Source organism: Agromyces sp. ISL-38 (assembly GCF_018613935.1).
Taxonomy (GTDB): Bacteria; Actinomycetota; Actinomycetes; order Actinomycetales; family Microbacteriaceae; genus Agromyces.
The window spans coordinates 1-183,923 of the sequence record NZ_JAGGPF010000008.1; the positions used below are offsets into that span (position 1 = coordinate 1).

Below are 183,923 nucleotides of genomic sequence, written 5' to 3' on the forward strand. Positions count from 1 at the left end.
CCTGCCCACACCCAGAACCCACGGTTCAGGTTGATGGGCGGGTCACCGAGACCACACACCCCACCACACTTGCTGTGGGTTGCGGGTGTGGCTAGAGTTTCGGCGGCCATAGCGCGAGGGAAACGCCCGGACACATTCCGAACCCGGAAGCTAAGACTCGCAGCGCCGATGGTACTGCAGGGGCGACCCTGTGGGAGAGTAGGACACCGCCGGACATTATTTCGAAGAGAGCCGCCCAAGGTTGGGCGGCTCTCTTTGGTTTAAGCGGTTGCGGCTTGTACCCCACGTACGCTGAAGAAATGGGGAACCGTCTCGCCGATGCCATGAGCCCGTACCTGCGGGCCCATGCCTCGAATCCCGTGGACTGGTATCCATGGGGTGAAGCCGCATTCACCGCGGCCCGCGAACGCGACGTTCCCGTGCTCGTGTCCATCGGCTACGCGACGTGCCACTGGTGCCATGTCATGGCGCGTGAGAGCTTCAGCGACGACGACGTCGCCCGCATGCTGAACGACCGCTTCGTCGCGATCAAGGTCGACCGCGAGGAGCATCCCGAGGTGGACTCGAGCTACCTCGCCGCTGCCTCCGCGTTCACTCGTGAGCTCGGCTGGCCACTCACCATCTTCGCCACCCCCGAAGGGCGCACGTTCTACGCGGGCACGTACTTTCCGCCGCAAGCGGTACGCGGCATCCCGTCGTTCTCCCAGGTGCTCGCCGCCGTCGACGAGGCCTGGCGCGAACGCCGTGAACAGCTCGACGAGACGGCCGCCGCCGTCGCCGAAGCGTTGGCCGCGGCATCCGGAGCCGAAACCGAAGGCGAGCTGCCCTCGACCGCACGACTCCAGGAGGCGGTCGCGACCCTGGCCGCCGATGAGGACCGGGTTCACGGTGGATTCGGCAGGGCGCCGAAGTTCCCGGTCGCGCCCGTGCTCGGATTCCTCGTCGAAGCCGGGCCTCGAGCACGCGAGCTCGGCGCACGCACGCTGAAGCTCATGGGAGCGTCGCCGCTGCGCGACGTCGTCGAAGGCGGGTTCTTCCGCTACGCGACACGAGCGGACTGGAGCGAACCGCACTACGAGCGGATGCTCATCGACAACGCCCAGCTGCTCGGCGTCGCCGCGCGGATCGCCCGGTCGGATCCCGGGGCGCAGTGGGCTGCGTCGCTCGCGCGAGGGCTCGTCGCCTTCCTGACGCAGAGCATGCAGCTCGCCGACGGCGCCTTCTCGAGCGCACAGGACTCCGAGAGCACGATCGACGGGGTGCGAAGCGAGGGCGGGTACTACCAGCGGGATGCCGCGGGGCGAGCCGGTCTCGATCCGCCGGCGCTCGACGAGAAGGTGCTGACGGGCTGGAACGGGCTCGCGATCGACTCGCTCGCGCGAACCGCGTTCGTGTTCGACGACGCCGTGGCCCTCGAAGCGGCGCGGCGCGCTGCGGACTTCCTCCTCGAGCATCACGTGCCGACCGGGGGCCGTCTGGTGCGAGCGTCGCTCGGCGGGGTGGCCTCACCTGCAACGGCGACCCTCGAAGACACCGGGATGCTCGCCAACGGCCTGTTGGAGCTCTCGGTGGCGACCGGCGCGGCCGTCTTCGCCGTCAGGGCGCGGGAACTGCTCGACGCCGCCATGGCGGCGGCCGATCGATCGCCGAATCCCGGGGGCATTCCGTTCGCTGCGCCGGGCGGTGCCGATCCCGTGCTCGCCGCCCGCGGCCTCACGATGCCGGCCGACCCCGCGGAAGGCGTGGCGCCATCGGGAGTCACCGCGTGCGCGGATGCCGCCTGGAAGCTCTACCTGCTCGGTGCGGGCGATCACTATCGCGAGGCTGCCGAATCGGCGATGCGGGCCGTCGCCGGAATCGCGCTCGCGCGGCCCATCGCCTTCGGCGGTGCGCTCGGGCTCATGGCGCGACTGGCGGCTCCGATCGTGCAACTCGTCACCGTCGTGCCCGATTCGTGGGGCGCGGATGGCGAGCCGGGGGCGGCGCTCGTCGCGGCGACGCGGCGGCACGCGGCATCCGTCTCGACCATCGTCACCGATGCGCAGGCCCGCGCCTTCGCCGATGCCGGCTTCGAGCTGTTCGAGGGCCGCAGTGCGCACGGCGGGGCGCCGGCCGCCTATCGTTGTCGCGCCTTCGTGTGCGCGATGCCGGTCGGTGACGCCGACGCGCTCGACGCCCTCGTGGTGAGGTTCTGACAAGTCCATGGCTGCAGCGTGTCGCCCGCCTCGTGGTCCCTACGATGGGAGCATGAGCGAACGAGAGCGCACCCGTGCAGGCACGATCGTGATGGCGGCGTTTCTCGACCTCGTGCTCGTGCACGTCTTCGTGACGATCGGCCGCAGCAGCCATCACGAGACGGTCGGCATGGCCGGCATCGGTAGCACCGCGTGGCCGTTCATAGTGGCGCTCGCGGCCGGTTGGCTGGTGAGCCTCCAGTGGCGGCATCCGCTCGCCGTCTGGCCGACGGGCGTCGCGATCTGGGCCGTCACCGTCGGCGGCGGGCTCCTCCTCCGGGTCGTGTCAGGGCAGGGCGTGCAGTTCGCGTTCGTGCTCGTCGCCACGATCACCTTGGCCGTGTTCCTCCTCGGCTGGCGCCTCGCGACACTGCTCGTGATGCGACGCTCGCGCCGTCGAGTGGAAACCATGACCCGATGAACCCGATCGAGTGGCTCTTCGACGCGCAGCTCGTGATCGGCGACCAGGTGATCCTGTGGCGCGAGATCGTCGGAAACCTGTTCGGCCTCGCGAGTGCGCTCGGCGGATTGCGCCGCAAGGTCTGGGCCTGGCCCGTGGGGATCGTGGGCAACGCGCTGCTCTTCACGGTCTTCCTGGGCGCCGTCTTCGACACGCCGAATCCCGTGAACCTGCTGGGGCAGGCCGGTCGGCAGGTCATGTTCATCGCCGTGTCGGTCTTCGGCTGGGTGCGCTGGTCGCAGCACCGGCACGTGAGCGCGAACGCAGTCGATCCGCGCTGGGCGAGCGGCCGCACCCGGATTCAGCTCGCGGCGGCACTCGTCGGCGGCACCCTCGTGCTCACGCCCGTGTTCCAGGCCCTCGGCTCGTTCGAGCCCGTCTGGGCCGACGCGTGGATCTTCATGGGCTCGTTGCTCGCGACGTGGGGGATGGCGAAGGGGTGGACGGAGTTCTGGCTCATCTGGGTCGCCGTCGACATCGTTGGGGTGCCGCTGCTCGTGAGCGCCGGCTACTACGCCTCGGCCCTGCTCTACCTCTTCTACGGGGCGTTCACGATCTTCGGTTTCATCACGTGGATGCGCGTGCAACGGCGGCAGCTCGTGCCGGTGGTCGGGGCCTGAGCCCGCCTACCAGGCGGGTACGCGGTCGAGCACCGACCAGACGGCCGAGCTCAACTCGGGGTGCTCGAGCGCGATCTCGCGCAAGAGCTCGTACTCGAAGCGGGCGGCCTCGCCCTCGCGCGCAGCGGGGTGATAGGCGCGTGCCCGTGCCGGGCTCCATCGCTCGGAGTGCAGTCGCTCTTCACGGAGCGTCGCGACGACCTGCTCGTCGACTGACGGCAGCTCGGGCAGGAACACCCAGGGATCTTCGCCGAGACGGCAGCGCAGTTCGATGAGCGCTGAGAGTTCATCTCGCGCATGCTGCCGCAGCAGCTCCAGCGTCGATGCCTCAGCCATCCGCGACCTCCCCTCGCTGTCTCGATCGTAACCAACGCTACGTGCACCGTGTGACGAAGGGGTTACACACGGCTTCCCGACGTGTACGGCAGGTGACGGCTACGTGACGATGCCTCGTGCGGCGGGCTGCGATGTCGACACCCGCGTGGGTCCACCGCATGGGCGCGCTCGAGCGTGCGCTTGAATGGACGGATGGGCACCGAACACGGCATCCGGCCGAGCGCAGAACGCACGACCGACCTGTTGCGGCGGCTCCGCTCCGACCTCGCCGGCGCCCGGTTCACGGTGGCCGCACTCGAGGAGCTGTGGGGAACGGATGCCGCGGCGGCGCTGCATCGCGGCGAGCGGGTGCCGGCGCAACGCGTGCTCGATGCGCGCCGCGCCGAGCACGGCGCCTCCGCCGACCTCGCGACGCTCGCGGAACTGTTCGTGCTCGGATTCGACTTGCCGCGCTCCGAGGCCGAGCACGCGCTGCCGGCGCTCGGCGTGGACGGTGCCACGGAGCTCGGCCTGCTCGCGCCCGCCGGTGGTGCCGGCCCGGGCGGAGATGACGAGCCTGCGCTGGACGCGGCATCCGTTCGTGCGGCACTCGACCTCAGGCCGTACACGTTCACCGACGCGGTCGGCACGGTCGAGTGGTGGATCCTCTCGGACCTCGGTGAGCTCGCGCTCGGCCATGCACTCGGCGAGCAGCACGTGCTCGGCGTCGGCGGGGCGTCGATGACGCTCAGCGGCCTGATGCTGCCGACTCCCGCGGCGCGCGTGCTCGACCTGGGCACCGGGTGCGGCATCCAGGCGATGCACGCCTCGCGGTTCTCCCCTCACGTCGTGGCGACCGACATCTCGGAGCGAGCCCTCCGGCTCGCCGGCCTCAACGTCGAGCTCAATGGCATCGACGGCGTCGAGTTCCGCCACGGCAGCCTCTTCGAGCCCGTCGCGGGCGAGCGATTCGACCGGATCGTGTCGAACCCGCCGTTCGTGATCACGCCGCGGGCCGCCGGCGTTCCCGAGTACGAGTACCGCGATGGCGGGATGGTGGGCGACGCGCTCGTCGAAGCCGTCGTGCGTGACGCGGCTGCGCACCTCGAGCCGGGAGGCGTGGCGCAGTTGCTCGGCAACTGGGAGTATCGGGCGACGGATGACGGACTCGAACGCGTGCGCGACTGGGCCGGCGACCTCGATCACTGGATCGTGGAACGCGAGCGGCAACGCATCACCGAATACGCCGAGACCTGGATCCGCGACGGCGGCACGCGGCCGGGCACGCCCGACTTCGACCGGCTCTACGAGGCATGGCTCGACGACTTCGACGCGCGCGGGGTGCGGGAGGTGGGATTCGGCTACGTGCTGCTGCGACGCCCCACCGGCACCCTGCCCGCCGCCCGGCTCACGCGTCTCGAGCGTCGGCACGGCGCGCTCGGGAACGATGACTCTCCGCTCGGAGTGCTCTTCGCCGTGTGCCTCGACGCGCACGACCGCCAAGCGGCCCTCGGCGACGAGGAGGTCGCGGCACTGCGACTCACCATGGCCGGCGACGTCACCGAGGAGCGCCACTACTGGCCCGGCGACGAGCATCCGACGGCGATGCTGCTGCGCCAGGGCGGCGGCTTCGGACGCACGATCGGGCTCGACACCGGCCTCGCAGCGCTCGTGGGCGCGTGCGACGGCGAACTCCCCGTCGGCGCCATCATCGGCGCGGTGGCGCAATTGCTCGACGTCGACGAGACGGCGCTCGCCCGCGAGCTGCTGCCCGCCGTGCGCGGCCTCATCGATGACGGGATCCTGGTGCTGCCGCCCGAATGACGTGGCGCGGCGGCATCCGCATGCTCAGACGGTGCCGGCCGGCGGCCACACCCCGATGATGATCGCCATGATGAGCACGGTGACGAACTCATGCGCGATGTTCAAGATCGTGAGCCCGGAGGGGCGGCCCTCGAACGCGTCATGAGTGATGATGCGCGCAGCGGTGAACCCCGCCCAGAGCATGATGCCGGTCATGATCGCGACGAGCAGGTAGTTGCCGCCGAGCGCGGTCCACGTGACCTGCGTCGCGATGGCGAGCACCCACGCGGAGATGAAGCTCACGATGAGCGTCGTGACGATGGGGCCCACCGGGTTGCGGTCGCCCGGGTCGACCTTCGCGACCCGCATCCAGTAGTTGCCGAAGACCTTCGACGTGTACCAGATGGAGCCGACCAGCATGGTCGAGAGGGTGGCGAGCACGACCGCCCAGTAGTTGACGTCGACGAGCATGTCGGTCCTCCTCGCTGCGGCCGGTCGGCCCGTTCGGAGTCTAACCCTGAGGATCTGTCGGCTCAGCGGGCGCCACGGCACGGCGATCACCGAGCGGAGCGGGGTATTCTCGTGGACGCACATTCGAAAGCGAGCCCATGCCCGACAGTCCGCTCTCCGACTCCCCGTACGAGGTGCTCGGCGTGCCATCCGACGCGGATGCCGCCGCACTCCGCCTCGCCTATCGGCGAGCTCTCCGCAGCGCACACCCCGACACGGGCGGCGACACCGCACGCTTCCACGCGGTGCAGCGCGCGTGGGAGCTCGTCGGCACGCCCGAGGCGCGGGCGGTGTTCGACCGGGGATCCCGCGGCGGTGCTCCGGCGCCGACGCGTGAGGCCTGGGCGCCTGCCGCACCGAACGCCCGCCGCGACTCGCGGCCGCTCGCGCGCTCCTACGGTCACCCCGGCGGGCTCTCTCGCGAGCGATACCTCGGGCTCATTCGCGAGTGGGCGGGCCGGGGAGTGCAGCTCGAGGATCCGTATGACCCCGCGCTCGTGCGCGGCGCACCTCGCGACATCCGTCACGTGCTCGCCGACGCGCTCGCCGAGGAGGCGACCGCTCGCTCGCTCGCGACGCTCGGCATCGCCTACACGGTGTGGCATGACGTGGCGACGGATGCCGCGGGCCCCGGGCACCCCCCGAAGCTCGATCACCTCGTGCTCGGACCGACGGGCCTCTTCGCGATCCAGTCCGAGGACTGGGGCGCGCCCGTGATCCTGCGCCGCAATGAACTCGTGGGCGAGGCGCTCGACGGCGAGCGGCCCATCCGTGCGCTCGCGGCCCGCGCGAAGGCCACCGGCCGGGCGGCACGCGTGAAGCCGACCGCGCTCATCGTGGTCGTGCCCGACGATCACGCCGAAGAGCCGCTCGAGGTCGGTGGCAGCATCCGCGGCGCCGTCGTCGCCCTCGTGCAGCGGTCACGGCTCGCGAGCGCCGTACGCGAGGGACTGCCCGGGTCGGCGCACCTCGGCGGCACCGAGGTCATGGAGGTGCGCTCGCGCCTGCAGGCCGTCGTGCGCTTCGCCTGATCGGCTGGCAGGCGCAGACTCGCCCTCGAGCGCCGCGGGGTGTTGGATGGGAGGATGCCCGCACTCGACAGCGAGACCGACACCAGCACCGACGCCAGCACCGACGCCTACGTCGCCGACTTCGCCCGGTTCATCAGCGCCGCCCCATCGTCGTATCACGCGGCCGAAGAGGTGGCCCGTCGACTCGAGGAGGCGGGGTTCGAGCGGCTCGACGATCGCGACGAGTGGCCAACCGGCGCCGGGCGGCGCGTCGTCGTGCGCGACGGTTCCGTGATCGCGTGGGTGCAGCCCGAGGGGGCCATCGCCACGACACCGTTCCGGATTCTCGGCGCCCACACCGACTCGCCCTCGTTCAAGCTCAAGCCGAACCCCTCGTCGAGCGCCGAGGGCCTGCTGCAGGCCGGGGTCGAGATCTACGGCGGCCCGCTGCTCAACTCCTGGCTCGACCGCGAACTCGAACTCGCCGGCCGAATCGTCACCGATGACGGTGCACAGCACCTCGTGCGAACCGGCCCGATGCTGCGAATCCCGCAGCTCGCGATCCACCTCGACCGCGAGGTCAACTCCGGCCTCACCCTCGACAAGCAGCGCCACATGCAGCCGATCTGGGGCGTCGGTGCGAGCGGCGACCTCCTCGCCGAGCTCGCCGGAATAGCGGGAGTTCCCGCTGAGCGGATCGCCGGCCACGACCTGCTCGTCGCCGACACGGCGCCGCCCGCTCGGTTCGGGCTCGGCGAGGCGTTCTTCGCCGCCGGACGCATGGACAACCTGAGTTCGGTGTATGGCGGCCTCGTCGCCCTGCTCGAGGCACCCGCCGATGCCGGGCACGTGAGCGTGCTCGCCGCGTTCGATCACGAGGAGGTCGGCTCCGGGTCGCGCTCGGGCGCGAGCGGGCCGGCACTCGAGGACGTGCTCATCCGGATCGGCATCGGGCTCGGCGCGGGCGAGAACGAGCGCCGGCGTGCGTTCGCTGCGTCATGGCTCCTGTCATCGGATGCCGGGCACGCGGTGCATCCGAACTACCCCGAGCGCCACGACCCCAGGAACCATCCCGTGCTCGGCGGCGGACCGCTCCTGAAGCTCCACGCGAACCAGCGTTACGCGAGCGACGCCGTCGGCTCGGCCCTGTGGACGGGAATCTGCCGACAGGCAGGCGTCACGACGCAGTCGTTCGTCTCCAACAACGCGATTCCGTGCGGCACCACGATCGGGCCGCTCAGCGCGACCCGGCTCGGCATCCGCACGGTCGACGTGGGCGCGCCGCTGCTCTCGATGCACTCCGCGCGCGAGCTCGCCCACGTCGACGACCTCGCTGCGCTCGGCGCGGCGGTCACCGCGTTCTTCGCACCGGCCTGAGGCGCCCCGCCCAACGCGCGCCGGCCCGGGCTCACGGCGTCTCGCCGCGAGCGTCGTCCCGCACGGCCGCTCGTGAATCGAGCGCGAGCTCCTCGGCGTCGAGGGCGAAGAGCAGCTCGCGCATCACCTCCTCGTTGAGGTGGCCGGCGTCGCGCTCGGCGAGCACGACCCGGCGACGAGCGGCGATCCAGTCCCGTGAGATGCTCGAGAGCTCGGCTTGGGCCGATACCGTCGCGGCCGCGGCATCCGTCGCGAGGTCTTCGCTGCGTGTCGCATCCGCTCGGATTCGCTTCACGAAGCGATCGATGACGGAGTCGGTGAGCTCGGTGCCGTAGCGCTCGTGCCATTCGCCCCTGCGGTTCTCGATGTAGGCGAGGCCCTCCGCCGCGCTCCGTTGCAGTACCGCGCGGATCTCCCGCCGATCCTGCTCGCGCTCGTCGTCGTCGGCGACGTGCAGCCGCTTGATGATGAGCGGGAGCGTCGTCGACTGCAGGAGCAACGTGCCCACGGTCACGACGAAGGCGACGAGGAAGACGGTGTCGGCGGCCGCCGGGTCATCGGGGATCGCTGGGATCGCCGTCGCTGTCGCGAGGGTGACGACGCCGCGCATGCCCGCCCACGAGATGACGATGAGCTCCTTCGGCGCGAGTTTCGGCTCCGCCAGATGTCGTCGACCGCGACGCGTCCTCACCGGTGCGAGCCACGCATCGATGCGACGCGAGACCGCATAGCCTCCGGACACCCAGACGATGCGCACGACGATGACGGTGCCGAGCACCGCGAGCGCGAGCGCTGCGTTCGTGCCGAGCCCGAGGTCGCTCGCGAGCACATCGGCGACGGCGGTGCTGAGCTGCAGGCCGATGAGGCCGAAGACGAGCCCCTCGAGCAACACGTCGATCGACTGCCAGATCGGGCGCTCGTGCTGCCTCGTCGCGTAGCTCGTGCGCGGCGCGTGGTGGCCGATCAGGATGCCGGATGCAACGACCGCGAGCACGCCCGAGCCGCCGAGACGCTCGGCGATGCCGTAGGCGGCGAACGGCAGCAGGAGGCTCACCGTGCCGAGCACGGCGGCATCGTCGAGGCGAGTACGGAGGATCGTGACGAGCCAGCCGATCACGAGTCCCAAGCCGACACCGACCACGACGGCCACGAGGAACGAGAGGATGCCGTCGAACCAGGTCACGGTCGCGCCCGCCGCGATCGCGGCGAAGGTGCGGAACAGCGTGATCGCGGTCGCGTCGTTCACGAGCGATTCGCCTGAGAGCACCGTCATCACGCGGCGGGGAAGGCCGAGCCGTCGCCCGACGGCTGCCGCCGAGACCGCGTCGGACGGCGCGGCGATCGCCCCGATGAGCAGCGCGACGGGCAATCCCAGCGAAGGGGCGATGAGCCAGACGACGAAGCCGACGGCGAACGCAGTGACGATCGGCAGCATGATGCCGAGGCGGCGGATCTGCCCGAAGCTCCGCCGGAAATCGAGGTAGGTCACCTCGAGCGCCGACGAGTACAGGAGCGGGGGCAGCACGAGCGTGAGCACGAGTTCCCCGTCGACCACGATGGCCGGCACGAACGGCAGTACCGAGACGATGAACGCGACGACCATCACGAGCAGCGGCGCCGACCAGCCGCGCCACCTCGCGAACGCGGTGACCGCGAGCGAGCCGGCCAGGAGCATGAAGATCTCGCCGAGATGCATGCGATCAGGCTAGGGCGTGCGGCACCCGCGCGGAACGCTGGCGGGATTTCGCGGCATGGCGGCGCGATTTCACGGGTGGCCGCGGCGGTCGCACTGCAAGGGTGGAGACATGACCCAGACGACGACCCTCGCCGCATCCACCCTCTTCGAGCACGTCGCCTCGCAGCGCGACGCGGTCGCGCACTTTCGCGGCCGGCTCGGCTTCGAGTCCGACGTCTCCGACGTCGCGGCCGCGCTCGCCGAAGCCGAGCCGGGGTTCGTGCTCGTCGACACCCGCAGCGACGCGTCCTGGGCCCAGGGCCATGTGCCGGGGGCGATCCACCTGCCGTGGCGCCGCATCGCCGCCGAGGCATCCGAGCTGATCCCCTCGGGTACGCCGGTCGTCGTGTACTGCTGGGGTCCCGCATGCAACGGCGGCACCCACGCCGCCCTCGAGTTCGCCCTCCTCGGCCACCCCGTGAAGGAGATGCTCGGCGGCTTCGAGTACTGGGTGCGCGAGGGCTTCGCCTACGACACCGCCGACGGCCCCGCGCAACTCGCGCCCGACGCGCTGACGAACGTGACCCCTGCGGGACTCGAGGGCGGAGCGGTCGCCGACGGCGCGATCACCTGCGCCTGCTGAGCCAGACCGACTGGACTCGGGCGGGCGGTCATCGGCCGGGACACCGATGACGGTCCGTCCGTTTGTCGGGGTGTACCGAGGGGCGCCGGTCGTCAGCCCGCGAGCATTGGTTCTCAGCCCGCGAGCGTGACGAGGGGAGCGTCGTCGTCGGCCGCCCACTCCTCGAGGGAGCCGTCGTAGATCGCGACATCCTCGTGGCCGGCCAGGTGCAGTGCGAGTGCTGCACCCGCTGCCGCGATGCCGGCACCGCAGTAGACGATCGTTCGAGCGCCATCGGATGCCGCGGTGTCGACGCCCCGGAGCCGCTCGCCGAGCGCTTCGCCACGCAGGAACTCACGCGACTCGCGGTCGACGAGCGTCGACACGGGCACGCTGACGCTCCGCGGGATGTGTCCGCGGCGCGCCCGGCGGCCCGTCTCGCCGCGGAACTCGCTCGCGGGCAGCGCGCAGATGAGCGCGGCATCCGATTCGCCGGCGACGACCTGCTCGACCTCGGCCTTGTCGGCCCAGCGTTCGGGGCGCTCGTCGAGGGTGAGGCGGCCGGCGGCCCGGGGCTGCTGGTACCCGCCTTCGACGGGGTGGCCCTCTGCGCGCCACCCGGCGAGCCCGCCGTCGAGCACCGCGACCCGTTCGACACCGGTTGAGCGGAGCAGCCACCAGAGTCGAGCGGCCCATTGCCCGATCGCGGAATCGTAGATGACGACGGTGACGTCGTCGTCGATGCCCGCGCCTCGGGCTGCGGCCTCGAGCTGAGCGACATCGGGCTTCGCGAACGTGAGGCCGGCCGCCGGGTCGGAGAACTCCTCGAGCAGGTCGGCGAACACCGCGCCCGGCACATGGCCTTGGATGAGGTACTCGTCGAGGCCGCTCAGCCAGCGGAACCCGGCGTCGGTCTCGACTCCGAGCACGGTCGCATCGACGACGACGAGTGCGGGATGTCCGAGGTGGTCGGCGAGCCAGTGCGGCGAGACGAGCGCGGAGCCGAGTTCGAGAGCGGTCATGGCGCCACGCTAGTCGGGAGCCGTGCATCGCGCGCCTGACGGCGCAACAGGCCGTAACCCGCCGAGACGGTGTGAATGTCGTCGACGCGTCAGCGCAACGGCCCGCGACGGCTCTCGAGCCACATGGTGTGCTCGCGGAGTCCGTTTCGAACCGCGGCTTTCACGATCAGGTAGCCGATCCAGAGCGAGAGTGCGAGTACGCCGAGGTAGACGACGATGCCGATGATGATTCCGACGAGGCCGGCACCGAGGAGGGTGTCGAGATTGGGGGAGGGGTCGCTGTTCATCTGCACACGATGGCAGATGACACGGGGTCAGCGCGAGGGCCCCGAGGGTCCCCGACCGGGGGTCACTGCACCGAGCGGAGGTCGGCGAAGCAGCTCAGCACTCGATGACGTTCACCGCGAGACCGCCCTCGCTCGTCTCCTTGTACTTCGTCATCATGTCGAGCCCGGTCTGGCGCATCGTCTCGATGACGGTGTCGAGCGAGACGAGGTGCGTGCCGTCGCCGTGCAGCGCGAGCCGTGCCGCCGAGACGGCCGTGGACGCGGCGATCGCGTTGCGCTCGATGCACGGCACCTGCACGAGCCCGCCGACGGGGTCGCACGTGAGGCCGAGGTGGTGCTCCATCGCGATCTCGGCGGCGTTCTCGATCTGCCGGGGAGTTCCGCCGAGCACGGCGCACAACGCGCCGGCGGCCATGGCGCACGCGGAGCCGACCTCGGCCTGGCATCCGCCCTCTGCGCCCGAGATCGAGGCGTTCTTCTTCACGAGCGAGGCGATCGCCGCCGCCGTGAGGAGGAAGCGGCGGATACCCGCGGCATCCGCTCGGGGGACGAATCGCAAGTAGTAATGCCCGACAGCCGGGATGATGCCGGCAGCGCCGTTCGTCGGCGCCGTGACGACTCGGCCGCCCGACGCGTTCTCCTCGTTGACAGCGAGGGCGAAGGCGTGCAGCCACTCGGTCGACGTGTCGCGAACGTGCTCGTCGCGGTCGTATTCCTCGAGCCGCCGGCGCACCTCAGGCGCTCGCCGCTTCACGCGGAGGCCGCCGGGCAGCGTGCCGTCGGTCGCGAGCCCGCGCGAGACGCAGAGGGCCATCGCGGCCCAGATCGCGTCGAGACCGGCGTCGATGTCGGCTTCACCGTGCACCGCCACCTCGTTCGAACGCGCGATGTCGCAGAACGAGACGCCGTGCTCATCGCACAGCTCGAGCAGTTCGGCCGCGTTCGAGTAGGGCAGCGGATGCCGCAGCGCCTCCGACTCGTGCGGGGCATCGCCCTCGCGGCGGATGAAGCCGCCACCGACGGAGTAGTAGGTCTCCTCGGCGAGAGGGAGCGCATCGCCGGCGCTCCACGCCTGCAGGGTCATCGCGTTCGGATGCCCGGGCAGGCGAGTGCGCGGTTCGAGGCTCAGGTCGGGCTGCGCCATGACGATCGGATGCCGCCCGGCGAGGCGCACTTCGGCACCGTCGTCGCCGAGACGCGACCACGCGCCACGCACCGCGTCGGGGTCGCAGTCGTCGGGCCGAAGCCCAGCGAGGCCCGCAACGACGGCGTCGGGCGTGCCGTGGCCGAGGCCGGTGGCGCCGAGCGAGCCGTAGAGCGAGCACGTGACGCGGCTCACGCGGTCGAGGAGACCGGCGGAGTCGAGGTGCTCGGCGAAGGCCCGCGCCGCCCGCATCGGGCCCACGGTGTGCGAGCTCGAGGGGCCGATCCCGATCGAGAAGAGATCGAGTGCTGAGACGAACGCTGTCACGCTGCCAAGGCTACGGCGGAGCGGGCGCACGCATCGGGCGTCGCGTCGCAGAATCGTGCGCCGCGACCGTCGAGACGGTGGGACCCGAGCGCATCTAGGCTGGAACGGATCCTATGAATGCCTCATCACGTCGCCGCTTGCCCGAAATCCGTCACATCCTGCCGCAGGAGTCGACCGCCGAAGCCGATCTCATCGAGCGCGCCTTCGCGGCCGGGCCCTACGGTCACCTGCCGAAGAGCGCCGAGCGGCGCGACTTCGAACGAGATACCGCCGGCAGGGCGGCATCCGGAGCGGTGCTCGTCAGTGTCGACGACGCCGGCCGCGTGACGGGCTCGGCGAGCGTGCTGCGCGCGGCGACGCCCTATTCGAGAGTCGCGGTGCCCGGCGAGGCCGAGATCCGCTTGCTTGCCGTCGACCCTGGCGCCCAGGGCGCGGGCCTCGGTGAGGCGCTCATGCGGGCGAGCCTCGAGGCGGCGCTGGAGTGGGGTGCCGACGCGCTCGTGCTCGACACCGGCGCGGCGAACACGCGCGCCCAGTCGCTGTACGAGCGGCTGAGGTTCGACCGCGTGCCCGAGCGTGAGGCTGCCGCATCGTCGGCCGATGTCGAGGCGCACGTGTACCGGTATGCGCTCCAGCAGCGCGATGATGTTCGCGTGCGGCTCATGCGCGCCGACGAGGCCGGGTTCGTCTCCGAGCTCGTCGAATCCGCGTATGCCGTCGACTTCACGTTGACCGATGACTATCGCGCGTCGATCGCCGCGGTCGGCGAGCGAGCCCGCGACCACCAGGTCTGGGTGGCGACGGATGCCGCGAGCGGCGCGCTCCTCGGCACCGTCTCGACTCCGCGCCGCGGCGGAGCGATCTCTCCGCTCGCGCGCGAGGGCGAGCTCGACTTCCGGTTCCTCGGCGTGGCACCCGAGGCGCGGCGCCGCGGCATCGGCGCGCTGCTCGTCGAGCACGTGCTGCTGCTCGGCCGCCTCCGCGGCGTGTGCCGCGTCGTGCTGAACACCGGCCCCGAGATGGTCTCCGCGCAGCGACTCTACGACCGGCTGGGGTTCGAGCGTCTCCATGAGCGTGAGTACCACTTCACGCGCTCCGACGGCTCGAGCTTCCTCATGCTCGCGTATGGACGCGAGTCGGATGACGCGGAAGCCGCGACGGACGCCGCTTCGGACGCCGCTTCGGAGACCAGCGCCGCCTGATCCGTTGCCGCGTGCGGTCAGCGGGTCGCGGCGCCCATGCGGGCCATCCACTGTTCGGGCTGGTCGAGTGGCCGGAAGCCGAATCTCTCGTAGAGGCCGTGGGCGTCGGCGGTAGTGAGCGCGATGCGTTTCAGGTCGAGCGGGGCGAGCTCGTCGACGACGCCTTCGATGAGGGCGATGCCGATGCCGCGTCCGCGTGCCTCGTTCGCGACGAACACGTCGCACAACCATGCGAACGTCACACCGTCGGTGATGACGCGTGCGTAGGCGAGCTGTTCGCCGGTGACCGTGTCGTAGACGCCGTAATTGCGGGAGCCGTCGATTGCAGCATCGTGCGTTTCGCGCGTGCGGCCGGTCGCCCAGTACGACTCGTTGGCGAGCCACGCATGCACGCGGTCGCGGTCGAGGCGGGACGGATCGGCGGAGAACTCGGTGGTGGGCGGCATGCCTCGATCACATCTCGGACGATTGCGGCCGTCAAGATGCCGATTCCCCATCCGTGGCCTGCTTCGGGCTGGCCGAGTCAAACAACTCGGGTTGTTCCTCGCGAGCATGCTCGTGATCGTCTCGGCATGGTCGCTGAGCTGGATCTTCGCGGTCGTCGTGTTCGCGCCGCTCACGGTGCGGGCGTACATGCGGAAGGCCTGACGGCCCGCGGCATCCGTCAGCGCAGCGTCTTGCGCGCGGTGATCTGCCCGGTGTCGAAGCCGAGCAGGTGCAGGCCGCCGTGGAAGCGGGCGTGCTCGACCTTGATGCAGCGGTCCATGACGACGGTGAGACCCTTGGCCTCGCCGTCGTAGGCCGCTTGCTCGTTCCAGATGCCGAGCTGCACCCAGATGGTCTTCGCGCCGATCGAGACCACGTCGTCGACGACGCTCGGGATGTCGCTGCCGCGGCGGAACACCACGACGATGTCGGGAACTTCGGGCAGGCTTGCGAGGTCGGGATAGGCGGGCTGGCCGAGGATCTCGCTGGCGTTCGGGTTCACGAAGTAGAGCCGGTAGTCGCTCGACTGCTGGAGGTAGGTGCCGACGAAGAAGCTCGAGCGCGCCGGGTTCGGCGAGGCGCCGACGATCGCGACCGACTTGGCCGCGCGGAGGATCGCGAGGCGGGCCTTCGCGTCGGGGCCGGTCCACGTGCGCTGCGAGTGCAGGAGCTTGGCGAGCGGCGAGTTCGCGGGCAGCTCGCACGAGAGGCCGTTGACCAGACGCACGGTCTCGAGATCTTCGGATGCCGCGGCATCCGTCAGCTCGGTCGTTGCGATTGCGGTGTCCGTCATCGTGTTGCTCCCTTCGTCGCGGTGGTGAGTGCCTGGTCGAGGTCGTCGATGATGTCCTCAACATCCTCGATGCCGACCGACAGGCGCACAACCCCTGGCAGCACGCCGGCGTCGATGAGCTGCTGCTCGGTGAGCTGTGCGTGGGTCGTCGAGGCGGGGTGGATGATGAGCGTCTTCGCGTCGCCGATGTTCGCGACGTGGCTCGCGAGGTTCACCGACTCGATGAGTGCCTGGCCGACGGCACGGCCGCCCTTGACCTCGAAGCTGAACACCGAGCCCGGGCCCTTCGGCAGGTACTTCTGGGCACGGTCGAAATGCGGATGCCCCGGCAGGCCGGCCCACCACACGCGTTCGATGCGCGGGTCGGCCTCGAGCCACTCGGCGACGGCCCGCGCGTTGTCGAGGTGCGCCTGGATGCGATAGGGCAGCGTCTCGACGCCCTGTGCGAGGAGGAACGCCGAGTGCGGCGCGAGCGCCGGGCCGATGTCGCGCAACTGCTCGGCGCGGAGGCGGGTGAGGAACGCGTACTCGCCGAAGTTGCCCGACCACTGCAGGCCGCCGTAGCTCGGCACGGGCTGGCCGAAGAGCGGGAACTTCTCGGAGTGCCAGTGGAAACGACCCGACTCGACGACGACGCCGCCGAGGGTCGTGCCGTGCCCGCCGAGGAACTTCGTGGCGGAGTGCGTGACGATGTCGGCGCCCCACTCGATGGGCCGGCTGAGGTAGGGCGTCGGGATCGTCGAGTCGACGATGAACGGGATGCCGTGGGCGTCCGCGACGTCGGCGAGCGCCTCGAGGTCGGCGATCTCGCCCGAGGGGTTCGCGATCGTCTCGACGAAGAGCGCCTTGGTGTTCGGGGTGATCGCAGCGGCGTAGTCCTCGGCGTTCGCGCTCTGCACGAACGTCGTCTCGATGCCGAACCGGCGGAGCGTGACGTCGAGCTGGGTGATCGAGCCGCCGTAGAGGTTCGCGCTCGCCACGATGTGGTCGCCGCTGCCGGCGAGGCTCGCGAACGTGATGTACTGCGCCGACAGTCCGCTGGCGGTGGCAACGGCGCCGAGCCCGCCCTCGAGGCTCGCGACGCGCTCCTCGAAGCTCGCGACGGTCGGGTTGGCCAGGCGTGAGTAGATGTTGCCGTACTTCTGCAGCGCGAACCGCGCCGCGGCATCCGCGGTGTCGTCGAAGACGAATGCACTCGACTGGTAGATGGGGAGGGCACGCGCGCCCGTCACCTGGTCGGGGATGTTGCCCGCGTGGATGGCGCGGGTCTTGAAGCCGTATTCGCGGTCTGCCATGGCCTCACGCTACTGCGGCCCGGCTGGGCATCTGCTTCGGGGCGTAACGCAGGGCAACGGATGCCGCGCGCTGATGCCGCGACGGGAACCCTGGAGCCGGCTCAGCCGTGTGCCGCGCCAACGACGTCGTCGGTCGTGACAACGCGCGCGAAGTCGCCGCCCGAGAGGTTCACGGCGGTCGCCCGCGCGAGTTCGGCGGCGGAGAGCCGGATGCCGCCCGGGCCCTCGAGGTCGAACGTGTGGGTCGCGTCGAGCGGCACCGTGACGTCGTAGCCGAGGTTGCCCGCCATGCGGGCGGTGGTCTCCACGCACATGTTCGTCTGGATGCCGGCGATCACGAGCTGACGGATGCCGCGGGCTCCGAGCCATCCGTGCAGGTCGGGCTCGCCGTAGAACGCGGAGTTGGTCTGCTTCGTGACGAGGAGCTCGTGCGGGGCGTCGGCGACGATGTCTTTGAAGGCGTTGCCGGGGGAGCCCGCATCGAGCGGCGAGCCCTCGGCGATCGAGTCGTGGCGCACGAGCACGATCGGCCGCGAGGCATCCGACCACGCGGCGATCAGACGAGCGATGTTCGCTTCGGCCTCTGGGTTGTCGCGCTCGCCCCACGAGGGGTCGTCGAAGCCCTGCTGCACGTCGATCACGAGAAGGGCGGCGCTGTCGTCGAAGTCCATGCCCTCATGATGCCGCAGCGAACGTCTGGACCTGGCTCCCCGCCCTGCCAATCCCCGGCGATGGGCTGCCAAGCGGCCTGGCCAGGAGCGCCGGTATCGTGGGCCCGTGATCCTCGAACATGCGATCCTGCCCGTGATGCCCGGTCGCGAAGCCGACTTCGAAGCCGCGCTCGCCGAAGCCATCCCGATCATCTCGTCGATGCCCGGCTTCGTCGACCTGCGCGTCTCGCGGTCGGTGGAGACGCCGAACGAGTATCTGCTGCTCGTGCACTGGGAGCGCATCGAGGCGCATACGGTGGGGTTCCGCGGCTCCGTCGAGTACGAGCGGTGGCGCGAATTGCTGCATCACTTCTACGAGCCGTTCCCCGTGGTCGAGCACTTCACGGAGGTGCTCGCCGTCGACGCCTAGGCTGGACGCCATGGTGACCCGGGTCGAGACGATCGTGGTGGGCGGCGGCGCCATGGGTGCCGCCACGGCATGGCAGCTCGCACGGCGCGGGCGCGAGGTCGTCGTGCTCGAGCGGTACGAGCCCGGCCACCGCCTAGGCGCCTCGCACGGTGCGTCGCGCAACTTCAACGTCGCCTACTCCGACCCGACGTACGTGCAGATGCTCGTCGAAGCGCTGCCGCTCTGGCGCGAGCTCGAGGCCGAGAGCGGTGCTTCGCTGCTCGAGCTCGTCGGCGTGGCGAACCACGGCCCGAGCGGCAGCTTCGACGCCGTGCACGACGCGCTCACCGCGGCCGGCATCGCGGCAGAGTTCCTGGGTGTCGAGGAGGCGGGCGAGCGCTGGGCGGGCATCCGCTTCGACACGCGAGTGCTCTTCAACGAGCAAGCGGGCCGAGTGAACGCGGATGCCACGGTGCGCGCGCTCCACGCCACGGCGGCGGCCGCTGGAGCCGACGTGCGGCATCGGACGCAGGCCACGCGCATCGAGGTGGTCGACGACGGGCGCGTGCGCGTGGCATCCGTCACCGATGCCGGCATCGCGGAGGTCTTCGAGGCCCGCACCGCCGTCGTCACCGTGGGCGCGTGGACCTCGAAGCTCCTCGGCGGAATGAGCCTGCCTCCGCTCGTGGTCACGCAGGAGCAGCCGGCGCACTTCGCCGTGCGCGACGAGACGGTCGCGTGGCCGAGCTTCAACCACTTCCCGGGCGCGGCCGACGCGGGTTACGACTACTGGCGATCGCCCGTCTACGGCATGCTCACGCCCGGCGAGGGAGTGAAGGCCGGCTGGCACGGCGTCGGGCCGGTCGTCGACCCCGACGAGCGTGACTTCGCGGCCGAACCCGAGCAGCTCGCGGCGCTGCAGCGCTACGCCCGCGACTGGCTGCCGGGCGTCGACGCCGACGCGATCGTGCCGATCAGCTGCACGTACACGACGACGCCAGACGAGCACTTCGTGCTCGACCGCGTCGGGCCGATCGTCGTCGGCGCCGGGTTCTCGGGCCACGGGTTCAAGTTCACGCCCGTCGTCGGGCGCATCCTCGCCGACCTCGCCGACGGCAGCGGGCCGGCGCCCGAGCTCTTCGCCGCCGACCGGGCCATCGCAGAACACCCAGCGTCGCCGACCGGCCTCGGCGGCTGAAACCAGCGGCCTTCCGAGGTTCGTGACGCTTGCTGAGGGCGGCGATGTAAAGAATCCTTGACTCGATGTGCAAATTCCTTTACATTGATCGATGTCAAGAGTTTTTTACATCGAAGTGGCCTGCTGAGGAGCCGACATGTCAATGGAAGAGCGCACGAATCCGGGCAACGGAATGTGGTTCGCGGCTGCGGGGGCACTCACGGCGATGGCGGTGCTGGCGTTCCCGAGCATCGGCACGATCGACGGCATGCTCACCGCCGCGGCGACCGGCTCCGAGACGGCTGCCGGTGGAGGCATCGGCGAAGCCATCAGGGCCTCGGGCGGAGCCTTCGGCGCTGCCGTCTTGACGCTCATGGGCATCGTGGTGCTCGACGTGATCGTGGCATGGGGGCTCTGGGGCGTCTTCCGGCCGATGCAGCCCGCAGCTGCCGCGCTCGCCGCTGCGCTGCGGATCACCTACTCCGCCGTCTTCGCGGCGGCGATCGGCCTGCTGATCGATGCGCAACGACTCGCCACCGGCGTGGGTGCCGCCGAGACGCTGCCCGAAGACGTTCGCGACGGGCTGGCGTTGCAGCGCCTCGCCGAGTTCGACGGCATCTGGAGCGGCGCCCTCATCATCTTCGGCGCGCACCTGGCCGTGGTCGGCTGGCTCCTGCTCCGCCGCGGCGGCGCGTTCGCCGGAGTCGTCGGGGCCCTCGTCGCCATCGCCGCTGCCGGCTACGTCTTCGACGGCGCGCTTCCGATCATCGTCCCTGCATCGGAAGGCGGCATCGCGCAGTTCACCTTCGTCGGCGAGGTGTTGCTCATCGCGTGGCTGATCACCGGCGGCGTCCGCTCGTTTCGCCGCGCGCGCCGCGCTCGCCGCCTTGAGGCCACGGCGCCGACCGGCCCGGCGGATGCCGCGGCACGCGTCTCTGCATGAACCGACACGCGGTCGCGGCATCCGGAACCTCACGAACCAACGCATCACTGGAGGATGAAATGTCATACGAAGAGAAGGGCACGTGGGTCTTCCTCGTGGTCTCGGTCGCCGGATACGGCGTGTACCTCGGCCTCGTGCTGCCCCGACTGCTGGGCGGAACGCCGGTTGGCGAGATCGACTACGTGCCGGCCGTGCTCTGGACGATCGGCGGCTCGATCGTCGGGGCGATCGTGCTGCGCATCCTCGTCGAGATCGTGGTGCCGAGCGGCAGCACGCGCGGTGACGTGCGCGACAAGGAGATCGACCGGCTCGGCGAGCGCGTGGGCAACGCCTTCCTCGTGATCGGTGCGATCGGCGCCCTCGTGCTCGCGCTGTTCGAAGCGGGATACTTCTGGATCGCGAACGCCATCTACCTCGCCTTCGTGCTCTCGGCGATCCTCTCCAGCGTGACGAAGGTGGTCGTCTACCGGAAGGGCGTGCCGACGTGGTGAAGCCCACGCAGGTGACGAACGACATCCGGTCCCTGCGATTCCGTCACGGCGAGATGACCCAGGCCGAGCTCGCGGAGCGGATCGGCGTCACCCGCCAGACCGTCATCGCGATCGAACAGGGGCGGTACTCGCCTTCGCTCGAGATGGCCTTCCAGATCGCCCGGGTCTTCGGGGTTCCGCTCGATGCGGTGTTCCAGTACCCCGAGTCAGAGGAGACGGCGTCATGAGAACAGCAGTGTACGAGCAGTACGGCGGGCCCGACGTGGTGCGCATTGCAGAGGCAGGCGTACCCGAGATCGGCGACACCGACGTGCTCGTGCGCGTCGATGCCACGGTGGTCGGCGCATCCGACGGCGCGGGCCGGTCGGGCACGCCCCGATTCGCACGACTGTTCTTCGGGATCGCGCGGCCGAAGCATCCGGTGCTCGGCTCCGACTTCGCCGGGGTGGTCGAGCGGGTCGGCGGCAGCGTGACTCGATTCGTGGCCGGCGACCGCGTGTTCGGCACGCTCGCACCGATCAGCGGAGCCCACGCCGAGTACGTGAACGTCTCGGAGCACGGCGCGATCGTGCACGTGCCCGAGCACGTCGACCAGGTCGAGGCCGTCGCGCTGGTCGACGGCTTCCTCACCGCGCTGCCCTTCCTCCGCGACGGCGCGCAGGTGCGGCCGGGGCAGACCGTGCTCGTGAACGGGGCATCCGGAACCGTGGGCTCGGCGGCGGTGCAGCTCGCGAAGCACTTCGGAGCCACCGTCGTCGGGGTCTGCAGCGGTTCGAACGAGTCGCTCGTGCGCTCGCTCGGCGCCGATCGGGTGATCGACTACACATGTGACGACTTCACCGACGCTCGTGACGAGTTCGACGTCGTGTTCGACGCCGTCGGCAAGCACTCGTTCGGGCAGGCCCGCAGGGCGCTCACGCCGACCGGCGTGTACCTCACGACCGTGCCGTCGCTCGCGATCCTGCTGCAGGCGCCGTTCACGCGGTGGTTCAGCCGCGGTCGCCGGGCGGGCATCCTCTTCACCGGCCTGCGCAGCGCTAAGGCGAAGGCCGCCGACCTCGCGCTCCTCGTCGAGCTCGTCGAGGCGGGCGCCCTCAAGCCGGTCATCGACCGGATCGTGCCCTTCGACGACATCGTCGAGGCCCACCGGCGCGTCGACACGGGCCACAAGGCCGGCAGCGTCGTCGTCGCGGTGACCGCCGCGCGTCGGCCGGTGCCGCCGCAGCTCCGACGGGAGGCGGCGTCATGAGGGCGATCGTCCGGAGTCGCTACGGCGGCCCCGAGCTGCTCTCGCTCGCCGAGGTCGCCGCGCCGGTGCCGGCCGCCGACGAGGTGCTCATCCGCGTGCAGGCGGTCGCCGTGAGCGTCGGCGACGTGTTCCTCCTCCGCGGTGAGCCGCGCATCGTTCGCACGGTGTCCGGCCTCCGCCGTCCGAAACAGGAGATCCTCGGCAGGGATGTCGCCGGCGTCGTCGAGGCCGTCGGCGAGCAGGTCACGCGCTTCCGTGTCGGCGACGCCGTCTACGGCGAATCCGACCAGGGCGGATGGGCGGAACTCGTCGCGGTGCCCGAGCGCTTCGTCGCGCTCCGCCCCGGGAACGTCGACGCCGTGCACGCGGCGGCCGTGCCGGTCTCGGGCACCACCGCGTTGCAGGGCCTGCGCCTTGCGGGTGTGAAGGCCGGGCAGCATGTGCTCGTCAACGGCGCCTCGGGCGGCGTCGGCGGATTCGTCGTGCAGCTCGCGAAGGCCATGGGCGCCGAGGTGACCGGCGTCGCCAGCGCGGCGAAGGCCGACCACGTCCGCGCGATCGGCGCCGACCACGTGATCGACTACGCCGCCGAGGACTTCACGGCCGCTGCCGGCAGGGCCGGTGAACGCGACGCAGGCCGGTACGACGTGATCTTCGACCTCGTCGCGAACCATTCCCTCTCGAGCCTCCGCCGCGCGCTCACCCGGCGTGGCACGCTCATCCTCTCGGCGGGGAGCGGCGGCAGGGTGCTCGGGCCGCTCGGGCGCATCGCCGCGGCATCCGTCGTCTCGCCGTTCGTCTCGCAGCGGCTGCGCCCGCTCGCCGCCACCAGGAATGGCGACGACCTCGCAGAGCTGACGGGCCGCATCGAATCGGGCGCGGTGCGGCCCGTCGTCGACGAGGTCTTCCCGCTCGAGCGCACGGCCGCTGCTGTCGAGCGCTTGGAATCGGGCACGGTGCGCGGCAAGGTCGTTATCGAGGTCTGAAGGGCGAGGCGGCGTTCAGCCGAGCAGGCGGCACTCAGCCGAGCAGCACCGCCCCGTAGGCGAGTCCGGCGACGAGGGCCCACGACGTGAGGCCCACGACGAGGGCGCGCCACCCGGTGCGGGCGAGCTCGGCGAACCGGATCGAGGCGCCGAGGGCGAAGAGCGCCATCGCGAGCAGGGCGGTCTGCGCCCAGTCGGCTCCGGTGAGCAGCCACTCGGGCAGCGTCACGAACGTGTTGAGCAGCACGGCGACGAGGAAGCCGGCCACGAAGAGCGGCATGAGCGCGGGGCGGACGGCGGCGGCATCCGTGGTTCGCCGCCGCTCGACCGCCACCGTGATCGCGACCATCGGGGCGAGCATGAGCACCCGGGTGAGCTTCACGACGACGGCGACGGCGAGTGCCGTGGTGCCCGCGACCTGCGCGGTCGCGACGACCTGCCCGACATCGTGCACTCCTGCACCGACCCAGTGCCCGAAGCCGACCTGCGAGAGGCCGAGCGGCTGCCACAGCGCCGGCAGCACCGCGATGGCGAGCGTGCCGCACAGCGTGACGAGGGCCACGGGCACCGCCTGCTCCTCGTCGCGAGCACGCACGGCCGCAGCCATGGCCCCGATCGCCGAGGCGCCGCAGATCGAGAATCCGCTCGCGACGAGCACGGGCTGGTGACCGGGCAGGCCGAGCGCACGGCCGAGGCCGATCGTGCCCACGAAGGTGAGCACCACGACGGCGATCGTCGTGAGGATCGACACCCAGCCGAGGGCGGCGATGTCGACGAGGCTGAGCTTCAGTCCGAGCAGCACGATGCCGAGGCGAAGCAGGTGCCGGCTCGCGACCTCGAGGCCCGGTGCGAGCACCCCGACGAGCGCCGGCCGCACGGCGGGAACCTGCGCGACGAGGATGCCGAGCACCACTGCGGCCGTGAGGAGCGGCACGAACGGCAGGGCCAGGTGAACGAGCCAGGCGATGAGCGCCGCGGATGCTGCGACGAGCAGCCCCGGCATCCGTTCGCGCATGCCCCAACGGTAGTGGACGGCCTTCGCCGCTCGGCCGCGCGGCCGCGATCCCGAACGCGCGCACTACCCCCAGGTCGGCAGCCAGAAGTGCAGCTGTCGGAACTCGGGGGTGACCGGCATGCCGGTCCAGAGCGGCAGGAAGAACGCCGACACGAGCACGACGAAGCCGAGGAAGATGCCGACGACCGCGAGGCCGCGTTGCCGTCGCCAGCGGGGATCCTCGGGCCGGCCGAGCACGAGGCCGACCACGAAGACGAGCGCGAGCACCGTGTAGGGCTCGAACACGATCGAGTAGAACTGGAAGACCGTGCGGTTCAGGTACATGAGCCACGGCAGGTACCCGGCCGCGAGCCCCAGCAGGATGGCGCCGGCCTGCCACTCGCGGTAGCGCGCGAGCCGGTAGACGAGGTACACGGATGCCGCGGCCGCCGCCCACCAGATGAGCGGGTTGCCGATGCCCATCACCGATTCCCAGCACGTATCGGCGCCGCATCCGCCCGACCCGTCGTCGGTGGAGGCGAAGTACATGTTCGTCGGGCGGATCATCAGCAGCCACGTGAGCGGATTGGCCTGCCACGGATGCGCCTGGTGTACGCCGACGTGGTAGCCGTATGCCGCCTCGTGGTAATGCCAAAGGCTCTGCAACGTGAGCGGCACCCAGGAGAACAGGCCCGTCGCGGCGTGACCTGCCTCCTCGGCCCAGTGCCGGTAGTAGCCTCCGTCGGTGACGAGCCAGCCGGTCCACGACGCGAGATACACCGCCGCGGCCACAGGCACGAGGATCACGAAGGTGATCGGCGCTTGCTTCAGCACCGCGGCCGTGAGCCAGAACGGCACGCCGGCGCGCCGTCGGGCGAGCGCGTCGACGACCACGAGGTAGACGCCGAAGGCGGCCACGAAGTAGACGCCCGACCACTTGACGGCGCACGCCGCGCCGAGCGCGAGGGCGGCGGCCAGCAGCCATGGGCGCGCCCAGAGCGCCGGTCCATAGGCCGGGTCGGCGCCGCTTTCGCGCGCCCTGTCGAGCCGTGACTCGAGGAGCCGTCGTGCCTGCGCACGGTCGAGCAGCACGAACCAGAACCCGAGCAGCGTGAAGAGCATGAGCCAGTTGTCGAGGAGCGCCACTCGTGACATCACGATCGCGTTGCCGTCGACGGCGAAGAGGAGTCCGGCGATCACGGCGAGCACCGTCGAGGAGAACAGGCGGCGTGCCACGACCGCGAGAAGGAACACCGCGATCGTTCCGGCGAGTGCGGTTGTCGCGCGCCACCAGAACGCGTCGCCCGCGCCGAACGCGGCCATGCCGAGCGAGATCATCCACTTGCCGAGCGGCGGATGCACCACGTAGGTGGGGTCGTCCGAGAAGATGCTCGTGTCGCCGTTCGCGAAGTCGGCGTCGGAGCCCTCGGGCCAGCTCGACTCGTAGCCGTTCTGCAGGAGCGTCCAGGCGTCTTTCACGTAGTAGGTCTCGTCGAAGACGATCGCCTGCGGATGCCCGAGGTTCCAGAACCGCAGCACCGCGGCGATGAGGGTGACGAGCACGGGCCCGCCCCAGTACCAGAGCGCGCGCCTGCCGGGCGTCGAGAGCATTCGCGCCCACCAGGCGTCGAGCCTCGTGCCGCGCGGCTCCCGGTAGGGGTCGTCGTCGGCCGGCTCCACACCCATGCGTCCAACCCTATCCGCGTCCGTGCGACACACTGGGAGCATGATCATTCTCGCCGCGACGCCCATCGGCAACCTCGGCGACGCCTCGGCCCGATTGCGTGAGGCGCTCGAGACGGCCACCCTCGTCGCCTCCGAGGACACGAGGGTCACGCAGCGCCTCCTCATGGGGCTCGGCATCACGAACCGCCCGCGTCTCATCGCATTGCACGAGCACAACGAGCGGCAGAAGGCCGGCGAGCTCGTCGAGCTCGCCCGCGAACGCGATCTGCTCGTGCTCAGCGACGCGGGCATGCCGACCGTCTCCGATCCGGGCTTCCCGCTCGTCGCCGCGGCCGCTGCGGCCGGCGTCGAGGTCACCGTCATCCCCGGCCCGTCGGCGGTCGTCACCGCGCTCGCCGTGTCGGGCCTGCCGACCGATCGATTCGCGTTCGAGGGGTTCCTGCCGCGCAAGGCCGGTGAGCGATCCCGTCGCCTCGCCGAGCTCGCCGGCGACCGGCGCACGCTCGTCTTCTTCGAGGGACCATCGCGGCTCGCCGCGAGCCTCGGCGCGCTCGCCGAGGCGTTCGGCGCCGACCGCCAGGCCGCCGTGTGCCGGGAGCTCACCAAGCTGCACGAAGAGGTGAAGCGCGGGCCGCTCGGCGAGCTCGCCGAATGGGCGGCAGCAGGGGTGCGGGGCGAGATCTGCATCGTCGTCGGCGGCGCGGGAGAACAGCGCATCGATGCCGCGGGTGCACTCGAGCGAGTGCTCGAGCTCGCGGCATCCGGAACCCGCTTGAAGGACGCCGCAACCCTCGTCGCCGCCGAGAGCGGCATGGGCAAGCGCGAGCTCTACGATGCGGCGATCGACGCGCGCAAGGCTCGCTAGCAGCAGAGAGTTCCCTGCTCGGCGGGCGCGAACCCCACGAGGCGGCGATCGACACGCGCAAAGGCCGCCGGCATCCTGTCGTTCTCCGCCCGGCAGGCGGAGAATGGCAGTACCGCACGAATGGCAGTACCGCACATGGCGGTACGCACATGGCAGTACCGCACAACGGTGGAGGTGCGATGTGGCGCACGCAGTGAAGTTCTCCCGCTTCGGCGGACCAGAGGTGCTCGAGGTCGTGGAAGTGCCGATGCCCGAGCCGGGCGAGGGCGAAGTGGTCGTCGAGGTGTTCGCGACCGGGTTGAATCCCGTCGAGAGCGCGATCAGGCGGGGTGACCACCCCGACCGATGGCCGGTCGAGTTCCCTGCGTCGCAAGGGCACGACCTCGCGGGCGTGGTCGTCGCCGTAGGTCCGGGCGACGGGCGGTTCTCGCGCGGTGACGAGGTGATGGGCTACGTCGAACGCGGGGCGCACGCGACCCACATCGCCGTGCCCGAGTCGCAACTCATGCTGAAGCCGCCGGGGCTCTCGTGGGAGGTCGCGGGCTCGCTTCACACGGCGGGCACGATGGCGTGGGCGGCAGTGGAGGGGCTCCGCCTCGATTCGACCGACACCGTTGTCGTGACCGCTGCAGCCGGAGGAGCTGGATGCCTCGCGGCACAGTTCGCCCGCTTGCGCGGCGCCACGGTGATCGGCACCTCCGCCGACATGCGCTTCGACTTCCTGCGCCAGTTCGGCATCATCCCGGCCGCCTACGGCCCTCGGCTCGCCGAACGGGTGCGGGACCTTGCGCCAGGACCCGTGACCGCGTTCCTCGACTTCCTCGGCGGCGAGTCGCACGAGGCGATCGCGCTCGGCGTGCCGAGCTCGCGCATCCTCACGGTGCTCGACTGGGACGCGGTCGAGGGGCAGAAGGCCGTGAAGCTCTCGCCGGGTGACGTCGTCGCGCTCGGCCGCGTCGCAACGCTCGTGGCAGCGCGCCGGGTGCGCCTGCCGATCGCCGACATCTTCCCGCTCGACGACGTCGCCGACGCATATCGGGCGCTCGACCGGCGCGAGGCGCCGGGCAAGATCGTGCTCGGGCTTCGCATCGTCGACTACCCCGCGCAGCGGGTGCGGGAACCGGCGATCAAGGAGCAGGACGTCACGCTCGGCGTGGCCACGCCGCACGAGCACATGTACGTCGAGGAGGCCGTGCCGCCCGCGATCGGCGACGGCAGCGTGCGCCGGCGGCATCGCGAGGAGCACGAGCGCGAGGAGCACGAGCGCGAGGAGCACGAGCGCGAGGCCACCGCCCACACGGAGTCCGAGGCGCCCGTGGGCGACTGACCCCGGGCAGGCGTGCGCGGCGCGTAACGCGGCGGCGGCGGCATCCGCTCGCCCATAGGATTGAGCGCATGGCCGACGGCTCCTCGCTCTATATCACCACGCCCATTTTCTACGTGAATGACGTGCCGCACATCGGGCACGCCTACACCGAGGTGGCCGCCGACGTGCTCGCGCGCTGGCACCGCCAGGCGGGCGACGACACGTGGATGCTCACGGGCACCGACGAGCACGGCCAGAAGATCCTGCGCACCGCCACGGCGAACGGCGTCACCCCGAAGGAGTGGGCCGACAAGCTCGTCGCCGAGGCGTGGAAGCCGCTTCTCCAGACCGTCGACATCGCCAACGACGACTTCATCCGCACCACCGACGACCGGCACGAGCTGAACGTGCAGAAGTTCCTGCAGAAGCTCTACGACGACGGCCACATCTACACCGGCGAGTACGAGGGGTACTACTGCGTCGGCTGTGAGGAGTACAAGCAGCAGTCCGAGCTCGTTCCGGGCGCGGGGGAGTACGAGGGGCAGCTCGTCTGCGCCATCCACTCGAAGCCCGTCGAGCTGCTGCACGAGAAGAACTACTTCTTCCGCATGTCCGCGTTCGCCGACAAGCTCCTCGCCCTCTACGAAGAGCGCCCCGACTTCGTGCAGCCCGAGAGCGCACGCAACGAGGCCGTCGCGTTCGTGAAGCAGGGCCTCGCCGACCTCTCGATCTCGCGCTCCACGTTCGACTGGGGCGTGAAGGTGCCGTGGGACGAGTCGCACGTCGTCTACGTGTGGTTCGACGCACTGCTCAACTACATCACCGCCGTCGGCTACGGGCAGGACGACGAGGAGTTCGCGCGCCGCTGGCCTGCCCAGCACGTGATCGGCAAAGACATTCTGCGCTTCCACGCCGTGATCTGGCCGGCGATGCTGCTCGCCGCGGGGCTCGACGTGCCCAAGGGCATTTTCGGTCACGGTTGGCTGCTCGTCGGCGGCGAGAAGATGTCGAAGTCGAAGCTCACGGGCATCGCGCCAGAGCAGATCACCGAGACCTTCGGCTCCGACGCGTTCCGTTACTACTTCCTCCGCGCCATCGCGTTCGGCCAAGACGGCTCCTTCTCCTGGGAGGATCTCGCGGCGCGCTACCAGGCAGAGCTCGCGAACGGCTTCGGCAACCTCGCCTCGCGCGTGGTCGCGATGATCACGCGCTACCGTGACGGCGTGGTGCCCGCGGCGGGCTCGCTCACCGAGGCCGATCTCGAGATCGCAGCGGTCGAGCGCCGAGCGACGGATGCCTCGTGGGCGGCCGTCGATCGCCTCGCGATCCACGAGGCGATCGGCAGCGCCTGGGAGCTCGTCGACGCGCTGAACGGCTACCTGACGATCGAGGAGCCGTGGACCCTCGCGAAGGACCCGGCGAAGGCCGATCGTCTCGAGACCGTGCTCGCCACCGCCTACCACGGGCTCGGAACGCTCGCGGTGCTGCTCTCGCCCGTGCTGCCGAAGGCCACCGAGAAGCTCTGGACGGCACTCGGCGGCCCCGGCACCGTGCAGGAGCAGCGCATCGACCGCGCCCACGAGTGGACGATCGGCGAGCGCGTCACCCCGCTCGAGGCGCTGTTCCCGCGCGTGGAAGTCGTGGAGTGAACGGCGAGGTCGCCCAGTGACGCCCGACCGCCTTCGCACCCGGTCCGACGGCTCGCGCGCCGCGGCGTACCCGCCTGCGCCCGATCCGCTCCCGGTCGCCGTCTACGACAACCACACGCACCTCGAGATCGCCGACGGCGCGCTGCCGCTCGACGTGCACGAGCACCTCGAACGTGCAGCATCCGTCGGCATCGCCGGCGCCGTGCAGGTCGGAACGGATGTCGCGACCTCGCGCTGGTCGGCCGACGCCGCGGCGCGCGAGCAGCGTCTGCTCGCCGCGGTCGCACTCCACCCGAACGAGGTGCCCGAGCTCGAGGCATCCCGAACCCTCGACGACGCCCTCGCGGTCATCGACGAGCTCGCGGCGCAGCCGCGCGTGCGCGCGATCGGCGAGACCGGCCTCGACTTCTATCGCACGGGCGACGACGGGCAAGGTGCGCAGTTCCGTTCGTTCGAGGCGCACATCGACATCGCGAAGCGGCACGGGCTCGCGCTGCAGATCCACGACCGCGACGCGCACGACGAGGTCGTCGCGACGCTCCGCAGGGTCGGCGCGCCCGAGCGCACCGTCTTCCACTGCTTCTCGGGGGGTGAGGAGCTCGCGCGGATCGCGGCCGATGCCGGCTGGTACCTCTCCTTCGCCGGCAACGTCACGTTCAAGAACGCCGAGAACCTGCGCGAGGCGCTGCGGGTCGCGCCGCGCGACCGGATCCTCGTCGAGACGGATGCCCCGTACCTCACCCCCGTGCCGCTCCGCGGCCGGCCCAATGCGCCCTACCTCGTGCCGCACACGGTGCGTTTCATGGCCGAAGTGCTCGGCGCCGAGCTCGACGGATTCTGCGAACAGCTCGCGGCGAACACCGTGAGCGTGTACGGCTCGTGGCAAGATGAGCCCCGTGCAAGATGAGCTCGTGCAAGCCGAGCCCGCGGCTGGGACGACGGCGTGAACGCGCATCGGCATGAGGCCGAGGGCGTCGAGGCGTCGCCGCGCCTCCTGGGTCCCGCCGAGATCCGCGATCTCGCCGAGCTCCTCGAGGTCACGCCCACCAAGAAGCTCGGACAGAACTTCGTGCACGACGCCAACACGGTGCGCCGCATCGTCCAGACCGCGGGCGTGCGCGCCGGCGAGACCGTGCTCGAGATCGGCCCGGGGCTCGGGTCGCTGACGCTCGGGCTGCTCGAAGCCGGTGCATCCGTCATCGCCATCGAGATCGACAAGCGGCTCGCCGCCCAGCTGCCGCACACCGCCGGCATCATGCAGCCGGGCAAGCCGCTCACCGTCGTCACCCAAGACGCGCTCCGGGTCACCGAACTGCCCGGCGAGCCCGTGCGGCTCGTCGCGAACCTGCCCTACAACATCTCGGTGCCCGTGCTGCTGCACCTGCTCGAACACTTCGATTCGCTGCAGTCGGGCATCGTGATGGTGCAGGCCGAAGTCGGGCACCGGCTCGCCGCAGGCCCCGGGTCGAAGGTCTACGGCGGCCCGAGCGTGAAGGCAGCCTGGTACGGGCACTGGCGCACGGCCGGTCAGGTCTCGCGCATGGTGTTCTGGCCGGTGCCGAACGTCGACTCCGTGCTCGTCGGCTTCGAGCGAGCGGATGTCCCGGGCACCGAGTCCGAACGGGTCGCCACCTTCGCGCTCGTCGACGCGGCCTTCCAGCAGCGGCGCAAGATGCTCCGGCAGTCGCTCTCATCGGTGCTCGGCGGAACCTCGGCAGAGGCGACCGCGGTGCTCGAGGCCGCCGGCGTCGATCCGCAGGAACGCGGCGAGCAGCTGACCGTCGCCGACTTCCTCCGCATCGCGCGCGCCGCGGCGAAGGGCTGAGCCGCCTTCCGAGGCGCGGGCACCGGGGCCGGCATGCGAAGGCACGCCCGCGCGGCTCGTCGCACGCGGCCGGATGACCCGGGTTGCGCGGTGGCCGTGGGCTAGCGTGGAACCATGACGATCGCGGCGACGGACGAGGCAGTCCACGTTCGTGCGCCCGGCAAGATCAACCTGTTCATGCGCGTGGGTGCGCTGCAGGCCGACGGCTACCACGATGTCGCCACCGCCTATCAGGCGGTATCGCTCTACGAAGACGTTCGTGCGTGGCCCGACGACGAGTTCAGCGTCTCGTTCGGCGGCAGCATCGACACGTCGGGACTCCCGGTCGACGGCTCCAACCTCGCGATCAAGGCCGCAAAGCTCCTCGCCCGCACGGCGGGCGTGCCGGGCGGCGTGCACCTCGAGATCGACAAGCACGTGCCGATCGCGGGCGGCATGGGCGGAGGTTCGGCGGATGCCGCAGCCACCCTCGTCGCGTGCGACGCGCTCTGGGGCACCGCCCTCTCGAAAGAGGAGCTGCATGCCCTTGCGGCGAAGCTCGGCGCCGACGTGCCGTTCGCCCTCACCGGCGGCACCGCCGTCGGCACCGGACGCGGCGACCGGCTGAGCCCCGCGCTCGCGACCGGCTCGTTCCACTGGGTGCTCGCGCTCGCCGAGTTCGGGCTCTCGACGCCCGGCGTGTACCGCGAGCTCGACCGGCGCCGCGAGGAGCGGCCCGAGTCGGCCCCGCGCGGTATCTCCCCGGTCGTCGATGTCGCCGTGCTGCAAGCGCTCAGGGCGGGCGACGCGCGCCGCCTCGCCGATGCGCTGCACAACGACCTCCAGGTGGCCGCGCTCGACGTCGCGCCCGGCCTCGGCGGAATCCTCGAACTCGGAGAGTCGAACGGCGCGCTCGCTGGCATCGTGTCGGGGTCGGGGCCCACGGTCGCGTTCCTCGCCGACAGCACCGACGCGGCGCTCGAACTCCAGGTCGCGCTCTCGGCGGCCCGGCTGAATGCGGTGCACGTGCACGGTCCGGTTCACGGCGCGCGCATCATGCGCTGAGCGCGCGCTGAGCCCCCTGCGCCGAGCCCGCGCCGAGGGAACACGCAGGTCGCGGCGGCTAGGCTCGGGGGGACATGGCACACCTCCTCGGCGCCGAGCGCCTGCACCTCGAGTTCCCGACGCGGGTCGTCTTCGACGAGGTCACCCTCGGCATCGACGAGGGCGACCGCATCGGCGTCGTCGGCCGCAACGGCGACGGCAAGTCCACCCTGCTGAAGCTCCTCGCAGACCGGCTCGAACCCGACGGCGGCCGGGTCACGCGCCGTCGCGGCATCCGCATCGGCATGCTCGACCAGGCCGACATCGTCGACCCGGGCAAGACGGTCGCCGAGTCGGTCGTCGGAGGCATCGAAGAGCACGTGTGGGCCGGCGACGCGAAGGTGCGCGACGTCATCGCGGGCCTGCTCACGGATGTCCCATGGCACGCGCAGGTCGGCAGCCTCTCGGGCGGGCAGCGACGCCGGGTCGGGCTCGCCGCGCTCCTCGTCGGCGACTGGGACGCCGTGTTCCTCGACGAACCCACGAACCACCTCGACGTCGAGGGCATCGCCTGGCTCGCGGGTCATCTGAAGTCGCGCTGGTCGACGGATGGCGGGGCGCTCGTCGTCGTGACGCACGACCGGTGGTTCCTCGACGAGGTGTGCACCGGCACGTGGGAGGTGCACGACGGCATCGTCGAGCCGTTCGAAGGCGGCTACGCGGCCTACGTGCTGCAGCGCGTCGAACGCGACCGGATGGCCGCGGCATCCGAGTCGAAACGGCAGAACCTCATGCGCAAGGAGCTCGCCTGGCTGCGTCGCGGAGCGCCGGCGCGCACGTCGAAGCCGAAGTTCCGCATCGAGGCGGCGAACCAGCTCATCGAGAACGAGCCGCCGCTGCGCAACCCGGTCGAGCTCAACCGCCTCGCGGTGTCGCGGCTCGGCAAAGACGTCGTCGATCTGCTCGACGTCTCGGTCGAATACCCCGTGTCGGATGCCGCAGCCGGCGTGCCGGCCACCCGCACCGTGCTGCACGAGCTCGAATGGCGCATCGCGCCCGGCGAGCGCACCGGCATCCTCGGCGTGAACGGAGCCGGCAAGTCGACGCTGCTCGGCCTCGTCACCGGCGCGGTGCAGCCGACGAGTGGCCGCGTGAAGCGGGGCAAGACGGTGCGCATCGCGACGCTCAGCCAGGAGCTCGCGGAGCTCACCGAGTACTCCGAGCAGCGCGTGAGCGCGGTGATCGCCGAGCAGCGAACGAGCTACCAGGTCGGCACGGGGTCTGGTTCAGGAACAGTGGAGATGAGCCCCGCGCAGCTCCTCGAGCGCCTCGGGTTCACGAATGCCCAGCTCTCGACGCCCGTGAAGAACCTCTCGGGCGGGCAGAAGCGACGCCTGCAGTTGCTGCTCATCCTGCTCGACGAGCCGAACGTGCTGATCCTCGACGAGCCGACGAACGACCTCGACACCGACATGCTCGCCGCGATCGAGGACCTGCTCGACTCGTGGCCGGGAACGCTCCTCGTCGTGAGCCACGACCGGTATCTCATCGAGCGCGTGACCGATCGGCAGTTCGCGATCCTCGACGGGCACCTCCGCGACCTGCCGCGCGGGGTCGACCAGTACCTCGAGCTGCGGCGATCGACGAATACCGCGCGATCGGCGATCGCATCGGCCGGCCGGATCGAGTCGACGGCGCCGACGACGGCGACGGCTGCGGCCGCGGCGGGGTCGGGCTCGTCCGCGACGGCGGTCGGCACCCGCGTGCTCGCGGGCGCCGAGCGACGCGTCGCCGAGAAGGAGCTCTCGTCGATCGACCGCAAGCTCGACCGCATGCAGGCCGAGATCGCCGCGGTGCACGAACGGCTCGCGCGTCACGACCAGGGCGACTATGTGGGCCTCGGCACGCTCGGCGACGAGCTGCGCGCGCTCGAGGCATCCGTGGCCGACCTCGAGACACGGTGGCTCGAGGTCTCGGAGTCGCTCGAGGGCTGATCTGCTCGAAGCATCCGTCACATTCGTCTCGAGCTGACGCAGGAACTGTGACGAGACATGACCACGTCGTCACGAGCCGAAGATCCTTCGACTAACGTGGAAGTGCGCCCGCGCTCGCGGCATCGAAGCCCCCACCGTTACCAACCGTGGCGGAGCCATGCCTGAATCACGCCATCAGCACTCGATCGCGGCGCGCCGAACGCGAAAGGGAACCACATGTCACACCGTACCAAGCTCATCGCCGCACTCGCCGCAGTGCCGCTCCTCGTCGGCCTCGCCGCCTGCGCGAGCCCGGCCTCGGGCGACGGCGACGCCGCGAACGAGGTCGTGAAGATCGGCGTCGTGGGAGCCGGCGACCCGCAGTGGGCCGCGTTCGAGCAGGCGGCAGCCGACGAGGGCATCACGGTCGAGGTCGTCGACTTCTCGGATTACGCCCAGCCGAACCCCGCGACGAGCGAGGGCGAGCTCGACCTCAACCAGTTCCAGCACATCGTGTACCTCGCCGACTACAACGTGTCGAGCGGCGAAGACCTCACCCCGATCGGGGCGACCGCGATCTACCCGCTCGGCCTCTACTCGACGAAGTACGACTCGGTGAAGGACATCCCCAAGGGTGAGACCGTCGCCGTGCCGAACGACGCGTCGAACCAGGCCCGTGCGCTGCTCGTGCTGCAGTCGGCCGGGCTCATCGAGCTGAAGAGCGGCGGAACGATCTTCTCCGATCTCGCCGACATCGACGAGTCCGCGTCGAAGGTCAAGGTCACCGCGCTCGAGGCGTCGCTCACGCCCACGTCGCTGCCCGACGTCGCGGCGGCAGTCATCAACAACGACTTCGTCGAGGACGCCGGCCTCAAGTTCGAGGACGCGATCGCGCAGGACGACCCGAGCGACCCGAACGCGCTGCCCTACGTCAACATCTTCGCCGCCCGCGCAGAGGACAAGGACAACGAGACCTACCTGAAGCTCGTCGAGATCTTCCAGAACGACGCCGACGTGCAGGCCGCCCTCGTCGAGTCCTCAGGGAACACCGCGGTCCCGGTGCAGACGCCCGTGGCCGACCTCGTCGACTCGCTCACCAAGGTCGAGGCCGACACGAAAGCCGCGAAGGGCTAGGGACGAACCCATGGCGCTCGTCGCCCTGCGTAACGTCACGAAGACGTATCCGGCACCTGAGAAAGACGCCGAGCCGATCGTCGCCGTCGATGACGTGACCCTCGATATCGAAGCCGGTGACGTCTACGGCATCATCGGATACTCGGGTGCCGGGAAGTCGACGCTCGTGCGGCTCGTGAACGCGCTCGAGCCTGCGACCTCCGGCAGCATCGTCGTCGACGGCACCGAGATCACGGCCACTCCCGAGCGTCAGCTCCGCGGCATCCGGCTCCGCATCGGCATGATCTTCCAGCAGTTCAACCTCTTCAACTCGAAGTCGGTGTGGAAGAACGTCGCATACCCGCTGACGGTCGCGGGCCGGCCGAAGGCGGAGATCGCAGTGCGGGTCGACGAGCTGCTGGACTTCGTCGGCCTCACCGACAAGGCGAGGAGTTACCCCGATCAGCTCTCGGGCGGCCAGAAGCAGCGCGTCGGCATCGCGCGTGCGCTCGCGACCTCGCCGCAGCTCCTGCTCGCCGACGAGGCGACGAGCGCCCTCGACCCCGAGACGACGCAAGAGGTGCTCGCCCTCCTCAAGCGCGTGAATCGTGAGTTCGGCATCACGATGATCGTGATCACGCACGAGATGGACGTGATCCAGTCGATCGCGACGAAGGTCGCGGTCATGGACGGCGGACGTGTCGTCGAGAACGGCGACGTCTTCGAGGTCTTCTCCAACCCGCAGAACACCGCGTCGCAGCGATTCGTGTCGACGGTCGTCAAGGGCATCCCGTCGCCCGCCGAGCTCGCGGTGCTGCGCGAGCGGCACGAGGGCCGCCTCGTCACGATCTCGTTCCGCGACGGCGATGCCTCACAGGCCGCGGTCTTCGTCGAGCTCGCTGCAGCTGGCCTCGAGTTCGAGCTCGTGTTCGGCGGAATCAACGACATCCAGGGGCGAGCCTTCGGTCACCTCACCCTCGCGATCAGGGGTGCGGATGCCGCGATCGACGCGGCGCTCGCGCAGATCGCCGCTCGCGTCGACGTGACGGAGGTGGCGTGATGGATCGCCTCTTCGAGCTCGGGAGCGAGTTCTGGGTCGCCGCCCTCGAGACGCTCTACATGGTGTCGCTCACGCTGCTGTTCGGCGGGCTCGCGGGCCTCGCCATCGGCCTGGCGCTGTACACGACGCGCGCCGGGAGCCTGCTCGCGAACCGTGCGGTGTTCAACATCCTGAACGTCATCATCAACTTCTTCCGGCCGATCCCGTTCATCATCTTCATCGCCGCCGTGCAGCCGCTCTCGCGGCTCGTGATCGGCACCGGCATCGGCAACAACGCCCTCATCTTCGCGCTGTCCCTTGCGGCATCGTTCGCGATCGGGCGGATCGTCGAGCAGAACCTGCTCACCGTCTCACCTGGCGTCATCGAGGCGGCGAAGGCGATGGGCGCGGGGCCGTTCCGCATCCTGCGCACCGTCGTCATCCCTGAAGCGCTCGGTCCACTCATTCTCGGGTACACGTTCGTGATGGTCGCGATCGTCGACATGACTGCCGTCGCAGGCTTCATCGGCGGCGGCGGCCTCGGAAACTTCGCGCTCGTCTACGGCTATCGCCAGTTCGAGCCGGTCGTGACCTGGGCCGCGGTGCTGCTGATCGTCGTCTTCGTGCAGGGCGTGCAGTTCTTCGGCAACTGGCTCGCCCGCAAGGTGCTCCGCCGGTAGCTCGAGTGCGGAGGTGGATCGGGTGCCCGTGCCGGTGGTGATGAGCTCGAGCGCTGCACCCCGCGTCGTCGGCCAATGCGCGATGCGGCCGTAGGCGTCGGGTGCGGCGACCTTCCGGGTTGCGCCGGAGCGCCGCCTCAGTCGAACCCGAGGCTCAACTTCCGGAGCAACCCCGCGAGGCGCTTCTGCTCGGCCGCAGGCAGGCTCTCGAGCAGCTCGGCCTCGGCGTCGACGAGCCGCGTGATCGCGGCATCCACTCTGGTGAGGCCCGCGGGGCTCATCTCGACGAGGATGCCGCGGCCGTCGTTCGGGTCGGTCTGGCGGGTGACGAGTCCGCGTTCGACGAGCCGGTCGATGCGGTTCGTCATGGTGCCGCTCGAGACGAGGGTCTGCTGCAGCAATTGCTTGGGGGAGAGCCGGTACGGCGAGCCCGCTCGACGAAGTGCGGAGAGCACGTCGAACTCCGACGACTCGAGTTCGGATCGCGTGAAGGCCTGGCGGCGTGCCCGGTCGAGGTGCTTCGCCAGCCTCGCGACCCGCGAGAGCACCTGCAGCGGCGCGAAGTCGAGATCGGGCCGCTCCCGTTCCCAGTCGCCGACGATACGGTCGACTTCGTCTGCATCCGTCATCCGGCCATTATCTCGCGAGGGCGCATCTCACGCGGTCAGGGGGCCGGATGCCGCTGAGCACATGCTCGCTCATGGCAGACTGGATGTCGCGCGATCGCCACAGGCTCCCGCGCGATCCGCCGTAGTGTAATGGCAGCACGACAGCCTTTGGAGCTGTTCGGTCCAGGTTCGAGTCCTGGCGGCGGAGCATGGATCACAATCTCGCCATCATCGTTCTGGCGGCCGGGCAGGGCACCCGCATGAAGTCCGCGACACCGAAGTTGCTGCACCCGCTCGCCGGTGCGCCGATCGTCGCGCACGTGCTCGCGACGGCGCGGGCGCTCGACGCCGCGCACGTCGTGGCCGTGGTGCGCCACGAGCGCGACCGCGTCGCCGAGGCCGTCGCAGCGGAGTTCCCGGGCGCCGCGATCGTCGATCAAGACGACATCCCCGGCACCGGCCGGGCGGTCGAGCAGGCGATGGCGGCGCTGCCCGCCGACTTCGAGGGCGAGGTGCTCGTGCTGAACGGCGACGTGCCGCTCCTCGACGCAGAGACGCTCTCGCGATTCCTCGAGGGCCACCGGTCGCGAGCCGCCGCGGCATCCGTGCTCTCGGCCGTCTACGACGACCCCTCGGGCTACGGGCGGGTCGTGCGCGACGCGGCGGGCGCCTTCGACCGCATCGTCGAGCAGAAGGACGCCTCCGACGACGAGCGCGCGATCGATGAGATCAACGCCGGCATCTACGCCTTCGGCGCGAGCGCCCTACGCGACCAGCTCGCGAACCTCACGACCTCGAACGCGCAAGGCGAGAAGTACCTCACCGACGTCATCGGCCTCTTGCGCTCGGCCGGGTCCGAGGTGGAAGCCGTGCCCGTCTCCGAGCCGTGGCTCGTCGCGGGCATCAATGACCGCGCCCAGCTCTCCGAGACGGCCGCCCGGCTGAACGCCCTCATCGTGCGGGGCTGGCAGTTGAACGGGGTCACGATCGACGACCCGGCGACCACGTGGATCGATCTCGCGGTGCGCATCGAAGCCGACGTCACGATCCGGCCGGGCACCCAGCTGAAGGGCGCCACGGTCATCGCCTCCGGCGCGGTCGTCGGGCCCGACACGACGCTCGTCGATTGCGAGATCGGCGAGAACGCCACGGTGAAGCGCACCGACGCCACGCTCTCGGTGATCGGCGCCGGGGCATCCGTCGGCCCGTTCTCCTACCTGAGGCCGGGCACGGCGCTCGGCGCCGACGGAAAGATCGGCACGTTCGTCGAGACGAAGAACGCCAGGATCGGCGAGGGCAGCAAGGTGCCGCACCTCTCGTACGTCGGCGACGCGACCATCGGCGAGGGTTCGAACATCGGAGCCGGCTCGATCTTCGCCAACTACGACGGCGTCGCGAAGCACAGCTCCGAGATCGGCTCGCACGTGCGCACCGGGTCGCACGGCGTGTTCGTCGCGCCCGTTAGGATTGGCGACGGAGCCTACACGGGCGCCGGCACGGTCGTCCGAAAAGACGTCCCCGCCGGCGCGCTCGCCGTGAACGTGGCTCCACAGCGCAACATCGAGGGATGGGTCGAGAAGCATCGACCCGGCACCGCGGCCGCCCAGGCGGCCGAGGCGGCCGGAGAGGCATCCGGCCCCGCCGCCGACTGAACGCACCGGCCGAGGCGGGTGGAGAGGACAGACCATATGGCTGCAATCGAGACCACCGGATCGAAACGCCTCGTGCTCGTCTCGGGGCGGGCGCACCCCGAGCTCGCCGAGCAGATCGCGGAGGAGCTCGGTGCAGACCTGGTCCCGACCGATGCGCGCACCTTCGCCAACGGCGAGATCTACGCTCGCTACGACGAGAGCGTGCGCGGCTCCGACGCATTCGTCATCCAGTCCCACACGGCACCGATCAACGAGTGGCTCATGGAGCAGCTCATCATGATCGATGCCCTGAAGCGCGCGTCCGCGAAGCGCATCACCGTCGTCGCCCCGTTCTATCCGTACGCCCGGCAAGACAAGAAGGGCCGCGGCCGCGAGCCGATCTCGGCACGCCTCGTCGCCGACCTCTTCAAGGCCGCCGGCGCCGACCGCATCATGTCGATCGACCTGCACGCCGCGCAGATCCAGGGCTTCTTCGACGGCCCCGTCGATCACCTCTTCGCGATGCCGGTGCTGCTCGAGTACTTCAAGGAGAAGCTCGACACCTCGACCCTCGCGGTCGTCTCGCCCGACATGGGCCGCGTTCGCGTCGCCGACATCTGGAGCGACAAGCTCGGCGCGCCGCTCGCCATCATCCACAAGCGCCGCGACCCGCTCGTGCCGAACCAGGTCTCGGTGCACGAGATCGTCGGCGAGGTCGAGGGGCGGGTCTGCCTGCTCGTCGACGACCTCATCGACACCGGGCGCACGATCGTCAAGGCCGCCGAGGCGCTGAAGGCGAACGGCGCCATCGGCGTCGTCGTCGCCGCAACCCACGCCGTCTTCTCCCACCCGGCGGTGGAGATCCTGCAGAGCCCCGCCATCGACCACGTGGTCGTGACCGACACGCTCCCCGTTCCCCACGAGAAGCGCTGGGATCGACTCACGGTCCTGCCGATCGCACCGCTGCTCGCCCGCGCGATCCACGAGGTGTTCGAAGACGGGTCGGTGACGAGCATGTTCGACGGCGCGGCCTGATGCCCGTCTCGACGCCGCGCCCCTGGCTCTCGAGCTACGCCGAGGGAGTGCCGACCGTCATCGAGCCGCAGGACGGGTCGCTCTACGACCTGCTTCGGGCCTCGGTCGAGCAGTACGCCGACCACGTCGCACTCGAGTTCTTCGGCCGCACCACGACGTACGCCGAGCTCGGCGAGCAGGTTGAGCGGGCCGCCGAGGGCCTGCGTCGCCTCGGCGTGAAGCAGGGCGACCCGGTCGCGCTCGTGCTGCCGAACTGCCCGCAGCACGTGGTGGCGTTCTACGCGGTGCTTCGGCTCGGCGCGATCGTCGTCGAGCACAACCCGCTCTACACGCCCCGTGAGCTCCGCCACCAGTTCGAAGACCACGGTGCGCGCGTCGTGATCGCGTGGAACAAGGTCGTCGAGACGGTCCAGGCCTTCCCGCCGGATGTCGCGGTGAGCTCGATCGTCTCGGTCGACCTGACCCGGGCGATGCCCCTCCTCACCCGCATCGCATTGCGGCTGCCCGTGGCGAAGGCCCGGGAGTCCCGTGCCGCCCTCACTACGAAGGTGCGCGGCACGACGCCGTGGCACGACCTCGTCGCCTCCGCCCGCATCGACGCCCACGTCCCCACGCCGGGCGTCGACGACGTCGCGCTCATCCAGTACACGAGCGGCACCACCGGACGCCCGAAGGGCGCCACCCTCACGCACGCGAACATCTGCGCCAACGCCGCGCAGACCCGGGCGTGGGTGCCGGCCATCGAGCGCGGCACCTCGGTCGTCTACGGCGTGCTGCCGATGTTCCACGCCTACGGGCTCACCCTCTGCCTCGCGTTCGCGACGAGCATGGGCTCGCGGCTCGTGCTCTTCCCGAGGTTCGACCCCGACCTCGTGCTGAAGGCCGTGAAGCGGCGACCGCCGACCTTCCTGCCCGCGGTGCCGCCGATCTACGATCGGCTCACGAAGGCTGCCGCTGCCGCGGGCGTGTCGCTCGCCGACATCCGCATCGCGATCTCGGGTGCGATGCCGCTCTCGGCCGCTGTCATCGAGCCGTGGGAGGCCGAGACCGGGGGAATCCTCGTCGAAGGATACGGCCTCTCCGAGACCTCGCCGGTGCTTATCGCCAACCCCATCTCCGCGAATCGCAAGGCGGGAACCGTGGGGCTGCCGCTGCCGAGCACCGAGATCCGCGTCGTCGATCCCGACGACCCGATGGTCGATCGCGAGCCCGGTGCCGAGGGCGAGCTCATCGTGCGCGGCCCGCAGGTGTTCTCGGGCTACTGGCTGAAGCCCGAAGAGACCGAGGCAGTGTTCGTGCCGTCGACCGACGGCGGCGCCGCGTGGTTCCGAACGGGCGATATCGTCACGGTCGACGAGGCCGGCTTCGTGCGCGTCGTCGACCGCATCAAGGAGCTCATCATCACCGGCGGCTTCAACGTGGCCCCGAGCGAGGTCGAAGAGGCGATCCGCCGCCATCCCGACGTCGAAGACGTCGCGGTGGTCGGGCTGCCCGACGACCACTCCGGCGAGCAGGTCGTGGCCGTCGTCGTGCTGCGCGACGGCGCGACGCTCGACGAAGCGTCCATCCGCGCTCGCGCGCGGGATGAGCTCACGGCCTACAAGGTGCCGAAGCGCGTCGTGCAGGTCGACGACCTGCCGCGCTCACTCATCGGCAAGGTGCTGCGCCGCCAGGTGCGCAACACCCTGCTCAACGCGTGAGCGGGGCCGCGATGCCTTTCCTGTCTGTCGAGTCGGCCCGGGCCCTCGCCGAGTTGGTGGCGCTCGACGCGCTGAGCGACGACAGTGGCGGCGAGGTGACGCAGGTGACGCCGCTCGAGCGGCTCCGGGGCATCCGTTCGCTCATCACCGCCCTCGAGGCAGACCCGGCGTCGCTCGCCGCGGTGCGCGAGGCGCTCGACGCCGGCGAGGCCTGGGAGGAGATCGGGGATGCTGCGCGGCTCAGCCCCTCGGCCGCGAAGTACCGCTGGGCCGGCGACGACGAGGCGATCGCGGCGCGCCAGGAGGCGAGTCGTCGGCGCAAGCGCGATCGTCCGTCGAGTTCGCCCACCGAGCTGCCCGGGCTGGCGGTCGCCGAGGCGGCGGCGAGACTCGGTGTGACGCCGCAGGCGATCTACCAGCGGGTCACCCGGGGCCTCATGCGGGCCGAGACCGTCGAACTGCCCGACGGGCGGAAGTACAAGCGAGTGTTCCCCGACGAGACGCCGTCGGGCGACGATGGCTGAGTGCGCAGGTGAGTGCCCACGTCGACCGTCTCCCGGCGACTGCCGTCACCAAGCGATGGGTCCCGACGCGGCGAAGAAGGATCCCGTCGGTCCATCCGCACCGATGCTCGCCATCTGCACGATGATGGCTGCCCCCTCCGCAACGGTCTGGATGCCGCGGTGACCGTTCAGGTCGGTGGCGGTGTAGCCGGGGTCGACCACGTTGACGCGGAACCGCGGCAGGTCCTTCGCGTATTGCGTGGTGATCATGTTCACCGCGGTCTTCGACGAGGGATAGGCGATGCCGACGAGCCCGGACTCGAGCCGCTCCGGGTCGGTCGTGACTGCGAGCGAGCCCATCCCGCTGCCGACGTTGACGACGACGGGCGCTGCCGATCGCTCGAGCAGTGGGATGAACGCGTGCATCATGCGGACGATGCCGAAGACGTTCGTGTCGTAGACCTGCTGCACCTGCTCGGCGCGGGTGTCGCGCGGCGCGGCGAAGGTCCCCCCGATGCCGGCGTTGTTGACGAGCACGTCGAGCACGCCCTCGCGCTGCTCGATGAGGGCCGCCGCAGCGGCGACGGATGTGTCGTCGGTGACGTCGAGGGTCAGGTGACGGGCGCCGAGCCGAGCGGCTGCCGCTTCCCCGCGACCGGGGTCGCGGGCGCCGAGGTACACGGTGTGGCCGGCCTCCACGAGCGTGCGGGCGGTTTCGAATCCGAGGCCTTTGTTGCCTCCGGTGATGAGGGTGATGGTCATGTCCCCATCGTCGGATGCCGCATGCATTCCGCCCAGTCGTCTCCTGATCCTGGGACCGGCGGTACCACCCTCGCGATCGTGTTCCGGGCGATACTCGAAGGATGAGCGACGATGAGCGCGAGCTCGGCCGGATGCTGCGTTCTTGGCGCGATCGGGCCGATCCCGGTGAGGCCGGCATCCAGGTCGGCCGGAATCGGCGGTCGGCCGGCCTTCGACGCGAGGAGGTCGCGCTCGCGGCGGGACTCTCGGTGGACTACCTCACACGACTCGAACAGGGCCGCTCGCAGCATCCGTCGCCCCAGGTGCTCTCGGCGCTGGCCCGCACGCTTCGGCTGACCACCGCCGAGCGCGACCACCTGTTTCTGCTCGCCGGACTCCTCGCGCCGTCGGCCGGTGTCGTCGACGCGCACCTGACACCCGGGGTGCAGCGCCTCGTCGAAAGGATGCGCGACCTGCCCGTGGCCGTCTTCGACGCGCGTTGGACCCTCGTCACCTCGAACCCCCTCTGGGACGCGCTCATGGGCTCGCCGCTCGAGGGCACGGGGCACGAACGCAACCTCCCGTGGCAGATCTTCCTCGGTGCGCCGGGGCGTGTGCGCCACGATCCCGGCGAACGGAAGGCGCTCGAGGCGGAGGTGGTGGCCGACCTCCGTCAGGCGAATGCCCGATACCCGCACGACCGTGAGCTCGCTGAGCTCGTCGGTGTACTCCTCGCGGAGTCGACCCGATTCGCGGAGCTCTGGGCGCGATCCGACGTGTCGACGCACACGTCGGATCGCAAGACGATCGAGCATCCCGAGGTCGGGATGCTCACGCTCGACTGCGACGTGCTGACCGTGCAGGGCACCGACTTGCGGATCGTCGCCTACTCCGCCGAAACCGGAAGCGCGGATGCCGCGGCACTCGACCTGCTTCGCGTGATCGGGCAGGTGCCCGATGCTGCACCGCACACCGAAGCCGTGCCGCGGTGACGATCAGCCCGATCAGCCCGATCAGCCCGAGCCGCCCTATCAGCTCTGGCGCTCGTCGATGATCTGGAGGCGCGGCGCGCTCGGCAGGAGGCCGAGGTTCGCGATGTGCGTGCCGCCGCCGTGGCCCGCTGTGGCGAAGCACTGCCAGCCGGGGCCGCCGCGGGCGAACAGCTCGAACGAGATGCGGGATCCGAGGGCGTCGGCGTCGTAGACGGACACGTACTGGGCGCAGGCCCGATCGGCCGCCGCACGCGCGACGCCGTAGATGGAGAGCACGAGGGGCAGCACGAGGGCCCCGACGGCGATGAGTACGACCGCGCGGAGCACGCGCCGCCGCCGCGCTCCGAACACCGGCCGGTCGTCGTCGAACGGATCGCCGTCGAACTCGGGGTGCCGGTCGCTCATGACGCGCCTTCGAGGAACACTGCGCCGACGCCGCCGGCGCTCGCGAGGAGCGTGGCGGCGGCGACGCCGATCAGCGCGCCACGTGGCGGGGTGATCACGAGTCGAACGCCCGAGAGCTCCCGGCGGCGCACCGTGCCGACCGCGATCGCAGCGCCGGATGCCGCGAACAACAGCGCCCCGATCGCCACCAGCCACGGCTCGCCCACGACGAGACCGGCCCGCATCGAGAGCAGCGCGTTCACGGCGAGGGCGAGCGCCGTGCGACTCCACGCGAGAGCGGTGCGCTCGGGCTGGAGACCGGGGTCGCCGGTCGCCGCCATCGCGTGCGCGGTCATCGCAGACTCGCCGGCCCTCGTCAGTGCGAGGAGGGCGACGTCTCGATCTCGGTGCGGTCGCCCGACCAGAGCGTGTGGAACACGCCCGGCTTGTCGACGCGCTTGTACGTGTGGGCGCCGAAGAAGTCGCGCTGGCCCTGCACGAGCGCCGCGGGCAGTCGGGCCGCACGCAGGCCGTCGTAGTACGCGAGCGACGACGAGAATGCGGGCGTCGGGATGCCGGCGTAGGCCGCCGCGGCGACGACGCGCCGCCAGCTGTCTTGGGTGCCGGCGACCGCGTCGCGGAAGTAGGGGGCGGACACGAGCACGACGAGCTCGGGGTCGTCGCTGTAGGCGTCGGCGATGCGGTTCAGGAACCGGGCGCGGATGATGCAGCCGGCGCGCCAGATCTTCGCGATGTCGCCCTTCTTGATCTCCCAGCCGAACTGCTCGGCGCCGGCGACGATCTCGTCGAAGCCCTGCGAGTAGGCGATGATCTTCGACGCGTAGAGCGCCCGGCGCACGTCTTCGACGAATGCGTCTTCGTCGTCGGGACGCCAGTCGCCCGAGGGGCCCGGGAGGTCGCGTGCTGCTGCGCGCTGCGCGGGTCGCGACGAGAGGCTCCGGGCGAAGACCGCTTCGGCGATGCCCGAGACCGGCACGCCGAGGTCGAGGGCGTTCTGCACGGTCCACGCGCCGGTGCCCTTGGCGCCGGCCTGGTCGAGGATGACGTCGACGAGGGGCTGGCCGGTCGCGGCATCCGTCTGCCGGAGCACTTCGGCCGTGATCTCGATGAGGTAGCTCTCGAGCTCGCCGGTGTTCCACTCGGCGAAGATGTCGGCGATCTCTGCGGGGGACTTGCCGGTGCCCTGGCGGATGAGGTCGTAGGCCTCGGCGATGAGCTGCATGTCGGCGTACTCGATGCCGTTGTGCACCATCTTCACGAAGTGGCCCGCGCCGTCGGTGCCGACGTGGGTGACGCACGGCTCGCCCTCGGCGATCGCCGCGATCGAGGAGAGGATCGGGCCGAGGGTCTCGTAGGACTCGGCGCTGCCGCCGGGCATGATGCTCGGGCCCTTCAGCGCGCCCTCTTCGCCGCCGGAGATGCCGGCGCCGACGAAGTGGATGCCGCTGGGGCTGATCTGCTGCTCGCGGCGGATCGTGTCGAGGAAGTTCGCGTTGCCGCCGTCGACGATGATGTCGCCCGGCTCGAAGCGGGAGACGAGCTCGGAGATCACGGCGTCGGTGCCCTTGCCGGCCTGCACCATGATGACCGCGGTGCGCGGCTTGGCGAGCGAGGCGACGAACTCGTCGTAGCTCTCGGTCGCGACGAACCCGGCCTCGGGGTGCTCGCTCACGAGGGTGCGCGTGCGCTCGGGCGAGCGGTTGAACACGGCGACCGTGTTGCCCTCGCGACTCGCCAGATTGCGGGCGAGGTTGGACCCCATGACCGCCATTCCGACGACGCCGATGTTCGCTGCTGCCCGGCTGTCCGCCATCTTTCCTCCTCGCATCGCCCCGTGGGCGCGACGCTTCCATAGTTTTTGTCGGGATTCGGAACAAGCGTAACGACACTGCGCACATCCCGGCATCCGGATGACCTCTGGTGACCCGTGCGGAGGCTCGCCTCCGCTTTGTGGTAGCGTAGCGCCCGATAAATCTGATTTAAGACCGCTCGGTCGGTTGCTAATCGGATGTAATGAAGCGTCTGAGGAGCGAAGCGTGTCTGCGTCATCCATCCCACCACTCATCGTCATGGGGGTCTCCGGCTCGGGGAAGTCCACCATCGGCGAGTCCATTGCCCGCGCCTTCGGCATCGAGTTCATCGACGGCGATGACCTCCACCCACGCGCCAACAAGGAGAAGATGGCCGCGGGACATCCGCTCGACGACGAGGACCGCGCCCCATGGCTCGAGATCATCGCGCTGCGGATCGGAGCCGAAATCGCCGAGGGCCGGCCCATCGTCGTCGCCTGCTCCGCCTTGAAGCGCCGCTATCGCGACCAGCTCATCGCCTACGCGCCCGAAACCGTGTTCGTTCACCTCGTGGGCTCGCGTGACCTCATCGCCGAACGGCAGCGCGGGCGCCGGCACGAGTACATGCCCGACACCCTGCTCGCCTCGCAGTTCGAGACCCTCGAGCCGCTCGGCGACGACGAACGCGGCATCGTCGTCGACGTGCGACAGAGCCCCGACGAGATCGTCGACGAGGTTCGCACGCGACTCGCCGAGCTGACCGGCTGAGCACCAGCACTCCGCGCACGACCAGCATCACCACCGCCAACCGCCGTTTCGAACAGAAGGACAACGATGACCGACCTCGAACTCAACTGGACGCTCGGGACACCCGGGCTGCTGGGCGTCGCCGTCGCGGCGATCGCCGTGCTGCTGCTGCTCATCATGAAGTTCCGCATCCACGCGTTCATTGCGCTGGTGATCGTGAGCGTGCTCACCGCGATCGCCACGGGGGTGCCCGCCGGGCAGCTCGTGCCGACGCTGCTCACGGGCTTCGGCGGAACGCTCGGGAGCGTCGCCCTGCTCGTCGGGCTCGGCGCGATGCTCGGGCGCATGCTCGAGGTGAGCGGCGGCGCCGAGGTGCTGACGAACGCGCTCATCGCGAAGTTCGGCGAGAAGCGCGCACCGCTCGCACTGTCGGTCGCGTCGCTCATGTTCGGCTTCCCGATCTTCTTCGACGCGGGCCTCGTCGTCATGCTGCCGATCATCTTCACGGTCGCACGGCGCCTCGGCGGCTCGCTGCTGTTCTACGCGTTCCCCGCCGCGACCGCGTTCTCGGTCATGCACATCTTCGTGCCGCCGCACCCCGGCCCGGTCGCCGCGACCGGCCTCCTCGGTGCCGATGTCGGCCTCGTGCTCGTGTTCGGTCTCGTCATCGCCATCCCGACCTGGTACGTCGTGGGATACCTCTTCGGCCATGTGCTCGCGCGCCGGTTCGACATCCCCGTCCCGACCATCCTCGACGCCCCGGCCGGCTCGAAGGAGAACGAGTTCCACTCGGCGCCGAAGCTCGGCACGATCGTGTTCCTGCTGCTCCTGCCGCTCGGGCTGATCTTCATCAACACGGGCCTCAACATGGCGGCGACTGCCGGCCTCGTCTCGCTCGAGGACACCTGGGTGCAGGTGCTCCGCCTGCTCGGCGAGACGCCGATCGCGCTGCTCATCACCGTGATGTTCGCGATGTGGCTGCTCGGCTGGCGTCAGAAGAAGAGCCACAGCCTCGTCGAGACGGTCGTCGACAGCGCCCTCGGCCCGGTGTGCTCGATCATCCTCATCACGGGCGCCGGCGGCATGTTCGGTGGCGTGCTCCGCGCGAGCGGCATCGGCAACGCCATCGCGGAGTCGCTCGATTCGATCGGCCTGCCGGTGATCGTGGCGGGCTTCGTGATCGCCGCCGTCGTGCGTCTCGCCCAGGGTTCCGCGACCGTGGCGCTCACCACGGCCGCCGCGCTCGTGCAGCCCGTCGTGCTCGACAACCCCGCGTTCAATCCCGTCGAGCTCGTCGCGATCGTGCTGAGCCTCGCCGCGGGTTCGGTCTTCGCCGGGCACGTCAACGACTCGGGCTTCTGGCTCGTGAGCCGCTTCTTCGGCATGGACACGAAGACGACCCTGAAGACGTGGACGGTCGGCCAGGCACTCGTCGGCACTATGGGCTTCGTGCTCGCACTCGCGATCTTCCTGGTCGCGGGTGCGTTCTAGCCGGCCCCCGGGAAGGACGACCATGGCCTCGAACCTCTTCGATCTCACCGGGCGCATCGCGCTCGTCACCGGATCCAGCCGCGGCATCGGCCGCGCCATCGCTGCCGGACTCGCCGAGGCGGGGGCCACGGTCGTCCTGAACGGCCTCGACCCCGACCGACTCGAACGCAGGCACGCGGCGTTCGCGCTGGCATACGGCGACGAGCGCGTGGCGTCGCGTGCCTTCGATGTGACGGATGCCGCTGCCACGGCCGAGGGCATCGCCTCGATCGAGCGCGACGTCGGCCCCCTCGCGATCCTCGTCAACAACGCGGGTGTGCAGCACCGCGAGCCCATGCTCGACCTCGACGTGGCCGACTGGGAGCGCGTGCTCCGCGTGAACCTCACGAGCGCGTTCCTCGTCGGGCGTGAGGCGGCTCGCCACATGATCCCGCGCGGCGCGGGCAAGATCATCAACGTGGCATCCGTGCAGGCCGACCTCGCCCGGCCCACGATCGCGCCGTACACGGCATCGAAGGGTGGCATCCGCAACCTCACCCGTGCGATGACCGCCGAGTGGGCGGCGCACGGGCTGCAGATCAACGCGATCGCGCCCGGGTACATCCATACCGAGATGACGCAGAACCTCGTCGACGACGAGTCGTTCAACTCGTGGATCCTGGGACGAACCCCCGCCCATCGCTGGGGATCGGTCGAGGATCTCGTCGGGCCGGCGGTGTGGCTCGCCTCCGACGGTTCGAACTTCGTGAACGGCCAGGTGGTCTTCATCGACGGCGGCATGACGGCCGTGGTGTGAGAGGGAAGACGATGAACAGCATTCCGACCGAGATCGTGCTCCCCACCGAGAGCCTGGGCGTCGTCGCGCACGCCGCGGGAGACATGAGAGTCGAGCACGTCGCGGTGCCGGCGCCGGCGGCCGATGAGGCCGTCGTCGAGATCGCCTACGGCGGGGTCTGCGGGTCCGACCTGCACTACTGGCAGCACGGCGCGGCGGGGGAGTCGATCCTCCGCGCGCCGATGCTGCTCGGCCACGAGGTTGTGGGCACGGTCGTCGCCTCCGCTCGCGACGGCAGCGGTCCGGCGACCGGCACGCGGGTCGCCGTGCACCCGGCAACGCCTGGGCCAGGTGACGGCGCGCGCTTCCCGGCGGACCGCCCGAACCTCTCCCCGGGGTGCACCTACCTCGGCAGCGCCGCCCGAGTGCCGCACACCGACGGCGCCTTCGTACGGTACGCCGTGCTTCCGACTCGCATGCTCCGGGCGTTGCCCGACTCGCTCTCGCTTCGAGGAGCCGCCCTCGTCGAGCCCGCGAGCGTGGCCTGGCATGCGGTGTCGCGCGCCGGGAACGTGCGCGGTGCGCGGGTGCTCGTGGTCGGCAGCGGCCCCATCGGGGCGCTCGTGATCGCGGTGCTCCGGCGAGCGGGTGCCGCCGAGATCGTCGCCGTCGACATGTTCGAGAAGCCGCTCGCGATCGCTCGCGAACTCGGTGCCGCGAGAACCCTGCATGCGACGGATGCCGCCGCCATCGCCGCAGTCGAGGCCGACGTGGTGTTCGAGACCTCGGGCAACCACCGGGGACTCGCGTCGGCGGTGCGAGGCGCCGCCCGCGGAGGGCGGGTGGTCATGGTCGGACTCCTGCCGTCAGGCGAACAGCCCGCACTCATCTCGCTCGCGATCACCCGCGAACTCGAACTCGTCGGCTCCTTCCGGTTCAACGACGAGATCGACGAGGTGATCGCGGCGCTCGCCGACGGCAGCCTGTTCGTCGATCCGGTCATCACGCACGAGTTCCCCATGGCGGATGCGCTCGAGGCGTTCACGGTCGCGGTCGACGCGGGGGCGAGCGGCAAGGTGCTCCTCCGGTTCGATTAGGCCGGAGGCTGGAGGCTCAGGTCTGGCGGCTCAGGTCTGGAGGCTCGAGGCTGGAGGCTCGAGTTCAGCCGAGGAAGACGCGCTCGTCCTCGAGCCACACCTGTTCGACCTCGGCGATCGTGCGGCGCATGATCTGGTCCATTGCGGAGCGAGCCGCTTCGGCGCGGTGGCCCTGGATGGCATCGGCCACATCGACGTGGAGCTGGAGCGCCTCCTCGTGCGGTTGTGCGGGCATTAGCCCGTAGTCGGTGCGGCCGCGCAGCACTTCGCCGATCACTCCGCGCAGCTTCGAGAACATCTCGTTGCCCGAGGCGCTGAGCACGAGCGAGTGGAAGTGGATGTCGAGCACCAGAAACTCCTGCAGGCGCCCCGCCCGGCCGACGGCGCGCATCTGTGCGGCGACGCCCATGAGCTCGGCGGCGACGTCGGCGGGCGCGTGCACGGCCGCGAGCTCGGCCGCCGCCGGCTCAACCGCGGAGCGCAACTCGGTGAGCGAACGGAGCTGCGTGCCCTTTCCGCCCGAGCCGATCCGCCAGCGGATGATGGACGGATCGAACAGGTTCCAGTCGCTCATCGGCTGCACCCGGATGCCGACCCGCTTCACGGGGTCGACCAAGCCGAGCGACTGCAACACGCGCACCGCCTCGCGGACGACCGAGCGGGAGACGCGCAGCTCCGCCTCGACGTGCTCGGCGAGCATGATCGCTCCCGCAGGCAATTCGCCGGCGACGATGCGTCGCCCGAGCGCCTCGACGACGAGATCGTGCAGGCGGGAGCTCATGTCTCGAGGATAGCGAGCCGCGACCCGCGAAGCCGGGAGGGCGACGGGCTGGTAGACTCGGCCGTTGAACTTCGGCGAGGGATGCCGTGCGAATCGGGTTCGTCCTGATCGCGGCATCCGTGATCGACGCGGTGAAGCGGGCTTCAGGGCTTTCCTCACGCTACAGCGCACCTCGAGTGCGCGCGTTCGAGTCGAAACAACAGACACATGATCTGGGCCGAGAGCCCGCAAGGAGAATCACCATGGATGAAGACAACAAGGTCGTCGCTGACGCGCGCGAGTCCTTCGGCAAGGGCGCGGCCCGCAAGCTGCGCGCCTCCGGCAAGATCCCTGCCGTGCTCTACGGGCACGGCACCGACCCCCGTCACCTCGCCCTTCCGGCGCACCAGATCGGCCTCATCATCCGCAAGGCGAACGCCCTGCTCGACCTGCAGATCGAGGGCAAGAGCCAGCTCGCCCTGGTGAAGGACGTGCAGAAGGACCCGGTGCGCCAGATCATCGAGCACCTCGACCTCATCGTCGTCCGCAAGGGCGAGAAGGTCCAGGTCGAGGTTCCCGTGCACCTCTCGGGCGAGTCGTACCCCGGCACCATCGCCGACCTCGACGCGAAGACCCTGCTGCTCGAGGCCGAGGCCACGCACATCCCCGAGAACGTCGTCGTGAGCATCGAGGGCCTCGAAGACGGCGCGCAGATCCACGCGAAGGACGTCGAGCTCCCCAGCGGCTCGACGCTGCTCAGCGACCCCGAGACCCTCGTCGTGCTCGTGCACGAGCCGCAGAAGGTCGACCTCGGCGAGGAGGCCGCCGAGGCCGCCGCCGAAGCCGCCGCCGAAGAGGCCCCCGCCGAGGCCGAGGCCGAGTCGGCCGAGTAGGCACCGAACGAACGGGGCCCGCGGCGCCGCATCCGGGTACTCTCGGAATGCGGGTCGCGGGCCCCGCACCATTTCCAGCTGCAGGGAGGCGACATGGGCTTTCTCGACCTGCTGCGACCCCGCCGGAAGGACGACGCCGTGGCCGAGAACACGTGGCTCGTGGTCGGCCTCGGCAACCCCGGCGCGCAGTACGCCGGCAATCGGCACAACGTGGGCGAGATGGTCGCCGATGAGCTCGCCGCTCGCCTCGGGGCCGCGTTCAAGAGCCACAAGACGCCCGCTCGCGTCGCCGAGGGATTCCTGCGCCCCGGAGGGCCGAAGCTCGTCATCGCGAAGCCCAACGGCTACATGAACACCTCTGGCGGGCCGGTGTCGGCGCTCCTCAAGTTCTATTCGCTCGCGCCAAGCCGGCTCATCGTCGTGCACGACGAGCTCGACATCCCGTTCGACACCGTGCGCCTGAAGCAGGGCGGCGGCCACGGCGGCCACAACGGGCTGCGCGACATCGTGAAGGCCGTCGACTCGGGCGACTTCACCCGGGTTCGGGTCGGCATCGGCCGGCCTCCCGGCCGGCAGGACGCCGCAGACTTCGTGCTCAAGGACTTCTCCGGCACCGAGCGGGGCGCCTTGCCGAATCTGCTCTCGGATGCCGCGGATGCCGTCGAGGCGGTCGTGAGCGACGGTCTCGTCGCGGCGCAGCAGCGCTTCCACTCACCGGCGTAAGGCTGGCCCCGGCGTTGCCGGGTCGCCACGGAATCAGATGAGCCCGCGTAGGAACTCCTCAGGGGGCACGCCAGCGGCGCGGGCGCGTTCGATGAGGCGGGTGTGCTCCTCGGTGGTGAGCTCGAGGGTCATCGTCAGCCAGTCGGCCGACGGGTCGTCGAATTCGAAGAGCGCCGCGTCGTCGAGGGCGCGGTCGTCGTCGAGCTGGGATGCGACGTCGGAGGGTGCGACGTCGGTGACGGGAAGCGGCGGCTCGACCTGCAGCACGGGCGCAGCGGCATCCGACGGGGATGTACCGCCCCACCCCGGCCCCGTCGGGATCTCGAGACCGCGCTGGTAGGCCTCGGCGACCGCCCGGGCACGGAGGTCGGCCGCCTCGTTCAGCTCGTGGCCGATGTGCCCCTTCACCCACTCGAAGCGGTATCGGCGACCGGCGATCGCCTCGTCGAGCTCGCGCAGGAGCTCGACGTTCATGACCGGCTTGCCATCGGCCTTGCGCCAGCCCTTGCGCTTCCAGCCGGGCATCCACTTCGTCACCGAATTGATCACGTACTGGCTGTCGCACTGCACGAGGAGTTCGTCGTCGAGGTGCGCAGTCGCCCGGAAGAGCTCGAGCACGGCCTTCAGCTCGCCCTGATTGTTCGTGGCGTGCTTCCACCCGCCCGCCGCCCAGCGCGTCTCGTCGACGAACCAGGCCCAACCGGCCGGACCCGGGTTGCCGAGGGCCGATCCATCGGCGGCGGCGATGATCATGTCGAGGGCCTCCTGGTGTTCGCGTGCGGCGCCCATCGTATCGGCACGCGCCGACGGTCATCTGTGCACTCCACCCCCGCCGGAGCGTCGGATGCCGCGCGTAGACTCGTGCGGTGACACTCGATGGCTTGCTCACGGCGCTCTCCCGCGCCTCCACGATCGACGGCGCGCTCGCGCAGGCCACCAGGAACGCCGACTTCTCGGCGCCCGACGGACTCGATGCGCCGCTGCTGGCCGGCCTGCTCCGCCGGCGTGCCGAGGCGGGGCTGCCGCCGTCGCTCCTCGTGGTCACGGCGACCAGCCGAGAGGGTGAATCGGTGCGTGCCTCGATCGCGCCGTACTTCAGCGACGCCGAGATCCTCGAGTTCCCCGCGTGGGAGACGCTGCCGCACGAACGGCTGAGTCCGAGCGCCGAGACCGTGGGCCGCCGGCTCCATGCGCTGCGGCGCATGCACGAGTGGCAGGAGGCCGGGTCCCGGCATCCGCTCGTCATCGTCGCGTCCGTGCGGTCCGCCTTACAGCCCCTCGCCGACAACCTGGCCGAGCTCGCTCCGGTCGAACTCGTCGCGGGCGGGCGAGGGTACGACCTCGCCGAGATCTCGTCGAAGCTCGTCGACCTCGCATATTCCCGTGTCGACATGGTGGCGCGGCGCGGCGAGTTCGCGGTTCGCGGCGGCATCCTCGACGTGTTCCCGCCCACGGCCGACCACCCGGTGCGCGTCGAGTTCTTCGGCGACGAGGTCGAGGAGCTCCGTTCGTTCTCCGTCGCCGACCAGCGTTCGCTGCCCGAGCCGATCGAGCGCGTCGAGCTCTCGCCGAGCCGCGAGCTCCTGCTCACGCCGTCGGTGCGCCAGCGCGCGCGAGAGATGGTGCATGAGTTCCCGAGCCTCTCCGGGTTGCTCGAGAAGGTCGCCGAGGGCATCCCCGTCGAGGGCATGGAGTCCCTCGCGCCGGCGCTCCTCGACCGGCTCGTGCCGCTCACGCGCTATTTGCCCGAAGGTGCTGCGGTCGCGGTGCTCGCCCCCGAGCGGGTGGCCGGCCGTGCCGTGAGCCTCGGCGAGACGAACCGCGAGTTCCTCGCCGCCGCGTGGAGCGCCGCGACGGCGGGCGCCGAGGCGCCGATCGATCTCGCCGCGGGCGACTTCCTGACCATGCGCGCCTTGCGCGAGGCGGCGCTCTTCAGTGCGCCGGGGGAGCCCGATCCGCGACGCGTGTGGTGGACCTTCAGCGGGTTCGACCTCGGCGACGCGGCCGACGTCGTGACCGGCTCGAGCGCGGCGGGTGGGTCGAGCGCGGCAGGCGGCGGCGCCACGGCCGACACCTCCTACATCCGCCTCGCGGCGAACGCGGTGCCGAGCTTCCAGGGCAACGTCGCCGGTGCCGTCGATCATGCCGCCGAGCGCCTTCGCGACGGGTGGAGCCTCGTGGTGGCATCCGCCGGTCACGGGCTGGTGGAGCGAGCACGCGACGTGCTCGCCGAGCAGGGCCTCGCGGCACGCATCGTCGACGAGGTGCCGGCCGTGTTCGAGCCCGGCGTCGCGTTCCTCGTGCAGGCCGACGCGGCTCGCGGGTTCGAGGTGCCCGAGGCCAAGCTCGGCCTGATCGCCGAGGCCGAGTTCTACGGGCGCGCCGCAGGGTACGACTCCCGGCAGGGCAAGAAGCTCGCGAGCCGCCGGCGCAACGTCGTCGACCCGCTGCAGCTGAAGGCGGGCGACTTCGTCGTGCACCAGACGCACGGCATCGGCCGATTCGTCGAGATGGTGCAGCGCGAGGTCGCCACGGGCAGTCGTCCAACCGGCCCCAGCCGCACCGCCGGCATCCAGCAGGCGCCGACCGCGGTGCGCGAGTACCTCGTGATCGAGTACGCACCGTCCAAGCGCGGGCAGGCCGGCGACAAGCTCTACGTGCCCACCGACCAGCTCGACCTGCTCAGCCGCTACGTCGGCGGCGAGGCGCCGTCGCTCTCGAAGATGGGCGGCAGCGACTGGTCCCAGGCGAAGGGCCGCGCCCGCAAGGCGGTGCGCGAGATCGCCGTCGAGCTCGTGAAGCTCTACTCGGCGCGCATGGCCGCGAAGGGCCACGCGTTCGGCCCCGACACTCCCTGGCAGCACGAGCTCGAGGAGGCGTTCCCCTATACCGAGACGCCCGACCAGGTGCAGACGATCGACGAGGTGAAGGCCGACATGGAACGGCCCATCCCAATGGACCGCCTGCTCGCGGGTGACGTGGGATTCGGCAAGACCGAGGTCGCCGTGCGGGCCGCATTCAAGGCCATCCAAGACGGCAAGCAAGTGGCGATGCTCGTGCCGACGACCCTGCTCGTGAAGCAGCACTTCGAGACGTTCACCGAGCGCTTCGCCGGATTCCCCGTGCACGTGCGGGCCCTCTCGCGCTTCCAGACCGACAAAGAGGCGCGCGAGACCATCGCCGGGCTCGCCGACGGCACGATCGACCTCGTGATCGGCACGCATCGGCTGCTCACCGAGCAGATCCGGTTCAAAGACGTGGGCCTGCTCATCGTCGACGAGGAGCAGCGTTTCGGCGTCGAGCACAAAGACGCGCTCAAGAAGCTGAAGACCAACGTCGACATCCTGGCCATGAGCGCGACCCCCATCCCGCGCACGCTCGAGATGGCCGTCACCGGCATCCGCGAGATGTCGACCCTCGCGACACCGCCCGAAGACCGGCATCCGATCCTCACGTTCGTCGGGCCGTACTCCGAGCAGCAGGTCGCCGCGGCGATCCGCCGCGAGATGCTCCGCGAGGGCCAGATCTTCTTCGTGCACAATCGCGTCTCGTCGATCAACCGGGTCGCGGCCCAGCTCGCCGAACTCGTTCCCGAGGCGCGCATCGCGGTGGCGCATGGCCAGCTCAACGAGCACGTGCTCGAGCAGATCGTCGTCGACTTCTGGGAGCGCAAGTTCGACGTGCTCGTCTCGACGACCATCATCGAGACCGGCCTCGACATCACCAACGCGAACACGATCATCATCGACCGCGCCGACAAGTACGGGCTCTCGCAGCTGCATCAGTTGCGCGGCCGCGTCGGCCGTGGCCGCGAGCGCGCCTACGCGTACTTCCTCTGGGACCCGCAGAAGCCCCTCTCCGAGACCGCGCACGACCGCCTCTCGACCATCGCGGCGAACAACGAGCTCGGCAGCGGCATCCAGGTGGCGCTGAAAGACCTCGAGATCCGCGGCGCGGGCAATCTTCTGGGAGCCGAGCAGGCCGGGCACATCGCCGGCGTCGGGTTCGACCTCTACCTGCGCATGATCGGCGAGGCCGTGTCGGCGTTCCGCGGCGACGTCGCCGAAGGGCAGACCGAGTTGCGGCTCGAGCTTCCCGTCGACGCGCACATCCCCGAGGAGTACGTCGACAGCGAGCGGCTCCGACTCGAGGCGTACCAGAAGCTCTCGGCGGCAAGCGGGCCAGCGGCGAAGGAGGACCAGATCGGCGCGGTGCTCGACGAGCTCGTCGACCGCTACGGTTCGCCTCCCGACGCCGTCAAGCACCTCATCGCGATCTCCCGGCTCCGTCGGCGGGCGCAGCTCGCCGGTCTCTCCGAGGTCCTCGCCACCGGTTCGAAACTCCGCATCGCGCCAGCGGCGATCCCCGACTCGCGTCGCGTTCGCCTCGAGCGGCTCTATCCGGGGGCACGACACTTCGCGCAGAACGACGTCATCCTCGTGCCGTTCCCGATGCCAGGCGGCGAGCCGCTCGGCGACGGCGAGCTCATCGAGTGGGTCGCCAAGCTGATCACGGCGATCTTCCCGGTGCCAGAGGTGGCGGTCGATGCATCCGCCACCGCCTGACGGCCCGAGCGCGCGAGCACGCGCGTGCGCGTGCGGGTCCGCGAGCGCGAGCGCGCCAGAAGCTAGACCAGGAAGTTCATCGCGAGCAACGCCGTCGTCGTCATCGTGATCGTGTAGGGCAGGGCCATCCAGAGCATCTGCAGGTAGCCGAGCCGGATGAGCGGCGCGAGTGCCGACGTCAGGAGGAACAGGAAGGCCGCCTGGCCGTTCGGCGTCGCGATGCTCGGCACGTTCGTGCCCGCGTTGACGGCGATGGCGAGCGCCTCGAACTGCTCGCGATTGATCGTGCCGGCGCTGAAGGCGTTCGCGACTTCCGTGATGTACACGGTCGCGACGAAGACGTTGTCGCTGATGGCGGAGAGCACGCCTGCCGCGATGAAGAGCCACGTCAGTTGCTGTGGCCCGTCTCGCGCGAGCACGAGATCGATGACCGGCGTGAACAGGCCCTGGTCGTTGATCACGGCCACGATCGCGAAGAACGTCACGAGCAGTGCTGTGAACGGCAGCGCCTCTTGGAAGGCGTGGCCGAGCGAGTGCTCGTGGATCACGCCGTTGAACGCCGTCGCGACCACGATCACCATGAGGCCGATGAGTCCGACCTCAGCGACGTGAAGCGCGAGCGCCGCGACGAGCGCGAGAGCGGTGAAGGTCTGGACCGTCAGCCGGGCGCGGCGGCGCGGGCCGCTCTTGGCCGCCTCTGCCCGCTCCCACCGCTCCATGACCTCGCGCACCGACGCGGGCAGCTCGGCGCCGTAGCCGAACCAGCGAGTCTTCTCGAGCAGCACGGTCGTGAGGAGTCCGACGATCAGGACGGGAATCGAAACTGGCAGCATCTGCACCAGGAACTCGCCGAAGCCCCATCCGACGAGCTCGCCGATGAGGAGGTTCTGCGGCTCGCCCACGAGCGTCGCGAGTCCGCCGAGCGCAGTGCCGACCGCGGCGTGCATCATGATGTTGCGCAGGAAGTGGCGAAAGCGATCGAGGTCGCCCCTCATCGGGTCGTTCACGAGTTCGTCGTCGTCGTGGTCGTGCTCGTCGTCGATGGCCCGATTCGAGGCGAAGCGGTGATAGACGGAGTAGAGCCCGGTTGCGACCGCGATGATGACCGCGATCACCGTGAGCGCGTCGAGGAACGCCGAGAGCAGCGCCGCTACCCCGGTGAAGGTGAGCGAGAGCAGGAGCTTGGAGCGCACCGCGACGAGCAGCTTGGTGAACACCACCAGCAACAGCTCTCGCATGAAGTAGATGCCCGCGACCATGAACATCAGCAGCAGGATGACGGCGAAGTTCGCCTGCGTCTCGTGGTACACGCTCTCGGGGCTCGTCATGCCGATGACGACGGCCTCGATCGCAATGAGGCCGCCGGGCTGGAGTGGGTAGCACTTCAGCGCCATCGCGAGGGTGAAGATGAACTCGGCCACGAAGATCCAGCCGGTGGCGAAGGGCCCGAGCGCGAGGAGGAAGAGCGGATTCAGCGCCAGGAACGCGACGATCGTCATCTTGTACCAGCGGGGCGCGTCACCGAGGAAGTTGCGCGCCAGGGCGATCGAGTACTCACGAACCATGCAGACCCCTGTTCGGCGACGCCCGTCGATGGCGGTGCGGCGCGGGAAGACGTTGATGACGGCGGTCTCCCGCCGGCCGACCAGACTTCCCGGCACTCCGCGTCCGATCCTATCGGGCGGGCGGGGCGGAGCGCCTACCATGGCTGCGAGGGCGGGGCTCCGCCCGGACGGGAGCGATCGTGGGCGACATCCGACCTGGGAGCACGGCGGAGTCCACCGCGCGTGCCGCCACGCACCTCGAGGAGCTCATCGACACCGTCGCGCTGCTTCGCGCTCCGGGCGGCTGCCCGTGGGACGCCGACCAGACGCACGCCTCGCTCGTGCAGTACCTCGTCGAGGAGAGCTGGGAGCTCATCGACGCCATCGAGTCGGGCGACCGCGACGAGATGATCGAGGAGCTCGGCGACGTGCTCTACCAGGTGCTCTTCCACGCCGACATCGCCGCGCACACCGACGGTGAGCGCTTCGACATCCAAGACGTCGCGTCGCACATGACCGCGAAGATGGTGTCGCGGCATCCGCACGTCTTCGGCGGCGACCGCACGGCCGAGACCGCCGCAGACGTCGTCTCGTTCTGGGATGAGCTGAAGGCCGACGAGAAGCCGCATCGCACGAGCGTGCTCGACGGCATTCCGCGCGGCATGCCGGCGCTCGCGCTCGCGCAGAAGGTGCTCGGCAAGGCCGAGAAGGTCGGCGTGACGGATGCTGCGACCGGGGCGGCACTCGAGGCCCCGGCGTTCGCCGACGAGGCTGAACTCGGTGCCGCGCTGCTCGCGACCGTCGCCGCGGCACGCGCCGGGGGACTCGACGCCGAACGGGCGCTCCGTCACGCCGTGCGCACGCTCGAAGACGAGGTCCGCGCCGCGGAGCGGCAGGGCGCCGCAGGGTAGTGGCGCTCGCCGCACCATCCCGGCGGCGGGTCGGATCGCGGATGCCGCGCCGTCGGCGTAGCGTCTGGGGCATGGGCATCGAGGAGCAGCGCCTCTCCGAGTTCTTCGACCGCTACGCCGAGGCGTTGCGCGCCTTCGACGCGGAGGCGACGGCCAGGCTCTGGGGCCTGCCGGGCATGCTCATCACCGACGAGTTCGCGGGCGCACTCGAGAGTCGAGCCGACCTGGCCGACGCGCTCGCCTCGTCGTACCCGCTCTACCGCCGGCTCGGGCTCGACTCGGCCGTGCCGGAGATCCGCGCGATCAGCGCCCTCACCGATCGCATCTCGACCGTGCGACTGCGGTGGAGCTACCTCGACGATGCCGACGAGCTCATCGTGACGAGCGACTACGAGTACCTCGTGCGCGACGACGCCGACGGCCTGCACATCTACCTCGCGGTCGGCATCGACGAGATGGACGCGCTGCGCCGGGCGGCCGTCGCGCGTGACGTCGACCTCGACCTGGGATGAGCAGTCACAGCTCGCGCCGCTGACAGAATGGACGGCATGGCCGCCTCCGTCACCCCGCCGCGTGGAATGCGCGACTTCCTCCCGGCCGAGAAGGCCGTGCGCGAGCACGCCCTCGGCGTCATCCGCGACGTCTACGCCGCGCACGGCTTCGACGAGATCGAGACGCCCGTCATGGAGGACTCGTCGCGACTGCACGCAGGGCTCGGCGGCGACAACGAGAAGCTCGCGTTCGCGGTCATGAGACGCGGGCTCACGGCCGAAGACCTCGAGCGCGCCGCCGCGGGGGCCGACGCGCTCTCGCTCGCCGACCTCGGCTTGCGCTACGACCTCACCGTTCCGCTCGCGCGCTTCTACGCCACGCACCGCGCGGCGCTCCCGCCCGTCTTCCGCTCGATCCAGATCGCACCGGTGTGGCGTGCCGAACGCCCGCAGAAGGGCCGCTATCGGCAGTTCGTGCAGTGCGACATCGACATCATCGGCGAGGCCGGCCACCTTGCCGAGCTCGAGCTCCTCACGGCGACGGTCGCGACGCTCGATGCCCTGGGCCTCGGCGGATGCGTCATCCGCTTGAACGACCGGCGAATCCTCGCCGGCATCCTCGATTCGTGGGCCGTGCCGGCCGAGGTGCGCGAACGCGCCCTCATCACGATCGACAAGCTCGACAAGATCGGCCCCGCGGGCGTCGCCGCCGAACTGCGCGAGCTCGGGATCGAGCCGGCGGATGCCTCGACCGGGCTCAGCACCGATGTCGCCGCCGAGCTCGAAGCACTTGCGAACGCCGACTGGCACCTCGCCGACGGCATCGTGCGGCCTCCGGCCTGGCTCGACCTCGACGCCTACGCTGCGCTGCGGGAGCTCCGCGACGCCCTGCCCGGCGCGGCCATTGAGTTCGACCCCACGCTCGTGCGTGGCATGGGCTACTACACGGGCACGATCTTCGAGGTCGCCCACCCCAACCTCGACTATTCGCTCGGCGGCGGCGGCCGCTACGACGGCATGATCGGACGCTTCCTCGGGCAGGAGGTGCCTGCGTGCGGCTTCTCGATCGGATTCGAGCGCATCGTCGACCTGCTCGAGATGAGCCACGAGGCCAAGCCGCGTTCCGTGGTGCTCGTGTACGACGCCGAGACCCCGCCCGCGACGCTCCTCGCCGTGAAGGCCGAGCTCGTGGCATCCGGCACCCGCGTTCGCCTCGAGCGCCGCACGAAGAACCTGCGCGCCCTGCTCGATCGTGTGACGGCCGACGGGTTCGATGCCTTCGCGCCGATCACGGCCGAGACGACGGATGCCGCGTCGCTCGCGTTCCGCGACCTCGGCGCCTGACCCGCCGGCTCGCCGCCCGCTGACTCGCCGGCCGCCCTACTGCACGCCCGCATTCATCGAGTGGGCGAAAATGGCGGCCTTCCTACGGCGGAGGCCGCCAACATCGCCCACTCATTGCGCTCCGGGGATTCGTCTGGCTTCGCAGGCTCGCCGGACCCGCGCGATGAGCCGCTCCGGCTCGTGAAAGACGGCACGAGAGGTGACACGGATGACGCGCCAGCCCGCATCCTCGAACAACTCGCGCCGCTCGATGTCCCGGTGCCACCTCCCCGCGTCGCGATGATCGTCTCCTTCGTACTCGATCGCGATGCGCAGGTCGGGGTAGGCAAGGTCGGGGTGAAGCACGATCGATCCATCGCCAACGGGCACGGGCACGCCGATCAGCGGCTCGGGAAGGCCCCCGGCGACGAGCAGAAGGCGCATCAGGGTTACCATCCTCGAGTCGACCCCGGTGCGGAGACGAGGGAGCGCCCCACCTGGCCGAGGCCACTCCCCGCATGCGTGGGTGTGTACGGATCGCACGTTCGAGCGACGCGAGATCGGAGAGGGGTGGCTCACCGTTTCGGCGGCTCTGCACTGCGCCGCTGATCAGGAAGTCACCGACCGCCGTGAGGTCCTGAGCGCTCAATGCCGACGCCAGCTGCATCCACATCGTCTCCGCCGTGACCACCGGCAATCCGTGCAGGAAAGAGACCGGGAACGACGACCTGGTGCGGTGGCCGCATGAGCCTGATGTGCGCGCCCGGGTCGTCGTGGCGCTCAAGACATGCAGCGGCCTGATCGCGCCGGCACTGTGCGGAAGGGGAGCACCATAGAGGAGCGCGGCAGTGGTGTGGCTGAATGCCTCACCGGGTCGCAGGAGTGGTTCGTAGGCGTTGCACGCGTCGACGATGGATGCGATGTCGAGGCCCATCGCGCTGACGCCGAAGAAGGGATGATCCACCTGCTGCGTGCGGAGTCGCGCCCGCGTCGTTCCGAATGCCGCGTGTTCACTCGTGCGGATGGCGGCGCCGTTCGGAATCGGCGGTCGTGCAGGAGCGGGTCGCATCGGGCCATCGTCGCCGCGACGGCTCGTCATGGTGCGAAGTTGTCCACAGCGCAGGCGCGCATCCGCGGCATCCGACGTGAGTGGGCGATGTTGGCTGAAAAACCTGTGCCATTCGCACCAACTTCGCCCACTCGATGGGATAGCGGCGATGGATCGGCTCGAGGCGCCCGCGCCATCGGACGGCGGCGCGCAGCGGCATCCGCGTCGTCCTAGACTGACTGGCGGATCACGACGGAGTCGTCCGACGCACACCCCCCCATCACAGAGGAGTCCACTGTGGCATTCATCGAAGCTGTAGGCGCTCGCGAGATTCTCGACTCTCGCGGCAACCCCACCGTCGAGGTCGAGGTGCTGCTCGACGACGGCTCGCTCGCGCGCGCTGCGGTTCCCTCGGGCGCGTCCACCGGCGCCTTCGAGGCATACGAGCTGCGCGACGGCGACAGCGACCGCTACCTCGGCAAGGGCGTGCAGAAGGCCGTCGACGCCGTGCTCGACGAGCTCGGCCCGGCCGTCGAAGACCTCGACGCGAGCGACCAGCGCCTCGTCGACACCGCCCTCCTGCAGGCCGACGGCACCGAGAACAAGAGCCGCCTCGGCGCGAACGCGATCCTCGGCGTGAGCCTCGCGGTCGCAAAGGCCGCCGCCGACTCGGCCGACCTGCCGCTCTTCCGCTATCTCGGCGGCCCGAACGCCCACGTGCTGCCCGTGCCGATGATGAACATCATCAACGGCGGCGCGCACGCCGACACGGGCGTCGACATCCAGGAGTTCATGGTGCTGCCCATCGGCGCGCCGACGTACTCCGAGGGCCTCCGCTGGGGCGTCGAGACGTACCACGCGCTGAAGAGCCTGCTGAAGTCGAAGGGCCTGTCCACCGGCCTCGGCGACGAGGGCGGCTTCGCGCCCGACCTCGCGAACAACCGCGCGGCGCTCGACCTGATCGCCGAAGCGATCGGCAAGGCGGGCTTCACGCTCGGCACCGACATCGCCCTCGGCCTGGATGTCGCGGCCACCGAGTTCTTCGAGAACGGCGTGTACCGCTTCGAGGGCAAGGACCGCACCGCGGCCGAGATGAACGCGTACTACGGCGAGCTCGCCGCGGCCTACCCGCTCATCTCCATCGAAGACCCGCTCGACGAGAACGACTGGGAGGGCTGGGCCGACCTCACCTCGGAGCTCGGCACCAAGCTGCAGCTCGTGGGCGACGACCTCTTCGTCACGAACCCGAAGCGACTCGCCGACGGCATCGCCAAGCACGCGGGCAACTCGATCCTCGTGAAGGTGAACCAGATCGGCTCGCTCACCGAGACGCTCGACGCGGTGAAGCTCGCGCAGCGCTCCGGTTACACCGCGGTGCTCTCGCACCGTTCCGGCGAGACCGAGGACACCACGATCGCCGACCTCGCCGTCGCGACCGACTGCGGTCAGATCAAGACGGGCGCGCCCGCCCGGAGCGAGCGCGTGGCCAAGTACAATCAGCTTCTGAGGATCGAAGAGGAACTCGGTGAGGCCGCGGAGTACGCCGGCCGCACGGCGTTCCCCCGCTTCACGGCGTGAGCAGGTGCATCGGGGGTGGCCGTGAGGCCACTCCCGATGCGTCTTCCCGGGTCGGGTGAGGAGGGGCGATGAACGGTGACACGCCGCGCCCCGGCCCCGCCAAGACGGCGGCCGTGCGCTCGCGTTGGCTCAGTGGCATCCGCTTCTCGGGATTCTCGCTCATCATGATGGGCGTGCTCGTGCTCGGGGTGGTGGTGCTCGCGCCCACCGTCGCGGCGTTCGCGCAGCAGCGCCAGGAGATCGCCGAGATGCGAGCCGCGGTCTCCGAGCAGGAAGAAGATGTGCAGCGCCTCGGCGACGAGCGCGAGCGCTGGAACGACGAGACCTTCATCGTGACCCAGGCCCGCGAGCGGCTGTACTACGTGATGCCGGGCGAGGTGAGCTATCTCGTGATCGACGACCGTTCCGAGGCCGCGATGCCGGATGCCGCGACCGAGGTCTCGGCCGAGGTCACCGAATCGAAGGGCGACTGGATGCGCACCCTGCTCGACTCCGTGATGACCGCCGGGCTCGCGCCCGATTCGAGCGCTCCGGCGGATCCCGAGGTCCCTGCGGATCCGGCTGCATCGACCGCGCCCACGGCCGGCGGGAGTGGCGGATGAGCCGCCCGCCCTTCGAGCCGGCGAGCGAACGCGACATCCGCATCGTGTCGGCCCAGCTCGGCCGACCGGCGCGCGATGTCGTCGGCATCCCCGCGCGTTGCGTGTGCGGCGCGCCCACGGTCGTGGCGACGGCTCCCCGGCTCTCCGACGGCACGCCGTTCCCGACCCTCTACTACCTCACCCACCCCGTCGCGACGGCGGCGATGTCGTTCCTCGAGGCCGCGCAGCTCATGGTCGAATGCACCGAGCTGCTCGCCGCCGATCCCGAGGTCGCGGCCGCGTACGAGCGCGCGCACCTCGACTACCTCGCCGACCGCGAGTCGATCGACGTGGTCCCCGAGATCGCGGGCATCTCCGCGGGCGGCATGCCGACTCGCGTGAAGTGCCTGCACTCGCTCGCTGCGCACTCCCTCTCGGCGGGCCCGGGGGAGAACCCCATCGGCGACATCGCCCTCGAGCGCTCGACCTGGTCGCCCGACGTGTGCCGCTGCCCCGACTACGGGGTCGACGACCTCGACGACCCCGACGATGCGGATGCCGCGGACGACGCGGACGACGCCGACGACGCGGATGCCGCGGATGCCGCAACGGAGGCGCGCGCGTGAGCCGATCCGCCCGTCGGCCGCTCCAGACACTCGCGAGGGCCGCCGCCACCGTCGCCGCCGCCGCGCTGCTCGCACTCTCGGGCGCGACCCCGGCGCACGCCGACACGGTGCGCGACCTCGAGTACTGGCTGAACGACTACGGGTTCACGACCGCGTGGCAGACCTCGCGCGGCAAGGGCGTCACGGTCGCGGTGATCGACACGGGCGTGAACGGCAATGTCGCCGAGCTGCGCGGTGTGGTCACCGACGGCACGGATGTCTCGGGCCTCGGCAGTCCCGACGGCCAGACGCCGGTGGGCGAAGAGAGCCAGCACGGCACGATGGTCGCCTCGCTCCTCGCCGGTCGCGGGAGCGGCGAAGGGTCAGGCGTCATCGGCGTCGCGCCCGAGGCCGACATCATCACCGCGTCGGTCGCATTCGGTCAGGACACCGGTGCAGAGAAGTCCAACGACGACCAGATCGCCGAGGCGGTGCGCTGGGCGGTCGACAATGGGGCCGAGGTCATCAACATGTCGCTCACCCGGAACACCGCGGATTGGCCCGAGAGCTGGGACGACGCGTTCATGTACGCGTTCGAGCATGACGTCGTCGTGGTCGCGGCAGCGGGCAACCGCGGGAGCGGCACGACGCAGGTCGGCGCCCCGGCCACGATTCCGGGCGTGCTGACCGTCGCGGGCGTCGATCGGTCCAAGAATGCGAGCTTCGACGCGAGCTCGCAAGGCATCACGATCGCGGTCTCGGCTCCCAGCGAGCAGCTCGTGGGAGTCCTGCCCGACGGCGGCTACGTGCAGTGGAGCGGCACGAGTGCGGCGACCCCGCTCGTCGCAGGGCTCGTCGCGCTGATCCGCTCGGAGTACCCAGACCTCGATTCGGCGAACGTCATCGAGCGGCTCATCAAGACCGCCGATCCGAACGGGCAGCAGGTGCCGAGCCCGCTCTACGGGTGGGGGATCATCAATCCCGTCGCTGCGCTCACCGCCGAGGTGCCCGAGGTCGAGGCGAGTCCCCTGGGCAGCCTCGCCGAATGGATCAAGCTGCACCGGCGGGCGGAGGCCCCCACACCCCAAGACGAAGGCGACACCCCGCAGGAGATCGTGCCGATCGCCGATCCGCCGCCACCGCGCTCGGATGCCGCGCAGACGCTGCTGCCGACACCATGGACACTGGCCTATGTGACGGTGCCGCTCTCGCTCGTCGCCGGATTTGGTACGCTAGCAGCGCTGTTGGGCATCGGCGCCACTCGGCATACCAGGCGGATCGTCCGCTCTCGCGGGCAGTGATCGCACGCAACAGATAACGAGGAGTCCATTCACCGTGCCCAAGATTTTGATCGTCGGCGGCGGCTATGCGGGGTTCTACACGGCGTGGAAGCTCGAGAAGTGGCTGCGCCCCGGCGAGGCCGAGGTCACGATCGTCGACCCGCTCCCGTACATGACGTACCAGCCGTTCCTTCCCGAGGTCGCCGCAGGTTCCATCGAGCCGCGGCATTCCGTGGTGTCCCAGCGCCGTCACCTCAAGAAGACCAGCGTCGTCACGGCGAAGGTCACCCGCATCGACCACGCTGCGAAGACCGCCACGATCACGCCCGAGCTGGGTGAGCCGTGGGAGTTCGAATACGACGTCATCGTCGTCACGGGCGGCGCGGTCTCGCGCACCTTCCCGATCCCGGGCATCGCCGAGAACGCGATCGGCCTGAAGTCGGTCGAAGAGGCCGTCGCGATCCGCGACCGCGTGCTGACCAACTTCGACAAGGCGTCGAACCTCCCGCCCGGCCCCGAGCGCGAGCGCCTGCTCACGTTCGTGGTGGTCGGCGGCGGCTTCGCCGGCATCGAGGTGTTCGGCGAGCTCCGCTCGTTCGCGAGTGCGCTGCTCGAGTACTACCCGCAGCTCACGTTCGACGAGACCCACTTCCACCTCATCGAGGCGATGGGCCGCATCATGCCCGAGGTGTCGCTCGAGACGAGCCACTGGGTCATCAAGCACCTCGCGCAGCGGGGCGCCGAGATCCACCTCGACACGCAGCTCTCGAGCGCCGTCGACGGCGTCATCGAGCTCTCCACCGGTGAGTCCTTCGAGTCCGACCTCATCGTCTGGACCGCGGGCGTCATGGCCAACCCCGCCATCGTGCGCTCGAGCGACCTGCCTGTCGAGGAGCGCGGCCGGCTCAAGGCCCGCGCCGACCTCCGCATCGGCGACGAAGACGACTTCGTGCCCGACGCGTGGACGGCCGGCGACATCGCCGCGGTGCCCGACCTCACCGGCGGCGGCGTCGGCGGCTATTGCGTGCCGAACGCCCAGCATGCGGTGCGCCAGGGCAAGCTGCTCGCGAAGAACATCGTGGCCGTGCTCCGCGGCGAGGAGCCGAAGGAGTACTTCCACAAGAACCTCGGCGCGGTCGCCGGTCTCGGCATCGGCTCGGGCGTGTTCCAGTCGGGCAAGATCGCGCTGAAGGGCCTCATCGCCTGGTTCGCGCACCGTGGCTACCACGGCCTTGCGATGCCCAGCTGGGAGCGCAAGTTCCGCGTGTTCTGGGGCTGGTGGAACAACTTCTGGCTCGGCCGTGACATCGTCTCGCTCTCTGCAGTGCAGACGCCGCGCGCGCAGTTCGAGCAGTTCGCCGCGCGTCCCAAGCCGCCCGCCGCCGCTGCACCGGCGCCGAACGGTCAGACTGCGTCATCCGGTTCGAAGGATGCTGCTGCGAAGCCCGCGAACGAGAAGGCCGGGTCGAAGGCCGAGGCCAAGGCCCACGCGGAGCCCGTCGCCGCGAAGTAGTGTGGATCGCGGCGCCGCAACTTGCGGCGCCGCGCTCCCGTAGCCCAATCGGCAGAGGCAGGCGACTTAAACTCGCCGCAGTCTGGGTTCGAGTCCCAGCGGGAGCACCGTCAGCGCTTGCGCGGTTCGGCGATCCAGCCGGTGATCACGAGTGCCGTGCGTGCCGCGCCGAGGGGCGGGCCGAACGGCAGCCTGAACCCGATCCAGAACACGAGCTCGATGGGCAGCAGCACGAGGGCGAGGATCCGGCCGATCTTCCTCGTCTTCCGTCGCCAGAGCAGTGTCCCGACGGCCACCTCGGCGGCGCACACTCCTGCGAATCCGAGGATCAGCGGAACCGTGGTGGGCACGCCCCATTCGGCGAACTCGCCGGGCCCGTAGGTCGGATAGCCCATGAGTTTCCAGATCCTGCCGGTGCGCTCGAGCTGCGCCGCCCCGATCACTCCGGGGATGCCGAAACCGAGGCCGAGAAAGCTGCTTGTGCCTGCTGCGGCGCGCGTCGTCACCACTGCGACCGTCGTTCGCTCGTCAGCTGCAGTCATCTGCCCACCTCCGGATACGCACAAGGTAGCGACCTTCGGATGCTGCGGCTAGTCCCGATTCGAGGGGCTCAACGGCTCGGGAGGACAGAGCGGGATTGGGAGGACGCCTGCGCCTCAATTCGTCCTCCCAATCCGAGGATGTCCTCCCAAGCGAACCGGTGCAGCCCAGCTCGAGTCATCGGTTCTCGCCCGACGGCCTGATCACCTGATCACCTGGTCACCGCCAGCCGGTTCCGATCTGCTCTCCGGCGTGAGTTCCCCAGCCGCCGGCACCGTTTCCGCGGTAGAGACGGAGCACGCCGCTCTCGGTGACACCGAGGATGTCTGCGGCTCCGTCGCCCGTGAAGTCGCCGGGGCTCGTCACGGTGATGAACTGGTCCCATTCCGTCCCGATGACGATCCCGCTCGGGTCAGCCCAGCCGCCCGAGCCATTGCCGGTGTACATGCGGAGTGAGCCTGCCGGGGTGACCGCGAGCACGTCGGGTTTCGCGTCTCCGGTGAAGTCACCCGGGCTGAGGACCTTGGTGAACTGACCCCAGCCCGAGCCGATCACCTGTCCGGTCGGTGAGCCCCATCCGCCCGAGCCGTTGCCGGAGTACAACGACATCGTCCCGTCCGGCCTCACGCCGATGATGTCGACGCGACCGTCTCCGGTGAAGTCGCCGGGTGAGAACACCATCGTGAACATGTTCCACCCGGTGCCGATGACCGTTCCGCCGGCGTCCGCCCAGCCGCCTGCACCGTCGCCCGGATAGAGGCGCATCGTTCCGTCGGTCGTGATGCCGATCACGTCGGACTTCCCATCACCGGTGAAGTCTCCGGGTGCGACGACCTTCTCCATCGCATCCCAGGAGCTGCCGATCGGGATTCCCGCCGGAGAGAGCCATGAGCCCTGACCGTCGCCCTGGTAGTAGGAGAGCGTGCCGGTCGTGACGATTCGGAAGACGTCAGCTGATCCGTCGCCGCTGAAGTCCGCAGTGCCGATCGCGAGCCTCGCGAGATCGCTCGCCGGGATCGTCCCATCCCTGACGGTGCCGCTCGTCGGTATCGCCAGATGGAGGTGGTCGCATGAATCGGCGAATCGGCTGGTGATGTACTCCAGGTAGACCGAGCTGCCGCACGCGGACTGGCCCGCTTGGGTTCCTCGGGGAACGATGGAGTCGAGGAACCTCAGGAACGGGATGGACTCGGCGCCGCCGGTCACGCGGATGCCTCCCACGCGCACGAAGTCGACGGCCCGTCCGGGGTCGGAACAGTGCGGGGAGATGTAGCTCGTGGGGCAGGGCGGGTTCTGCAGCACGCCCGGGCACGAGCGGAGCAGGTCGCTGATGTAGAGCGAACCATACTGGTTCAGCGTCAGCACCAGGATCTGGAACACCCGGGTATCGAGACGGCACCCGGCGATGGGAACCTCGCCGCGGGCGACGGGTGCGATGATCTGGGACACGACTCCATACGAGATGGAGTCGAAGCGGCCCTGTGCACGCGCGTTCATGAGCGCCTGCGCAAGGACTTGGGGATTGTCGGAGATGGCCTTCGCCTGCTCCGATTGACCTGGGAGCATCGTCGTCGCGCAGATGACCGCTGCCCCGAGTAATCCCAGATACAGCTTTCGCAGCCATGGTCGACGAGTCGGAAGCCTCGGTGAATGCGGTGCAGCGGCGTTGCCCATGTGTGACTTCTTGGTGCGATCAGGCCAGTTGGCCCGTGATGAGCAACCTACGGTGAACGCGACGTCCCGTCATGTCACCCGAAGTGCCGACTTGTGCTCGCCGGTCCTGGCGAACAGGATTGTTCGTTCGGCGGTATCGACTACGTGAGCCTGTCCAGCCGTCGCAGGATCAGCCCCTCGCGGAGCGCCCACGGCGAGACTTCGAGCACCTTCGCCTTGAAGGCGCGCATCGTCTCGGAGAGCACGACGGCGCCCGCGACGATCTGGAACGTGCGGTCCTCGGTGATGCCGGGCAGCGCCGGCCGCGCGTCGGCGGGGATGCGTGCGAGTCGTGGGATCCAGTCATCGAGGGCCGAGAGCTTCAGGATGCTGCGCTCCTCCGCTCCGACGCCCCCTTCGGTGCTCCCGGCGAGCTTCGCGAGTGAACGAATCGTCTTGGACGAGCCGACGACATGGTCGGCCTCGGGGATGCCGCCGATGTCGCCGACGGTCTTGGAGAGCACGGCTCGGGCATGCTTGCGGAGGCGTTCGACCTGCTCCTCGGTGGGCGGGTCGTCGGGGAGGAACTCGATCGTCGAGCGGCCGGCGCCGAGCGGCACCGAGCGTGCGACCTCCGGGATCTCGTCGCCACCGTGCGCCACCTCGAGCGAACCGCCGCCGATGTCGAACAGGAGCACGCGGCCCGCCGACCACCCGTACCAGCGCCGCACCGCGAGGAACGTGAGGCGCGCCTCGTCGGGGCCGCTCAGCACGTCGAGGTGGATGCCTGCCGCCTCCTCGATGCGCGCGAGCACCGCGGGGCCGTTGCTCGCCTCACGGATCGCGGATGTCGCGAACGCGAGCATCTCGTCGATGCCCGACTTGCGTGCCACCTCGGCGGCGTCGCGCACCGCCGTGACGATCGTCTCGACGCCCTGCTCGCTGATCGCCCCGTCGTCGTCGAGGTAGCGCATGAGCCGCAGCACCGACTTGTGCGAAGCGGTCGGAATCGGTCGAGCGCCTTGATGCGCGTCGACGACGAGCAGGTGCACGGTGTTGGAACCGACATCGAGAACCCCGAGACGCATGGTGCGAGCGTACCGGGCGCGCGAAGCAGTAGCGCACGCGCGGCGCCCGAAACCGGTGCGGGCTGGGTGACTTTCGTGCATACTGGTGCGACTGGGACGACCGTCCCACTTCGGTCGGCGATGGCGTCGAGAGGAGCCGCGTGGCCCGCATCCCCGCTCCCGAGCGCCGCGACGCGCTCGTCGAGGCCGCCTTGCGCGTGGTCTCCCGGCGCGGCATCGCACAAGCGACGACCCGTGCGATCGTCGCCGAGGCAGGCATGTCGCTCGCGAGCTTCCACTACGCGTTCGACTCCCGTGACGAACTCATCGACGAGCTCATCACCACGGTCGTCGCACGCGAGCAGCACGCCGTGATCCCCGAGCCCGTGCCCGGAGGAGACCTGCGGGAGATCCTCGAGGCGGGGCTGCTGCGCTACTTCGAGCACTTGCGCGGCGATCCCGAGCACGAGCAGGCGATGCTCGAGCTCACGCACTACGCGCTGCGGTCGCCGGAGCGGCATCCGCTCGCCGTCGCCCAGTACGCGCGCTACGCCGAGCTCGCGGCCCACTCGCTCGAGATCGCCGCGAGCCACGCCGGCACCACGTGGGACCGGCCCATGGAACAGGTCGCCCGCGTGCTCGTGGCCTTCACCGACGGGCTCACCATCACGTGGCTCGTCGACCGCGACGACGACGCAGCACGGGCGGTCGCGCACGCGGCCGCCGACGCCCTCTCGAGAATGGCCGAACCGCGATGACGACTGTCGACACCGCTCCCTCCGCGCTCGGCGAACCCACCCGGCGGGTCTCGCGGGGCTGGATCGCCGCGTTCGCGGGCTCCTGGCTGGGCATCTGGATGGCGCAGCTCACGCCCGTGCAATTGCTCCTGCCCGCGCAGATCGATGCGCAGCTGCATCCCGACGACTGGGTCGACAGCGTCATGGCGTTCGGCGTCATCTCGGGGATCGCCTCGCTCTTCGTGATCGTCGCGTATCCGCTCACCGGCGCGCTCTCCGACCGCACCACGTCGCGGTTCGGCCGCAGGCGCCCGTGGATCGCGATCGGCGCACTCGTGTTCGCGTTCTCGCTCGTCGCGCTCGGCTTCCAGACCGAGCTCTGGACGATCGGTGCCGCGTGGGTCGCCGCGACCGTCGGCTTCTGCATCATGACGGCCGCGCTCACGGCGACGATCTCCGACCAGGTGCCGGTCGGCCAGCGCGGCTTCGTCTCGGGCTGGATGTCGGCGCCGCAAGCGGTGGGCATCATCGTTGGTCTCGTGATCGTGACCGAACTCGTGCCGGGCACGGCAGCGGGCTACGCCGTGCTCGCCGTGGTGCTCCTGGTGCTCGTGGTGCCGTTCCTGCGGCGCCACGACCAGCCGCTCGCGGCGGTCGAGCGAGCCCGCATGTCGGCCCGCGGCATCCTCGCGAGCCTCTGGATCAGCCCGAGGCAGTACCCCGACTTCGGCTGGACGCTCCTCAGCCGCGTGCTCGTCTCGATCGGCAACGCCCTGGGCACGAGCCTGCTGCTGTACTTCCTCATGTTCGGTCTCGGCGACGCGAACGCCGAATCCGACCTCATCATCCTCACGCTCATCTACATGGTGTTCGTCATCCTCGCCTCGCTCACCCTCGGCCGTCTCTCCGACCGCCTCGGCCGTCGCCGCGTCTTCGTGTTCGTGGCCGCCGGGCTGCAAGGCGTCGCAGCGCTCCTGCTCGCGATCCTGCCCGACCTCACCATCGCGATGATCGCCGCGGGACTCCTCGGCCTCGGCTACGGCTGCTTCCTCTCGGTCGACCAGGCGCTCGCCACCCAGGTGCTGCCCGACCCGGCGTCGCGCGGAAAAGACCTCGGCATCATGAACATCGCCTCGGCCGTTCCCCAGTCGATCGGCCCGTTGCTCGGCGCGTTCGCCGTGCTCGCGACGGGCACGTTCACGCTCGTGTTCGTGCTCGGCGCCGTCTTCGCCTTCGGCGGCGCCCTCGCCGTCTCTCGCGTGCGGAACGTGCGCTGATGAACCTCGACCTGCGCTTCACGGGCAATCCGGCGACGGATGCCGCGAGCTGGCTCACTCCCGCGCGGCACTGGCCCGCCCTCACCGCCGCGACGGCGCACCTCGACGCTCCCGTCGGCGCCCTCCACCTGGGGGCGCTGCGGCACAACGCGCTCGACATGCTGCGCCGCGCGAGCGGCACCCCCATCCGCATCGCGTCGAAGTCGGTGCGCGTGCGCAGCGTCATCGAGGCGCTGCTCGCGATGCCCGGCTATCACGGGGTGCTCAGCTACACGCTCGCCGAGGCGCTGTGGCTCGCCGACTCGATCGACGACCTCGTCGTCGGCTATCCCACGGCGGAGCGCAGCGGCATCCGTCGACTGGCGACCGACCCGGCCCTCGCGAGCCGCATCACCCTCATGGTCGACTCGCCCGCGCAGCTCGACCTCATCGACTCGGTGCTGCCGCCGGGGCGGCGCGAGACGATCCGCGTGTGCCTCGAACTCGACGCCTCGTGGGATGCGCCAGTGCTCGGCCACCTCGGCGTTCGGCGTTCGCCCGTGCACGACCCCGCCGACGCGGGCGCGCTCGCCGCCTACATCACGAAGCGGCCGGGCTTCACGCTCGTCGGCATGATGTCGTACGAAGCGCAGATCGCGGGAGTCGTGAACCAGCCCGATGGTCGCCCGATCGACGGCGCACTCAATCGCTGGATGCAGTCCCGCTCGATGCCGGAGCTCGTCGAGCGTCGTGCCCGCGCCGTCGCGGCCGTGCGCGCGCACGCCGAGCTCGAGTTCGTGAACGGCGGTGGCACGGGTTCGCTCGAACTCACGTCGGCCGACCCGTCGATCACCGAGATCGCCGCGGGTTCCGGCCTCTTCGGCGGGCACCTCTTCGACGGCTACGCCCACTTCACGCCGGCCCCCGCCGCGGCCTTCGCGCTCGACGTGGTGCGCTCGCCGAGCCCCGCGCACGCGACGATCCTCGGCGGCGGCTGGATCGCCTCGGGGCCGCCCGCGGCCGATCGTGTTCCTCGTATCGTGTGGCCCGAAGGACTCTCGATGGTGGCGCGCGAGTCGGCCGGCGAGGTGCAGACCCCGGTCACCGGCCGCGGCGCCTCGCGCCTCGAGGCGGGCGACCGGGTCTGGTTCCGGCACACGAAGTCGGGCGAACTGTCGGAGCACTTGAACGAGTTCGCCGTGGTCGACGGCGGCGCGGTGGTCGAGACGATCCCGACCTACCGGGGAGAAGGCAAGGCGTTCCTGTGACGGCGAGCGGAGCGGTGTGGCGCAATTGGGGTCGCACCGAGTCGGTGCGCCCGAAGCGGGTGGAGCGGCCGGCCACGGCCGGCGCCGTGCAGCGAGCCGTGGCCGCCGCCGCGGCATCCGGTCTCCGTGTGAAGCCCGTGGGCTCGGGGCACAGCTTCACGGGCATCGCCGTCGCCCCCGATGTGCAGCTCGACCTCACCGACCTCTCAGGGGTGATCGACGCGGATGTCGCGACCGGCCGCGTCACGATCGCGGCCGGCACCCGACTCCACGAGCTGCCTCGACTCCTGGCGCCCTATGGGCTCGCGCTGCCCAACATGGGTGACATCGACAAGCAGACGATCGCCGGAGCCACCTCGACGGGGACTCACGGCACGGGGCTCGGTTTCGGCGGGCTCGCGACGCAGATCGTCGCCGCGAAGCTCGTCGACGGTGCGGGGGAGCTCCTCACCGTGAGCGAGACCGAACGGCCCGAGCTCCTGCCCGCGGTGCGACTCGGCCTCGGCGCTCTCGGCGTGCTCGTCGAAGTGACGCTGCAACTCGTGCCGCGGTTCGTGCTGCACGCGGTCGAGAAGCACGCACCGCTCGAGGCGGTGCTCGACGGGTGGCTCGATCGGGTGCGCGGTGCCGACCACTTCGATCTCTACTGGTTCCCGCACACCGACACCGCGCTGGCGAAGACGAACACGCGCCTGCCGGGCGATGCACCGAGGAAGCCCCTCGGCCGCCTGACCCGGTGGGTCGACGACGAGCTCCTCGCGAACGGCGCCTACCGTGCGATCTGCGGGCTCGGCAGGGTCGCGCCGGCCACCACGCCGTTCTTCGCCCGGCAGGTCGACAAGTTCACGGGCGACCGCGACTTCAGTGACTTCTCGCCCGCGGTGTTCACCACGAATCGCACCGTGCGCTTCCGCGAGATGGAGTACGCCGTTCCGATCGCCGTCGTGCCCGAGGCGCTTCGCGAGGTGCGAGCACTCATCGAGCGACGCGGATGGCGCATCAGCTTCCCGATCGAGGTGCGCGCGGCGGCATCCGACGACAACTGGCTCTCGACTGCCTACGGGCGAGAGACCGGCTATCTCGCCGTGCACCGGTACTTCCGCGAGGACCCTCGCGAATACTTCGCCGCCGTCGAGCAGATCATGGCCGGGTACGGCGGGCGGCCGCACTGGGGCAAGATGCATTCGCGCACGGCAGCGGAGTTGCGCGAGGTGTACCCGCGGTTCGAGGACTTCCTGCTCGTGCGCGACGAGCTCGATCCCGAGCGGCGCTTCGCGAATCCCTACCTCGAGCGCGTGCTCGGGGCATGAGGTCGACCCGAAGGGGCCGAAGGAAGGGCCGAAGGAAGGGCCGGATGCCGCGGCATCCGCCCGTTCGATTCCTGCGTCTGCGTCAGGGCGTGCGCCGGCGCAGCGTGATGGACCCGAGCACGATGGAACCGATGATCCACGCGCCGATCACGAGGAGTTTCGCCGCGATCCACTCGGCGTCTTTCGAGTCATCGGCCACGGCCCTGAGCGCGTCGATCGCGAAGCTGAGCGGGAGCCACTCGCTGATCGCCTCGAGCGCCTCGGGCAACTGGTCGCGCGGGATGAAGATGCCGCCGAGCAGGATCTGCGGGAACACGAGGAGCGGGAGGAACTGCACGACCTGGAATTCCGAACGTGCGAACGCGCTCGCGAGCAGGCCGAGCGCCGTACCGAGCAGGGCATCGGCGACTGCGACCGCGAAGAGGAGCCAGATCGTGCCCTCGATCTCGAGACCGCACACCCACACCGCGAACGACACCGCGATCGCCGTCTGGAAGATCGCGAGCAGGCCGAACGCGAGCGCATAGCCGAGGATGAAGTCGCCCTTGCCCAGCGGCATCGAGAACAGTCGCTCGAGCGTGCCGTTGCGTCGTTCACGAAGCGTGGCGATGCTCGTCACGAGGAACATGACGATGAACGGGAACAGGGCGATCATCGCGGGCCCGATGTCGGCGAAGAGGTCGGTGTCGGTGAAGATCCACGCGACGAGGCCGATGAGCAGGCTCGGCACCACGAGCAGGAGCCCGATCGTGCGCGGGTCGTGCCGGATCTGCGTCAGCACGCGACCGGTGGTGGCGAACGTGCGCGAGAGCGTCATCACGCCACCTCCGACCCCGTCTCGGGGTGCAGGTCGGGCACGCCGCGCTCGATGAGGCGGAGGAACGCCGTCTCGACGTCGTCGGTGCCGGTCGCCTCGAGCACGCCGGGCACGGTGTCGTCGGCGAGGAGTGCGCCGTCGCGCATGAGGAGCAGCCGATCGCAGCGTTTCGCCTCGTCCATCACGTGGCTCGAGACCAGAAGCGTCGCGCCGGCTTCGGCGAGCCGGTGGAAGAGCTCCCACAGCTCGACGCGGAGCACGGGGTCGAGGCCGACGGTCGGCTCGTCGAGCACGAGCACCTCGGGAGCTCCGAGGAGGGCTGCGGCGAGCGAGACGCGGCCGCGCTGCCCGCCCGAGAGAGATCCGGCGAGGCGTCCCTCGACGGAGCCGAGGTCGGTGCGCTCGATGACGCTGTCGACGTCGGACGCCGGTGCCCCGATCACCCGTCGGAAATACGCGAGGTTCTGGCGCACGGTGAGATCGTCGTACACGCTCACCTGCTGCGTCACGTAGGCGACGCGAGCGCGAAGCGCGGCCGACCCGGCCGGGAGCCCGAGCACCTCGATCGTGCCCGAGTCCACCACCTGCACGCCCACGAGCGAGCGCATGAGCGTGGTCTTGCCGCACCCGCTCGGGCCGAGGAGGCCCACGATGCGGCCGCGCGGCACGTCGAGCGACAAGCCGTGGAGCACGGGCGCACCGGCGCGGCGCACGTGCAGGTCGCGAACGACGACGGCGGGACCAGCGGCGACATCGACGCTATTCACCATGTGCCGAATTCTTCGCCTGCCCGAACCGGTTGTCAAGTGCCCGGAGGACGACCGGTCAGGTGCCATTGCACCGCCGGCCCGACGCGCGCGACGAGCTCGTCGATGCTCACCGAGGCCGCGGGCTCGAAGGCGAGCACGTAGCGCACCATGATCACTCCGACGATCTGGGATGCCGCGAGCTCGGCGCGAAGCTCGGCGTCAGCTCGGTCGGCGTCACCCAGTCGGCTCGCGATGCGGTGCATGATCTCGCGCCGTAGGAACTCGCGCAGCATCCGTGCCACCGGACCCTGGCCGATCGCCGAGCGCAAGGCCGCGACCGCGGCAGGACGCACCCCGGCGGCATCCCACGCGCCGAGCACGGCACGCACGAGTCGCGCGCCGAGCTCTTCGAGCGGCCCGTCGAGCGCGTCGCGCACGAGCCGGTCTGGGCGCAGCGGCACCTCGACGACTTCGGCGACGAGCGCCGACTTGCCGTCGAAGTAGTGGTGCACGAGTGCCGGGTCGACGCCGGCGCGGCGAGCGATCGCACGCACCGAGGCGGCCTCATACCCGTGCTCGCCGAATTCGGCGGTCGCCGCCTCGAGGATGCGCGCCCTCGTGTCGTCGCGATTGGCCCCCTTCGGACGACCGCGACGACGCGGTGCAGGTGCCTCGGCCACAGCCTGAGCCTACGCCCGGAGCAGGCCCCGCGCTTCCTCCGAGTCTCATGGGAAGCACGGTAGGCGAACAGGGGTGCTCGGTAGGATGAGCAGACACCCGAACACGTCAATACGTCGCCCAGAGCGCTAGGAGTCCGTGCCATGGAATGGCTCATTCCCGTCATCATCGTCGTTGCGCTCGTGGTGATCGCCGGCATCTACCTGTGGGCCACCTACAACTCCCTCGTCACCCTCAATGTGCGGGTCGACGAGGCGTGGAGCGACATCACGGTGCAGCTGAAGCGCCGTGCCGACCTGATCCCCAACCTCATCGAAGCGGTGAAGGGCTACGCCGCTCACGAGAAGGCGGTCTTCGAGAACGTGACGCGTGCCCGAGCCGAGACGCTGCAGGCGCAGGGTCCGGTCGAGGCGGGTGCCGCCGAGAACCACATGCAGCAGGCGCTGAAGTCGATCTTCGCGGTCGCCGAGGCGTACCCGCAGTTGCAGGCGAGCCAGAACTTCCTGGCGCTGCAGGCCGAGCTCGTCGACACCGAAGACAAGATCCAGGCATCCCGTCGCTTCTACAACGGCGGCGTGCGAGAGCTCAACACGAAGATCAAGGTCTTCCCCAACACGCTGTTCGTGCGGGGCCTCGGCTTCCACGAGCGCGACTTCTTCGAGGTCACGGAGCCTGCGGCGATCGCAGAGCCCCCGCGCGTCCAGTTCTAACGCACGACGATGTACCGAGCCATAGCGAAGAACAAGCGCAACACCTTCTTCATCATCCTGTTCTTCCTCGCCATCATCGGCGGGCTGGGGTGGCTGGCGGCATGGGTCTATCAAGATCCGACGATCGTCATCGTGACGCTCGTCATCGCGACCGCGTACGCCCTGTTCCAGTACTTCACCGCCGACCGGCAGGCGATCGCCATGTCGGGCGCGATCGAGCTGAAGAGCAAGGCCGACCACCCGCGGCTCTGGCGAACGGTGGAGAACCTCTCGATCACGACCGGCACGCCGATGCCGAAGGTGTACGTCATCTCCGACCCCGCGCCCAACGCGTTCGCGACCGGGCGCGACCCCGAGCACGCCGTCGTCGCCGCGACCACTGGCCTGCTCGAGATCATGGACGACGCCGAGCTCGAGGGCGTCATGGCCCATGAGCTCGGCCATGTGCGCAACTACGACATCCGACTCTCGATGGTCGTGTTCGGTCTCGTGGTGGCGGTGGGCTTCATCTCCGACATGCTCGTGCGCATGACGTTCTTCGGGCGGGGCAACAACCAGAACCCCGTTGTGCTCGTCTTCGGGCTCGTGGCGATGCTCATCGCGCCTCTCGTCGCGAGCCTCGTGCAACTGGCCGTGTCACGACAGCGCGAGTACCTGGCCGACGCCACGGGCGCGATGACGACGCGGCATCCCGACGCCCTCGCGAGCGCGCTCGAGAAGCTCGGGGCCTACGGCCGGCCGATGCGGCGGCAGAACTCCTCGATGGCGCACCTCTGGATCGCCGACCCGCTGCGGCCCGGCGTCATCGACCGGCTGTTCGCGACCCACCCCCCGATCGCCGATCGCATCAAGCGGCTCGAGACCATGGGCGGCGCCTTCTAGGCCACGCCGGCCTTGGCAGTCGCGAGTTCAGAGCTCAGCGCGGGGGAGAGATCTCCGCGCCCGGTGACCGCCACCTCGTCGAGCCCCTGCCACGAGGCCGCGCGCAGCAGCACCGGAGCGAGCCGCGCCGCCGTCTCGGCCGGCGCGCCCGGCTCGGCCCACGCCGACTGCACGCGGAGCACCCCCGCCTGGCGGTCGCTCTTCAGGTCGACGCGGCCGACGACCCGGTCGTCGATGAGCACGGGCAGCGAGTAGTAGCCGAACTTGCGGTCAGGCTCGGGCACGTAGATCTCGATGCGGTAGTGGAAGTCGAACATTCGCTCGGTGCGGGGCCGGAACCACACGACCGGATCGAACGGCGAGAGCACCGCGGCCGTCTCGATGCGCCGTGGCCGCTTCGCGTCGCGGTGCAGCCAGGTGGGCGTGGGTCGCGCGCCGGTGGTCCAGCCGGGGACCTCGACGGGCAGGAGCACGCCCGACTCCTCGAGATCGCGGATCGCCGCGCGCACGGTTGCCCGCGTCATCCGCCAGTAGTCGGCGAGGTCGGCCTCGGTGCCGATGCCGAGAGCGGATGCCGCGAGCTCGACGAGGTGCCGCACGGCGTCGGCCCCGGCGGGCGGCTCGCCGAGGAGCTCGGGGGAGAGCGCCTGCTCGGGCAGCGCATACACGCGCTCGAAGCGGCGGCGTTCGATGCACACGACCTCGCCGGTGCGGAACATCATCTCGAGCGTGCGCTTGACGTCGGACCAGCCCCACCATGGACCGCGGCGCTCGTTGGCGTCATGTTCGATCTCGCTCGCGCGCATCGGCCCGTTCGCGGCGAGCTCCGCACGGAGCCACTCGGCGAGCGTGCGATTCTCGGTGACCCAGCCGCCCCAGTCGCTGCCCTTCCGACGGTATTCCGCGCGACGGAACTCGAAGTGCGGCCACAGTTCGCGCGGGATGAACGCCGCCTGGTGCGCCCAGTACTCGATCATGCGACCCCGACTGCCGGTGGTCAGCCGGTCGAGCAGCGAGCGGTCGTAGTCGCCGACGCGGCTGAACGCGGGGAGGTAATGACTGCGTTCGAACACGTTCACGGAATCGATCTGCAGGAGCGCGAGCCGATCGACGACACTGCCGACCTGGCGCAGGCCGGGCGACTCGGGCATCGGGCGGGAGAAGCCCTGCGCCGCGAGCGCGATGCGCCGTGCGAGGGCGGGACTGACGGAGTCGACCATGATGCTCGACCCTATCCGGGGCCTCCGACACGCGAGGAACAGCGGATGCGACATCCGTCCGCCCATGCACTTCGGTGCATGTGCCGTGCCTAGACTGGAGCAATGACGGAGTCGAAGGGGAGGGCTCGTTCGCGAGCAGGCCTCGGGCGTGAGGGAAAGCCCACTGAGGCGCCCGTCACGGCCGATCAGCACACGGCCGATCCGCACACGGCCGAGCCGCAACCGGTGCACCAGGTCGCCGACGGAATTCCCTACGGCATGCGCCTCGCGGCCGCCTGGTCGTGGCGACTGCTGCTCATCGGCGGAATGCTCGCGGTCCTCGTGTTCCTCATCATCCAGCTGCGGCTCATCATCATCCCGATTCTCGTGGCGGTGCTCATCGGCGCACTGCTCGTGCCCTTCGTCGGCTTCCTGCAGCGGCACCGATGGCCGAAGTGGCTCGCCGTGACCACCGCGATGCTCTCGACGCTCGCCGTCGTCGGCGGCCTGCTCACGCTCGGCATCACCCAGATCGTGCGCGGCTCCGACGAGCTCGCCGCGCAGTCCGTCATCGCATGGAACGAGTTCCGGGTCTGGCTTCTCGAGGGGCCCTTCCACATCACCGAGCAGCAGCTCAACGAATTCGTCGCCCAGGTGGTGAACTCCGTGCAGCAGGATGGCAGCGTACTGCTGACCGGTGCGCTCTCGCTTGGGTCGACCCTCGGCCACTTCCTCGCGGGCATGCTGCTCGCCCTCTTCGCGACCCTGTTCATCCTCATCGACGGACGCGGCATCTGGAACTGGGTCGTCGGCGTCTTCCCGCGACGTGCCCGCGCCGCGATCGACGGAGCGGGCCAGTCCGGCTGGGCGACGCTCGGCAACTTCGTTCGCGTGCAGATCCTCGTCGCGACGATCGACGCGATCGGCATCGGCCTCGGCGCCTACTTCCTCGGCCTTCCGCTCGCGGTGCCGATCGGGATCCTCGTCTTCCTCGGCTCGTTCATCCCCATCGTCGGTGCGGTTGTCACGGGCGCGCTCGCCGTCTTCGTCGCGCTCGTCTACAACGGCCCGGTGATCGCGCTCGTGATGCTCGGCATCGTGCTGCTCGTGCAGCAGGTCGAGGGCCACGTGCTGCAGCCGCTCATCATGGGCACCGCCGTGAAGGTGCATCCGCTCGGTGTCGTGCTCGCGGTCGCGGCCGGTTCGCTGCTCGCGGGGATTCCGGGGGCGCTCTTCGCCGTGCCGGTGGCCGCGGTGCTCAACGTGATGATCCTCTACATCGCCGGCGGTTCCTGGAAAGACCAGTCGGGGCCACCGGCGACCGCCGCCCGCTCGCCGCTCTGGCGGACCGTGCCCCAACGACCCGGATACGCGCGAGGAGAATGAACGAGTTGACCACGACCATTCCGGGGCCGAGCCTCGCCGAGTTCGAGCAAGCGCGCGAGGTCGTGGGGCGCGTCGCCCGCCGGACCCCGATGGAGTCCTCGCGATTCCTCGGCGACCGGCTCGGCGTGCCCGTGTACCTCAAGTGCGAGAACCTCCAGCGAACGGGCTCCTACAAGCTCCGCGGCGCCTACCATCGCATCTCGGCGCTCACCCAGGCCGAGCGCGAGCGAGGCGTCGTGGCGGCCTCAGCCGGCAACCACGCCCAGGGCGTGGCGTTCGCGGCGCGCGAGCTCGGCATCCGCGCGACGATCTTCATGCCCGTGGGCGTGGCCCTGCCGAAGCTCGACGCGACCCGCCACTACGGCGCCGACGTCGTGTTGCGCGGCGATTCGGTGGGCGAGACGCTCGAGGCGGCCGCCGCCTATGCGGCCGAGACGGGCGCGGTGCTCATCCCGCCGTTCGACCATCCCGATGTCATCGCCGGACAGGGCACGCTCGGGCTCGAGATCCTCGAGCAGGCGCCCGATGCCACGACGATCGTCGTGCCGGTCGGCGGCGGCGGGCTCGCCGCAGGCATCGCGAGTGCGGTGAAGCAACAAGCCGCGCGCGATGGCCGCACCATCCGCGTCATCGGCGTGCAGGCCGAGAACGCCGCACCCTACGTCGCCTCGCTCGCGGCGGGTTCGCCGCAGCAGGTTCCCGTCGTGCCCACGATCGCCGACGGCATCGCAGTGTACCGCCCCGGCGAACTGAACTTCGAGATCATCCGTGAAGCCGTCGACGAGATCGTCACCGTCTCCGAAGACGACATCGCCCGCGCGCTCCTCGTGCTCCTCGAACGCGCGAAGCTCGTCGTCGAACCGGCCGGCGCGGTCTCGGTCGCGGCGATCATGACGGGCGCGGTGCACTCCGACGGTCCCGTCGTCGCGCTTCTCTCCGGCGGCAACATCGACCCGCTGCTCATGCAGCGCGTCATCGCCCACGGACTGTCGGCCTCCGATCGCTACCTCTCGCTGCGCGTCGGCCTTCCCGACCGACCCGGCCAGCTCGCGCGGGTCGCCGAGCTGCTCGCCGAGGCGAACGCCAACGTGATCGAGGTGTTGCACACCCGTCACGGGTCGGGACTGCAGATCTCCGAGGTCGAACTGAAGCTCTCGGTCGAGACCCGAGGGCCGGTGCACCGCGAGGTCGTCGTCGAGACCCTCCGGCGTGCCGGATACGACCCGAAGGTCGACGTCGACTGAGGCCGCTCGATGACGACCGGGCCGCTCACTGTCGACGGACGCGCCGAACGACGACGGCCCCTCCGCGAAGCGAAGGGGCCGTCGGGTGAGCGCAGTGGTTACTGACCGCCCCAGGTCTCGACGCCCGTGACCTCGACGGGGATCTCACGGCCGTTCGGTGCGATGTAGCTCGTCTGCTCGCCGACCTTCAAGCCGAGGATCGCGGCGCCCAGCGGGCTCTGCTCGCTGTAGACGTCGAGTTCGGAGTCGCCGGCGATCTCACGGCTGCCGATGAGGAAGGTCGACTCGTCGCCGGCGATGACCGCGGTGATCACGGTGCCGGGCTGGACGACGCCGTTCGACGTCGGCGCTTCGCCGACCTGCGCCGAGCGCAGGAGCTCCTTCAACTGGCGAATGCGAGCCTCTTGCTTGCCCTGTTCGTCTTTCGCGGCGTGGTAGCCGCCGTTCTCCTTGAGGTCGCCCTCTTCACGGGCGGATTCGATGCGCTTCGCGATCTCCTCGCGCCCATTGGTGGAGAGCTGCTCGAGCTCGGCCGCAAGCCGGTCGTATGCCTCCTGGGTAAGCCAGGTGACGATGGCTTCGTGCGCCATGGTGCACTCCCGAAATAGACGTGACGCCCCGACGACTGTCAGGGCGAATGACCCATGTTAGGTGAGCCAACACCGGTAAATCAAACCCGTGTTCGCTTCCTGTGCCGTGCGAACCTGCTCGGTGAAGGTGCGCAGGTACCGATCCGACGCGGGCAGTTCGACGACTTTCCAGCCGACGACGGTGAAATCGTCGTTGAGCGCCTGCACGATGCAGGCGGTCTCATTGCCGGGTGGCACCGACAAGGTCCAGCTCACCTCGACCGCGCGCTGCTCGGTGAGGAGGCGATGGCCGGTGTCAGTCGCCTCGACAGTCGGCCGCTGGCCGTCGAGCCCAGCCCACACGATCCACGCGCCGAGCACGATCGCGAAGACGATCGCCGCGCCGATGAGGAGCAGGCGATCACGAGTGCGCTTGCCGGGTGTGCGCCCGTAGCGCGCAGCGAGCACCTCAGTCTGCCCGGCCACGGCTCGGCCCCTTCCCGCCTCGATCGTCTAGGCTTGAATCCAGCCTAACCCGCCCCCGGTGAAGGGAATCCGATGCTCGTCGTGCCCGCTTGTTCCATCGCCGGAGCACGCTCGTGATCACACGCCTCGCCGGGGCGATCCTGATCGCCGCAGACGAGGAGTTCGACCCCGACACCGTGACCCCCGGCATCTGGGGATTCGTCGTGACGTTCGGCCTGATGGTCGTCGTGGTGCTCCTGATCCTCGATATGGTGCGACGCATCCGGCGCACGAATTATCGCGCAGAGGTGCGCGAGCGACTCGAGATCGAGCGCCTCGAGGCCGAGATGCTCGGTGATGAAGGCAGTGCGCCTGATGCCTCGAGCCCGTCGCCGAACGCCGACGACGAAGAGAACGACACCGGCGCGACATCCGCTCGCTGAACGCAGCCCGGCTCAGCCAGTGTGGTACGCGGGGTCGATTGCGATGAGCAGTGTCGCGGTCCAGTGGCACATGAACGCGAGCACCGTGCACGCGTGGAAGATCTCGTGGAAGCCGAAGACTCCCGGCCAGGGGTTCGGCTTCTTCAGCGCGTACACGATCGCGCCCGCGGTGTAGAGCAGTCCGCCGACGATGACGAGCACCATCATGAGCGCGTTCACAGCGAGGAGGTCGCCGAGGTACATCACCGCGGCCCAGCCGAGCAGCAGGTACAGCAGCACGTAGAGCCAGCGCGGTGCCGAGATCCAGAACACCCGGAAGCCGATGCCGACGAGCGCCCCGCCCCACACCACGCCGAGCAGCAGCCAGCCCTGGCTGGGGGGCAGCGCGAGGATCGCGAGCGGTGTGTAGGTGCCGGCGATGAGCAGGAAGATGTTGGCGTGGTCGATGCGCTTGAGGAGCAGCTTCGTCTTCGGGTTCCAGTCGAAGCGGTGGTACAGCGCCGAGTTGCCGAAGAGCAGCATCGAGGTGAGCACGAACACCAGGGACGCCAGTTTCGCCGGCGCGCCCTGTGCGAGCACGAGGAGCACGATGCCTGCGACGATCGTGATCGGGAACGTCACGGCGTGGATCCAGCCACGCCAGGTGGGCTTCACGTCGGCGCGCGAGATGCCGTCGTCGAGCACCGGGATGTTCGGCAGGTCGGAGCCGTGCTGATCGCGGGTGACCGCGGCATCTGCCGGGTCGTCCGCCGCAGCCGGGCGGGAGAGCTGCTCCGCGAGATGGTCTGGCTCGCGGCGGCGCTTCGAGGTCATGCAGCCAGCGTAGAGCTTCGACGATCACGGCTCACTGTGAGTGCCGGATGCCGCGGAGCGGTAGCGTAGGTCCGTGCACACGAGCGATCACTCCATCGGTCGCGGCCTGCTCTACCGCGTCTACCAGAACCGGTTGCGGCGGGGACTCGATCCGGCATCCGTTCCGCGTCACATCGCGATGATCATCGACGGCAACCGGCGCTGGGCCAAGCAGCTCGGCTACGACTCGGCCGCCCACGGCCACCGCGCGGGCGCCGCGAAGATGCGCGAGTTCCTCGAATGGTGCGACGACCTCGGCATCACGACCGTCACGCTCTACCTGCTCTCGAGCGACAATCTCGGCAACCGGCCCTCGAGTGAGCTCGCCGATCTCATCGAGATCATCGCCGAGCTCGCCGAGGAGCTCTCGCACTATCGCGACTGGCGCGTGCAGCATGTCGGGTCGGATGCCGGGCTGCCCGAGCCCCTCGTCGCCGCGCTCGACGCCGCCGAGCATCGCACCGCCGACAAGCGCGGCCTGCACGTGAACCTCGCGGTCGGCTACGGAGGCCGCAAGGAGATCACCGACGCGATGCGCTCGATCGTCGCGGCCCACCACGCCGAGGGACGCAGCCTCGAAGACCTCGCCGAACGGCTGACGCCCGACCTCATCGGCGAGCACCTCTATACGGGCGGTCAGCCCGATCCCGATCTCGTGATCCGCACCTCGGGGGAGCAGCGCCTCAGTGATTTCATGCTCTGGCAGGCGGCGCACAGCGAGTTCTACTTCGTCGAGGCGCTCGGGCCCGACCTGCGAAAGGTCGACTTCCTGAGGGCACTTCGCGACTACGTGAAGCGGCATCGCAGATTCGGCGGGTGATCGGGCTGTTCGTTCTGTCACAATATGCCTCGGAGAAGGGGGCACACACGTGACCATCGATGAGTTCAACGCCGGATTCACCGACGAGCCCGGATACCTCGACTACGCTCGTGTCGGCCCGCTCTCGACGTCGGCCGCCGAGGAGGCGCTCGCCTTCACGCAAGTGCTGCAGCGGGCGCGGCACGGCAGCCTCGACGCCTTCGCCGAGCAGGATGCGCGGCTTCGTGCAGCGGCATCCGTGGTGACGGGGTTCCCGGCCGACGCGATCGTCTTCCAGCCCAACACGACGCAAGGCATCATGCACGCGATGTTCGGCCTCACCGGCAGTGTGCTGTTGTCGGCCGAGGAGTTCCCGAGCCTGCCCATCGCTGCAGTGCGCGCCATGGAAGCGCTGCACACCGTGCAGCCCGTCTGGCTCGAGACCGATCACGGCAAGGTCACGCCGGGACAGATCCGCGCCCAGCTCGAGTCGAACGTCGCCGCCGTCGCGGTGAGCCTCGTCGACGCGCGCACCGGATACCTCTGCGACATCGATGGGATCCGACAGGTGATCGGCGATCGACTGCTGATCGTCGATGCCATCCAGGGCTTCGGTGTGGTCGACGCACCGTGGGAGGCCGCCGATGTCGTGCTGAGCGGCGGGCAGAAGTGGTGCCGGGCGGGCTGGGGCACCGGGATCATGGCGCTGTCGCCGCGCGCGCTCGAGCGGCTCACGCCCGTGTTCTCGGGGTTCTCGGGCACTGAGGAAGCCGAGCCGTGGGGCGAGGTGCCGCCGCCGGCGCCCGACGCCCGCGCGTTCCGCATCTCGAACCCCGATCCGGTCGGCGAGGCGCGCCTTGCCGCGGCGCTCGAGGAGATCGCCCGTGTCGGGGTGCCGGTGATCAATGCCGCCGTCGCCGAACGCGCGAGCCGCGTCATCGACCTGGCCGACGAGTTCGCCATCGCGGTCGTCTCGTCGCGCGACGAACAGGAGCGCGCCGGCCTCGTCGTGCTCGAGCCGCCCACCGAGCAGGTGACGATGCTCACCGCTTCGCTGCACAACCACGGCGTCACCGCCACGACGAGGCAGGGACGGGTGCGGCTGAGCGTGCACTCGGCCACGTCGGGTGAGACGCTCGAGATGCTGCGTGCTGCGTTCGTGTCGTACAGTTCCGCGGCGACGTACTAAGCGCGTGACGCGGCGGCAGCGGCGGCGCTCGGCGTGCGGCTCGCGACATCCGCGTCCGCATGTGAACGCCGCGTGACACCCGCATGACATTCTGCGTGTCGATGGCGCGGATTCGGTGACGCCGAAGTACGGTCAGAGGCATCAGGCAAGGTGTCTGATCGAGTCGGCTCGTGAACCGCTCGTAGGAGGATCGCCGGCCGGCGCGAGAGCCGAGCGGAACGCTCGGGGCAGGAGCGGTCGTGGCTTCAATCGAAACCTCCAAGTCCGTCGGTCGAACCGCGGGTGGCGCCAAGGCGCAATCCGGCGAGGCGACGCCTGCGCACACTGCGCAATCGGAGCGGACGTACGTGCTCGACACTTCGGTGCTCCTCTCGGACCCGAAGGCGTTGTTCCGATTCGCCGAGCATGCCGTGGTGCTGCCCGTCGTGGTGATCACGGAACTCGAGTCGAAGCGCAACCACCCCGAGATCGGGTACTTCGCGCGGCAGGCGCTGCGGATACTCGACGAACTGCGAATCGAACACGAGCGCCTCGACTTCCCGATCCCCGTCGGGGAGGGCGGATCGCTGCGGGTGGAACTCAACCACTCGAACCCGTCGGTGCTGCCGAGCGGGCTCCAGCTGGGCGACAACGACTCGCGGATCCTCGCATGCGCGATGAACCTCGCGAACGACGGCGTCGCCGTGACGGTCGTCTCGAAAGACCTGCCGCTGCGCGTGAAGGCGGCGTCGATCGGACTCGACGCGCAGGAGTACCGCGCCGAGCTCGCGATCGACTCGGGCTGGAGCGGCATGGCCGAGCTCTCGCTCGGATCGAACGACATGGCAAAGCTCTACGAGCACGAAATGATGACGACCGCGGCCGTCGCTGACCTGCCCGTGAACACGGGCGTCGTGATCCACTCGGAGCGGGGGTCTGCACTCGGGCGCGTCGTCGGCGAGCACGAGGTGAAGCTCGTGCGCGGCGATCGCGACGTGTTCGGCGTGCACGGCCGTTCGGCCGAACAGCGGCTCGCGATCGACCTGCTGCTCGACCCCGAGATCGGCATCCTCTCGCTCGGCGGGCGCGCCGGCACCGGCAAGTCGGCGCTCGCCCTGTGCGCGGGCCTCGAGATGGTGCTCGAGCGCCAGCAGCACAAGAAGATCATGGTCTTCCGGCCGCTCTACGCGGTGGGCGGCCAGGAGCTCGGCTACCTGCCCGGCGACCAGGGCGAGAAGATGAACCCCTGGGGGCAAGCGGTGTTCGACACCCTCGGCTCCGTGGTCTCCGACAACGTGCTCGAGGAGGTCATCGATCGCGGCATCCTCGAGGTGCTGCCGCTCACCCACATCCGCGGCCGCTCGCTGCACGACGCGTTCGTGATCGTCGACGAGGCGCAATCGCTCGAACGCAACGTGCTGCTCACCGTGCTCTCCCGCATCGGACAGAACTCGCGGGTCGTGCTCACCCACGACGTCGCCCAGCGCGACAACCTGCGGGTGGGTCGCCACGACGGCGTCGCGAGCGTGATCGAGACGCTGAAGGGGCATCCGCTCTTCGCCCACATCACGCTCACCCGCTCGGAGCGATCGGCGATCGCGGCGCTCGTCTCGGAGATGCTCGACGGCGCCGAGCTCAACTAGCGCGAGCGCCGAGCGCTCGGGCGGCCGCTCAGGCGAACGCCCGAGCGCTCACCTGCGTGCGAGGTGCGGGGCGAGGCGGTCGATCGTCGCATTCATGCCCGGCTCGACCCCCAGCGCGAACCATTCACGCACGCGGGCGTCGGGCACGGTATCGGCGAACCCGAAGTGCAGCCTCATGCGGGTCGTGTCACCGATCGCATCGAGTTCGACGGTCACGATCGGCACACGGTCGAGACCGTCGGGGTCCTCGGGATCGATCGCGGGCCAGCCGCCGACTGCGCCCCACGAGAAGACGAGGCGCGAAGGCTCGGCGATCTCGCGGTAGACGCCGCCGGTGACGTAGGAGCGGGCCTCGTCGTTCTGCTCGACGAGGAACACGCGCCAGGCGCCGCCGATCCGGAGGTCGACGGTCGACGGATGCTCCGCCGACGGCGCCACCCCGGCGAACCAGTGCAGCTGTGCCGGGTCGGTCCAGGCGCGGAAGACGAGCTCACGCGGGGCATCGAGGTACCGCACGATGCTGAATCCGCGTCTCGTATCGGTCGAGCGCTCCGTGTCGGTCATGACTCCTCCTTCTCGGCCGAACGGCCCATGATGACGTTCAGATGCGTGTCGAGGGCGTCGAGGCGGCCTTCGAAGAACTTCCGGTACGTCGACATCCACTCCTCGATCTCTTCGAGCGGCTTCGTCTCGAGCCGGCACGGACGCCATTGGGCGTCGCGCCCCTTGGACACGAGCCCGGCTCGCTCGAGCACCTTCAGGTGCCGCGAGACCGCAGGAAGGCTGATGTCGTGGGGAGCTGCGAGTTCGCCGACCGTCGCCTCGCCCGCCGCGAGTCGAGCGAGCATCGCGCGTCGCGTCGGGTCGGCGAGAGCCGCGAAGATGGTGCTCAGCTCGTCCACCTGCAGTTGCATCCTTTGTTAATTAACGAATGAGTTAACTAGAGCAGAGTCGCCGGCAAACCGCAAGGTGTCGTGCGCGCGGTCGGTGCCATGCCGTCGGGGCACGAGCACCGATCCCGGCGCCCCGCGTGAGCGCGCAGCCGACGCGAACGCGTCACTTCCCGACGCGGATGGCGCGCAGAGGCCAGCTGAACGTCGGGAAGTGACGCGTTCGCAGTGGGCGAGCGTTGTGCGTGAGCGCGGGTCAGGCTTGCGGCGGGCGCGTCATCGAGAGCAGGTCGAGGGCCTTGTCGAGTTGCTCTTCGGTGAGTTCGCCGCGCTCCACGTAGCCGAGGTCGATGACGGCCTCGCGCACGGTGATGCCCTGCGCCACCGAGTGCTTCGCGATCTTCGCTGCGGCCTCGTAGCCGATGAGCTTGTTGAGCGGCGTCACGATCGACGGTGACATGCCGGCGAGGGCGCTCGTGCGCTCGATGTTGGCCTCGAGCCCGTCGATCGTCTTGTCGGCGAGCACGCGCACGGAGTTCGAGAGGAGGCGGATCGACTCGAGCAATGCCGTGCCCATGACGGGGATCTGCACGTTGAGTTCGAAGGATCCGGATGCCCCGGCCCACGCGATCGTCGCATCGTTGCCGATGACCCGGGCCGCGACCATGAGCACGGCCTCTGGGATGACCGGGTTGACCTTGCCCGGCATGATGGAGGATCCGGGCTGCAGGTCGGGGATGTTCAGCTCGCCGAGGCCGGTGTTCGGCCCGGAGCCCATCCACCGGATGTCGTTGGCGATCTTCGTGAGGCTCACGGCGATGGTGCGGAGCGCGCCCGACGCGTCGACGAGCCCATCTCGGTTGGCCTGCGCCTCGAAGTGGTCGACCGCTTCGGTGATCGGCAGCTCGGTCTCCTGCTGGAGGAGCTCGATGACGAGCTGCGGGAAGCCGGCTGGGGTGTTGATGCCCGTGCCGACGGCGGTGCCGCCGAGCGGCACCTCGGCGACGCGGGGGAGCGCTGAGCGCACTCGCTCGATGCCGAGGCGAATCTGGCGTGCATAGCCCCCGAACTCCTGGCCGAGGGTGACCGGAGTGGCGTCCATGAGATGCGTGCGGCCGGCCTTCACGACACCCGACCATGCGTCGGCCTTCGCCTCGAGCGACACGGCGAGGTGGTCGAGGGCGGGGATGAGGTCGTCGATGAGCGCTGCGGTGACGGCGATGTGCACCGAGGTCGGGAACACGTCGTTCGAGGACTGCGAGGCATTCACGTGATCGTTCGGATGCACCGGGGCGCCGAGCTTCTCGGTCGCGATCGTCGCGAGCACCTCGTTCATGTTCATGTTCGAGGACGTGCCGGAGCCGGTCTGGTAGACGTCGACCGGGAAGTGCTCGACGGCATCATGGCGACCCTCGATGACCTCGTCGGCCGCCTCTTCGATGGCCCTCGCGATGTCGGCGTCGAGCACGCCGAGACGGGCGTTCGCCTGCGCCGCGGCCTTCTTGATGCGAGCGAGCGCCTGGAGCTGCTGGATCTCGAGGCCCGAGCCCGAGATCGGGAAGTTCTCGACGGCGCGCTGCGTCTGCGCACGGTAGAGCGCCGATGCGGGCACCCGCACCTCGCCCATCGTGTCGTGTTCGATCCGATAGTCGGCGGGGTTGTCCACCACGGTGTGATCCCTTTCGGTTGCGAGCCGGGCCCTCCCGGCGGGAGCCGCGAATGCGGCGGTCAGATGCGTCCGACGACGATGTCGGTCTCGGCGCGCCCTTCGAGCAAGCGGTAGTTCGCGCCGACGATAGCCAGCGTACCGGCTGCGATCGCGTCGCTGATCATCTCGGAGCTCTCGAGCAGCTCGGCGACCGTGTCGCGCAGATGCTCGCGTCCCACGAAGCCGGCGTCGACGTGGTCGCGCTGGATCGGCAGGGCCGGGTCGCCGCCCGCCACTCGCCGCACGGCCGGCACGATCCGCGAGACGATCGAGTTGATGTGCGCGGGCAGCGGCGCTGCATCGGGCGTCTGGGATTCGATCGCGGCGAGCACGGCGCCGCATTCGTCGTGCCCGAGCACGAGGATGAGCGGCACGCCGAGCACGCCCACGGCATACTCGAGCGAGCCGAGCACCGAGTCGGAGATGACCTGGCCAGCGTTGCGCACGACGAAGGCATCGCCGAGCCCCACGTCGAAGATGATCTCGGCCGACAAGCGGGAATCGCTGCAGCCGAAGATCGCGACGAGCGGCCGCTGGCGCGCAGCGAGCGCGGTGCGGTGGTCGACGTCCTGGCGCGGATGCTGCGGCTCGCCGGCGACGAATCGCTCGTTGCCGCGCCGAAGCTCACGCCAGGTGGCTGCCGGAGTCTCAGGTCGGTCGGTCGGATGGTCGCTCACGGGCGGTCCTCTCAGTGCTGCGCGTCGACGTGCGGTAATTGGTCGGGGCGGAAACTCGATGTTCAGTGCTGGGCTTCGATGGTGGTCGCGAGTGCCGCGGCGATCGTCTCGAACTCGTCGGTCGTCGCCGTGCCGATCAGCACGAAGGTGTTGCCGCCCGCCTCGGTCACGAGGCCGTAGCGGGCGTTGCCCACGTCGTCGTTCGAATCGCGGTTGTCGTACACCGTCCACTCGACGCCGTCGATCGTGGTGGTTCCGGTCGCGAGCGTGCGTTCGAGGAGTGCGGAGACCCACGTGGGATTCGCCTCGAGGCCCTGGTACATGCCGACGTACTCGTTGCTCGGCGTGAGGTAGCCGGCGTACCAGGCGGTGACTCCGTCGGCCTCGCTCTTTCGCAGCTCGGCCGCGTTCGCGCGCCAGCCCTCGGGAAGCTCCGGCACCGCGAGCGGGTCGGAGCTGGCGATCTGCGCCTGCTCGGCGACCGTCGCGACGTCGATGTCGCGCTCGATGGGCGTGTCGCTGCGGGGCACGATGAGCACGATGACGAGCATCACGATGAGGCTCGCACCGAGGGCGAGCACGAGGTTCTTGAGGGTCTGGCGCTGGCGGTGGAGGCGGGAGTTCTCAGCCAGGCGGGCCGCGGTCTCTTCGGGCGTCTCGGGCCGGCCGAGTTCGGCGACGACCCGCGGCGGTCGCGCGGCCATCAGCGTTCGCCGGCGTGGTCGGATGCCGCGCGGCCTGCGCTGCCGGCACGCGCCGCGTCGAGTCGCGCCTTCGCTCCGATGAGCCACTCCTCGCAGCGCGCGGCGAGCGCCTCGCCGCGTTCCCACAGCGCGAGCGACTGCTCGAGCGTCGCGGAGCCCTGCTCGAGCTCGCCGACGACGCGCACGAGCTCGTCTCGGGCCTGCTCGTAACTCAGCTCGGCGACATCGGGCATGGAGGACATGGCATCCATTCTATTCGGGGCGACCGGCACGCTTCGCCGTCGAGCCGGGCGAAGAGTCGGTCGTCGAGTCGGCCGCCGGTGCCCGGTGATCGGGCACTTCGCCGCGGGAGACGGCGGCGAGCGCGCCTTCGGCGAGGGTGACGACGAGCGCGGTGCCGTCGGGCGCTGCGGAAGGTGCTCGCACCACGTGCCCGTCGGCGCCCTGCACGATCGCGTAGCCGCGATCGAGCGTGGCCTGCGGCGAGAGGGATCGCAGTCGCGTGCGCAGTTCGGCGGTGCTCGACGTGGCTCGTTCGAGCGTGCGATCGATGAGCTCGGCACCGCGTGCGACCCACCTCGTGAGGTCTTCGGAGCGGCGGTCGACGATCCACGCGGTGTCGGCGAGCGCCGGACGCGAGCGGAGGTGACCGATGCGGTCGATCTCCCGGCCGAGGATCGCCGAGAGTCGCATGCTGAGACGCGCTCGCGCCTGTTCGATGCGCACGAGCTCCTCACTGATGTCGGGCACCACGCGCTTGGCGGCATCCGTCGGCGTCGACGCCCTGAGGTCGGCCACCTCGTCGAGCAGCGGCCGGTCGGCCTCGTGCCCGATGGCCGAGACGATGGGGGTGGATGCCGCGGCCGCTGCACGAACGAGGCGCTCGTCGCTGAAGCCCAGCAGGTTCTGGAAGTCGCCGCCGCCGCGCGCGATGATGATGACGTGCACGTCGGGATCGGCGTCGAGTCGCTTGATCGCGGCGATGACCTCGGGCACCGTGCGGTCGCCCTGCACCGCTGCATGCACTACGCGGAAGTCGACGGCGGGCCAGCGGAGCCGGGCGTTGCGCAGCACGTCGTGCTCGGCGTCACTGTCTTTGCCCGTGATCAGGCCCACGACGCCCGGCAGGAACGGCAGCCGGCGCTTGCGTGCTGCGTCGAACAGCCCTTCGGCGGCGAGTGCGGTGCGCAGCCGCTCGAGTCGTTCGAGCAGGTCGCCGAGGCCCACGTGCTTGAGCTCGAAGACCTGCATCGAGAGCGAGCCGCCCTTGACCCACCAGTTCGGCTTCACGAGGGCGATGACCCGGTCGCCCGCCTTGAACTGCTCGGTGAAGCGGGCCCGCACCGACGACCAGACCTGGAACGACAGGGTCGCGTCGGCGTCGAGGTCTTTGAGCTTGCCGTAGACGTTGCCGGCTGAGACGCCCCATTGCGTGATCTCACCCTCGACCCAGACGGTGCCGAGCCGGTCGATGTACTGCTTGAGCTTGCCCGAGAGCAGAGCGACCGGCCACGGCGCATCACGTGTCGCCGGTGCATCCGTCATCTGGCCTCCCAGCCTTTCCGTACATCTCAGCCGCGTAGGATGGGCACCGTGACGAGCTTGACGGATGCCCCGCGAATCGGCCTCGGCATGCCCAGAGTCCCGGGCGTGCGCGGCCGGCTCAAGGATATCCCGGTCCCCGGACACAAGCGTGTGCTGCTCGCAGCGCCCCGCGGCTATTGCGCCGGCGTCGACCGCGCGGTGATCGCCGTCGAGAAGGCCCTCGAGCACTACGGCGCGCCGGTCTACGTGCGCAAGCAGATCGTGCACAACATCCACGTCGTGACCGAGCTCGAGCAGCAGGGAGCCATCTTCGTCGACGAGGTCGACGAGGTTCCCGACGGCGCGCACATCGTCTTCAGCGCGCACGGCGTCTCGCCGGCCGTCGTGAACGCGGCCGCCGATCGTGGCCTGCACGCGATCGACGCGACCTGCCCACTCGTCACGAAGGTGCACCGCGAGGCCGTTCGGTTCGCCCGCGACGACTTCGAGATCCTGCTCATCGGCCACGAAGGACACGAAGAGGTCGAAGGCACCGCCGGTGAGGCTCCCGATCACGTCACCCTCGTGAACAGCCCCGACGACGTGCCGAACATCGAGGTCCGCGACCCCGACAAGGTCGTGTGGCTCTCGCAGACCACGCTCTCGGTCGACGAGACGATGGAGACCGTGCGGCGCCTGCGCGAGCGGTTCCCGAACCTGCAAGACCCGCCGTCCGACGACATCTGCTACGCCACCCAGAACCGCCAGGTCGCGATCAAGAAGGTCGCGCAGAACGCCGACCTCGTGATCGTCGTGGGCTCGGCCAACAGCTCCAACAGCGTGCGACTCGTCGAAGTGGCGCTCGAATATGGCGCGAAGGCCGCCTACCGCGTCGACTACGCGAGCGAGGTCAGGCAGGAATGGCTCGACGGCGTCGAGACGGTCGGCGTGACGAGCGGGGCATCCGTGCCCGAAGAACTCGTGCAAGAGCTGCTCGCCGCGCTCGCCGACGCCGGCTACGGCGAGGTCGCCGAGGTCAAGACGGCTGAAGAAGACCTGATCTTCTCGCTCCCCAAGGAGCTGCGCAACGACCTCGCCGGCAACCGCGACGCGCGGGCGCTCGGCGGGCGGGCACGCGCGACCGAGAGCTGACTGACCACACCGGTCAGCCGATCGCACTCACGGTGCGGGCGTCGGCGAGCCCACTGAACGCAGGAACTCGAGCAGCGCCGGATCGCTCGTGAACACGATCAGGGCGACGATCATCACCACGACGAATGCCACGACCCCCGCGACGAGCGGGATCCACCAGGACAGGGCACCTGCGCGCAGACGCGCACGCGACCACAGGAGCGCGCACACCCACAGCACGAGCTGCGCGGCCACGCCGATCGCAATGGCCGCAGGCACGGCCGGCCCGGGCGTGAACGTGGTCGGGACCGCATCGGAGCCGAACATCGCCGCGGACATCCTGGCGGACTCGAGTGCGCTCGACGGCATGGCGATCACCGAGAACGAGTTGTAGGCGGCACCGAACGCGCCGAGTACGAGCAGGAGGATCGTGACGATCCGGTCGGCGGGGCGGTCAGGACGAGCGGATGCCGCGACCGGCGGCGGCGGAGTGGCCATCTGCGGCGCCGGGTCGGACGTGCGCTGATCGGCAGGAGGCTGCCAGCTCCAGCCTTCGGGGGCGTACTCGCCGTACTGCGGGCGAGGGCGCTCGTCGCGTGGAGGCGCCGGGGGAGCGTCGCCGCGCGCGGCACCGCCGCCGTCCGACTCATCGGACGATCGGGCGGCACCGTGCTGCGACATCCGGGGCCCTACGCGCTGATCGACTGGCCGGCGGAGCCGAGCTGGCGCGTGGACTCGCCGACGCGGGCGGCCATCGCCGTCTCGGCGACCTTGCCCCACGCGCGCGGGTCGTACTGCTTCTTGTTGCCGACGCCGCCGTCGACCTTCAGGACGCCGTCGTAGTTCGAGAACATGTAGCCGGCGATCGAGCGAGTGAACGCGTACTGCGTATCGGTGTCGATGTTCATCTTCACGACGCCGTTCGCGACCGCCTCGGCGATCTCGGCGTCGGTGGAGCCAGAGCCGCCGTGGAAGACGAGGTCGAGGGGCTTCGGGCCGGTGCCGTACTTGGCTGCCAGGCCGTCTTGGATCTCCTTGAGGAGCGAGGGGCGCAGCTTCACGTTGCCGGGCGCGTAGACGCCGTGCACGTTGCCGAAGGTGAGGGCGGCCATGTAACGGCCCTGGTCGCCGAAGCCGAGCTCCTCGACCGTCGAGATCGCGTCATCGAGGGTCGTGTAGAGCGCCTCGTTGGAGCCCTCGTGCTTGACGCCGTCTTCCTCGCCGCCGACGACGCCGATCTCGACCTCGAGGATGGCGTTGATCGCCTTCATGCGGGGCAGGATCTCTTTCGCGATCTCGAGGTTCTCAGCGAGCGGCACGGCCGAGCCGTCCCACATGTGCGATTGGAAGATCGGATTGCGGCCCGCCTTCACCTCTTCTTCGGAGGCGGCGATGAGCGGGAACACGAAGTCGTCGAGCGCGGGCTTCGGGCAGTGGTCGGTGTGGAGCGCGACGGTGATCGGGTAGTTCTTCGCGACCTCGTGGGCGAAGCGGGCGAACGCGAGCGCACCTGTAGCGCGGGCCTTCACGGTGTGGCCGGCGAAGTAGTCGGCCCCGCCGGTCGTGACCTGGATGATGCCGTCGGATCCGGACTCGGCGAGGCCCTGCAGCACCGCGCTGAGCGTCTGCGAGGAGGAGACGTTGAACGCCGGGAAGGCGAAACCCTTCGCCTTGGCGGTGTCGAGCATCTCGGCGTACTGCTCGGGGGTTGCGATGGGCATGGTGCTCCTTCAAGGCGACGGTGGGTTCGCCACGAGTCTAACGACTTGCCGCTGGGGAGTTACCGGGCGGTGCCCAGCTGTGCCGCTCTGCGGCGTCGCCCAGTCGACTACGCCAAGATGGCGGGATGCAAAACGGACCCGACGAGAGCCCAGTGGCGACGGATGCCGCGGCGCCGGCCATTCCCGAAGAGGTGCGTGCCGCGCTCCTGCACGCCGTCCAGGCGGCGGCGAGCGCCGCGAGGCCGCTCGTCGGGAACGGGGATCCGCACGCGGTCGACGCCGCCGCGGTCGACGCGCTGCGCGCCGCCCTCGCCACGATCGACGTCGATGGCCGGATCGTCGCAGGCGAGGGTGAGAAGGACGACGCGCCGATGCTCCACCCGGGAGAACGATTCGGCACGGGCTCCGGACCGGCCATCGACGTGGCCGTCGACCCCGTCGACGGCACGCGACTGGCGGCAGCAGGGGAGCCGGGCGCGATGGCGATCCTCGCGGCGGCGCCCCGAGGCGCGTTCCTCGACCTCGGTCCCGCGCATTATCTCGACAAGCTCGTGCACGCGGGACCTGACGCAGGGCTGGACCTCATGCTTCCGGTCGGCGAGAACCTCGCCCTCCTCGCCGAGGCCCGCGGGCTCCGTGTGGCCGACCTCACGGTCGCCGTGCAGCGGCGGCAGCGGAACGCGGCACTCGCCGCGGCGGTCGCCGAGGCGGGGGCACGACTGCACGAGTTCGAGCACGGTGACATCGAGCGGATCGTGCATGCCGTGGCATCCGATGGATCGCTCGACCTGCTGCTCGGCGTCGGCGGCGCGCCCGAGGGCATCATCGAGGCCGCGATCGTGCGCGCGCACGACGGATTCATGCTCGCACGGCTCGCACCGCAGTCCAGGCGGGAGGTCGCACGCATCGGTCGCGTCGGGCTCGACCTGACGCGAAGCTGGACGCGCGACGAGCTCTGCGCCGACCCCGCCTTCGTGGCCATCGCAGCGGTGACCGAGTGCGCGCTCGAGCCGGCGCCGGCTGAACTCGTGCGAGTGGCTCCGGGCCGGATGACCGCCGAGCTGTCGTCGGCACCCGCCCTTGCCTGAGCGTTAAGTTCTGCGAATCTTTCCCCATCGGATGCCCGGAACTTCGAGTGATGCGCGAGCCCTGTGCCTAGGCTGGAGAGGCGGGCGCGAGCGCTCGACGACGGTTCCGAGCGACGGAACCGCGCACAGCGTCCGGGAGGACCCTCGATGGTGAGCTTCGAAACGACCAGCCAGCACCTGCACCCCGATCGCAACATCGCACTCGAACTCGTGCGTGCCACGGAGGCCGCGGCGATCCGTGCGTACCCGTGGATCGGGCGCGGCGACAAGCTCGGCGCCGACGGAGCCGCGGTCGACGCGATGCGCGCGTTCCTCGGCACGGTCAACTTCGACGGCGTCGTCGTGATCGGCGAGGGCGAGAAGGATGCCGCACCGATGCTCTTCAACGGCGAGCGGGTCGGCAACGGCCGCGGCCCGGAGTGCGACATCGCCGTCGACCCCATCGACGGAACGTCGCTCACGGCGGCGGGCCGGCAGAACGCCATCTCGGTCATCGCCGTCTCCGACCGTGGCACGATGCTCGACGCCTCCTCGGTGTTCTACATGGACAAGATCGTGGCCGGCCCCGAAGGCATCGGATTGCTCGACATCCGCAAGCCGATCGGCGAGAACCTCCGCGCGCTCGCGGCCGCGAAGGGCAAAGACGTCGGTGAGCTTCGCGTCGCGGTGCTCGACCGGCCGAGGCACGAGCAGCTCATCGCCGAGATCCGCGAGGCCGGCGCCGGAACGCGGCTCATGCTCGACGGCGACGTGGCCGGCGGCATCAACGCCGCTCGCTACGAGTCGCGCATCGACCTCTGCGTCGGCATCGGCGGCAGCCCCGAAGGCATCACCACGGCGTGTGCGCTCAAGGCGCTCGGCGGGTTCATGCAGGGCCGGCTCGCGCCGAAGGACGACGCGGAGCGCGCGCGTGCCGAAGCCGCCGGACTCGATTGCGACGCCGTGCTCGAGCTCGACGACATGGTGCGCAGCGACAACACGTTCTTCGTCGCGACCGGCGTGACCGATGGCGGCCTCGTCGACGGAGTGAAGCGCAAGGGGCCGATCATCCGCACCGAGAGCATCGTGTTGCGCGGCACCTCGGGCACCGTGCGGCGCATCTCGGCAGACCACCTCGCCGAGAAGTGGCTCGACGAGCGCGATCTGTGAGCTGAGATCCGGCCGACCAGCCGAATGTCCGAGGGGAGCGTGAGGATGGGGGGATGAGCCAGGTCACTCGTCTGCCGCGCGCGCTCCGACCCTTCGCGTCGGGCCAGTACCGGCTCCTCATCGTCGCGCTCGCCTCGTCACTGCTGAGCGCCGGCGCCTGGATCGTCGCCGCCGTGTGGCAGGTCGTGGAGCTGGGCGGCAGTCCCGTCGACCTGTCCTTCGTTGCGGTCGGCTCGAGTCTCGGGCTCGTGCTCGCGGTGCTGTTCGGCGGTGTCGCGGCCGACCGCATCCCCCAGCGGCGCATCCTCTTCTCGGTCGAGGTCGTGCGAGGCGCGGGCTTCGCTGTCGCGGCCGCGCTGGCCTTCGGCGGCATCATCGAGGTCTGGCACATCGCCGTGATCGCGTTCGTGCTCGGCGTCGCCGACGGCTTCTTCTACCCTGCGTACTCGGCATGGCTTCCGGCGATCCTGCCGGGCGAGCAGCTGCTCGCCGCCAACGGCGTCGAGGGCGTGCTGCGCCCATCGGTCATGAACGCCGCCGGGCCGGCACTCGCGAGCGCACTCATCGCGGTGCAGTCGCCGGCGCTCGCGTTCGCGGTCGTCGCCGGGTTGCAGCTCATTGCGGCCGGGGTGCTGCGGATGATGCGCATGACCGCCGTGCGCCGCGATCTCGACGAGATTACGGTGCATCCGTTCCGGCAGACCTTCATCGACCTTCGCGGCGGGTTCGTCTACCTGCTGCAGACGAAGTGGCTGCTCGCGACGCTCGTGTTCGCGATCGTGCTCGTCTTCCTCATCATGGGGCCGATCGAAGTGCTGCTGCCGTTCGCGGTGAAAGACCAGACCGGGGGCGGCGCCGGGGCGTTCGCCTTGGCGCTCGCCGCGTTCGGTGTGGGCGGTGCCGTCGGGTCGCTCGCGGTCGCGTCGATCCGCGTGCCGCGAAGGTATCTCACGCTCATGATCCTCGCGTGGGGGTTCGGCTGCGTGCCGCTCGCGATCATCGGCGCGACGAGCCTGCTGTGGGTCATGACCATCGCGCTCTTCCTCGTGGGGTTCCTCTTCTCGGCTGCGCAAGTGCTGTGGGGCACGCTGCTGCAACGGCGGGTGCCTCCCGCGATGCTCGGCCGGGTTTCGAGCCTCGACTTCTTCGTCTCGCTCGCGCTCATGCCCGTCTCGATGGCGGTCGCCGGCCCGGTGGGTGAGGCGATCGGCCTCATGCCCGCATTCCTCATCGCCGGCTTGGTTCCGCCCCTCCTCGCCTTGGCGACCCTCGCGTTGGCACGGCTCGGCAAAGACGAGCTCGCGCACCCGCTCGACGCCGAGATGCACCCGGCGACCGTCACCGGTGCCGAGGCGGCCGCGGGGCTCGAGTTGCCGGTCGATGAGGCGTCGCCTCGTCCCGAAGCCGCGCCGCGTCGTGACGCTGCGCCTCGTGTCGAGCCCGAGGCCGGTTAGCGCCGTCATCGACGCCAATCGGCGTGAGCGGCGCTGTGAAGGCGTGAACCCCTCTCGACCTCGAGTCGGGGCCGTGGGAGTCTGGATGGCAACGCTGCGAAGGAGCCCACGATGGTCACGTTTCGAGATGCATTCACCGGATTCAGCGTCGATGACATCGGCGCGGCTCGCGAGTTCTACGGTACGAAACTTGGACTCCCCGTCGACGATGAGCGGGAGGCCGGGGCGCTTCGGCTGACGCTTCCATCGGGCCAGGCGGTCTTCGTCTATCCGAAGCCGAACCATGAGCCCGCGAGTTTCACGGTGCTGAACCTCGTGGTCGACGACATCGACACCGCCGTCGACGAACTGAACGCGGCCGGCGTCGTGACGAAGATCTACACGTCGCCCGACGACTTCGGCACTGACGAGCGCGGCATCGCGCGCGGCTCGGAGAGCGGCATGGGTCCGGATATCGCGTGGTTCAAGGACCCGGCCGGGAACGTCGTCAGCGTGCTCGTCGGCTGAGCTTCAACCGGCCCGGGAACGACTACCGGCGCGTCTCGTCGGGGACGTCGAGCTGGCGCCGCAGCTCGGGGTCGAGGTCGGCACCGGTGCCGGCGACGAGTTCGTACGCCGTGAGCTCGCGGGGCGCCTCCTCGATTCCCTCGAGCGGAGCGAGCACCTTCGACTCGTCGAGTGCCGCGAGCTTGCGGGCGGTGGGGAGCACCTGCCGCTCGAGCGAGCCCACGAAGGTGTTGTAGTCCTTCACGCTGCGCTCGATCGTGCGACCGAGCTTCTCGATGTGGCCGGCCGTCGTCGAGAGGCGGGTGTACAGCTGGCGGCTGAGGTCGAAGAGCGTCTTCGCCTCGTTCGTCAGCACGTCTTGCTGCCACGAGAACGCGACCGTCTTCAGCACCGACCACAGCGTCACCGGTGAGGCGAGCGCGACGCGCTTCGAGAAGGCGAACTCCATGATGCTCGGGTCGGCCTCCATCGCGGCGGAGACGAGCGACTCACTCGGGATGAACGCGATGACGAGCTCGGGGGAGGCGTCGAGTCCGTTCCAGTAGCCCTTCGCGCCGAGGGCGGTGATGTGCGCCCGCACCGCGGCGACGTGCTGCTTGAGGAATTCGGTGCGCCGCGCGGCATCGGCCCCGCTCGCCGTCGCGGGGATCTGGCTGGCCTCGAGGTAGGCGTTGAAGGGCACCTTGGCGTCGACTGCGATGGACTTGCCGCCCGGCAGGCGCACGACCATGTCGGGGCGCCCGGCTCCGGAATCGCTCGAGATGCTCGACTGCACGTCGAAGTCGACCCGCTCGAGCAGCCCAGCCGCCTCGACGACGCTGCGCAGCTGGGTCTCGCCCCACACGCCGCGGGTGCTGTTGGAGCGGAGCGCCGAGGCGAGCGACTCGGCCGTTGAGCGAAGCCGCTCTTCTGACTCTGCGGCGGACTTCAACTGCTGGGCGAGCTCGCCGTGCTGGACGCTGCGCTGCTGCTCGAGGTCGGTGACCTTCGTCTTCATCTCGCTGAGGGACTGCTTGACAGGCGCCAATGCCTGCAGCACCCGGCTCTCGGCCGCGTCGCGGGCCTCGCGCGCCTGCTGCTCGGCACGGTGCTGTTCGACCGCTTCGCGGTACTGCTGCTGGGCCTGCACGATCTGCTCGCGAAGCGCCTCGGCCGTCGCCTGCGCCGATGCGAGCTCTTCTCGCAGGATCGACTGCACCGCGGCATCCGACGCCTTCTGCTCGGCGAGCGCCGCCTGCTGCCGCGCCTCGATCACCGCCGGATCGTCGCCCTTGGGAGCGCGGGCTGCTCGCGACTGCAGCACGAGCGCCGCGCCGAGCGCGCCGAGTGCCGCACCGACGACGATGCCGAGGAGGAGCGAGATGATCGGGTCCATGTGGACAGTGTCGCAGGGGCCGCAGACATCGCTGATCAGAATGCACGGAGGGTCTCGATGCGCGACGCGCTCGGGGGCGGCCCGATCGGCGCGGCGCTCCTCGACCGCCGGGGTGCTACTGCAGCGCCATCGGACCGTGCACGGCGGCGTCCTCACGCGTGGCGACGGGGCCGATCGAGCCGAGCTTCACCCTGGTGATGTGCGCGAGCCGCTCGAGGTCGTCGGCCTCGTGACGCTTGGCAGCGTGCACGACGATCGCCGCGCACGCCTCGGCGTCGGCGAGGGCGTCGTGGTGGGAGAAGTCCTCGAACCCGGCGGCCATCGCCGCAACGGGAAGCCGGTAGGAGTCGAGGTGATAGGTCTTGCGCGCGACCTGCAGGCTGCAGAGGTAGCGGAAGTCGGGCACCTCGAGGCCCACCGCGACCGAGGTCTTGGCGATCACGCCCATGTCGAAGCCGGCGTTGTGCGCGACGAGCACGTCGTCGCCCGCGAACTCGCGGAGCGCGGGCAGGTGCACAGCCCAGCCGGGGGCATCCGCCACCATCCCGGGCGTGATGCCGTGGATGCGGATGTTCCACTCGGAGAAGTCGTTGTGCGGGAACGAGGGCCGGATGTACCAGTGCTCGCGATCGACGACGCGACCCTCGCGCACTTTCACGATGCCGACCGAGCAGGCTGACGCGCTCGACGAATTGGCGGTCTCGAAGTCGATCGCGGTGAAGTCCACTGGCACGCAGTCATCGTTGCACGCACCCGCGACACGAGCCCGCGCGGCGACCGGGCGGGTCGCGAACCAAGCCGCGACTCGCCGTGCACCAGCAAGCGACGGCGACTCCGAGCGTGCGATCTGACGGTTGACGGATGCACCCGCGCGGGCGTGGAATGGCCTCGAGACCGCGCGCCCGCAGCCGAGGAGGATCCGATGCTCGATGCCCAGGAGTCCGGGCTCGTCGTCGACCCGGGCGACCCCGCGATGCAGCACACCGCCCGCTCGTTCGGCGCAGCGGCATCCGTCTACCACCACTCGCGGCCGGGCTACCCGGTCGAGGCGATCGCCTGGCTCATCGGCGATGCCGTTCGGGTGCTCGATCTCGGCGCCGGCACGGGCAAGCTCAGCGAGGCGCTCGTGGCACTCGACCGCGAGGTGATCGCCGTCGACCCGGTCGAGGAGATGCTCGAGGAGCTCGAGGTGGCGGTTCCGGGCGTTCCGCGCATCCTCGGCACGGCGGAGGACATCCCGATCGAGAACGACTCCGTCGACGCCGTCGTGGCCGGGCAGGCGTGGCACTGGTTCCAGCCCGATCGGGCGGTGCCCGAGATCGCGCGCGTGCTGCGCCCGGGCGGCGTGCTCGGCCTCGTCTGGAACAGTCGCGACATCCGTGCCGACTGGCTGCGCCAAGCGGGCGAGATCATGCACGAGCGGCACGACGCGAGCTCGACCTTCGAGAGCTACGTGCAGATCGGCCCGCCGTTCGGCATGATCGAGGAGCACGCCGTCGAATGGACCGAGCGGATGTCGCGAGCGCGCTTCCTCGACCTCGTGCGCTCGCGCAGCTACTTCATCACTGCCCCGGCGGCCGCGCAGGCGACCACGATCGCCGCGCTCGAGACACTGCTCACGACGCATCCCGATGTCGCCGGCGCCGACGAACTCGACGTGCCCTACATCACTCGCTGCTTCCGCGCACGCCTCGGCGGCGGCGAAGACGGCGAGAGCGGCGGGGGCGGCAGCGACAAGTCCGGCAGCGACGAGGGAGTCGGCGGCGACGCGTAGCCTTGACCGCGTGAGAAACGGCCGGGTCTACGTCTACCTGGCGCTCGCCAACCTGTTCTGGGCCGGCAACTTCGTGTTCGGCGAGATGGTCACGCATGAGATCACGCCGATCTCGCTCACGTTCTTCCGATGGGTGTTCGCCGCCGTTCCACTTCTGCTCATCGCTTGGGTGATCGAGCGGCCCGATTGGCGTCTCGCGTTGCGCGAGTGGAAGCTGCACCTCGTGCAGTCGCTGCTCGGTCTCACCGGCTACACCCTGCTGATCTACGCCGCCCTCGTGCTCTCGGGTGCCGTGAAGGCCTCGGTCATCAGCGCTATCAATCCGGCGACGATCGCGCTCGCCGCGGCGATCCTGCTGCACGAGCGGCTGAACCGAGTGCAGGTCGTCGGCATCGTCGTCGCATTCGTGGGCGTGACGATCGTGCTCACGGGAGGCGACTTCGGTGCACTCGTCGCCCAGGGCTTCAGTGCCGGCGACCTGTTCGTCATCGGTTCGGTGCTCGCCTGGACCTTCTACTCCCTCATCTCACGGCGCCTGCGCACCCCGGCGATCACGGCGACCGCCGTGCAGGCCGTGTTCGCGGTCGTGACGATGCTCCCGCTCGTGGCGCTCGCCGGGGTGAGCCTGCCGACAGAGCCCGGCGGCATGCTGGGGCTCGCCTACATCGTGGTCTTCCCGTCGATTGCCGGGTACGCGCTCTGGAACATCGGCACGTCGAAGGTCGGACCGGCGAGAGCGGGCGTCTTCCTCAACCTGCTTCCGGTGTTCACGGTCATCATCGCGCTGGCGTTCGGCGCGACGCTCGAACCGGCCGCTGCGATCGGCGGCATCCTCGTGATCGCCGGCGTGTACCTTACCGTGCGCGTGCGCCGGGCGAAGGAGCCGGCGGCGGATGTCTCCAAGTCCGGGCCGGTACGATAGACCCCCGTGGCTCTCACTATCGGCATCGTCGGCCTGCCCAACGTCGGCAAGTCCACCCTGTTCAACGCGCTCACCAAGAACCAGGTGCTCGCGGCGAACTACCCCTTCGCGACGATCGAACCGAACATCGGCGTGGTGAGCCTGCCCGACCCACGACTCGAGACGCTCGCCGGCATCTTCGGCTCTGAGCGCATCCTGCCTGCCGCCGTCTCGTTCGTCGACATCGCGGGCATCGTGCGCGGCGCGTCCGAGGGGGAGGGGCTCGGCAACAAGTTCCTCGCCAACATCCGCGAGGCCGACGCGATCGCCCAGGTCGTGCGCGGCTTCACCGACGACGACGTCGTGCACGTCGAGGGCGCCGTCGACCCCAAGGCCGACCTCGAAACGATCAACGCCGAGCTCATGCTCGCCGACCTCGAGACGCTCGAGCGCGCCATCCCGCGGTTTGAGAAGGAGGTCAAGGGCAAGAAGCTCGATCCCTCGGTGCTCGCGACGGCGAAGGAGGCTCAGGAGCTGCTGCAGAAGGGCACGCCGCTCTCCGCGGCATCCGTCGACCTCGAACCCATCAAAGAACTCGGCCTCCTCACCGCGAAGCCCTTCATCTATGTGTTCAACGTCGACGAGGCGGTGCTGACGGATGCCGCTCGCAAGGCCGAGCTCGCAGTGCTCGTGGCGCCCGCCGAAGCGGTCTTCCTCGACGCGAAGATCGAGTCGGAGCTCATGGATCTCGACCCCGATGACGCTGCCGAGCTGCTCGCCTCGACCGGCCAGGAGGAGTCGGGCCTCAACCAGCTCGCCCGCATCGGCTTCAACACCCTCGGCTTGCAGACCTACCTCACGGCCGGCCCCAAGGAGTCCCGCGCGTGGACGATCCACAAGGGCTGGAAGGCCCCGCAGGCTGCCGGCGTCATCCACACCGACTTCGAGCGCGGCTTCATCAAGGCCGAGGTCATCTCGTTCGCCGACCTCGTCGCGACCGGCTCGGTCGCCGAGGCCCGCGCGAAGGGCAAGGCCCGCATGGAGGGCAAGGACTACGTCATGCAAGACGGCGACGTGGTGGAGTTCCGGTTCAACGTGTGATCCAGCGCGTTTCCGCACGTCACGGGGTTACAGGCGCTCCCCAGTCCGCACCGAGTCCGCAAGAAATCTAGTCGGACGCTCTCGATGTGCGGGTTCCTGGGCGTCGGGAATGAGCTTCCGCGCAGTCGTCAACCTGGTTCGCGGGCGCCCATTTGCGGCGGTCTAGGGCACCGCCGCGATGCCCAGACCGCGGTATTGGGGTATGCGCGTGAAGTTCGATGGCGACCAGTCGATCGGTCCTGAAAGGGCCATTGACGAGCCCTCCGGAGACGTTCCCATGCGGCCGGACTTGCACGACTACGCCGACGTCCCGAGCCGTCGTTGGAGGAAGTTCGAAGCGAGTCGTAACGACTCCGCGGCACTCGGAACATCCGGTCCGCGGGCCTGGTAGACGTGAGTCATTTCTGGTTGCACCTGGAGTTCGATGGCGACATCAGCAGCAGCTGCCCGTGCTGCGAATCTAACCGCGTCATCCAGCAGGATCTCGGACGAGCCGACTTGGACGAGCAGGGGCGGCAAGCCTCTGAGGTCCGCGAACAGGGGGCTGGCGCCGGGGCGTGTCGGAGGAGCGGTGCCCAGGTAGGACCTGACGCTCGCCTTGAGGGCGGCGCGGGTCAGTATCGGGTCGACCGAGGCCTTCGTCGCCATGCTGTCGCCCGACATTGTGAGATCAACGAGGGGTGAGAAGACCACCGCAGCATCTGGGAGAGGGAGGCCCGCGTCACGGGCAGCGACCAGCAGGGCGAGCGCCAGACCGCCGCCCGCCGATTCGCCTCCTACCGCGAACGGGGCGGCGCCGACCTCGGTGGCGAACGCCCGGTATGCGGTCAGTGCGTCGACCGCCGCGGCCGGGAACGGGTGCTCGGGAGCCAGCCGGTAGTCCACGGAAAGAAGACGCACCCGGGCGACACGAGCGAGCTCGGCCGCCGGCGGCAACGCCGATCGAGGTGAGCCGGCGACGTAGCCGCCGCCGTGAAGCCACAACATCGGCACCTGCGGCGCCGCTCGTGTGCTGGTGATCTCGAGCGCGGGAACGCCGCCCAGATCCGTCGGCCTGAGTCGGATGTCGCTTGGGACGGGACGAGCGCCGAGGACGCGGTCGAAGTACTGCCGTTGCCGGCCGATGAGCTCGGCGCGGGCGGAGAGGGAGTCTGTCGTCATGTACGATGCCAACATGTTGCCCAAGATTATTATTCCTAGGAATGTAAATGGTTGAGCCTGTCGACCTGGGCGACCTGTTTCAGGAAATCGTCAACCTCCAAATGGACCTGTTCGCCGCGGTCGACCAACGGCTCAGGTCTGAGCTGGACATGCTCCTGATCTCGCTCCTGCCGATGCGTGTCATCGCCGCGCAGGGCCCGTGCCGCGTGCAGGACATCGCGGCGGCCCTGCAGATCAGTGTGGGTGGCGCCAGCAAGTCGGTCGATCGGATCGAACGGCTGGGATGGTGTCGGCGGTCTGAGAATCCCGGCGACCGCCGGTCCTCGCTGATCGAACTCACCCCGCGGGGGCACGCGATGCTCATGGACGGCAACGTCATCCTCGAGGAGGAGATGCAACATCGCGTCGCCGATGTGCTGGGACCGGACTCGACGCAGTTTGCTCGCGCCCTCGAACGGTTGCGGGCGACTGGTGCGGACGTCAGTGCAAGCCCGCCATGAGGCGATTGTCGCGTACTGACGAAGAGACCTTCGCTCCGCTCGCTGCGCGCGGTAGCGTCGGACCCAGGCCGGCGTACTGGAGCGGCAGCCGAGGGGAGAGCGCGATGAGCAACCACACCTATCGGGTCACCGAGATCGTGGGCACGTCGCCCGACGGTGTCGACACGGCCATCCGCAACGGCATCGCTCGGGCGTCCTCAACGCTGAGACACGTCGACTGGTTCGAGGTCGTCTCGGTGCGGGGCGAGGTCGCGGATGGTGGCGTTGCGCACGTGCAGGTGACGATGAAGGTCGGCTTCCGACTGGAGGAACCCGCCTAGGGTACGTCGCTGGTAGCGTCGAGCCCGGAGCGACGACGTTCGCGACGGGCGACGTCGGCGTCGCGTGCCGTTCTCAGTAGTGGCCTCATGACGGATGCCGCCAGCGCACGATCCACGGCGGCCGAAGCATCGGGCATCTACGACCCCCGCTACGTCCGCGGCCTCTTCGATCGAATGTCGCGGTCGTACGAGCGGATGAACTACGTGATGTCGTTCGGCTTCTCGGCAAGGTGGCGGCGCCAGATGATGCAGCTGGTTGATCGGCCCGACGAGGCATCCGACGTCATCGACCTGACCTCGGTGGTGCTCGGCATCCCGAATGCCGAGGCTGCACAGCTGATCCTGTCGCTGCAGTCTTCTCTCAATTTCGGGGTCTGAGTAATCGTCACGAACCTCTTGCAATGCACGCCAACCGGCGTATGATGATCTTCACCACCGGAGGAAACTCCGGCATAGAAAGGCCCCGACGAGTCGACAGACGCCGAGGCCTTTCGTTCTGTCTACGGCGTGCGGCGGTCTGAGACGCTTCATCGTCATTCCCCCGCGAAAGCCTCGCCAACTGTCGCCGATCGCGATCAGTCGGGCCAGCCCAGTGGGCGCGAGGGTGAGGCCTCCAACCACCAATACAATCCGACGTATGCCGAAGTCGAGCGGGGTGAGCCGCGCCACATGCAAGGGCGTTGGGCAGGCATCGACCGCCGCACCGATCCATTCGCCGGCTGAGTGATGCCCATGATCCGATACAACCGATCGAGCCTCTGCGTGTACAGCGAGTCGCGCACCGCTCAGGAGGTAACCGAAGTCCTCGGCATCGAGCCGACGGAGTCCCACGAAAAGGGTGCGCCCACTCGGGCGGGGCTCGCCGGCCGGCCTCTCAAGCCGCAGTACCTCACCTACCAGCGCTCGGTGTGGATCTACCATCCGGATGGGTCGAGCGGTGATACCGACGACCAGACCGGCTTCAGCTCGCTACGGACGCTCGTGGATGTCTTCGCCGATCACGCCCCGACGCGCTTGCCGAACTCCGAAGGAATTGCGACACCGTCATCTGGTGGTCGGGGGATTCCGACAGCAGCCAGGGGGGCTTCGTGATATCGGCGTCCCTCTTGGCGGACACGGCCCGCCTCGGTTGCGACCTCAGAGGGACTGCATGGATCGACAGTGATGCTGAACACGACAGTGCGTGAGCGGGCTGGCGGGCTCCGCCTCTCGTCGCGGCGGTAGCCTCGGTCCGCCGGGGATGCTTGCCGGTTGAATTGAAGGAGTCGAACTGTGACGTCGCTGTTGAGAACGGCGCGCTTGAACGAGCGCGCGCGCCCGTTCCTGGTCTTGGCGCGTGAGATTACAGTTGTTGCGGGGCAGACGATCTTCTCGATCGCAGCGCTCGGAACCTGCGCCTTCGTCATCATCCTCGCCTCCGATCAGCCCTACGAGGACATGCTCTCCATGGTCGGCTGGGCGTTCTGGAGCGTGCTGGCAGCCGTGATCACGACCGCTTTGATGATCATCATCGGCCTTTCTCTGCGGCTCCTTCCCGTGCTCCGACGCTGGTGGCGCGCCAATGGCGAGGTCATGCTTGCCGGCACCCTGGTCGGGCTGGGGCTCATCGTCGTCGCCTTCATCATGGGCACACCGCGACGAGTCGAGGAGCCGTTTGAGCAGGAGTTCGTCGTCTTCGAGCCGAACGGGTGGCTGCTCCTGACGGGTTGGCTGGTCTTCGCGTTCACCTGCTCCCATCTGCTGTGGCCACGGCGCTGGACCCGCGCCGCGAAGCGCACGTACGCCGCGATCTTTGTGCGACCGGCATAGCTGGTGTCGAGCCCACGTGCTGCTGCTGTTGGGACGAATCGTGCCGCCAAGCGAAACGGTGATTGAGCACGTGACAGCCAGGAGTACGCGCGACGCGGGTCAGCGAGTCCGGCCAAGGGACCCGGTTCCGTACCCGTATTGTGAGCAGTTGCGCCGCGCTCCATAGCACCAACGTGACCCCGAAGCACCAAGACGAATCGAGTTGTATACCGTGATTACCGTGCACCTCCGCTACGAGATCGATGCTGAGAAGCTCGCAGATTTCCATGAGTACGGACGGCGGTGGATCCGTTTGGTCAACAGGCTCGGCGGTGTGCACCACGGGTACTTCCTACCGAGCGAAGGCGACAGCGACGAGGCATTCGCGCTGTTCACGTTCCCGTCGCTCGCCGAGTACGAGAAGTACCGGTTGGCGGCAGCTGAAGACCCCGAATGCATCGAGGTGTACCGATTCGCAGTCGAGACGAAATGCATCCGCCGCTACGAGCGGCGATTCCTCTCGCCGCTGTTCGAATGACCTACTGGCTCGGCGACGAAGAACGCCTCAGCTCACGGCGTCGAGGCACATCACGTCGTTGATCCAGCCGAAGTCGTAGCCGTCGTTGCCGAAGACCACGACCGTGGCCTCGTTGCCGAGTACGTCGGCCACGTCGATCGTCTGCGTGTGCTCCGGTTCGAATGCGTCGGGGTCGTTCGAGAAGACGAGCTCGACCTGCATGGCGGTGCAGTCCGACTCCGTGAACAACGCCATCTCCCAGCATCCGTAGGCGAAGTCGAATGAGCACTCGACGTCGTAGCGCCCGTCGTTGTAGATCTCGAGTGCGGCGGGGAACGAGTAGAGGGTCTCACCCGAGAAATAGCGCTCGACGTCGGCCAACTCGGTCGTTTCCGAGTCTGCCGAGTCGATCGAATCCTCGGATGCCGCGTTCTCCCCGGCCTCGAGAGCGTCAGTGGCAGCGGACATCGTCTCGGTGATGAGACCAGCGGCACCGAACGCTCCGAACGTGATGAGCGCCACGAACACGGCGACGCCGGCTACGATCCCCGTGATCGCCCAGGGCCGGAGTCCGCGGCGCGGCGCTCGCGCGGTCTCGGCGGCGGCGGGCGGGACCGTTGTCGTGGCGTCACTTGCGAGCAGCGAAGCACGAGCCTCATCGAGCTTGGTGCTCCACTCCTCGGCCTGGTGGCGCCCCGCAGCATCGGGATATCGTGACGGATGCCGCGCCCAGGACTCGCTCGCGTGGGCGGTCTCGATGAGCTGGGCGGTAAGGGGCGTGTCGGGGGAGATGCGCAGGATCTGCCGCGCCATGTTCAAGTCCACAGCGTGATCGTACGGCCTCGAGCGGACACGAGTGAATCACGCCCCCACGCATTCCCCGCGCATGTCACCCGAGCTGGGGGGAGACCACAGCGGGCGCACCATCGGTCGATCGTCGTTGCGGAAGATCCTCGACGCGCGGATTTCGAACGCGGTAGCGTCGCCTCATGGAACTGCTCTCGCTGGCCCTGATCGTGCTCGTCGTGCTCGCCGGAATCAGCGCCATCGCGGCACTGCGCCGAATCGCGGCGGCCACCGAACGCTCGGCCGATGCGCTCGAGGCGATGGCCACAGCGAGCATACCCGCCGCGGTGCGGCCTGCAAGCGACACGGTCTGACGCGGAGGCGAACGCAGAAGGCGAACACCTGCCGTGTCCGCAACGCCTCGCAGGCCTCCGCGCTCGTATACTCGCCTGACGTTCCCTACAACAGATTGGCTGAACCATCGTGGATACATCCGCCGGTCGCCGGCTGCTCATCATCGCGACGATCTCCGCCGCCTGCCTCGCCGTGTCGGGTTGTGCAGGGAACCAGCCGATTCAGGAACCGGGCGGCGCGGTAGCCTCTTCCACGCCGTCGCCATCGCCGGTTCCAACTGCAACGCCGACGCCCACGCCTACACCGGAACCCGAGCCGGTCGATGAGCCCAGCTCGTGGATCATCGAGTCTTCCAGGGTCGGCCCGCTGGCCCTCGGAGCCGGGCTCGCTGAGGCCAGATCGTCGATGACGGCCTTCGCTGAGTCGCCCGAAGCCTGCCCATGGGTGCCCGCGTTCGAGAAGGCGGGATATCCCAGCATCTGGCTTCCCGACCCCTTCGACACAGGAACCGTGCAGCAGATCGTGATTCAAGCATGGGGCAGGGTCGCGGAAGTCGCCGCGAATTCCCCTCGTACGAGCGCCGGCATCGGTATCGGTGCCACAGTGAACGAGCTCGTGGCGGCTCATCCTGGAGTCTCCGCGGTGCAAGCTCGGCCAGGCCGCACGCAGTATTCGTTGCAGGGCGAAGACGGCAACTGGGTGAACTTCGGCTTCGGGGAGGGCGGCGTGGTCGACACGATCGTCGTTCGGGCAACGTCGGCAATCGACTCCGAATACTGCAGCTAGGGCCGCTGGCTCGCTGGCCCCCGCCGCGCTCACTTCACCGGTCGAGGCACGTGACTTGGTTGATCCAGCCGTAGTCCATCTCGTCGTTGCCGAAGACGACGATGGTCGGCTCATTGGCGAGCACGTCTTCCTTCGTGATCGTCTCGACGTGACCGGGCAGCCGACTGCTGGTTGCGTAGCTCGAGAAGCCGAGCTGGATGCGCATGGCCTTGCAATCCGCCTCAGTGAGGAGGGCCATCTGCCAGCAGCCCCTCGGGTACTCGGCGGAGCAGTCGACACTGTGGAGTCCGTCGTTGTAGACCTCGAGGGCCGCGGGGAACACGAACATCGTCTCGCCGGCGGAGTACCGCTCCACGTCGGCGACGGGGGTCTTGCGGTACCGTTCGGCCGGCGCATCCGGTGGCTCCGACTCGAGCTGCACCGCGCCCTCGGCGGTGGCCTGCGTCGCAAAGTTCGCCGCGCCGATGACGGCGAACGTGATGAGCGCCAGGAGCGCGACCCCGCCGGCGACGATGCCGGCGATCGCACCGCCCGACATCCTGCGCCTCGCCGAGGTCGGTGCCCCCGTGGCATCCGTGCGGCGCGACAGGGGAGTCGACGCCTCGGCGAGGAGTTGGTTCCGTGCGGCGGCAAGCGATTGGGCCCACTCCTCGGCTAGGCGTCGCCCCATGGCATCCGGATACAGCGAGGGATGTCGCAACAAGGTCTCGCCCGCGTAGGCGCCCTCGATGAGTTCGACCGTGAGCGGGCTGTCAGGATGAATGCGCAGCATGCGCCGCGCCAGGTTCGGGTCCACGTTGCGATCGTATGGCCTGGCCCGCGCGTCGAAGTGACCGGCCGATACCGCGTCGGCGTCTGATCAGTCGGGCGAACCCAGTGGGCCCGTTCCCGCGCCGTCGGGCACCGTGGTGACGCTGATGAGCTCTTCACGTCCGTTGCCGCCGGAGACGTCGAGCGTCAGCACGGGGCCGACACCGGGCGCGTAGAACTTCAGCTCCGCGGCATCCGGTTCGAGCGCGTTCGTATCGCGTGTGAGGAGGGCACTGTCGAATCGGCCGTACGGGACCTCGACGAGTTCGTCGACGCTCAGGACCGCACCGTGGTCCTCGGCCTCGCCGGCGAGGAACTCCTGCCGGTACGACATGCCCGGTCGGGGATCCGCGGGCAGGGCGACGCCCGGCAGCGCGTTGTCGACGCCGGCCTCGAACGAGCCCTCCCGCGAGACGATCTCGCCGGCCTCGAACTCGGCCGTGTCCTCGCCGAGGTACCAGATCGTGCCCGCGGCATCCTGGGCGTACCAGTCGAAGGTGTCCTCGAGGATCTCGCCGTCGCGGGTGACGGTGTCGCGGACGACGCGTGCCTCGACGCCGTTCGCGATCTTCTTCGTCTCGGACGTGACGGTGACCTCCACCGTCACATCTCCGCCCTCGGGATCCTGCTCGACGTAGGTCCAACGGGTGCCGGGCTCCATCGGCCAGTACGGGTTGTCGATCTCGGTCGTGAAGTCCGCGGGATCCAGCGACACGGGTTCGTCGCTCTGCGGCAGCGGCGGCAGCGATGGCAGCGGCGGCAGCGACGTCGGCGACGGCGGGCCTGCGATGCACCCGGTAAGCGCAGCCGCGGCGGCCGCGAAGAGCGCGATGACGCCGGGCATCCGTGACCTGGTCGGCGACATCGTGGCCTCGATTCGCGCAATCGCAAACCTTGGTGACGAACCCCGGCGGGGATCGAGGCACTCGAATCGTGCCCCTGGGGGGTACAGCACGCTGTGTGCGCCGGGGTTCGCAGCCGGGTTCATGGAGTCGACAGGGCACCAACGTCTTCGTCGACACCTCGGGCCCTCACGAGCCGGCAGGGGACAGCATACGGCGATTCGGTGGTCTGTGGCTGGGAATTCTCGTCGCGGCAGTCGCTCGCTCGGGTGACGAAGTCAGGAGTCGGTGAGAACATGGCAGCGTGCCCGAGTTGCCGGAGGTCGACGCGCTCGTGGGATTTCTCCGCGAGCGCGCGGTCGGACATGCCGTCACGTCGGCGACCGTCGCTGCGATATCGGCGCTGAAGACCTTCGACCCGCCGCTGAATGGACTCGTGGGGCAGACGATCGATGGAGCCTTCCGGTACGGCAAGTTCGTCGATCTCCGCGTCGGCGAGTTGCACCTCGTCTTCCACCTGGCCCGCGCCGGCTGGCTGCGCTGGTACGACGAGGTGCCGAAGACCCTCATCAGGCCGGGGAAGTCGCCGATCGCCCTGCGGGTACGACTCGATGACGGGTCGGGATTCGACCTCACCGAGGCAGGCACGAAGAAGTCGCTCGCGGTCCACGTCGTGCGCGACCCGGCAGAGGTGCCCGGCATCGCTCGTCTCGGGCCCGACCCGACCGCGCCCGAGTTCAGTCTCGACGACTTCGCGGCGATCCTCGCAGGCAAGCGCACTCGCATCAAGGGCCTCCTGCGTGACCAATCGGTGTTCGCGGGCGTCGGCAACGCGTACTCCGACGAGATCCTCCACAACGCACGGATGTCGCCGTACGCCCTCGCGGCGACCCTCAAGCCCGAAGAGGTCGAACGGCTCTACCACGCACTTCGCGACACCCTCGACGATGCGATCGCAGCGGCATCCGGCAGGCCACCCGACGAGCTCAAAGACTCGAAGCGCACCAGGATGCAGGTGCACGGTCGCACCGGCGAGGCATGCCCGGTCTGCGGCGACACCGTGCGCGAAGTGATCTTCGCCGACTCGACGTTCCAGTACTGCCCGACGTGCCAGACCGGCGGCAAGCCGCTCGCCGACCGGGTGCTCTCGCGCCTGCTCAAGTAGCCGCCGAGCAGAAGACCGCGGTGTCGGATGCCGCTGCAAGACTTGGTGCGATGATGGACGAACTGCGCACTGAACGGCTCCTGCTCCGCCCGCTCACTCTCGACGATGCCGACGAGTACCACCGCGTCTACAGCGATCCCCGCACGTGGCACCACTTGCCGAGTGGGCGGCACACCTCACGCGAGGAGTCGGAGCGCGCGATTCGGCGTTCGATCGACAGCAAGGGCAGGTTCGGCTTCAGCCACTGCGCCGTCGTGCTGCGCGATGACGTCGAGGGGCTCAGCGCGGGTTCGTTCCTCGGGTCCGCGGGCGCGGCGATGCTCGAGTTCGAGGCATGGAACCTCGGCTATCGGTTCTCGCCCGAGGCATGGGGGCGCGGGTTCGCCACCGAAGCCGCGGCCGCTGCGCTCGACGCAGCCCGCCGGGCTCAGCCCGCGATTCCCGTCACGGCTCGGGTCCTCGCGACCAATTCGGCGTCGGTGCGCGTGCTCGAGCGCCTCGACGTCGAACTCGTCTGGCGCGGGCGCTCTGCCGACGCTCCCGCCTACGAGGGCGACACCGGCCACCTCGAGCGGTTGATCTTCGCCGACCGCCCGATCGATGCGGCGACCCTCGATGCGGTGATCGCACTCGGGTGATCGCACTCGGGTGATCGCACTCGGGTGAGCGCATTCGGGTGATCGTGTTCGGGTGAGCGAGAACGCTGCGGGCGCCGTGGTTTGGTCGGCGCCCGCATCGCTGTCTAGATGCGCCGCCCGGGGGCGGTGTCGGTGTCGGTGTCGTGATCGGGAGCGCCGTCGGCGTCGGCGTCGAGGTCGGGTTCGTCGACGGTCCGACGTTCTCCGACGGTCCGGCTCCGGTCCACATCGACGTCGCGATCGGTGTCGATGCGGCCGCGGTCGGTGTCGAGTCCGCGGTCGGTGTCGAGATCGACATCCGGATCGACCGCGTCGGCCTTGCGCAACTGTTCGTCGGTCTCGGCGCGGAGATTCGCCGCGTCGGACTCACGGGCCGCACTCTCGCTCGCGAGCCGCTCGGCGTCGACCTGGGCCTTCAGCGCGTCGGCCTCTGCCTGCTTGGCCGCCGCCTGGGTGCGTGCCGCATCGGCTTGGCGCTCGCGCGCGGCCACATCGGTCTCGTAGGCGCTCTTACGCAGCTCAGCCGCCTTCCGTCGCTCCGACTCGACCTGCGCCTCGCGGCGCTGCCGGGACGTCGCGAAGTACGCGAACACGATGATCGCGACGACGACGATGATTCCGACGATGATCCACACGATGGTGCTGGTTTCCACGGTGATCCGCCTCCTCGGGTCGGTTCGTCCCCAGCAAACCGCGGCCGTCGCGTCGCGGGCAATGCCTTGCCAAACGTTGCGAAGTGGGTTAGCCGGCGACGGCCGCACTCACGAGGGGTGTCGCTTCACCTGTTTCCGTGGGCAGCACGCCGTCGAGCAGGCGCTCGAGCGTCGCCAGCCCGTCGGGCGAGAGCACCGACTCGAGGTGCGCCTGCACGGATGCCACGGCCGGCCCGCGCAATGCGTGCACCACGCCGCTCGCGGCATCCGATGCCACCTCGAGGCCGAGCCGGGGTGTGAGGGTGCCGTTCGGGGCGATCGCGGTGAACGTGTTGTAGTAGCCGACCGCGGCCGATTCGCCGAACACGTCGACCCGCAGCTGCACGCCCTGGCGCGGCGCGGGCAGCGGCTCGAGGGGCAGCCCGGCGAGATCGGCGAGCACCTGGTGGCTGAGGCACACGGCGAGGGTCGGGGCGCCCGTTCCCAGTCGCGCGGCGACGAGCTCGCGAAGGCGTGCGATCCGCGGGTCGTCGGTGTTCCGCGGATCGCCGGGACCCGGTCCGAAGACGACGAGGTCGTCGGATGCCGCGAGCGGCGCGTCGTGCCACGGCACGATGCGGGTCGTGAGTCCGAGGTGACGCAACTGGTGCGCGAGCATCGTGGTGAAGTCGTCGCCGAAATCGATGACGAGCGCGCTTGCACGGCGCGGCGGTCGCGCCGCCTGGGGTGCGCGCCAGAACGGGGCGAGGTGTTCGTTGCGCGCCTCGAGCACGGGAGCGACGCGCGCGCTGTCGTACACCGACGGCCCGGCACCGACGCTGCCCTCGGCCCGGGGGAGCGCACCGAGGGCGGTGAGCACCCCGGCGGCTTTCGCATGCGTCTCGGCGACCTCGCCGAGCGGCTCCGAGTGGCGAACGAGGGTCGCACCGACTGGCACGCGCACCCGACCGCCCCCGTCGACGTACGCGGTGCGGATGAGAATCGGCGCGTCGACGTCGTAGCCGGCTGCGGTCGGCATGAATCGAGCGAGCACGCCCGCGTAATACCCGCGCGGCGTCGTCTCGTGCCGCGCGATCACGGCGCACGCGTTGCCCATCGGCGAGCCGGTGACCGTGGGAGCGAACATCGTGAGCCGCAGCACCTCGCGCGGGTCGAGGCTCGAACGCCCTTCGAGGAGGTACTCGGTGTGGGTGAGCCGCGACATCCGCTTCAGGTACGGGCCGCGCATGCGCCCGCCGTCGGGGCAGACCGCGCTCATCATCTTGAGCTCCTCGTCGACCACCATGACGAGCTCCTCGCGTTCCTTCACATCGGCGAGGAACCCGAGCAGCTCGTCGTCGCTCGGTCCCCCCTCCGGGTGGCGGAAGGTGCCGCTGATCGGATTCATCGACACGACGCCGCCGATCGAGCTCACGTGCCGCTCGGGCGTCGCGCCGACCGCCGACAGTCCCGGGGTGTGCACGGCGAACGTCCAATACGCGCCGGCCTCGTGCTCGAGGAGCGCACGCAGCCAACCGAGCACCGCCACCGCCGGTGCGGCATCCGACTGCCCTGTGAACTCGCGGCGGATCACGAAGTTCGCGCCCTCGCCGCGGCCGATCTCCTCGTCGATCACTCGTCGCACGAGGGTGGCATAGTCGTCGTCGCTGACGTCGACGCCGAGCTCGCCGATGGGGGCCGGATGCCGCGGCAGCATTGTGATCGCCTCGTCGACCGGCATGGACTCGCGCTCGCGCACCACGAGGCAGCGCAACGGTGCGCCGTCGTCGTGCGCGGCGAATCCGCGCTCCCGCACCTGGCGGAACGGCACGAGGGCGAGCACCTCGCGGCCGTCGAGCGGGATGTCGGCGAGCAGCTCGACGTCGACGATGTCGCCGACCAGCACGTCGAGGGTCGGTTCGTGCTCGCGATGGAGCACGGCGAAGGGGGCGGGATCGCTCGAGGCGAGGAGGGAGCCGAGCAGGCGCGTCATGGGAATCTCCGGTCAGGCCCGGGACGGGCCGCCCGCACAACGCGAAACGACCGCCCTCGGGCGGTCGTCATACGTCGAAACGTGTGGATCCGCCTAGGAGGCGGGCCACCAGCTCTGGTTCGACGCGGTCAGCATGAAGAGCACTCTAAGGCATAGCGGGCTGCGGCGCATCCGCGGCCCCGGCGGTCGTGTCAGCAGTTGCCGCCGGCTCAGTTCGCGATGACGTCGCGGAGCGCCGGCTCGAGATCCGGCCAGCGGAACGCGTACCCGGCCTTCTCCAGTCGTTCGGGCAGCACCCAGCGGCTCTTCAACACGAGCTCGGGCTCGGTGCGAAGCGCCCACATCGCGGGCTCGAGCATCCACCGGAAGGCCGGGAGGCCGATGCGTCACCGTGTACCCCTCGTCGCGGAGGTGTTCGGCGAGGCGACGCCCGAGGAATCCCGACCAACCGGCCACCACTGCTCGCCGCGCGTTCGTCACCTCTCCACCCTAGGAGCGCGGGATGCGCCGGGACGCCAGGCAGACGGCACGCCCGGACGCCAGGCAGACGGCTCGCGCCGATCACGCCCCGATACGATGCAGGCATGCCCCCCGTGACTGATACCCGCATCGAGGCGGCGGTCGTGCGCCGCTTGCGTGCGGCCGGTTGCGTGTTCGCCGAGGACGAGGCACGGCTGCTGCTCGAGGCGAGCGAGGGTGCGGGTGCAGCGGATGCCGCGGCCGAGCTCGAACGGCTCGTCAGGCGGCGAGTCGCGGGCGAACCGCTCGAGCAGCTCGTGGGCTGGGCGGAGTTCGCCGGCCTGCGCATCCACGTGGAGCCCGGCGTGTTCGTGCCCCGCCGGCGCACCGAGTTCCTCGCCGCCGAGGCCGGTCGGCTCGCGTCCGAGGTCGCGGCGCGTTCGGGAGGACTTCCTGTCGTCGTCGACCTGTGCTGCGGCACCGGGGCCATCGGTGCGGCGATCGCGGATGCCGCCAGCCCGATCGAACTCGTCGCCGCCGACCTCGACCCTGCCGCCGTCCGAGCGGCTCGCCGCAACCTCGAGCCGCGAGGCGGGCTCGTCGTGGAAGGTGATCTCTTCGATCCGCTGCCCGAGCGGCTCCGCGGGCGGGTCGACGTGCTCGCCGTCAACGCGCCCTACGTGCCGAGCGACGATCATGAAGCGCGTCTGGCGCTCGACGGGGGAGGCGACGGCCTCGACGTGCATCGCCGCGTCGCGGCATCCGCGGGCCTGTGGCTCGCCCCCGGGGGTCACCTGCTGATCGAGACGAGCGAGGAACAAGCGCCGGTGACCGCAGCGATCGTGCGCGCGGGCGGCCTCGAGGAGCGGATCGTTCGTTCGGAGGAAACCGACTCGACGGTCGTCATCGGGCGGTTGTGATCCGGCCTGCAGGCCACGAGCGCACTCTTCGGAACCACGGGCGCGGGCGCCGTCAGCTCATTCGGTGGATCGCGACGCCTCGAGCAGGTTGGTCACCTCGTCATCGGTCGTCTGGCGGAAGTCGACGTAGTGCATGCCGACGGCCATGAACCCGCGGGGCGCCGAGAGGCACACTACTTCGTCGACCTCGGGCAGTGCGGCCAGTTCGTCGAGGCTGTCCGGCGCGCCGACCGGGGTCGCCACGATGATGTGCGCGGCGCCCTGCGCATGCGCCACGGCGCAGGCGACCTTCGCGGTCGCTCCCGTTGCGATCCCGTCGTCGACGATGATCGCCGTGCGCCCTTCGAGGTCGATCGGGCCCGCACCGCCGCGGAATCGTGCGACCCGCGACTCGAGCTCGGCGCGCTCGCGTTGTTCGATGGAGGCGAGCTGGGCGGAGGTGACCCGTCCATGGTCGACGATGTCGTCGTTCAGCACACGCGCCTCACGCTCGCCGATCGCCCCCATCGCGACCTCGGGCTGGCCCGGCACGCCGAGCTTGCGCACGACGAGCACGTCGAGCGGTGCTCCGAGTTCGCGGGCGACCTCGGCTGCCACGGGAACGCCGCCGCGCGGAAGCCCGAGTACAACCACCGGCCCCTCGAACTCGCGATCGGCGAGCGCCGCTGCGAGGCGACGACCGGCTTCGATTCGGTTGCTGAAGTGTTCCATGAGTCCGCTGCTGTTCCGGATCAGTTCATGTTTGCACGCGGGCGAATGGGCCATCACCCCCCTTGACATGCCTGCCAAACGACCACCGGCATAGCGCGCGGCATCCGCATCGTCAAGCCCTTGTTGCCCCTTCGGCCTCGACTTAGCGTCGAAGGCACGAGCTTCGCGATTCCGTCGAACGACGCAACGACATCAAGGACACCTGCGCGACGAATAGGGGGTCTCGCAGGGTTGGGGAACGTGGCCGGGCGACAGGGGGTCGCCCGGCCTCGTCTGTTCCCCTGAGCGAAGTTCGCTTCTCTGGTTCCGTCGCCTACACTGTTCAAATCCTTCCCCCGAAAGGGGGACCCGTTCACAAGGATTCGGCGGCGTGATGCCCGCTGGGCTTGGAGTGTCCGTGGGGCGTCACAGTATCTCGGCCGCCGCGAAGCGGCCGGGTCGAAGACTCGTGCTTTCGATCATCGCGGCGCTCGCCGTCGTCGGAATCGTCGGATCCGGTGTCTTCCTCTGGGTCGGCGGATACCTCAGCCCACTGTTCGCCGCGGCCGACATGGGTTGCACCGATCCCGAACAGCTCGTCATCGTGGCCGACCCATCGATCGCGCCCGCGCTCGCCGGCATCGCGAAGGACTTCGACGCCGCCTCCGAGGAGTGCGTCGCCACCAAGGTGAAGTCGCAGGACTCGGCCGACACTGCTGCGGTACTCGCTTCCGGCAACTCGAAGGCCGATGCCTGGGTGCCCGAGTCGAGCGTCTGGCTCGACCGCATGGCGGCCACTGCGACCTCGCTCGGGCAGAGCGCTCCCGACGTCGACGTGCGCGAGTCCATCGCGAGCACGCCCGTCGTGTTCGCGGCCGCCGCCACCAAGGCCACCGATCTCGCGACCGAGCCGGTGACGTGGACTCGTGTGCTAGGCGGCACCCTGCCCACGATCCTGCCCGACCCCGAGGCATCCGCCGCGAGCCTTGCCGGCCTGCTCGCGCTGCGCGGGCATTCCTCTCCTGACGATCCGCGCCAGTTCGCGGGAGCCATGATCGAGCTCGGCAAGTCGATTCCCGCGTCGACGAGCGCCGCATTCGGAGCACTCGGCGCGACCGAGCAACCCGCCGTGGTGATCACGACCGAAGCCCAGGTCGCCGCCTACAACCTCCGCGACCCGGCCGAGCCGCTCGTGGCCGCGTACCCGGTCGACGGCACGGTCGCCCTCGACTACCCACTCGTGTTCCTCGCGAGTGCTTCGAGCGGAGATGATGCGGCGGGAGGTGGCTCGGCCGACACTGCGGATGCGGGCGTCGCGTCGCACTCGGAGCTGCTCGGGGCCTTCGAAGCCGCCATACGCGAATCCGGCGCCGAGCTCGCCACGGCCGGATTCCGTGCCCCCGACGGCAGCGGTTCGCTCGAGATCGCGGGCGTCGGTGCGGAGGCGCCCACCGCCGAGCAAGCGCTCGACGCCCCTGCGCAGCTCGAGATCCTTCGGGCCTGGGGTGTGCTCACGCTGCGCTCCCGCATGCTCGCCGTCATCGACGTCTCGGGCTCGATGGAGGAGCCCGCCGAGAACGGCCTGCGCCGCATCGACATCTTCCAGCAGGCAGCGGTCGGGGCGATGGGGAAGTTCTCCGGCGAAGTGGAGATGGGCGTGTGGGTCTTCTCGACCGCTCGGAACGGCGACCTCGACTACGAGGACCTCTCGCCCATCGCGCCACTCGCGGATGCCGCGCATATGCAGGAGATCGCGGGCATCATCCAATCACTGCCCGCTCGCCTCGGTGGTGCGACCGGGCTCTACGACACGACGCTCGCCGCTGTGCAGCGCGTGCGCGAGGCGTATGACCCCGAGAAGGTGAACTCGGTGCTGCTCATCACCGACGGCAAGAACGAGGATGAGAACGGCATCGATCTCGACACCCTGCTCGCCGAGCTCGCGAAGATCGACGACCCGACGAAGCCGGTGCCGGTCATCATGATCGGCTTCGGACCCGACACCGACCTCGCCGCGATGCAGCGCATCGCACAGGCGACGAAGGGTGCGGCGTACTCGGCATCCAAGCCCGAAGACCTCGGCATCGTGCTCGTCGACGCACTCTCGCAGCGCGCCTGCCGGCCGAACTGCTGATCACATGACGAAGGGCCCGGCGTGAGCCGAGCCCTTCGTCATGTCGCTGGATGCGTCAGTGCGCCGCTGGCGCACCCTGCATCATGTCGGCCGGCTTGCGCACGAAGAATGCGCCGACGATCGCCGTGATCGAGAGGATAGCGCCCACGAGGAATGCGGCGCGGATGCCGGCGGCCTCCGAAATCTCGGACGACACGCCCGTGGCCGCGACGGTTGCCGTGATCGCCGCCATCACCGTGATGAACAGCGCAGTGCCTGCCGCTCCGGCGACCTGCTGCACGGTGCCGACGATCGCCGAGCCGTGCGAGTACAGCCGCGGCTCGACTGACCCCAGCGCCGAGGTGAAGAGCGGCGTGAACATGAACGCGAGGCCGGCCGACAGCACGACGTGCGTTATGAGCAGCATCCACGGCGGCGACTGCTCGGTGACCATCGTGAGCGACCACAGCACCGCGCTCACCGCGATGCTGCCGGGCACGATGAGTGGAGTCGGTCCGAAGCGGTCGAACAGGCGGCCGACCGTCGGACCGAGGAGCCCCATGGTGAGGCCACCGGGGAGGAGCATCAGCCCTGTGACGATGGGCTCGAGATGGAGCACATTCTGCATGTAGATCGGAAGCAGGATGATGGTTCCGAAGAGCGCCGCCATCATCACCGTCATGAGGGCGACGGAGACGGCGAAGTTCGTCGAGCGGAACGTGCGCAGATCGAGCAACGCACGGTCGGCGCGCTGGAGTGCGCGCTGGCGCAGGATGAACGCGGCGATGCCGATCGCGCCGATCGCGAGCGCGATCCACATCGGGGCCGAGCCGTTCGAGGTGCCGCTCACCTCGCCACCGACGAGGCTCAGGCCGTAGATGATGCCGCCGAAGCCGAAGGCCGAGAGCACGACCGAGAACACGTCGATCGGGATCACGCGCGGTTCGCTCACGTTCTCGACCCGGCGGATGCCGATGACGAGCATGACGAGCGCGATGGGCAGCACCAGCCAGAACATGAACCGCCACGAGAGGGAGTTGAGGATCAGGCCCGAGATCGTGGGCCCGATCGCGGGCGCGACCGAGATCACGATCGTGACGCGGCCCATGAGCCGGCCCCGATCACTCGGTGCCACGAGGGTCATGAGGGTGGTCATGAGGAGAGGCATCATGATGGCGGTGCCGCTCGCCTGCACGACGCGAGCGAGGAGGAGCACCTCGAAGCCCGGCGCGAGGGCGGCGATGAGGGTTCCGGCCGAGAACAGGCTCATGGCGGTGATGAAGATCGGTCTCGTCGCGAAGCGCTGCAGCAGGAAGCCCGTGATCGGGATCACGACGGCCATCGTGAGCATGAACGCGGTGGTGAGCCATTGCGCGGCAGAGATCGTGATCTCGAGGTCGTCGACGAGATGGGGGATCGCGACGCCCATGATCGTCTCGTTGAGGATGACGACGAAGGAGGCGGCGAGCAGCAGCCAGATCACGCGATTGTTGCGAGCACCGTGCAGTGCTTCGGCGTCGGAGTGTTCGTGGAATTCAGGCATGGACGAACCGCCGACCGCTGCTGGAGCGATATCGGCGGCGTCGAGTTCAGAAGCGGCGCGTTCGGTCAAGGAAAAGCATCCAATCAATGACGGCGCAGAGCTGCGCCGGGGAAAAGCGTCGAATACTGGGTCAACCCGCGCAGGATGATGCACTATTCCCGGATTCCGAGAAGGATCGGAACGTATGGAATCGTCTGCGCGAGGCGGTGAGGTCTACGGCGCGGGCGCCGGGCCATCGATGGGCGGCGCCCCAGGGGCGCGCTCGTCGTCGGCGGGGATCGGTGTGGGATCGCTCATGTCGTGACGATACCGCGCACCGCCGACACTGCTCGGGTGACGGATGTCGCGGCATCCGCGATCTCGATCTCGGTCGTCTCTGCGCCGAGCGTGAACCGCACCGCCGTTTGGGCGAGCTCGCCGGGGATGCCGATCGCGGTGAGCACGTGCGAGGGCTCGTCGCTGCCCGCCGCGCAGGCCGAGCCACTCGAGCAGATCACGCCGTCGCGCTCGAGCTCGAGGAGCACCGCCTCGCCGCTCGTGCCGGGGAAGACGAATGAGACGGTACCGGGAAGGCGATGCATCGGGTCGCCCGTGAGCCGGGCGCCCGGAACCGAGGAGGTCACGGCCGCGGCGAGTGCGGCGCCGAGCGCAGCGACACGTGGAGCGGCATCCGCTCGCTCCTCCTCGGCAAGCCGCAGCGCGGTGGCGAACGCGACGGCGCCTGCCACGTTCTCAGTGCCCGATCGTCGCCCGCGCTCCTGGCCGCCGCCGTGCAGCACGGGTTCGAGCGGTACACGGCCGCGCACGATGAGGGCGCCCGTGCCCTTCGGGGCGCCGACCTTGTGCCCGGCCAGTGAGAGCGCGTCGACGCCGAGATCGTCGAGCGAGAGCGGCAGCCAGCCCGCCGCTTGCACCGCGTCGGTGTGCATGAGCGCACCGGCCGCGTGCGCGATGGCCGCGAGCTCGGCGATCGGCTGCACCGTGCCGATCTCGTTGTTCGCGAGCTGGATGGAGACGAGCGCCGTATCGGCGCGGATGACGCGGGCGAGCGCCTCGGGACGCACGACCCCGCCTTCGTCGACGTCGACCTCGCTGACCTCGAAGCCGTGCACGCGGGCGAGATAGGAGGCGGACTCGAGCACCGCCTCGTGCTCGATGGGCGAGATCACGAGATGCCGTCCGCGAGGGTTCGCGAGCGCGAGCCCCTTCACCGCGAGATTGTCGGCTTCGGTGCCGCCGCTCGTGAAGACGACGTCGCCCGGTCGGCATCCGATGACGGCCGCGACGTCGGCCCTCGCGGCCGCGAGCGCTCGGGCCGCAACGTCGCCGAGTCCGTGCCGGCTCGACGGATTGCCGAACGCGCCCGAGAGGTAGGGCCACATCGCCTCGAGCACCTCTTGGCGCGCGGGCGTGGTGGCGGCGTGGTCGAGGAAGATCATGCGGGCGCCGCCTTCTCGCCGGCGCGTGCGGCGACGACGACATCGAGGCCGAGATCGAGCGAGCGCACCGAGTGCGTGAGCGCACCGACCGAGATGACGTCGACGCCGGTCGCCGCGATCGCCGCGACCGAGTCGAGCGAGACGCCGCCCGATGCCTCAACGACGGCGCGTCCGGCGATGAGCGCGACCCCCTCACGGAGTTCGTCGGGGCTGAAGTTGTCGAGCATCACGGTGTCGGCGCCGCCGGCGATCACGGGCTCGATCTGGTCGAGGCGGTCGACCTCGACCTCGAGGTGCGCGGTGTGCGGCATCCGCTCGCGTGCTGCGCGCAGCACGACGCCGAGGTCGAGGCCGCCCGCGGTGAGCACGGCGAGGTGGTTGTCCTTCGCCATCACGGCGTCGGAGAGCGATCGACGGTGGTTGCGGCCGCCGCCGTCGCGTACGGCCTGCCGTTCGAGACTGCGTAGCCCGGGGGTCGTCTTGCGGGTGTCGACGATGCGCGCGCCGGTGCCGGCGACCGCGGCCACGTAGCGAGCGGTGAGCGCGGCGATGCCCGACATCCGCTGCACGAGATTGAGCCCGACGCGTTCCGCGCGCAGGATGCCGCGGGCGGATCCGCGCACTCGAGCGAGCACGGCACCGGCCGCGAACGCGTCGCCGTCGGCGGCGAGCGGCTCGACGACGATCGACGGGTCGACGAGGCGGAATGCCGCGGCGAAGACGTCGATGCCGCTCAGCACCCCCGGCTCGCGGGCGACGAGCTCGGCGGTCGCCGTCGCCGTGGCGGGGATGAGCGTCTCGGAGGTGAGGTCGCCCCACGGCGCATCCTCGTCGAGCGCGGCTCCGACGACGCGATCGATCTCGCGGCGGTCGGTCATCAGGCTGCCTCCTGCTCGGGGATCGATCGGTATGCCGAATCGGGCGCGTCCGAGCGGAAGTGCGCGCCGACGCTTTCGCGCCGGGCGATCGCGGCGGCGACGGTGAGCCGTGCGAGATCGAGGAGGTTGCGGTCCTCCGCGCTGCGCCGGTCGCGCACGACGGGCGCGCGCCACGAAGCGAGGCGAGCGGATGCCGCGGCGAGCCCGTTCGCGTCGCGCTCGAGCCCGACGTGCTCCCACATCACAGCTTGGAGGTCGTCGCGGCGGAACGTCGTCGCTGATCCGGCTTCGTGCGCAATTCCGGATGCATCGGTCGACGCGCCGCGCGCTGCCTCGTGTGGACGGGCGCGTCGCGCGTCGGCTCCGGAGTCACGCATTTGGGGAGCGGGCGACGCGAACGCTCGCACGGCGCGATCGGCGAACACCGCGGCCTCGAGCAACGAGTTCGATGCGAGGCGGTTCGCGCCGTGCACGCCCGTCCGGGCGGTCTCGCCGACGGCGAAGAGGCCGGGCAGGCTCGATCGCCCGTCGAGGTCGGTGACCACGCCGCCCATTGCGTAGTGGGCGGCCGGCGTGATCGGCACGGGCTCGCGCGACCAGTCGAATCCGGCGGCACGGCACGCCGTGTCGAGCCCGGGGAACCTTCTCGCGAGGAACGCCGCTCCGAGCGCCGTCGCGTCGAGGAACACGGGGTCGCCGCCTTGCTCGACCGTGCGACGCCAGACGGCGCGGGCGACGATGTCGCGCGGCGCGAGCTCGCCGCGTGCGTCGACCTCGTCGAGGAAGCGGCGGCCGTCGCGATCGCGCACGACGGCGCCTTCGCCGCGCACCGCCTCGGAGATGAGGGGGGTGCCCGGTGCCGCGAGCGCGGTGGGGTGGAACTGCGTGAACTCGAGGTCGGCGATGAGCGCGCGCGCCCGCCAGGCCGCCGCGACGCCATCGCCGGTGGCCACCACGGGATTCGTCGTATACCGGTAAAGGCATCCGCTGCCTCCGGTGGCGAGCACGACGACGTCGGCCCGGCGCTCGACGAGGGTTCCGGATGCCTCGAGCAGTTGCGCTCCCGTCACCCGCCCCCGCTCGACGACGAGGTCGACGAGCATCGTGCCCTCGTCGATCCGCACGGCACGGCGGCGCACCGTGGCCACGAGCGCCGACTCGATCGCCGAACCCGTGGCGTCGCCGCCGGCGTGCATCACGCGGGCGCGGGAGTGCGCAGCCTCGAGCCCGCGGGCGAGCCCCGACTCGTCGCGGTCGAACTCCACGCCGAAGCGGATGAGGTCGCGGACCCGCGCGGGGCCCTCGGTGGAGAGCACCTGCACGGCCGCGGGATCGGCGAGGCCCGCGCCCGCCTCCATCGTGTCGGCGAAATGCCGCTGCGCCGAGTCGTCGGGGAAGAGCGCCGCGGCGATGCCGCCTTGCGCGTAGCGGGTGTTGCCCTCGGCGAGCTCGGCCTTCGTGACGAGCTCGACCGTGTGCCCGGCATCCGTGGCCTTCACCGCCGTCCAGAGTCCGGCGATGCCGCCGCCGATGACGAGCACGCGTGCCATGTCAGGCCCCCGTGGTCGCGGCGACAACGGCTGCCGGCGGCTTCGCCGCGAGCATCCGCTCGAGAGCGAGACGCGCCGGATCGGCCACGTCATCGGGCACGGTGATGCGATTCACGACCCGGCCGGCGACGAGCTCCTCGAGCACCCACGCGAGGTAGCCCTGGTGAATTCGGTACATCGTCGAGCACGGGCACACGACGGGGTCGAGGCAGAAGATCGTGTGCTGCGGATACTCCGCGGCGAGTCGCTGCACGAGGTTGATCTCGGTGCCGATCGCGAAGGTCGACCCGGCAGGCGCCGCCTGGATCGCCTTGACGATGAAGTCGGTCGAGCCTGCGGCATCCGCTGCGTCGACGACCGGCATCGGGCACTCGGGGTGCACGATCACCTGAACGCCGGGGTGCTCCTCGCGGGCTTTCGCGATCTGGTCGACCGTGAAGCGCCGGTGCACCGAGCAGAAGCCGTGCCACAGGATGACGCGGGCGTCTTCGAGCTCGGCCGCGGTGCTGCCGCCGAGCGGCTTGCGCGGGTTCCACATCGGCATCTGCTCGACCGGCACGCCCATCGCCTTCGCGGTGTTGCGGCCGAGGTGCTGGTCGGGGAAGAAGAGCACGCGCTGCCCGCGCCCGAACGCCCACTCGAGCACCGTCTTCGCGTTCGACGAGGTGCACACGATGCCGCCGTTGCGGCCGACGAAGCCCTTGAGCGCCGCCGAGGAGTTCATGTACGTGACGGGGATGACCGGCACGCGGCCGTCGGCGTCGGGCTGGGCGAGGTCGCCGTAGATCTCGGCGAGCTGCTCCCAGCACTCCTCGACGCTCGACTCGTCGGCCATGTCGGCCATCGAGCAGCCCGCGGCGAGGTTCGGGAGGATCACGGCCTGTTCGGGCCGCGAGAGCAGGTCGGCCGTCTCGGCCATGAAATGCACGCCGCAGAAGACGATCGCCTCGGCGTCGGGGCGGCCCTTCGCGGCGTTCGCGAGCTGGAACGAGTCGCCGGTGAAGTCGGCGTGCTCGATGACCTCGTCGCGCTGGTAGAAGTGGCCGAGCACGACGACGCGATCGCCGAGGGTCGCCTTGGCGGCGAGGATGCGATCATGCAGCTCGGCGTCGCTCGCCGTGCGGTACGCCTCGGGCAGCGCGCCCTGGCGAGGGGAGCCCGTGGGGATGACGTCGCCCATCGATGATCCGGGGCCGTAGCCCGAGGGGCCGGCGTCGAACTCCCAGGGCCCTTTCGCGAGTTCGGGGGAGCAGGTCTCGCCGCCGCTCGCGCCCTTCGCGATCAGGCGGATCGAGCGGTCGACGGATGCCGCGGCGCGCACGTCGCTGGCGGGAGGGGCGATGGTCATGACGCGTTCCTCGTTCGGGTGATGTGGTGGATCGGATCGCCGCGGCGCGCAGACGCGGTGTCGAAGCGGTAGAGGGCGGGAGGCCGGTGCGGCGTGCCCGCAAGGCGCTGCCCCGTGTCGACGAGGGTGCCCGACGCCTCCATGGTGCGGCGGAAGTTCGCGGGATCGAGCCGCGTGCGGAGCACTGCCTCGTGCACGCCGCGGAGCTCGGCCATCGTGAACACCTCACCGAGCAGCGCGTGCGCGATGCGGGAGTACTGCAGCTTCGTGCGGAGCCGCCAGAGCGCGTACTCGAGGATCTCGAGGTGGTCGAACGCGAGCTCGGGCAGGTCGTCTTCGTCGAACCAGCACACGTTCTCGTCGCTGACGGCACGTTCGACCTCGTCGGAGTGCACGAGCGCCCAATAGACGACGGAGACCACGCGCTCGTCGGGGGAGCGGTCGGGTGCGCCGAAGGTGTAGAGCTGCTCGAGGTAGGTCGGGGCGAGTCCCGTGGTCTCGTTGAGCGTGCGGCCCGCCGCCTCGTCGAGTCCTTCATCGACGGGGAGCCATCCGCCTGGGAGGGCCCAGCGCCCGGCGCCCGGCTCGCGGAGTCGTCGCACGAGGGGGATCCGGAGGCTCGGCGCGGCGGCGCCCGCGTCGGGGCTGAGCGCGAAGATGACGGTCGAGACCGCGAGACGCGCCTGCGCGCCTGCTTCGTCAGGTCGCGGCATCCGTCACCTCCTGCTCGAAGATCTTCGAGTCGGATCGACTCGAAGTATGGTGACAGCTTACAGTCATTGTGACCTGAACGCGAATTGCATGACGCTTGTGCCCACGATGAGGGATTGCAGCGGCTGCGGCTGCGTACTACCACTGATGTGCAAGGGAGCCCACGACGCAAGCATGGTTCTGTGCCGGCGTCTGAAGCCGAACGCCGGGCACCCGAACCGAAGTGCCGCCTTACCCGAGAGGTGTCCCAATGCGCAAACTGTTCCTGACCGTCGCCGTACTCTTCACGGCAGCCGTCGTTCTCCAGCTCTACTTCGCCGCCGTCGGCGTCTTCTCCGACCCCGAGTCCGAACTCTTCAACTGGCACGGCACCAACGGCCGCGTCGTGCTGCCGATCCTCGCGATCCTGCTCATCATCAGCGCCGCGCTCGCCCGGGCGGGCAGGCGCACCATCTGGCTGAGCGTGCTGCCGCTCGTGCTCCTCCTGTTCCAGACGGTGCTGTTCATCGTCACAGGGCTGATCTTCGGTCTCGACGAATCGACGCCCCCGTCGCTGGCAGCCACGCTGGTCCTCTCGCTCCACGCGGTGAACGGCACGGCCATCCTGCTCCTCGGCGTGCTCTTCATCGTGCGCGCCCGGCGGCTGGTTCGTGAAGGGCCGCCCGCGAAGACCGGCACGCCGGTGGGCGAGGCGGAGGAAGCTCCCGCCGCCGCGCCGAGCGCCTGATCCGGCGGGGCCACCACACGATCTCACCTGGCGCACCATCGGAGCAGTGAAGGCGCGATGACCACCACGGTCCTCCTCCTGCTGCAGTCCTTCGCCGGCATCGCCGGTGCAGGGCTCTGGCTCGGTGCGGGCTTCAGCGCGGGATCGCCGGCGGCTGGACCGAGCCGGCGCGAACGGATGACGGTGCTCGCGCTCGCCGCGGGCGGCACGATCGCGCTCGCTGCGGCCGCCGCGATCGCGGTGGTCCTCGCCGGGCGCGGGTGGTGGTTCGCCGGGGAGAAGATCGTGGTCGGCGTGCCCCTCCAGCTGGTCGGACTGGTGGCGAGCAGGGTGGGCATCGTCTGGTGGCTTCGCGGCAGCCGGGTGCTCCTCGCTCGGACCCTCATGCTCGGCGGCGCGTACGCCATGACCGCGGCCGTCCTCGCCACATGGCTCGTCGGGTATCCGCCGCAGCCCGTCGCGACCGCCGTGCTCGCGGCCGCCGTGGTACTCGCGACCGGCCTCACGTGGGCACTCCTCGGGCACCGCGGTCGCCGCGCCACAGCCGGCTTCGCAGGACTCCTTGCCGTGCTCCTCGTCGGCGCGGCCGGGTGGTCGTGGCTCTCGGACACGGCGGCGCCGACCATCGAGGCGTCAGGTCAACACCTCCACGGACCATCCGCGCCGACCGGTGGTGACCCAGCCGTGGCCGTGACCGCGCTCCGCACGCCCGACGACGCACCGGGCGAGGTGCACGCCGTCGAGCTGACCGCTTCCCGCCATGACGTGACGCTCGCGTCGGGCGAACGCGTCGAGGCGTGGGGCTTCGGCGGCGACACCGTCGCCGGCCCCGAGCTGCGGGTCACGGAGGGCGAGCTCGTCGAGGTCTCGCTCGAGAACCGCGACATCGACGACGGGGTAACGGTGCATTGGCACGGCTACGACGTGCCGAATGGCGAGGACGGCGTCGCGGGCGTCACGCAGGATGCCCTCGCTCCCGGGGAGCGGTTCACGTACCGCTTCATCGCCGACGAGCCGGGCACGTACTGGTACCACACTCACCAGGCCTCCTCCGAAGGGGTGCGCCGCGGACTCTACGGGATGCTCGTCGTCGAGCCCGAAGGAGGCGTCGCCGAGTCGCTCGACCTCGCCCTCCCAGTGCATCGCATCGGCGGCGAGGTCGTGATCGGCGCGACCGACGGGCTGCAGTCGTTCACCGCCGAGGAGGGCGAGGCCGTGCGGCTCCGGGTCGCCAACACCGAGCAGTCGCCGATCCGCGTGACGCTCGCCGGAGCGCCGTTCCGCGTCGCCGCGGTCGACGGCAGGGACCTCAGCGGGGGCGAGGCGCTCGAGCATCGGTCGGTTCGGCTCGGCGCGGGCGCACGTGCCGATCTCGTGTTCACGATGCCCGCCGAGGCGGTGCGGTTCGAGACCGACCTCTCTGCGGCATCCGTCGTCGTCATCGCTCCGCCCGGCGCCGGCGCCGGGGCCGACGCGGACGAGACCGCCCGAGTGCCGCGCGAGGTGACCGACGTCCCAGAACTCGACCTGCTCGCGTACGGCGAGGGCGCCCGCCCCGAGCTCGGCCGCTTCACTGCCGAAGCCGACCTCGTGCTCGACCGTCTCCCGCGATTCGTCGGCGGCGCGCCCGACTACGCGTACGCCGTGAACGGTGCAGTGTTCCCGCACATCGCCCCGATCGAGGTGCGTGAGGGCGACGTGGTGAAGATCACGATCGCCAACCGCGGCTTCGACGTGCACCCCATGCACGTGCACGGCCATCACGTGCTCGTGCTCTCACGCGACGGCGTCGCCGCCACGGGCGCGCCGCTCTGGCTCGACACCGTCGACGTGCGCCCCGGCGAGGTCTGGGAGCTCGCACTCATCGCCGACAACCCCGGCATCTGGATGGACCACTGCCACGATCTGTCCCACGCGGCCGCCGGGATGATGATGACGCTCGCCTACGAGGGCGTCACGACCCCGTTCGAGCACGACGGGCACGGCAACCGGCCCGAGTGAGCCGACCAGAAGTCGGCCACAGGCGAGCGGATGCCGCGCGCCGCGCGAATCCCGGCGCCCCGTGACACTCCCGTGACACTCCACGCTCGCCCGCCGAGGAGAGCCGCCGTCGGCTAGGATCAGCGGTACAACCTCACACCGGGCCATCGACGCATCGCGGGAGAGCCGGCAGTTCTGTTGAACGCAGCACTGGCCGGCACCGAAGGAGCAAGCCTCCCCGCCAATCTCTCAGGTCACACACCGCGATGAACAGGCCACTCTGAAAAGCGGATCGGGCATTCCCGCCACATCCCGCCGAAGGTGAAAGCGCGAACCTCGCGTGAAACTCTCAGGCCCATGACAGAGGGGGAGTTCCCAGCGGCATCCGCCGACCGTCTTGCGACTCTGGAGAGCTCTCGTGACCGAACGACTCAGCCCCCTCGATGGGGTGCACCGCGCCGCGGGTGCCTCCTTCACCGACTTCGCCGGCTGGCAGATGCCGGTCCGATACTCGAGCGATCTCGCCGAGCACCACGCCGTGCGCACCGCCGCCGGCATCTTCGACCTCTCTCATATGGGCGAGATCGTGCTCATCGGACCCGAGTCCGCGGCAGCGCTCGACTTCGCGCTCGCCGGCAAGCTCTCGGCGATCGAGATCGGCCAGGCGAAGTACTCGCTGCTCCTCGCCGACGACGGCGGCATCATCGACGACCTCGTCGTGTACCGCACGGGCGACGATCGCTACATGGTCGTCGCGAACGCGTCGAACCGCGAGGTCGTCGCCGACGAGCTGCGTGCCCGCGCCGACGGCTTCGACACCAACGTCTACGACGAGAGCGACGACATCGCGCTCATCGCCGTGCAGGGGCCGGCGTCGCGTGAGATCCTGCTCGCCACCCCCGGGTTCACGATCGAGGGCGGACACCCCGACGGGGAGGACGTGCCAGAAGCCCTCGCCTCCCTCCGCTACTATCGTGCGATCGCCGGCGCCTTCCGTGGTGAGCCGGTGCTCATCGCCCGCACGGGCTACACGGGCGAAGACGGCTTCGAGCTCTACATCGCACCCGAGCACGCCACCGCGTTGTGGGAGGCCCTCAACGAGGCGGGCGCCGCGCACGCACTCGTGCCCGCCGGGCTCGCGAGCCGCGACACGCTGCGCCTCGAGGCGGGCATGCCGCTCTACGGGCACGAGCTCAGCCGCGACATCCTGCCTGTGCAGGCCGGACTCGGCCGCGTCGTCGCGCTCTCGAAAGACGGGGACTTCGTCGGCCGGGCCGCGATCGAGGCGGGGCCTGCGGCGGATGCCCCGGTGCTCGTCGGTCTCGCCGCCGAGGGGCGTCGCGCGGGCCGCGCCGGCTACGAGGTCTTCGACGGCGACGGTGCCGATTCCGCTCGCGTCGGCGTCGTGACGAGCGGCGCGCTCTCGCCGACGCTCGGCCACCCCATCGCGATGGCGTTCGTGGCACCGGATGCCGCGGAGACCGGCCGCGAGCTGTACCTCGACGTGCGGGGCACGCGCGTGCCGGCATCCGTCGTCGCATTGCCCTTCTACAAGCGCACCGCCTGACCACCCAAACGCACGACCGACGAACCTCGAGGAGCATCCCATGACCGACCAGACCGCCCTGCAGTACACGGAAGAACACGAGTGGATCCGGGTCGACGGCGACGTCGCGACCATCGGCATCACCGACTACGCGGCCGAGAAGCTCGGTGACGTGGTCTACGTCGACCTTCCCGTTGCGGGCAGCACGGTCACCGCCGGCACCGTCATCGGCGAGATCGAGTCCACGAAGTCCGTCGGCGAGCTGTTCGCCCCCGTCGACGGCGAGATCGTCGAAGCGAACCAGGCGGTCGTCGACTCGCCCGAGCTCGTGAACAGCGACCCGTTCGGCGAGGGCTGGCTCATCAAGGTGTCGACGACGTCGCTGCCGAAGCTCCTCAGCCACGACGAGTACCGCGCGCTCGTCGGCGAGTAGCGCCGGCGCTCGCCAAGCAATCCCGACCGACAGCAAAGGACCCACCATGCAGCAGGCCTCCTCGGCCTTCGACGTCGACGCGTTCGGACGTCGTCACATCGGCACGACGCCGGCCGACCACGGGCGCATGCTCGCCGAGGTCGGCTACGAGTCGCTCGACGAGCTCATGGCCGCGGCCGTGCCGTCGTCGATCCGCATGGGCGAGGTGCTCGAGTCGGCGATCCCCGCCGCGGCGACCGAGCGCGAGGCCCTCGCCGAGCTCGCCGAGCTCGCCGAGCAGAACACCGTGCGCACGTCGATGATCGGGCTCGGCTACTCGGGCACGATCACCCCGTCGGTCATCCAGCGGAACGTGCTCGAGAACCCGAGCTGGTACACGGCCTACACGCCCTACCAGCCCGAGATCTCGCAGGGCCGGCTCGAGGCGCTCATCAACTTCCAGACGATGGTGTCCGACCTCACGGGGCTCGACACCGCGAACTCGTCGATGCTCGACGAGGGCACCGCGGTCGTCGAGGGGATGCTGCTGGCCCGTCGCGCCTCGAAGTCCCCGTCGAATCGCTTCATCGTCGACTCCGACGCCTTGCCCCAGACGCACGCCCTGCTCGTCTCCCGGGCCGAGGCGGTCGGCATCGACCTCGTCATCGCGCCGCTCGCGGAGCTCGCCGCGGAGGGCGGCGAGGGTCCTCGCCTCGAGGATCTCGGCGAGCACTTCGGCGTGTTCGTGCAGTACCCGGGCGCGTCGGGCAGGGTATGGAATCCGGCATCCGTCATCGCCGCGTCGAAGTCGCAGGGCGCGCTCGCCGTCGTCGCGGCCGACCTGCTCGCGATGGCGCTCCTCACGAGCCCCGGCGAGCTCGGCGCGGATGTCGCGGTGGGTACCACGCAGCGATTCGGCGTGCCGATGGGCTTCGGCGGGCCGCACGCGGGCTACATGGCCGTGCGCAAGGGACTCGAGCGTCAGTTGCCGGGCCGGCTCGTCGGCGTCTCGCAGGATGCCGCGGGCCACCCCGCCTATAGATTGAGCCTGCAGGCGCGCGAACAGCACATCCGCCGCGAGAAGGCGACCTCGAACATCTGCACCGCCCAGGTGCTGCTCGCCGTGATGGCGTCGATGTACGCGGTGTACCACGGGCCACGCGGCATCCGGCACATCGCCGTCTCGACCGCGGCGAAGGCGAAGGCACTCGCCGACGTGCTCTCGGGGTATGGGCTGGCGCTCGCGCACGCCGAGTACTTCGACACGATCCGAGTGCACGTGCCCGGTCTCGCCGGCAACGTCGTCGAGCGCGCCCGAGAACTCGGCGTGAACGTGTGGCCGGGCGACGAGTCGACCGTGCACATCGCCGTCGACGAGACGACGACCGAAGCCGAGCTGTCGCTCGTGGTCGAGGCCTTCGGGTTCGACCCGCACACGCCGGTGCCCGTGAACCTCCGCACGCTGCCCGGCAGCCTGCCCGCAGAGCTCCGCCGCACGAGCGGCTACCTCGAACACCCCGTCTTCAACACGCACCAGTCCGAGACGCAGATGATGCGCTACCTCAAGCAGCTCGCCGACCGCGACTACGCGCTCGACCGGGGCATGATCCCGCTCGGCTCGTGCACGATGAAGCTGAACGCGGCCACCGAGATGCAATCGGTCACGTGGCCCGAATTCGCGAACCTGCACCCGTTCGCGCCAGAGGCCGACGTCGTCGGCTCGCTCGCGCTCATCGAGCAGCTCGAGCGCTGGCTCGCGGAGGTCACGGGGTACGACACGGTGTCGCTGCAGCCGAACGCGGGCAGCCAGGGCGAGCTCGCCGGCCTCCTCGCGATCCGCGGTTACCACCGCGCGAACGGCGAAGAGTCGCGCAACATCTGCCTGATCCCCTCGAGCGCACACGGCACGAACGCGGCATCCGCAGTGCTCGCCGGCATGCGCGTCGTCGTCGTGGCGTGCGACGAGCTCGGCAACGTCGACCTCGACGACCTGCGCGCGAAGATCGCCGAGCACGCCGCCGGCATCGCCGCGCTCATGATCACCTACCCGTCGACGCACGGCGTCTACGAGCACGAGGTGAAGCAGATCACGCAAGCCGTGCACGATGCCGGCGGCCAGGTGTACGTCGATGGCGCGAACCTCAACGCCCTGCTCGGCTACGCGCGCTTCGGCGACTTCGGCGGCGACGTGTCGCACCTGAACCTGCACAAGACGTTCTGCATCCCGCACGGCGGCGGTGGCCCGGGTGTCGGGCCGGTCGCGGCGAAGGCGCACCTCGCGCCGTACCTGCCGGGGCATCCGCTCGCCCAGCGCTCCGACCACTCCGGAGGCGTGACGCACGACGGCGGGCCGGTCTCGGCTGCACCGTACGGGAGTCCCTCGATCCTGCCGATCTCGTGGGCCTACGTGCGCATGATGGGCTCCGAGGGCCTCACGCAGGCAACCGCCACCGCGGTGCTCGCCGCGAACTACGTCGCCGTGCGGCTCCGCGACCACTTCCCGGTGCTCTACACGGGCGACAACGGGCTCGTGGCCCACGAGTGCATCCTCGACCTGCGTCCCCTCGCCGCCGAGACCGGGGTCAGCGTCGACGACGTCGCCAAGCGCCTCATCGACTACGGCTTCCACGCGCCGACGATGTCGTTCCCGGTCGCAGGCACCCTCATGGTCGAGCCCACCGAGTCGGAGGACCTCGCCGAGCTCGACCGGTTCGTCGAGGCGATGATCGCGATCAAGGCCGAGGCGGATGCCGTGGGCCGCGGCGTCTGGCCGGCCGACGACAACCCGCTCCGCAACGCACCGCACACGGCCGAATCGGTGATCGCGGGGGAGTGGGCGCATCCGTACTCGCGCGAGCAGGCCGTTTACCCCGTGCACTCGCTCGTGCGCAACAAGTACTGGGCCCCCGTGCGGCGCATCGACCAGGCCTATGGCGACCGCAACCTCGTGTGCGCCTGCCCGCCGGTGGAGGCGTTCGCGTAGCGGACGCCGACCGATGGGCACGGCGGCCTCACGCCGCGACGAAGGAGCGGCGTTCGCGTAGCGGACGCCGACCGATGGGCACGGCGGCCTCACGCCGCGACGAAGGAGCGGCGTTCGCGTAGCGGACGCCGACCGATGGGCACGGCGGCCTCACGCCGCGACGAAGGAGCGGCGTTCGCGTGAACAGGCGTGGCGCGTAGCGACACGCCAGTTCACGAAAGGCGGAGCAGGAGCACTCGCGGCGCATCGCGCCGCGAAGCATGCTGCGGCAGACCCGGGGACGTGACTCCGACGCCGCCGACCTCAGCCCAAGATCCCGCCCCACACCGCACGGGATCCCGAGTCGCCGATGAGCACGAGCAGCACGACCGTGCCGACACCGACGACGACGGATGCCGCGGCGAGCCCGATCACGACGGCGCGGGCAGCGGTCGGCGACCCCTCGCGAATGCGTGCGTCGCCGAAGCGGAACCACGCCCACTGCGCCGCGGCGACGACGAAGAGCGCGATCGCCCACGGCAGGAGCATCTCCCCGAGCCCTCGGTGACGCTCCACGGCGGGGATCGGGCCGATCACCTCGGCGAGCGTCTGGCCGGCGAGCACGGTGATCGGCACGAGCACGAGCACGACGAGCGCCCCGAGCGGCGTCACGATGCCGAGGCGCCGTCGCGCCGAAGGCCAGAACGTGCCGAGGAGCAGCGCGAGTACTGTGAGCGGTGTGAGCACGACCACGGCGTGCACGATGAGCGGGTGGAGCGGGAGGCCCGCGACCTGGAGCACATCCTCCGCTGCGATTCCGACGATCTCCGAAGCATCCATGGTGAGGACACGATGCGGCCGCCCGCTCGGTTCATCCGGGCGCATGATGAACCGTTCGCCCCGCCGCCTCGTTGTGATCGGCAGGAGGTGACGGATGCCGCCAGAAGACGACAGCCGGCTCGTCGCGCTGTATGACGCCCACGCACCATCGGTCTGGCGCTACGTCGTGCACCTCACGGGCGACCCGGCGGGTGCCGACGACATCGTGCAGGAGACGCTGCTCCGCGCGTGGCGGAGTCCGCGGATCCTCGCCCAGGAGCCGGCGTCGACGAGGTCGTGGATGTTCACGGTCGCGCGGAACCTCGTGATCGACGAGGTGCGCAGCGCCCGCCGTCGCCATGAGATCGGCGTGGCCGACGTGCCCGAGCGCGGGCACGAGGACCTCACGGATGCGCTGTTCGAGAGTCTCCTCGTGGAGGAGGCGCTCGCCGCACTCGACTACGAGCACCGGGCGGTCATCGTGCACGCGTATTACGGCGGATGCAGCATCGCGGAGGTCGCGCGGCGGCTCGCCATTCCCGAGGGCACCGTGAAATCGCGCCTGCATTACGGACTCAAGGCCCTCCGTCTCGCGATGCAGGAGAAGGGAGTCACGCGATGAACCCCGATCACGCGCGCTTCGCCGAATGGGACTCGGCCTACGTGCTCGGCGCCCTCTCGCCTGCAGAGCGCCGCGAGTACGAGGAGCACCTCGAGTCGTGCGAGCTGTGCCGGCGATCCGTCGCCGAGCTCACGCCGATTCCGGGCCTGCTCGCCCGGCTGACGCCCGAGCGCGCCGCGGTGCTGCTCGAGGAGCCGGCGGGCGCCCTGCCCGCACCTCGACCCGAGTTGCTCGTCGCAGTACGTCGTGAGGGGCGCCGTCGCCGCCTCCGCCGCATGCGGCTCGGGCTGGTCGCCGCGGCTGCCGCCGTCGTCGTGGTGCTGACCGCGATCCTCGTTCCGCTCGCGCTCGTCCGCCCGGCGGCCGACGCTCAGACGGTTGCGTTCGACGCCGTGACGGATGTCCCGGTCTCCGCGATCGCGACCCTGACGCAGGTCGGGTGGGGAACACGCATCGAGCTCGACTGCAGCTACGGCGACGCCGGACGGTCGACGGCGCCCGAGGGCGGATGGCCGTATGCCCTGTACGTCGTCGATCGCGATGGCAACAGCAGTGAAGTTTCGAGCTGGCGTGCCAACCCGGGGAAGACCGCTCGGCTCGAGGCGGGTACCTCACTGGGCCTCGAGGAGATCGCATCGCTCGAGGTGCGCGCGCTCGGCAGTGGGGATGTGCTGCTGGTCGGCGACCCTGATTGAGGGCAGGGATGAACCGTCGAGCCGTCGGCATCGTGTTCCCTTCGACACCGCCTTGCGCGGTCATGAACGAGAAGGGGAACACCATGAAGCTCCGCATCATCACCGGGGTGGCCGTCGCGGCCCTCGCCGTCGCACTCTCCGGATGCACGAGCCCCGCCACACAGGAGCCGGTCGACGACGACACGTCGATCGAGACCGAGGCGCCCGAGACCGAATCGATGGAGACGGATGCGCTCCTCACGACCACCGATTCCGACCTGGGTGAGATCGTCGTCGACGCCGACGGGATGACCGTCTACATGTTCGACAACGACACGCAGGGCGGCGATTCGAGCTCGTGCGAAGGCGCGTGCGCGACCAACTGGCCCGCGGTGACGGCGGATTCCGACGACCCGCCGGTGGCCGAGGGCATCGACGGAGAGATCGGCACGATCGAGGGCGTCGACGGCAAGACCCAGGTGACGCTCAACGGCTGGCCGCTCTACTACTTCGCCGGCGACGAGGCTCCCGGCGACATCAACGGGCAGGGCGTGAACGACGTGTGGTGGGTGCTGACGCCCGCGGGGGAGAAGATCGGAGGCTGACCGATCACGCGTGAGCCTGGCGGGGCGCGGCGTGGCGGCCGCGCTCCGAATACTCGCCCCGGCCGGATGATCCGACTGCCTGGCTGCGGCGGGCGGCGACCCGGCGCTCGGCGTCACGGATCTCGGCCTGCGTCGCGGCGAAGCGGCGGTCGGTGGCGCGCGCCGTGACGAACTGCGCGACGAACGCGTGTGCGAGGTCCATGGTTCCGTTCCTCTCCGGGGACTGTGGCGGCCGGGATCGGTGCCGCAGGCTCCATGCTCGACGCGATCGCGACGCGGCGGATCCGGGCGGTCCCGCTCACCGGACCCGGGAGTACACTGAGGTTCTCTCGCATTTTGGGGGCGCACATGATCGATCTCATCGCCGCAGTCGCCACGGTCGCATTCGTGGCCGTCATGGTAGGTTGCACGCTGGCCGGCTCTCGCACTTTCGGTCTCGAACAGCGCGCCGGACTCCTTGATCGCCGCAATCCGGCGCTTGCCGCCGCCCTGCGCCGCGCCGAGTCGTTCAGCGACCTCTCCCGCAGCGGGTTCTACGCCGGTGAGACGTTCTCGGCGGTCTGCACCCCGAGCCGTGCCAGCTGGATCGACGGCGCCAGGGTGCGGGCAGCGGATTCCGATCTCCGGGTCGAGCCGCCCGAGGAGGCCTTGCCGGTCATGCCCGCGACGGTGGTGGCACTCGCGGGCAGCGAGCACGTGCCGCAGTCGAAGCGGTCGCGGCATCCGTCTCGTCGAACCGAGCCTCAACCCGCCGGCGGAGCGAAGAACTCGGGCCACCAGCCCACGGCGAGCGGGTAGCCGACGAACGACACGACGTCGAGGATCCAGTGCGCGATGACGAGCGGCATCGTCCGGCCCCAGCGCTCATAGCACCATCCGAAGAGCACGCCCATCAGCGCATTGCCCACGAACGGCCCGATGCCCTGGTAGAGGTGATAGCTGCCCCTGAGAAGCGCGCTCGAGATGATCGTGGTCCATGGCCCCACGCCGAGCTCACGCAGTCGCGTGAACAGGTAGCCGACGACGATGATCTCCTCGGTGAGCGCCGCCTCGAGCGCCCGGAACAGGAGTATCGGCACCGTCCACCAGAACCAGTCGGCCGGTGACGCCTGGACGGCGACGGTGATGCCGAGTGCCCGTCCCCCCGCGTAGAGGGCGATGCCCGGCAGGCCGATCACCGCAACGAGCAGGAGACCGGATGCCGCGTCGCGGCCGGGCCGCGTGAGATCGAAGCCGACTCGACGGAACGGGCTCCTGCCGGGCTGCCACAGCAGGTACAGCGCGAGCGCGACGACGAAGAGCCCGAAGAACACGTCGAGGAACTGGTAGGTGAAGTCGAGCCACTCGCGGGTCGATCGTGACGGATTCAGGGCGACGGACTGGTCGCGCAGCGGCTTCTCCTCGGTGAGCTTCGCAACGAGCGCGACGATCGAATACACCGCCGAGGCCCCGAGGGAGAGTCCGAGCACGACGATCAATTCGAGTCGCAGGCGTCGTGCGGCGGGCATGCAGCAATCCTCGCACAAAGGCCCCCCGGCGCAAGAATCATGCGAGCCGCGGCAGATTCCACCGAACGATATGCCGCTAGGTTGCGCGTGGGTAACGGTTTGCCCCATGGGTTTGCTTCGGGGTGACGGGATTCATAGTCTCGATCTACCAGCGCTCCACCGCGGCCACGAGCCGCGTTGTCGACGCCCATCTCACAGGAGGAAAATTGAAGATCAAGAGAATCGGCGTTGCCGCCATTGCTCTTGCCGCCGCGGGAGCGCTCACGCTCTCCGGCTGCACCGCCGGCACGCCGTCGTCGACTGAAGGCGCGAGCTCGTCGGCCGTCATCACCACGAACGGCTCCGAGCCCCAGAACCCGCTGATCCCGACCAACACCAACGAGACCGGTGGCAGCAAGATCACCGAATCGATCTTCGCCGGCCTCGTGTACTACGACGCCAAGGGTGCCCCGCACAACGACGTCGCCGAGTCGATCGAGACCGACGACTCACAGACCTATACGATCAAGATCCGCGATGGCTTGAAGTTCACCAATGGCGAGCCCGTCGACGCGAACTCGTTCGTCGACGCCTGGAACTACGGCGCCGCGCTCGACAACGCGCAGCTCAACAGCTACTTCTTCGAGGGCATCGAGGGCTTCAGCTACGACGAGAACGTCGCCGAGCTTCCGGGTCTCAAGGTCGTCGACGACACCACCTTCACGGTCAAGCTGACGCAGCCGGAGTCGGACTTCCCGCTGCGACTCGGCTACACGGCGTTCAAGCCGCTGCCGGCATCGGCATTCGACGACCTCGCCGCGTTCGGCGAGAACCCGGTCGGCAACGGCCCGTACATGCTCGACGGCGAGGGCGCCTGGAAGCACAACGAGAAGATCGACCTCGTCGTGAACCCCGACTACGACGGCCCGCTCAAGCCGGTCAACGGCGGTCTCTCCATCGTCTTCTACGCGACGCAGGAGGCCTCGTACGCCGACCTCCAGGGTGGCAACGTGGATGTCCTGGACCAGATCCCGACGGGCGCGCTGGCGAGCTACGAGAGCGAGTTCGAGGGCCGTTCGGTCAACCAGGCCTTTGCGGGCATCCAGACGTTCACCGTCCCGTCGCGCCTCCCGCACTTCTCGGATGAGGAGGGCAAGCTCCGTCTGGCCGCCCTCTCGAAGGCGATCAACCGCGAAGAGATCACCGACGTGATCTTCGAGGGGACCCGGAGCCCGGCCCACGACTTCACGGCGCCGGTCATCGACGGCTACTCGGAGGACATCAAGGGTGCGGACGTGCTCGAGTTCGACGCCGATGCCGCGAAGGACCTCTGGGCTCAGGCCGACGCCATCTCCCCGTGGAGCGGCACCTTCCAGATCGGCTACAACGCCGACGGTGGTCACGGGCCGTGGGTCGACGCGGTCGCGAACCAGCTGAAGAACAACCTCGGCATCGACGCGTCGGGCGCTCCGTACCCGACCTTCGCCGAGTTCCGCACCGCGATCACCGACCGCACCATCCAGACCGCGTTCCGCACCGGTTGGCAGGCCGACTACCCGGCCCTGTACAACTTCCTCGGACCGATCTACGGAACGGGCGCCGGCTCGAACGACGGCGACTACTCGAACCCCGAGGTCGACTCGCTGCTCGACGAGGGTCTCTCTGAGACCGATCTCGATGCTGCGAACGAGAAGTTCCAGCAGGTGCAGGAGATCTTGTTCGAGGACCTCCCCGCGATCCCGCTCTGGTACTACAACGTGAACGGCGCGTGGAGCGAGTCGGTCGACAACGTGGAGTACGGCTGGAACTCGGTTCCTCTGTACTACCAGATCACCAAGAGCGAGTAATTCTCGGTCCAGGACGACTCGGAGCTAGACTCTGAGACGCCCGTGGGGCGGCAGCCGACCAGCTGCCGCCCCACTCCCACGTATCCCCGCGGCGCGAACCCGATCGGCGTAGCATCGTGGGGACGAACTCGCACAACGGTGAGGTTTCTTCAACATGTCAACATTCGCGAAATGCGGGGCCTGATCCATGGCCGGCTATATCGTGCGCCGGGTGCTGCAGGCGATCCCTGTACTGCTCGGCACGACCTTCCTGATCTACTTCATGGTCTTCGCCATGCCCGGCGACCCGATCGTCGCCCTCTTCGGCGATAAGACACCGCCCCCGCAGGTGATCGAACAGCTCCGCGCGCGGTACCACTTCGACCAGCCGTTCATCGTCCAGTACTTCATCTTCCTCGGCAACATCTTCCGGGGTGATCTCGGCGTCGCGTTCTCAGGACAGCCGGTGTCCGAGATTCTCGGCGCGACATTCCCGGTGACGCTTCGCCTGGCTGCGCTAGCGGTGTTCTTCGAAATGGTCGCCGGCATCTCGGTCGGCCTGATCTCCGGACTTCGCAAGGGCGGCATCTTCGACGCGAGTGCGCTCGTCATGAGCCTCATCCTCATCTCGCTGCCGATCTTCGTCGTGGCCTTCGTCGCCCAGTTCATCTTCGGCATCCAACTCGCGTGGTTCCGAACTACCGTCGGCTCCGGTGCTCCGATACAAGACCTGATATTGCCGGCCATCGTGCTCGCGACGATCAGCTTCGCGCAGATCAGCCGACTGACGAGGGCGTCGGTCATCGACACCGAGGGACAGGACTTCGTTCGCACTGCCGCGAGCAAGGGCCTACCCCGCACCCGCATCGTGCCCGTGCACATCCTGCGCAACTCGCTGATCCCGGTCGTCACCTACCTCGCCGTCGACTTCGGCACGCTGATGGTCGGCGCGACGGTGACCGAGGGCATCTTCAACGTCCCCGGAGTGGGACGCACCCTGTACCAGGCCATCATCCGGGGAGAGGGACCGACCGTCGTCGCCTTCGTCACGATCATGGTGCTGATCTACCTCGTGGTGAACCTGCTGGTGGATCTCCTGTACGCCGTTCTCGACCCGAGGATTCGCTATGCCAAGTAACACGAACACCAGGCCCGATCAGCAGCATTACGTCGCTCCGATCGAGGAAACCCCACTCGTTGCCATCGACTCGGTCAAAACCGATGGCAAGCCGTCGAACCTCTGGATCGACGCATGGCACGATGTGCGCAAGCGCCCGATGTTCTGGATCTCGTCCGCGCTGATCCTGCTCGTCATCGTCGTCGCACTGGCCCCGGGCTTGTTCACCCAGGTGCCGCCGAACAACGACTGCCAGCTGGCGAACAGCAACGGAGGGCCGGCGGGCGGCCACCCGCTCGGCTACACCAAGCAGGGCTGCGACATCTACTCCCGCATCATCCACGGCACGTCGACGTCGCTCTCGGTCGGCATCATCGTGACGGTGCTCGTCGCCGTGCTCGGCATCGTGTTCGGCTCGTTCGCGGGCTTCTACGGCGGATGGATCGACGCGGTGCTCTCGCGCCTCGGCGACATCTTCTTCTCGATCCCCTACATCCTCGCAGCGGTCGTCATCATGTCGGTCTTCTCGCAGTACGCGAGTGTGTGGGTGATCTCACTCGCCATCGGAATATTCGCATGGCCGGCAACGGCCCGTGTGCTGAGAGCCGAGATCCTCAGGGTGAAGAACGCCGACTTCGTGATGGCGGCGACCGCGCTCGGCGTTTCGCGATTCCGGATCCTGCTCCGTCACGTGCTCCCGAACTCCATCGCACCCGTCATCGTCATCACCACGATCTCGCTCGCGTCGGCAATCGTCGCCGAGGCGACCCTGTCGTTCCTCGGTGTCGGCCTGCCTTCGAGCACCATGTCATGGGGCAACGACATCAGCGCGGCGCAGACCGACCTCCGTTCGGCGCCACAGGTGCTGATCCTGCCGTCGATCGCACTGTCGGTCACCGTGCTCAGCTTCATCATGCTCGGCGAGGTCATCCGCGACGCACTCGACCCGAAGGCGAGGGCCGAGCGATGACCGAAACCGTGAACGGAACCAAGGTGCAGCGCACATCGGCAGGTGGCGACGAGCGCCCGCTCCTCGAGATCAAAGACCTCCAAGTGGGGTTCACCACGCAAGACGGACTCGTGAAGGCCGTCGACGGCATCAACCTCACCCTCTACCGCGGGCAGAGCCTCGCGATCGTCGGCGAGTCGGGCTCCGGCAAGTCGACGACGGCGCACGCGATCATCAACCTGCTGCCGGGCACCGGCCACATCTCCGGCGGCCAGATCCTCCTCGACGGTCAAGACCTCACGAAGGCGTCGAAGCACGACATGGAGGCGATCCGCGGCCGCAAGATCGGCTTCGTCCCACAAGATCCCATGTCGAACCTCAACCCCGTGTGGTCGATCGGCTTCCAGGTCGAGGAGGCCATCAAGGCGAATGGCATCGCGACGGGCCGCAAGGAGGTCAAGAAGCGCGCCATCGAGGTGCTGAACCAAGCGGGCCTGGCTGACGCCGATCGTCGGCTCCGCCAGTTCCCGCACCAGTTCTCGGGCGGCATGCGCCAGCGCGTGCTCATCGGCATGGGGCTGGCCGCCGACCCGCAGTTGCTCATCGCCGACGAGCCTACCTCGGCGCTCGACGTCACCGTGCAGCGCGTGATCCTCGATCATCTCGAGTCGCTCACGCGTGAGCTCGGCACGACGCTGCTCTTCATCACGCACGACCTCGGCCTGGCCGCGGAGCGCGCAGAGCAACTCGTGGTGATGTACAAGGGCAAGGTGGTCGAATCCGGCCCCTCGGCGGAGATCCTGCAGAACCCGCAGCATCCGTACACGCAGCGACTCGTCGCCGCGGCGCCGAGCCTCGCTTCGCGACGTATCCAGTCCAGTGGCAGCATCGCGGCCGCCGAGTCGTCCATGCAGTCCGACGCCGGCCATGCGGCCGGCGAGGCGATCGACCTCATCGCCACTGCCGAGGCTCGCGCCGAGGCGATGGAGGCCGCGGCAACCGCGCCGCCGGCGATCATCGTCGAGAACCTCACCAAGGTCTTCAAGATCCGCGGCTCCGGCGAGTTCACGGCGGTCGACGAGGTGTCGTTCGAGATCCCCAAGGGCACGACGATGGCCCTCGTGGGCGAGTCCGGCTCGGGAAAGTCCACGGTCGCGAAGATGCTGCTCAAGCTCGAGGATGCGACGAGCGGCAAGATCGTCGTGGGCGGCAAGGACCTCGCGTCCACGAGCGGCAGGGAGCTCTTTGAGCTCCGCAGTCGCATGCAACCGGTCTTCCAGGATCCATACGGCTCGCTGAACCCGCTGCGCAACATCGGCAACACGATCTCCGAGCCGCTCTCCACGCACGGTTACGGCACCAAGGCGACGCGCCGCAACCGCGTGTTCGAGCTGCTCGACCAGGTGTCGCTGCCGCGCACGCTCATCAGCCGGTATCCGAACGAGCTCTCAGGCGGTCAGCGGCAGCGCATCGCGATCGCGCGTGCGCTTGCGCTGAAGCCCGAGATCGTCGTGCTCGACGAGGCGGTCTCGGCGCTCGACGTGCTCGTGCAGGCGCAGATCCTGCGCCTGCTCGCCGACCTGCAGTCCGAGCTCGGGCTCACGTACCTGTTCATCACCCACGACCTCGCGGTCGTGCGGGTCATCGCCGACCACGTCTGCGTGATGCAGCGCGGCAAGATCGTCGAGAAGGCGACGACTGACGAGGTGTTCGACAACCCCAGGGAGCAGTACACCCGCGACCTGCTCGCGGCCATCCCCGGAGCGGGCATCGAGCTCGGCGCGTAGCCTCGAACGGCATCGGCGCCCGGCATCCGTTCACACGGATGCCGGGCGTTCGGCGTTCCCAGCCGAAGCCGTGCTCCGCAGGGTAGGCTGGCAAGGCGCGAGCCGCGAATCGGCGTCGCGCATTCCCACAGACCTTCACACCAGCGTTTCCGCGCTGCCGCCGTGTCGCCCGTTTCGGGCCGCGACGGTGCCACGTGACGACCCGCATCACTGAGGACCAAAAACCATGGCCAACGCCACCCGCAACGACCTGCGCAACGTCGCGATCGTCGCCCACGTCGACCACGGCAAGACGACGCTCGTCGACGCCATGCTCAAGCAGACCCACTCGTTCGCAGACCACGCCCACGTCGACGAGCGCGCGATGGACTCGAACGAGCTCGAGCGCGAGAAGGGCATCACGATCCTCGCGAAGAACACCGCCATCGAGTACGCCGGCGAGCACGCGACATCCGGCCCGGTCATCATCAACGTCATCGACACCCCGGGTCACGCCGACTTCGGCGGCGAGGTCGAGCGCGGCCTCTCGATGGTCGACGGCGTCGTGCTCCTCGTCGATGCGAGTGAAGGTCCGCTGCCGCAGACCCGCTTCGTGCTGCGCAAGGCGCTCGAGTCGCGCCTGCCCGTGATCCTGCTCGTGAACAAGACCGATCGCCCCGACGCGCGCATCGACGAGGTCGTCGCCGAGAGCCAGGACCTGCTGCTCGGACTCGCTTCCGATCTCGCCGACGACGTGCCCGACCTCGACCTCGACGCGATCCTCGATGTGCCGATCGTCTATGCCTCCGGCAAGGCCGGACGTGCGTCCGAGACGAAGCCCGAGAACGGAAGCCTGCCCGACCACGAAGACCTCGAGCCGCTCTTCGAGGCCATCCTCAAGCACATTCCGGCACCCGCATACGACGACGAGGCTCCGCTCCAGGCGTGGGTCACGAACCTCGACGCATCTCCGTTCCTCGGTCGGCTCGCGCTGCTGCGGGTCTTCAACGGCACGATCAAGAAGGGCCAGACCGTCGCGTGGGTGCGCCACGACGGCTCGCACTCGAACGTGCGCGTCACCGAGCTCCTGAAGACCAAGGCCCTCGAGCGTCACCCCGCGGAGTCCGCCGGACCCGGCGACATCATCGCCGTCGCCGGCTTCGAGGACATCACGATCGGCGAGACGCTCGCCGACCCCGACGACGTGCGCCCGCTGCCCGCGATCCACGTCGACGACCCCGCCATCTCGATGACGATCGGCACGAACACCTCGCCGCTCGTCGGCAAGGTGAAGGGCCACAAGCTCACGGCGCGCATGGTGAAAGACCGTCTCGACCGGGAGCTCATCGGCAACGTGTCGCTCAAGGTGCTCGACATCGGTCGCCCCGACGCCTGGGAGGTGCAGGGCCGCGGCGAGCTCGCGCTCGCGATCCTCGTCGAGCAGATGCGCCGCGAGGGCTTCGAGCTGACGGTCGGCAAGCCCCAGGTGGTCACCCGCATCGTCGACGGCAAGACGCAAGAGCCCTACGAGCACCTCACGATCGATGCACCCGAGGAGTACCTCGGTGCGATCACGCAGCTCCTCGCCTCCCGAAAGGGCCGCATGGACGGCATGTCGAACCACGGCACCGGCTGGGTGCGTATGGAGTTCATCGTGCCGAGCCGCGGCCTCATCGGGTTCCGCACCGAGTTCCTCACGATCACGCGCGGCACCGGCATCGCGAACGCGATCTCGCACGGCTACGACGCATGGGCGGGCACGATCACGACGCGCAACAACGGCTCGATCGTCGCCGACCGCACGGGTGTCGTCACGCCGTTCGCGATCATCGCGCTGCAAGAGCGGATGTCGTTCTTCGTGAACCCGACCGAAGAGGTCTACGAGGGCATGGTCATCGGTGAGAACTCGCGCCCCGACGATATGGACGTGAACATCACGAAGGAGAAGAAGCTGACGAACATGCGTCAGTCCACCTCCGACACGTTCGAGTCGATGACGCCCTCGCGCCAGCTCTCACTCGAGGAGTGCCTCGAGTTCGCCCGTGAAGACGAGTGCGTCGAGGTCACCCCCGAGAAGGTGCGCATCCGCAAGGTCGAACTCGACCAGACGGCGCGTGCTCGGCTGACGTCGCGCCTGAAGAAGCAGGCATAGCGCGCAGCGCCCCATGGCGGCGGCCCGGCGGTCATTCGACCGGCGGGCCGCCGCATTTCCGGTGTGGGTGCCGCTGCCGCACACGGTCGAATCGCATCCACCATGGAGGAATCTCTCAGACTAGCTGGGCTACGGTTGCTGAGATTGTCTCAAACCGATAACGATCTCGAACCCGAAACCTGATACGTAACGCAACTGATGACTTCTTCCCCCACACGTGGCCGCCGCGCGGCCGATACGCCCCCTGCCCACTCGCGCGCCCCTCGCGCCCCTCGAAGCACTCGCGCCGCTCGCACTCGTCGAACCTCTCGAACCGTGCGCCCGGTCATGTCCGTCGTCGCGATGTCCTTCGTCGGCGGAATGATGATCGCCACGAGTGTGCCCGCGCTCGCGATCACCGCGACCGAGCTCGAGCCCCGCGCCTCCGTCTACGCCCCGATCGATGACACCATCTCGCTCGCGCCGCAGACCGTCGAGGTCGCCAGCGAGGCCGAGACCCCGCTGCTCGCGGCTGAGGGCTACGCCGTCGAGGCGGCTCCGCCGCCCATCTTCTCGGAGGTCGCGAGCGTCGGCGACGTCTCGATCGTCGAGACCGGCGCCGTCGTATGGCCGGTGCTTAATCCCGAGAACCGCAGCTCCGGCTTCGGACCGCGCGAGGCTCCCTGCGCAGGTTGTTCGACGTTCCACGACGGGGTCGACTTCAACCCCGGCAACGGCACCCCGGTGATGTCGATCGCCGACGGTGTCGTCGTGCTCGCGACCGAGGACGGCGGCGGGCTCGGCGTGAACGTCGAGGTGCAGCACAACATCGGCGGCGAGCTCATCACGAGCTCCTATGCGCACATGCAGTACGGCTCGCTCGCGGTCACCGTCGGTCAGCAGGTCTCGGCAGGCCAGCAGATCGGCCTCGTCGGCACGACCGGTCAGTCGACCGGCCCGCACCTGCACCTCGAGATGTTCGGAGTCGACGGGGTGCGCTTCGACGGTTTCGCCTGGCTCGATTCGCACATCGGCTGATCGCGATCGGGCGGCTGATCGCCGATCACGATCGGGCGCCGATCACGATCCGGTGAAGCGCGGCTCCCGCTTCTCGATGAACGCCGCGACGCCCTCACGCATGTCGTCGGTGCGGAACGCGTCTTCGAATCCGCGAACCTCGAGCTGCGTCGCCGTCTCGGTCGGCGTGCCGGATGCCGCGACGAGCACTCGCTTGGCGATCGCCACGGCCGGTGCGGAATTCTCGGCGACCTGCTCGAGCGTCGTGCGCGCCCCGGCCAGCAGGGACTCGCGGTCGGGGAAGCTGCGGGTCACGAGCCCGGCGGCGACCGCTTCGTCGGCGCCGATCCGGCGACCGGTGTAGATGAGCTCCTTCGCACGAGCGAGGCCGACGGCGCGGGGGAGCCGCACGGTGCCGCCGAAGCCCGGCACGAGACCGAGCTTCACCTCGGGCTGGCCGAAGCTCGAGGCATCCGTCGCGTAGATGAGGTCGCAGGCGAGCGCGAGTTCGAGTCCGCCGCCCAGGGCGAAGCCGTCGACGCACGCGATGACCGGAGCCGCGAGCGACTCGATGGCGGCAGCGACACGGTGCCCCAGCCGCCCGAGCTCGGCGCCCTGCTCGGGCGTGAGCTGGGACAGGCCCACGATGTCAGCGCCCGCCACGAAGGCCCGCCCACCGGCGCCGACGAGGATGACGCCGCGCACCGCAGACCCTTCGGCGGAGAGGGCGTCGAACGTCTCGGCGAGCGACGTGAGCACCGACGCCGAGAGGGCGTTCAGCGCCTTCGGCCGGTCGATCGTCACGATCGCGAGGTCGCCGTCACGTTCGACGTGCACCTCGGCGGAATCGCCGGGTTCCCGCACCGTCTGCGTCGCTTCAGCCATCGAATCGATTCCTCTCCGAGCGCTGGGCTGCCGTCTCCCGGGTCCACGCTACGCCATGGCTCGCGCCGAGGCGCGGCGCTAGAATCCGAGGGGAGACACGGATGCCGCAGCGCCCGAGCCCCGTCACAGCACGCCACCTCGAGGAGCCCCGCATGACGACATCGCACACCGTGAGCCGCGCCGCCATCGCCGTGGCCATCGCAGGCATCACCGCCACCCTCTTCACGGGGTGCTTCCCGAACCCCGCCGATCTCGTGAACCGCGGCGTCGAAGAGGCGATCGAGGGCGCCACCGGCGGCGACGTGAGCCTCGGCAAGCTGCCGGACGACTTCCCGACGAGCGTGCCGGTCATCGACGGTGACATCACGGTCGCGGCGGGTGCCGGTGGAGCCGAGGGCTGGGTCGTCGTGATCACGTCGACCACGGCCGATCCGGTGGCCGAGGCCGTGTCCGAACTGCAGGCCGCCGGCTTCACCGAAGACACGTCCGTCTCGGCCGGGGGCACCGGCGCAGTGGTCTACTCGAACGCCGAATACCTCGTGTTCGTCGCCGGGGAGGGCGAGACCGTCTCGTACACGGTCACCGCGAAGCAGTGACGACGGTATCCGAGGGGCACGTCCCGGCGACCGCGCGGGGCCGCGTCACCACCTATATCGTCGCGTTCGTCATCGGCGCGCTCTACGGAGCCGTCGCGACCGTCGGCCACCGCAACGAGTGGCGCATCGGCGACCTCGCGATCCCGTGGGGCCTCGTCGCGGCGCTCGCGGGCGTCACGGGGCTCCTCCTCGGCATTCGCCTCGTCGCGGGCGGCCGGGGGGCGGCGGCTGCGGCCGCCGCGGGCGTGATCGGGGTCACCGCGTTGCTCACGTTCGCCGGGTGGGGCGGCTCGGTGCTCGTGGCGGGTGATCTCGTCGGCACGGTGTGGTCGATCGCCCCCGCGTTCATCGCGGTGCTCGTGGTCGCGTGGCCGAAGCTGCCGACGACCAGGCGCACCGGCGCATAGACTGGAGACCCAGCCTTCGAAGGGACAGCGAACCCACCGTGACCTATGTCATCGCCCTCCCGTGTGTCGACGTGAAAGACCGTGCGTGCATCGACGAATGCCCTGTCGACTGCATCTACGAAGGTGAGCGCTCGCTCTACATCCACCCCGACGAGTGCGTCGACTGCGGCGCGTGCGAGCCCGTGTGCCCCGTCGAGGCGATCTACTACGAAGACGACCTGCCCGATGTGTGGGCCGACTACTACAAGGCGAACGTCGAGTTCTTCGACGACATCGGCTCGCCCGGTGGTGCTGCGAAGGTCGGCGTGATCGCGAAAGACCACCCGGTCATCGCCGTGCTCCCGCCCCAGGTCCACTGAGCATGGCGCTCGGAGCGCTGCCCGACTACCCTTGGGATCTCATGGCGCCGTACCGCGAGCGCGCGGCGGCGCACCCCGACGGCGTCGTCGACCTCTCGATAGGCTCGCCCGTCGACCCCACTCCCGACGTCGTGCGTGAGGCGCTCGCGGCCGCGACCGATGCGCACGCCTATCCGCAGACGGTCGGCACCCCGGCGCTCCGCCGGGCGATCGTCGAGTGGTTCGCGCGGCGACGCGGGGTCACCGGCCTCGACGAGGCATCCGTGCTCCCCACGATCGGCTCGAAAGAGCTCGTCGCGATGCTGCCGTTCATGCTGGGCCTCGGCGAGGGCGATGTCGTCGTGCACCCGCGAGCCGCGTACCCCACCTATGAGATGGGAGCGGTGCTCGCCGGAGCCACGGCGATGGCGTCCGACGACCCAGCCGAATGGCCCGCCGCAACGCGGCTCATCTGGCTGAACAGCCCGGCGAACCCCGACGGCCGCGTGCTCGACGTCGGTGAACTCCGGGCGGCCAGGGCGCGGGCCCGCGAACTCGGCGCCGTGATCGTGAGCGACGAGTGCTACGCCGAGCTCGGCTGGGACGGCCGTTGGGCGACCGAGCCCGTGCCGAGCCTGCTCGACCCCCGCGTGACCGATGGCGACGATGTGCGCACCCTCGCCATCTACTCGCTCTCGAAGCAGTCGAACATGGCCGGCTACCGCGGTGCGTTCGTTGCCGGATGCCGCGACACGATCGCCCGGCTCACGAACGTGCGCAAGCATGCCGGCCTGATGCTGCCGGCACCGTTGCAGGCGGCGATGGTCGCCGCGCTCGGCGACGACGAGCACGTCGCGGCGCAGAAGGAGCGCTATCGTGCGCGTCGCGATCGCCTGCGCCCGGCGCTCGAGTCGGCCGGATTCCGCATCGACCACAGCGAAGGCGGCCTCTACCTGTGGGCCACCGAGGGCCGTGACGGCTGGGATTCGATCGCCCGGCTCGCGGATCTCGGCATCGTGGCCGGCCCCGGCTACTTCTACGGCGTGCACTTTCCCGAGCACGTGCGGTTGTCGCTCACGGCGAGCGATGCGCGGGTGGCGGTCGCTGCGGAGCGCCTGCGCGCTGCGCCCGCGGCGTGACATCCGCCCCTCACTGTGGTCACCCCCAAAGGAAGCTGTGATGCTTTGGGGGATGCCACAGTGTGCCCGGAGCCCGTCTAGGCTGTAGTCCGGGCCGCGGTCGCCGACCGGCGACGGGCCGGAAAGCAGGTGACCGACAAGTGACGATCACAGGAGGCGCCGTGAGCGACGTCGTGAACAAGGCGGCCGGGCAGACCCCCGGTGCTGCCACCCTCACCTTCCCGGGCGGCACGGCCGAGTTCCCGATCACCCCCGCGGTCGACGGCAATTCGAGCCTCGACCTGTCGACGTTCACGCGTCAGACCGGCCTCACGGCACTCGACTACGGTTTCGTGAATACCGCGTCGACGCGGTCGTCGATCACGTACATCGACGGCGAACAGGGAATTCTGCGCTACCGGGGCTATCCGATCGAGGAGCTCGCGGGCGACTCGACGTTCCTTGAGGTCGCTTGGCTCCTCATCTACGGAGAGCTGCCGACCGCCGACCAGCTCGGCGAGTTCGACGAGAAGATCAGGCACCACACGCTGCTGCACGAAGACCTCAAGCGGTTCTTCTCATCGCTCCCGCACACCGCGCACCCCATGTCGGTGCTCTCGAGCGCCGTCTCGGCACTCTCGACGTACTACGAGGACACTTCCGACCCGCACGATCCCGACCACGTCGAGCTCACGACGCTGCGGCTGCTCGCGAAGCTGCCCGTCATCGCGGCGTACGCGCACAAGAAGAGCATCGGGCAGGCCTTCCTCTACCCCGACAATTCGCTGAACTTCGTCGACAACTTCCTGAAGCTGAACTTCGGCAACATGGCCGAGCGGTACGAGATCGACCCGGTGCTCTCGAAGGCACTCGATCGTCTGCTCATCCTCCACGAGGACCACGAGCAGAACGCGTCGACTTCGACCGTGCGCCTCGTCGGATCGACCGGCGCCAACCTCTACGCGTCGATCTCCGCCGGCATCCAGGCGCTCTCCGGGCCGTTGCACGGCGGCGCGAACGAAGCCGTGCTGCAGATGCTCGCCCGCATCCGCGATTCGGGAGAGGGCGTGCACAAGTTCGTCGAGCGGGTGAAGAACAAGGAAGACGGTGTGAAGCTCATGGGCTTCGGGCACCGCGTTTACAAGAACTACGACCCGCGCGCGAAGCTCGTCAAGGAGTCGGCCGACCAGGTGCTCGCCGGTCTCGGCGTGAACGACCCGCTGCTCGACCTCGCCAAGGAGCTCGAGCAGCTCGCCCTCGAAGACGACTACTTCAAGGAGCGCCGCCTCTACCCGAACGTCGACTTCTACACGGGCGTCATCTACAAGGCCATGGGCTTCCCGACGCGCATGTTCACGGTGCTGTTCGCGATCGGGCGCCTGCCCGGATGGGTGGCGCACTGGCGCGAGATGAACCTCGACCCGCAGTCGAAGATCGGGCGCCCGCAGCAGCTCTACGTCGGCGAGGCCGAGCGGCACTACCCTTCGGCGCGCTGAGGCCGAGCCGCACGACCCGTCGGCGCACTACGGCCGAAGCTGCAGGGTGTCGCGAGCCGTGTCTCGAATGGCCTGCAGCGTCGACGGCCATGGCCGCGTCTCACCGCGCTGCCACAGCGGCGTCTGGTCGGCGTAGTTCGGGTGGAAGGCATGGCCGGATGCCCCGGTGAGGTTCACCCAGCGTGAGGCATCCGCGTCGCCGAGGTCGACGATCAGGCGCATCGAGGGCACCCAGTGCACGCCGTAGCCGATGCTCGCATCCCAGCCGATCGCGTTCACGATCGACGAGCCGCCGCCGAGCTCGTACGGCCCGCGGTTGAAGAGCCACTCGATCGGCGCGATGCCCGATTCGCCGAAGCTCGCGTTCGTGAGCGTGAGCGTGTGCAAGCGGCCCCAGCGCCACGAGTCGGAGTCGCTGCCCATGCGGGTCTCCGCCTCGCTCCACGCGAGCTCGAGCGCTCGTGCGATCATCGCGTCGCGACCGGCGACTCCCGCTTCCTCGTTGGACCACCAACGGGCGTCGGGCTCGGTGAGGAGGGTGTCGACGACCGAGAACCACCGGTCGCCGCCTTTTGGTCGCGTGCCGTCGGGCAGTTCGCCGAACATCTCGTCGAGCAGAGTCTTCCAGAAGACGCTGAAGTATGCGGCCTCGGCGCTGTCGACGTCGGCAACGGCGTCCCAGCCGTCGAGGAGCTCGGCGCCGCGCGCCGCGTCGCCGCTGAGTTCGAGTGAGGCGATCACGGGCAGGAACGCCGCGGCGTTCGGGTCGCTCGTGTCGAGCTGGATCTCGGCGAGCGAGTCGGCCGTCAGCTTCTCTCCGGCGGCGATGCGTTCGCCGAGGAGCCGGTCGATCGTCTCGGCGCGGTAGCCCATGTCCCAGTCCTTCGTGAGCATGGGCTCGCCGGACGCGACGAGGGGGTTGTTGGCGGTGACGAGGTACCCGCTGGGCGGATTGAGCACGCTCGGGAGCTGGTCGAACGGGATCGTTCCCGCCCAGCGGTTCTCGCTCGTCCATCCGGGGAGGGGCACCGTGCCGTCGCCCGACGTGCGCACCGGGATGCGGCCGGGGGCCTGGTAGCCGATGTTGCCGTCGACGTCGGCGTAGACGAGGTTCTGGGAGGGCACGTCGAAGAGCGCGGCGGCGGCACGGAAGCCGTTCCAGTCGCGGGCACGATCGAGTGCGAGGATCGCCTGGGGAGTGTTGCCCGGAGACAGCGCCGTCCACTGCAGCGACACCTCGTATTCGCCCTCGGATTGGCCGGATGCCGCGGGGTACTCGGTCGCAAGGCGCTTGAAGTCCGCATCGATGTCGGTGACGATCGGCCCGTGTGCTGTGGAGCGCACCGTGATCTCGACGGGCTCGCCGCCCGCGACCTCGATGGTCTCCTTGCGGAGGGTGAGCGGCACCATGGCGCCGTCGAGTTCGTAGGCGTCGCCGTCGACGCGTTCGAGGTAGAGGTCGGCGACGTCGGGCCCGAGATTCGAGAGGCCCCATGCGATGCGATCGTTGTGGCCGATGATCACGCCGGGAAGCCCCGCGAACGTGAATCCCGAGACGTCATAGGCGCACTCGGCGCTCACCTCGAGGCAGTGCAGCCCCATCTGCGCCCAGATCGACGGCATCGCCGGCCCGAGGTGCGTGTCGTTGGCGAGCAGCGGCAGGCCGGACTCGGTGAGCGCGCCCGAGATCACCCACGAGTTCGAGCCGATGTCGGAGCCCTCGGGGCCGAGGAGCGTCGGCACCTCGTCGAGCATCGCACTGAGTGAGGAGAGCGCGTCGGCGTATCCGTCGGCGTCGAGGGCGGCGCTCGCATCGGGCGATTGCACCTCGAGCGGCTGCATGTCGGCGGCAGCGGGGGCGGCGACCGGCCCGTCGAGGATCGTCGGCTTCGCGTCCCACGCATAATCGGGGTGCAGCCGGGCCACCTCTTCGGGCGGCAGCACCGAGGCGAGCAGGGCCCGGTCGATCTCGTCACCGAGGTTCGAACGGAGGTCCCAGGCCATCGCCTTGAGCCAGGCGATCGAATCGGCGGGGGACCAGGGTTCGGGGGAGTAGCCGGGATTCTGCAGGCCGAGCACCGCGTATTCGAGCGAGAGGCCAGCCCCGTCGCGCTCCGCGAGGTAGGCGTTCACTCCCTCGGCGTAGGCGTCGTAGTGCGCACGCGACGACTCGTCGAGCAGCTCGTACTCCTGCTCGGCAACGCCGCGCCAGTCGAGCGTGCGGATGAAGGCATCGGTGCCGACCTGCGACTCGCCGAACAGCTCGGCGAGCCGGCCCGAGGTGACATGCCGACGGAAGTCCATCTCCCAGAACCGGTCTTGCGCGTGCACGTATCCCTGGGCGAAGAAGAGGTCGTGGTCGGTCTCGGCGACGAGCTGCGGGATGCCGGCGTCGTCGCGGTACACGGTGACGGCCGCCGTGAGGCCTGGGACATCGACGTTTCCGCTCGTCGTCGGGAACGAGCGCTGCACGGTCCACCAGCCGAGGCCGGCGCCCGCGATACCGAGCACGAGCACGGTGACGAGCAGGCCGATCAGGAACGTGAGCCCCCAGTGCCGACGCGTTCTCGGTGCATCCGTACCCACGTCACTCCCTCGTGATGCGCATGGCGACGGCCGCGCGCCGGCGGCCTGAGGACCCCACTGTATCCGAGAAGCCCGGCGCCGCCCGTCAGGCGTGCAGCGCCGTGTTCAGCGCCACTCCCACGCCCGTTCGGGAGAGCACCTCGACCTGGCCGTTGAGCGAGTTGCGGCGGAACAGCACGTTCGGCACGCCCGAGAGCTCGTTGGCCTTCACGGTGCGGGGGCGCTCGCCGGCCGCGCCGAGCACGACGACCTTCGTGCCCGCCGTGACATAGAGGCCGGCCTCGACGACCGAATCGTCGCCGATGGAGATGCCGATGCCGGAATTGGCGCCGAGGAGGGCGCGCTCGCCGATCGCGACGCGTTGCGTGCCACCGCCGGAAAGGGTGCCCATGATCGACGCTCCGCCGCCGATGTCGGAGCCGTCGCCCACGACGACGCCCTGCGAGACGCGGCCCTCGATCATGGAGGTGCCGAGCGTGCCCGCGTTGAAGTTCACGAAGCCCTCGTGCATGACCGTGGTGCCCGGTGCGAGGTGCGCGCCGAGTCGAACCCGCGAGGCATCGGCGATGCGCACGCGTTCGGGCGTCACGTAGTCGAGCAGGCGCGGGAACTTGTCGAGTCCGGTCGCGTGGATGCCGGCGCGCTGCAGCGTCGGTCGGAGGCGGTCGAAGTCGGCCGGATGCACCGGGCCCGCGTTCGTCCAGACGACGGCCGGCAGGTGCGCGAACACCCCGTCGAGGTTCACCTCGTTGGGCCGCACGAGCAGGTGCGAGAGCAGGTGCAGGCGGAGGTAGGCGTCTGAGGTGCTCGCGGGCGGTGCGTCGAGGTCGATCGCGACCACCACGGCCTCGACGGTGACGGCTCGTCGCTCGTCGCCGCCGGCGAGGGCCTCGAGCTCGATGGGCGTCGCCGAGGCGTCGGGCGCGCCGAGCGCGGGAGCGGGGAACCACGTGTCGAGCACGGTGCCGTCGGCGGCGATCGTTGCGAGACCATGGCCCCACGCTGAGCGCGGGGCAGGCGGAAGGGAGGCGTCGTTCGAGGGCATGCGTCCAGCGTATCGGGGCCCTCCTAGACTTGTGGAATGTCCACTCCCGCTGCAGCCCGGCCGGCACTCGACCTCACCGCCGACTCCGTCGCCATCACCCAGGCGATCTGCGACGTGCCGAGCGTCTCGGGGCACGAGACGCTGCTGGCCGACCTCATCGTGGACGCACTGGCTGCGGCATCCCATCTCGAGATCGTGCGCGACGGCGACACGATCGTCGCGCGCACGAACCTCGGTCGCGATCGCCGTGTCGTGATCGCGGGGCACCTCGACACCGTGCCGATCAACGAGAACCTGCCCACCCGGTTCGAGACGATCGACGGCCAGCCCTTCCTGTGGGGCCGCGGCACGGTCGACATGAAGGCAGGCGTGGCCGTGCAGCTGAAGCTCGCGCTCGAGCTCGTCGCGCCCACCGTCGACGTGACGTGGATGTGGTACGACCACGAGGAGGTCTCGGCCGAGCTCAACGGCCTCGGCCGACTCGCCCGGCACCGGCCCGACTTGTTCGAGGGCGACTTCGCCATTCTCGGCGAGCCGTCGAACGGGCGGGTCGAGGGCGGATGCAACGGCAACCTCCGCGTCGAACTGCGCGCCTACGGCTTGCGGGCGCATTCGGCGCGCAGCTGGGTCGGCGAGAACGCGATCCACAAGCTCGTGCCGGCGCTCGACCGGCTCGCCGCCTACGAAGCGGCGACCATCGACGTCGACGGGCTCGCCTATCGCGAGGGGCTCAACGCCGTGGGCATCACCGGCGGCATCGCGGGCAACGTCATCCCCGACGAGGCGATGCTGCACGTGAACTACCGCTTCGCGCCGAGTCGCACCGTCGCCGAGGCCATCGACCTCATGCGGGAGATGTTCCCCGAGTACGAACTCACGGTCGTCGACCAGGCCGAGGGCGCCCGGCCGGGGCTCGACGCGCCCCTCGCCCAGCAGTTCGTGCGCGCCGTCGGCGGCGAGGCACGCCCCAAGTACGGGTGGACGGATGTCGCACGCTTCAGCGCACTCGGCATCCCGGCCGTGAACTACGGCCCGGGCGACCCGCTCAAGGCGCACGCCGACGACGAACGCGTCGACGTCGACCAGATCCTCTCGTGCGAGCGGGCGCTCCGCGCGTGGCTCTCCGGCGACGTCTGAGCCGAGCAGCCAGGTGACCTCGTCCATGCCGGCCGAGCGGGAGCGCGACCCGTTCCGCGTCACCCGCTGGTCGCCTCGCGTGCGCTGGCGCCTCGCGCCGTGGTGGGCGAAGGTCGGCCTCATCTACTTCGGTGCGCGGGCGATCACGACGATCATCGTGCTCGTGCTCGCGAGCACGCAGGGACAGAACCCGTGGACACGGGCGCACCCCGGCTACTTCGAGTACGCGAACATGTGGGATGCGCGCTGGTACCAGATCATCTGGCTCGGCGGCTATCCGTCCGAGCTGCCGCTCACCGACACCGGTCATGTCGCCGAGAACGCCTGGGCGTTCCTGCCGGTCTACCCCGTGCTCGTCGGCGCCGTCACCTGGCTGGGAGCGCCGTGGAACGTGGCATCGGTCGTCGTCTCCGTGCTCGCCGGGCTCGGCGCCGCGCTCGTGCTGCACCGCCTCATGTCGCGCTTCCTCGAACCCGACCGCGCGCTCTTCGCCGTCGTGCTCTTCGCGGTCGCTCCGGTGTCGCCGATCATGCAGTTCGGCTACGCGGAGTCCCTCGGATTCCTGCTGCTCGCCGTCGCCCTCCTGCTGCTCGTCGATCGGCGCTACGGATGGCTCGTGCCGGTCGTCGTCGCGTGGTCGTTCACGCGTCCCGGGGCCCTCGCCTTCGCGCTCACGCTCGGGCTGCACTGGCTGTGGCGATGGTTCACGCGTCGGAACGAGCCGTTCCCGGTGCGGGAGCGAGCGCTGGTGGCATCCGTCGCCGTCTTCACCGGACTGGCTGGGCTCACCTGGCCGGCGATCGTGTGGGCTTCGACCGGAGAGTTCCACGGCTACACCGACACCGAGCTCGCATGGCGCTCGGCGTACATCGGCTACCACGAGCTCGTGCCGTTCACCGCATGGTTCCAATCGGGCGGCTGGTGGGTCGGGCAGCCGCTCGGCACGATCGCCGTGATCGCCGTGATCGCCCTCTTCGCCCTCGCGCTCTTCACGCCGGCAGTGCGCCGGCTCGGCGTCGACCTGCGGCTCTGGCTCGCGAGCTACGCGGTGTACCTGCTCGCAGTGTTCTTCCCGCAATCGAGCACGTTCCGCATCGTGGCCCCGATGTTCCCGCTCGTGGGCGCGCTCGCAGTGCCGAGGGCGAAATGGTATCGCTGGAGCGTGGTAGCGCTTTCCCTTCTGCTGCAGATCGGCTGGCTCCTGATCGCCTGGGGCATCGACGGCCTCGACTGGACGCCGCCCTGATCGGCGCACGAATCGGTGCACGAATGGCCGTCGACGGAGCCACGGCTGCGCGGCCCACGCCACTCCACAGGCTCACCGGGATTTCCCAGCGCCACCCGCGATAGCCGATAATGGGAAGATCAGCCACGAAAGGGGTAGCTCAATGGCGGCCATGAAGCCACGCACCGGAGACGGGCCTATGGAGGCTGTGAAGGAGGGTCGCCTCATCATCGTTCGAGTTCCGCTCGAAGGAGGCGGTCGCCTCGTCGTCTCGGTGAACGACGCTGAGGCCAAGGAGCTCTACAACGTGCTCAGTGGCGTCGTGAATCCAGCCTGAGCCGAAGCGGTTCAGGCACCAAGCTTCACGATCTGGAGCAGGCCGTCGCCGGCCGGGGAGATCGCGGTGGCAACCGCGGTTGATGCGGCAAGCTCGCCGATGAGGGTGCGGAACGCACTCGCCGCCTCATCGCGTCGTGCCGGGTCGGCGACCCTGCCTCTCCAGAGCGCCCGCGCGACGAGCACCACGCCGCCGGGCTTCGCGAGCCGCAGGCCGTGCTCGGCATACTCGATGACGGCCGGGCCGTCGGCATCGATGAAGACGACGTCATAAGAGCTCTCGTTCATTCGCGGCAGCACCTCGCTCGCGCGCCCGGCGATGAGTCGCACCCGCGCGGCGGCGATGCCCGCATCGGCGAAATGCTGGCGGGCATGCTGCTGGTACTCGGTCTCAGTGTCGATCGAGGTGAGCATCGCGCGCCGGGCGGCCTGCAGCATCCAGAGCCCCGAGACGCCGACCCCCGTGCCGACCTCGATGATCGACTCGGCTCGGGTCGCGGCAGCGAGCACGGCCAGTTGCGCGCCCATGGCCGGCGAGACCGGCTCGATGCCGAGCTCGAGCGACTGCTGGCGCGCCTTGACGATCGATTCGGTCTCGACGACCGACTCGTCGACGTACTTCCAGTTCAGGTCGTGATCAGACACGTGGCGGCTCCCGGGTGCATCTCTCAGCCCCCAAGCCTAGAGGCGTCACGAGCTGGCGTTCGCACGCCTCGCCGCCGACTATCCTGTAGTGGTGTTCGGTCTGACGTTCGAGAAGCTCCTCATCATCGGGGTGATCGCCGTCTTCCTGCTCGGGCCAGAGCGGCTGCCGCACTATGCCGCCCAGCTCGGCCGCCTCGTGAGGTCGCTGCGCGACATGGCGACCGGTGCCAAAGACCGCATGCGCGAGGAGATGGGCCCCGACTTCGACGACGTCGACTGGAAGAAGCTCGACCCGCGCCAGTACGATCCGCGTCGCATCATCCGTGAGGCCCTCATCGACGCCGATCCCTTCGCAGAGCCCGAGAAGCCCGTCGTCGCTCGCGCGGCGGTGAACGAGAACTCCGCCTATCTGCAGCGCAAGCGCAAGCGAGACGCACTCGGCGCCGACGAGCAGGCGCCGTTCGACTCCGAAGCCACCTAGTCGCCAGGGGTGTGTCCTTACACTGTGAGCCCCGGCCGCTTCTAATTGGGCAGTGCGGGCTATCTGGAAGTGCGGGACAATGTTCCTACAGCGCCCTCGTAAGGGGTTGGCACCAGCGTTCCTGAAAGGTCCTTTAGGGAAAGGGTGTAGACAACTATGTCCGAAGAAAACAAGGCCCTGACGCGTCGTTCTTGGGAAGCCCCGGATAACCCGGACATCATCGACGAGGTGTACGCCCCCGATCTCATCTGGCACGACCCCGGTCAAGAGATCCAGGGCTCAGAGGAAGCCAAGCAGTACATCGCCAAGTACAAATCCGCTTTCCCCGACCTGAGCGTAACCGTTGAGGACGAGATAGCCGAAGGGGACAAGGTCGTCACCCGCTGGACGCTACGCGGCACCCACCACGGAGAGATAGAGGAGTTCGGCCCTCCCACTGGGAGGCAAGTAGAGCTCAACGGCATCTCCATCAGCCGCATCGAAGGAGGCAAGATAGTCGAGGAGTGGAATAGCTACGACAATCTGGGCGTGATGCAACAACTGGGGCTCGTTCCTGAAAAGTAGCACGCCGACAGTTGGCCGCTTCAGCGATCGCCTCAGCGGCGACGGATGCCGCGGAGCACCCACGCGAGCAGCAGCAGCGGTTGCTCGAGCGCCCCGAACTCGCGCCCGGTGCGTGGGAGCTGCAACAGCCCGGTCATCGCCGAGATCGTCACGGGCTCCACGAACCGCAGCAGCCCCTCGGGGCCGTTGCGCCGGCCGACGCCCGATTGCTTCATGCCGCCCATGGGAGCCGCGAACGAGGAGTAGCTGCCGCGGTAGCCCTCGTTGATGTTCACGTTGCCTGCCTCGAGCGCGTTCGCGACGCGCTGCCCGCGTCTCGTCGATCCGGTGAACACTGCGGCATTCAGCCCGTACTCGCTCGCGTTGGCCGCGAGGATCGCCTCCTCCTCGCTGTCGACGATGTAGAGCGAGGCGATCGCGCCGAACGTCTCCTCGGCGTAGACGTGCATCGACGGGGTCACCCCGGTGAGCACCGTCGGCTGGAAGAACCACGGGCCCACGTCGGTACGCAGGCGTCCGCCGGTGAGCACCGTCGCGCCCTGCGCGAGTGCATCGTCGAGGTGCGCCTGGACCCGGGCGAGCTGTGCGGCGCTCGCGAGCGAGCCGAAGTCGCTCTCGTAGTCGAGGGACGACCCGAGCTTCGCCTGCTCGAGCCGATCGACGAGGGCTCGGGTGAAGGCGCCGGCAACGGCGCGGTGAACGTAGATGCGCTCGATCGAGACGCACAACTGGCCCATGGCCGCGAAGCACGCGTACGCGGCATCCGTCGCCGCCTGCTCGGGATCGACGTCGTCGAGCACGATCAGCGGATTCTTGCCGCCGAGCTCGAGGGAAGCACCGACGAGTCGCCGACCGGCCTTCTCGCCGATCCTGCGGCCGGTCGCGGTCGAGCCCGTGAAGCAGATGTAGTCGGCCACGTCGGTGAGCGCCTCGCCCACCTCGGACCCCTCGCCCGTGACGACGGCCCACAGCGCTTCGGGCACGCCGGCGTCGATGAACGCGCGGCGCAGGGCGAGGATCGAGAGCGCACCCTGGTCGTCGGCCTTCTGCACGACGGCGCACCCGGCAGCGAGGGCGGGCACGACGTCCATCGCGGCGAGGCTCAGCGCGTAGTTCCATGGGGTGATCACCCCGGCGACGCCCTTCGGTCGATACCGCACCCTCGTCGTGAGGACCGCTGGAACGCCCGAGCGCCGACGCCGCCCACGAAGCACTCCGCGTGCGGCGAGGGCGTTGTACCTCGTGAGCGAGGCCGCCCCGAAGACCTCCTCGAACGCCTGGCCGCGTGTCTTGCCGCTCTCGAGCTGGATGAGGTCGAGCAGGAGCTCGCGGCGCTCGAGCACGAGGTCGTGGGCCCGCAGCAGCACCCTGCGACGCTCAGCGAAGCCCGCGCGCGCCCACGCCAGCTGGGCGAGTCTCGCCCTCGCGATGGCGTCGAGCACGTCACCGGCGCTCGACCGTGGCAGCTCGTGGAGCGTCTCGCCGGTTGACGGAGTGGGGACGGAGACGGTGTCGGAGCCCGAGGCGACGACGTCGTCGGTGAGGCTCGTGAGGAGTTCGGGTGAGGCCGTTGGGGCGCGCATGCGCACAGTCTAGGACAGTTGACCCACTCGGCCCCGAGAGGGCTAGGCTGCCCCCATGACCGCAGCGGTGCGCAGCCTTCCCCGCGGCGTCGTGACGCGGTACGCGATCGGCTCGATCGGCACCGGCGGCTTCGCGACGCTCCCCGGACTCGTGCTCGTGTTCTACCTGACCGACACGCTCGGCGTGACCGCGCTCGTGGCGGGTCTCGTCGTGACCGCCGCGAAGGTGTGGGACGTCGTGATCGACCCCTGGATCGGCGAGCGGAGCGACCGGGCCCTCGCGCGCACCGGTACGCGACGCACGTGGATGCTCGTCGGCGCGGTCGCACTGCCCGCCGGGTTCGTGCTGACGTTCGCGGTGCCGGCCGGGCTCGCGCCCGCGGCATCCGGCGTCTGGGTGTTCCTCGCGTTCCTTGCGACGGCGACTGCGTTCAGCCTGTTCCAAGTGCCCTACATCGCGCTGCCGGCCGAGCTCACGCCCGACTACGACGCCCGAACGCGCCTGCTCACGTGGCGGGTCGTGGTGCTGAGCGCCGCGATCCTGCTGTTCGGTGCCGGTGGGCCGATCCTCAGGCGCTCCGGCGGCGACGACGAGTACGTCGGCTACCTCGTGATGGCCGTCGTGGCCGGTCTCGCGATCGGCGCGGGCCTCTTCGTCGCGAGCTTCACGGCGCCGCGCGGCGTGCCGGCCGCGACGGGTGGTGGACGCCGCAGCATCCGGGCGGGCTATGTCGAGGGCCTCGGTGCACTGCGGCGCAGCGCCTCCTTCCGTGCCCTGCTCGCCGCGTTCGTGCTGCAGGGGCTCGCGACGGGCATGATGCTCGCGGGCGCGAACTACGTGGCCGTGTGGGTGCTCGAATCGGAGGACGCCCTCACCTTCCTCTTCGTCGCGCTCATCGCGCCCGCGATCCTGTGCGCCCCTCTCTGGGGGCGGGTCGCGCGGCGAATCGGCAAGGAGCGCGGATTCGCCGTCGCGAGCGCGCTCTTCGCGATCGCCGCGCTGACCCTCGTCGGCATGCTCTGGGCACCCGGGCCGTGGGTGTACGTGCCGGTCGCGGTCGCCGGCGCAGCCTACGCCGGCATGCAGTCACTCCCGATGGCGATGCTGCCCGACGTCATCTCGCACGACGCCCGCGCGCACGGCATCGGCCGGGCCGGCAGTTTCGGCGGTGTGTGGACGGCCGGCGAGACCGCGGGCATGGCGCTCGGCGCGACCCTGCTCACCATCGTGCTCGCCGCGACCGGGTACCTCGAGTCCACGGGCGCCGCCGACGTCGTGCAGTCGCCCACGGCCGTCGCCGGCATCGTCGTGAGCTTCAGCATCGTGCCCGCGGCACTCGTCGGCGCGAGCCTGCTCGCCCTGCGTCGCTACCCGTTGCGCCGGAGCGACATCGAGGCGGATGCCGCAGCCGAGACGGCGGTGCGATGACCGGCTTCCGACGACTGGCGGCCGACATCCTCGCCGAACTCGAGGCCCTGCGCGCGGCCGATGCGCCGACGCACGGCGGCCACGTGCTCTCCTACGTCTACGACTCGGGGTTGCCCGAACTCGACGAGCTCGCCGCCCGCGCCGCGCAGCTCGTGCAGCCCGTCAACGGGCTCGACCCGACGGTGTTCACGTCGGTCGCCGCAATGGAGGCCGGGGTCGTCGGCTTCGCCCGCCGGGTATTCCACGGCGACGCCGAAGTCGTCGGCTCGGTGACCTCGGGCGGCACCGAGAGCTGTCTCCTCGCCGTCAAGACGGCGCGTGACGTGTGGCGGGCTGGCGGCGGTCAGGGTGTTCCACGCCTCGTCGCGCCGACGACGGCGCACGCCGCGTTCCACAAGGCCGCGCACTACTTCGGCCTCGAGCTCGACCTCGTTCCCGTGGCGCCGGACACCGGGCGCCCCGAGGTCGATGCCGTCGCCGAGCGGCTCGATTCGCGCGTCGCGCTCGTCGTCGTGAGCGCCCCGTCGTATCCGTTCGCGACGCTCGACCCGGTCGCCGAGATCGCCGCCCTCACCGCCCCTCTCGGCGTCGCCCTGCACGTCGATGCGTGCATCGGCGGCTTCGCGCTCGCGTTCTGGCCGGATGCGGCATCCGGGGCCCTTCGCGAATGGGACTTCCGCGTGCCCGGCGTCACGAGCCTCTCCGCCGACCTGCACAAGTACGGGTACGCGCCGAAGGGCGTCTCGGTGCTGCTCACGCGCGACCGCGACCGCCAGCGGCACCAGTACTTCGCGACAACAGGCTGGCCGGGCTACCCGGTCGTGAATCCCACCATGACGGGGTCGAAGCCCGCAGGCCCGCTCGCCGCGGCGTGGGCGATCATCGAGGCGCTCGGCGAGCCCGGGTTCACCGAGCTCACCGCCCGGGCGGCTCGCGCCACGGCGGCGCTGCTCACGGTGATCGAGCGCATCGACGGGCTGCGAGTGGTGGGTGCCCCCACCGGCCCGCTGTTCGCCGTCGCAACCGACGACCGGGTGCCGCCCGCGCGCCGGGTCGACCCGCACCACTGGGCGGATGCCGCGCGAGCGGCGGGCTGGCACCTGCAACTGCAGCCCGCGCTGACCCAGGCCGACGGCACACGACTGCCGCATACGACCCACCTCACGGTGACGCCGGTCACCGAGGCGGCGGTGCCCGAGCTGTCGGCGGCGCTCGTCGCCGCGGCCGACGCGGTGCGTGGCCTGCCCCCGATCGACGGCGCCGCACTGCTCGCCGAGCTCGCAACGGCGCTGCCCGGGGGCGTCGACGCGCTCGCAGCGACATCCGCCGGCCTCGACGCCGACGGCGCGGCGGCCTGGCTCACCGCGTTCGGGCTGCTTGGAGCCGCCGACACCGGCGGCGCACTGCCCGATCGGCTCGCTCCGGTGCTCGCCCTCGTGGCGGCGCTGCCCGCGCAGCTCACCGAACGGCTGCTCATCGAACTGCTCGCGCGGGTCGTGGAGCCGCACGACTAGGTGTCGTCTTCACCTCTCCACAACCGTTGCGTTCCGGCCGGCCCGCGGAGCACCATCGAGACATGGCCAAATACCTCATCTCCTTTCCGAGCGAAGCCATGGTGCTCACCGACGAGGAGTTCCCGATCGTCTCCGCCGAATCCCACGCGGTGATCGAGGAGGCGAAGGCTGCCGGCGTCTACGTATTCGGCGGTGGGATCGAGGAGGAAGTCGATCCCGTGCTGGTCTCCGCCGACGGGTCGGTGAGCACCGAGATCTATCCGGGCTCGGAACTCAAGGGAGGGTTCACCGTGGTGGAGCTGCCGACGCGTGAGGACGCGGTCGAGTGGGCGAGGAAGATCGCGGTGGCCTGCCGTTGTTCGCAGGAGCTCCGCGAGTTCATGTACGACCCGGAGAGCTAGCACTCGGCGTTGAGCATCGAGGAAGGCTTTCAGCTGCCCGGCAGCTCGAGGCCGCAGCGCTCGGCGACGTAGGAGTAGAGCTCGGCCTTGAGCGTGTCGGGTGACGGGTGGTCGAGCCGGCCCTTGTGATCGCCGGCAGAGATCGAGAACGGCAGGATCGTGCCCCGCTTGTCATCGGCGATCGCGTGCGCGTCGCAGCGTGCCGGCCGCACCGGCAATGAGATCGTGAATGGCGCATCGCCCTGCGCGACGTCGATGCCGAGCGTCCAGTCGATGCCGTCTTCAGCGTTCAGCAGGGTCGTGCCGTAGACGCGCTCGACGTGCAGCGAGTCGCTGCCGGATGCCGCCGGCTCGACGAGCACGTCGATGAACGCGCGCCGGTCGGCGCCCGAGCCCGTCGACCTGAGGTGTTCGGGCATGGCGAACTTCGCGACCTCCGCCACAGCCTCGCCGAGGCACTCTGCTGCGTTGATGCGCGCGAGGGCGTCGAACGGGTCGTCGGGAGTGAGCGTCATCGCGCTGCCGGCCGAGGCGCCGTCGGCCGTGTCGCCCGCGTTCAGCTCGAGGACGACGCTCGCCTGGCCGACCTCCACGTCGCACACGCTTTCGGAGAGGTCGAGGCGCACATCGATGGCGTCGCCGGGGCCGAGCTCGAGCGGCTTCGTGCGCACCATACCGGGAGCGAGGGTCGGCGCCTCGAACTCGAAGCCGTCGATCGTGAGCGCCGCCTCACCCGTGTTCTCGAGGCGCACCACGAGGCGGCGCGCCTCGATGTCGAGGCGACCCTGCTTGATCGAGGCGGTGAGCCCGCTGAGCTCGCCGGAACCCGGCGGGTCGCCGGGCTGGCCGGGAGCAGCACCGGTGCAGGCTGCGAGGAGGGCGGGAACGGTCAGGAGAGCGGCAACGAGCGCGAACCGGCGGACGGGGCGGGCGCGGCGCATGCGCTCACCGCACCGACACGTCGAGCCGACGGCCTTCGAGCTCTCGGGGCAGCGCCGCGAGATGCGCGGCGATGTGCTCGATGGCGCGTGCAGCTGGGTCATCGGGTGCGGCGATGACGACCGGCGTGCCCGCGTCGCCGCCCTGCCGCAGCGCGATGCTGAGCGGCACGCTCGCGATGAGCGGTACGGGCGCCGTCTGGCCTTCGGAGAGCCGCTCGGCGACGAGTGCGCCGCCGCCTGAGCCGAAGAGGTCGAGCACTTCGCCGCCGGGCTGCACGAATCCGGCCATGTTCTCGACGACGCCGACGATGCGCTGGCCGGTCTGGCGCGCGACGACACCCGAGCGCTCCGCGACATCGGCCGCCGCCGGTTGCGGGGTCGTCACGACGACGACCTCGGCGTTCGGCAGCAACTGGCCCAGCGAGATCGCGACATCGCCGGTGCCGGGCGGCAGGTCGACGAGGAGCACGTCGAGGTCGCCGAAGTACACGTCGGTGAGGAACTGGTTGAGCGTTCGGTGCAGCATCGGCCCGCGCCAGGCCACGGCCACGGATGACGCCCGCCCGCCCGGTTCGCTCGGTTCGACGAACATGCCGATCGAGATGACCTTCACGCCATGCGCCACGGGCGGCAGGATCATCTCGTCGACGCGGGTCGGCCGCGCGGCGACGCCCGCCTCGTCGACGAGGCCCAGGAGGCCGGGAATCGAGAAGCCGTGCACGTCGGCGTCGACGAGCCCGACCGAGAGGCCGCGCGCCGCGAGTGCCACCGCGAGGTTCGCGGTGATCGTGGACTTGCCGACCCCGCCCTTGCCGCTCGTGATCGCGATCACGCGCGTGAGGCTGCCCGGACCGAAGGGATTGCCGCGCGCGGCGCGGCCGCCGCGCAGCCGCTCCGTCAGCGCGGCGCGCTGTTCGGGCGTCATCACCGTGAGCGTGACGTCGGCCATGCCGGAGCCCGCGACGGATTCGGCGGCTTGGCGCACATCACGTTCGATGCGGTCGGAGGCGGGGCATCCGACGATCGTGAGGCGGATCACGACGTGCACGCGACCGTCGTCGCCCGCCGTCACGGACTCGACCATGTCGAGCTCGGTGACGGGCTTGCGGATCTCGGGGTCGATGACGCCCGTGAGCGCGGCGTGCACGGCCTGTTCGACCGTGCGGGATTCAGGGGACGGCATGTTCCGCCTCCTCCTCGTCGCGACGGTCGAGCTCCTCGATCATCGTGCGGAGCTCGCCGCGGATGAAGTCCTTCGAGGCGAGCTCCTTCACCGCGAGGCGCAGCGCGACGACTTCCCGAGCGAGGTACTCGGTGTCGGCGAGATTGCGTTCGGCGCGCTGCCGATCCTGCTCGATCTGCACGCGGTCGCGGTCGTCCTGCCGGTTCTGCGCGAGAAGGATGAGGGGCGCCGCGTACGAGGCCTGCAGCGAGAGCACGAGGGTCAGCGCGATGAAGCCAAGCTCGATCGAGTCGAAGCGCAGCCGCTCGGGCGCAAAGGTGTTCCAGAGCATCCACGCGATGACGAAGAGCGAGAGTCCGAACAGGAACCACGGCGTACCCATGCCCCGCGCGACGAGTTCGGTGAAGCGCCCGAAGCGGTCGTTGTCGCCCGAACCGCGGAACGGGGCGGTTCGGCGAATGCCCTTCGGGGTGTCGAACCGGCGGTCCTCGACGTCAACGCGTGCCATCTCCTGCCCTCCTTCCGTGTGGGATCGGGATGCTTCCCGTCGTCAGCTGGGATCGCGCAGCAGCGCGTCGGCCCACGCCCTCCTCTTCGGGATGACTTCGCCAGTCATCTGGCAGGAGGTAGTCGAGCACGTCGTCAATCGTCACCACCCCGACGAGTCGGTGCTTCTCGTCGACGACCGGGACGGATACGAGGTCGTAGCTCGCGAGGATGCGGCTGACCTCGGCGGCCGAGGTGTCGGCCGTGACGGGCTCGAGGCCCTGGTCGATGAGGGTGCCGAGGCGCTCGTGCGGGGGATAGCGCAGCATTCGCTGGAAATGCACGATGCCGAGGAAGCGGCCGGTCGGCGGCTCGTAGGGCGGCAGGGTGACGCAGACGGCCGCGCCGAGCGCGGGCGGCAGGTCGTGGCGGCGGATGAGGGCGAGCCCCTCGGCCACGGTGGCATCGGCGGAGACGATGATCGGCTCGGTCGTCATGAGTCCGCCCGCGGTGTCGGCGCCGTACGAGAGGAGGAATCGGACGTCGTCGGCCTCTTCGGGCTCCATGAGCTCGAGCAGGTGTTCGCCGCGCTCCTCGGGAAGCTGGGCGATGAGGTCGGCCGCGTCGTCGGGCTGCATGTGATCGAGCACGTCGGCCGCGCGATCGTCGCCGAGTCCGGAGAGGATCTCCACCTGGTCGCTCTCGGGCATCTCCTCGAGCACGGAGGCGAGCCGGTCGTCGGAGAGCTCTTCCGCGACCTCCTGGCGGCGCAGCGCCGGCAGGTCGAGCAGGGTGCTCGCGAGGTCGGCGGGCTTCAGCTCGGAGTAGGTCGCGATGAGGTGCTCGGCGGACTGCGCCTCACCGCTCGCGGTCGTCTCGCGCACCTCGCGCCAGGTGACGTACGCCGATTGCCCCTTCGAGAACGGCGAGGCACCCTTCGGCCGGCGCACGAACAGCTGCTCGACCTCCCACTCGCCGGGGTCGCGCTCGGAGATCGCGACGTCTTCGATCGTCGCCATGCCTGAGGCGTCGTTGAATGCGACCTTGCGGCCGAGCATCTCGGCGATGACGCGCACCTCGCCGCCGCGCTGCTCGAAGCGGCGGAGGTTGATGAGCCCCGTCGTGATGATCTGGCCGCCGCCGATCGAGGTGACCCTGCCGATCGAGACGAAGACGCGACGCTTGCCGGGGATCTCGACGATGAGGCCGACGACGCGTGGCGGGTCGTTCTTGCGGTACACGACGAGCACGTCGCGCACCTTGCCGACTCGATCGCCAGCGGGGTCGAAGACGGCGCACCCGGCGAGCCGGGCGACGAAGACTCTCGTGGCGCTCACGCTACCAACTTAGCCCCAGTGGGCTGCTTCCGAGCCGAGCGTCAGGGAGCGTGGGAGAATGACGGGGTGACCAATCAATCGCCCTTCGGCGGCCGCATGGGCCGCACCTTCCCAACCCTGCCGAGCGGCGAGACGGTGGCGAGCTTCGAGACCTACGCCGAGGCCCAGTCCGCGGTCGACGCCCTCGCCAAGGCCGAGTTCCCGGTGAAGGAGCTCGCGATCGTCGGCACCGACCTCACGAGCGTCGAGCGCATCACGGGCACCATGAGCTGGAGCCGGGCGGCCGGCGCCGGCGCGCTGTCGGGGGCCTGGTTCGGTACCTTCCTCGGGCTCCTGCTCTTCATCTTCTCGCCGACCGGGGCCTCCGTCGGCATCCTCATCTCAGCGGTGCTGCTCGGCGCCGGGTTCGGCATGATCTTCGGCGTCGTCTCGTATTCGGTGAACCGCCGGCGGCGCGATTTCACGTCGGTCATGCAAGTGCTCGCGACCCGGTACGCGGTCATCGCCGAGACGGCCCACGTCGCCCGCGCCCGCTCCGTGCTCGGCGTCGACGCCCCGGCGCCTGCACGCGATGAGCGCCCCTGGCGGCCGGCGAGCCAGGCCAAGGCAGCAGAGGGCGGGCCGGCGCCGATGAGCTACGGCGAGGCGACGGATGCCGCGCGACGCGCGCGCGAGCAGCAGGCGCGTGTTGATCGGGCCGATGCCGAGCAGGCGGCGACCGACAGCGCCGAGGGCGATCGGCCGGAAGACGAGGGGGAGAGCCGCGCAGCCCGGGATCGGCCTCGCTACGGCGAGTTCGCCGAGCCCGAGGCATCCGATTCCGGCGACACGGAGCACCGGCCCGGCTGAACCCCCTGCCGCCTCCCAGCGTGCGCGAGTAGCGTCGGCGCATGGTGAGCCGGTTCGAGCTCGAACGGGAGATCGCCGCGGGTGAGGACCCGGGGCAGCCGCTCCGACGGTGGCTCCGCAGCATCCGCCGCCGCATTCACGGACGGCCCGCGCTGCGCCGCGTCTACCGGATCCTCGTCGGCGTGCTCGGCGGTGCGATCGCGACGCTCGGGCTGCTGCTCGTGCCGCTGCCGGGGCCGGGATGGCTCGTGGTCTTCCTCGGCCTCGCGATCCTCGGCACCGAGTTCCCGTGGGCGAGGCGGCTCGCGGCGTTCACGAAACGCCAGCTCGCGCGATTCTGGGCGTGGTGGCAGCGTCGCCGCGCCGAACGCGCAGGGCGCCGGGGATCCGCCGCGTGACCGAGGGCTGAGCGCGGCGCGGTTCGTCACCACCGGCTCACCAGAGGTCGTTGCGCGACGCGGAGATCGTGAACCCGTGACCGCTCTCCGCGTTCTCGCAGGTCACGCCCTCAGCCTCGGACACGCAGGTGATGCCGCCGTACTCGATCGAGGTGCCGTGCTCGAGCACGGGCGTGTCGACTCGGAATTCGCTCTCGAACGCGACATCGCCGCGCTTCCTCGGATGGGTGTCACCATTGCCCCTGGCCTCGATGCCCCAGCCGCACGGCACTTGCGAGTCGTAGCAGTAGTCCGCGGGATCGTCGCTCGGGAATTCCCACGCCTTCTCGTCGATCCTGCATCCCCATAGGTACTCGACGTCGGACATGACGATTCCGCACCGCAGGTCGCCCGACGGCGACGTGAAGACGACGCCCTCACCCATCTCCTTTGTTGCGAACAGGGCCGTGTCCACCGGGACCACGGTGGGGACCGCCGCCGCCGGGGTTGGCGTCGAAGACGGGGAAGCGGTTGCCGGTGCGGTGGGCTCGGCTTCGGTGCCGGCGGCGATGCCGGTGCACGAGCTCAGCAGGAGTACGACCGAGGCGGCCACCAGGGCGGCTCGAATCGTGTGGAGTCGGATCATGGACGGACTCTATCGGCCCGACGGGCTTGGGCCGCGCCGGCCGATATCTCGATTCGGCAACGCCCGAGCTCGGCCCTCAGTGCGTTGCGCCGGCCACCCACGCCTCGACCTCGTCGGCCGTGCGGGGGATGCGCACCGAGAGGTTCTCGGCACCGGCTTCGGTGACGAGGATGTCGTCTTCGATGCGCACGCCGATGCCGCGGAACTCCGCGGGCACGGTGAGGTCGTCGGGCTGGAAGTAGAGTCCGGGCTCGATCGTGAAGACCATGCCGGGCTCGAGCACGCCGTCCATGTACATCGACTTGCGTGCCTGGGCGCAGTCGTGCACGTCGAGGCCGAGGTGGTGGCTCGTGCCGTGCACCATGTACCGGCGGTGGAACTGGTTCTCGGGCTCGAGTGACTCCTCGGCCGAGACGGGCAGGAAGCCCCACTCCGCGGTCTTGCGGGCGATGACGCCCATGGCGGCGGCGTGCACATCGCGGAAGACGGCGCCCGGTCGCACGACCGCGAACGCGGCATCCGCTGCCTCGAGCACTGCCTCGTAGATCTGCCGTTGCACGGGCGAGAAGGTGCCGTTCACGGGGAAGGTGCGGGTGATGTCGGCCGTGTAGTAGGTGTCGAGCTCGACGCCGGCGTCGAGCAGCACGAGGTCGCCGGGCACGACGGCGCCGTCGTTGCGGGTCCAGTGCAGGATGGTCGCGTGCGGGCCGGCCGCGGCGATCGATCTGTAGCCGATGTCGTTGCCGTCGAGCCGGGCGCGAGTCGCGAAGACGCCCTCGATGACGCGCTCGCCGCGCACCTCGGCGGTGATGCGGGGAAGCTCCGCGATGACCTCGGTGAAGCCGCGCTCGGTGGCATCGATCGCGGCACGCATCTCGCCGACCTCGAACTCGTCTTTCACGAGCCGGTGTTCGGAGAGCACGCGCGCCAGTTCGCCGTCGGGCTCGTGGTCGCCGCCGACCTCGATACTGAACGGGGTGTCGGCGGCGTTCGTCGAGAGTGCCTGCTCGGCGGCGAACCGGATGCGGGCGTGGTCGACACGGTCGGTGATGGCGGCGTCGGCCTCGCGCAGCACGAGGGTGGCGGTGTCGACCGCGTCGATCACGTGCTCGAAGTCGGCGAGCCCCCGCGTCTCGATCGCGAGATCGGCGGCCACGTGCGCGAGCGATGGACGCGCCCCGATCCAGAACTCGCCGATTGCCGGGTTGGCGTAGAACTCCTCGGAGTCGCGGCCGGCGCGCTCACGGAAGTACACCGTAGCCGTGTGCCCGTCGCCGTCGGGCGAGAGCACGAGCACGGCGCCGGGCTCGCTGTCGGAACCCCACCCCGTGAGGTGGGCGAACGCCGAGTGCGCCCGGTACGGATAGTCGGTGTCGTTGGATCGCTGCTTCATGTCGCCGGCCGGAATGATGAGGCGGATGCCGCCGAACGCCGCCGAGACCTTCGCACGGCGCGCCGCGGCGAAGGCGGCTTGCGCACGCGCGGGCGGAATGGCCTCTTCGCGCTCGGCCCAACCGGTGCCGATGAACTCCTTGAACCCCTCGGACCCGGGCGTCGTGGAACGGTTCGCGTTGCGACCGGTCTCGTCGGATGCCTGGGGTGCCGTCTTGGTCGAGGTGTCGGTCGAGTTCGCCATGCCTCCCATTCTCGCACCGACCTCCGGAGGGTGGGATCGCGTCGCGTCTCGCGACGCGGCGGCTCAGCCGGAGGGGGAGAGCGTCGCCACGACCGGGCGGTGGTCGCTGCCCGCGTCGTCGTACTGCTGCAGCACGCGGAAGTCGTCGACCTGCCAGTTGGGCGTCGCGAGCACGTGGTCGATCGGGCTGCTGAGCAGGACCGGCAGGTTGGTGGGCCACGTGCCGAGCGCGGCGGCATGGGCCTGCTCGGCGGCATCGGAGCACCGGCCGAGATCGCCGCCGCCGAGCCCGCGACCGGAGAAGTGATCGACGGTCGCGTTGAAGTCTCCCGCCATGATCACGTTCTCGCCTGCGCACTGCTCGGCGAGCCAGTCGAGATCGCTGCGCCAGTTCCGCAGCTCCCAGCGGATCGGGGCGACGGCGTGCACGGCGACGATCCTGGGCCCCACGCCGTCGACCGGGTCGGCGACGACGGTCGGCAGGGTGTTCGTGTTCCCGGGCGGCCCTGGGGCCTCCACCGAGACGACTTCGTAATCGCCCAGGTCGGGGCTGATGAGGATGGTCGTCGACCGAGCCTTGGAGATGTCGTCGAACGACTGGGTGTGCACCCACATGGGGCGGCCCCCCTCGCGCATGGCGACCGCCACCTCTTCGCCGATCGGGTCGGTCGTCTCGGGCAGCACGACGACGTCGGCGCCCTCGTCGAGCGCGATCCCCGCGATCACCGCGGCGTCGGGCACCTCGCCGAGGGTGTTCCACGAGAGCACCGTGACCGACCCATCCGGCACCTGGGCCGTGGCATCCGTGGCCCCGACGCCCCGCGCTGTGAGCACGGCCACGTTGCCCATCGCGAAGAGCCCGAGCACGACGGCCATCGCGATGCCGAAGCGACGGGCCGGCTTGGCGATCGCGAGCAGCAGGAACATCCCCGCCGCGATCGCTCCGCACACGGCGGCGACGCCCCGCAGCGCCACGACATGCGCCGCGATCCACTGGTTCTGCAGGCCGAAGCCCTGCGGCCAGACGAGCACGACGGCCACGAGGAGGATGCCGAGCACGACGGCCCAACCGAGGATGCGGGGGAGCATTCCACCAACCCTAGGCGAGACTGCGGTGCGCCATCGGCGAGGCCGCCTCCGATCTGCTGGGAGTCGCCGGTGAGGATGCCGCGACTAGCATGAAGGGATGTCCGGAGCCCCTGCTGTCGTCGGCGAAGCCGACCTGCACACGCACTCGACGGTCTCCGACGGAACGGAGTCCCCGACGCGGTTGATGGAGCAGGCCGCTGCGGCCGGGCTCTGGGGGATTGCGCTCACCGACCACGATTCCACGAGCGGATGGGCCGAGGCCGCGGCCGCCGTGAACGAGACGGGCGTGGCGCTCATCCGCGGCATGGAGCTCTCGACGCGGGCGGGCTTCATGAGCGTGCACATGCTCGCGTACCTCGTCGACCCCCTCGATGAGGGGCTCCTCACCGAGACGGCGCGCATCCGCGAATCCCGGCTCACGCGCGCGGAGGAGATGGTTCGCCGCATCGGGCGCGACTACGCGCTCGATTGGGACGACGTGCTCGCCCAGACCGCAGAGGGCACCACCATCGGACGCCCGCACATCGCCGATGCGCTCGTGGCACGCGGACACGTGGCCACGCGCTCCGCGGCGTTCGAGGGCATCCTGCATCCCCGGGCCGGCTATGCGCACCCGCACTACGCGCCCGACCCGCTCACCGGCGTGCGGCTCATCCGCGCCGCCGGCGGCGTGCCGGTGCTCGCCCACCCGGGCACCAGGGGCGCCGAGCGCGTGATGGCCGAGGACTCCATCGCCCGCCTCGTCGATGCCGGGCTCTTCGGACTCGAGATCGACCACCCCGAGAACCGCCCCGACGCCAAACGGCGCCTGCGTGAGCTCGCGGCCCGCTACAAGCTCGAGGTGACGGGGTCGAGCGACTACCACGGCACCGGAAAGCCCAATCGGCTCGGGGAGCTTCGCACGTCGGCCGGGGTCGTCGAGCGGATCATCGCCGAGGCGAGCGGAGCAGAGCCGCTGATTCCCTGACGCGCATGCGCCGCAGGAGGCGAGGTGTGGTGTCGATGGGCGAGGCCCGTTGCGGCATCCGCTCGCACCGACATGGCCGAGCGGATGCCGCGAGCTCAGGCCTGCGGCGTCGGACCACCCGTGCGGGGCCCGCGACGGCGGCGTCGACGCTGCGGCGCGCTGTTGCCGTCGTGATGCTCGGGACCCTTGCCGTCATGCGTGCCGGTGCCCGGCTCCCTCGCCTCGGGGGCGTCGGTCGTGGTGGCGCCGTCGCCCGCCTGCTCGGCCGACTCGCCACCCCGAGTGCGACGACGCGAGCGTGTGGAGCGGGGCGCGCGTTCGGCGTCGACCTCGGCACGAACTGCGGTGCTCGAACGCGATGCGGAACCGCCCTCGGCGCGGCCGGCGGTGCTCGAGCGCGGTGCGGCCGAGGTCGGCTTCAACCGGCCCTTGGTGCCCTGGGGGATGTCGAGGTCGTCGTAGAGGTGCGGGCTCGACGAGTAGGTCTCGGTCGGCTCGGGCTGGCCGAACTCGAGGGCGCGGTTGATGAGCGCCCACTTGTGCAGGTCGTCCCAGTCGACGAACGTCACGGCGATGCCGGTCTTGCCGGCCCGCCCGGTGCGACCCACGCGGTGCAGGTAGGCCTTGTCGTCGTCGGGGATGGTGTGGTTGATCACGTGCGTGACGTCATCGACGTCGATGCCGCGCGCCGCGACATCCGTGGCGATCAGCACGTCTTTCTTGCCGGCCTTGAACGCGGCCATCGCACGCTCGCGCTGGTCTTGGTTCAAGTCGCCGTGCACCGCCGCGGCGTTGAAGCCGCGATCGTTCAGCTCTTCGACGAGCTTCGCGGCCGCGCGCTTCGTGCGGGTGAAGATCACGGTCTTGCCGCGACCCTCGGCCTGCAGGATGCGAGAGATGACCTCTTCCTTGTCGAGCGAGTGCGCCCGGTAGACGAGGTGCTTGATGTTCGCCTGCGTGAGACCCTCGTCGGGGTCGGTGGCGCGGATGTGGATGGGGCGGACCATGAAGCGCCGCGCGAGGGCGACGATCGGGCCAGGCATGGTTGCCGAGAAGAGCATCGTGTGGCGAGTCGGGGGCGTCTGCGCCATCAGCTTCTCGATGTCGGCGAGGAAGCCGAGGTCGAGCATCTTGTCGGCCTCGTCGAGCACCATCTCGCTCACGTTCTTGAGGGAGAGGAGGCGCTGCGAGGCGAGGTCGAGGAGGCGGCCGGGGGTGCCGACGACGATCTGCGCGCCGGCCTTGAGCTGCTCGATCTGGCCCTCGTAGGCCTTTCCGCCGTAGATCGAGACGATCTTCGTGGGCCGGTTCGACGTGGCGATCTCGAGGTCTTCGGTGACCTGCACGCAGAGCTCACGGGTCGGCACGACGACGAGCACCTTGACGCCGCCCTCAGGGTCGTCGCCGATGCGCTGGATGATGGGCAGTCCGAAGCCGAAGGTCTTCCCGGTGCCGGTCTTCGCCTGGCCGATGATGTCCTGCCCGGCGAGGGCGAGGGGGATGGTCTGTTCCTGGATGGGGAAGGCATCGATGATGCCCTTCCCGGCGAGTGCGTCGACGATGTCGGACGCGACGCCGAGGTCTGCGAAAGTAGTCAATATTCTGCCTGTCGAAGTTGCTGGATGAGGGTGCGCCTCGTCTCAACTCCAGGCGCACGGCCGCGGATCCACCGCCCGCGTGCACCCCAAGCCTATCCGAGACTGCCCGTGAGCCTCGGATAGGCTGTGTCCGTGGTGATCTGGGGCAAGCGGCGCAGTGTGCGTCAAGAGACACCTCGCTTGCGTCCGCGCGTCGCACAGACCGACCTCGCCCGGGTCGACTTCACCGAGCTCGTGCCCGATCCGGTGCCGTTCCTCGGGCAGGCGGCGTACATCCAGCTCGAGTTCTTCGAGAGCCTCGCGAAGGCCGTCGCGACCGCGCCGACGCTCCCGTCGAAGGAGGGGCTGAGTGCCGCCGCCGGCGTGGCGCTGCGCAAGCACCATGCGCTCATCGCCGAACTGCGGCTCCTCGGCGTCGAGCCCGACGACGTGATGGCACCGTTCGCGCCGGCCACCGACCGGTTCCGCCAGGCCAGCGCCGGTGCCGACTGGTACGAGCTGCTGCTCGGCATCCATGTCACGTCGGGAATGCTCGACGGCTACTTCTCGCGACTCTCCGCGGGGCTGCCCGCCGAGCTCGGAGCGCGCGTGCGTTCGATCCTCCATGAGGGCGGCTCCGCGATCGTGCTCGAGACCGAACTCCGCTCGGCGATCGAGGCCCAGCCCGGACTCGCCGATCGGCTCGCCCTCTGGGGGCGCAGCCTCGTCGGCGACACCCTGCTCATCGCGCGTTCGGCGCTCCGGGCATCCGACTCGGCCGATCGATGGGGCGCCCAGGTGGAGCCCGTCTTCACCGAGCTCATCGCCGATCACACCCGGCGCATGGACGCACTCGGGCTCACCGCCTGAGCCCGCCGGTGGTCAGGCGCGCCCGGCTCCGGGTCGCGCCAGGCGCTCGAAGAGCGCGGAGTCGGCCCGATCGCGACGCGGTCCGATGAGGAACGCGGTCGCGCCGGCCAGGAGGCCGGCGGCGACGAGCGAGACCACCCAGATCCATCCGCCGTCCCACGCCCAGCCGAGCCAGGTCAGTGCGACCCACACGACACCCGCGACGGCAGCGCCGATGGCGGGAACGAGGGCCACGCCGTGCGTGTGCCGCAACGGGAGCGCATAGTGCGCCGCGATGCCGAGGATCGCACCGCCGAGCGTGACGAAGAGGAGCTCCATCGTCAGGCGACGAAGCCGATGCGACGCGACTCCTCGGAGCCGATCTCGACGTAGGCGAGCGCGGAGGCCGGCACGATGTAGACGGCACCCTTCGAGTCGGCGAGCTTCAAGTGCGGGGCCTGTCCTGAGAGTGCGGCGGCGACTGCCTGCTCGACCTCTGCGGCTGATTGCGAGGTCTCGAATCCGAGTTCACGAGGGGAGTTCTGAATGCCGATACGAACGTCCAAGGTGCGCCTTTCTGCTTTGCGCCAACACTACGACACCGGCCGCGCCGGCCCGTTCGCGTTCACTGTCGGCGGAACCGGTTACGGTTGCGGCATGCAGGCCCCCGCGTCATCCGTCGACACCTCGCTCGGGCTCGCCGAGGGCGAGCACGCGGCGGTCTTCGGGGCGCCCGGCAGCGGCAAGACGACCCTCGCCGTCGAACTCGTCGCCGATCGAGTCGAGCGGTTCGGGTACACGCCGGAAGAGGTGCTCGTCGTGTCGGCGACGCGCGCCTCGGCCACGGCGCTGCGCGACGCGCTCGCGGTGCGGCTCGGCATCACCACTCGCGGTCCGCTCGCCCGCACGGCGAACTCGATCGCCTTCCAGCTCGTGCGCGCCTACACCGGCGCGCCGGTCACGCTCCTCACCGGAGCCGAGCACGACCAGATCATCGGCGAGCTGCTCGAGGGCGGCATCCGCGACGGCTTCGGGCCCCAGTGGCCCGATTCGCTCGGCCCCGAGGTGCGGGTGCTCCGCGGCTTCCGCACAGAGCTCCGCGACCTCCTCATGCGCGCCGTCGAGCACGGCGTCGACGCCGGCGCGCTCGCCGACCTCGGCGCACGCGCCGAGCGGCCCGAGTGGCGTGCCGCCGCGCAGTTCCTCGCCGAGTACGCCGACGTGAAAGAGCAGTTGCGTCCCTCGCAGTTCGACTCGTCCGAGCTCGCCGCCTACGCCGCGGCGATCGTGCACCGCAGCCTCGACGAGCCCGCGGCATCCGCGGCGCTCGGCACCCTCGCGCAATTGCGCCTGCTCGTCGTCGACGACGCGCAAGAGGCCACCGAGACCACGGCGGCACTGCTCGGCGCGTTCGCCGCGCGCGGGGTCGCGGTCGTGGCCTTCGGCGACCCCGACGTCGCGAGCAACGGGTTCCGCGGCGGCCGTCCCGAGCTGCTCGGCTCGCTCGGCGCCGTGCTCGGCGACCGGGCGGTGCGACGCATCGCGCTCGACGCCGTGCACCGTGGCCGGCCGGAGCTGCGCGTCGTCGTGAGCTCGGCGACGGCCCACATCGGCACGGCGCTCGGTGGAGCGCACCGCACCGCCACGCTCGTCGCAGACCCCGCCGCGGGTGATGGGGAGGCGCAACAGACAGCCGGCGACGCCCGCCGCCGCGACGCGCTCGCCGCGGTCCTCGGCATCGAGGCGCCGTCGCACGCGGCAGAGTGCCAGGCGGTCGCCGCCGTGCTCCGCGAGCGCCACCTGCTCGACGGCGTCCCGTGGTCGGCGATGGCCGTCGTGCTGCGCTCGGGCGGCGACGTGCCGGCGTTCGAGCGCGGCCTCGCGCTCGCCGACGTGCCGACGGCGGGC

The 183,923-nt window shown here is 69.7% G+C and carries 181 protein-coding genes, 2 tRNA genes, 1 rRNA gene, 2 pseudogenes and 1 riboswitch; of the genes and pseudogenes, 112 read left to right on the forward strand and 74 right to left on the reverse strand.

Going from position 1 to position 183,923, the window contains the following annotated elements; translation table 11 throughout:
• Positions 1–98 precede the first annotated feature (98 nt).
• The 4 genes from rrf to pnuC all read left to right on the forward strand — a co-directional run bounded on the left by rrf (position 99) and on the right by pnuC (position 3,314).
• Positions 99–215 (forward strand): 5S ribosomal RNA (gene rrf / locus J7E25_RS06530).
• A gap of 84 nt (positions 216–299) precedes the next feature.
• On the forward strand, positions 300–2,195 hold the full coding sequence (locus tag J7E25_RS06535) for a thioredoxin domain-containing protein (RefSeq protein ID WP_214869076.1): 1,896 nt from the start codon (positions 300–302) through the stop codon (positions 2,193–2,195).
• 52 nt (positions 2,196–2,247) lie between these two features.
• On the forward strand, positions 2,248–2,655 hold the full coding sequence (locus tag J7E25_RS06540) for a DUF3054 domain-containing protein (protein ID WP_214869078.1): 408 nt from the start codon (positions 2,248–2,250) through the stop codon (positions 2,653–2,655).
• Positions 2,652–3,314, forward strand: a complete 663-nt coding sequence (pnuC, locus tag J7E25_RS06545; RefSeq protein WP_214869080.1) for a nicotinamide riboside transporter PnuC — start codon at positions 2,652–2,654, stop codon at positions 3,312–3,314. The genes J7E25_RS06540 and pnuC overlap by 4 nt, the downstream gene beginning before the upstream one ends.
• A gap of 6 nt (positions 3,315–3,320) precedes the next feature.
• Here the strand turns inward: pnuC and J7E25_RS06550 are convergent, their stop codons facing one another.
• Entirely contained in the window at positions 3,321–3,650 is a 330-nt protein-coding gene (locus J7E25_RS06550) for a hypothetical protein (RefSeq protein ID WP_214869081.1), read from the reverse strand.
• 192 nt (positions 3,651–3,842) lie between these two features.
• On the opposite strand from J7E25_RS06550, the gene J7E25_RS06555 reads away from it, so the two are divergent.
• Positions 3,843–5,453 carry a methyltransferase gene (locus tag J7E25_RS06555; protein WP_214869083.1) on the forward strand — a complete coding sequence of 537 codons (1,611 nt, stop codon included), beginning with the start codon at positions 3,843–3,845 and terminating at the stop codon, positions 5,451–5,453.
• A gap of 24 nt (positions 5,454–5,477) precedes the next feature.
• Here J7E25_RS06555 and J7E25_RS06560 read toward each other — a convergent pair whose 3' ends face one another.
• Positions 5,478–5,903, reverse strand: coding sequence for a DUF1761 domain-containing protein (locus J7E25_RS06560; protein WP_214869085.1), 426 nt, complete (start codon positions 5,901–5,903; stop codon positions 5,478–5,480).
• Between the two features lie 137 nt (positions 5,904–6,040).
• Between J7E25_RS06560 and J7E25_RS06565 the strand changes: the two genes are divergently transcribed.
• Positions 6,041–6,973, forward strand: coding sequence for a J domain-containing protein (locus J7E25_RS06565; RefSeq protein WP_214869087.1), 933 nt, complete (start codon positions 6,041–6,043; stop codon positions 6,971–6,973).
• A 54-nt stretch (positions 6,974–7,027) separates the two neighbouring features.
• Positions 7,028–8,329, forward strand: a complete 1,302-nt coding sequence (locus J7E25_RS06570; protein WP_214869089.1) for a M18 family aminopeptidase — start codon at positions 7,028–7,030, stop codon at positions 8,327–8,329.
• Between the two features lie 31 nt (positions 8,330–8,360).
• Here the strand turns inward: J7E25_RS06570 and J7E25_RS06575 are convergent, their stop codons facing one another.
• Positions 8,361–10,025, reverse strand: coding sequence for a Na+/H+ antiporter (locus J7E25_RS06575; RefSeq protein ID WP_214869091.1), 1,665 nt, complete (start codon positions 10,023–10,025; stop codon positions 8,361–8,363).
• A 109-nt stretch (positions 10,026–10,134) separates the two neighbouring features.
• Between J7E25_RS06575 and J7E25_RS06580 the strand changes: the two genes are divergently transcribed.
• On the forward strand, positions 10,135–10,647 hold the full coding sequence (locus J7E25_RS06580) for a rhodanese-like domain-containing protein (RefSeq protein ID WP_214869093.1): 513 nt from the start codon (positions 10,135–10,137) through the stop codon (positions 10,645–10,647).
• A gap of 113 nt (positions 10,648–10,760) precedes the next feature.
• Here J7E25_RS06580 and J7E25_RS06585 read toward each other — a convergent pair whose 3' ends face one another.
• The 3 genes from J7E25_RS06585 to J7E25_RS06595 form a co-directional block, all read right to left on the reverse strand.
• Entirely contained in the window at positions 10,761–11,648 is an 888-nt protein-coding gene (locus J7E25_RS06585; protein ID WP_214869095.1) for a sulfurtransferase, read from the reverse strand.
• Positions 11,649–11,737: 89 nt separating this feature from the next.
• Positions 11,738–11,935, reverse strand: coding sequence for a hypothetical protein (locus J7E25_RS06590; protein ID WP_214869097.1), 198 nt, complete (start codon positions 11,933–11,935; stop codon positions 11,738–11,740).
• A 94-nt stretch (positions 11,936–12,029) separates the two neighbouring features.
• Positions 12,030–13,406 carry an L-serine ammonia-lyase gene (locus tag J7E25_RS06595; RefSeq protein WP_214869099.1) on the reverse strand — a complete coding sequence of 459 codons (1,377 nt, stop codon included), beginning with the start codon at positions 13,404–13,406 and terminating at the stop codon, positions 12,030–12,032.
• 113 nt (positions 13,407–13,519) lie between these two features.
• Here J7E25_RS06595 and J7E25_RS06600 point away from each other — a divergent pair, with 113 nt between their 5' ends.
• Entirely contained in the window at positions 13,520–14,608 is a 1,089-nt protein-coding gene (locus J7E25_RS06600; protein WP_214869101.1) for a GNAT family N-acetyltransferase, read from the forward strand.
• Between the two features lie 17 nt (positions 14,609–14,625).
• On the opposite strand, the gene J7E25_RS06605 is transcribed toward J7E25_RS06600, so the two are convergent.
• From J7E25_RS06605 to J7E25_RS06620, 4 genes are all read right to left on the reverse strand, one after another.
• Positions 14,626–15,054 carry a GNAT family N-acetyltransferase gene (locus J7E25_RS06605; RefSeq protein ID WP_214869103.1) on the reverse strand — a complete coding sequence of 143 codons (429 nt, stop codon included), beginning with the start codon at positions 15,052–15,054 and terminating at the stop codon, positions 14,626–14,628.
• Between the two features lie 218 nt (positions 15,055–15,272).
• A complete protein-coding gene (locus J7E25_RS06610; RefSeq protein WP_214869104.1) occupies positions 15,273–15,887 on the reverse strand; it encodes a CoA-binding protein in 615 nt (204 codons plus the stop codon).
• Positions 15,884–17,182 carry an O-acetylhomoserine aminocarboxypropyltransferase/cysteine synthase family protein gene (locus J7E25_RS06615; RefSeq protein ID WP_214869106.1) on the reverse strand — a complete coding sequence of 433 codons (1,299 nt, stop codon included), beginning with the start codon at positions 17,180–17,182 and terminating at the stop codon, positions 15,884–15,886. The genes J7E25_RS06610 and J7E25_RS06615 overlap by 4 nt, the downstream gene beginning before the upstream one ends.
• 101 nt (positions 17,183–17,283) lie before the next feature.
• Positions 17,284–17,853 carry a cysteine hydrolase family protein gene (locus tag J7E25_RS06620; RefSeq protein WP_214869108.1) on the reverse strand — a complete coding sequence of 190 codons (570 nt, stop codon included), beginning with the start codon at positions 17,851–17,853 and terminating at the stop codon, positions 17,284–17,286.
• Positions 17,854–17,959: 106 nt separating this feature from the next.
• Here J7E25_RS06620 and J7E25_RS06625 point away from each other — a divergent pair, with 106 nt between their 5' ends.
• From J7E25_RS06625 to J7E25_RS06655, 7 genes are all read left to right on the forward strand, one after another.
• The gene (locus tag J7E25_RS06625; protein ID WP_214869111.1) at positions 17,960–18,262 is read left to right on the forward strand and encodes an antibiotic biosynthesis monooxygenase; all 303 of its coding nucleotides are present in this window, start codon (positions 17,960–17,962) and stop codon (positions 18,260–18,262) included.
• A 10-nt stretch (positions 18,263–18,272) separates the two neighbouring features.
• Positions 18,273–19,439 (forward strand): FAD-dependent oxidoreductase, encoded by a 1,167-nt coding sequence (locus J7E25_RS06630; RefSeq protein ID WP_214869113.1) that lies wholly within the window; start codon positions 18,273–18,275, stop codon positions 19,437–19,439.
• Between the two features lie 136 nt (positions 19,440–19,575).
• Entirely contained in the window at positions 19,576–20,361 is a 786-nt protein-coding gene (locus tag J7E25_RS06635) for a DUF4386 domain-containing protein (RefSeq protein ID WP_214869115.1), read from the forward strand.
• A gap of 59 nt (positions 20,362–20,420) precedes the next feature.
• The gene (locus J7E25_RS06640) at positions 20,421–20,852 is read left to right on the forward strand and encodes a hypothetical protein (RefSeq protein ID WP_214869117.1); all 432 of its coding nucleotides are present in this window, start codon (positions 20,421–20,423) and stop codon (positions 20,850–20,852) included.
• Positions 20,846–21,079 carry a helix-turn-helix transcriptional regulator gene (locus J7E25_RS06645; protein ID WP_214869119.1) on the forward strand — a complete coding sequence of 78 codons (234 nt, stop codon included), beginning with the start codon at positions 20,846–20,848 and terminating at the stop codon, positions 21,077–21,079. The genes J7E25_RS06640 and J7E25_RS06645 overlap by 7 nt, the downstream gene beginning before the upstream one ends.
• Positions 21,076–22,101 (forward strand): NAD(P)-dependent alcohol dehydrogenase, encoded by a 1,026-nt coding sequence (locus tag J7E25_RS06650; RefSeq protein WP_214869121.1) that lies wholly within the window; start codon positions 21,076–21,078, stop codon positions 22,099–22,101. Before J7E25_RS06645 ends, J7E25_RS06650 begins: the two co-directional genes overlap by 4 nt.
• On the forward strand, positions 22,098–23,087 hold the full coding sequence (locus J7E25_RS06655; protein WP_214869123.1) for an NAD(P)-dependent alcohol dehydrogenase: 990 nt from the start codon (positions 22,098–22,100) through the stop codon (positions 23,085–23,087). The genes J7E25_RS06650 and J7E25_RS06655 overlap by 4 nt, the downstream gene beginning before the upstream one ends.
• A gap of 34 nt (positions 23,088–23,121) precedes the next feature.
• Here J7E25_RS06655 and J7E25_RS06660 read toward each other — a convergent pair whose 3' ends face one another.
• The gene (locus J7E25_RS06660) at positions 23,122–24,102 is read right to left on the reverse strand and encodes a YeiH family protein (protein WP_214869125.1); all 981 of its coding nucleotides are present in this window, start codon (positions 24,100–24,102) and stop codon (positions 23,122–23,124) included.
• 63 nt (positions 24,103–24,165) lie between these two features.
• On the reverse strand, positions 24,166–25,767 hold the full coding sequence (locus tag J7E25_RS06665; protein WP_214869127.1) for a dolichyl-phosphate-mannose--protein mannosyltransferase: 1,602 nt from the start codon (positions 25,765–25,767) through the stop codon (positions 24,166–24,168).
• A 40-nt stretch (positions 25,768–25,807) separates the two neighbouring features.
• Here J7E25_RS06665 and rsmI point away from each other — a divergent pair, with 40 nt between their 5' ends.
• From rsmI to J7E25_RS06715, 10 genes are all read left to right on the forward strand, one after another.
• Entirely contained in the window at positions 25,808–26,632 is an 825-nt protein-coding gene (rsmI, locus tag J7E25_RS06670; RefSeq protein WP_214869129.1) for a 16S rRNA (cytidine(1402)-2'-O)-methyltransferase, read from the forward strand.
• Positions 26,633–26,813: 181 nt separating this feature from the next.
• Positions 26,814–27,959: an NADP-dependent oxidoreductase gene (locus J7E25_RS06675; RefSeq protein ID WP_214869131.1), complete on the forward strand. Its 1,146-nt coding sequence runs from the start codon at positions 26,814–26,816 to the stop codon at positions 27,957–27,959.
• Between the two features lie 68 nt (positions 27,960–28,027).
• Positions 28,028–29,587 carry a methionine--tRNA ligase gene (gene metG, locus J7E25_RS06680; RefSeq protein ID WP_214869133.1) on the forward strand — a complete coding sequence of 520 codons (1,560 nt, stop codon included), beginning with the start codon at positions 28,028–28,030 and terminating at the stop codon, positions 29,585–29,587.
• Positions 29,588–29,603: 16 nt separating this feature from the next.
• On the forward strand, positions 29,604–30,494 hold the full coding sequence (locus J7E25_RS06685) for a TatD family hydrolase (protein ID WP_214869135.1): 891 nt from the start codon (positions 29,604–29,606) through the stop codon (positions 30,492–30,494).
• 36 nt (positions 30,495–30,530) lie between these two features.
• Positions 30,531–31,412: a 16S rRNA (adenine(1518)-N(6)/adenine(1519)-N(6))-dimethyltransferase RsmA gene (gene rsmA, locus J7E25_RS06690; RefSeq protein ID WP_214869137.1), complete on the forward strand. Its 882-nt coding sequence runs from the start codon at positions 30,531–30,533 to the stop codon at positions 31,410–31,412.
• 114 nt (positions 31,413–31,526) lie between these two features.
• Positions 31,527–32,456, forward strand: a complete 930-nt coding sequence (locus J7E25_RS06695; protein WP_214869139.1) for a 4-(cytidine 5'-diphospho)-2-C-methyl-D-erythritol kinase — start codon at positions 31,527–31,529, stop codon at positions 32,454–32,456.
• A gap of 74 nt (positions 32,457–32,530) precedes the next feature.
• A complete protein-coding gene (locus tag J7E25_RS06700) occupies positions 32,531–34,429 on the forward strand; it encodes an ABC-F family ATP-binding cassette domain-containing protein (protein WP_214869140.1) in 1,899 nt (632 codons plus the stop codon).
• Between the two features lie 216 nt (positions 34,430–34,645).
• Entirely contained in the window at positions 34,646–35,542 is an 897-nt protein-coding gene (locus tag J7E25_RS06705) for a MetQ/NlpA family ABC transporter substrate-binding protein (protein ID WP_214869142.1), read from the forward strand.
• 10 nt (positions 35,543–35,552) lie between these two features.
• On the forward strand, positions 35,553–36,581 hold the full coding sequence (locus tag J7E25_RS06710; protein ID WP_214869144.1) for a methionine ABC transporter ATP-binding protein: 1,029 nt from the start codon (positions 35,553–35,555) through the stop codon (positions 36,579–36,581).
• Positions 36,581–37,240: a methionine ABC transporter permease gene (locus J7E25_RS06715; protein WP_214869374.1), complete on the forward strand. Its 660-nt coding sequence runs from the start codon at positions 36,581–36,583 to the stop codon at positions 37,238–37,240. Before J7E25_RS06710 ends, J7E25_RS06715 begins: the two co-directional genes overlap by 1 nt.
• Positions 37,241–37,377: 137 nt before the next feature.
• Here J7E25_RS06715 and J7E25_RS06720 read toward each other — a convergent pair whose 3' ends face one another.
• Positions 37,378–37,869 (reverse strand): MarR family winged helix-turn-helix transcriptional regulator, encoded by a 492-nt coding sequence (locus tag J7E25_RS06720; protein ID WP_214869146.1) that lies wholly within the window; start codon positions 37,867–37,869, stop codon positions 37,378–37,380.
• A gap of 115 nt (positions 37,870–37,984) precedes the next feature.
• Here J7E25_RS06720 and J7E25_RS06725 point away from each other — a divergent pair.
• The 5 genes from J7E25_RS06725 (at position 37,985) to J7E25_RS06745 (ending at position 42,738) form a co-directional block, all read left to right on the forward strand.
• Positions 37,985–38,056 (forward strand) — tRNA-Gln (locus J7E25_RS06725).
• A gap of 1 nt (position 38,057) precedes the next feature.
• Complete coding sequence (gene glmU, locus J7E25_RS06730) at positions 38,058–39,500, forward strand: bifunctional UDP-N-acetylglucosamine diphosphorylase/glucosamine-1-phosphate N-acetyltransferase GlmU (protein ID WP_214869148.1); 1,443 nt, start codon at positions 38,058–38,060, stop codon at positions 39,498–39,500.
• A gap of 36 nt (positions 39,501–39,536) precedes the next feature.
• Complete coding sequence (locus J7E25_RS06735; protein ID WP_214869150.1) at positions 39,537–40,514, forward strand: ribose-phosphate diphosphokinase; 978 nt, start codon at positions 39,537–39,539, stop codon at positions 40,512–40,514.
• Positions 40,514–42,214 carry a long-chain-fatty-acid--CoA ligase gene (locus tag J7E25_RS06740; RefSeq protein ID WP_214869152.1) on the forward strand — a complete coding sequence of 567 codons (1,701 nt, stop codon included), beginning with the start codon at positions 40,514–40,516 and terminating at the stop codon, positions 42,212–42,214. Before J7E25_RS06735 ends, J7E25_RS06740 begins: the two co-directional genes overlap by 1 nt.
• Before the next feature lie 11 nt (positions 42,215–42,225).
• Positions 42,226–42,738 (forward strand): hypothetical protein, encoded by a 513-nt coding sequence (locus J7E25_RS06745; RefSeq protein WP_214869154.1) that lies wholly within the window; start codon positions 42,226–42,228, stop codon positions 42,736–42,738.
• A gap of 45 nt (positions 42,739–42,783) precedes the next feature.
• Here J7E25_RS06745 and J7E25_RS06750 read toward each other — a convergent pair whose 3' ends face one another.
• The gene (locus J7E25_RS06750) at positions 42,784–43,479 is read right to left on the reverse strand and encodes an SDR family NAD(P)-dependent oxidoreductase (RefSeq protein ID WP_214869155.1); all 696 of its coding nucleotides are present in this window, start codon (positions 43,477–43,479) and stop codon (positions 42,784–42,786) included.
• 101 nt (positions 43,480–43,580) lie between these two features.
• On the opposite strand from J7E25_RS06750, the gene J7E25_RS06755 reads away from it, so the two are divergent.
• Positions 43,581–44,450, forward strand: coding sequence for a helix-turn-helix transcriptional regulator (locus J7E25_RS06755; RefSeq protein ID WP_214869156.1), 870 nt, complete (start codon positions 43,581–43,583; stop codon positions 44,448–44,450).
• A 39-nt stretch (positions 44,451–44,489) separates the two neighbouring features.
• Here the strand turns inward: J7E25_RS06755 and J7E25_RS06760 are convergent, their stop codons facing one another.
• From J7E25_RS06760 to gndA, 3 genes are read right to left on the reverse strand one after another with little or no spacing between them, the layout of a single operon-like run.
• Complete coding sequence (locus J7E25_RS06760) at positions 44,490–44,855, reverse strand: hypothetical protein (RefSeq protein ID WP_214869157.1); 366 nt, start codon at positions 44,853–44,855, stop codon at positions 44,490–44,492.
• A complete protein-coding gene (locus J7E25_RS06765; RefSeq protein WP_214869158.1) occupies positions 44,852–45,190 on the reverse strand; it encodes a DUF202 domain-containing protein in 339 nt (112 codons plus the stop codon). The genes J7E25_RS06760 and J7E25_RS06765 overlap by 4 nt, the downstream gene beginning before the upstream one ends.
• Positions 45,191–45,210: 20 nt before the next feature.
• Positions 45,211–46,668 (reverse strand): NADP-dependent phosphogluconate dehydrogenase, encoded by a 1,458-nt coding sequence (gene gndA / locus J7E25_RS06770; protein ID WP_214869159.1) that lies wholly within the window; start codon positions 46,666–46,668, stop codon positions 45,211–45,213.
• Positions 46,669–46,891: 223 nt separating this feature from the next.
• Between gndA and J7E25_RS06775 the strand changes: the two genes are divergently transcribed.
• The 4 genes from J7E25_RS06775 to J7E25_RS06790 all read left to right on the forward strand — a co-directional run bounded on the left by J7E25_RS06775 (position 46,892) and on the right by J7E25_RS06790 (position 50,755).
• Entirely contained in the window at positions 46,892–47,413 is a 522-nt protein-coding gene (locus J7E25_RS06775; protein WP_308164407.1) for a gluconokinase, read from the forward strand.
• Positions 47,414–47,479: 66 nt separating this feature from the next.
• The gene (locus J7E25_RS06780; RefSeq protein WP_214869161.1) at positions 47,480–48,883 is read left to right on the forward strand and encodes a GntP family permease; all 1,404 of its coding nucleotides are present in this window, start codon (positions 47,480–47,482) and stop codon (positions 48,881–48,883) included.
• A gap of 22 nt (positions 48,884–48,905) precedes the next feature.
• Complete coding sequence (locus J7E25_RS06785) at positions 48,906–49,679, forward strand: SDR family oxidoreductase (protein ID WP_214869162.1); 774 nt, start codon at positions 48,906–48,908, stop codon at positions 49,677–49,679.
• An 11-nt stretch (positions 49,680–49,690) separates the two neighbouring features.
• Positions 49,691–50,755, forward strand: coding sequence for an L-idonate 5-dehydrogenase (locus J7E25_RS06790; protein ID WP_214869163.1), 1,065 nt, complete (start codon positions 49,691–49,693; stop codon positions 50,753–50,755).
• 64 nt (positions 50,756–50,819) lie between these two features.
• Here J7E25_RS06790 and J7E25_RS06795 read toward each other — a convergent pair whose 3' ends face one another.
• The gene (locus J7E25_RS06795; RefSeq protein ID WP_214869164.1) at positions 50,820–51,536 is read right to left on the reverse strand and encodes a FadR/GntR family transcriptional regulator; all 717 of its coding nucleotides are present in this window, start codon (positions 51,534–51,536) and stop codon (positions 50,820–50,822) included.
• 242 nt (positions 51,537–51,778) lie between these two features.
• Between J7E25_RS06795 and J7E25_RS06800 the strand changes: the two genes are divergently transcribed.
• Positions 51,779–52,408: a 50S ribosomal protein L25/general stress protein Ctc gene (locus tag J7E25_RS06800; protein WP_214869166.1), complete on the forward strand. Its 630-nt coding sequence runs from the start codon at positions 51,779–51,781 to the stop codon at positions 52,406–52,408.
• A 93-nt stretch (positions 52,409–52,501) separates the two neighbouring features.
• Positions 52,502–53,131: an aminoacyl-tRNA hydrolase gene (pth, locus tag J7E25_RS06805; RefSeq protein ID WP_215005582.1), complete on the forward strand. Its 630-nt coding sequence runs from the start codon at positions 52,502–52,504 to the stop codon at positions 53,129–53,131.
• Between the two features lie 33 nt (positions 53,132–53,164).
• Here pth and J7E25_RS06810 read toward each other — a convergent pair whose 3' ends face one another.
• The gene (locus J7E25_RS06810) at positions 53,165–53,884 is read right to left on the reverse strand and encodes a ribonuclease H (protein WP_214869168.1); all 720 of its coding nucleotides are present in this window, start codon (positions 53,882–53,884) and stop codon (positions 53,165–53,167) included.
• A gap of 113 nt (positions 53,885–53,997) precedes the next feature.
• Here J7E25_RS06810 and mfd point away from each other — a divergent pair, with 113 nt between their 5' ends.
• Positions 53,998–57,696: a transcription-repair coupling factor gene (gene mfd, locus J7E25_RS06815; RefSeq protein WP_214869170.1), complete on the forward strand. Its 3,699-nt coding sequence runs from the start codon at positions 53,998–54,000 to the stop codon at positions 57,694–57,696.
• Between the two features lie 62 nt (positions 57,697–57,758).
• On the opposite strand, the gene nhaB is transcribed toward mfd, so the two are convergent.
• Positions 57,759–59,357, reverse strand: coding sequence for a sodium/proton antiporter NhaB (gene nhaB / locus J7E25_RS06820; RefSeq protein WP_214869172.1), 1,599 nt, complete (start codon positions 59,355–59,357; stop codon positions 57,759–57,761).
• 83 nt (positions 59,358–59,440) lie between these two features.
• Here nhaB and J7E25_RS06825 point away from each other — a divergent pair, with 83 nt between their 5' ends.
• The 3 genes from J7E25_RS06825 (at position 59,441) to hisS (ending at position 61,986) form a co-directional block, all read left to right on the forward strand.
• The gene (locus J7E25_RS06825) at positions 59,441–60,151 is read left to right on the forward strand and encodes a MazG family protein (RefSeq protein WP_215005573.1); all 711 of its coding nucleotides are present in this window, start codon (positions 59,441–59,443) and stop codon (positions 60,149–60,151) included.
• Between the two features lie 71 nt (positions 60,152–60,222).
• On the forward strand, positions 60,223–60,663 hold the full coding sequence (locus J7E25_RS06830) for a hypothetical protein (protein WP_214869174.1): 441 nt from the start codon (positions 60,223–60,225) through the stop codon (positions 60,661–60,663).
• A 36-nt stretch (positions 60,664–60,699) separates the two neighbouring features.
• Positions 60,700–61,986 (forward strand): histidine--tRNA ligase, encoded by a 1,287-nt coding sequence (gene hisS, locus J7E25_RS06835; RefSeq protein WP_214869176.1) that lies wholly within the window; start codon positions 60,700–60,702, stop codon positions 61,984–61,986.
• A gap of 111 nt (positions 61,987–62,097) precedes the next feature.
• Here the strand turns inward: hisS and J7E25_RS06840 are convergent, their stop codons facing one another.
• Entirely contained in the window at positions 62,098–62,331 is a 234-nt protein-coding gene (locus J7E25_RS06840) for an endonuclease domain-containing protein (protein WP_214869178.1), read from the reverse strand.
• A gap of 979 nt (positions 62,332–63,310) precedes the next feature.
• Here J7E25_RS06840 and eno point away from each other — a divergent pair.
• The 6 genes and pseudogenes from eno (at position 63,311) to J7E25_RS06870 (ending at position 68,677) form a co-directional block, all read left to right on the forward strand.
• Entirely contained in the window at positions 63,311–64,591 is a 1,281-nt protein-coding gene (gene eno, locus J7E25_RS06845) for a phosphopyruvate hydratase (protein WP_214869179.1), read from the forward strand.
• A 68-nt stretch (positions 64,592–64,659) separates the two neighbouring features.
• The gene (locus J7E25_RS06850; RefSeq protein WP_214869181.1) at positions 64,660–65,193 is read left to right on the forward strand and encodes a septum formation initiator family protein; all 534 of its coding nucleotides are present in this window, start codon (positions 64,660–64,662) and stop codon (positions 65,191–65,193) included.
• Positions 65,190–65,690 (forward strand): annotated as a pseudogene (locus J7E25_RS06855) (DUF501 domain-containing protein); the annotation flags it as partial. The gene J7E25_RS06850 and the pseudogene J7E25_RS06855, both read left to right, overlap by 4 nt.
• Positions 65,691–65,794: 104 nt before the next feature.
• Positions 65,795–67,078 (forward strand): S8 family serine peptidase, encoded by a 1,284-nt coding sequence (locus J7E25_RS06860; RefSeq protein ID WP_214869185.1) that lies wholly within the window; start codon positions 65,795–65,797, stop codon positions 67,076–67,078.
• Positions 67,079–67,112: 34 nt separating this feature from the next.
• On the forward strand, positions 67,113–68,570 hold the full coding sequence (locus tag J7E25_RS06865) for an NAD(P)/FAD-dependent oxidoreductase (protein ID WP_214869187.1): 1,458 nt from the start codon (positions 67,113–67,115) through the stop codon (positions 68,568–68,570).
• Between the two features lie 33 nt (positions 68,571–68,603).
• Positions 68,604–68,677, forward strand: a tRNA-Leu gene (locus J7E25_RS06870).
• Between the two features lie 3 nt (positions 68,678–68,680).
• On the opposite strand, the gene J7E25_RS06875 is transcribed toward J7E25_RS06870, so the two are convergent.
• The 3 genes from J7E25_RS06875 to J7E25_RS06885 all read right to left on the reverse strand — a co-directional run bounded on the left by J7E25_RS06875 (position 68,681) and on the right by J7E25_RS06885 (position 71,851).
• Positions 68,681–69,112, reverse strand: coding sequence for a hypothetical protein (locus tag J7E25_RS06875; RefSeq protein WP_214869189.1), 432 nt, complete (start codon positions 69,110–69,112; stop codon positions 68,681–68,683).
• Between the two features lie 217 nt (positions 69,113–69,329).
• Positions 69,330–70,676, reverse strand: a complete 1,347-nt coding sequence (locus J7E25_RS06880; RefSeq protein ID WP_214869190.1) for an FG-GAP-like repeat-containing protein — start codon at positions 70,674–70,676, stop codon at positions 69,330–69,332.
• 248 nt (positions 70,677–70,924) lie between these two features.
• Positions 70,925–71,851: a Ppx/GppA phosphatase family protein gene (locus J7E25_RS06885; RefSeq protein WP_214869192.1), complete on the reverse strand. Its 927-nt coding sequence runs from the start codon at positions 71,849–71,851 to the stop codon at positions 70,925–70,927.
• Positions 71,852–71,991: 140 nt separating this feature from the next.
• Between J7E25_RS06885 and J7E25_RS06890 the strand changes: the two genes are divergently transcribed.
• Genes J7E25_RS06890 through J7E25_RS06905 form a run of 4 tightly spaced genes read left to right on the forward strand, consistent with a single transcriptional unit; the run spans position 71,992 to position 76,401 of the window.
• Positions 71,992–72,588 (forward strand): TetR/AcrR family transcriptional regulator, encoded by a 597-nt coding sequence (locus tag J7E25_RS06890; RefSeq protein WP_214869194.1) that lies wholly within the window; start codon positions 71,992–71,994, stop codon positions 72,586–72,588.
• Complete coding sequence (locus tag J7E25_RS06895) at positions 72,585–73,844, forward strand: MFS transporter (protein WP_214869195.1); 1,260 nt, start codon at positions 72,585–72,587, stop codon at positions 73,842–73,844. The genes J7E25_RS06890 and J7E25_RS06895 overlap by 4 nt, the downstream gene beginning before the upstream one ends.
• Entirely contained in the window at positions 73,844–75,091 is a 1,248-nt protein-coding gene (locus J7E25_RS06900; RefSeq protein ID WP_214869197.1) for an alanine racemase, read from the forward strand. The genes J7E25_RS06895 and J7E25_RS06900 overlap by 1 nt, the downstream gene beginning before the upstream one ends.
• Positions 75,088–76,401: a D-arabinono-1,4-lactone oxidase gene (locus J7E25_RS06905; protein WP_214869199.1), complete on the forward strand. Its 1,314-nt coding sequence runs from the start codon at positions 75,088–75,090 to the stop codon at positions 76,399–76,401. The genes J7E25_RS06900 and J7E25_RS06905 overlap by 4 nt, the downstream gene beginning before the upstream one ends.
• A gap of 82 nt (positions 76,402–76,483) precedes the next feature.
• On the opposite strand, the gene J7E25_RS06910 is transcribed toward J7E25_RS06905, so the two are convergent.
• The 3 genes from J7E25_RS06910 to J7E25_RS18290 are packed head-to-tail and all read right to left on the reverse strand — an operon-like array spanning position 76,484 to position 78,647.
• Positions 76,484–77,218 carry an ABC transporter permease gene (locus J7E25_RS06910; protein ID WP_214869201.1) on the reverse strand — a complete coding sequence of 245 codons (735 nt, stop codon included), beginning with the start codon at positions 77,216–77,218 and terminating at the stop codon, positions 76,484–76,486.
• Entirely contained in the window at positions 77,218–77,988 is a 771-nt protein-coding gene (locus J7E25_RS06915; protein WP_214869203.1) for an ABC transporter ATP-binding protein, read from the reverse strand. The genes J7E25_RS06910 and J7E25_RS06915 overlap by 1 nt, the downstream gene beginning before the upstream one ends.
• 32 nt (positions 77,989–78,020) lie before the next feature.
• Positions 78,021–78,647: a TetR family transcriptional regulator gene (locus J7E25_RS18290; protein WP_215005564.1), complete on the reverse strand. Its 627-nt coding sequence runs from the start codon at positions 78,645–78,647 to the stop codon at positions 78,021–78,023.
• A gap of 141 nt (positions 78,648–78,788) precedes the next feature.
• Between J7E25_RS18290 and J7E25_RS06925 the strand changes: the two genes are divergently transcribed.
• Together J7E25_RS06925 and J7E25_RS06930 are read left to right on the forward strand one after the other, a co-directional pair.
• Entirely contained in the window at positions 78,789–79,355 is a 567-nt protein-coding gene (locus J7E25_RS06925) for a LemA family protein (protein ID WP_214869205.1), read from the forward strand.
• Positions 79,356–79,364: 9 nt separating this feature from the next.
• Positions 79,365–80,237 carry a M48 family metalloprotease gene (locus tag J7E25_RS06930; protein ID WP_214869207.1) on the forward strand — a complete coding sequence of 291 codons (873 nt, stop codon included), beginning with the start codon at positions 79,365–79,367 and terminating at the stop codon, positions 80,235–80,237.
• Here the strand turns inward: J7E25_RS06930 and J7E25_RS06935 are convergent.
• Complete coding sequence (locus J7E25_RS06935; RefSeq protein ID WP_214869209.1) at positions 80,234–81,457, reverse strand: winged helix-turn-helix domain-containing protein; 1,224 nt, start codon at positions 81,455–81,457, stop codon at positions 80,234–80,236. The genes J7E25_RS06930 and J7E25_RS06935 overlap by 4 nt on opposite strands.
• A 102-nt stretch (positions 81,458–81,559) precedes the next feature.
• On the opposite strand from J7E25_RS06935, the gene J7E25_RS06940 reads away from it, so the two are divergent.
• Positions 81,560–82,822: an AI-2E family transporter gene (locus tag J7E25_RS06940; RefSeq protein WP_214869211.1), complete on the forward strand. Its 1,263-nt coding sequence runs from the start codon at positions 81,560–81,562 to the stop codon at positions 82,820–82,822.
• Positions 82,819–84,066, forward strand: a complete 1,248-nt coding sequence (gene ilvA / locus J7E25_RS06945; RefSeq protein ID WP_214869212.1) for a threonine ammonia-lyase — start codon at positions 82,819–82,821, stop codon at positions 84,064–84,066. The genes J7E25_RS06940 and ilvA overlap by 4 nt, the downstream gene beginning before the upstream one ends.
• 98 nt (positions 84,067–84,164) lie before the next feature.
• Here the strand turns inward: ilvA and greA are convergent, their stop codons facing one another.
• Together greA and J7E25_RS06955 are read right to left on the reverse strand one after the other, a co-directional pair.
• Positions 84,165–84,656 (reverse strand): transcription elongation factor GreA, encoded by a 492-nt coding sequence (greA, locus tag J7E25_RS06950; protein ID WP_214869213.1) that lies wholly within the window; start codon positions 84,654–84,656, stop codon positions 84,165–84,167.
• Positions 84,657–84,713: 57 nt separating this feature from the next.
• Entirely contained in the window at positions 84,714–85,121 is a 408-nt protein-coding gene (locus J7E25_RS06955) for a DUF4307 domain-containing protein (RefSeq protein WP_214869214.1), read from the reverse strand.
• Between the two features lie 113 nt (positions 85,122–85,234).
• Between J7E25_RS06955 and J7E25_RS06960 the strand changes: the two genes are divergently transcribed.
• Positions 85,235–85,543, forward strand: coding sequence for a hypothetical protein (locus tag J7E25_RS06960; protein WP_214869215.1), 309 nt, complete (start codon positions 85,235–85,237; stop codon positions 85,541–85,543).
• A gap of 12 nt (positions 85,544–85,555) precedes the next feature.
• Here J7E25_RS06960 and J7E25_RS06965 read toward each other — a convergent pair whose 3' ends face one another.
• Positions 85,556–86,356: a hemolysin III family protein gene (locus tag J7E25_RS06965; RefSeq protein ID WP_214869216.1), complete on the reverse strand. Its 801-nt coding sequence runs from the start codon at positions 86,354–86,356 to the stop codon at positions 85,556–85,558.
• A 73-nt stretch (positions 86,357–86,429) separates the two neighbouring features.
• Here J7E25_RS06965 and J7E25_RS06970 point away from each other — a divergent pair, with 73 nt between their 5' ends.
• The 3 genes from J7E25_RS06970 (at position 86,430) to J7E25_RS06980 (ending at position 90,005) form a co-directional block, all read left to right on the forward strand.
• The gene (locus J7E25_RS06970) at positions 86,430–87,215 is read left to right on the forward strand and encodes an isoprenyl transferase (protein ID WP_308164408.1); all 786 of its coding nucleotides are present in this window, start codon (positions 86,430–86,432) and stop codon (positions 87,213–87,215) included.
• A gap of 49 nt (positions 87,216–87,264) precedes the next feature.
• On the forward strand, positions 87,265–88,383 hold the full coding sequence (locus tag J7E25_RS06975; protein WP_214869218.1) for an aminotransferase class V-fold PLP-dependent enzyme: 1,119 nt from the start codon (positions 87,265–87,267) through the stop codon (positions 88,381–88,383).
• 239 nt (positions 88,384–88,622) lie between these two features.
• The gene (locus tag J7E25_RS06980; RefSeq protein ID WP_308164409.1) at positions 88,623–90,005 is read left to right on the forward strand and encodes a PhoH family protein; all 1,383 of its coding nucleotides are present in this window, start codon (positions 88,623–88,625) and stop codon (positions 90,003–90,005) included.
• A gap of 48 nt (positions 90,006–90,053) precedes the next feature.
• On the opposite strand, the gene J7E25_RS06985 is transcribed toward J7E25_RS06980, so the two are convergent.
• From J7E25_RS06985 to xseA, 7 genes are all read right to left on the reverse strand, one after another.
• Positions 90,054–90,569: an SRPBCC domain-containing protein gene (locus J7E25_RS06985; protein ID WP_214869220.1), complete on the reverse strand. Its 516-nt coding sequence runs from the start codon at positions 90,567–90,569 to the stop codon at positions 90,054–90,056.
• Complete coding sequence (locus tag J7E25_RS06990; RefSeq protein ID WP_308164410.1) at positions 90,566–90,907, reverse strand: metalloregulator ArsR/SmtB family transcription factor; 342 nt, start codon at positions 90,905–90,907, stop codon at positions 90,566–90,568. The genes J7E25_RS06985 and J7E25_RS06990 overlap by 4 nt, the downstream gene beginning before the upstream one ends.
• 244 nt (positions 90,908–91,151) lie before the next feature.
• Positions 91,152–92,564, reverse strand: a complete 1,413-nt coding sequence (locus J7E25_RS06995; RefSeq protein ID WP_214869224.1) for an aspartate ammonia-lyase — start codon at positions 92,562–92,564, stop codon at positions 91,152–91,154.
• A 59-nt stretch (positions 92,565–92,623) separates the two neighbouring features.
• A complete protein-coding gene (locus J7E25_RS07000; RefSeq protein WP_214869226.1) occupies positions 92,624–93,280 on the reverse strand; it encodes a carbonic anhydrase in 657 nt (218 codons plus the stop codon).
• A gap of 62 nt (positions 93,281–93,342) precedes the next feature.
• Entirely contained in the window at positions 93,343–93,984 is a 642-nt protein-coding gene (locus J7E25_RS07005; RefSeq protein WP_214869228.1) for a DUF4245 domain-containing protein, read from the reverse strand.
• Entirely contained in the window at positions 93,984–94,235 is a 252-nt protein-coding gene (locus J7E25_RS07010; protein ID WP_214869230.1) for an exodeoxyribonuclease VII small subunit, read from the reverse strand. The genes J7E25_RS07005 and J7E25_RS07010 overlap by 1 nt, the downstream gene beginning before the upstream one ends.
• A gap of 1 nt (position 94,236) precedes the next feature.
• The gene (gene xseA, locus J7E25_RS07015; RefSeq protein WP_374196197.1) at positions 94,237–95,559 is read right to left on the reverse strand and encodes an exodeoxyribonuclease VII large subunit; all 1,323 of its coding nucleotides are present in this window, start codon (positions 95,557–95,559) and stop codon (positions 94,237–94,239) included.
• A 57-nt stretch (positions 95,560–95,616) separates the two neighbouring features.
• On the opposite strand from xseA, the gene J7E25_RS07020 reads away from it, so the two are divergent.
• Positions 95,617–96,660 carry a 4-hydroxy-3-methylbut-2-enyl diphosphate reductase gene (locus J7E25_RS07020; RefSeq protein ID WP_214869385.1) on the forward strand — a complete coding sequence of 348 codons (1,044 nt, stop codon included), beginning with the start codon at positions 95,617–95,619 and terminating at the stop codon, positions 96,658–96,660.
• A 27-nt stretch (positions 96,661–96,687) separates the two neighbouring features.
• On the opposite strand, the gene J7E25_RS07025 is transcribed toward J7E25_RS07020, so the two are convergent.
• Together J7E25_RS07025 and fbaA are read right to left on the reverse strand one after the other, a co-directional pair.
• Entirely contained in the window at positions 96,688–97,320 is a 633-nt protein-coding gene (locus tag J7E25_RS07025) for a DUF6264 family protein (RefSeq protein WP_214869233.1), read from the reverse strand.
• 8 nt (positions 97,321–97,328) lie between these two features.
• Entirely contained in the window at positions 97,329–98,360 is a 1,032-nt protein-coding gene (fbaA, locus tag J7E25_RS07030) for a class II fructose-bisphosphate aldolase (RefSeq protein ID WP_214869235.1), read from the reverse strand.
• A 125-nt stretch (positions 98,361–98,485) separates the two neighbouring features.
• Between fbaA and J7E25_RS07035 the strand changes: the two genes are divergently transcribed.
• The 4 genes from J7E25_RS07035 (at position 98,486) to J7E25_RS07050 (ending at position 102,558) form a co-directional block, all read left to right on the forward strand.
• On the forward strand, positions 98,486–99,448 hold the full coding sequence (locus J7E25_RS07035; protein ID WP_214869237.1) for a fructose-bisphosphatase class II: 963 nt from the start codon (positions 98,486–98,488) through the stop codon (positions 99,446–99,448).
• 147 nt (positions 99,449–99,595) lie between these two features.
• Positions 99,596–100,597, forward strand: coding sequence for a class II fructose-bisphosphatase (gene glpX, locus J7E25_RS07040; RefSeq protein ID WP_214869239.1), 1,002 nt, complete (start codon positions 99,596–99,598; stop codon positions 100,595–100,597).
• A gap of 53 nt (positions 100,598–100,650) precedes the next feature.
• A complete protein-coding gene (locus J7E25_RS07045) occupies positions 100,651–102,051 on the forward strand; it encodes an MFS transporter (RefSeq protein ID WP_214869240.1) in 1,401 nt (466 codons plus the stop codon).
• 111 nt (positions 102,052–102,162) lie between these two features.
• The gene (locus tag J7E25_RS07050; RefSeq protein WP_214869242.1) at positions 102,163–102,558 is read left to right on the forward strand and encodes a VOC family protein; all 396 of its coding nucleotides are present in this window, start codon (positions 102,163–102,165) and stop codon (positions 102,556–102,558) included.
• A gap of 22 nt (positions 102,559–102,580) precedes the next feature.
• Here the strand turns inward: J7E25_RS07050 and rmuC are convergent, their stop codons facing one another.
• On the reverse strand, positions 102,581–103,933 hold the full coding sequence (gene rmuC, locus J7E25_RS07055; protein WP_214869244.1) for a DNA recombination protein RmuC: 1,353 nt from the start codon (positions 103,931–103,933) through the stop codon (positions 102,581–102,583).
• A gap of 115 nt (positions 103,934–104,048) precedes the next feature.
• Complete coding sequence (locus J7E25_RS07060) at positions 104,049–104,666, reverse strand: exonuclease domain-containing protein (protein ID WP_214869246.1); 618 nt, start codon at positions 104,664–104,666, stop codon at positions 104,049–104,051.
• Positions 104,667–104,855: 189 nt separating this feature from the next.
• On the opposite strand from J7E25_RS07060, the gene J7E25_RS07065 reads away from it, so the two are divergent.
• From J7E25_RS07065 to ychF, 3 genes are read left to right on the forward strand one after another with little or no spacing between them, the layout of a single operon-like run.
• Positions 104,856–105,707: a class I SAM-dependent methyltransferase gene (locus J7E25_RS07065; RefSeq protein ID WP_214869248.1), complete on the forward strand. Its 852-nt coding sequence runs from the start codon at positions 104,856–104,858 to the stop codon at positions 105,705–105,707.
• A 10-nt stretch (positions 105,708–105,717) separates the two neighbouring features.
• A complete protein-coding gene (locus J7E25_RS07070; RefSeq protein WP_214869250.1) occupies positions 105,718–106,629 on the forward strand; it encodes a DMT family transporter in 912 nt (303 codons plus the stop codon).
• Positions 106,630–106,635: 6 nt separating this feature from the next.
• A complete protein-coding gene (ychF, locus tag J7E25_RS07075) occupies positions 106,636–107,709 on the forward strand; it encodes a redox-regulated ATPase YchF (RefSeq protein WP_214869252.1) in 1,074 nt (357 codons plus the stop codon).
• Positions 107,710–108,006: 297 nt separating this feature from the next.
• Here the strand turns inward: ychF and J7E25_RS07080 are convergent, their stop codons facing one another.
• On the reverse strand, positions 108,007–108,870 hold the full coding sequence (locus tag J7E25_RS07080) for an alpha/beta hydrolase fold domain-containing protein (protein WP_214869254.1): 864 nt from the start codon (positions 108,868–108,870) through the stop codon (positions 108,007–108,009).
• Between the two features lie 47 nt (positions 108,871–108,917).
• On the opposite strand from J7E25_RS07080, the gene J7E25_RS07085 reads away from it, so the two are divergent.
• The 5 genes from J7E25_RS07085 (at position 108,918) to J7E25_RS07110 (ending at position 112,016) form a co-directional block, all read left to right on the forward strand.
• Positions 108,918–109,370, forward strand: a complete 453-nt coding sequence (locus J7E25_RS07085) for a MarR family winged helix-turn-helix transcriptional regulator (protein WP_214869256.1) — start codon at positions 108,918–108,920, stop codon at positions 109,368–109,370.
• Positions 109,371–109,474: 104 nt separating this feature from the next.
• Positions 109,475–109,690, forward strand: coding sequence for a dodecin (locus J7E25_RS07090; RefSeq protein ID WP_214869257.1), 216 nt, complete (start codon positions 109,475–109,477; stop codon positions 109,688–109,690).
• A gap of 87 nt (positions 109,691–109,777) precedes the next feature.
• A complete protein-coding gene (locus tag J7E25_RS07095) occupies positions 109,778–110,068 on the forward strand; it encodes a class I SAM-dependent methyltransferase (protein WP_214869260.1) in 291 nt (96 codons plus the stop codon).
• Positions 110,069–110,962: 894 nt separating this feature from the next.
• The gene (locus tag J7E25_RS07105) at positions 110,963–111,499 is read left to right on the forward strand and encodes a hypothetical protein (protein ID WP_214869262.1); all 537 of its coding nucleotides are present in this window, start codon (positions 110,963–110,965) and stop codon (positions 111,497–111,499) included.
• A gap of 211 nt (positions 111,500–111,710) precedes the next feature.
• Positions 111,711–112,016 carry an NIPSNAP family protein gene (locus J7E25_RS07110; protein ID WP_214869263.1) on the forward strand — a complete coding sequence of 102 codons (306 nt, stop codon included), beginning with the start codon at positions 111,711–111,713 and terminating at the stop codon, positions 112,014–112,016.
• A 27-nt stretch (positions 112,017–112,043) separates the two neighbouring features.
• On the opposite strand, the gene J7E25_RS07115 is transcribed toward J7E25_RS07110, so the two are convergent.
• Positions 112,044–112,820, reverse strand: coding sequence for a hypothetical protein (locus J7E25_RS07115; RefSeq protein WP_214869264.1), 777 nt, complete (start codon positions 112,818–112,820; stop codon positions 112,044–112,046).
• 164 nt (positions 112,821–112,984) lie between these two features.
• Between J7E25_RS07115 and J7E25_RS07120 the strand changes: the two genes are divergently transcribed.
• Both J7E25_RS07120 and J7E25_RS07125 read left to right on the forward strand, forming a co-directional pair.
• Entirely contained in the window at positions 112,985–113,155 is a 171-nt protein-coding gene (locus J7E25_RS07120) for a hypothetical protein (protein ID WP_214869269.1), read from the forward strand.
• 385 nt (positions 113,156–113,540) lie between these two features.
• Positions 113,541–113,921, forward strand: coding sequence for a hypothetical protein (locus J7E25_RS07125; protein ID WP_214869271.1), 381 nt, complete (start codon positions 113,541–113,543; stop codon positions 113,919–113,921).
• A 34-nt stretch (positions 113,922–113,955) separates the two neighbouring features.
• Here J7E25_RS07125 and J7E25_RS07130 read toward each other — a convergent pair whose 3' ends face one another.
• Together J7E25_RS07130 and J7E25_RS07135 are read right to left on the reverse strand one after the other, a co-directional pair.
• Complete coding sequence (locus J7E25_RS07130) at positions 113,956–114,717, reverse strand: hypothetical protein (protein ID WP_214869273.1); 762 nt, start codon at positions 114,715–114,717, stop codon at positions 113,956–113,958.
• Between the two features lie 63 nt (positions 114,718–114,780).
• Positions 114,781–115,575 (reverse strand): hypothetical protein, encoded by a 795-nt coding sequence (locus J7E25_RS07135; protein WP_214869275.1) that lies wholly within the window; start codon positions 115,573–115,575, stop codon positions 114,781–114,783.
• Between the two features lie 302 nt (positions 115,576–115,877).
• On the opposite strand from J7E25_RS07135, the gene J7E25_RS07140 reads away from it, so the two are divergent.
• Positions 115,878–116,738, forward strand: a complete 861-nt coding sequence (locus J7E25_RS07140) for an Fpg/Nei family DNA glycosylase (RefSeq protein ID WP_214869277.1) — start codon at positions 115,878–115,880, stop codon at positions 116,736–116,738.
• Between the two features lie 50 nt (positions 116,739–116,788).
• The gene (locus tag J7E25_RS07145; RefSeq protein ID WP_214869279.1) at positions 116,789–117,376 is read left to right on the forward strand and encodes a GNAT family N-acetyltransferase; all 588 of its coding nucleotides are present in this window, start codon (positions 116,789–116,791) and stop codon (positions 117,374–117,376) included.
• Between the two features lie 104 nt (positions 117,377–117,480).
• Here the strand turns inward: J7E25_RS07145 and J7E25_RS07150 are convergent, their stop codons facing one another.
• From J7E25_RS07150 to J7E25_RS07160, 3 genes and pseudogenes are all read right to left on the reverse strand, one after another.
• On the reverse strand, positions 117,481–118,029 hold the full coding sequence (locus J7E25_RS07150) for a hypothetical protein (RefSeq protein ID WP_214869281.1): 549 nt from the start codon (positions 118,027–118,029) through the stop codon (positions 117,481–117,483).
• Between the two features lie 88 nt (positions 118,030–118,117).
• Complete coding sequence (locus J7E25_RS07155) at positions 118,118–120,001, reverse strand: anthranilate synthase family protein (protein WP_214869282.1); 1,884 nt, start codon at positions 119,999–120,001, stop codon at positions 118,118–118,120.
• 209 nt (positions 120,002–120,210) lie between these two features.
• Positions 120,211–120,384: pseudogene (locus J7E25_RS07160) on the reverse strand (DUF1731 domain-containing protein); the annotation flags it as partial.
• Between the two features lie 201 nt (positions 120,385–120,585).
• Here J7E25_RS07160 and J7E25_RS07165 point away from each other — a divergent pair.
• The gene (locus J7E25_RS07165; RefSeq protein ID WP_214869287.1) at positions 120,586–121,380 is read left to right on the forward strand and encodes a putative protein N(5)-glutamine methyltransferase; all 795 of its coding nucleotides are present in this window, start codon (positions 120,586–120,588) and stop codon (positions 121,378–121,380) included.
• Between the two features lie 57 nt (positions 121,381–121,437).
• On the opposite strand, the gene J7E25_RS07170 is transcribed toward J7E25_RS07165, so the two are convergent.
• Positions 121,438–122,091 carry a phosphoribosyltransferase gene (locus tag J7E25_RS07170; RefSeq protein WP_214869289.1) on the reverse strand — a complete coding sequence of 218 codons (654 nt, stop codon included), beginning with the start codon at positions 122,089–122,091 and terminating at the stop codon, positions 121,438–121,440.
• Positions 122,092–122,488: 397 nt separating this feature from the next.
• Here J7E25_RS07170 and J7E25_RS18295 point away from each other — a divergent pair, with 397 nt between their 5' ends.
• Entirely contained in the window at positions 122,489–124,204 is a 1,716-nt protein-coding gene (locus J7E25_RS18295) for a VWA domain-containing protein (protein WP_214869291.1), read from the forward strand.
• A 55-nt stretch (positions 124,205–124,259) separates the two neighbouring features.
• Here the strand turns inward: J7E25_RS18295 and J7E25_RS07180 are convergent, their stop codons facing one another.
• The 6 genes from J7E25_RS07180 to J7E25_RS07205 all read right to left on the reverse strand — a co-directional run bounded on the left by J7E25_RS07180 (position 124,260) and on the right by J7E25_RS07205 (position 131,654).
• Entirely contained in the window at positions 124,260–125,726 is a 1,467-nt protein-coding gene (locus J7E25_RS07180; protein WP_214869293.1) for an MDR family MFS transporter, read from the reverse strand.
• Positions 125,727–126,019: 293 nt separating this feature from the next.
• Positions 126,020–127,165, reverse strand: coding sequence for a cysteine desulfurase family protein (locus tag J7E25_RS07185; protein WP_214869295.1), 1,146 nt, complete (start codon positions 127,163–127,165; stop codon positions 126,020–126,022).
• Positions 127,162–128,043 (reverse strand): carboxylating nicotinate-nucleotide diphosphorylase, encoded by an 882-nt coding sequence (gene nadC / locus J7E25_RS07190; RefSeq protein WP_214869297.1) that lies wholly within the window; start codon positions 128,041–128,043, stop codon positions 127,162–127,164. The genes J7E25_RS07185 and nadC overlap by 4 nt, the downstream gene beginning before the upstream one ends.
• A complete protein-coding gene (nadB, locus tag J7E25_RS07195) occupies positions 128,043–129,593 on the reverse strand; it encodes an L-aspartate oxidase (protein ID WP_214869299.1) in 1,551 nt (516 codons plus the stop codon). Before nadB ends, nadC begins: the two co-directional genes overlap by 1 nt.
• 1 nt (position 129,594) lies before the next feature.
• Positions 129,595–130,941 carry a quinolinate synthase NadA gene (nadA, locus tag J7E25_RS07200; protein ID WP_214869300.1) on the reverse strand — a complete coding sequence of 449 codons (1,347 nt, stop codon included), beginning with the start codon at positions 130,939–130,941 and terminating at the stop codon, positions 129,595–129,597.
• Complete coding sequence (locus tag J7E25_RS07205) at positions 130,938–131,654, reverse strand: NUDIX domain-containing protein (RefSeq protein WP_214869302.1); 717 nt, start codon at positions 131,652–131,654, stop codon at positions 130,938–130,940. The genes nadA and J7E25_RS07205 overlap by 4 nt, the downstream gene beginning before the upstream one ends.
• 248 nt (positions 131,655–131,902) lie before the next feature.
• Between J7E25_RS07205 and J7E25_RS07210 the strand changes: the two genes are divergently transcribed.
• The 5 genes from J7E25_RS07210 (at position 131,903) to gcvP (ending at position 139,300) form a co-directional block, all read left to right on the forward strand.
• A complete protein-coding gene (locus J7E25_RS07210; protein WP_214869304.1) occupies positions 131,903–132,379 on the forward strand; it encodes a DUF6220 domain-containing protein in 477 nt (158 codons plus the stop codon).
• Between the two features lie 57 nt (positions 132,380–132,436).
• Positions 132,437–134,380, forward strand: coding sequence for a multicopper oxidase family protein (locus J7E25_RS07215; RefSeq protein ID WP_214869306.1), 1,944 nt, complete (start codon positions 132,437–132,439; stop codon positions 134,378–134,380).
• Between the two features lie 147 nt (positions 134,381–134,527).
• Positions 134,528–134,633, forward strand: a riboswitch (glycine riboswitch).
• Positions 134,634–134,777: 144 nt separating this feature from the next.
• Positions 134,778–135,926: a glycine cleavage system aminomethyltransferase GcvT gene (gene gcvT / locus J7E25_RS07220; protein WP_214869308.1), complete on the forward strand. Its 1,149-nt coding sequence runs from the start codon at positions 134,778–134,780 to the stop codon at positions 135,924–135,926.
• A gap of 40 nt (positions 135,927–135,966) precedes the next feature.
• Entirely contained in the window at positions 135,967–136,338 is a 372-nt protein-coding gene (gene gcvH / locus J7E25_RS07225) for a glycine cleavage system protein GcvH (protein WP_214869310.1), read from the forward strand.
• Between the two features lie 46 nt (positions 136,339–136,384).
• Positions 136,385–139,300 (forward strand): aminomethyl-transferring glycine dehydrogenase, encoded by a 2,916-nt coding sequence (gene gcvP, locus J7E25_RS07230; protein ID WP_214869311.1) that lies wholly within the window; start codon positions 136,385–136,387, stop codon positions 139,298–139,300.
• Positions 139,301–139,603: 303 nt separating this feature from the next.
• Here the strand turns inward: gcvP and J7E25_RS07235 are convergent, their stop codons facing one another.
• A complete protein-coding gene (locus J7E25_RS07235) occupies positions 139,604–140,119 on the reverse strand; it encodes a DUF2231 domain-containing protein (RefSeq protein ID WP_214869312.1) in 516 nt (171 codons plus the stop codon).
• 94 nt (positions 140,120–140,213) lie between these two features.
• Here J7E25_RS07235 and J7E25_RS07240 point away from each other — a divergent pair, with 94 nt between their 5' ends.
• From J7E25_RS07240 to J7E25_RS07250, 3 genes are all read left to right on the forward strand, one after another.
• Positions 140,214–140,720 carry a sigma-70 family RNA polymerase sigma factor gene (locus J7E25_RS07240; protein ID WP_214869313.1) on the forward strand — a complete coding sequence of 169 codons (507 nt, stop codon included), beginning with the start codon at positions 140,214–140,216 and terminating at the stop codon, positions 140,718–140,720.
• A complete protein-coding gene (locus J7E25_RS07245; protein ID WP_214869314.1) occupies positions 140,717–141,415 on the forward strand; it encodes an anti-sigma factor in 699 nt (232 codons plus the stop codon). The genes J7E25_RS07240 and J7E25_RS07245 overlap by 4 nt, the downstream gene beginning before the upstream one ends.
• Before the next feature lie 83 nt (positions 141,416–141,498).
• Positions 141,499–141,999, forward strand: a complete 501-nt coding sequence (locus tag J7E25_RS07250) for a hypothetical protein (RefSeq protein ID WP_214869315.1) — start codon at positions 141,499–141,501, stop codon at positions 141,997–141,999.
• Positions 142,000–142,003: 4 nt separating this feature from the next.
• On the opposite strand, the gene J7E25_RS07255 is transcribed toward J7E25_RS07250, so the two are convergent.
• Complete coding sequence (locus J7E25_RS07255) at positions 142,004–142,201, reverse strand: hypothetical protein (RefSeq protein ID WP_214869317.1); 198 nt, start codon at positions 142,199–142,201, stop codon at positions 142,004–142,006.
• A gap of 146 nt (positions 142,202–142,347) precedes the next feature.
• On the opposite strand from J7E25_RS07255, the gene J7E25_RS07260 reads away from it, so the two are divergent.
• Complete coding sequence (locus J7E25_RS07260) at positions 142,348–142,797, forward strand: hypothetical protein (protein ID WP_214869319.1); 450 nt, start codon at positions 142,348–142,350, stop codon at positions 142,795–142,797.
• Here the strand turns inward: J7E25_RS07260 and J7E25_RS07265 are convergent.
• On the reverse strand, positions 142,743–143,507 hold the full coding sequence (locus tag J7E25_RS07265) for a CPBP family intramembrane glutamic endopeptidase (protein ID WP_214869320.1): 765 nt from the start codon (positions 143,505–143,507) through the stop codon (positions 142,743–142,745). The genes J7E25_RS07260 and J7E25_RS07265 overlap by 55 nt on opposite strands.
• Before the next feature lie 206 nt (positions 143,508–143,713).
• Here J7E25_RS07265 and J7E25_RS07270 point away from each other — a divergent pair, with 206 nt between their 5' ends.
• The 6 genes from J7E25_RS07270 to J7E25_RS07295 all read left to right on the forward strand — a co-directional run bounded on the left by J7E25_RS07270 (position 143,714) and on the right by J7E25_RS07295 (position 152,313).
• Positions 143,714–145,333: an ABC transporter substrate-binding protein gene (locus J7E25_RS07270; protein ID WP_214869322.1), complete on the forward strand. Its 1,620-nt coding sequence runs from the start codon at positions 143,714–143,716 to the stop codon at positions 145,331–145,333.
• A 187-nt stretch (positions 145,334–145,520) separates the two neighbouring features.
• Positions 145,521–146,450 carry an ABC transporter permease gene (locus J7E25_RS07275; RefSeq protein ID WP_214869324.1) on the forward strand — a complete coding sequence of 310 codons (930 nt, stop codon included), beginning with the start codon at positions 145,521–145,523 and terminating at the stop codon, positions 146,448–146,450.
• Positions 146,440–147,399 (forward strand): ABC transporter permease, encoded by a 960-nt coding sequence (locus J7E25_RS07280; protein ID WP_214869326.1) that lies wholly within the window; start codon positions 146,440–146,442, stop codon positions 147,397–147,399. The genes J7E25_RS07275 and J7E25_RS07280 overlap by 11 nt, the downstream gene beginning before the upstream one ends.
• Positions 147,396–149,165, forward strand: a complete 1,770-nt coding sequence (locus tag J7E25_RS07285; protein ID WP_214869328.1) for an ABC transporter ATP-binding protein — start codon at positions 147,396–147,398, stop codon at positions 149,163–149,165. Before J7E25_RS07280 ends, J7E25_RS07285 begins: the two co-directional genes overlap by 4 nt.
• A gap of 226 nt (positions 149,166–149,391) precedes the next feature.
• Positions 149,392–151,296: a translational GTPase TypA gene (typA, locus tag J7E25_RS07290; RefSeq protein WP_214869330.1), complete on the forward strand. Its 1,905-nt coding sequence runs from the start codon at positions 149,392–149,394 to the stop codon at positions 151,294–151,296.
• A gap of 327 nt (positions 151,297–151,623) precedes the next feature.
• On the forward strand, positions 151,624–152,313 hold the full coding sequence (locus tag J7E25_RS07295) for a M23 family metallopeptidase (RefSeq protein WP_214869331.1): 690 nt from the start codon (positions 151,624–151,626) through the stop codon (positions 152,311–152,313).
• A 42-nt stretch (positions 152,314–152,355) separates the two neighbouring features.
• On the opposite strand, the gene J7E25_RS07300 is transcribed toward J7E25_RS07295, so the two are convergent.
• Positions 152,356–153,177: an enoyl-CoA hydratase/isomerase family protein gene (locus J7E25_RS07300; RefSeq protein ID WP_214869332.1), complete on the reverse strand. Its 822-nt coding sequence runs from the start codon at positions 153,175–153,177 to the stop codon at positions 152,356–152,358.
• Between the two features lie 152 nt (positions 153,178–153,329).
• Here J7E25_RS07300 and J7E25_RS07305 point away from each other — a divergent pair, with 152 nt between their 5' ends.
• From J7E25_RS07305 to J7E25_RS07325, 5 genes are all read left to right on the forward strand, one after another.
• Positions 153,330–153,773 (forward strand): hypothetical protein, encoded by a 444-nt coding sequence (locus tag J7E25_RS07305; RefSeq protein ID WP_214869333.1) that lies wholly within the window; start codon positions 153,330–153,332, stop codon positions 153,771–153,773.
• Entirely contained in the window at positions 153,770–154,180 is a 411-nt protein-coding gene (locus tag J7E25_RS07310; RefSeq protein ID WP_214869334.1) for a hypothetical protein, read from the forward strand. Before J7E25_RS07305 ends, J7E25_RS07310 begins: the two co-directional genes overlap by 4 nt.
• A 38-nt stretch (positions 154,181–154,218) precedes the next feature.
• Positions 154,219–154,539 carry a ferredoxin gene (gene fdxA, locus J7E25_RS07315; protein WP_214869335.1) on the forward strand — a complete coding sequence of 107 codons (321 nt, stop codon included), beginning with the start codon at positions 154,219–154,221 and terminating at the stop codon, positions 154,537–154,539.
• A gap of 2 nt (positions 154,540–154,541) precedes the next feature.
• Complete coding sequence (gene dapC, locus J7E25_RS07320; RefSeq protein WP_214869336.1) at positions 154,542–155,657, forward strand: succinyldiaminopimelate transaminase; 1,116 nt, start codon at positions 154,542–154,544, stop codon at positions 155,655–155,657.
• Between the two features lie 161 nt (positions 155,658–155,818).
• The gene (locus tag J7E25_RS07325) at positions 155,819–157,132 is read left to right on the forward strand and encodes a citrate synthase (RefSeq protein WP_308164415.1); all 1,314 of its coding nucleotides are present in this window, start codon (positions 155,819–155,821) and stop codon (positions 157,130–157,132) included.
• Between the two features lie 27 nt (positions 157,133–157,159).
• Here J7E25_RS07325 and J7E25_RS07330 read toward each other — a convergent pair whose 3' ends face one another.
• Together J7E25_RS07330 and dapD are read right to left on the reverse strand one after the other, a co-directional pair.
• The gene (locus J7E25_RS07330; protein ID WP_214869338.1) at positions 157,160–159,718 is read right to left on the reverse strand and encodes a penicillin acylase family protein; all 2,559 of its coding nucleotides are present in this window, start codon (positions 159,716–159,718) and stop codon (positions 157,160–157,162) included.
• Positions 159,719–159,803: 85 nt separating this feature from the next.
• On the reverse strand, positions 159,804–160,763 hold the full coding sequence (dapD, locus tag J7E25_RS07335) for a 2,3,4,5-tetrahydropyridine-2,6-dicarboxylate N-succinyltransferase (protein WP_214869339.1): 960 nt from the start codon (positions 160,761–160,763) through the stop codon (positions 159,804–159,806).
• Positions 160,764–160,799: 36 nt separating this feature from the next.
• Here dapD and dapE point away from each other — a divergent pair, with 36 nt between their 5' ends.
• The 3 genes from dapE (at position 160,800) to J7E25_RS07350 (ending at position 163,462) form a co-directional block, all read left to right on the forward strand.
• On the forward strand, positions 160,800–161,900 hold the full coding sequence (gene dapE, locus J7E25_RS07340) for a succinyl-diaminopimelate desuccinylase (RefSeq protein ID WP_214869341.1): 1,101 nt from the start codon (positions 160,800–160,802) through the stop codon (positions 161,898–161,900).
• 13 nt (positions 161,901–161,913) lie between these two features.
• Entirely contained in the window at positions 161,914–163,146 is a 1,233-nt protein-coding gene (locus tag J7E25_RS07345; RefSeq protein WP_308164417.1) for a hypothetical protein, read from the forward strand.
• Between the two features lie 142 nt (positions 163,147–163,288).
• Complete coding sequence (locus tag J7E25_RS07350) at positions 163,289–163,462, forward strand: DUF3117 domain-containing protein (RefSeq protein ID WP_129521922.1); 174 nt, start codon at positions 163,289–163,291, stop codon at positions 163,460–163,462.
• A gap of 11 nt (positions 163,463–163,473) precedes the next feature.
• Here the strand turns inward: J7E25_RS07350 and J7E25_RS07355 are convergent, their stop codons facing one another.
• Positions 163,474–164,106 (reverse strand): class I SAM-dependent methyltransferase, encoded by a 633-nt coding sequence (locus tag J7E25_RS07355; RefSeq protein ID WP_214869343.1) that lies wholly within the window; start codon positions 164,104–164,106, stop codon positions 163,474–163,476.
• A 91-nt stretch (positions 164,107–164,197) separates the two neighbouring features.
• Between J7E25_RS07355 and J7E25_RS07360 the strand changes: the two genes are divergently transcribed.
• Positions 164,198–164,587, forward strand: coding sequence for a sec-independent translocase (locus J7E25_RS07360; protein ID WP_214869345.1), 390 nt, complete (start codon positions 164,198–164,200; stop codon positions 164,585–164,587).
• A gap of 156 nt (positions 164,588–164,743) precedes the next feature.
• Positions 164,744–165,151: an ester cyclase gene (locus J7E25_RS07365; RefSeq protein WP_214869347.1), complete on the forward strand. Its 408-nt coding sequence runs from the start codon at positions 164,744–164,746 to the stop codon at positions 165,149–165,151.
• 32 nt (positions 165,152–165,183) lie between these two features.
• On the opposite strand, the gene J7E25_RS07370 is transcribed toward J7E25_RS07365, so the two are convergent.
• Positions 165,184–166,734 carry a succinic semialdehyde dehydrogenase gene (locus tag J7E25_RS07370; protein WP_214869348.1) on the reverse strand — a complete coding sequence of 517 codons (1,551 nt, stop codon included), beginning with the start codon at positions 166,732–166,734 and terminating at the stop codon, positions 165,184–165,186.
• Between the two features lie 55 nt (positions 166,735–166,789).
• On the opposite strand from J7E25_RS07370, the gene J7E25_RS07375 reads away from it, so the two are divergent.
• From J7E25_RS07375 to J7E25_RS07385, 3 genes are all read left to right on the forward strand, one after another.
• Positions 166,790–168,163: an MFS transporter gene (locus J7E25_RS07375; RefSeq protein ID WP_214869349.1), complete on the forward strand. Its 1,374-nt coding sequence runs from the start codon at positions 166,790–166,792 to the stop codon at positions 168,161–168,163.
• The gene (locus tag J7E25_RS07380) at positions 168,160–169,677 is read left to right on the forward strand and encodes an aminotransferase class V-fold PLP-dependent enzyme (protein WP_214869350.1); all 1,518 of its coding nucleotides are present in this window, start codon (positions 168,160–168,162) and stop codon (positions 169,675–169,677) included. The genes J7E25_RS07375 and J7E25_RS07380 overlap by 4 nt, the downstream gene beginning before the upstream one ends.
• A gap of 62 nt (positions 169,678–169,739) precedes the next feature.
• Positions 169,740–170,078, forward strand: a complete 339-nt coding sequence (locus J7E25_RS07385) for a YciI family protein (protein ID WP_214869351.1) — start codon at positions 169,740–169,742, stop codon at positions 170,076–170,078.
• Between the two features lie 29 nt (positions 170,079–170,107).
• Here the strand turns inward: J7E25_RS07385 and J7E25_RS07390 are convergent, their stop codons facing one another.
• From J7E25_RS07390 to J7E25_RS07405, 4 genes are read right to left on the reverse strand one after another with little or no spacing between them, the layout of a single operon-like run.
• Positions 170,108–171,019: a hypothetical protein gene (locus tag J7E25_RS07390; protein ID WP_214869352.1), complete on the reverse strand. Its 912-nt coding sequence runs from the start codon at positions 171,017–171,019 to the stop codon at positions 170,108–170,110.
• Positions 171,020–171,023: 4 nt separating this feature from the next.
• A complete protein-coding gene (locus J7E25_RS07395; protein ID WP_214869353.1) occupies positions 171,024–172,202 on the reverse strand; it encodes an Mrp/NBP35 family ATP-binding protein in 1,179 nt (392 codons plus the stop codon).
• Positions 172,189–172,710, reverse strand: coding sequence for a DUF1003 domain-containing protein (locus tag J7E25_RS07400; RefSeq protein WP_214869354.1), 522 nt, complete (start codon positions 172,708–172,710; stop codon positions 172,189–172,191). Before J7E25_RS07400 ends, J7E25_RS07395 begins: the two co-directional genes overlap by 14 nt.
• Complete coding sequence (locus J7E25_RS07405; protein WP_214869356.1) at positions 172,697–174,025, reverse strand: magnesium transporter MgtE N-terminal domain-containing protein; 1,329 nt, start codon at positions 174,023–174,025, stop codon at positions 172,697–172,699. Before J7E25_RS07405 ends, J7E25_RS07400 begins: the two co-directional genes overlap by 14 nt.
• 66 nt (positions 174,026–174,091) lie before the next feature.
• On the opposite strand from J7E25_RS07405, the gene J7E25_RS07410 reads away from it, so the two are divergent.
• Positions 174,092–174,874, forward strand: coding sequence for a general stress protein (locus tag J7E25_RS07410; protein WP_214869358.1), 783 nt, complete (start codon positions 174,092–174,094; stop codon positions 174,872–174,874).
• A 41-nt stretch (positions 174,875–174,915) separates the two neighbouring features.
• The gene (locus tag J7E25_RS07415; protein ID WP_214869360.1) at positions 174,916–175,272 is read left to right on the forward strand and encodes a TIGR02611 family protein; all 357 of its coding nucleotides are present in this window, start codon (positions 174,916–174,918) and stop codon (positions 175,270–175,272) included.
• Positions 175,273–175,309: 37 nt separating this feature from the next.
• Here the strand turns inward: J7E25_RS07415 and J7E25_RS07420 are convergent, their stop codons facing one another.
• The 3 genes from J7E25_RS07420 to J7E25_RS07430 form a co-directional block, all read right to left on the reverse strand.
• Positions 175,310–175,897 carry a DUF6636 domain-containing protein gene (locus J7E25_RS07420; RefSeq protein ID WP_214869362.1) on the reverse strand — a complete coding sequence of 196 codons (588 nt, stop codon included), beginning with the start codon at positions 175,895–175,897 and terminating at the stop codon, positions 175,310–175,312.
• Positions 175,898–175,973: 76 nt separating this feature from the next.
• Positions 175,974–177,542, reverse strand: coding sequence for an aminopeptidase P family protein (locus tag J7E25_RS07425; protein ID WP_214869364.1), 1,569 nt, complete (start codon positions 177,540–177,542; stop codon positions 175,974–175,976).
• A 54-nt stretch (positions 177,543–177,596) separates the two neighbouring features.
• Positions 177,597–178,622 carry an endonuclease/exonuclease/phosphatase family protein gene (locus J7E25_RS07430; protein WP_214869366.1) on the reverse strand — a complete coding sequence of 342 codons (1,026 nt, stop codon included), beginning with the start codon at positions 178,620–178,622 and terminating at the stop codon, positions 177,597–177,599.
• Positions 178,623–178,719: 97 nt separating this feature from the next.
• Between J7E25_RS07430 and J7E25_RS07435 the strand changes: the two genes are divergently transcribed.
• Positions 178,720–179,589: a PHP domain-containing protein gene (locus tag J7E25_RS07435; protein ID WP_214869367.1), complete on the forward strand. Its 870-nt coding sequence runs from the start codon at positions 178,720–178,722 to the stop codon at positions 179,587–179,589.
• A gap of 95 nt (positions 179,590–179,684) precedes the next feature.
• On the opposite strand, the gene J7E25_RS07440 is transcribed toward J7E25_RS07435, so the two are convergent.
• The gene (locus J7E25_RS07440; RefSeq protein ID WP_214869368.1) at positions 179,685–181,187 is read right to left on the reverse strand and encodes a DEAD/DEAH box helicase; all 1,503 of its coding nucleotides are present in this window, start codon (positions 181,185–181,187) and stop codon (positions 179,685–179,687) included.
• Between the two features lie 132 nt (positions 181,188–181,319).
• On the opposite strand from J7E25_RS07440, the gene J7E25_RS07445 reads away from it, so the two are divergent.
• Positions 181,320–182,036, forward strand: coding sequence for a ferritin-like fold-containing protein (locus J7E25_RS07445; protein WP_214869369.1), 717 nt, complete (start codon positions 181,320–181,322; stop codon positions 182,034–182,036).
• Between the two features lie 12 nt (positions 182,037–182,048).
• Here the strand turns inward: J7E25_RS07445 and J7E25_RS07450 are convergent, their stop codons facing one another.
• On the reverse strand, positions 182,049–182,354 hold the full coding sequence (locus tag J7E25_RS07450; protein WP_214869370.1) for a hypothetical protein: 306 nt from the start codon (positions 182,352–182,354) through the stop codon (positions 182,049–182,051).
• Between the two features lie 2 nt (positions 182,355–182,356).
• A complete protein-coding gene (locus J7E25_RS07455; protein WP_214869371.1) occupies positions 182,357–182,581 on the reverse strand; it encodes a DUF3107 domain-containing protein in 225 nt (74 codons plus the stop codon).
• A gap of 91 nt (positions 182,582–182,672) precedes the next feature.
• On the opposite strand from J7E25_RS07455, the gene J7E25_RS07460 reads away from it, so the two are divergent.
• Positions 182,673–183,923, forward strand: a 1,251-nt coding sequence (locus J7E25_RS07460; RefSeq protein ID WP_214869372.1) for a UvrD-helicase domain-containing protein, incomplete at its 3' end; no start/stop codon positions are given.

Bases quoted from the DNA above. Each gene is read 5' to 3' on its own strand.
- J7E25_RS06535 (WP_214869076.1), top strand. From the start codon at position 300: ATGGGGAACCGTCTCGCCGATGCCATGAGCCCGTACCTGCGGGCCCAT.
- J7E25_RS06540 (WP_214869078.1), top strand. From the start codon at position 2,248: ATGAGCGAACGAGAGCGCACCCGTGCAGGCACGATCGTGATGGCGGCG.
- pnuC (WP_214869080.1), top strand. From the start codon at position 2,652: ATGAACCCGATCGAGTGGCTCTTCGACGCGCAGCTCGTGATCGGCGAC.
- J7E25_RS06550 (WP_214869081.1), bottom strand. From the start codon at position 3,650: ATGGCTGAGGCATCGACGCTGGAGCTGCTGCGGCAGCATGCGCGAGAT.
- J7E25_RS06555 (WP_214869083.1), top strand. From the start codon at position 3,843: ATGGGCACCGAACACGGCATCCGGCCGAGCGCAGAACGCACGACCGAC.
- J7E25_RS06560 (WP_214869085.1), bottom strand. From the start codon at position 5,903: ATGCTCGTCGACGTCAACTACTGGGCGGTCGTGCTCGCCACCCTCTCG.
- J7E25_RS06565 (WP_214869087.1), top strand. From the start codon at position 6,041: ATGCCCGACAGTCCGCTCTCCGACTCCCCGTACGAGGTGCTCGGCGTG.
- J7E25_RS06570 (WP_214869089.1), top strand. From the start codon at position 7,028: ATGCCCGCACTCGACAGCGAGACCGACACCAGCACCGACGCCAGCACC.
- J7E25_RS06575 (WP_214869091.1), bottom strand. From the start codon at position 10,025: ATGCATCTCGGCGAGATCTTCATGCTCCTGGCCGGCTCGCTCGCGGTC.
- J7E25_RS06580 (WP_214869093.1), top strand. From the start codon at position 10,135: ATGACCCAGACGACGACCCTCGCCGCATCCACCCTCTTCGAGCACGTC.
- J7E25_RS06585 (WP_214869095.1), bottom strand. From the start codon at position 11,648: ATGACCGCTCTCGAACTCGGCTCCGCGCTCGTCTCGCCGCACTGGCTC.
- J7E25_RS06590 (WP_214869097.1), bottom strand. From the start codon at position 11,935: ATGAACAGCGACCCCTCCCCCAATCTCGACACCCTCCTCGGTGCCGGC.
- J7E25_RS06600 (WP_214869101.1), top strand. From the start codon at position 13,520: ATGAATGCCTCATCACGTCGCCGCTTGCCCGAAATCCGTCACATCCTG.
- J7E25_RS06605 (WP_214869103.1), bottom strand. From the start codon at position 15,054: ATGCCGCCCACCACCGAGTTCTCCGCCGATCCGTCCCGCCTCGACCGC.
- J7E25_RS06610 (WP_214869104.1), bottom strand. From the start codon at position 15,887: ATGACGGACACCGCAATCGCAACGACCGAGCTGACGGATGCCGCGGCA.
- J7E25_RS06615 (WP_214869106.1), bottom strand. From the start codon at position 17,182: ATGGCAGACCGCGAATACGGCTTCAAGACCCGCGCCATCCACGCGGGC.
- J7E25_RS06620 (WP_214869108.1), bottom strand. From the start codon at position 17,853: ATGGACTTCGACGACAGCGCCGCCCTTCTCGTGATCGACGTGCAGCAG.
- J7E25_RS06630 (WP_214869113.1), top strand. From the start codon at position 18,273: ATGGTGACCCGGGTCGAGACGATCGTGGTGGGCGGCGGCGCCATGGGT.
- J7E25_RS06635 (WP_214869115.1), top strand. From the start codon at position 19,576: ATGTCAATGGAAGAGCGCACGAATCCGGGCAACGGAATGTGGTTCGCG.
- J7E25_RS06640 (WP_214869117.1), top strand. From the start codon at position 20,421: ATGTCATACGAAGAGAAGGGCACGTGGGTCTTCCTCGTGGTCTCGGTC.
- J7E25_RS06650 (WP_214869121.1), top strand. From the start codon at position 21,076: ATGAGAACAGCAGTGTACGAGCAGTACGGCGGGCCCGACGTGGTGCGC.
- J7E25_RS06655 (WP_214869123.1), top strand. From the start codon at position 22,098: ATGAGGGCGATCGTCCGGAGTCGCTACGGCGGCCCCGAGCTGCTCTCG.
- J7E25_RS06660 (WP_214869125.1), bottom strand. From the start codon at position 24,102: ATGCGCGAACGGATGCCGGGGCTGCTCGTCGCAGCATCCGCGGCGCTC.
- J7E25_RS06665 (WP_214869127.1), bottom strand. From the start codon at position 25,767: ATGGGTGTGGAGCCGGCCGACGACGACCCCTACCGGGAGCCGCGCGGC.
- rsmI (WP_214869129.1), top strand. From the start codon at position 25,808: ATGATCATTCTCGCCGCGACGCCCATCGGCAACCTCGGCGACGCCTCG.
- metG (WP_214869133.1), top strand. From the start codon at position 28,028: ATGGCCGACGGCTCCTCGCTCTATATCACCACGCCCATTTTCTACGTG.
- J7E25_RS06695 (WP_214869139.1), top strand. From the start codon at position 31,527: ATGACGATCGCGGCGACGGACGAGGCAGTCCACGTTCGTGCGCCCGGC.
- J7E25_RS06700 (WP_214869140.1), top strand. From the start codon at position 32,531: ATGGCACACCTCCTCGGCGCCGAGCGCCTGCACCTCGAGTTCCCGACG.
- J7E25_RS06705 (WP_214869142.1), top strand. From the start codon at position 34,646: ATGTCACACCGTACCAAGCTCATCGCCGCACTCGCCGCAGTGCCGCTC.
- J7E25_RS06710 (WP_214869144.1), top strand. From the start codon at position 35,553: ATGGCGCTCGTCGCCCTGCGTAACGTCACGAAGACGTATCCGGCACCT.
- J7E25_RS06715 (WP_214869374.1), top strand. From the start codon at position 36,581: ATGGATCGCCTCTTCGAGCTCGGGAGCGAGTTCTGGGTCGCCGCCCTC.
- J7E25_RS06720 (WP_214869146.1), bottom strand. From the start codon at position 37,869: ATGACGGATGCAGACGAAGTCGACCGTATCGTCGGCGACTGGGAACGG.
- glmU (WP_214869148.1), top strand. From the start codon at position 38,058: ATGGATCACAATCTCGCCATCATCGTTCTGGCGGCCGGGCAGGGCACC.
- J7E25_RS06735 (WP_214869150.1), top strand. From the start codon at position 39,537: ATGGCTGCAATCGAGACCACCGGATCGAAACGCCTCGTGCTCGTCTCG.
- J7E25_RS06740 (WP_214869152.1), top strand. From the start codon at position 40,514: ATGCCCGTCTCGACGCCGCGCCCCTGGCTCTCGAGCTACGCCGAGGGA.
- J7E25_RS06745 (WP_214869154.1), top strand. From the start codon at position 42,226: ATGCCTTTCCTGTCTGTCGAGTCGGCCCGGGCCCTCGCCGAGTTGGTG.
- J7E25_RS06750 (WP_214869155.1), bottom strand. From the start codon at position 43,479: ATGACCATCACCCTCATCACCGGAGGCAACAAAGGCCTCGGATTCGAA.
- J7E25_RS06755 (WP_214869156.1), top strand. From the start codon at position 43,581: ATGAGCGACGATGAGCGCGAGCTCGGCCGGATGCTGCGTTCTTGGCGC.
- J7E25_RS06760 (WP_214869157.1), bottom strand. From the start codon at position 44,855: ATGAGCGACCGGCACCCCGAGTTCGACGGCGATCCGTTCGACGACGAC.
- J7E25_RS06765 (WP_214869158.1), bottom strand. From the start codon at position 45,190: ATGACCGCGCACGCGATGGCGGCGACCGGCGACCCCGGTCTCCAGCCC.
- gndA (WP_214869159.1), bottom strand. From the start codon at position 46,668: ATGGCGGACAGCCGGGCAGCAGCGAACATCGGCGTCGTCGGAATGGCG.
- J7E25_RS06780 (WP_214869161.1), top strand. From the start codon at position 47,480: ATGACCGACCTCGAACTCAACTGGACGCTCGGGACACCCGGGCTGCTG.
- J7E25_RS06785 (WP_214869162.1), top strand. From the start codon at position 48,906: ATGGCCTCGAACCTCTTCGATCTCACCGGGCGCATCGCGCTCGTCACC.
- J7E25_RS06790 (WP_214869163.1), top strand. From the start codon at position 49,691: ATGAACAGCATTCCGACCGAGATCGTGCTCCCCACCGAGAGCCTGGGC.
- J7E25_RS06795 (WP_214869164.1), bottom strand. From the start codon at position 51,536: ATGAGCTCCCGCCTGCACGATCTCGTCGTCGAGGCGCTCGGGCGACGC.
- J7E25_RS06800 (WP_214869166.1), top strand. From the start codon at position 51,779: ATGGATGAAGACAACAAGGTCGTCGCTGACGCGCGCGAGTCCTTCGGC.
- pth (WP_215005582.1), top strand. From the start codon at position 52,502: ATGGGCTTTCTCGACCTGCTGCGACCCCGCCGGAAGGACGACGCCGTG.
- J7E25_RS06810 (WP_214869168.1), bottom strand. From the start codon at position 53,884: ATGATCATCGCCGCCGCCGATGGATCGGCCCTCGGCAACCCGGGTCCG.
- J7E25_RS06830 (WP_214869174.1), top strand. From the start codon at position 60,223: ATGGGCATCGAGGAGCAGCGCCTCTCCGAGTTCTTCGACCGCTACGCC.
- hisS (WP_214869176.1), top strand. From the start codon at position 60,700: ATGGCCGCCTCCGTCACCCCGCCGCGTGGAATGCGCGACTTCCTCCCG.
- J7E25_RS06850 (WP_214869181.1), top strand. From the start codon at position 64,660: ATGAACGGTGACACGCCGCGCCCCGGCCCCGCCAAGACGGCGGCCGTG.
- J7E25_RS06875 (WP_214869189.1), bottom strand. From the start codon at position 69,112: ATGACTGCAGCTGACGAGCGAACGACGGTCGCAGTGGTGACGACGCGC.
- J7E25_RS06880 (WP_214869190.1), bottom strand. From the start codon at position 70,676: ATGCTCCCAGGTCAATCGGAGCAGGCGAAGGCCATCTCCGACAATCCC.
- J7E25_RS06885 (WP_214869192.1), bottom strand. From the start codon at position 71,851: ATGCGTCTCGGGGTTCTCGATGTCGGTTCCAACACCGTGCACCTGCTC.
- J7E25_RS06895 (WP_214869195.1), top strand. From the start codon at position 72,585: ATGACGACTGTCGACACCGCTCCCTCCGCGCTCGGCGAACCCACCCGG.
- J7E25_RS06900 (WP_214869197.1), top strand. From the start codon at position 73,844: ATGAACCTCGACCTGCGCTTCACGGGCAATCCGGCGACGGATGCCGCG.
- J7E25_RS06910 (WP_214869201.1), bottom strand. From the start codon at position 77,218: ATGACGCTCTCGCGCACGTTCGCCACCACCGGTCGCGTGCTGACGCAG.
- J7E25_RS06915 (WP_214869203.1), bottom strand. From the start codon at position 77,988: ATGGTGAATAGCGTCGATGTCGCCGCTGGTCCCGCCGTCGTCGTTCGC.
- J7E25_RS06925 (WP_214869205.1), top strand. From the start codon at position 78,789: ATGGAATGGCTCATTCCCGTCATCATCGTCGTTGCGCTCGTGGTGATC.
- J7E25_RS06930 (WP_214869207.1), top strand. From the start codon at position 79,365: ATGTACCGAGCCATAGCGAAGAACAAGCGCAACACCTTCTTCATCATC.
- J7E25_RS06935 (WP_214869209.1), bottom strand. From the start codon at position 81,457: ATGGTCGACTCCGTCAGTCCCGCCCTCGCACGGCGCATCGCGCTCGCG.
- J7E25_RS06940 (WP_214869211.1), top strand. From the start codon at position 81,560: ATGACGGAGTCGAAGGGGAGGGCTCGTTCGCGAGCAGGCCTCGGGCGT.
- ilvA (WP_214869212.1), top strand. From the start codon at position 82,819: ATGAACGAGTTGACCACGACCATTCCGGGGCCGAGCCTCGCCGAGTTC.
- greA (WP_214869213.1), bottom strand. From the start codon at position 84,656: ATGGCGCACGAAGCCATCGTCACCTGGCTTACCCAGGAGGCATACGAC.
- J7E25_RS06965 (WP_214869216.1), bottom strand. From the start codon at position 86,356: ATGACCTCGAAGCGCCGCCGCGAGCCAGACCATCTCGCGGAGCAGCTC.
- J7E25_RS06985 (WP_214869220.1), bottom strand. From the start codon at position 90,569: ATGACCGACACGGAGCGCTCGACCGATACGAGACGCGGATTCAGCATC.
- J7E25_RS07005 (WP_214869228.1), bottom strand. From the start codon at position 93,984: ATGGCCGCGCGACCGCCGCGGGTCGTCGCCGAACTCGGCCGGCCCGAG.
- J7E25_RS07010 (WP_214869230.1), bottom strand. From the start codon at position 94,235: ATGGATGCCATGTCCTCCATGCCCGATGTCGCCGAGCTGAGTTACGAG.
- J7E25_RS07020 (WP_214869385.1), top strand. From the start codon at position 95,617: ATGCCCAGAGTCCCGGGCGTGCGCGGCCGGCTCAAGGATATCCCGGTC.
- J7E25_RS07025 (WP_214869233.1), bottom strand. From the start codon at position 97,320: ATGTCGCAGCACGGTGCCGCCCGATCGTCCGATGAGTCGGACGGCGGC.
- fbaA (WP_214869235.1), bottom strand. From the start codon at position 98,360: ATGCCCATCGCAACCCCCGAGCAGTACGCCGAGATGCTCGACACCGCC.
- J7E25_RS07035 (WP_214869237.1), top strand. From the start codon at position 98,486: ATGCAAAACGGACCCGACGAGAGCCCAGTGGCGACGGATGCCGCGGCG.
- glpX (WP_214869239.1), top strand. From the start codon at position 99,596: ATGGTGAGCTTCGAAACGACCAGCCAGCACCTGCACCCCGATCGCAAC.
- J7E25_RS07045 (WP_214869240.1), top strand. From the start codon at position 100,651: ATGAGCCAGGTCACTCGTCTGCCGCGCGCGCTCCGACCCTTCGCGTCG.
- J7E25_RS07050 (WP_214869242.1), top strand. From the start codon at position 102,163: ATGGTCACGTTTCGAGATGCATTCACCGGATTCAGCGTCGATGACATC.
- rmuC (WP_214869244.1), bottom strand. From the start codon at position 103,933: ATGGACCCGATCATCTCGCTCCTCCTCGGCATCGTCGTCGGTGCGGCA.
- J7E25_RS07065 (WP_214869248.1), top strand. From the start codon at position 104,856: ATGCTCGATGCCCAGGAGTCCGGGCTCGTCGTCGACCCGGGCGACCCC.
- J7E25_RS07080 (WP_214869254.1), bottom strand. From the start codon at position 108,870: ATGACGACAGACTCCCTCTCCGCCCGCGCCGAGCTCATCGGCCGGCAA.
- J7E25_RS07085 (WP_214869256.1), top strand. From the start codon at position 108,918: ATGGTTGAGCCTGTCGACCTGGGCGACCTGTTTCAGGAAATCGTCAAC.
- J7E25_RS07090 (WP_214869257.1), top strand. From the start codon at position 109,475: ATGAGCAACCACACCTATCGGGTCACCGAGATCGTGGGCACGTCGCCC.
- J7E25_RS07095 (WP_214869260.1), top strand. From the start codon at position 109,778: ATGACGGATGCCGCCAGCGCACGATCCACGGCGGCCGAAGCATCGGGC.
- J7E25_RS07120 (WP_214869269.1), top strand. From the start codon at position 112,985: ATGGAACTGCTCTCGCTGGCCCTGATCGTGCTCGTCGTGCTCGCCGGA.
- J7E25_RS07125 (WP_214869271.1), top strand. From the start codon at position 113,541: ATGACGGCCTTCGCTGAGTCGCCCGAAGCCTGCCCATGGGTGCCCGCG.
- J7E25_RS07135 (WP_214869275.1), bottom strand. From the start codon at position 115,575: ATGCCCGGCGTCATCGCGCTCTTCGCGGCCGCCGCGGCTGCGCTTACC.
- J7E25_RS07145 (WP_214869279.1), top strand. From the start codon at position 116,789: ATGATGGACGAACTGCGCACTGAACGGCTCCTGCTCCGCCCGCTCACT.
- J7E25_RS07155 (WP_214869282.1), bottom strand. From the start codon at position 120,001: ATGACGCGCCTGCTCGGCTCCCTCCTCGCCTCGAGCGATCCCGCCCCC.
- J7E25_RS07165 (WP_214869287.1), top strand. From the start codon at position 120,586: ATGCCCCCCGTGACTGATACCCGCATCGAGGCGGCGGTCGTGCGCCGC.
- J7E25_RS07170 (WP_214869289.1), bottom strand. From the start codon at position 122,091: ATGGAACACTTCAGCAACCGAATCGAAGCCGGTCGTCGCCTCGCAGCG.
- J7E25_RS07180 (WP_214869293.1), bottom strand. From the start codon at position 125,726: ATGCCTGAATTCCACGAACACTCCGACGCCGAAGCACTGCACGGTGCT.
- J7E25_RS07185 (WP_214869295.1), bottom strand. From the start codon at position 127,165: ATGATCTTCCTCGACCACGCCGCCACCACGCCCGCGCGCCAAGAGGTG.
- nadC (WP_214869297.1), bottom strand. From the start codon at position 128,043: ATGACCGACCGCCGCGAGATCGATCGCGTCGTCGGAGCCGCGCTCGAC.
- nadB (WP_214869299.1), bottom strand. From the start codon at position 129,593: ATGGCACGCGTGCTCGTCATCGGCGGCGGCATCGCCGGACTCTGGACG.
- nadA (WP_214869300.1), bottom strand. From the start codon at position 130,941: ATGACCATCGCCCCTCCCGCCAGCGACGTGCGCGCCGCGGCATCCGTC.
- J7E25_RS07205 (WP_214869302.1), bottom strand. From the start codon at position 131,654: ATGCCGCGACCTGACGAAGCAGGCGCGCAGGCGCGTCTCGCGGTCTCG.
- J7E25_RS07210 (WP_214869304.1), top strand. From the start codon at position 131,903: ATGCGCAAACTGTTCCTGACCGTCGCCGTACTCTTCACGGCAGCCGTC.
- J7E25_RS07215 (WP_214869306.1), top strand. From the start codon at position 132,437: ATGACCACCACGGTCCTCCTCCTGCTGCAGTCCTTCGCCGGCATCGCC.
- gcvH (WP_214869310.1), top strand. From the start codon at position 135,967: ATGACCGACCAGACCGCCCTGCAGTACACGGAAGAACACGAGTGGATC.
- gcvP (WP_214869311.1), top strand. From the start codon at position 136,385: ATGCAGCAGGCCTCCTCGGCCTTCGACGTCGACGCGTTCGGACGTCGT.
- J7E25_RS07235 (WP_214869312.1), bottom strand. From the start codon at position 140,119: ATGGATGCTTCGGAGATCGTCGGAATCGCAGCGGAGGATGTGCTCCAG.
- J7E25_RS07240 (WP_214869313.1), top strand. From the start codon at position 140,214: ATGCCGCCAGAAGACGACAGCCGGCTCGTCGCGCTGTATGACGCCCAC.
- J7E25_RS07245 (WP_214869314.1), top strand. From the start codon at position 140,717: ATGAACCCCGATCACGCGCGCTTCGCCGAATGGGACTCGGCCTACGTG.
- J7E25_RS07250 (WP_214869315.1), top strand. From the start codon at position 141,499: ATGAAGCTCCGCATCATCACCGGGGTGGCCGTCGCGGCCCTCGCCGTC.
- J7E25_RS07255 (WP_214869317.1), bottom strand. From the start codon at position 142,201: ATGGACCTCGCACACGCGTTCGTCGCGCAGTTCGTCACGGCGCGCGCC.
- J7E25_RS07260 (WP_214869319.1), top strand. From the start codon at position 142,348: ATGATCGATCTCATCGCCGCAGTCGCCACGGTCGCATTCGTGGCCGTC.
- J7E25_RS07265 (WP_214869320.1), bottom strand. From the start codon at position 143,507: ATGCCCGCCGCACGACGCCTGCGACTCGAATTGATCGTCGTGCTCGGA.
- J7E25_RS07275 (WP_214869324.1), top strand. From the start codon at position 145,521: ATGGCCGGCTATATCGTGCGCCGGGTGCTGCAGGCGATCCCTGTACTG.
- J7E25_RS07280 (WP_214869326.1), top strand. From the start codon at position 146,440: ATGCCAAGTAACACGAACACCAGGCCCGATCAGCAGCATTACGTCGCT.
- J7E25_RS07285 (WP_214869328.1), top strand. From the start codon at position 147,396: ATGACCGAAACCGTGAACGGAACCAAGGTGCAGCGCACATCGGCAGGT.
- typA (WP_214869330.1), top strand. From the start codon at position 149,392: ATGGCCAACGCCACCCGCAACGACCTGCGCAACGTCGCGATCGTCGCC.
- J7E25_RS07295 (WP_214869331.1), top strand. From the start codon at position 151,624: ATGTCCGTCGTCGCGATGTCCTTCGTCGGCGGAATGATGATCGCCACG.
- J7E25_RS07300 (WP_214869332.1), bottom strand. From the start codon at position 153,177: ATGGCTGAAGCGACGCAGACGGTGCGGGAACCCGGCGATTCCGCCGAG.
- J7E25_RS07305 (WP_214869333.1), top strand. From the start codon at position 153,330: ATGACGACATCGCACACCGTGAGCCGCGCCGCCATCGCCGTGGCCATC.
- dapC (WP_214869336.1), top strand. From the start codon at position 154,542: ATGGCGCTCGGAGCGCTGCCCGACTACCCTTGGGATCTCATGGCGCCG.
- dapD (WP_214869339.1), bottom strand. From the start codon at position 160,763: ATGCCCTCGAACGACGCCTCCCTTCCGCCTGCCCCGCGCTCAGCGTGG.
- dapE (WP_214869341.1), top strand. From the start codon at position 160,800: ATGTCCACTCCCGCTGCAGCCCGGCCGGCACTCGACCTCACCGCCGAC.
- J7E25_RS07350 (WP_129521922.1), top strand. From the start codon at position 163,289: ATGGCGGCCATGAAGCCACGCACCGGAGACGGGCCTATGGAGGCTGTG.
- J7E25_RS07365 (WP_214869347.1), top strand. From the start codon at position 164,744: ATGTCCGAAGAAAACAAGGCCCTGACGCGTCGTTCTTGGGAAGCCCCG.
- J7E25_RS07370 (WP_214869348.1), bottom strand. From the start codon at position 166,734: ATGCGCGCCCCAACGGCCTCACCCGAACTCCTCACGAGCCTCACCGAC.
- J7E25_RS07375 (WP_214869349.1), top strand. From the start codon at position 166,790: ATGACCGCAGCGGTGCGCAGCCTTCCCCGCGGCGTCGTGACGCGGTAC.
- J7E25_RS07380 (WP_214869350.1), top strand. From the start codon at position 168,160: ATGACCGGCTTCCGACGACTGGCGGCCGACATCCTCGCCGAACTCGAG.
- J7E25_RS07385 (WP_214869351.1), top strand. From the start codon at position 169,740: ATGGCCAAATACCTCATCTCCTTTCCGAGCGAAGCCATGGTGCTCACC.
- J7E25_RS07390 (WP_214869352.1), bottom strand. From the start codon at position 171,019: ATGCGCCGCGCCCGCCCCGTCCGCCGGTTCGCGCTCGTTGCCGCTCTC.
- J7E25_RS07395 (WP_214869353.1), bottom strand. From the start codon at position 172,202: ATGCCGTCCCCTGAATCCCGCACGGTCGAACAGGCCGTGCACGCCGCG.
- J7E25_RS07400 (WP_214869354.1), bottom strand. From the start codon at position 172,710: ATGGCACGCGTTGACGTCGAGGACCGCCGGTTCGACACCCCGAAGGGC.
- J7E25_RS07415 (WP_214869360.1), top strand. From the start codon at position 174,916: ATGGTGAGCCGGTTCGAGCTCGAACGGGAGATCGCCGCGGGTGAGGAC.
- J7E25_RS07420 (WP_214869362.1), bottom strand. From the start codon at position 175,897: ATGATCCGACTCCACACGATTCGAGCCGCCCTGGTGGCCGCCTCGGTC.
- J7E25_RS07425 (WP_214869364.1), bottom strand. From the start codon at position 177,542: ATGGGAGGCATGGCGAACTCGACCGACACCTCGACCAAGACGGCACCC.
- J7E25_RS07430 (WP_214869366.1), bottom strand. From the start codon at position 178,622: ATGCTCCCCCGCATCCTCGGTTGGGCCGTCGTGCTCGGCATCCTCCTC.
- J7E25_RS07435 (WP_214869367.1), top strand. From the start codon at position 178,720: ATGTCCGGAGCCCCTGCTGTCGTCGGCGAAGCCGACCTGCACACGCAC.
- J7E25_RS07450 (WP_214869370.1), bottom strand. From the start codon at position 182,354: ATGGAGCTCCTCTTCGTCACGCTCGGCGGTGCGATCCTCGGCATCGCG.